This is a genomic window from Photorhabdus laumondii subsp. laumondii, assembly GCF_003343245.1.
Lineage (GTDB): Bacteria > Pseudomonadota > Gammaproteobacteria > Enterobacterales > Enterobacteriaceae > Photorhabdus > Photorhabdus laumondii.
The window spans coordinates 1557129-1787814 of record NZ_CP024901.1; the positions used below are offsets into that span (position 1 = coordinate 1557129).

Consider the following 230686-nt stretch of genomic DNA (forward strand, 5'->3'; position numbering starts at 1 on the left):
GTGATGACCCATGTTGGTGAGGGCACGACAGTGGGGTTTGCCAAAGGAAAAGCCAATATCATCACGCAGATTGGTAATGGTACCGGCGTAAATGCGGCTTGGGGGGAAGCGAATATCCTGACGCAGGTGGGAAATGGCGACCATTACGCTTTTACGAAAGGTCAAGCCAACTTCGTAACTAAAGTGGGGATGGGACGGGAAGTCACGGTAGTGCAGGGGGATGCCAACATTATCACCCATGTGGGTAACGGTGACGATTATACCGGTGCCTGGGGCAAAGCCAATGTTGTCACTAAAGTTGGTGACGGGCGCAATGTAGTGCTGGCGAAAGGCAAGGCCAACATAATCACTCAGGTAGGTCAGGGAGATAGCTTTAATGCCTTATGGAGCGAAGGCAATATTGTCACCAAAGTGGGAGACGGTGTGCAGGTGACGGCGGCGAAAGGGACAGCTAACGTGACCACGACAATAGGCAACGGTTTAAATGTTACCGCCGCGCAGGGCGACGCGAATATTAACACCCATGTGGGTAAGGGTATTTCGGTTAATGTGGCGTGGGGTAAATATAACGTCAATACCAAAGTGGGCAATGGCCTGAATGTGGCGGTCATGAAAGGCCAGAGTAACGCCAATATTCAGGTGGGTCAGGGTTTAGCGGTTAATGCTTCTTATGCGCGCAATAATGTGGCGATTAAGATAGGTGAGGGTGATTTTTACAGCCTGGCGGTTGCCGCGAGTAATACAGAAAGCAACAAACTGGCCGCTTTCTTCAACAATATCAAACAAACTGCACTCGGTGTGATGGGCAGTCAGGCGATCAACTATCTGGTGAAGGGGGAGGAAACTAACACGTCGGGCACTCATAAAGGCAGAGGGGCGATTCATTTAGCGGAAGTTTCTGCTATTGAGGGTTTCCATATAGATGAAATTGCGCCAGTAAGTTCAAATTTGAGCAATCGTTTGCTTGGTTCTGTCACCGCGGCCGAAACGCCTGATCTCGAAAATATTCATCATTCATTGAATATTAATGAAAGCGATGATTCGGAACAGGAAATTAATCTGATCATCAATGGTGATTTTGAACAAGGTGAGTTGGGTTGGTTGGCCACTCATGGTATTGAAGCATATCACCCAGCCAGTATTTATGTCCTTGAAACAGAGGGATATGGCGAGCGCGTCAGTGAACTTGATGTGGAGAGAAACACCACGATTTATCAGGATCTGCAAAACTTGTCTGAAGGCGAGGTGATTTCACTGAGTTTTGATTTTGCCAATAGTCTCCATGCTGCTCTTACCGACAGTGGCATGGAGGTTTTATGGAATGGAAAACTTGTATTCTCGGCTTTTGACGGTGCCGCGAAATGGCAAAATAAAACACTGGAGCTAACAGCAAAAACAGGTAGTAACCGCATTGAGTTTAAAGGAACCGGTGAGGATGATGGTACAGGTTATATTCTCGATAATATTGTTGCTAAATCTAAGAGCTCACGACTCACTAAGGCTGTTATCGAACACGCGAAACAGGGTAAAGCGGCACAAAATGCATTAAACGATAAAGAAAAAGCGGAAAAAGATCGCCAGCTTCTAGAACAAGAAAAAGAGAAGCAACTGGCCGCGATGGCGAAATCGCAATCCCGATTAGAATCAACAAATCAGGCAGCACTTAACCAGAATGGGCAAGTGCAGCGAGCGGCGATAAAAGAAGAAGCTCAGGCAGTGACGGAAGAGCTGACTTTACTCGCGGACAAATTTAAAGCACTTAAAGACAAAACTGATGGGAGTCGTGAGTTAGAGAACCATTATCTCGACTATGCGAGTGGAATCGCTGAGGACATCCAGAAACGATTGGATGATATTAAGCCGACATTAGAAAAACGGCTGGTGGATATCCATCGGGATGCTATTGATATACAGCAAAAAGTAAAAGATACCGTGGTGCTATCAGCAGCCGGAACGGAAAAAGGTAAACAAAATCGTGATAAGGCTATTCTTGATGGTGTAGAGGCGCAATTAAAAGCAGAGCAGAGAAAAAAAGAAGCACTTTTGCAACAGCAGCAGGCGGAAAAGGCGAAGGATAACGCCAATATCGCGTATCAGAATGCAGAAAATCGGGGTCAGCGTGATATTGCGGCGGCGGAAAGTAAAGTGGCTCAAACCCAGGCGGATGCTAAAGGAGCGAAGTTGAGTAATGCCAAGCCTGTTCGCAGTGGTGCAAGTGGCAGCGGCTTGTCAGAAGAAAAAGCCTATGAGTCAACAGGGGCGGGAGAAACCGGCAGTCATATCGATCCGGAATCAATGCCGGAAGCGGGAAACCGATATTATCAGGGGCTGACCGAAGATGAATGGCAGGCGTTGGCGAGTGCGAAACAAGCTGTTAGCCGGTTGCAGATCAACGCGGGAATTCGTGCAAAAAATGCCGGTGCTTCGGTCATTTCTCTGTTTAGCGGAACGTCATACACTAGGGTTGTGGAACCTATCTCAAATCAACCCAGAAAATTAATCGCAAAAGCACCTGTAATGTCGGGTATCAATTTGCAAGGATTAGGGCAAATTACGGGTGGAGATAGCCTTAAATCCCATTTTTCCATCCTGAGAGAGTTTGAGCCTTTCTTGCTGAGTCAGGATGACAAACGGTTTATTGATTCAACGAAAAGATATTTTGGTCAGATAAATACCGATCGGCCCAGTAAGGCGCTAGAGGGAGTACGTGAGGCTTTCAACAATGCGGTCGAACAACCTGATGAACAGCATGTGTTGCAGCTTGAGCAAGCGCTTGCTCATTGGCAACAGCATGATCCTCATGAGTTTGCCAAGCGTGGTCGGTTAGTCAAAAGCCTGCGTTTTGAAATGGGGGAACTGGTTGCCTACCTTCAGGCAAAAAGAGCTGAATCCGTCGGGGTTCTGGGGATTAGTTTGGCACCTGACCATGTTGCACAGTTTGACCAACAGGTATCCTTTGATGGGTTTGGGCGTGTGGCGGGCTTGAAAGGCGACATCGCGCAAAGCGACATTAATCGTCTTACTGATTTACAAATCAAGCCATTGACTCAGACTAACTCTGTGGCAGAGCGGGAAGCGCCTAAAACTGAAAGTGACAGCCTTATCGTTTTCGTTAGCCGATTGCAACAGGAAGCGATCCCCGAAGGTATGCCGTTAGTTGAGCGGGCCAAAAACCTTTGGTTTAGCGGACAAGTCACACAACAGGAAACCATTAAGCTATTTGAGGATGCCGCTACCCAGTTGCAGACATATCCTGAATTACACACGTTAGCTCAACAGTTACTGGCGGATGCCCGTAAAGAAAAGGCCACGGGACAATATATCGACAACCTGTTTGGCCGCCATTTTGATTCTGAGTTGGCCGATGAATTGGTGAAAACAGCGCCACAGGATGCTATGACCACAGCCCGGCAGACAGGACAATTTCTGGTAGAGCAATTTGAACAGTGGGTAGAGGGTCGTTATCCTGATGTCACCGAGCGTGAGAAGATTGTTGCTGAAACGATGGAGAGTTTTGTCAAGGTCATCAATCGGGACTGTCGCCCCTGGTTTAGTCGAGTGCCTGAATTGATGACGTTTCTGGACGAACCGACTTTTGCCAATTTCAAGACCATGATGACTCAGGTTGATGATGGTTTTGCTGTGATTAAGGTACCATTTCTGGCAGTAAGAATGGCGGGCACAAAGGAAATGGGGATGGATAGGGCGGCGTGGAAGGTTGAAGGTGATCGTTTTTATTATGATGTTATCAGCGAAGCCCGTTCGCTCGGTACTAAACTGACTGTCGGGGCGAACGTCACGTACGAAGTTGAAGTAACTGGAAAGATGAAGACCAACGATTATGGTACGGCGCTGCCCCACCAGCCTGCGAATGGCAAATATGATGACTTTTTGTATGGCAGAAATATTGCCGTGGCGCGGATCTTAACCCCCGGACGGGAAACTACATTTGAGCGTAATGGGTTAGCGCACGGCCACGCGGTGTTGACAGGCGCGTCTGGCTCGACCAATGTCATGGTGCACCTCAATAAATATATCGCTCGTAAACAGCCTACTTTCTCGGCTGAGCAGGGCTATCTCAATACGCTGGCATTTTTGGTATTTGATGGTGGTCATTCTGTCAACGAAAGTCTGGTGGTTTATCAGGCACTACAGGCAACCACTGATGGACAACGTAAGCAGATATTGAATAGCTACACCGTCAATTATCGGGACTTGGTGGATATTGTCGGTGAGAAAGGTAAAGTTTGGGTCAGTCAGGCGTTGGATAATGCGTTTAAAGACACAGAGGCGCTTTATCGGAAACATGTCTGGGTGAAACCGCAACATCGCCCTGCGGTGGAAGCGCTGGACGGGTTATCTGGTAAGGAAGAGGCGTTAAAGCCTGCTATCATCGACGATACTCATCATCAAGGTGAAAAAATTAGCAAACCCCTTGATGACTGGCAGATGGTGGCGGTGACGCCGCAAATTGATGGTCGTGAAACTCGTTTTGATGGTCAGATCATTATCCAGATGGAGGATGACCCTGTAGCCGCCAAAGCAGCGGCTAATCTGGCGGGTAAACACCCGGATTCCAGTGTCGTGGTTCAACTTGACTCTGAGGGCAAATATCGTGTGGTTTATGGCGATCTTGCCCGATTATCCGGTCAGTTGCGTTGGCAAGTTGTCGGTCATGGCCGTGATGCGTCAGAGCAAAATAACATGCGTCTGAGTGGTTATACCGCTGATGAACTGGCGACCAGATTAACGCAGTTTTATCAGGACGCTAATTTGGCTAAAAGCATAACGCACAAACCTGATCACATTAGTCTTGTGGGCTGTTCTTTGATAAATGATGACAAACGGGATGGCTTTGCCCGTCACTTTATTACCGCCTTAAAGGCGCAGGGTATTCACACCACGGTTTCAGCTCGTCGTAGTGACGTTGACGTTGATGTGACTGGCCGTAAATTTACCCGGGATGAGCGCCATCAATGGATCCATAAGCTGGCTGATAACAAAGTCGTCCTGAGTTGGAATGAAAAAGGCGAACTTGAAACCCGTTCAGAGCGCGTGCGTCATCATATTGCTGAAAGCGATATCCATCTTTCGCGTGTCGGCATGGCGGATGCGGAGATGCCGGCCAGAGGGGCGGTTGTGGATAATACCGATATTTTCACAGTGCCGGAGAGACGCAAAAATAGCATTGAGACCGATTCAAGTGATATCTCGAATAACCGGCTAAGTTACTCGGGTAATATTCAGGTGGGTGTGGGGAATGGCGAATTCACCGCGCTCAATTGGGGAACCTCGAATGTGGGCGTCAAAGTCGGTATGGGGGGCTTTAAGTCACTGGCTTTCGGGGATAATAATGTGATGGTGCACATCGGCAATGGCGACAGTAAACACCGCGTCGATATTGCCGGTTATCAGGCGCTTGAAGGGGTGCAGATGTTTATTGGCAACCGTAACATCAGTTTCAATCAGGGGCGCAGTAATGACCTGATTGTGATGATGGATAAATCTCTGCCAACGCCGCCGCTGGTTAATCCGTTTGATGGTACCGCCCGTATTTCCGGGGTCTTGCAAGGTATTGCTCATTTTGGTGAAAAGCAGGAGTGGCTGGCGGCGCAAGATCAGCAATGGACCCTCGCCGGTGCGAAAAAATTTGTGCTGGATCTGTCCGGTTTGGACCAGACCAGCAGCGTGGACTATAAAACGCTGGTTGATCTGGATTCACAGCATGCCCGTAGTAGCCGTGGTTTGAAGCAAGATATTGAAGTGACGTTGAATAAAAAATTCAACCAGTGGCTCACCCGCAATGTGAGTGATATGGGCACAATGAGCCGCGCGAATAAATTCCGTCAGGTCAATGAGAAACTGGCATTCAACTTTGCGGTAGGTGGCCGGGGAGCGGATATTCAGGTGACCACGGGTAACTGGAACCTGATGTTCGGTGATAATATTCAGTCGATTTTGGATACCAACCTGGGTTCGTTGTTTGGCCTGATGACGCAGCAATATTCGGCAACGGGTATGGCGAAGACCACGTTTACCTATCATCCACAGGATTTGCCGCGTCAGCTTAAGAATAAGCTGCTGGGCCGATTAGCCGGTGTAAACGCGGAGACGACCTTAGCGGATATTTTTGGCGTGAATTACACCCCGGAAGGTCAGATGGTTTCCCGTACAGGAGACCTGGTTAATGGCGAAGCGATTCTGCGAGAGATGCTGGCCGTGATTGCAGAATTTAGTGGCGATCAACTGAAAGCGTTTACAAATCCGGAGAAGTTGCTTGATGGTTTGAAAGCGGGCATGGCGATGGGCGGGGATGGCATCAGATCGTTTGCTGAAAGTCATGGTCTGCAAGAGAGAGCCCCGGATGAAAACCGTGGATCAGAATTGCCAGTCAGCATCAATGGAATAAGTGCTCAGGCCGATGATAAAGCAAAACCTGTATTTGGTTTTAACTCTCTGAATCTGCCTAATCTGTTTGCAACGATGTTCAGTCAAGATAAGCAGACAGAAATGCACTCCTTAGTCACGCATCTGAAAGAGAATCTCACCGCGGATCTGCTCAATATGGAGCAGAAAACATTTGATTTCCTGCGTAACAGCGGTCATTTGCAAGGGGATGGCGATATCCATATCTCGCTGGGGAACTATAACTTCAACTGGGGCGGTGACGGTAAAGATCTCGGCGCTTATCTGGGTGATAACAACAACTTCTGGGGTGGTCGCGGAGAGGATGTTTATTACGCCATCGGTACTTCCAACCTCTTTACCGGGGGTGAAGGCAATGATCTGGGCGTCCTGATGGGGCGTGAAAACGGGATGTTTGGCGGTCATGGCGATGATACCGCGGTAATAGCCGGGCGGATTAACTATGCGTTCATGGGTGAAGGGAATGACCAGACATTTGTTTTTGGTGAAGGCGGGCTGATTGATGCCGGTAACGGGGACGACTACGTTGTTACCTCCGGCAACTACAACCGGGTGGAGACCGGGGAAGGTCAGGATTATGCCGTGACCATCGGGAATAACAACCGGGTTGAGCTGGGTGAAGGCCATGACTTTGGTCGGGTGTTTGGTAATGACAACCAGATTGACGGTAACGCGGGTGACGATGTTATTAAACTGATGGGCTATCATGCGGTAATTAATGGCGGAGAAGGTGATGACCACCTGATAGCGGCCACAATGTCGAAATTCAGCCAGTTTGACGGCGGTGAAGGTCAGGATCTGCTGGTGCTGGGGGGATACCAGAACGACTTCCGGGGGGGCGCAGGAGTAGACAGCTTTGTGGTCAGTGGTCAGGTCATTGACAGTCAGGTTGATGATATCAATGCGGAAGATATGATTGTTTTTAACGATATTGACTGGCAAAACCTGTGGTTCCAGCGCAGTGGATATGATCTGGTGTTATCAGTAAACCGTCATATTGAGGATAAAACTGCGCAGGGCGTCTTTGAATCAACAGGGTCAGTCACCTTTAGTGATTACTTTAATGGTAACCGAGCCAAACTGGTGGTGCAGATGGGGGATAAGAATGCCTCGGGGGAGCGGGAGTTTACTGCGCTGTCGGATAATGCGGTTGATACCCTAATCCAGGCAATGAGCAGTTTTGCGCCCACCGTGGGAGATAATGGCTTTATTGACAATCTGGCGAGTCAGGAGAAAATCGTCATGGCAACGGCGTGGGCAGATACCACTGTGGGTAAGGTGCAGTTTGCATAATTAATTCGCAAAAATAAAAGTTAAAATGAATAATAAAAAAGGCTCACAGAATCGGTGAGCCTTTTTTACTGCGGGGTAATAGATATTCATTATATTATAGTTCACTGTTCAAGAATTATTTTTATTAATAAGTTTTATTGGTTATAATTTCATTGCCAAAAAAGTAAGGTGTTATTATTTTATTCTTCCAAATGAAAGGTTAAAACCACCGGCTTTAGCCGGTCAGCTTTAGCTGCGATACTGTGTTGTACCGGAGGTGCAACATGGATTACAGATATGGCAGCCACACGGTATTTCAGATTGAATACCATTTTGTGTGGGTAACGAAATACAGATACAAAGTGCTGACAGGAGAAGTGGCAAGTCGAGTGCGAGAATTAATCCGTCAGACATGCGGCTCCTTTGAAATCAGAATATTAAAGGGAGTTGTGAGTCAAGATCACGTGCATATACTCGTCAGCAGTCCCCCAACATTAGCGCCAAGTGAAATCATGAGAAGGCTGAAGGGGAGAACGGCCAGTAAGCTGTTTGAAGAATTTTCGCATTTGAAAAAGCGGTACTGGGGCCAACATTTTTGGGGGCGAGGCTATTTTTGTGCAACGGTGGGGCAGTTAACGGAGGAAATGATCAAAAGCTATTTAGAACATCATTTTGAACCCAATCCGAATGATAATTTCAGGATGGATAATTGACGCGTCGTTTAGCCGACGCGTATCCGGACTTTCAGTCCGTTAATCACTAACCCACCTACTTTAGTAGGTGGTTGTTTAGTTACTTGTACTGTTTTGATGGTTATAATCTGCATGGTTATTTACGGAGATGGAATAAATAATTGACGAAGTTTTATATCATAGGTGTTACTTTATTATCTTCTCTGTGTTTCCGATATTATCGCAGAAAGAGATCTGCGATAATAATCTTTCTGAATTTGGCGTTTTCCTTGTTATACCCTATGGATTTCAAGATGCATCGCGGCGGCAAGGGAGAGAATCCCCAGGAGCATAGATAACTATGTGACCGGGGTGAGCGAGTGCAGTCAACAAAGAAGCAACTTGAAAGATGACGGGTATATATCCATTTTATTAATAAATTACTTTTTGGAAAAAGTATGTCTGATAAATTCATGCAAACAATATCTGATATTAATTTTAATGGTGGGTTTTTTCTTTATTTAATTTTTTGCTATTAAAAATCAGAAGATTTCACTATTTCATGAGAACTTAAATATTCTCAATAACGGGTACATCCGTTAGGTGCCGTGGTTTTCTGTTTAACCCAAATAATAAATTAAAGGACTATTTATGGGTAAATCATCAAATAGAAGTGCAGTGTACCTCTTTACAGGAAGATATTACGACGATAATGACGGTAATAGTATTACTGCTATTGGTATTGGTGGTGAGGTTTATGCTTATGGCGGAAATGATGATGTTACCGTTGGTTCATTTAAAGTCGATGTATACCATACAGATGGCGACCTTACGGTAAAGGGAGTATCAGGTTATACCGGTATTCATAAAACGGGAAATGGCGGGCTGTCATTTACGGGGGCTGCCGGTGTAGCTGCTATTGATCACACGGGTGAAACGGGAAATTTAAATTATTCGGGTGCGGCCGGTTATAATAAACTGGTCCGTAAAGGGTTGTCTGGTGATACTCGTTTTAGAGGGGCCGGTGGATACAATCAGTTATGGCATGAAACTAATCGGGGAGATTTAGATTTTGCCGGCGCAGGGGCAGGCAATGATATTGACCGTACCTGGTTTAACCGTTATCAAGATTCACAGGGAAATGTGACGTTTAATGGCACCGGTGCTGCAAACAATATCAGCTCGCGGGTAGAACACGGTAATGTTACATTCAACGGGGCCGGTGCTGATAATCACATCGTACGTAAAGGTAAAGAGGGTAATATTATCTTACGTGGCGCGGGGGCATCGAATCGAATTGAGCGTGTATACCAAAATAAAGACGAGTATGAACAGACCCGCGGTGATATTACTTTTGAAGGTGTCGGCGGTTATAGCCAGCTCTATTCTGATGTCGCGTATGGCAATATTAATTTCTCCGGTGCGGGGGCTTACAATGTAATCACCAGAATAGATGCGAATAGCGATTTCGATGATGAGACACTGGAGTTTGCTAAAGCCAAAGAAGTTGTATTAACGACGGCAACGATGGAAGGAAGCTGGATACGAGAGTCTCAGCAAGTTACAGGGATGAAATCAACCGTCGAGCCGGATACCTATCTTTTTGCCTTTGCTGACAAAATGTACACTAAAATCAGTAAAGTTCGGCTGCGAAATAATCCCACCACGGGCAGACTCGGTTATTATGCCACTTCCTGGTATAAAGCGGGCAATCACCTTGAAAATCTTGCGGCGAAAGAAATTTCGTCAGGCAATGGATTTATCACGGTAAATGCTAATGGCGCTTATCATCTCTCCGGTTTAATCTTTGAGCGTCTGCAACCCGTCACGATCCATGCTATCGAGGAAAACCTGTTGTCAGATCAGTGGGTAACCTATACGGGTGGCATGATGGTTAAAGCGGAGGATATCTCGCTAGGCGATGCCAAAATGGGGGGGTATGCTGTCTTTTCTGATGGTAGCACAGTCGATGTTTCCGCAGTCAAATCGAACCGAAAACCCAATACTTATGTGTATGCCAAAGTATTGGGACCCTATACCAAAGTGGTTGAAGTTCAGTTGGCCAATGATCCCGAAACAAAGCAACTAAAATACATCGCAACAGCCTGGTATAAAACAGGCGATTATACGGGTGATTTAGCCAATGAAGAGTTTTCCTATGATAACGGGTATGCCTCTGCTGGCTCCGGTTACACATTAAGTCAGCTTCAATATGACATCAATACAGTGCGCCGTACCGCCCATCAATTAGTGCATAGCAAAGAATATCATCAGCAAGATCTTGTGAAATTATCTGCAAGCAGTGGTGACGTTAATTTTAACGGTGCAGGGGGCGGAAACATTATTAAATCTGATGTCACGCGGGGAGATATTAATTTCACAGGGTTGGGGGCAGCGAACGTTATTTTGCACGACTCAAAGTTCGGTGATACGCATTTTGACGGTGCGGGTGCCGCCAACGTGATTGTAAAAAAAGGTGAAAAGGGCGATCTGACATTCCGTGGCACGGGTTTAGCCAATGTTCTGGTTCACCGGGGTCAGAGTGGGAAAATGGATGTTTACGCCGGTGGCGCGGTAAATGTTCTTGTGCGTATCGGGGATGGGCAATACCTGGCTCATCTTCTGGCTTATGGCAATATCTCAATCCACAAAGGCAACGGTAGCAGCCGGGTGCGGATGCTGGGCGGATATAACACGCATACTCAGATAGGTAATGGTAGCGCGGATTGGTCTGGGTCTGGCGGTTTTAACGTCATCACTCAGGCGGGAAAAGGGAGCATCTCCTCTGTACTGTTAGGCGGCGCTAACGTACTGACTAAGCTCGGTGCGGGTAGTCTGGTTGCCGGTATGCTTGGCGGTGCCAATATTATCAGCCATCTCAGTGAGGGGACTGAAACGTCAAACACCACCGCCATTGCGTTGGGTGGAGCCAACATCTTTACCAAGAAAGGGAAAGGCCATGCGCGGGCGGTCATGGGCAGCGGGGCAAATGTTCTTACGCATATCGGGGACGGCAATACCACGGGCGTTATGCTGGGTGGCGCGAATATCTTGACTAAAGTCGGAAAGGGCGACACAGCTGGCATCCTGTTCGGCATAGGCAACATGTTGACCCATGTCGGCGACGGTTTGACACTGGGCGTGATGGCCGCGGCAGGGAACATCTTCACTAAAGTCGGGGAGGGTACATCAATTGCGGCCATGATTGGCGCGGGTAACCTGTTTACTCATGTCGGCAAAGGGGATGCATGGGCATTAATGGGGGGAGTGGGTAATATTTTTACCAAAGTGGGTGACGGTGATGCGCTGGCATTGATGGTCGCCGCAGGCAATGTGTTTACGCATATTGGGGATGGCACCAGTGTTGCGCTGATGCTGGCAAAGGGCAATATCGCCACGAAAGTGGGTAATGGCATGACGTTGGCGGCGATGATCGGCAAAGCCAATATTTTTACCCATGTCGGGGAGGGCAATACCTTTGCGGCCATGATTGGGGGTGCCAATGTGCTGACCAAAGTCGGTAACGGCCTGACCGCTGCCTTAATGGTAGGGAAAGCCAATATCTATTCGCATGTGGGCAATGGCCCCAGTATCGGTTTGTTTGCCGGTGAACTGAACGTGATGACCAAAGTCGGTAATGGCACAACGCTGGCGGCCATGTTTGGTAAAGCCAATGTGATGACCCATGTGGGGGATGGCTTAACGGGGGTCTTGGCTCTGGGTGAGGCCAATATCGTTACCAAAGTGGGTGATGATTTTATGGGGGTTGTTGCGGCGGCGAAAGCGAACGTTATTACGCATGTTGGTGATGCGACAACCGCCAGTATCCTGCTTGGCAAAGGCAATATTCTGACCAAAGTGGGCGACGGTACCACAGTTGGCCTGCTTATTTCCGATGTGGGTAATGTGATGACCCATGTCGGCGAGGGCACGACAGTGGGGTTTGCCAAAGGTAAAGCCAATCTTATCACCAAAATTGGCGATGGTGCCGGGGTGAATGCGGCTTGGGGGGAAGCGAATATCCTGACTCAGGTTGGTGATGGCGACCGTTATAATTTCGCGAAAGGTCAAGCCAACCTCGTAACTAAAGTGGGGAAGGGACAGGAAGTCACGGTAGTGCAGGGGGATGCCAACATTATCACCCATGTGGGTAACGGTGACGATTATACCGGTGCCTGGGGCGAAGCCAATGTTGTTACTAAAGTCGGTGACGGGCGCAATGTAGTGCTGGCGAAAGGCAAGGCCAACATAATCACTCAGGTAGGTCAGGGAGACAGCTTTAATGCCTTATGGAGCGAAGGCAATATTGTCACCAAAGTGGGAGACGGTGTGCAGGTGACGGCGGCGAAAGGGACAGCTAACGTGACCACGACAATAGGCAACGGTTTAAATGTTACCGCCGCGCATGGCGACGCGAATATTAACACCCATGTGGGTAAGGGTATTTCGGTTAATGTGGCGTGGGGTAAATATAACGTCAATACCAAAGTGGGCAATGGCCTGAATGTGGCGGTCATGAAAGGCCAGAGTAACGCCAATATTCAGGTGGGTCATGGTTTAGCGGTTAATGCCTCTTATGCGCGCAATAATGTGGCGATTAAGATAGGTGAGGGTGATTTTTACAGCCTGGCGGTTGCCGCGAGTAATACGGAAAGCAACAAACTGGCCGCTTTCTTCAACAATATCAAACAAACGGTACTCGGTGTGATGGGTAGTCAGGCGATCAACTATCTGGTGCAGGGGGAGGAAGTTAACACGTCGGGCACTCATAGAGGCAGAGGGGCGATTCATTTAGCGAAAGTTTCTGCTATTGATGGTTTTGAACTGGATGAAATTGCGCCGGTAAATTCAGATTTAACCCATCATCTCAATGGTGTTGTCACAGCGGTGGAGACGCCTGACGTCAGTTCAATAGAAGGTGCTTTGAGTCAAAAAACGCAATCGGTGTCAGATCAGAGTAAAAATTTGATCGTCAATGGTGACTTTGAACAAGGTGAGCTGGGCTGGCAGTCAACTCATGGTATAGAGGCATATGGTTCAGCGAGTGTTTATGGTTTTGATATTGCCAGTCATGGAGAACGCGTCAGTGAACTTGATGCGGAGAGAAACACCACGATTTACCAGGATCTGCAAAACTTGTCTGAAGGCGAGGTGATTTCACTGAGTTTTGATTTTGCTCATCGTTCCAATGCCTATATTATCAACAATGGTATGGACGTTTTCTGGAATGGAAAACGAGTATTCTCAACGTCTGGAAATGCAATAGAGTGGCAAAGTAAAACGCTGGAATTAATTGCACGGGCAGGCAGTAACCGCATTGAGTTTAAAGGAACCGGTTTGAATGATGGTGTAGGCTATGTTCTGGATAACGTTGTTGCAAAATCTGAGAACCCACGACAAACCGATGTGGTTACCGAACATGTGAGACAGGGTAAAGCAGTACAAAATGCATTAAGCGATAAAGAAAAAGCGGAAAGAGATCGCCAACTGTTAGAACAGGAACAAGAGAAACAACTGGCAGGAATTGCGAAATCGCAATCCCAGTTGGAATTAACGGATCAGGCAGCAGTTAGCCAAAATGGGCTGATACAACGCAATGCGATAGAAGCAGAAGCGCAGGCCGTGACGGAAGAGCTGACTTTACTCGCGGACAAATTTAAAGCACTTAAAGATGAAACTGATGAGAGTCGTGAGTTAGAGAGCCATTATCTCGACTATGCGGGTGGAATCTCTGAGGACATCCAGAAACGATTGGATGATATTAAGCCGACATTAGAAAAACGGCTGGCGGATATCCATCGGGATGCTATTGATATACAGCAAAAAGTAAAAGATACCGTGGTGCTATCAGCAGCCGGAACGGAAAAAGGTAAACAAAATCGTGATAAGGCTATTCTTGATGGTGTAGAGGCGCAATTAAAAGCAGAGCAGAGAGAAAAAGAAGCGCTTTTGCAACAGCAGCAAGCGGAAAAGGCGAAGGATAACGCCAATATCGCGTATCAGAATGCAGAAAATCGGGGTCAGCGAGATATTGCGGCGGCGGAAAATAAAGCGGCTCAGACTCAGGCGGATGCTAAAGGGGCGAAACTGAGCAATGACAAGCCTGTTCGCAGTGGTGCAAGTGGCAGCGGCTTGTCAGGAGAAAAAGCCTATGAGTCAACTGGCGCGGGAGAAACCGGCAGCCATATCGATCCGGAATCAATGCCGGAAGCGGGAAACCGATATTATCAGGGGCTGACCGAAGAAGAGTTGCGAGCGTTGGCGAGTGCGAAACAAGCTGTTAGCCGGTTGCAGATCAACGCGGGAATTCGCGCAAAAAATACCGGTGTTTCGCTAATTCCTCGGTCTGTTGAAACACAATCTGACAGCATTATGGGATCTCCTTTACATGAGACGCGTGAACTCATTAGAAAAGTGCCGATAATTTCTGGTGTTAATCTGGAAGAATTGGGGGAAAGTGAAAAAAAAGAGCTCAACGTTGTCGTACTAAATAAGATTTCAAAATAGCGCTACATCTTATACCACTCATAATTCTATGTATAACAATGGGTTGGATGGGGCTATGTGTAGCATAATTACGAAACGTTATTTAGAAAAAATCGTCGATGTCGACCAGTGGTTTGATAATGGTAACGATAATACGAGGTTACCCGATGAGTTATATTTCATTGAAGACCGGATTGTATTTAATCATCAAAGAAATACTAAAATTCTTACGGAGAATGTGGATAGCGCTTGGAAACCCTTGCCAAAGTTGATGTCGGTAAGTGAGTTTCAGGAAGCGGCATCGGTGGTGGGCAAAATTCGTGGTGATAATTACAAAAAAGTCATTGATGCGCTAGAGAGTTATCACAATATCCAACAAGGCAGAAAAGACTATATATTGAATGTGGTTAGAAAATTATCCGATTTGCGCCAACAAGTTGAAGGATACCTCTTAGGTCATCCTGACTCAGGTCGTGTACCGGCGATGAGGGCCTTATTGTCTCAAATTGACACGTGCTTTAATGAGTCGATGGTCTTTGCTGGGTCCACCGTAAAAATCCCAGGGCAAGGCGATTTCAGTAGGCTGTATGATCAGCTTGGCAGTGCCAATCTTAAAGATTCAAAACACCTTTATATTGATGAAAACGGTGATTTTGTTACTCGGGGTAAGGAAAATATTCATATTAATCAGAAAGCGGAAAGTGCTGATAAGGCGGTTGAGCAAGTCAAAGCGGCGGTTATTCAAGAATATGGTCAAGATATTTCAGATGCCGTCTTCTCGAATCTGAAAGCCAGCGATTTATCGAATGACGGGAAAGGTATTGATGTCTCTGGTTTAAGAAAGATCCATCAGGCGATTGAGCAATATTTATCTCCAATAAGTGCCACACTGTTTGTTTGGAAACCAAGCGCTCATAGCCTATTAGGCCACGGCGCAATGCAAATTGGCCAGGGGCGTGCGCATGTTAATGCGGACATCGCAGGCTTTATCAATAAGAGAAATTATGCCAGTTGGTGGCCGTTGTTGAATCATAGAACCCTTGAAATAGATGTCGCCTACGAAGAGCGCGATAAGTTCGGTTTGAGATATGGTGACTATAAATTACAACGTTTCACTAGCAGGCTAGAATGGGCACAAGGGGTAGATGTCGCCTTCAAAGATGTTACTGAAGACTTTACTATGATGGCATTGGCAGATCCTAGATTGCTGCAATCATCCGGTATTCCTAAACAGATATACCAGCCATTTGTTGACATGTGGAATGGTTATGAACACGAGAGGGCAGATGTTGGCAGGTTTTTTGCGGAAGAACTGCGATACCAAGCCAATAAAAATGTTCAAGACCCTCAATTGATAGAAAAACGTACTGCCAATGTCATTCGTCAATTTAAAGAGCGAGAGTTGGCGGATATTCAGAACTTTAGAGACCGCGAAGCCGATCAAGGGCGCGTATTTCGTATTAATCTTGAAGGTCTGGATGTGGCGGCAATGCAGGCGAAATGGCGTAAAATCAGCAATGATCCTAATGAACATTACCAACTGCTGAGGAATAACTGTTCAAGCATTGTTGCCAGAATATTAAAAGCAGGGGGAGCAGATAAACTTGTCGGCCATAAGTGGCTGCCAAAGTTTGGTGTCTGGACGCCAACCGAGTTGTTTAACTATGCTCAGGCACTTCAGGAGGCTCAGCTTGAAATAATAGCGAAAAAGAAAAGCCACACGCCTGTGGAAGATTTAACCGCATTATCTGGCAAAAATAAGGTATTGGAAACGGCTGTGGTGAAAAATGGCGGCACTTCGTTACTGAATCAGCTTATTACCAAGGGGGGCTTGCGTAGATATAATGATGTTGCCAATGTGCCGCGTGTTCAATTGCTTAATAGTTTGCAAGTCGCACCAGCGGTAAAGTTAGCTCATAAGCCCGTTGAGCTCTGGCAAACCGCCGAGGTAACACCACAAACCGATGGCCGTGAAACGCATTTTGATAGTCAGATCATTATCCAGGTGGAGGATGACCTTGCTGTCGCCGAAGCAGCGGCTAATCTGGCGGGTAAACACCCAGATTCCAGTGTCGTGGTTCAGCTTGATTCTGAGGGTAAATACCGTGTTGTCTACGGCGATTTATCTCAACTTAAACCATCAGACAAGTTGCGTTGGCAACTTGTGGGGCATGGTCGTAGCAAATCAGAGCAGAATTACACTCGTCTGGGTAGTTACAGTGCAGATGAGCTGGCCGTGAAACTCAAACAATTCACTCGAAACTTTAGTCAGGCGGGTAAACCAGACCACATTAGCATCGTGGGTTGTTCGCTGATAAGTGATGACAAACGAAATGGTTTTGCCCGTCACTTTATTACGGCCTTAAAGGAGCAGGGTATTCAGACGACGGTTTCGGCTCGTCGTAGTGCAGTCGCCGTTGATGTGGACGGCCGTAAATTTACCTGGAATGAACGCCGTCAATGGATCCATAAGCTGGCTGATAACAAAGTCGTCCTGAGTTGGAATGAAAAAGGCGAACTTGAAACCCGTTCAGAGCGCGTGCGTCATCATATTGCTGAAAGCGATATCCATCTTTCGCGTGTCGGCATGGCGGATGCGGAGATGCCGGCCAGAGGGGCGGTTGTGGATAATACCGATATTTTCATTGCACCAGAGAAACGCAAAAATAACATTGAGACCGATTCAAGTGATATCTCGAATAACTGGCTAAGTTACTCGGGTAATATTCAGGTGGGGGTGGGGAATGGCGAATTCACCGCGCTCAATTGGGGAACCTCAAACGTGGGTGTCAAAGTCGGTATGGGGGGCTTTAAGTCACTGGTTTTCGGGGATAATAATGTGATGGTGCACATCGGCAATGGCGACAGTAAACACCGCGTCGATATTGCCGGTTATCAGGCGCTTGAAGGGGTGCAGATGTTTATTGGCAACCGTAACATCAGTTTCAATCAGGGGCGCAGTAATGACCTGATTGTGATGATGGATAAATCTCTGCCAACGCCGCCGCTGGTTAATCCGTTTGATGGTACCGCCCGTATTTCCGGGGTCTTGCAAGGTATTGCTCATTTTGGTGAAAAGCAGGAGTGGCTGGCGGCGCAAGATCAGCAATGGACCCTCGCCGGTGCGAAAAAATTTGTGCTGGATCTGTCCGGTTTGGACCAGACCAGCAGCGTGGACTATAAAACGCTGGTTGATCTGGATTCACAGCATGCCCGTAGTAGCCGTGGTTTGAAGCAAGATATTGAAGTGACGTTGAATAAAAAATTCAACCAGTGGCTCACCCGCAATGTGAGTGATATGGGCACAATGAGCCGCGCGAATAAATTCCGTCAGGTCAATGAGAAACTGGCATTCAACTTTGCGGTAGGTGGCCGGGGAGCGGATATTCAGGTGACCACGGGTAACTGGAACCTGATGTTCGGTGATAATATTCAGTCGATTTTGGATACCAACCTGGGTTCGTTGTTTGGCCTGATGACGCAGCAATATTCGGCAACGGGTATGGCGAAGACCACGTTTACCTATCATCCACAGGATTTGCCGCGTCAGCTTAAGAATAAGCTGCTGGGCCGATTAGCCGGTGTAAACGCGGAGACGACCTTAGCGGATATTTTTGGCGTGAATTACACCCCGGAAGGTCAGATGGTTTCCCGTACAGGAGACCTGGTTAATGGCGAAGCGATTCTGCGAGAGATGCTGGCCGTGATTGCAGAATTTAGTGGCGATCAACTGAAAGCGTTTACAAATCCGGAGAAGTTGCTTGATGGTTTGAAAGCGGGCATGGCGATGGGCGGGGATGGCATCAGATCGTTTGCTGAAAGTCATGGTCTGCAAGAGAGAGCCCCGGATGAAAACCGTGGATCAGAATTGCCAGTCAGCATCAATGGAATAAGTGCTCAGGCCGATGATAAAGCAAAACCTGTATTTGGTTTTAACTCTCTGAATCTGCCTAATCTGTTTGCAACGATGTTCAGTCAAGATAAGCAGACAGAAATGCACTCCTTAGTCACGCATCTGAAAGAGAATCTCACCGCGGATCTGCTCAATATGGAGCAGAAAACATTTGATTTCCTGCGTAACAGCGGTCATTTGCAAGGGGATGGCGATATCCATATCTCGCTGGGGAACTATAACTTCAACTGGGGCGGTGACGGTAAAGATCTCGGCGCTTATCTGGGTGATAACAACAACTTCTGGGGTGGTCGCGGAGAGGATGTTTATTACGCCATCGGTACTTCCAACCTCTTTACCGGGGGTGAAGGCAATGATCTGGGCGTCCTGATGGGGCGTGAAAACGGGATGTTTGGCGGTCATGGCGATGATACCGCGGTAATAGCCGGGCGGATTAACTATGCGTTCATGGGTGAAGGGAATGACCAGACATTTGTTTTTGGTGAAGGCGGGCTGATTGATGCCGGTAACGGGGACGACTACGTTGTTACCTCCGGCAACTACAACCGGGTGGAGACCGGGGAAGGTCAGGATTATGCCGTGACCATCGGGAATAACAACCGGGTTGAGCTGGGTGAAGGCCATGACTTTGGTCGGGTGTTTGGTAATGACAACCAGATTGACGGTAACGCGGGTGACGATGTTATTAAACTGATGGGCTATCATGCGGTAATTAATGGCGGAGAAGGTGATGACCACCTGATAGCGGCCACAATGTCGAAATTCAGCCAGTTTGACGGCGGTGAAGGTCAGGATCTGCTGGTGCTGGGGGGATACCAGAACGACTTCCGGGGGGGCGCAGGAGTAGACAGCTTTGTGGTCAGTGGTCAGGTCATTGACAGTCAGGTTGATGATATCAATGCGGAAGATATGATTGTTTTTAACGATATTGACTGGCAAAACCTGTGGTTCCAGCGCAGTGGATATGATCTGGTGTTATCAGTAAACCGTCATATTGAGGATAAAACTGCGCAGGGCGTCTTTGAATCAACAGGGTCAGTCACCTTTAGTGATTACTTTAATGGTAACCGAGCCAAACTGGTGGTGCAGATGGGGGATAAGAATGCCTCGGGGGAGCGGGAGTTTACTGCGCTGTCGGATAATGCGGTTGATACCCTAATCCAGGCAATGAGCAGTTTTGCGCCCACCGTGGGAGATAATGGCTTTATTGACAATCTGGCGAGTCAGGAGAAAATAGTCATGGCAACGGCGTGGGCAGATACCACTGTGGGTAAGGTGCAGTTTGCGTAATTAATTCGCAAAAATAAAAGTTAAAATGAATAATAAAAAAGGCTCACAGAATCGGTGAGCCTTTTTTACTGCGGGGTAATAGATATTCATTATATTATAGTTCACTGTTCAAGAATTATTTTTATTAATAAGTTTTATTGGTTATAATTTCATTGCCAAAAAAGTAAGGTGTTATTATTTTATTTACTTGTACTGTTTTGATGGTTATAATCTGCATGGTTATTTACGGAGATGGAATAAATAATTGACGAGCCTTTATATCTTAGTTTAATTGTTACTCTATTATCTTCTCTGTATTTTCAATATTATCGCAGAAAGAGATCTGCGATAATAATCTTTCTGAATTTGGCGTTTTCCTTGTTATATCCATTTTATTAGTAAATTACTTTTTGGAAAAGAGTATGTCTGATAAATTCGTGCAAACAATATCTGATGTTAATTTTAATGGTTGTTTATTTATTTATTTATTTATTTATTTATTTAATTTTTTTGCTATTAAAAATCAGAAGATTTCACTATTTCATGAGAACTTAAATATTCTCAATAACGGGTACATCCGTTAGGTGCCGTGGTTTTCTGTTTAACCCAAATAATAAATTAAAGGACTATTTATGGGTAAATCATCAAATAGAAGTACAGAGTACATATTTACGGGAAAATACTACGACGACGATGATAATATCGATAATAGTATTACTGCTATTGGTATTGGTGGTAACGTTTATGCTTATGGCGGAGATGATGATGTTACCGTTGGTTCATTTAAAGTCGATGTATACCATACAGATGGCGACCTTGCGGTAAAGGGGGCTTCAGGTTACACCGGTATTCATAAAACGGGAAATGGCGGGCTGTCATTTGCAGGGGCAGCCGGTGCGGTTTTTATTAATCACACGGGTGAAACGGGAAATTTAAATTATTCGGGTGTGGCCGGTTATAATAAACTGGTTCGTAAGGGTTTATCTGGTGATAGCAGTTTTAAAGGCGGCGGTGGATACAATCAGTTATGGCATGAAACTAACCGGGGAGATTTAGATTTTGCCGGCGCAGGGGCAGGCAATAACATTGACCGTACCTGGTTTAATCGTTATCAAGATTCACAGGGAAATGTGATATTTAATGGCGCAGGCGTGACAAACAACATCAATTCGCGGGTAGAAAGCGGTGACATCATTTTGCATGGTATTGGTACTGATAATCATATTGTGCGTAGAGGTAGAAACGGTGATATTCTCTTGCGTGGTGTAGGTGCAGCGAATCGCATTGAGCGTATACGCCACAGTGAAGATAAGTATGGACAGACACAGGGTGATATTACTCTTGAAGGTGCGGGGGGATATAACACACTCTATTCTGATGTTGCTCACGGTAATATTCATTTTACCGGTACGGGGGTTTATAACAAAATTGCCCGAGTAGGTGTGAGAAACGAAATAGAATTTGCTCAGGCTAAAGATATTATCATGACATCGGCAACAATGGAGGGAGATGGGACTCAACAATCTCGGCAAGTTAAAGCGGTTAAATCCGCGGTAGAGCCTGATACTTATCTCTTTGCCATTGCCAATAATATTAATACTAAAGTTGTCGCTGTACGGCTGCGAAATAATCCTGATACCGGTAAGCTCCGTTATTATGCCACTTCTTGGTATAAGCAAGGTGATCATCTTGAGGATATTGCTAAGGAAAATATCAATACAAATAATGGATTTATCCCCGTTAAAGGGGACGATACTATTACGCTTGCCAATATTAATGTGGTATATCGACAAAAAAACACAATACAGGGTGTTGTGAAGGCATTATTAACCGATAAATGGGGGAATTATGCCCGTGGGATCAATATTAAAGCGGAAGATGTCATACTGGCTAGTGCCAAAATAGGAGGGGACACACTTTCTTCTAATGGGCTGAAAATCGATGTCTCTCCGGTTAAATCAAACACGCAGCCGAATACTTATGTGTATGCAATATTCCTGGACCCTTATACCAAAGTGGTTGAGGTTAAGCTGGCGAATGATAGTGAAACAGGGAGGCTGAAGTATATTGCAAGATCTTGGTATAAAAAAGGTGACCATACTGGCCGCATAGCAAATGAAACTTTTTCCTATCCTTATGGTTATCGATTAATAAGAGCTGGTTATACGGTAAGTGAGCTTCACTATAAGTTAAATGTAACAGATGATATTACTGATTGTTTGACTGATCTTAAAAGCTATTTTGAGCAAGATGTTATCAAATCATCAAAGAGTGGCGGTGATAGTTCCGGTAATATTTATTTTAGCGGCGCAGGGGGCGGAAACATTATTAAATCTGATGTCACGCGGGGAGATATTAATTTCACAGGGTTGGGGGCAGCGAACGTTATTTTGCACGACTCAAAGTTCGGTGATACGCATTTTGACGGTGCGGGTGCCGCCAACGTGATTGTAAAAAAAGGTGAAAAGGGCGATCTGACATTCCGTGGCACGGGTTTAGCCAATGTTCTGGTTCACCGGGGTCAGAGTGGGAAAATGGATGTTTACGCCGGTGGCGCGGTAAATGTTCTTGTGCGTATCGGGGATGGGCAATACCTGGCTCATCTGCTGGCTTATGGCAATATCTCAATCCACAAAGGCAACGGTAGCAGCCGGGTGCGGATGCTGGGCGGATATAACACGCATACTCAGATAGGTAATGGTGATGGAAACTGGTCAGGGAAGGGCGGTTTTAACGTTATCACTCAAGCGGGAAAAGGGAGCATCTCCTCCGTACTGTTAGGTGGCGCTAACGCACTGACTAAGCTCGGGGCGGGCAGTCTGGTTGCCGGTATGCTTGGCGGTGCCAATATTATCAGCCATCTCAGTGAGGAGACTGAAACGTCAAATACCACAGCAATAGCGTTGGGCGGTGCCAGTATCCTGACTAAAAAAGGGACAGGCCATGCGCAGGCGGTCATGGGCGGCGGGGCAAATGTCCTTACGCATATCGGGGACGGCAATACCACGGGCGTTATGCTGGGTGGCGCGAATATCTTGACTAAAGTCGGGAGTGGCGACTCGACCGGCATTATGTTCGGCATAGGCAACGTGTTGACCCATGTCGGCGACGGTTTGACGCTGGGCGTGATGGCTGCGGCAGGCAATATCTTCACTAAAGTTGGGGAGGGGACATCTATCGCAGCCTTGACTGGTACTGGCAACCTGTTTACCCATATCGGCAAAGGGGATGTCTGGGCGCTAATGGGCGGTGCAGTGAACGTCTTTACCAAAGTGGGTGACGGTGATGCGCTGGCATTGATGGTCGCGGCGGGCAATGTGTTTACGCATATTGGGGATGGCACCAGTGTTGCGCTGATGCAGGCAGAAGGCAATATCGCCACGAAAGTGGGTAATGGTATGACGTTGGCGGCGATGATCGGCAAAGCCAATATTTTTACCCATGTCGGGGAGGGCAATACCTTTGCGGCCCTGATTGGCGGGGCCAATGTGCTGACCAAAGTCGGTAACGACCAGACAGCCGCTTTAATGATAGGGAAAGCCAATATCTATTCCCATGTGGGTAATGGCCCCAGTATCGGTTTGTTTGCCGGTGAACTGAATGTCATGACCAAAGTGGGTGAGGGGACAACGCTGGCGGCCATGTTTGGTCGGGCTAATATAATGACTCATGTGGGGGATGGTTTAACCGGCGTGTTAGCACTGGGTGAGGCTAATATCGTTACTAAGGTGGGTAATGATTTTATGGGGGTTGTTGCCACGGTGAAGGCGAACGTTATTACGCATGTCGGCAATGCGGTAACCGCCAGTATCCTGTTTGGCAAAGGCAATATTCTGACCAAAGTGGGCGACGGTACTACAGTCGGCCTGCTTGTTTCCGATGTGGGTAACGTGATGACCCATATTGGAGAAGGCTCAACGGTGGGGTTTGCCAAAGGAAAAGCCAATCTTATCACCAAAATTGGCGATGGTGCCGGGGTGAATGCGGCTTGGGGGGAAGCGAATATCCTGACCCAAGTGGGGAATGGCGACCGTTATAATTTCGCGAAAGGTCAAGCCAACCTGATGACCAAAGTGGGGAAGGGACAGGAAGTCACGGTAGTTCAGGGGGATGCCAACATTATCACCCATGTGGGTAACGGTGACGATTACACCGGTGCCTGGGGCAAAGCCAATGTTGTCACTAAAGTCGGTGACGGGCGCAATGTGGTGCTGGCGAAAGGTAAGGCCAACATAATTACTCAGGTAGGTCAGGGAGACAGCTTTAATGCCTTATGGAGCGAAGGCAATATTGTCACCAAAGTGGGAGACGGTATGCAGGTGACGGTGGCAAAAGGGAAAGCTAACGTAACGACAACCGTAGGCAATGGCTTAAATGTCACCGCTGCTCATGGTGACTCTAATATAAACACTCACGTAGGTAATGGCGTTTCGGTTAACCTGGCGTGGGGTAAGCACAATATTAATACCAAAGTGGGCAATGGCCTGAATGTGGCGGTCATGAAAGGCCAGAGTAACGCCAATATTCAGGTGGGTCATGGTTTAGCGGTTAATGCCTCTTATGCGCGCAATAATGTGGCGATTAAGATAGGTGAGGGTGATTTTTACAGCCTGGCGGTTGCCGCGAGTAATACGGAAAGCAACAAACTGGCCGCTTTCTTCAACAATATCAAACAAACGGTACTCGGTGTGATGGGCAGTCAGGCGATCAACTATCTGGTGCAGGGGGAGGAAGTTAACACGTTTGGCATTCATAAAGGCAGAGGGGCGATTCATTTAGCAGAAGTTTCTACTATTGATGGCTTCCAGATGGAGGCAATTGCGCCGGTAAGTTCAGACTTAAATTATCGTCTCAATGGTACTGTGACCGCGGTAGAGACGCCTGATGTGGATGTAATAGAAAGTGTTTTAAATCAAAAAACGCGATCGATATCAGATCAGAATAATAATCTGATTATTAATGGTGATTTTGAACAGGGTAAGCTGGGCTGGCAGTCAACTCATGGTATAGAGGCGTATGGTTCAGCGAGTGCTTATGGTCTTGTTATTGCCGGTCATGGAGAACGCGTCAGTGAACTTGATGCGGAGAGAAACACCACGATTTACCAGGATCTGCAAAACTTGTCTGAAGGAGAAGTGATTTCACTGAGTTTTGATTTTGCTCATCGTTCCAATACCTATGTTATCAACAATGGCATGGAAGTTTTCTGGAATGGACAATGGGTATTCTCAGCTTCTGGCAATGCAATAGAGTGGAAAAGTAAAACGCTGGAATTAATTGCACGGGCAGGCAGCAACCGCATTGAGTTTAAAGGAACCGGTTTGAATGATGGTGTAGGCTATGTTCTGGATAACGTTGTTGCAAAATCTGAGAACCCACTACAAACCGATGTGGTTACCGAACACGCGAAACAGGATAAAGCGGCGCAAAATGCATTAAACGATAAAGAAAAAGCGGAAAAAGATCGCCAACTGTTGGAACAGGAACAAGAGAAACAACTGGCAGGAATTGCGAAATCGCAATCCCAGTTGGAATTAACGGATCAGGCAGCAGTTAGCCAAAATGGGCTGACACAACGCAATGCGATAGAAGCAGAAGCGCAGGCGGAGACTGGCAAATTGATTTCCATGACGCAAGGTTTGGCGGTGCTTGATAACCATGCTAGTTACAGCGGCCAATCAGGTGACCCGTGGCGCAATCCGTTTGCGGCCGAGTTCTTGAACCATGTTCAAAATGAGTTGTATTACGTCAAATTTATTGCACAGAAAAAATTAGCTAATGCCCGACAGGCTATTGCGGATAACCAACAACAAGTCAAAAAAGCAGTTGCGAAAGCGGAAGCCGGCGTAGCACAAAGTGAGCAGCATTGTGTCAGTGCAAAACAAGATATTGCAGCGGCTCAGGAAAAAGCAGAATTAAGAAAAATAGAGGCGGTATTGCAGCAACAGCAAGCCAAAGAAGCGGAAAATGACGCAAATATTGCCTATCAGGGGGCGGAATATCGGGGTAAACATGATATTGCGGTGGCTGAAAGTAAGATTACTCAAGTACAAGTCGATGCCAAAGTAGCAAAACAGAGCGATTCCCGACCTGATCGTACCGGTGCTGGGGGGAGTGGTTTATCGGGCAAAGCCTACGAATCGACAGGCGCGGGAGAAACCGGTAGCCATATTGATCCCGAATTGGTGCCGGAAGCTGAAAAAAAATTCTACGAGGGGCTGAGCGAAGAAGAGCTACAGGCGCTGGATAGTGTTGAACAATTGGTTGATCATCTAAAGATAAATGCCAGTATTCATGCGGAAAATACCGGCGTTTTAACTGCTTCAAAATTTGCTAAAGGGCAATCTGGCAGTATGGTGATGCCAGCGTCGAACAGTCCAGGTGAATTTGTCAGAAGAGTGCCGCGAATTTCAGGCATTAATCTGAAATCGTTGGGGGATGATATCAAGCTAGGACAGAAGGGAAATTCCGCAATATTTGAAAGTGCAAAATTTAATTTATTGAAAGAGGGCAGTAAGCTGTTTATCAACCCTGATGAACGAACATTAGGGCAGAAAAGGCCGCTTAGTCAAGCGATGACTGCTGTACGTGATATTTTCTATAAAACGATGAGTCATTTCGATGAGGAACATGTATTGCAGTTTGAACAGGTGATAGCTGACTGGCAACAGCATAGCCCAAAGGAATTTGCTCTACGCGCCAATCAAGTGAACTTAATACGTTTTAGGATGGGCCGGGTAATGGAGTACTTGCAGGCCCAGCGTGCCGAATCCGCAAAGGTGCTTGGGATTGCCGTGTCGCCTCAGCGTGCTGAACAACTTAGTCAACGCGTCATCTTTGATGGAACCGGCCGGGTGGTCGGTTTAAAAGGAAGTGTCACCCAAGACGAAATTAATCATCTTATTGAGTGGAAAATTACCCCCTTGACCCGAGCGAATTCAACCGCTGAACGGGAAGCGCCTAAGACCGAAAGTGAAAGTCTGATTGCTTTTATGAGCCGGTTGGAAGCCGCAAATATCCCGGAAGCGATGCCTTTGATTGAACAGGCCAGGGGACTCTGGCTCATCGGGCAAGTCACCTCGAAGGAAACTATCAAGTTATTTAATGATGCTGCCAGCCAGCTACAGGCATACCCGGAGCTACAGGCTTTGGTACTGTCATTACAGGCTGATGCTCACAAAAAAAAGTCGACTACCCAATATATTGATAACTTATTTGGCCGTCGTTTTGATTCTGAAGTGGCCCATACGTTGGTGAAAACCGCGTCACCGGATGCGATAGCCGTCTCCAAGCGGATAGGTCAGTTTCTGGTGCAGGAGTTTGAGTTGTATATGCAAAATACTGCTAGCTCAACTATCCGCGACGGACAGATTACTAACGGGCAGATGGCTATCAGGATGCACGCTTTTGCCGAAAAAATTAAAAAGGATATCCGCCCCTGGTTCAGCCGGGTGCCAGAACTGACTACATTCTTGCAAAAACCGACCTTGGATAACTTTAAGATCATGATGACTAAGGTGGATAACGGGTTTGAAATGATCAAAATTCCGTTTCTGGCGGTAAAAATGTCGAACACGGATGGTATGGGGTTACATTTATCTCAATGGAAGGCGGAAGCGGATATTTTCTATCGAGGTGAGATCTATAAGGCCCGTTCGACCAGTAATACATTAACTCATCGTGCTGATGTGACCCACACAGTGGAATTAATTGACCAGCAAACCAACGATTATGGTATTGCACTGCCCTACCAGCCATCTGGTGATCAGTATGACGATTTCCTGTCTGGCAGAAAGGTGGCGGCAGGCAGTGTGCTGACGCCCGGACAGGAAACCGTGCTTGAACGTAACGCTCTGGCGCAAGGGCATTCTGTGGTAACGGGGGCATCGGGCTCGACTAATATCATGGTTCACCTCAATAACTATATTGCCCGTCAAGATCCCACTTTCTCGCAGGAGCAGGCATACCTTAATACGTTGGCGTTTTTGGTGTTTGATGGCGGCCATTCGGTTAATGAGAGTTTGGTGGTTTACAAAGCGTTGCAGGCGACCAGTGATGAGCGTCGGCAGGTACTACAACACTACACTGCCAGTTATATGGATCTGATGGATATTGCCGGAGATAAGGGAGAACGATGGATAAATCAGGCATTAAATAGCGCATTTGAGAAAACTCTGCACTTTTATCGAGAAAATACCCCTGAGAGAAAACGGAACGATGTTCCGGTAGAAGCATTACAGGCGTTATCGGGCAAAAATGGAACGTCAGAGTCGCTATTCATTAAGGATGGTGGTACTTCACCGCAGGATAAAGCCGCTTTAAACCCAGTGACCCGATTCTTTAACAACGAACTATATGGTTTTAAAGAAGATAAAAATCAGGATAGGGTGAAGAATTCGCAGCAAAAGAATGACAATCGTGGGACGCGTTTTGATGGCCAGATCATTATTCAGATGGAAGATGACCCGATCGTGGCAAAAGCCGCGATCAATCTGGCGGGTAAACACCCGGATTCCAGCGTGGTGGTTAAATTGGATGCGGATGGCAAATATCATGTCATTGATGGTGATCCTGCCGGATTGTCAGGCAAGTTGCGTTGGCAAATTGTGGGGCATGGCCGCGACGAATCGACACAAAATAATACGCGCCTGAGTGGTTACCGTGCTGATGAATTGGCAATCAAACTAAAACAGTTCAGTCAGGACTTTGAGCAGGCAGGTAAACCTGAGCGTATCAGCATCGTGGGTTGTTCACTGATAAGTGATGATAAGCAGAATGGTTTTGCCTACCGTTTTATGTTTGCTTTAGATAAACAGGGTATCCGTAGCGAGGTTTCAGTACGCCGAAGTGACGTGGCTGTTGATGCAACAGGTCGTAAATTTACCCGTGATAAAAATTATCAGTGGGTTAACAGATTGGACGATAACAAACAGGTGTTGTGCTGGAATGAAGAGGGGGAACTCACGGCCACAACAGAGAGGGAGCGTTGTGGGGTGGCTGAAAGCGATATCAACCTTGCCCGGGTGGGGTACACGGAAGCTGATTCAGTAACCAGAGGGGCAATTGCGGATAACCATGATGTTTTCATCGCGCCAAGGAAGCGCAAAAACAGGATAGAGCCCGGTTCAAATCCTCAATCGGATAAGCCGCTGAGTTACGCCGGGAATATACAGGTAAACGTGGGTGATGGTGAATTTACCGCGATCAACTGGGGAACCTCGAACGTCGGTATCAAAGTGGGTACGGGCGGCTTTAAGTCACTGGCTTTTGGTGACAACAATGTGATGGCGCACATTGGGGAGGGTGACAGTAAGCACAGTGTTAATCTGGGTGGTTATCAGGCTTTCGAAGGGGCGCAGGTGTTTATTGGTACTCGTAACATCAGTTTCAACCAAGGGCGCAGTAATGACCTGATTGTCATGATGGATAAATCCCTCTCTACACCACCGCTGGTTAATCCATTTGATGGTACTGCGCGTATTTCCGGTGTACTAAAGTCTATTGCTCGTTCTGGTGAAGAGCAGAACTGGTTAGCGGTGCAGGATCAGCAGTGGACGTTATCGGGTGCGGAAAAATTTGTGCGTGACATGTCGGGTTTAGACCAAACCAGTAGTGTGGATTACAAGACATTGGTTGATCTGGATGCGCAGCACGAGCGCAGTAGCCGGGGTTTGAAAAGTGACACAGAAACAGCATTGAACAAAAAATACCACCGATGGTTGAGTGATAACAGCAATGATATTGATACCAGTAAAATGAGCCGTGTGGATAAATTCCGTCAGGCCAATGAAAAACTGATTTTCAATTTTGCAGTAGGTGGTCGAGGGGCGGACATTCAGGTCACAACTGGTAGCTGGAACTTTATGTTCGGTGACCATATTCAATCGATTCTGGATACCAACCTAGGTTCGTTGTTTGGCCTGATGACGCAGCAATATTCAGCAACGGGTATAGCGAAGACAACCTTTACCTACAAGCCCCAGGACTTACCGCGCCAGCTTAAAAACAAACTGTTGGGTCGGTTAGCCAGTGTGAATGCAGAGACCACATTAGCGGATATTTTTGGTGTGGATTGCACGCCGGAAGGGCAGATTGTTGCCCGTACTGGCGAGCCGGTTGATGGCACGGCGATTTTGCGAGAGATGCTGGAAATGATTAAGCAGTTTGGGGGGGATCAATTCCGTGTCTTCGCTGATCCGGATAAATGGATTGAGGGGTTGAAACAGCACATCGATATGGGTGCTGATGGTATTAAATCATTTCTTATCAGTCATGGGCTGAAAGAGAAAGCGCCTGATGAAAATCGGGAAGAAAGTGTGCCGGGTGTTATCAACAGTGGGAATAGTCAGGTTGATAACAAACCAGAGCGGGCATTGGGCTTTCATTCGCTGAACTTACCTAACCTGTTTGCGACGATATTTAACAGAAATAAACAAGAAGAGATGAGGTCATTAGTGACCAATCTGAAAGAGAATCTCACCGCCGATCTGCTCAATATGGAGCAGAAAACGTTTGATTTCCTGCGTAACAGTGGTCATTTGCATGATGATGGCGATATCCATATCTCGTTAGGGAACTATAACTTCAACTGGGGCGGTGACGGTAAAGATCTCGGTGCTTATCTGGGCGATAACAACAACTTCTGGGGGGGACGTGGAGAGGATGTTTATTACGCCATCGGTATTTCCAACCTCTTTACTGGCGGGGAAGGCAATGATCTGGGTGTCCTGATGGGGCGTGAAAACTGGATGTTTGGCGGTCATGGGGATGATACCGCGGTAATAGCCGGGCGGATTAACTATGCTTTTATGGGTGAAGGTAATGACCAGACATTTGTTTTTGGTGAAGGCGGGCTGATTGATGCCGGTAGCGGGTATGATTATGTTGTGACTGCGGGAAACTACAACCGGGTGGAGACCGGCGAAGATCAGGATTATGCCGTGACCATCGGTAATAACAACTGGGTTGAATTGGGGGCAGGCCATGACTTTGGTTGGGTGTTTGGTAATGACAATCGAATTGATGGCAACACGGGTGACGATGTTATTAAACTGATGGGTTATCATGCGGTAATTAATGGCGGAGAAGGTGATGACCACCTGATAGCGGCCACTATTTCGAAGTTCAGCCAGTTTGATGGCGGAGAGGGTCAGGATCTGCTAGTGCTGGGCGGTTATCAGAACCATTTCCAGGGTGGTGCAGGGGTAGACAGCTTTGTGGTCAGTGGCCAGGTGATTGACAGTCAGGTTGATGATATCAATGCGGAAGATATGATTGCCTTTAACGATATTGACTGGCAAGATTTGTGGTTCCAGCGCAGTGGATATGATCTGGTGTTATCAGTAAACCGTCCTACACAGGATAAAACCGCGCAGGGTATCTTTGAATCAATAGGTTCAGTCACCTTTAGTGATTACTTTAATGGTAACCGTGCCAAACTGGTGATGCGGATGGGGGATAAGAATGCCTTGGGAGAGCGTGAGTTTACTGCGCTGTCGGATAATGCAGTTGATACCTTAATCCAGGCAATGAGCAGTTTTGCACCCACTGTGGGGGATAATGGTTTTATTGACAATCTGGCGAGTCAGGCGAAAATCGTCATGGCAACGGCGTGGGCAGATACCACTGAGGGTAAGGTGCAGTTTGCGTAATTAATTCGCAAAAATAAAAGTTAAAATGAATAATAAAAAAGGCTCACCGATTCGATGGGTCTTTTTTAATGCTAAGTAACGGACAGGGCGGGATTCTGCTTTGTATAAAAAATTAATCGCCACACGGATGTTGATAATTTCACATATTCAATATGATTTTATGGATAGGTTTTGATATCTCTTTTGTATGTTTATTGAGCGCTAAAAAGGTTGTTTTTACCCATAATAACCATATTAAAAATGTTAGATCTGGCCTTGGAGTAATAGATGTCCATTATAGTTTTCTAAGTGATAATTATTTAATTAATTATTTAATTATTTAATTATTTAATTGTTTAATTGTTTTGTTCGTTATAGTTTTTTTTGTAAAAAAGTAAGATGTTATTGTTTTATTTGCTTTCATTCTTTTAATGGTTATAATCCGTGTGGTTGTTTACGGAGATAGAACAAAATAATTGATGAGGATTTATGTCTTAGTTTAGGCGTTACTTTATTATCCTTTCTGTATTTTAAATATTTTCGTTAACAATCTTTCTGAACTGGGTGTTTTTCTTATTACAACCATTTTATTAATAAACTCCTTTTAGGGAAAGTATGCCTGATAAATTCGTGTAAGTAATATTTGATATTAATTTTAATAGCGTTTTTTATTTATTTAAAATTTCTCCATTAAAAATCAGGGTATTTCATTGTTTCATGAGAACTTAAATATTAAAAAACGGTTTTCTCCATTAGATATAGTTACAGTGATTTTCTGTTTAACCCAAATAATAAATTAAAGGACTATTTATGGGTAAATCATTAAATAATATAAGTGCAGAGTTCCTCTTTACAGGAAAACACTACGACAATAATAACGGTAATAGGATTGCTGCTATTGGTGTTGGTGGTGATGTTTATGCTTTTGGCGGGGATGATGATGTTACGATTGGTTCATTTAAAGTCGATGTATACCATACAGATGGTGACCTTTCGGTAAAAGGGGCATCAGGTTATACCGGTATTAGTAAGACGGGAAATGGCAGACTGTCATTTGAGGGGGTAGCTGGTGCAACTTTCATTGATCACATAGGTGAAACCGGGGATTTATCTTATATGGGTGCTGCTGGCTATAACAAACTGGTTCGTAAGGGGGTGTCGGGTGATATCGGTTTTAAAGGGGCCGGTGGATATAATCAGTTATGGCATGAGACTAACCAGGGAAATTTAGGTTTTGCTGGTGCAGGGGCATACAATGACATTGACCGTACTTGGTTTAATCGTTATTCAGGTTCACAGGGGAATGTGGTTTTTGATGGTGCCGGCGCGGCAAACAGCATCAATTCACGGGTAGAAAGCGGTGACATCATTTTTCAGGGTGTTGGCGCTGATAATCATATCGTGCGTAAAGGTAGAAGCGGTAATATTGTCTTACGGGGGGGCGGGGGCATCGAATCGCATTGAACGTATACGCGGTAAAGGTAAGTATGTACAGACACAGGGCGATATTACTTTTGAAGGGGCGGGGGGATATAACACCCTCTATTCTGATGTTGCCCACGGAAATATTCATTTTGCTGGTGCAGGCGCTTATAACAAAATTACCCGATCAGGTGTGAAAAATGAAATAGAATTTGCTCAGGCTCAAGACATTGTGATGACATCGGCAACAATGGAAGGAAGCTGGATTCAACAATCCCAGCGAGTTGAAGCGGTTAAATCCGCGGTAGAGCCTGATACTTATCTCTTTGCCATTGCTAATAATGTTAATACTAAAGTTGTCGCTGTGCGGCTACAAAATAATCCGAATACCGGTAAGCTCAGTTATTATGCCACGTCTTGGTATAAAAAAGGCGACCATCTTAAGAATATTGCCAGGGAAAATATCAATGTAAATAATGGATTTGTTACCATTAAAAGGAACGATGCTATTATGCTTGCCAATATTGACGTGATATATCAACAAAAAACCACAATACAGGGTGTTGTAGATAGATTATTTGTCGATAGATGGATACATTATGCCCGTGAGGTCAACATTAAAGCGGAAGATATCACACTGGCTAGCGCCAAAATGGAAATAGAAGAGGACGCACTCTCTTCTCATGGGTTGAAAATCGATGTCTCTGCGGTTAAATCAAACATTCATCCGAATCATTATGTGTATGCAGTATTTCAGGAGCCTTATACCAAGGTGGTTGAAATTGAGCTGATGAATGATAGTCAGACAGGGAGACTGATATATATTGCAAGATCCTGGTATAAAAAAGGTGACTATACTGACCGCATAGCGAATGAAACTTTTTCCTATTCTCAAGGTTATCAATCAATAAAAGCGGGTTATACGTTAAGTCAGCTTCACTATAAGTTAAATGTAACAGAGGATATTACTGATTGTTTGACTGATCTTAATAATGATGTCGGGGAAGACCTTATGACATCATCAGAAAGTAGTGGTGATAGCTCCGGTGATATTTATTTTAATGGTGCAGGGGGTGGGAACGTTATTATGTCCAACGTGATGCACGGTAATATTTATTTCACAGGAGCCGGGGCCGCTAACGTTATTTTGCACAGTTCAACATTCGGTGATATTCGTTTTGAAGGTGCGGGTACCGCTAACGTAATTGTAAAAAACGGCGAAAAAGGGGATCTGACATTCCGTGGTGCCGGTTTAGCTAATGTTGTGGTTCACCAGGGCCAGAACGGGAAAATGGATGTTTACGCTGGTGGCGCGGTAAATGTTCTGGTGCGGATCGGGGATGGGCAATACCTGGCTCATCTGTTGGCCTATGGCAATATTTCAATCCACAAAGGCAACGGTGACAGTCGGGTACGGATGCTGGGTGGATACAACACGCATACTCAGATAGGTAATGGTAGTGCGAACTGGTTTGGGATGGGCGGTTTTAACTTCATTACTCAAAAAGGTGCTGGGAATATCGTTTCCGTACTTTTGGGCGGTGCTAGCGCGATTACTAAACTCGGGACGGGTAATCTGGTTGCCGGTATGCTTGGCGGCACCAATATTATCACCCATCTCAGTGAGGAGAGTGAAACCGCCAACACCTCCATCATTGCACTGGGAGGAGCCAACGTTTTTACCAGGAAAGGGAAAGGCCATGCATTAGCGATCATGGGGGGCGGTAAGAACGTCTTTACGCATATTGGTGAAGGCAAGACCACGGGGGTGATGCTGGGTGGCGCTAATACCTTGACTAAAGTCGGAAAGGGAGACATGACCGGTGTCATGTTCGGCATAGGTAACGTGCTGACCCATGTCGGTGACGGTTTTGCACTGGGTGTGATGGCTTCGGCAGGCAATATCTTCACCAAAGTTGGGGACGGGACAGTGATTGCGGCTCTGATTGGTGCGGGCAGCCTGTTTACCCATATCGGCAAAGGGGATGCCTGGGGGTTAATGGGGGGATTGGGGAATATTTTTACCAAAGTGGGTGACGGTGACGCGCTGGCATTAATGGCAGCCGCGGGCAATGTATTTACGCATATTGGGGAGGGTTCAAGTGTTGCGCTGATGCTGGCAAAAGGCAATATCGCCACGAAAGTGGGTGATGGCACGACGTTGGCGGCGATGATTGGCTTGGCCAATCTCTTTAGCCATGTCGGGGATGGCAATACCTTTACAGTCATGATTGGTGGGGCCAATGTGCTGACCAAAGTCGGTCATGACCAGACCGCCGCCGTAATGATGGGGAAAGCCAATATTTTTACCCACGAGGGTAATGGCGCCAGTATCGGTTTGTTTGCCGGTGAACTGAATGTGATGACCAAAGTCGGTAAAGGCACAACGCTGGCGGCCATGTTTGGTCGGGCTAATATCATGACGCATGTGGGGAATGGCTTAACCGGCGTGTTAGCACTGGGTGAAGCTAATATTGTCACCAAAGTGGGCGATGATTTTATGGGGGTTGTTACAGCGGCAAAAGCGAATGTGATTACACATATCGGCGATGCGACAACCGCCGGAATCCTGTTGGGCAAAGGCAATATGCTGACCAAAGTAGGAGACGGTACCACAATTGGTCTGCTTATTTCCGATGTGGGTAACGTGATGACCCATATCGGCGATGGTTTGACTGTAGGATTTGTTAGCGGTAACGCTAATCTTATCACCAAAATTGGCGATGGCACCGGAGTGAATGCGGCGTGGGGGGAGGCGAATATCCTGACTCAGGTGGGAAATGGCGACCGTTACACCTTTGCGAAAGGTCAGGCAAACATCGTGACCAAAGTGGGGAAGGGACAGGAAGTCACGGTGGTGCAGGGCGATGCCAACATTATCACCCATGTGGGGAACGGCGATGATTACACCGGCGCCTGGGGCGAAGCCAACGTTGTCACTAAAGTGGGTGACGGGCGTAATGTGGTGTTGGCGAAAGGTAAGGCCAACATCATCACTCAGGTCGGTGAGGGAAACAGCTTTAATGCCTTATGGAGTGAAGGCAATGTGGTCACCAAAGTGGGAGACGGTATGCAGGTGACGGTGGCGAAAGGGAAAGCTAACGTCACCACGACAATAGGCAACGGTTTAAATGTCACTGCCGCGCAGGGCGATGCTAACATTAACACTCATGTGGGTGATGGCATTTCGGTTAACGTGGCGTGGGGGAAATATAACGTTAATACCAAAGTGGGCCATGGCCTGAATGTGGCGGTCATGAAAGGTCAGGGTAATGCGAATATTCAGGTGGGGAATGGTTTATATGTGAATGCCGCTTATGCGCGCAATAATGCGGCGATTAAGATAGGCGGGGGGGATTTTTACAGCCTGGCGGTTGCCGCGAGTAATACAGAAAGCAACAAACTAGCCGCTCTCTACAACAATATCAAACAAATGGTACTCGGCGTGGGGGGCAGTCAGGCGATCGACTATCTGGTGCAGGGGGAGGATGTTAACACGCTTAGTACCCATAGAGGCAGGGGCGCGATTCATTTAGCAGAAGTTTCCGCTATTGATGGCTTCCAGATGGATGTAACTTCTCCGGTAAATTCAGACTTAAATTATCGTCTCAATAGTGCTGTAACAGGGGTAGAGATGCCTGATGTGGATGTAATAGAAAGTGCTTTAAATCAAAAAACGCGATCGATATTAGAGCAGAATAATAATCTGATTATTAATGGTGATTTTGAACAAGGTAAGTTGGGTTGGCAGTTTACCAATAATATAGAGGTATATGGTCCAGCGAGTAATTATGGTCTTGATAATACCGGTCATGGTAAACGTGTCAGTGAACTTGATGTGGAGGGAAACACCACGATTTATCAGGATCTGCGTAATTTGTCTGAAGGCGAGGTGATTTCACTGAGTTTTGATTTTGCTCATCGTTCCGATATCGATGTTATTCAAAATGGCATGGAAGTTGTTTGGAATGGAGAACGGGTATTCTCAGTTATTGGAAATTCGATAGAGTGGAAAACTAAAACGTTAGAATTAATTGCACAGGCAGGCAGTAATCGCATTGAGTTTAAAGGAACCGGTGAGAATGATGGCATGGGTTATATTCTGGATAACGTTATTGCAAAATCTGAGAAACCGCTACAAACCGATGTGATTATCGAACATGTAAGAGAGGATGAGGCGGCGCAAAATGCGTTAAGCGATAAAGAAAAAGCGGGAAAAGATAGTCAATTGTTGGAGCAGGAAAAAAAGCGGCAACTGGCAGCGATTGCGAAATCGCAATCCCAATTGGAATCAACGGATCAGGCAGCGCTGAATCGAAGTGGGCTGGCACAGCGGAATGCGATAGAAGCAGAAGCGCAGGCCGAGGCCGACAAATTGGTTTCCATGACGCAAGGTTTGGTGGAGCTTGATGACCATGCAGGTTACAGTGGTCAATCAGGCGACCCGTGGCGCAATCCGTTTGCTGCCAAGTTCTTGAGCTATATTCAAGATGAGTCGAATTACGCCAAATTTATTGCACAGAAAAGATTAGCTTATTCCCGACAGGTTATTGCGGATAACCAGCAACAAATCGAAAAAGCGGTTGCGAAATCTGAGGTCGGCGTAGCACAAAGTGAGCAGCACCATGCCGGTGCGAAACAAGATATTGCAGCAGCTCAGCAGAAAGCGGCGTTAAGAAAAGAAGAGGTATTATTGCAGCAGCAGCGGGCCCAAGAAGCGGAAAATGATGCCAATATCGCTTATCAGGAGGAGCAAGATCGGGGGAAACGTGATATTGCGGCGGCTGAAAATAAGATTGCTCAAGTACAAATCGATGCCAAAGTAGCAAAACAGAGCGATGCCAGACCTGATCGTGCCGGTGCCAAGGGGAGCGGTTTAGCGGGCAAAGCCTACGAATCGACAGGCGCGGGGGAAACCGGTAGCCATATTGATCCCGAATTCGTGCCGGAAGCTGAAAAAAAATTCTACAAAGAGTTGACCGAAGAAGAGCTACAGGCGCTGGAGAGTGCTGAACAAGCGGTTGAGCATCTACAGATAATGGCTGGTATTCATGCAGAAAATACCGGCGTTTTAATGGCTTCAGCGTTGGCCGAAGGACAATCTGACGATAGTGTGATGCCGGCATCGAACCGTTCAGATGAGTTTGTCATAATAGAGCCGCAAATTTCAGGTATTAACCTGAAATCGTTAGGGAATGATACCAAGGTAGAACAGCAGGGAAATTCCGCAATATTTGAAAGTGCAAAATTTAATTTATTAAAAGAGGGCAATCAACTATTTATCAATCCCAAAGTACAAATATTGGGATGGAAAAGGCCGCGTAGTGCAGTTCTGACTGTTGTACGTGATACTTTCTATAAAACGATGAGTCATTTCGATGAAGAACATGTATTGCGGTTTGAACAGGCGATAGCTGACTGGCAACAGAATAGCCCAAAGGAATTCGCTCTATACGTCAGTGAAGTGAACTTAATACGCCTTAGGATGGACCGGATAATGGCGTACTTACAGGCTCAGCGCGCTGGAGCCGTAGGGGTGTTTGGGATTGCCGTGGCACCTCGGTTTGCGGAACAATTTACTCAACGCGTCATCTTTGATGGAACCGGTCGGGTAGTTGGTTTAAAAAGCGGTGTCACCCAAGACGAAATTAATCAGCTTATTGAGTGGAAAATTACCCCCTTGACTCGAACGAATTCAACCGCTGAACGGGAAGCGCCGAAGACTGAGAGTGAAAGTCTGATTGCTTTTATGAGTCAATTGGAAACTGCCAATATCCCGGCAGTGCTGCCTTTGATTGGACGCGCCAGACAACTCTGGCTCACCGGACAAGTCACATCGGAAGAAACTATCAAGTTATTTAATGACGCCGTCAGCCAGTTACAGGGCTACCCTGAGTTACATGCTTTGGTTCTGTCATTACAGGCTGATGCTTATAAAGAAAAGTCGACTACCCAATATATTGACAACCTATTTGGCCGTCGTTTTGATTCCGAAGTGGCCCATACGTTGGTGAAAACCGCGCCACCGGATGCGCTAGCCACCTCCAGACGGATAGGTCAGTTTCTGGTGCAGGAGTTTGAGCTGCATATGCAAAATACTGCTGGCTCAACTATTCGCGATGCACAGATTGCTTTCAGGATGCAAGTTTTTGCCGAAAAAATTAAACAGGATATCCGCCCCTGGTTCAGTCAGACACCAGAACTGATCACATTCCTGCAAGAACCGACCTTGGATAACTTTAAGATCATGATGACTAAGGTGGATAACGGGTTTGAAATGATCAAAATTCCGTTTCTGGCGGTAAAAATGTCGATCACAGACGGGATGGGGTTACATTTATCTCAATGGAAAGCGGAAGCGGATACTTTCTATCAGGAAGAGATCTACAAGGCCCGTTCGACCAGTAATACATTAACGCATTATGCTAATGTGACCCACACAGTGGAGTTAACTCAGCAGCAAACCAATGATTATGGTATTGCATTGCCCCACCAGCCATCCGGTGATCCGTATGAAAATTTCCTATTTGGCAGAAATGTGACGGCAGGCAGGGTGCTGATGCCCGGACGGGAAACCGCGCTTGAACGTAACGCTCTGGCGCAAGGGCATTCAGTGGTGGCGGGGGCATCGGGCTCAACCAATATCATGGTTCACCTCAATAACGATATTGCCCGTCAAGATCCTACCTTCTCGCGGGAACAGGCGTACCTTAATACGTTGGCGTTTCTGGTGTTTGATGGCGGCCATTCGGTTAATGAGAGTTTGACGGTCTACAAAGCGTTACAGGCGATGGGTGATGAGCGTCGGCAGGTACTGCAACATTACACCGCCAGTTATATGGACCTGATGGATATTGCCGAAGATAAGGGGGAACAATGGATAAATCAGGCATTAAATAGTGCATTTGAGAAAACCCTGGACCTTTATCGGAAATATTCCCCTAAGAGAGAACGGAACAACTCTCCGACGGTGGCATCGCAGGCGTTACCAGATAAACATGGCGCGTCAGAGTCAGTATTCATTGAGGATGAGAGCACTTTGCCACGGGATAAAACTGCTTTAAACCCAGCACCCCAATTATCTAACAGCGAACGGTATAGTTTTAAAGAAGATCGCAGCTATATCAGTGATGAGACGCAGACGATACTTAATAATGTGGTGAAGAGCTCTAGGCAAAAGAGTGACAATCATGGGACCCGTTTTGATGGTCAGCTCATTATTCAGATGGAAAATGACCCGATTGTAGCAACAGCCGCAATTAATCTGGCGGGTAAGCACCCAGATTCCAGCGTGGTGGTTAAACTGGATGCGGATGGCAAATATCATGTCATTTATGGTGATCCTGCCGAATTATCTGGCAAGTTGCGTTGGCAAATTGTGGGGCATGGCCGCGACGAATCGGCACAAAATAACACTCGTCTGAGTGGTTACCGTGCTGATGAATTGGCAATAAAACTCAAACAGTTCAGTCAGGACTTTGCGCCGGCAGGTGAACCTGAGCGCATCAGCATCGTGGGCTGTTCACTGATCAGTGAGGATAAGCAGCATGGTTTTGCCCACCGTTTTATTATCGCTTTAGATAAACAGGGTATCCGTAGCGAAGTTTCAGCGCATCGTAGTGACGTGGCCGTTGATGCAACAGGCCGTAAATTTGCCCGCGATAAACATCATCAGTGGGTTAACAAATTGAAGGATAACAAACGGGTGTTGTACTGGAATGAAGAGGGAGAACTCGCGACGACAACAGAGCTGGAACGTTGTGGGGTAGCAGAAAGCGATATCAACCTTGCCCGGGTGGGGTACACGGCAGCGGATTTAGTCACTAGAGGGGCAATTGCGGATAACCATGATGCGTTCACTGCGCCAAGGAAGCCCAGAAATAGGATAGAGCCGGGTTCAAATCCTCAATTGGGTAAGCCGCTGAGTTACGCCGGGAATATGCAGATAAATGTGGGCGATGGCGAGTTTACCGCGATCAACTGGGGAACCTCCAACGTAGGGATCAAAGTGGGTACCGGCGGCTTTAAGTCACTGGTTTTTGGTGACAGCAATGTGATGGCGCACATCGGGGAGGGTGACAGTGAACACAGCGTCGAGATTGCCGGTTATCAAGCGCTTGAAGGGGCGCAAATGTTTATTGGTACTCGTAACATCAGCTTCAACCAGGGACGCAGTAATGACTTGATTGTCATGATGGATAAATCTATCGCTACGCCACTGCTGGTTAATCCATTTGACGGCCCGGCGCGTATTACCGGTGTACTGAAGTCTATTGCTCGTTCCGGCACAGAGTGGAACTGGTTAGCGGCACAGGATCAGCAGTGGACGATATCGGGAGTGAGAAAGTTTTTGTGGAACATGTCGGGTTTAGACCAAACCAGCAGTGTGGATTACAAGACGTTGGTTGATCTGGATGCGCAGCACGAGCGCAGTAGCCGGGGTTTGAACAGTGACATGGAAACAGCATTGAACAAAAAGTACTACCAATGGCTAAGTAATAACGGCAATGATACTGAGACCAATAAAATGAGCCGTGTGGATAAATTCCGTCGGGCCAATGAGAAGCTGATTTTCAATTTTGCGGTAGGTGGTCAAGGGGCGGACATTCAGGTCACAACCGGTAGCTGGAACTTTATGTTCGGTGACCATATTCAGTCGATTCTGGATACCAACTTGGGTTCGTTGTTTGGCCTGATGACGCAGCAATATTCAACAACGGGTATGGCGAAGACCACATTTACCTATAAGCCCCAGGATTTACCGCGTCAGCTTAAAAACAGACTGCTGGGGCGATTAGCCGGTGTAAATGCAGAGACCACGCTGGCGGATATTTTTGGCGTGGATTATACCCCAAAAGGCCGAATTGTTGCCCGTACCGGCGAGCCGGTTGATGGCCAGGCGATTTTGCGAGAGATGCTGGAAGTGATTAGGCAGTTTGGGGGGGATCAATTCCATGTTTTCGCTGATCCGGATAAATGGATTGAGGGGTTGAAACAGAACATTGATATGAGTGCTGATGGTATTGAATCATTTCTTGTCAGTCATAGGCTGAAAGAGAAAGCGCCAGATGAACATCGGGAAGAAAGCGTACCGGGCGACATCAACACCGGGAATAGTCAGGCGGATAACAAACCAGAGCGGATATGGGGTTTTAATTCGCTGAATTTGCCTAACTTGTTTGCGACGATGTTCAGTAAAGATAAACAACAAGAGATGAAGTCACTCGTGACCAATCTAAAAGAGAATCTTACTGCGGATCTACTTAATATGGAGGGAAAAACCTTTGATTTCCTGCTTAACAGCGGCCACCTGCGAGGGGACGGTGATATCCATATCTCGTTGGGGAACTATAACTTCAACTGGGGCGGTGAAGGTAAAGATCTCGGTGCTTATCTGGGCGATAACAACAACTTCTGGGGAGGGTACGGAGATGATGTTTATTACTCCATCGGCACAGCTAACCTCTTTACCGGGGGGGAAGGCAATGATCTGGGCGTTCTGATGGGACGTGAGAACTGGATGTTTGGCGGTCATGGGGATGATACCGCGGTAATAGCCGGGCGGATTAACTATGCTTTTATGGGTGAAGGTAATGACCAGACATTTGTTTTTGGTGAAGGCGGGCTGATTGATGCCGGTAGCGGGTATGATTATGTTGTGACTGCGGGAAACTACAACCGGGTGGAGACCGGCGAAGATCAGGATTATGCCGTGACCATCGGTAATAACAACTGGGTTGAATTGGGGGCAGGCCATGACTTTGGTTGGGTGTTTGGTAATGACAATCGAATTGATGGCAACACGGGTGACGATGTTATTAAACTGATGGGTTATCATGCGGTAATTAATGGCGGAGAAGGTGGTGACCACCTGATAGCGGCCACTATTTCGAAGTTCAGCCAGTTTGATGGCGGAGAGGGTCAGGATCTGCTAGTGCTGGGCGGTTATCAGAACCATTTCCAGGGTGGTGCAGGGGTAGACAGCTTTGTGGTCAGTGGCCAGGTGATTGACAGTCAGGTTGATGATATCAATGCGGAAGATATGATTGCCTTTAACGATATTGACTGGAAAGATTTGTGGTTCCAGCGCAGTGGATATGATCTGGTGTTATCAGTAAACCGTCCTACACAGGATAAAACCGCGCAGGGTATCTTTGAATCAATAGGTTCAGTCACCTTTAGTGATTACTTTAATGGTAACCGTGCCAAACTGGTGATGCGGATGGGGGATAAGAATGCCTTGGGAGAGCGTGAGTTTACTGCGCTGTCGGATAATGCAGTTGATACCTTAATCCAGGCAATGAGCAGTTTTGCACCCACTGTGGGGGATAATGGTTTTATTGACAATCTGGCGAGTCAGACGAAAATCGTCATGGCAACAGCGTGGGCAGATACCACGAGAGGCAAAGTGCAGTTTGCGTAATTAGTTCTCAAGAATAAAAGTTAAAATGAGTAATAAAAAAGGCTCACAGAATAGGTGAGCTTTTTTTTACCGCTGAATAACAAATACTCATTATGTGAATCTAATGATTAATTTCATTTGTTATTATTATTATTTCCTGACTAAAAAAGTAGGATATTATTATTTAGTTTACTTATATTATTTTAATAGCTATAATCTGTGTGGATATTTATGGAAATGGAATAAAATAATTGATCGTAATTGATGAAATTTTATATCTTAGCTTAGTCGTTACTTTATTCTCTTCTCTGTATTTTCAATATTATCGCGGAAAAAAATATCTGTGTTAACGCTCTTTTTGAATTTTTTATTTATACCCGTTATCTTTCAAGTTGCCTCTTTGTTGGCTGCCCCGGTCACATAGTTATCTATGCTCCCGGGGATTTGTTCCCTTGCCGTCGCGATGCATCTCGAAATCCATAGGGTATATCTCATTCGATGGATTTGTTTTAAGGTGTTTATAAATGCATTAAATTGAAACTTTTCTGAACTTAATATTTTCTTTTTTATATTTATTTTATTAATAAATTACTTTTTGTAAAAAATATGTTTGATAAATTCGTGCAAACAATATCTGATGTTAATTTTAATAGCGGTTTTTTTCTTTATTTGATTTTTTGCTATTAAAAATTCAGAAGATTTCACTGTTTCGTGAGAACTTGAATATTCAAAATAACTGCCCTATTTGTTAGGTGCAGTGGCTTTCTGCTTAACTTCAATAATAAATTAAAGGGCTATTGATGGGAAAATCATCGAATAGAAGTACAGAGTACTTCTTTACTGGGAAATATTACGACGATAATGACGGTAATAGTATTATTGCTATTGGTATTGGTGGTGAAGTTTATGCTTATGGCGGAGATGATGATGTTACGATTGGTTCATTTAAGGTCGATGTATACCATACGAATGGTGAACTTTCGGTAAAGGGTGCCTCAGGTTATACCGGTATTAGTAAAACAGGAAATGGCGGCTTGTCATTTTCTGGCGCAGCCGGTACGGCTTTTATTGATCATACGGGTGAAACCGGGGATTTATCTTATTCGGGTGCTGCTGGCTATAACAAACTGGTTCGTAAAGGTTCATCTGGAGATACCCGTTTTAAAGGGGCTGGTGGATACAATCAATTATGGCATGAAACTGATCAGGGAAATGTTTATTTTGCTGGCGCAGGAGCGGCTAATAAAATTGACCGTACCTGGTCTAATTATTATGAGGGTACTCAAGGAGATGTGACATTTAACGGCGCGGGCGCTGCAAATAGTATCGATTCGCGGATAGAAAGCGGTGATATCACTTTGAATGGTGTTGGTGCTGATAATCATATTGTACGTAAGGGTAGAGAAGGTAACATTATCTTGCATGGTGCGGGGGCAGCGAATCGCATTGAACGTACACGCCACAGTGAAGATCAGTATGGACAGACACAGGGTGATATTACTCTTGAAGGTGCGGGGGGTTATAACAAACTCTATTCTGATGTTGCTCACGGTAATATTCATTTTACTGGCGCAGGAGCTTATAACGAAATTACCCGAGCAGGAGCGAGAAATGAAATAGAATTTGCTCAGGCTAAAGATATTGTGATGACATCAGCAACAATGGAAGAGCGCGGGATTCAACAATCTCAACAAGTTAAAGCAGTTAAATCCGAGGTAGAGCCTGATACTTATCTCTTTGCCATTGCCGATAATGTTAATACTAAAGTTGTCGCTGTACGGCTGCAAAATAATCCTGATACCGGTAAGCTCCGTTATTATGCCACTTCCTGGTATAAGGAAGGTAACCATCTTAAGGATATTGCTAAGGAAAATATCGACGTAAATAATGGATTTATCTCCGTTAAAGGGGACGATGCTATTACGCTTGCCAATATTAATGTGGTATATCGACAAGAAACCATAGTACAGGGTGTTGAGGAGGTATTATTAACCGATAAATGGGTGAATTATTCCGATGGTACTAACATTAAAGCGAAAAACGTCACACTGGGTAGTGCCAAAATGGGGGGATACGCGATCTCGTCTAATGGGCTGAAAATCGATGTCTCTCCGGTGAAATCAAACCAGCAGCCGGATACTTATGTATATGCAATATTTCTGGAGCCTTATACCAAAGTGGTTGAGGTTAAGCTGGCGAATGATGATGAAACAGGAAAGCTGAAATATATTGCAAGATCTTGGTATAAAAAAGGTGACCATACTGGCCGTTTAGCAAATGAACGTTTTTCCTATCCTCGCGGTTATCAATCAATTGGGGCTGGTTATACATTAAGTCAGCTTCACTATGATTTAAATGTAACAGATGAGATTACTGATTGTCTGACTGATATTGAAGGTTATTCTGAGCAAGATGTTATCAAATCATCAAAGAATGGCGGTGATAGTTCCGGTAATATTTATTTCATCGGTGCTGGTGGTGGCAACATTATTACATCCAATGTGACGCACGGTAATATTAATTTCACAGGAGCGGGAGCGGCTAACATTATTCTGCACAGTTCAACATTCGGTAATACGTATTTTGAAGGAGGCGGAGGTGCTAACGTCATTGTGAAAAACGGTGAAGAGGGCGATCTATCATTTCGTGGTGCGGGTTTAGCCAATGTCTTGGTTCACCAGAGCCAGCGCGGGAAAATGGATGTTTACGCTGGTGGTGCGGTCAATGTTCTCGTACGGGTCGGGGATGGACGATATCTGGCCCACCTTCTGTCCTATGGCAATATCTCGATCCACAAAGGTAACGGTGACAGCCGGGTACTGATGTTGGGGGGATATAACACTCATACCCAAATAGGTGATGGTAGCGCGAACTGGTTCGGGGCGGGCGGTTTTAACGTCATCACTCAGGCCGGAACAGGGGATATCTTCTCCGTATTTTTGGGTGGCGCTAACGTGCTAACAAAGCTCGGTGCGGGAGATATGGTTGCCGGTATGCTTGGCGGTGCCAATATTATCACTCATCTCAGTGATGAGACTGAAACTACCAACACCACCGCCATTGCGTTGGGCGGAGCCAACATCTTTACCAAGAAAGGGAAAGGCCATACGCAGGCGGTCATGGGCGGCGGGGCAAATGTCCTTACGCATATCGGGGACGGCAATACCACGGGCGTTATGCTGGGTGGCGCGAATATCTTGACCAAAGTTGGAAAGGGTGACATGACCGGCATCATGTTTGGTGTTGGCAACGTGTTGACCCATGTCGGCGACGGTTTGACACTGGGCGTGATGGCCGCAGCAGGGAACATCTTCACTAAAGTCGGGGAGGGTACATCAATTGCGGCCATGATTGGCGCGGGTAACCTGTTTACTCATGTCGGCAAAGGGGATGCATGGGCATTAATGGGGGGAGTGGGTAATATTTTTACCAAAGTGGGTGACGGTGATGCGCTGGCATTGATGGTCGCCGCAGGTAATGTGTTTACGCATATTGGGGATGGCACCAGTGTTGCGCTGATGCTGGCAAAGGGCAATATCGCCACGAAAGTGGGTAATGGCATGACGTTGGCGGCGATGATCGGCAAAGCCAATATTTTTACCCATGTCGGGGAGGGCAATACCTTTGCGGCCATGATTGGCGGGGCTAATGTGCTGACCAAAGTCGGTAACGACCTGACCGCTGCCTTAATGGTAGGGAAAGCCAATATCTATTCGCATGTGGGCAATGGCACCAGTATTGGTTTGTTTGCCGGTGAACTGAACGTGATGACCAAAGTCGGTAATGGCACAACGCTGGCGGCCATGTTTGGTAAAGCCAATATGATGACCCATGTGGGGGATGGCTTAACGGGGGTCTTGGCACTGGGTGAGGCCAATATCGTCACCAAAGTGGGTGATGATTTTATGGGGGTTGTTGCGGCGGCGAAAGCGAACGTTATTACGCATGTCGGTGATGCGACGACTGCCGCTATCCTGTTTGGCAAAGGCAATATTCTGACCAAAGTGGGCGACGGTACCACAGTTGGCCTGCTTATTTCCGATGTGGGTAACGTGATGACCCATGTCGGCGAGGGTACGACAGTGGGGTTTGCCAAAGGTAAAGCCAATCTTATCACCAAAATTGGCGATGGTGCCGGGGTGAATGCGGCTTGGGGGGAAGCGAATATCCTGACCCAAGTGGGGAATGGCGACCGTTATAATTTCGCGAAAGGTAAAGCCAACCTGATGACCAAAGTGGGGAAGGGACAGGAAGTCACGGTGGTGCAGGGGGATGCCAATATCATTACCCATGTGGGTAACGGTGATGATTACACCGGTGCCTGGGGCAAAGCCAATGTCATCACTAAAATCGGTGACGGGCGTAATGTAGTGCTGGCGAAAGGCAAGGCTAACATTGTCACTCAGGTAGGTCAGGGAGACAGCTTTAATGCCTTATGGAGCGAAGGCAATATTGTCACCAAAGTGGGAGACGGTATGCAGGTGACGGTGGCAAAAGGGAAAGCTAACGTAACGACAACTGTGGGCAATGGCTTAAATGTCACCGCTGCTCATGGTGACGCGAATATAAACACTCACGTAGGTAATGGCGTTTCGGTTAACCTGGCGTGGGGTAAGCACAATATTAATACCAAAGTGGGCAATGGCCTGAATGTGGCGGTCATGAAAGGCCAAGCTAATGCCAATATCCATGTGGGTGATGGTCTGGGCATCAATGCTTCCTACGCACGTAATAATGTGGCGGTTAAGATTGGTAATGGTGATTTCTACAGCTTCTCTGTAACGAATAGCAACAAACTTTCTTCCCTCTTTGAGCATATCAAACAGACAACATTAGGTGTGGGAGGCAGTCAGGCAATCAACTATTTGGTTCATGGGGAGGAAGCTAACACGTCGGGCACCCACAAAGGCAGAGGGGCGATTAATTTAGCGGAAGTATCTGGTATTGATGGCTTTCAGATGGATGAAATTGCGCCGATAAGTTCAGATTTAAACCATAGTTTCAATGGTGCTATAACAGCGGTGGAGACGCCTGACGTCAGTTCAATAGAAGGTGCTTTGAGTCAAAAAACGCTATCGGTGTCAGATCAAGATGAAAATCTGATCGTCAATGGTGATTTTGAACAAGGTGAGCTGGGTTGGCAGTCAACTCATGGTATAGAGGCATATAACCCAGCGAGTGATTATGGTCTTGATAATACCGGTGATGGTGAACGAGTCAGTAAATTTGATGTTGATAAAAACACCGTAATTTGGCAGGAATTACAAAATTTGTCTGAAGGAGAAGTGGTTTCACTGACTTTTGATTTTATGAGTCATTTTGAGAGGGTGGACCGTGATCTGAGTGGCAGCGGAATAATGGTATTGTGGAATGGTAAGTCTGTATTCTCAACTTCTGGACCGCGAGCTATATGGCGCACTCAAAAACTCGATTTAATGGCAAAAGCAGGGACTAACCGGATTGAATTTAAAGGTACAGGTCAGGATGATGGATTTAGTTACATCTTAGACAATATCATTGTGAAATCTGAAACGTCACTGATTGTCAATAATGACCTTGAGCAAGGTAAATTGGATTGGCAATCAACCAATGATATTGCGGCCTATAGCTCAGTGAGTACTGATGGGCCTAATAATACCCGTTATGGCGAACGAGTCAGTGAACTTGATGTTGATAAAAACACTACTATTTACCAGGATCTACAAAACCGTTCTGAGGGAGAAGTGATTTCGCTGAGCTTTGATTTTGCTAATCGTCCCGATGCTTATTCAGTCGACAATGGTATGGATGTTTTCTGGAACGACAAACTTGTATTCTCGACTTTTGGCGATGCCGCGAAATGGCAAAATAAAACACTAGAGCTGACAGCAAAAGCGGGCAGTAACCGCATTGAGTTTAAAGGAACAGGCTTGAGTGATGGTGTCGGCTATATTCTGGATAACGTTATTGCAAAATCTAAGAGCTCACAACAAGCCAATATTATTACCGAACATGTGAAACAGGATAAAGCGGCGCAAAATGCGTTAAGCGATAAAGAAAAAGCAGAAAAAGATCGCCGACTGTTGGAACAGGAAAAAGAGAAACAACTGGCGGAGATTGCGAAATCGCAATCCCAGTTGGAATTAACCGATCAGGCAGCAGTTAGCCAAAATGGGCTGACACAGCGTAATGCAATAGAAGCAGAAGCGCAGGCGGAGACTGACAAACTGGTTTCTATGACGCAAGGTTTGGATGCGCTTGGTGACTATGCCAATTACAGCGGCCAATCAGGTGACCAATGGCGTAATCAATTTGCTAGCCAATTCCTGGACCACGCTCAGGATAAGTTGAATGACATCAAATTTATTGCGCAGCGAAAATTAATGCATGCCCGACAAGCTATTACGGATAACCAACAACACGTAAAAGAAGCGGTGAAGAAATCCGAGGTCGGCGTAGCACAAAGTGAACAGCATCATGCCAGTGCAAAACAAGATATTGCAGCGGCTCAGAAAAAAGCAGAATTAAGAAAAGAAGAAGCATTATTGCAACAACAACGGGCCGAAAAGGCGGAAAATGATGCAAATATCGCCTATCAGGGGGCGGAATATCGGGGTAAACGTGATATTGCTGCGGCTGAAAATAAAATTGCCCAGGTACAAGAAGATGTTAGAGGGGCAAAACAGAGCGATTCAAAACCTGATCGTACCGGTGCCGGTGGTAGTGGTTTGTCTGGTAATGGCTATGAATCGACAGGCGCGGGGGAAACCGGTAGCTATATTGATCCCGAATTAATACCGGAAGCTGAAAAAAAATTCTACAAAGGATTGACCGAAGAAGAGCTACAAGCGTTGGATGATGCTAAACAAGCGGTTGATCGTCTACAGATAAATGCCAGTATTCGCGTGGAAAATACCGGCGTTTTAACGACTTCAAAGTTTGCCAAAGGACAATCTGACGATAGGGTGATACCAACGTCGAACAGTTCAGGTGAGCGTGTCAGAAGAGTGCCGCGGATTTCAGGCATTAATCTGAAATCGTTGGGGAATGATGTCAAGGTAGAGCAGAAAAATTCCGCTATATTTGAAAATGCAAAATTTAATTTATTGAAAGAGGGAAACAAGCTATTTATCAATCCCAATGTGCGAACATTGGGGCGAAAAAGGAAGCTTAGCACGGCGCTGGCCACGGTACGCGATACTTTCTATAAGACGATGAGCCATTTCGATGAAGAGCATATATTGCTGCTTGAACGGGCGATAGCTGATTGGCAACAGCATAGCCCAAAGGAGTTTGCTCTACGCACCAATCAGGTGAACTTAGTACGTTTTAAAATGGGCCGAATGATAGAGCACTTACAGGCTCAGCGAGCTGAATCCGCTGGCGTCCTTGGGATCGCCGTGGCACCTCAACATGCTGAACATCTTACGCAACGCGTCATCTTTGATGGAACCGGACGTGTTGTCGGTTTAAAAGGCGGTATAACACAAAACGAAATTAATCGTCTTATTGAATGGCAGATTACCCCGTTGACCCGAACGAATTCAACCGCTGAACGGGAAGCGCCTAAGACCGAAAGTGAAAGTCTGATTGCTTTTATGAGCCGATTGGAAACCGCGAATATCCCGGAAGCGAGGTTTTTGATTGGACGGGCCAGGGGACTCTGGCTCACCGGACAAGTCACCTCGAAGGAAACTATCAAGTTATTTGATGATGCTGCCAGTCAGTTACAGGCATACCCTGAGTTACATGGTTTGGTACTGTCATTACAGGCTGATGCTCACAGAGAAAAGTCAACTACCCAATATATTGACAACTTATTTGGTCGTCGTTTTGATTCCGAAGTGGCCCATACGTTGGTAAAAATGGCGTCACCGGATGCGCTAGCCACCTCCAGGCGGATAGGTCAGTTTCTGGTGCAGGAGTTTGAGCTGTATATGCAAAGTACTGCTGACTCACCCGTACTCGACGGACAGATTGATATCAGGATGCAAGCTTTTGCCGAAAAAATTAAAAAAGATATTCGTCCCTGGTTCAGTCGAGTGCCTGAACTGACCGCATTCCTGCAAAAACCGACCTTGGATAACTTTAAGATCATGATGACTAAGGTGGATAACGGTTTTGAAATGATCAAGATTCCGTTTCTGGCGGTAAAAATGTCGAACACGGATGGTATGGGGTTACATTTATCTCAATGGAAGGCGGAAGCGGACATTTTCTATCGGGAGGAGATCTACAAGGCGCGTTCCACCAGTAGTAAATTAACGAATATGGCGGATGTTACCTATAAAGTGAAGTTAACTGAACAGCAAACCAATGATTATGGTATTGCACTGCCCTACCAACCATCTGGTGATCAGTATGGAGATTTCCTGTATGGCAGAAAGGTAGCGGCGGGCAGAGTGCTGACGCCCGGACAGGAAACAACGCTTGAGCGTAACGCCTTGGCGCAGGGGCATTCCGTGGTGACGGGGGCATCGGGCTCGACCAATATCATGGTTCATCTCAATAACTATATTGCCAGTCAAGATCCTACTTTCTCGCAAGAGCAGGCCTACCTTAATACGTTGGCGTTTCTGGTGTTTGATGGCGGTCATTCGGTTAATGAAAGTTTGGTGGTCTATAAAGCATTGCAGATGACCGGTGATGAACGTCGGCAAGTACTACAAAACTACACCGCCAGTTATATGGATCTGATGGATATCGCCGGAGATAAAGGGAAATTATCGATAAATCAGGCACTAAATAACGCATTTGAGAAAACCCAACACCTTTATCGAGAAAATACCCCTGAGAGAGAACAGAACGACTCTCCGGTAGAAGCATTACAGGCGTTATCGGGCAAAAATGGCGCGTCAGAGTCGGTATTAATTGAAAATGATGATACTCCGCCACGGGATAAAGACTCTTTAAACCCAGTGACCCGATTTTTTAACAACGAACTGTATGGTTTTAAAGAAGATCGCCGTCATATCAGTGATAAAACGCAGACGATACTTAATGATGCGGTTGCTAATGGTAAATCCAGCAAAATCACCCTAAAAGGCGAAGAGGGACGTTTAACCGGATATTATCATCAAGGTGACATAAAACCAGATGATATCTCGACGGCGGCAGAGAAAAAAGTCGTGCTTTTCCTTCATGGTTCAGGTTTATCCGCGGAAGAGCAAGCTCATGATATCCAAAGCCATTATCAAAAGCAGGGCATTGATATACTTGCTGTCAACATGCGCGGCTATGGGGGTAGTGATGGTAGTCCCGGTGAACAAGGGTTCTATCAGGATGCCCGGACGATGTTTCGCTATTTGGTGCAAGATCGCGGCATTAAGCCGGGTAATATTATTCTTCATGGTTATTCCGTTGGTGGACCGGTGGCGGCAGATCTTGCTCGATATGCGTCGCAAAATAATCAAGCCGTGTCAGGTCTGTTACTCGACAGGCCAATATCGAGTATGACCAAAACCATAACCGCGCATGACGTACCAAACCCTGGTGGCATGATTGGGGCATTGGCAAAAGCGATGAACGGACAATTTTCAGTAGAAAAAAACCTCAAAGGTCTGCCGATCAATACGCCGATCATGCTGTTAACTGACAATCAAGGTTTGGGGCATGAAGGGGAAAAGCTGCGTGCAAGATTGGCCGCTTCTGGTTATCGCGTATCGGGTGAACAAACCTTTTATGGTCATGTCGAGAGCGGTGCTTTAATGAGCCAATATACTGATAGGATTGTCTCGACGCTCTCCGATTTTCAAAATAAAAATCGGGATGGAGTGAAGAACTCGTGGCAAAAGAGTGACAATCGTGGAACACGTTTTGATGGTCAGATCATTATTCAAATGGAAAATGACCCGATTGTCGCAAAAGCCGCGCTCAATCTGGCGAGTAAACACCGGAAATCCAGTGTGGTGGTTAAACTTGATTCTAATGGCAAATATCATGTCATTTATGGTGATCCTGCCGGTTTATCAGGCAAATTACGTTGGCAGATTGTGGGGCATGGCCGTAACGAATCGGCACAAAATAACACTCGCCTGAGTGGTTACAGTGCTGATGAATTGGCAATAAAACTAAAACAGTTCAGCCAGAACTTTGAGCAGGCAGGTAAACCTGATCGTATCAGCATCGTGGGTTGTTCACTGATTAGTGATGATAAGCGGAATGGTTTTGCCTATCGTTTTATTACCGCTTTAGATAAACAAGGTATCCGTAGTGAGGTTTCAGCTCGTCGCAGTGAAGTGGCCGTTGATGCAACAGGTCGTAAGTTTACTCGCGATAAAAATCATCAGTGGGTTAACAAGTTGGACGATAACAAACTGGTGTTACGCTGGAATGAACAGGATGAACTCACGACGACGACAGAAAAATTGCGTCGAGGGGTGGCTGAAAGTGATATCAACCTTGCCAAAGTGGGGCACACAGAAGCTGATTCAGCAACCAGAGGGGCAATTGCGGATAACCATGATGTTTTCACTGCGCCAGGAAAGCGCAAAAACAGGGTTGAGCTTGGTTCAAATCCTCAGTCGGAGCCGCTAGGTTACGCCGGGAATATACAGGTAAACGTGGGCGACGGTGAATTTACTGCGATTAACTGGGGAACCTCGAACGTCGGTATTAAAGTGGGTACGGGTGGCTTTAAATCACTGGCCTTTGGCGACAACAATGTGATGGTTCACATCGGGGAGGGTGACAGTAAGCACAGCGTTAATCTGGCAGGTTATCAAGCACTTGAAGGGGCGCAGATGTTCATTGGCAACCGTAACGTCAGCTTCAACCAAGGTCGCAGTAATGACCTGATTGTCATGATGGATAAATCCATCCCTACGCCACCGTTAGTTAATCCATTTGATGGCGCTGCGCGTATTACCGGTGTACTGAAATCTATTGCTCATTCCGGCGAAGAGCGGAACTGGTTGGCGGCGCAAAATCAGCAGTGGACGCTATCGGGCGCGAAAAAATTTGTGCGTGACATGTCGGGTTTAGACCAAACCAGTAGTGTGGATTACAAGACATTGGTTGATCTGGATTCGCAGCTCAAGCGCAGTAGCCGGGGTTTGAAAAGCGACACAGAAGCGGCATTAAACAAAAAATACCACCAATGGTTAAATGGTCACGGCAACAATATTGATACCAAGAAGATGAGTCGTGTGGATAAATTCCGTCAAGCCAATGAGAAACTGGCTTTCAATTTTGCGGTAGGTGGTCAAGGGGCGGACATTCAGGTCACAACCGGTAGCTGGAACTTTATGTTCGGTGACCATATTCAATCGATTTTGGATACCAATCTGGGTTCGTTGTTTGGTCTGATGACGCAGCAATATTCAACAACGGGCTTGGCGAAAACAACCTTTACTTACAACCTACAGGACTTACCGCGTCAGCTTAAAAACAAACTGCTGGGTCGGTTAGCCGGTGTGAATGCAGAGACCACGTTAGCGGATATTTTTGGTGTGGATTATACGCCGGAGGGACAGATTGTTGCCCGTACTGGTGAGCCGGTTGATGGTAAGGCTATTTTGCGAGAGATGTTGGAAGTGATTAAGCAGTTTGGTGGTGATCAACTAAGTGTCTTCACTGATCCGGATAAATTGATTGAGGGTTTGAAACAGAACGCTAATATGAGTGCCGATGGTATTGAGTCATTTTTTGTCAGTCATGGGCTGAAAGAGAAAGCGCCTGATGAAAATCGGGAAAAGAGTGTACCGGATGCCGTCAACAGTGGGAAGAGTCAGGCTGATGACAAATCAGAGCGGGCATTGGGCTTTAATTCGCTGAATTTGCCTAACCTGTTTGCGACGATATTCAGCAAAGATAAACAACAAGAGATGAAGTCACTCGTGACCAATCTGAAAGAGAATCTCACCGCCGATCTGCTCAATATGGAGCAGAAAACGTTTGATTTCCTGCGTAACAGTGGTCATCTGCAAGGGGACAGCGATATCCATATCTCGTTAGGAAACTATAACTTCAACTGGGGCGGTGATGGTAAAGATCTCGGTGCTTATCTGGGCGATAACAACAACTTCTGGGGTGGCCGCGGAGATGATGTTTATTACTCCATCGGCACTTCCAACATCTTTACCGGTGGTGAAGGTGATGACTTGGGCGTTCTGATGGGACGTGAAAACTGGATGTTTGGCGGTAGTGGCGATGATACCGCAGTGGTAGCTGGACGCATTAACCATGTATTCATGGGTGAGGGTAACGATCAGACATTTGTTTTTGGTGAAGGTGGCGTTATTGATGCCGGTAATGGGCGGGACTACGTTGTCACTTCTGGTAACTACAACCAGGTGGATACTGGCGAAGATCAAGATTATGCCGTGACTATCGGTAATAACAACCGGGTTGAGCTAGGTGAAGGCAATGACTTTGGCCGGGTGTTTGGTAATGACAACCGAATTGATGGCAACATGGGTAACGATGTCATTAAATTGATGGGCTATCATGCGGTAATTAATGGCGGAGAAGGTGATGATCACCTGATAGCGGCTACAATTTCGAAATTCAGCCAGTTTGACGGCGGAGAGGGTCAGGATCTACTGGTGTTGGGGGGATACCAGAACCACTTCCAAGGAGGGGCAGGAGTAGATAGCTTTGTGGTCAGTGGTAAGGTGATTGACAGTCAGGTTGATGATATTAATGCAGAAGATATGATTGCCTTTAACGATATTGACTGGCAAGACTTGTGGTTCCAGCGCAGTGGATATGATCTGGTGTTATCAGTGAATCGCCCTACTCAGGATAAAACGGCTCAGGGTCTATTTGAATCGGTGGGTTCAGTCACCTTTAGAGATTACTTTAATGGTAACCGTGCCAAATTAGTGACACAGATGGGGCGTAAGGATGCATCAGGAGAGCGTGAATTTACGGCACTTTCCGACAATGCGGTTGATACCTTAATCCAGGCAATGAGCAGTTTTGCCCCAACAGCCGGTGATAACGGTTTTATTGAAGCGCTGGATAACAGGGAGAAAATGGCTATTACCACGGCTTGGGCAGATACCACAATTGGCAAGGGGAAATTTGCCTGATTTAACTTGCCATAAGGATAAGCAATAATGGTAAAAATGGCTCACTGGATAGGTGGGCCATCGTAATCTCCCATTCGTCCACGCTTAAGAATCAAGTAGAGATTAAATAACCCGAATTCTGGATAAGAAATTGACATGAAGCCTGTTCCAGGAGCAATGTTTTGGTGCACGCCGAAACAGCTCCGGGGAGGAACAGGCTATGAACAAGTTAGTTGAAATTTTCTGCGATGTCGATGATTTTTGCCGCTTCTTCATTCCTCAATGGGAATTATTTTGTTTCGAAAAAGGGTACCGCCAGCGTCATCGGCAAGGCCATATGCACCCCAGTGAAATCATGACTATTTTGATCCTTTTTCATATGGCGCATTACCGTGATTTTAAACATTTTTATCTGGAACATATTTGGAAATATCACCACAAAGATTTCCCCACCCTGCTCAGTTATACCCGTTTTGTCAGTGTTGCCCCTTCCGTTTTGGTCCCACTATGTAGTTATCTGACTCAATTAAAAGGAAAACCGACCAAGATTGCTTTTATTGATTCCACGAGTTTGTGCGTCTGTCATAACATCCGTATCCCGCGTCATAAGGTTTTTAAGGGAATAGCCCAGCGCGGAAAAACATCAATGGGCTGGTTTTACGGCTTCAAATTACACTTGGTTGTTAACCATCAGGGCGAAATTCTCGCGCTAAAAGTGACTCCCGGTAATGTGAATGATCGAGAGCCTGTACGCGAATTATCAAAATCGTTAACGGGTTATCTTTACGGTGATAAAGGTTATCTCAGTCAGGAACTGGCCGATGATTTAGCCAAAATCGGTGTGACTTTCATCACGAAGAAACGCCGTAATATGAAAGCACAAGCGCTGTCTGAGTGGAATAACTTAATGTTAAAAAAGAGATTTATCATCGAAACGATTAACGGGCAATTAAAGACCATTTCTCAAATTGAGCACTCGCGCCACCGAAGTATAAAAGGCTTTCTGTTGTGTGTTTTAGGTGGATTGATTGCTTACAGCCTTAAATTGAAAAAGCCATCACTGAAAATTTTCTACTCAGAGAAAGATATTTTAATGACGGCTTAAGCAGAATTCGGGTTAAATAGTCTTAGCCCAGTAAAATACAGGACTCAGACCTTAATGAACGAATGATTTAAATTGCCTGACTTTTTTAAATAATTCACAAGGCCGGGGTAATTTTGACTGTCATATTTTTTGAATAAATATGGGTTGCAAAAAACTTACCTACTCTTATTGAATATTATTTGCAAAATAGTTTGATTTTAATCATTACTTTATAAATGTTCTTTTAACTCGGATAGATATAATAAAATAAGGAACCCATATACATACATAAAACACAGTTTTAAAAAGCAAGAAGAGATAACTATAATCCAGTTTTATCTCATATACATAATGAGACAATGTTAAATCGGTTATTACAAATAATGAAGTAAAAACCAAAAGGATAATATAAAATAAAGGTGTTTTTTCTTTTTTCTAAAGAAAAGAACAGATGTATAAAGTGCAACTCCAAAAATAAGGGTAAAACAAATATACCCTATGGATTTCAAGTTGCATCGCGACGGCAAGGGAACGAATCCCCGGGCGCATAGATAACTATGTGACCGGGGTGAGTGAGTGCAGCCAACAAAGAGGCAGCTTGAAAGATGACGGGTATAAACTCAAATCCTATAAGGACACGTAATTCACCTAGAAAATCATAACCAGAGATCAGGATTGTCATTGCTTTATATGCACTAAATAAAGAACTTAATATTGCAAAGATAATGTTTATTGCCGGGAAATAGAGAAATCCGCCAATTCTACTCAGTTCTTTTTCTTCACATGCGGCACAAAAATCTGATTCATGTAATGTTGGGTTTTCACATTTAATACATTTCATAAAACTTCTCAAAATAGTAACTTCAATCCAAAGATTGATTATTAATTTACGTAAATCATACAGGTGATAGTATATAAAAAAATAACTTATTAGCCCGATAAATACCCCTTTTTTAATAACCTTATTTACATCTCCAAGTGAAAAAAGAAATATTCCATCTATAAAAAAACGACACAACCATCTGATAATAAAGAAAAACTTTACCCAATCACTCTTTTAACCATCATATTTTACATAGCTTGAGCCAGCCCAATGCACAAAAACAACATAATTGAAATTAATACTACCATTAGAAGTATGTTAAATACCTATATTAGCTCATGTATGAATCAAACTGATCGCTAATGCGTTATTATCCATATCTTATTTTACAATATCTCGTGATAAGAATAGACCAGTATAAGGATCGAAAAATATTCTTCTTCCATAAAAATCAACAACAAAGTATTGCCCTTCAACAACATTCAACCCTTCGTATGGGTAACTTGTTTGCCCTTCTTTTTGTAAATTCGAAGGCTCTATTTGCCAAAGAAACTCTCCGTTCTTTGTATAAGAAAATAAATTATTTAGTCCATCATCTCCTATAGGAATATCAATTAAGACAAGAACAAAACCATTATCAATTTCTATCGCTTTAATGATTTTTCGATTAAGTATAATTAAGTGCCCATTGATATTAATCTTGTTATTGTTAACTAAGATAACCATTTTGTTCTCCTATTTTTTTGAATAGCCCGTTCATTAGTAAATGTATCGGTCCTTTGCCCCATAAGATCAAACTGAGTTCCTCCTTCTTTATAACCAAACAGACTTCCCATATTAAATGCATTACTGTCTACAACAATTACGTAGAAAAAAACAAATAAAGCCAAACAATATAAAATAACCTAGATAACCATAATGACGTATTTTGAAGGCTTATTTCCATTTCAAAAACAAACTCTTTTATGAATTCAATATTATTTCTATGTGCAAATTTTCTTTTTGAGAAAAATCTGCAATGAATAAGAAAAACAAGAATTGCAAATACTCCAATAAAATAACCAGCAAAGGAAATTAATTTTTAATAAATTCAAACAAAATTCCAGACATATAAATAACAAATAATATTATCATGGAAAAATTAGCAAGTTTGTTTTTATTAAAAAAACAAAAATCAAAAAAGAGCAACGGAGATTTTACACTTCTTAGTGAAACTTTTTTGTTCAAGCCAAAATAGATGAAGCAGGCAAGAAATCCCAACAGACTCAAGACCATCAAAATAAACGGAATATATACAATCATGCTCACTTATCCTTAAACTGCGTATTACCGCGAAGAAGCTCGCTCTTTAACGGCATTTTTCAAGATAACTTTCTCATCGATGAGGTATTAGCATCTATTGTCTACTTCACCAAGATACCAATGTTCTGAGTAAAAAGGGTTACCTCTTGGCGATACTTATCCCTGACAACAGAACGACAACTGGTATCCCCCTGACAGTTGACCAGTTCCTCACTCCTTGAGCGATTCTGGTCAACGCTTAAGTGATTATTGTCCACTATAATTTAGTGGATAATAAAGTAAAAATCCTAACTCAAGACTGGGATTCTGTACTAATTGTAAGACTGTTATAAAAATCTATAATGCTATTTAGATCAGTATTCCATTCAGATATTTTCATTCCGTCTTCATTGTGCGTAGTACGCGACTCTATAAAGTTATTTATCTTCTCTGGAGTAAAACCTGGACACTCATCCAAAAAGAGGATGCTATTTTGCAAGAAAACTTCCTCACCTGCGAAATATATGACCCAAACAAATATAAAATTTGTGTAATCAGGCTCATACATTGATACAGCTAGCGCCACAGGCTTTTTACTGTGTATACCCTCCTCAAGAGAAACTCGCCAACTCCGCTTGTAATCCTCAAAGCTCCAATAAGATAAAGGTATGTGAACTGCTTCTGTAAATGTATCAATAATAATTGTTGCAGGCAGAACTAGCTCATCGTTTTCTCTGATGGGTGCATCACCGGGAAATATACCAAACATCAATCAGTCCTTAACTCTGTTCAGATCACTATCGTAAGTCCCCATTCGCTTGCCTCTACGGTCAAACATTTTCCAACCATTAGTAACATTATGACTATCAACATCGGGAGTAATATAGGTTTTACCATCAAAAAATACAGGTTGCCCATGTGAGTTAAATGGTGCTTTAGGAGGAGCTATTCTCCGATCAAAGCCTAATTTCCCTGCTGCTTCTTGGGCTTCTTTTCCTTTCAGAGCCAGATAGGCTAAGTCGTCTTTATTTGGCTCTCCCAGAATCGGAGTAGTTGTGGTCTTCCCGCCAGTATCCGGCTTACCTTCCGTATTACCGGTATGATTAGGGTATTTCCTCAGCCAAAGTTGGTCCGGTCATCAATCAGATGGTGGCGTCTTAATTCTCACGACTTCCTTTCAAACGGGATAAGATCCAAATTCCTATTCCAGTCGGTATACCTGTTACTACCCCTTTTTTTACTGAAAAAACAACATCATCATGCCAACTAAAGATGAATGTTTCGTTTTTCAAATAAACTAAAATCGCAGCACATAGGCATCCTAATAAGACCACCATAATCATAATAATTGTGCATAATAACAGAAGAATCAGTAATGACTTAAAATGAGTTATCATTTCGCTCCTCCTGATTTATCCAGCTTATCCTCAACTTTACTGCCTGTAACTTCACTGGCTATAGCACCACCAATAGCTCCGATAGTACTTGACGTTTTATTCGATACTATAGGGAAATATTTATTTCCAACGTCGATTACTTTTCCTCCAGCAGTACCTACAACATTACCAACTGCTGCACCTACTACCGGGGCAAGTGGATTTTTATCCTGTAGTTTTGCCCCAACATAAGCACCCGTTATACTCGCGACTTCTGTAAACCAAAACCCTTTGCCTTGCGTTAATGCCCCTGTTCCTGTGGCTATCAGTGCATCAGTAATGTTCACAGGACCATTTGTCAATTGATTACTGACATTAGCTGTTCCACTGATTAGACCTCCAGCAAAAATACTGCCTACCGTTGCTCCCGATGGCAGCAGCACCGGTGCCACTACTGTGGACATTCCCGCTCCCCAAGCGACTAACAATCCTCTTACCGGATCTTGTCCTTCCGGGTGATCACCTTTGGCATGTTTTGACAACGCCGCTGAAATCTCTTGAGGGGATTTACCTTCATTTAGCATAGCGGTACCCAGACTTGATGCTGACCGACCGTAATCCGCCATCCCTTTTGGCAAGCTCAGTGCATTATTGTCAGTAACAACGCATTCCATTGCGACGTTGACCGCCGACCTTAAATTTTCTCAGTGCATTCAGTTAGTTAAAAGCAACTTTTCCCGGTATGGTTCGATGTCCAGCCCACAACGCCCCGACGCGACTTTTCAGCCTGATAAGCCACTTTTCCCAGACGTAATGAACTACCCCTTTTAAATGTCGGATGATTGTTTAACATTTGGGGTAGTTCATTTTGGCCGGGATTTATGTTTCTAACATCAATAATTAGATAATTTTTTAATTACAGAACTTACAGTACCAGATGGTAATAATGTTTCATTTATTGTTTTTCCATCATCATTACTCCATACAAAACGATCATTATGGCTCGTTTTCATGAAGTAAACATAATATCCATTATCTCCCATTGGTGTACATGTCATATCGAACAGCCCCTCAATGAGATTTTCTCCATCCCCTGTGAAATAGCTCTCAGCATTTCTATACAGGCTAACTGGTCCAATGTTGACATCATTACATACCAATTCATCTATTTTCATATTTGAATAAAAACTGAAGGTTGTTTTCAGCTCAAAAACATCCAAAAGATCAAATATTTTATGTCCATCCAAATAGAAAAAGAAGATGCCATTTTTCCAAAAGCCATCAGATGAGTTCCATGATTCAACAGCATCGAACTGAAGAGAAAAATAAAACGGATCGCCATAAATCATTTCAACCTAACTCCCAATTTCTTTTGAATGTCGCTTGGAACCTGTTTACTTGTTAACTGGTTTTTTATATCTCCAGAGCTGCCATTCCAGTGATATTCCCCATTGGTCCCTTCGAACCGATGAACATTACCTTTTTCATCCTTAGCAAATCTAACTTCTTTATTACCATAATTTTTGGAGCTTGGAATTGAATTTTCAAAAAGTTTCAATGAGTCTTTTGGTTCTATTCCCGCATTACGGCGATTTCCATCACCACCAAGAGTATGTTTAGGATTTGATTTATAAACTAACCCATTATTCGCTGTCACTGGATTAGGTACTGGTACAGCACTTCCCTTGACTCCTTTTGCTCCAGCCTTACTGATCCCTCCAGCAATCCCCGCAGACGCCGCAATTCCCGTCTGCCCCATAATCTTCACGATTTCCTGGGTAGTTTCTTCTGAGCCGCCGGAGTACTAAATTGCGGGACGCATCAATATTTGACATGGCACCGCGTAAATCTGCCCATTCCCGCACTTCTGCCGGTGTGAGGGAATCCAGACCCTGCATTCTGGCTTTTTCCTGAATTTCACTCATCCGGGCGCTGTAATCACCTTGCAATGCCCGCAGCTCTTTGGCAACCGCAACGCACTGGTCAGCCCCGGAACACGTTGCTATCCGCTCCTGAACCTTGTCATACTCCTGCCGATATTTATCCCTAATGGCAGAACGGCAACTGCTATCACCCTGACAATTAACCAGTTCCTCACTGCGCGATTGGTTCTTCTCCACACTTAGGTGGTTGTTGTCTACAACAACCCATTCCATTGCGACGTTGACCGCCAAACACCGATTTTCCCAATGCCCTCAGCCAGTTACCACCCGTTTTTTCCAATGGGCGTTCACCGCCGGACCCAAAACCCCCTGACGCGCTTTTCGCCCCCGAAGGCCGGTTTTTCCCGCCGCACTCTGGTCAGTGTAGCGCCTTCTTCGGCAACGGGCGAACGTCGCCCAACTCGCTTGGGCGGCGGGTGCCCGTTCTGCGGGCGCGGGCGGCACAGAGCCCGCAAGCGGCGCCCCTGCGACGCTCTGAGGCACTGTGGCTTCGGTTTGCGTATGACCTTGCATGACCACGCGGTTTTGTTTTGTTCAGGGAAGCCCCCGGGGGCTGCACGGGGCGGCGATGGCGAGCACGGGAATGAGCAAGGAGCCTGCGACTGCGAACCGGGCGCAGCCAGTGCAGCGGGGTTGGGGCGGGGGGAAGTCAATGAGCGGAGGCCGCAGGCCGATCTGCCTTCAGGGTTGTTGGCCGGACGTTGGCACGGCAGCTAAAGAAGAACACGGGTTTTTGCCGAGGACTGGCTCAGCCGCTGATAGCAGAAGGCGTCAGCCTTGTGCGCCACACCTGCCAATGCTGACCCGCGGGGGCGCAAGACATAATGCCAATTATACGCATTAAGCCGCTCATCAATGCTCAGGCGGTTGCCCGGGCTCACCGGCGCAGTGCGTATAATTCCCCCGCATTATGTTCAATAGGCGTTGGGCGGCCTGGACCGGCTTAACGGGGACGCTCGTGGTTGAGCCGCCTGACGACTATTTACCCCCGCGTGCGCCGATGCCGACGGGCAGTCCGGCCACGGTCTGCCCCCACACCGAACCCGCCCAACTCAACGGGGGCGTGCGGACGCTCAGCGGCTATCGGCGGTTGAGGTCGGCTCTGAACTGTCCGGCGGCGTGTCCGTGTCGGCGTTATCGTCGGCGTACAGGTCGGCCAGTAAACCCACCTCATCGGCGTCGCGGACTTTTTCGTCGGCCATTTGCTCCGCCGGATGGGTGCTGGCGTGCACCGCCTGCAAGGCCCGGATAGAGACCTGCGTATACACCTGGGTTGACTCCACGCTGGCATGGCCTAACATGGCCTGTATCCAGCGCAGGTCCGCGCCGTTCTCCAGCATCTGCGTTGCCATCGCATGCCGGAACAGGTGGCAGGCACCTTTTTTCTCAATGCCGGCGGCCCGGATATAACCGCTTACGGCATTCGTGATACCGTTCGGCTGCAACCCGTCGAGACCGTCCATTGCCACGAACAGCGATTGGATGTCCGGGGTGACCAGCAGTTGCGGGCGAACCTGTTGCTGATAGAACTGGAGCCAGTTTAAGGCCCGTTCGCCGAGGGGCAATACCCGGTCTTTATTCCCCTTGCCCTGCCGGATGGTCACCGTTTTGCGTGACCCGTCAATGCTGTAGATATCGAGCCGGGCCGCTTCACTGCGTCGTATCCCCGTTGACCAGAGCAGCTCCATCAGGGCCCGGTCGCGCGCGCCCTGCAACGTATTCGGGTCAGGCAGCGACAGGATATGCTCGATTTCATCAATGCTCAGGATATACCGCGGCAGGCGTTTTTCTTCCCGCGGCAACTCAATGTCCGCTGCCGGGTTCGCCAGTATCAGGTTCTGTTTCGTCAGCCATTTGAACCACACCTGTAACGGCTGCAACTGCGTGCGCTGGGTGCGGATGCTCAGCGGCTCTCCGTTGGTCTTTCGGTACTGGTACAGGTAGCGCTGGTAACGCTCCAGTATCGGCCGCGTGATGTCCGCGGCATAGTACAGGCCCCGGTCCGTGGCCCACAGGATAAAGTGATAGGTGTGATGGGTCTGCACTTTCAGCGTGGTTTCCGACCAGTTCCGTTCCTGCCGCCAGGCCACGAAGCGCAGCAGCAGTGCATACAGGCTTTTCGGGTCATGCGCCGGCCCCACAGGCTGACGGTAGACGTCATTAACGGTCAGAAGACTCCCCTTGCGGGGTTTACGGTTTGCCATGATTAACCTCCGTTTCGGATTGGGGATGGGCGGCTGAGGCAGCGGGCGGTGGGGCCTTTTGCGTTTTATGTCTGTTAACCGTTTTCTTTCCGGCCCCGCCCGGTTCTGTTGTTAAACCTTGTGCTGTCTGTGCTGAGGCCGGATTTTGTCTGTCCGGCTGTGTACCGACCTGGGGCCGACCTGTACCCGACTGAACACCCTCTGACCCCGACCGGAACGCCTTGCCCGCAACAGCGTCATTCGTCATTTCTGTTTCTTCGGGCAGGGGGATTGAAGCCGGTTTTTTTTCTGTCTTAATAACTGCTTTTTGCTTTACCCCGGCCACTTCCGCCGACAGGTCTGATGTTGCCTGCCTTGAGGCCGGATTCTGATTTACCGACTGACTGCCGACCCTGCCCCGACCCGTGCCCGACTGAACATCCTCTGACCCCGACTGAAACACATTGCCTGCCGTTTCTGACCGGGATTCAGTCATCTCCAGTAACCCGCACAGATGCGGTTGCCCGGTATCTTCACCATCCCACAACAGCGTATATTCATAGGTCAGCCCGCGGCGATGCAGCAACAGGTATTCCATTTCCAGCAACCGCGCCAGATGTACTTTCAGTTGCGTATCACCCCAGTGCAAAGCGGTCCGAATATCCCGCCGGGTAAAATGCAGTTCATCGACCTTGACCGCCTGTTGTCCGGCGGTTTCCCGTACCCAGTCCTGTATCAGCAGCAACAGCTTGCGCGTCTGCGGCGGCATTTCATCCAGCGTGCGCCCCAGCACCTCATGCGCCAGCCGGTTGGCGAGGGCAATGTCGTCCTGGGTGACTTCGATATATTCGATGACCTGCCCGCGGTGGGTCGTTTTCTTCACTTCACGTTGATACTGGTGCAGCAGGGCAATGGCCTGTATCAGCGTCAGGTATTTCATGTGGTCGCGCCGCATCCGGGTTTTGTCTGACAGGAACGTCAGTTGATGGGCGTAAGGATTGACCACTTTCAGCGGCCTTAACAGGCTCTGGGCGTTCTGGTGTAACTGCGTCAGATAGCCTTTTTCCGAGTCAGCCAGCAACCCGGCCAGCGTCTGGCGGTGCCGCTGCATGGCGTGGATGGCCTGCGTCTGCTCGCGCGATTCGTTGACCGTCAGCACCAGACAGCGGTTCAGCAGCTCTTCATCCACATCAATGGCGGTGGTGGTCAGCATCAGCATCACCGGGCCCTGTACCTTGTATTCCCGCGTCACCAGTTCGCCGCTCTGTTCGTTCTTGCCGGTGCTGGCGATTTTCAGCTCGCCGTCGGACTGCAACAGTTTCAGGGCATAAGCCGCCTGCCGCACGCCTTCTTCTTCGGCTATCGCCAGTATCTTGTGTTGCAGGCTGGTTTCCCCCAGATAGTAGAGGCTCTGCCCGGTCATTGCCGAGTACTGGATACGCTCCTCTTCCGGCATCAGGTTCAGCACCGCCTCCATCAATGACGATTTCCCGGCAGCGGAACTGCTTTGTATCAGCACGGCCAGCGGTTTATCGAGTTTGCGCGAGACTGCCGCCAGATACCCGGTCAGCAGATTGGTGGATTCGCCGACCACGCCACAGGCGGCCATGTCGTTGATAATCTGTTCTGTCAGGTTCGGCGATGTCAGCAACGCCAGCGCGGCGGCTTCGTCTTCCGCGCTGACCGTGACCGCCGTTGTCCCTGAGGCTTCGGCGTCGGCTTGCTGTTGCGCGTCCTGTTGCTGCTCCAGCATCAGCAAGACCCGCCCGGCTTCGCGTTTGATGACCGACAGCTCGCATTCCAGCTCTTGCGCCGCCGTGCTGATGTAGTTCTGACGATGCCGCGCGTGATACATGTCCAGCGTATCCACATGGAACAGGCCGGACGTTTCATCCCGCACCTGCACATTGACTTTCATCACGTCCGGTACCGGGGATTTTTTCATCCCCCGTATCCGCCAGACCCGGGGGCCGCTTTTCATCAACAACTCACCGGACGCCGTGCGCTCACAGGGCACGGGGGCAACGGTCAGCGCCGGCGGGGCGGCTAAAGAAGAAGATTTAGCCACCCCGGCACTTTGGGGCTTTTCCGTCACACTCGGCGAGACGGGCCGCTCATGGCTGAACACCGCGCCCGGCGCTGTTCCCTGTCCCAGCCAGACCGCCTGTTGCAAGGCCAGCCCCAGCGCATGTTCGGCATTGCCGCTTTTCAGCGCATAGTCATTGGCATCCATACCTGGCGGGAACTGCACCCGCCACGCCTCGATACCGGCTTCCAGTAAATCAGCGGCTACATTAGCCGCGCCACGGTCTCCGGCCTCGTCCCGGTCAAAGGCAATCAGCACCCGCTTCACGCCGTGATACTGCAAGGCTTCGAGATGCTCACGGTTAAACCCGTTCACCCCGAACGCGGCGATCACGTTGCGGAACCCGGCACACCAGAAGGTCATAGCATCGATCAGCGCTTCGCACAGGATAATTTCCGCAGCGGCTTTCATCGCTGCCTCATTCCAGACCCCGGCTAGCGGTGAGGACAGGTACAGATGCTTCGGGCTGTCTTTCAGGACTTTGTAATCCGGCTGGGTTCGGCGACCATACAGTTGCAGCACCCGCCCGCGGCTGGCCACACTGGTCGATTCGGCCCAGCCGATTATCGGCACCACGACGCAGCCCCGGAAGTGGTCCTGCCGGGTGGTGGTACGCAACACGCCCAGCCCCGACAGCTTGCCGCGCAACTGCTGACCTTCCTGACTGTCTTTGGACGGCAACAATCCCGCGGAACCGCTGATACCGTGATGACCCGCATAACCGAGCCGGAAGTGGCTGACCAGTTCAGGATGATGCAGCCCGCGTTTTTCCAGCCAGGCTTTGGCTTCCGGTGACGCCAGTAAGTTCTGATGATAAAAATCAATCACCTGATGCAACAGCGCCTGCCCGTCATCGTCCAGATCGGCCAGTTTCGGGCGCGGCAGGGGGGCCGCCTGTGACTCCGGCCTGTCTCTTGATCAGATCTCCAAATCAACTGATTTAGCCAGCAAATAGCCGTCTATCAGGGTTTGCAGCCGAAACCAGCCTTCCCAAAGTCGTTCCCATCCGACTCGACCCGTGCGTTTGGAATCGTACCAGCCGGCCAGTTTTCCCAGATTGATGAAGGCCCAATGCAAACTCGGGGCTTTTTTCGGCACACGGCGTTTTTCTTGTTTTGACCACAGTAATTTCCACGCCAGGGGGCTTAATACTGTCTCACAGCTCTCTTTCTCTGCCTCTTCTTTGTTCAGACCCATAAAACGCAGCTGGTGTATTCGTACCGCAATAAAGGCCAGCAGCACTATCATGCGCTCCAGATTATCTTTGCTTTGCATACGCAGCGCTTCTACCTGCGTGCCGCCCGTTTTCCACGCTTTGTGAAATTCTTCTATCAGCCAGCGGCGCTCGTAATAACTGAATATTTTATGGGCGTCTTCCTGACTGTTGACGGGTTCGGAGGTCAGAAGATGCCAGCAAAGCCCATCCTCCGGACCTTTTTCGTAGCAACCGACATAAAATATCCGCACCGCCTCACCGCTTTTTCCTTCGGGGATTTTCAACGTCACTTCGGCATAACTGATATCACAATGCGCGACACGCGCCTGACGCCCGCCTTTCTGTCTGACCTGAACTAATCGTTCTCCAGCACTCTGTAACCGGCTAATAAAGTCATAAAGTTTATCCTGACTTTCCTCTATACGCCGGTTTTGCATCGAACGGATGACGAAACGTTGTTTTTGGCTCGTTTTATAACGCAGATATTCGATGATATCGGCTTCACGGTCACAGACAGAAATCACGTTGGCCATCTGCTCCCCTAACCGGCTGTCGACGGCTTGTGAGGCCCGTTCCCACTTATAACTCTCTTTCCCTTCATAAGGGCGTGTATCGCGTTGTCGGCTTTTGCCATAATCACTGACATCTCGACACCAGCGCTGTTGCTCTATCAACCCCACGACCTGTTGTTCTTCAGGCGCAAATAACAACACCGAGTGTGCCTGCATGCCCCGGGATTTTTCCTTTGAGGTGGTATAGCCGAGTTCATCGGCGACCGACGCATGGGAAAATGACAGGGTTGTCGTGTCTTCCAGCGCTAACAGGCAATGATAACGTTGAGCGTGAGCGACGGTGGCGGTAAATCCGGCTTCGGCGATGGCCTGAGGCGCAATGGCGGAATTTCGGGTCAGTCGGTAGGCCGCTTCAACATCGGCAGGAGAGTCAAGAGATTGCACGAGCGATTGTCCTATATGGTTAGCCAACGAACAGGCCACTTTCACCAGGCGGTTGGTACGGCGTTTATCACCTAATTCCGCATGTTGAAACGTGTCATTTGCCCATTGTTCGGCGCTGGTTGAAAACATAAAGATTACCTCAAGTCGTGTTTTTTATTGAGATCAATCTATGAGGGAAAAGTTCAATAACGCGGGGGCGGGTTAAAATATTTGTGTAGGAAAGACAGGACTCCGGCGGGGCGGCTAAAGAAGAAGCGGCCACAACTGCATTGTCCATATCCGGCAACCCGGCCAGCTCCCGCAGCCGGCGGATAGCGATTTTCAGCGTCACCCCTTCCGTTTGTATCACCCAGTCCAGCACCGACCCCGCTGCGCCACAGCCAAAGCAGTGATACAGGTTCTTAGCAGGCGATATCACCATTGAGGGCGTTTTCTCGTTATGGAACGGACAGCGCAGCACATAATCCTCACCGCGTTTTTTCATCGGACGGCCTTGCTTACGCGCCAGCCCCAGTAACGAGACGGTTTGCTTTAAGCGGGCTAAATCGGTATCGGGAACGCGGGTCATTGCCTCTACTCCTGTAAAATGCGTCAAGATTCATATTGATAATATATATAGTCCCTGATATGATACTTTTAGTCAAGCGATAAAAACGGGAGGGGTATAGTGACGTCAGTTACAGCAACTTTGGAATTTCCTATGAGCTTTTCTGATAAATTGGCGGCTTCCCGTAAAGAGCTTGGTTTCACGCAACAACAGATGGCTGACAAGATTGGTATGCACGTTTCACAATACAAGCGCTATGAAGCCGGGACATCCCAGCCGACGATTGATGTGTTTCGGCGGATTGCATTAGCGTTGAATGTCAGTGCCGATATGCTTCTTTTTGATCCCAATGAGCGCGGACCCGATGACCGGCTAAAACTCCAGTTCGAAGCAGTCTCACAGTTGGATGAGAAAGAGCGGGAAGCGATTGAGACAGTGATTAGCAGTATGTTGCATATGCATGATGCTAAACGTTGGACGGTAAAACGTTAGCCGCTCAAGAAGAGACAATACTTACGCGGTGTTGAGATGCTGAGAACATCCCAGCACCGCTAACCACAACCCACTATCAGAGGTAGTTAGCTATGGCTGAACGCGATTGTAATGTAAATTCAGGCAGTTCGAAAGCGCAACGCCGCTATAAGGTCGGCTATATCAGCCGATGTCACGCCGACCGCCACACTGGCATGACCCGCTATTACAGCCAGCATCCCAGCTTGCATCTTAAAGGTAATTGGCTGGAAGAAGCGGGCTTTGTGACCGGGCAGCCAGTGCAGGTCAGTGTTGAGCACGGACAGTTGATTATCCGGCTCGTTGAGAACAGTTGACGGTTAAAAGCAGGAAGCTCCCGGCCACTGACCGGGACGCCTAATTAACAAAAATCCTGTTCTATATTACCTTCTGCCTTTAGGATTGCCAAAAAGCGTTGATAAGCAGTTTCATCTAACTCAAGTAGATCATCCAGCAACTGTTCTTCTATTAATGCCCAATGATGAACACTTTTAGCATCATCATTTGAGAAAAAAACAGTTTTAAAATCTATCGTTGTATCGATAACTGAGACTTCATGAGACTTATATGCCTGTAAACCTCCATAATTTGGTGGTAACCCATAAAAATATGTTTCATCACCAAACCAATATATGGCAAAAACATCAACAATAGAGCCATCTGATTCTTGTATTTTCATTTAACATTATCCTTTATTGAATCTATTACCTTTTTAGGATCCTGTTGGATTCTCTGAGGAGTAGTAATTTTCATGTCATAGGCTTTACCAGTATTTGAGTTGTACTGGTAATGGATAGTTATTGTTTGTCCATTAGGGAGCCTATGTTTTGCTTCCATTTTCTGAAAACCAGCCGCTGTAGGAAAACGGGGATCTTTATTCATACCTAACAATTTACTTCCTTGTGACGGATTTGATTCAACCTGTTTCCAGAAAGTTTGCTCATTCAGATCCCTTGGCGCAGCAACTTGTTGTCCTGGTTTCGCAGTAGATATCTTTTCAGCATTTTTGATAAGCTGTTGATGATAAACAGTATTATCCGATTTATCACCCAGATTCGTTGTGCCTTGACTGTTTTTCCCAATCTTTTCCAGCGCCGTTTTCTCTGTATTAACAGCCGCGCCTGTGCTTCCCTTTGTTGTTGGCGATGACTTCGGCCCTTTAGCCCCCTCCATCACAATTGGCAATGTCATCGCCATCGCAGCGGCCGTTTCCTTGCTCATGCCCATCGCCTCAAAGCGTTTTGTCCAGCCGAGTTCGCCTACCTTGCCTGTGGCCGCCTGACCTAACGTATTCACCGCCGACAGGTAATTTCTGAACTCAACCGGCAATGTGCCATCCCGGTCCATATTTTTGAGGGTACGTTCAAACACCGGCCACTGATCAACCAGATAACCATACTTCTGTGCACACTGGGTCGGGTTGCTGTTGCAGAAATCCATCATTTCCTGCTGATTGCGGATATTAGTGTCTACCATATCCTTGATCACTTGTTTGCAGCTTTCGCCTTCACAGGTGCGGGCTTGATGCGCAAAACTGTCCAGCTCATTCACGCTCAGATAGTTATTCTCAATAACAACCTTTTGTTAGAGAAAAAATATTCTCATTCCTTCCTAGTGCAACAATCTCACAGCCAAGATCATCGAAAGCACCTAATATCATTAAAACGATGCCATTATGTTGCCAAATGAAATTTGCCCAATCTGAAATATGTCGAATTTGTGTTATATCTAACCTCTCATAAATATTTTCGTCGGGGATAAGTGCCAAATATGTTTTCTTTTCAGTTAATACTAACTTTGCCGCTGTTTTTAAATCGGAAAGATAAAAGTGACATAACCCTGATAAAGTCAAGCCCCGTGAAGACTGAACCATAACATTCTGTTTTTTTAACGCGAATTCTGTATCATTTCCTCTTGATTTTAATAATCCCCAAGCTTGTTTATACCGAGTAATAGATGTGTCCGGTTGAACGCCAGATAGTTCTATATATAAATAAATAGAACTTCTATCATCATAAATTTCTAGCGTCTCTACCATTTTCGTAAAAAGTGGTACAAAACCTCTTTCGCGATTTAGATCTAATAGTTCCCAGCTTACCGCTTCAATATTCATTTCTGTAATAAATAAAGAACTAAAATTAGTGATATCGTTATTTTTACAGATATCAGTAGCATACCTAACTATCATGTCAGTAGTCATAGTGATTCCCTTTTTCATCATTAAAATGAGGCCCTCTATTCTGGGGATCATTTATTCCAAAATCATGACCTTTGGCATCATCCCTAATTTGTATAGTTTGAGTTCCCCCTCCTGCTTTAGGAACATCAAATTCATAAATTTTTCCAGGCTGGAGCCTTCCTCGCTTATCAACATTTGGCAATACTCTATCAGGATGTTTTCCAATAGGAATTCCTGAGCGACGTTTTGCTTCATTAAATGCACCTGACCTACCTGCTCCTACAGGAGAATAGTTTTCTGGTTTTTCTCCTTTGGCCTGATAAATAAAATCATCTTTTTTCGGGCCATCAGGAATTGGGGTCACCGTCGTATTACCACCTACATCCGGCTTACCTTCCGTATTGCCGGTATGTGTTGGTAGGTCAGTTGGATTAGCAACTTGAGTGTATTTATCCTGAAGTGTATTTAGATAACTCTGTGTGATTTCATCATTTCCCATCATCTGAAGCATAATCAGATGGTCTAAGTCTTCTGAAGAAATCTTATCAGCGATTTCCTTTGCCACTATTCCGGTTATACCCGCCTTAACGCCTATCTCCAGGACTTTTTCTGCCACTTTGGCTCGACACGGAGCAGCTATTGCACACCCTTCTGTTACCAGTTTTCCCAGGAAATTATTATCGGTTGCGTTCTTCCCTGCCTGCGCCCCGGTAACAGCGCTCCCGGTGGAGTCACCGGCAATACCGCCTGCCAGTCCTGCTGCCAGGGTGGAAAGGGTGCTGATAGTTTGCTTCTGCTCCTCCGTTAACTCACTGACGTTGGCCCCATCACCGTAAAGTTGCTTTATCAGGACCTGCGCGGCCAGTTCCCCCGACGCCGCACCCGCGGCACCCGCGAGCGCATTGTTACCGCTGACTTCTGCCGCCACCGCGCCTAAAATCGCATGGGCCAGCGTATTGGTGGCGATATCCACTTGATGGGTTTGCGGGTCGGTGGTTAGCTCTTTTATCACGCCCGCCAGATACGGTGAAGCGCCCCCGGCCAGCGCCTGACCGAGGTTGTTCCCCGCTAAGCCCTGAATCGCTGCCGTAGCGGCCTGTAAGGCTTTTTGATAGGTTCCGCCGGTCCCCAAGCCGGAGTCATTCAGTGCCTGCGTGTAAGCGGTGTCATAAACTTGCTTATTGATATCTGCCGAAGTCGGGTGTGGATTGCCACTGTCGACCAGTTTTTTTCTGGCGGCCTCTTTGTCCGGTTCACTGATATGGTCCAGTTTCGCTTTCGCCGCTTTGGTGGCGATAATTTTCCCTTCCGTACGGGCTATCTCGGTCATTTGGGCGCTGATTTCGCCAATCAGTTGCGCCTGTTTCAGCCGTTGCTGTGCTTTTTCCTTATCAAATATCGGACTCAGGACATTCGCGGCATTATCGGTATCGCGACTTAAGTTCGCGATATCCTGCGTCTGGTGCGCCTTATCCCGGATAATCAGATTGCCGTCACTGACGGCGGCGTGCGTGGTGGTGCTGTCATGGCCTGAGTTATGAGTCCCTGTCAGCCCATTGACCGCCAGATTATTGAGAACCTGACCGGCGGTCGGTTGGCCGAGGCTGATGCCCGCACTTTGTTGCTCAACAGTAAAGTCCGCTTGATTTTTAATATCCTTGAAGCCCAGCGTCCCGGTGTTCAGGGTGTTGTTGGCTTTGTCGGCTTGACTCGCTATCACCGCGCCGTCCAGTTGGGTGTGGTCACCGACATTAACCTGATAGCCGCCTTGACCGGCAAACAGCCCGGTCTGCTCTTGCACGCTGTCATAGTTGCTGTGGAGTTTATTGCGGCTGGCATTGAGGCTCGCGGTACCATTGGTGAGGGGGCCTACGGTGGCACTGACGCCGGCGCTGGCATTCTGTTGTTGGCTGTCATAGCGCTGGCTATCCTGCTCGCTGCTGAGGGTCAGATGACGTTTCACCTCGGCGGTAATCTGTTCGCCGCTGACCTGAGCGCCTTTTAACGTCGTGTCCCGGCCACTGTTCAGCCCGACGGTCTGTCCCGCCTGTAACGTGGTGTTAGTGTGACTGACGCCGTTGCCGTTTTCACGGCCGTTGCCCCGACTGACATTGGCCGAGATGTTCAAACCAGTCCCTCCCGGTCCCACGGTCAGGCCCACACCCAGCGCGCTGCCGTGGCTGCTGTTTTTGCCGGTCGTCTGTTCGGTGTTCTGGCTGGAGGAGAGCTGAATATCCCGGTGAGCATTCAGTTGCAGGTCTTTACCCGCCTGTAACTGGCTGCCCTGAATGCGGATATCGCCATTCTGGCCTGATGCGCCTTTGTCATCCCCTTTGGCGGTTATCGTGAGGTTATCTCCCGCAGTGAGATGGCTGCCCTGTTGGGTGGTCTGGCGGTGCTGCTGTTCTGAACGGGAAGATTGCCGACCGTAAGACAGGCTCACCCCGGCCAGATTATTATTGCCTTTGTCGTCACTGCCCTGAGCCGCCGCCAGTCGGCCAGCCTGCGCCGCTTGCACTCCGCTGAGGGCGGCTTGAGTGTTTTGCAGGGCTTTTACTCGCGGGTCACTTTCAGTGCGGGCGGCTCTGGCTGTTTGCACCGCGCTGTTGACGGCACCCCCAGCGGCACCACTCAGCGCCACGGTTAAACCGCTCTGTTTTTGTTCGGTTTTTGTCGTGGTGTGATGGCGGTTTTCCGCGCTGGTGATATCGACCTGTTGACCGGTCAGCGTCAGGTCTTTACCGGCAATCACCTCACTGCCGTGAACCCGGAGCTGTTCTCCGGCGTTGAGGGTGACGTTGCCCTGACTGCTGCCGACCGTGCTGCCTTTACTCAGCTGGCGGTCACTGTCGGTGGTGACTTTCTGGCTGGCTTTACCTAAGGTGAAGCCAATCCCCCCAGTCCCCATCAGGCCCGATTTTTTCTCCTGCCGCAAATGGGTTTCATCGTGAGATTCCGCGGCGGTGGTGACGGTGAGCTGATGACCGGCGTTCAGGCTGACATCCTGCGTGCCCGCCACATTGCTGCCGCGGATATTGAGGTCTTTTCCGGCCTGTAAATTCACTTTATCGCCACTGAATGTGGTACTGAGCGCCTGCCGGTCATGCACTTCATCGTGGGTTTCCACTGACGATTTCGACAGCCAGCCTTTGCTGGTTTGCTTGCTGTGCTCCACTAAGTCGGATGAGGCGGTCCCGGTGGTCAGCGTCAGGCTATTTCCGGCCTGCGCCGTCAGGTGTTGACCGGCGTTGACGTGAGCGGCGGTGGCGTTCAAATCCTGCCCGGCTTGCAGGGTCACCTCACCGGTGCCGGTTATCTGGCTGCCGATATCCTGTTGTTGGGTCAGATGGCGGGTGTTATCTTTCCCCCAGTCGCCTTGCTCTGTGCGGCGCGTGCTTAAGGCGTCCAGCGTCAGGTTATGGCCTGCCGTTATCTCGGTGTGACCGTCTTTACCGGCATTCTTGACGTCACTGGCGGTTAATTGGACATTGTTAATGGCGCTCAGCGATAAGGTGCCTTTATCGTTCTGCACATAGATGCCTGCCGGACGGTCCAGCCAGCGGTTAGCTTCATCCCCGCGCACGGTCGATGCGCTGGTGATATCCCGGCCTTTCAGAGTCACCCGGTCATCTCCCTGAATCTGGCCGCCCCGGTTGGTGAGCGTCTGTTGGGCCGCTAAATCTACTTTACCGCCGCGAATAAAGCCGCTATTGGTGAGGTTGTTGGCCGTCAGTTGAGTGACGTCACGCCCGCTGATGGTGCCGCTGTTGGTGATATCGCCTTGATTGTTGAGCGCCACGGTATTCCCGGCCAGCAAGGCACCGTCACTGCGCAGGTCGCCCTGACGGACGCGCGCATAAACCTGCGGCACGGTGACCACCTCGGTAGTGCCATCCGGCAAAGTCACGGTTTGGTTAGTCAGCCAGATAATGTCTGAGGTCAGCAGCGCCATCTGTGCCGGGCTTAAGGCGACGCCCGGCGTTAATTGCTGCTGTTTGCCAAAGGCAACGCCGGCATCCATCAACGCTTTAAACTGCGCTTCGTCGTTGTTGTAACCGGACAGATAGCGCTGGCCGGTCAGTTGGGTGATTTGGTCACGCACCAAACGCTGTTCATAGAACCCATCGCCCAGACGTTTGTGGACCAGCGCCGGGTCGTGAGTGAGTTGTTCCCGCATATAGTCCGAGCCCAGCCACTGCTTATACTGGGTGAATTTCGGGTCGGTTTCGACCAGATAGTGACTGTCACTGCCCGGTTGCACGGTATACAGGCTGTTATTCGGCAAGCGGGTATCGGGCGTCACCACGCGTATCACCGGGTCGACAGTTTGTCCTTTGACGGTCTCCGGGGGCAAACTCAGTTCAAACGGCTGACCGGGAGGCAGCACCAGCGGCTGGTTGTTGATACCGTTCACCGGTGTGACCGCCGTGGGGGCAGCGTGTATCTGGCCGGTTTGTCGGTCCGTAATCGTAATATCGGTACCCTGTGGACGGGTATGCGCCTGCCAGGCCAGCGTTTTCAAATCAATCGTTTCTATTACCGGCGCGGGAGCATAACGGCTGCGGCTTTTCCCTTGTGAGGTTTTGGTACCACGGAATCGGGGCTTCAGTCGTTTCTTTTTTGCATACCAGTGGGTCTGACTGCCGGTATCAGTGGTGATACGTTCGCCCTGAGTGGCAATATTGTGCAGTTCGCCAATTTCACCACCGAGCGTGCCGCCAGCAACAATCTGGCTGTCGTGATTAGTGACCTGCGCACTGTTGAGCGTGATATTACCCCCGGCCAGAATTTTACCGGGGTCACTCTGTTTAACCTGAGTTTCCCTGACGGTGCGGGTGTACTGATATTCGTAAAAGTCATTACTGCCGCTGCCGTCCGGCATGATGGCATCGTGCACGCCGTATTTATTGTGGCGGGAGGTGTCTACCTGCGACCAGTCGTAACGGGTGGTCTGGCCGCTCAGTACGGCATCGTGATGTGGCGATTTTTCCGTTTCGACGACCTGAGTCACCAACCCGGCGTTGGTGTTGTTAATCCGGTCAGCCTGAATCTTCAGGTTGCGCCCGGCTTCAATCGTCGCGGCGTGGTTATTGAGCACACGGGCTTGACCGGTGGCCGTCAGGGTGTTATCCAACCGGCCGCCGATGTGCAGGTCGCCCACGCTGTAAATCTGGGCATGGTCACTGTTGTTCAGTGTGCCGGTGCCAATATCCAGCCGGTCACGCGCGGCAATCACCGCGGCTTTGCCGTTTTGTGCGGTGTTATTCAACGTGCCCGTCTGGAGGGCAAGTTGGTCACCGTAAATACGCCCGGTACCCATGTTGTTCAGGGTATTAGCCGTGAGGTGGGTCAGGCCGCCGTCAATCAGTCCGGTGTTGTTCAGCGTATCGTGGACCTGGATTTGTGTTTGTCCGGCGCTAATTTCACCGGAGGCGCTATTGGTGAGGTTGTGTGCATCAAGATGCAGCGTTTGACCGGCTTTTATCTGGCGGTCATTGATAAGATTGCCGGTCGTTTTCAGGGTCAGATTGCCATTGGCCGCCGTGTTGCCGGTATGGTGAAAATCCTCGGTTAAGGTGACCGCCATATCGCCCTGTGATAACAGTTGGCCGTCCCCACTCAGGCCATGTGCGTTAATCGTGGCCTGTTCCCCGGCAATCAGGGTGCCTTGCCGGTTGTTAATCACCAGAGACGCAGGACGGGTCGCGTCGCCTACGGTAAGCTGTTTGCCCGCGGAGATTAACCCCTGAGCATTCTCCAGCGTGTGACTCACCTGAACTTGCAGATGGTTGGCTGCCCGTAAAGCGCCCTGAGTATTGTCTACCTGTTGCGCGTTTACCGTCAGGTTTTGCGCTTCCAGCCCGTTATCCGTGTGTGCTGTCTCGCGGTTAATCAGGTGAGCGGTGTTCAGGGTGAGTTGCGTGCCACCACGGATAAGGCCACCGGTGTTATCGGTTTGAGTCTTAACATTCAACACGGTGTTGCCCACCGCCTGCACCTGCCCATGACGATTGTCGAGCTGGTGAGTGTTCAGGGTTAACGTGTCGGTGGATAACAGTTTGCCGTCCCGGTTATCCAGCGCGGCGTGTCGGGTGTCAATAGCCAACTGTCCGCCTTGCAGATGACCGTGGCGATTGTCCAGTGGGCCGCTGGTGATAGTGGTCTTGCCCTCACCCATAATCTGGCCTTGTTGGTTATCCAGTAACTGGCCGTCGGTATCCAGAGTCAGGGCGTCGGCGGATTGTAAGGTCCCCTCGCGGTTTATCAGTTGTTGACTGTGAATGTCCAGCCCGCCATTCCCGGCTATCTGGCCCTGAGTATTATTGAGCGCGGTGCTGGTCAGCACGGTTTTGCCGTCCGCTGCGATCATCCCTCCGGTGTTGTCGATGTCGCCGGTGCGCAAAGTTAACTGCCCGCCACTCAATAACCGGCCCGCTTTTTGGTCGGCATGGTGGGTATTGGTGAGCCCATGCCCGTGGGTATCAACGGCCATCTCGCGACCGGCCTGTAACAGCCCCGCCGTATTATCCAGTTGACCACTGTTGACCGTCAGGGTGTCTTCGGCTATCACCTGTCCGGCGGTATTGGTGAAGGGATGGCCTGTGGTCTGGCTGTCAATGTTTTGTGCCAGCAACACCCCCTGGGTGTTATCCAACGTCTGGCTAGTCGTAGTCAGTCGGGTTTGGGCTTCAAGATGGCCGTGAGCGTTTTGAATAGTTTTGCCAACGGTGAGGGTGGCGCTGTCCCCGGCGGCAACAATGCTCCCCCGGCGATTATCCAGTTGAGTGGCGCTAAGTTGGAGCGCGTGGCCCGCTTCCAGTTTGCCCGACTGATTATCCAGCGTGTCTTTGACGGTCAGTTTCAGCGAACCTTGGTCGGCGGCCACGATATTGCCGTGACGATTATCGACGGTCGTTGCCTTAAGGTTCAGGTTGCCATTGCCCGCAATAGTGCCGCTGTGGTTATCCAGTATCCGGGTAGTGAGGGACAAGTCATCCTTACCCCATTGTTGCATCACGCCGCTTTGATGGCTCAAAGTATCGGCGTTGATGGTTATCTGCCCGGCCTGAGTTTCGGCGTGGTTGAGTTGCAGTTCACCGGCCTGTATCGTCAGGGTGCCATTGGTGAGCAATTTGCCCTTATCACCCAGCCACCGTTGCGTGTTGAGCGACAGTTTCCCGTTGCCTGCCAGTTGCACCGTTCCCTGGTTGTTATCGGCCTGATGCGCGGTGAGATGCAGGTCCTCGCCCTGACTGGCAATAGTGCCCTGACGGTTGTTAAGCCGGTCAGTGGTGAGGGTCAATTTCCCCTGATTGAACACTGTCCCTTCACGGTTATTCAGGGTGCGGGTATGGAGCGTCAGTTCACCGGTACCGGTCTGGTTAATTTTTCCCTGCTGATTGGATAAATCCGGCGTTGTGAGGTGGATTGCCCTCGCCACTAACTGGCCGCCGTCGTTGTTAAACTGGCCCGGCGTTTTTGCGGTCAAACGGTCGGCGTTGACGCTGGCGCGAGCGGTACTGATGCCCGATTGACCGGCTGTGAGTTGAATCTGTCCGGCCGCAGTCTGGCTGTCGCTCAGGTCAATCTGCCGACTGTGGATAGCCAGCGTATTGGTGGCCAGATTTTTGCCCTTAGCCTGAACGTGCTGCGCGGTCAGGGTCAATGAGCCGGGTCGGGTAGTGTTGCCGTTATCATCCAGCCCCGCGGCCCATACGCTGTCATGGCTGCTGTGTATCGTGCCCGCAGTAACGGTGGTATCGCCGCGGGCTTCCACCCGGCCCTGATTATTGAGCGCACCTTTAGCCTGTAAATTCACCGCCGATTGTGACAGCAATTTGCCGGTGTTAGTGACATCGGCAGACGAGGTTAATTGCAACGTATCCCGGCTGCTGAGGGTGCCGCGGTTCTCTATCCGGCCCTCGGCGGTGATATGGAACTCCCCGGCAGACGCGCCGATATTACCGGCATTGTGCACGCCCACCCCCGTTTCGGTGCCTATCAGCCTGATTTTATGGGCATACATGCCGCCCAGCGCCGCCACATCCAACGCAAACGCCGGGTGCTTTTCATCGTCAACCGATTTTTTCTCCACCTGCTGATGCGCCGCATCCACAATATTGCGCCCGGTGGTCACTTTCAGGTCTTGCGCGTGTAATTTGGCGTTAATCGCCACGGAACGGGCGATAATATCGGTGTAACTTTGCTGTGTGCTGTCCATGCCGTGCCCGTCAATCCGCACTTCCCCCTGATTGACATCAAATCCTTTCAGCCGGCCTCGCTCCATCAGCGCTTGTCCGGTAGTGAGCGTGGTGCGATGTGAGTTAATGAACCCGCAACCGTTACAGGTGATGCCCGCCGGATTGGCAATAATCACCTCGGCTTTATGCCCGGCCACTTCAATCCAGCCGTTGAGGTGACTGCGGTTATGGTTGTTGACTTCATTGAGGATAACGCGGGCATCCCCTTTAGCTAACCACGGATTGCCCGCCACCATGCCGCCGAGTTGCGTCTGCGTAGCCTGATGGCTGTTATTGAGGATAACTCCCTGTTTATCCACGTCAAACTGACGGTAGGTATTGTGGGAAACGCCATCGGCGCCCGGCGTCTGAATATTGACCTGCGGCGTGCCGTTGGCGCTGCGAATAATAGTCGGCTGCTGACGCCCCGGTGCCTGTCCGTCGGCCACAATCGCCGCCTGTGCCGTAAGCGAAATTCCGCCAAGGGCGAATAACACCCCAAACCGTAGCGCAGTCAGCCGGCAACAACGCGGCGGTGAAGCGGAGCGACGTGCGCGGCGTCCGGTTCTTCCCCGTCCGGCCCGCGCTATCTCGGCCACCACCATCCACATCTGGCGAGATTGATTAAAGATAATACGATATAACTGCTTGTTCATGATTTTTACTCCACACAACACTACCCACCGGCAGTTTTGCTATTTGAATTAATACTGCCAATACAGGTTGAATCCGGCCGTGACGGGGGAGGTTGGGAAACCGGCGGGTTTGGATAGCGGGACACCGACAAACAGGTCGTAGCTCACCCCTTTCAGGCTGCCTCGCCAGCCCAGAGCGCTCCCCGCCAGGTGTTTTCCGAGCAGTGTATCGCTGCCCCGTCCGCCCACTTCGCCATAATCCATTGCCAGATACAGCGATTGCCCTTTCAGCGGGGTTTGCCAGTCCAGTTCGTTGCGGCTGTACCAACCCCGATCAGCGGATAAGGTCAACTCGCCATCAAAGCCGCGCACCGTCCAGCGACCGCCAATCGAGAAGCGATCCTGGGGCGTCAATGGGCTGGCGCTTATCTGACGCAAATATTGGGTTTGATAAGAAAAGGGCTGAGAAAACAGTGTTAACGGCCCGGCAAGCGTCGCTGAGAACTGGGTGATTTTGGGTAAGGCAGTCCCTTCATTGCGGTACTCTTCCGGTGCCGGTTGTGCGCCAAACCAGCGCATGCCCTGTTGATAAGTCACCCGGGTATCCAGCGTCGCGCTGCCGATAAAGTGATGATGGGACAGCCCCAGCTTCCAGCCCGCGGTTTCCCGGCGCTGAACGTCGATTTCAGTGTTATCAATAAAATTGCGAGACGCCCGACGATAAATTTCACCGTTAAGCAGGGTTTTCTGGTCGGCATTACGGTGCAGCACCCGGCTAAGCTGAACCGCCAGGTTTTGGCTTTTGCCCCGATATTGGATCGCCTGATTCAGCCCGGCTATTGTCTGGGTATAATCGTAATGACTGGCCGTCACGCTCGCCATCCAGTAGCCGAAGGGCAAAGAGTAATAGAGCGTGTCATTTTGGCTGCCTTTCCCGGCAGACGAATGAATATCGCGTCCACCGGAAAGATAAAACAGATCACTTAACGCCAGGGGATTATCCAGAAAGAAGGTGAGTCCGCCCTGATAACGTCCGGTGCTTTTGGAGCCGGTATCATCCAGATAAGTCGCGACTCGCCAGTGCCGGGACTGACGCCAGTCCAGCACAATATCGCTCTCCCCCGGTTGCTCTGCCGGGACAATGTTCATATCTGCCTGAACGGTGGGGAAACGTTGCAGATTTTCTAATCCCTGCTCAATATCCCGTAAATCCAGTAATTTTCCTTCACGCGCGGGAAAGGGGGTTATCCGCTGGATATAGTTCCCGCTGTCAGGGGTATAGCGGATATGCCGGATTTTTCCCGGTATCATCACCAGTTTTAAGGTTTGGGTACGCAAATCCTGACGAGGAACCAGAACCCGGCTGGTGACATAGCCGTGATTAATGAGCTGATCTTGCAATTGGGTTATCAGCCGGCTAATGCCTTTATCGCCCAGACAATGGTTTTCGCCCTGTTGGGCGACAAGCCGGAACGGTAACCAGTGCGGGAAATTTTCGGTACCTGCCAGTCTGACGTGGGTAATGGGAAAACACGGAGTTTCCACCGCAAAGGCGGATGATTCCCCGGTTTCCGGTACCGACAGGTGAACCTCCGCAGGCGGCGGGGCTAATTGCGTCTCCAGGGCTTGCTGGCGGGCCTGTTGATGAATGAGTTGTTGATCTGCGATGTCGGCGGCTTGACTACCTGAGACTGCGCTACAAAAAACTATTAATACTACAATACTGCTTTTCATTGACTTGCTATTCCACAATGTTGAAACAGCATTAACCACGAATTTAACTTAGAGATCAATATTTAGTGTTGATTATCAACCGGGCAACTAAAATAGGGGGTTGGTTAAGATAGCAGCAAAAACAAGAGGTTATATGACAAAGCAAAAAACAGGCCAATGTGATTATTTTGTAACAGCATTGTATAAAAAACAGATTAATATTAATCATTTAATAATCAACATTAATAATTTCAAATTAATTTTATCTTTTTGTTTTTATTATGTGATTAATATCACATTTATAATGATTGATTTCGGTATTCATTCAAATGAAATGTGATTCTTATTGTAAATTTGTGATGAAATATCGTCTTTTATGGTTATGTGAGGGGTTAGGGTTATCCATGCCAATCTTGCTTATTATCTGCCGCTCGTTCTACCAGAAGATCACTTAACCTAAATCCTTCATAATCATATGGGATAAATAGCATGATTTGTTAGCGCCATTCTCCGTGATTGGAGAGTTGAACGTAGTGGCTATTGGGAAGATGATACGATGTTTGGAGTTTGGAGAGCATGAACTAAATTAGAGGCGTAAATTTACTTTTCTCACCCTATTTATCTTGGGAAAGAAGGGAGCAATAAAAATATCAATGGGTTAATCAGTTAATACTTTCTAAAGGGAACCGATTTTAATGAAGTCTCTGAGCAGGAAATAGATTTTGTGGTATACCCTATGGATTTCAAGATGCTTCGCGGCGGCAAGGGAGCGAATCCCCGGGAGCATAGGTAACTATGTGACCGGGGTGAGTGAGTGCAGCCAACAAAGAGGCAACTTGAAAGATGACGGGTATAAACCGATTAAGTAATCGCTCACGAAAACTAAGGGTAGTAAAACATCCAATGAATTATTTATAAGGAATACGGATATGTTTACTTCCGGATTAACGATGTTGCACTTATTATGTGAATCCAAGAAATATATTAATTCTATTTTTTTACATAAAAATAATATATTTTTGTTATCGTATTAATAAAGGCATTAATAATGGTTTGATATAAGTGAATAGGTTATGTTTATAACAACAGATGATGTTTATATATAACGTTATTAATTATGCTATTTAAATGTTTTTTATGTAATATAAAGTTAAATTATATTTGATAAATATATTATATTTTTATCTTATAATATGGATGAAATGAGCGTGGTAATATAAGTCAATTGCTGGTCTTATAGTGATATCTAAAATTAATCATTGTCAATTATGTGAGGCATTAGTATAGTCTATTTGATTAAATTAATTGAATGGCTTGCCGTTGATTTTTATTTATTAATAATATATTTATCTCTTCTTTTAAAAATATGTTGTACAGCAAGGTATAATATTTGTATGTTAATATTGCAAGACAATAAATATGACAGAGAGATAATCATTTCATGTTGAAAAATTAACTGTCAGTCGAGGAGAAGGAATTTGTGATCTGCTTATAAAAATGTGACGATATAATGGCTTTTCATTATTTTATTGATGTACGTCAATGCTATTGTTACCCGTACCGTTTAATAGAAGCATGACTTCAACAAAATTAATGGATGTGCTATGTCGTTAAAAATAACTGTACTACTGGAAAATAAAACATCTGATTCATATTTGATAGCTAAGCCTGGTTTGAGTCTTTTACTTGAAGATGGTGAAGAGAAGATAATTTTTGATACCGGCCCGGATGGTAGCTATATTGAGAATGCAAATAGGATGGGGATATCTATTGATGATATATCCAAAATTGTTATCTCTCATGGGCATTCTGATCATATAGGTGGTGTTAACTATTTTCCACATAATGCTAAATTAATATGTCATCCTGATGCATTAAATGAGAAGTATTATGGCGTTATGTTCAGGAAAATTGCGTTAAAATTTAAAAAAATGTCGGGTAAAATTAATAAACGAGTCAAGAAGAGAGTTTTTTTTCGGTTAACGAAATCGCATATGAAGATAAGTGAGCGATTTATTTTTTCAGGGGAAATAGCAAATGATCATCGAAAATCCTTTGGATTAATTAGAAAGAGCTCTTGGGCCAATGATTATATATTGGATGATAGTGCGTTAATTTGGAAAAGTGATAATGGATTGGTGATTATCGTTGGCTGTGGTCATTCTGGTATTTGTGAAATTATTAACCACGCTAAAATGATTACCGGTGTGGACAAAGTATGCGCGGTAATAGGCGGATTGCATTTAAGGAGAGCGTTACCGACGGAGTTATTGAAGATCAGAGAATTTTTTATAAAAGAAAATATAAAAGAGGTCTATGGATGTCATTGTACTGGTAGCTGGGGAAGACTGTGGTTACCAAATGTCAAACAGCTAAAAACAGGACAGGTATTATTAGTCGAGTAACATAATGAAAGTCGTTGAGAAAATGGATGTTCATCAGGTTATTACCCCATTTGCGATAGCGTTGGGGTTGAGGGTTTTATTGTTATTTTATAAAAAACAATTTGTATATTCCGTGTTTCACGCAAATCATTATTGCCACTTTTGATAGGAAAGTGGCACTCTATTTATAGATTATAGATTATAGATTATAGATTATAGATTACAGATTAATGGTAATTTCTGCATCAGAAGTTAAATGTGTTTTATTTACATAGCTTTTATACCCAATGGATTTCAAGATGGATCGCGACGGCAAGGGAGCGAATCCTCGGGAGCATAGGTAACTATGTGACCGGGGTGAGTGAGTGCAGCCAACAAAGAGGCAACTTGAAAGATGGCGGGTATATTTGTTATAAATATCTTATTGAGATAATGATTAGTCTCAATAAATGGTTAATAATGTATTAAATAAAATGTTAAATATACTTTTATTAAAGTTATTTATTGATTTTATTGGTTGAGATAATTAATTTATTAAATAATGGTATATTGGAACCAGATATATTTAATCCGATAATGATATTTATAACCGGTACAATAATGATAATTTCCTATTTTATTTAATTTGTTTTAATGGTCGATTTTATATTATTTTACTGTTTGTAAATTATCAAGCGGATGGTGCAGTGAAGCTCTATCTTCGGTCACTGAGGAAAATGACGAAAATTTTTTTTACAAGATATATTGAGTTCTTAATGAAAAATTGAATCGATAAATTTATATTTATTTATCGTTTCTGTGATGTTTAATTCATTAAAATAACAGGCTATTATATACCCAATAGATTTCAAGATGCATCGCGGCGGCAAGGGAGCGAATCCCCGGGAGCATAGATAACGATGTGACCAGGGTGAGAGAATGCAGCCAACAAAGAGGCAACTTGAAAGATGACGGATATATGAACTTAATGTCTTTACGTTGCTTATATAAATAGGCGGTATATAAGTTGATCATAGGTATATAGGTGATTATATCTATTTGATTTAAATTTAATATATTGATTTATACCCAATGGATTTCAAGATGGATCGCGACGGTAAGGGAGAGAATCCCCGGGAGCATAGATAACATAGATAACGATGTGACCGGGGTGAGCGAGTGCAGCCAACAAAGAGGCAACTTGAAAGATAACGGGTATATAAAGTTATTCATTAAATCCTACCAGCCATTAGTTGGTCGGAGTTAAGACAGGGGTTATGGTTATGAATCAAGGTCAATTCTGGCAACAGCCAGGAATAAATAAATGTTATTTGGCGGTGATTTTAGCGTTTTTGCTGATGCTTTCTGGTTGTGACCAATCTGATAGCACTGATAATAAGCAAGCGGCTCAATCGCAGTCCACAGAAATTCAAAGCGAAAAAGCACCTCAACAATCAAATACTCCACCAAAATCAGTAAAACCGAAAGACGCAGCATCACTGGCTGAATTAGTAAAACGTTATGCCGGTAAACCAGTGAAGATTCTGGATGCTTCTGAAGTTCAGCTTGATGGCGCTAGTGCAATGGTGGTGACATTTTCTGTCCCTTTAGATCCGAATCAGGATTTTGCACAGAATGTCCGTTTGGTGGATGTCAAAGAGGGCAAACTTGATGGGGCGTGGGAACTGTCAGATAACATGATGGAACTGCGCTTGCGCCATTTGCCGCCCTCCCGTAAGTTGCAATTGACCGTAGATAAAGATGTTAAAGGTATCAATAATCGTCAACTCGAAACGGCTTATGAGAAAACGCTGACAACCGCGACGATTTCTCCGTCTGTCGGTTTTGCCAGCAAAGGCTCTTTGTTACCCAGTAAAGTTGCTGAAGGTTTGCCGGTATTGGCTCTGAATGTTAATCGTGTTGATGTTAATTTTTTCAGAATAAAAGAGACGGCATTACCGGCTTTTATTGCACAGTGGCAATATCGCAACAATATGAGTTCTTGGGAATCGGAAGAGATGCTCAAAGATGCGGAACTGGTTTATACCGGCCGTTTCGATCTGAATCCAACACTGAATACCCGCGAAAAATTACTGTTACCATTAAGTAATATCAAAGAGTTACAGCAAGATGGGGTTTATCTGGCGGTGATGCAACAAGCAGGTAAATACACTGACTCCAATCCAGCGACAATGTTTACCTTAAGTGATATTGGTGTTTCTGTGCACAGCTATCTGGATAAAATGGATCTGTTTACCCAATCTTTGGCACAAGGTGGCAGCCTGAAAGGGGTGGAAATACGTTTGTTGGATGACAAAGGGCAGTTATTGACAAAGGCAACGACGGACGATGATGGGCACGCCAGCTTAGAAAAAAATGCGAAAGCGAAGCTATTGCTCGCTACCCGTGATCACCAAACCAGTATGATTGATTTGGTATCACCGGCGCTGGATCTGTCTGAATTTGATATTTCCGGCCCGCAAGGGTATAGCAAACAGTTTTTTGTTTTTGGGCCTCGTGATCTCTATCGTCCGGGTGAAACGTTGATTGTTAATGGCCTGCTGCGTGATGGTGATGGCCGCGCAATGAAAAGTCAGCCAGTTAAAGTGGATGTATTGAAAACCGATGGTCAGGTTGTTCGTAGTTTTGTCTGGCAACCCGAAAATGGGTTGTATCAGTATCGCTATGCGATCCCCCAGTCAGCGACTACCGGGCTCTGGTCGCTACGTTTTGATTTGGGCGATAACAAACTCCGTTATTACAAGTTTAATGTCGAAGATTTTATGCCGGAGCGTATGGCACTGGAAATTAGTAGTGAGTCGCAACCGGTGATGAAAGACCACGATGTGGATTTCGCGATTAACGGCCGTTATCTATATGGAGCACCTGCTGCATATAATCGCCTGCAAGGGCAACTATTCCTGCGTCCAGCTCGGGATGCGGTAGCAAAATTGCCAGGCTATGAGTTTGGTGCGGTTGCAGAGGACAATCTTAGTCGTACATTGGATGAATTTGACCTGGTTTTAGGTAATGAGGGTAAAGCCGTAATTAATGTCAGTGCCGACAATTGGCGTTCGGTCTTTTCGCCGGTAAATGTCATTGTACAGGCTAGTTTGCTTGAATCTGGTGGCCGCCCGGTAACTCGTCGGGTTGAACAGGCTGTTTGGCCGACTGAAAAGCTGGTTGGTATCCGTCCGTTGTTTAATCAGAAAGAGATTTATGACTATCGCATAGGTCGTTATCAAAGCCGTTACAATGTGGATGAAAATTCACTGGCGCAATTTGCGGTGGTGTATGCCGATGCCAATGGAAAAAAATATGCGGCAAAAGATTTAACTGCCCGTCTGGTTTATGAACGCCGTGACTATTATTGGCGTTGGTCGGATGGTGAAGGTTGGCAATCAGGCTATGACCAGAAAGATTTAGTGATGGCGGATGAACATATCCAGATTGCTCAAGATGGTACGGCAAAGGTCAGTTTTCCGGTTGATTGGGGGTCGTACCGTATTGAAGTGGTTAATCCAGAAAATCAATTAGTGACCAGCGTTAATTTCTGGGCGGGTTACTCATGGCAGGACAATACCGGTGGTACAGGGGCTGTTCGTCCTGATCAGGTGAAGTTATCTCTGGATAAACCCGCTTATCAGGTAGGTGAGAAGATAAAACTGCATATGGTTGCACCACAGGCCGGTAAAGGTTATCTGTTGGTAGAGTCCAGTGAAGGGCCACTTTGGTGGCAAAAAATTGATGTGCCAGAGCAAGGTTTGGATGTGGAAGTGCCGGTAAATAAAGAGTGGCGTCGTCATGACCTTTATTTAACCGCTGTGGTGGTGCGTCCAGAGGATAAATCTCGTCAGGTGACACCGAAACGCGCCATTGGCGTGTTGCATCTGCCGTTGGCTGATGAAAATCGTAAACTGGATTTGACGCTATCCGCACCGGAAAAAATGCGTCCGAATCAGAACTTGACTGTTAAAGTCAAGGCGACACCACAGCAAGGGCGGAAGTTACCCAAGCAGGTTAATGTTCTGCTTTCTGCTGTCGATATGGGGGTGCTGAATGTCACGAATTTTAAAACGCCGGACCCCTATGAGGCTTTCTTTGGTCGTAAGCGTTACAGTGTCGATCAATATGATGTGTATGGTCAGTTGATTGAAGGTGAAGGCCGTCTGGCGAATCTGCGTTTTGGCGGTGATGGTGATGATAGCGCCCTTGATCGTGGCGGCAGAAAGCCATTAACCGAAGTTAAGATTATCGCTGAACAAGCTCAGCCAGTGACGCTGGATGAAAATGGCGAAGGGCAGATCGTTTTGCCAATCCCCGATTTCAATGGTGAATTGAGGTTGATGGCTCAAGCGTGGAGTGAAGATGAGTTCGGCCACGGTGAAAATAAAGTTGTCGTTGCTGCGCCGGTGGTTGCACAGATGGCACTACCTCGCTTTATGGCCGGTGGTGATAGCGCATTGTTGTCGTTGGATTTGACTAACTTGACTGAACAGACGCAAAACTTGACCTTGAACTTTGCGGCTAATGACCTGATTAAGTTAGAGGGGGATGTTAGTAAAGAGATAACATTGGAAAAGGGCAAACGCACCACAGTAGAGATTCCGGTCACAGCGGATTTGGGGTTTGGTCAAGGAGAGGTTTCCTTGACGGTTGATGGTCTGAATTTACCCGGTGAAAATCTGAAACCGTATAAAAATAGTTGGCAGATTGGTGTGCGTCCGGCACAGCCAGCGGAAACGGTTCTGTTCGCTAATGTTATTCATCCGGGAGAGGAGTGGCAGTTGCCGTTAAATGCTTTATCGGGTTTATCGCCAGAAGGCGCCGAGGGGCAGTTGTTACTGAGCAGCCGTCCACCGTTACAGATTTCACGCTATATTCGTGAATTGTACGCCTATCCATATGGCTGTCTTGAACAGACAATCAGTGGGCTTTATCCGTCACTCTATTCGAACAAATCAGAGCTGAATAGTTTGGGTATCAGAGCGGAAGATGATAATAAACGCCGGGCGAGTATTGATGAGGGAATTATTCATCTGTTGAGTATGCAGCGTCATGACGGTAGCTTTGCTTTATGGGATAAAACCGGTGATGAAGAGTATTGGTTAACCGCCTATGCCACCGATTTTCTATTCCGTGCAAGTCAACGAGGTTACAGCGTACCTAAAGAGGTACTGACTTCTGCCAATAACCGTCTGTTACGTTATTTACAGGATAAGAGTGTTATTAACTATCCCTACAGCCAGAATCAGGACGCAATGCGATTCTCGGTTCAGTCTTATGCTGGTCTGGTGCTTGCCAATCAACAGAAAGCACCATTGGGCGCTCTGAGACAAGTTTATGAACGCCGTCAGCAAGCAGGTAATGGCTTGTCACTGGTACAACTGGGTGTTGCACTGAAACTGATGGGGGATAACACCCGAGCAGATGAAGCGGTTCGTTTGGGGATCAGTAAAAACCGTCATGACGATTTAGAGTTAGGTGATTACGGCAGTGCCATCCGTGACAACGCCATGATTGTTGCTCTGTTGACTGAAAATAACATGCAAATAAAGGAACGTGATGAGAAATTGCTGGCGCTGTCTGATGAATTGACATCCCGCAATTATTTCTCAACTCAGGAGAGTAATTCACTCTATCTGGCGGGGCGTTTCTTTATCGATGCGTCGGTGCAACCGTGGAAAGCGGTGATTAATCAGCGGACTTTACCAATAAGTAGGGATAAGTCCTATAGTGAGATGCTGTATCCACAGGATATTCAGCAAGGTGTGAGTTTCAGTAACCTTGGTGACAGCACGCTCTATTCACGAGTGAATGTGGTGGCCTACCCGCTGCGCTCTCCGAAGCCTTATGCTAATGTGCTGAAAATTCAGCGTAGCTATTTGGATATGAAGGGTAATCCGATTGCCAGTGATCTTCTGAATAGCGGTGATATGGTGGTTGTGAAGCTGGTGGTGAGCTCAGATAAACCCGTACAGGATGCTTTGGTTGTTGATTTATTGCCCGCTGGTTTGGAGCTGGAAAACCAGAACTTGGCTAACAGCAGTGCCAAGTTGAGTGAGAGTGCCGCTAATCTTCAGGAGTTGATTGGCGATATGCAACAGGCGACGATTCATCATATTGAATATCGTGATGATCGATATGTGGCGGCAGTCGCGGTTGATCCGTCTCAGCCAGTGACGTTGCTCTATCTGGCTCGCGCCGTGACGCCAGGCGTCTACACCATTCCTGCACCACAGGTGGAATCTATGTATGTGCCTTACTGGCGTGCAGTGGGTTCTACACCTGAAAAACTGGAAGTTGTCCGCTAAATTTGTCAGCCCTTATGCTCCGGTGTAAGGGCTGGTTTCTCTCCAGGTGTTCATTAATGAAGAAACCGTATCGCCTTATGTGGCTGATTGTACTGTTGTTGTTTTTGTTTCCGGCGGGTTTATGGCTGGCAGATAAAATCTGGCCTCTGCCACTGCGTGAAGTCAAAATGGCGCGTATTGTCGTGAGTGAGGATGGTACGCCACTTTGGCGTTTTGCCGATGATGAAGGTGTTTGGCGTTATCCGGTGACGTTGGGTCAAGTGTCGCCGGAATATATTCAGGCTTTGCTGACTTATGAAGATCGTTGGTTCTACCAGCATCCGGGGATTAACCCGATTTCTCTGGTCAGGGCTGCCTGGCAGGATATTCTGGCAGGTAAAATTTTGTCCGGCGGTAGTACGCTGTCAATGCAGGTAGCCCGGTTGATTGACCCCCATTCACGCACTTTAGGCGGGAAGTTGAAGCAGATCTGGCGTACTTTGCAGCTTGAATGGCACTATTCTAAAGATGAAATTCTGGAAATGTATCTGAATCGTGCGCCGTTTGGAGGCACATTACAAGGTGTCGGTGCGGCGAGTTGGGCATATTTGGCTAAACCGCCCTCTGAGCTTTCGGCGGGAGAAGCGGCTTTACTGGCTGTTTTGCCACAGGCCCCTAGTCGTTTAAGGCCAGATCGCTATCCTGAACGGGCACAGGCTGCTCGTGATAAGGTGTTGCAACGGTTGGCGCACTATAAAATCTGGTCGGAACAGACGATTGCTGATATTCGGCAAGAAACGTTGTGGTTGGCTCCCCGGCAGGTGCCACAGCTTGCTCCTTTGCTTGCCAGAAGAATGGCGAAAGGCATTCGTCAGGAGATCATTAAAACAACCTTGGATGTGGGATTACAGCGTCAGCTTGAAGATATGGCGGTGAATTGGCAGTACCAGTTACCAGAAAAAACGTCGATTGGCGTGTTAGTGGTTGATCATACAGACATGGCGGTAAAAGCCTATATCGGTTCGCTGGATCTACGGGATGATAGCCGTTTTGGTCATGTCGATATGATAAGTTCATGGCGTTCGCCGGGATCAACTCTGAAACCATTTTTGTATGCAATGGCGCTGGATGATGGGTTGATTCATGGGGAATCACTGTTACAGGATGTGCCTCGCCGCTTTGATTATTATCGCCCGGGAAATTTTGACAGTGGCTTTCATGGGCCGGTCAGTGCCAGTGAGGCGTTGGTTCGTTCACTGAATTTGCCCGCCGTGCAACTGCTTGAAGCCTATGGTGCCAAGCGGTTTACCGCCAACATGCGTAATGTGGGAACCGTATTGCGTTTTCCTCCCGGCAGTGAACCCAATTTATCATTGATTCTTGGTGGCACGGCAACCCGGATGGATCAACTGGTGGCGGCTTACACGGCGTTTGCCCGTCAGGGGAGGGTTTCCCCTTTGAGATTCACTCCGCAGCAGAAATTGCGTGATCGGCAGCTTTTTTCCCCCGGCGCGGCATGGATAGTCAGGCGGATTATGGCTGGAGAAGCTCTGCCGCAACCTGATGATGTGTTACCGGCACAAGTGCCGTTGGCTTGGAAAACCGGTACCAGCTATGGCTACCGTGATGCTTGGGCTATTGGCTTAAGTGCGCGTTATACCATCGGTGTTTGGGTTGGCAGGCCGGATGGCACGCCGGTTGTCGGGCAGTTCGGCTATGCTACGGCGATTCCCATCATGAATCAGGTCAATAATCTGTTATTCGTCAATATGCGAAATGGGACTAAACGGATTCCGGTTGATCCGCGTCCAGCAAGTGTCAGTCGGGCAATCATCTGTTGGCCGGGAGGGCAGAGTTTACCGAAGGAAGAGAATAATTGCCGTCAGCGGCGTCTGAGCTGGATACTGAATAACACTATTCCGCCTACGCTGCCTGCGGTAGGGCAAGAGGCTATTTCAGGCACTAATGAACAGGTGTGGTTGGATAAGCATGGTTTGCGCGTGGCTCCTGATTGTCCCGGTGCTCAGGCTAAAAATATCGCTTTGTGGCCGATTACCCTCGAATCATGGTTACCGGCACAAGAGCGACGGGCGCAGCGTTTGCCACCGGTTAACCCTGAGTGCCCACCGTTGAAATCAGATGAAGCACCTTTGTTGATCGTGGGTATTCATAACGGAGATGTATTGAAACGGCTTCCCGGTTTTGGCAGCCTTGATTTACGTGTTACCACTCAGGGCGGTAGTGGTGGGCAGCAATGGTGGTTTCTGAATGGAGAACAGGTAATGACCACCGAAAATAATCAGGGATTTGTTCAGACTTTAACTCAACCGGGTAAATATCAGCTTAGTGTTTTGGATTTGGGTGGACAGGTTGATGCTGTCAATTTTACCTTGAAGTAAACGATTCAGGTAAAAGTGTGATTTGTACGAAAAAATGGTAATTTTCGCTAAGGAAAATTTAATGGAATGTTATGTTTTCTGTAGGCAACCGCTATTCGTACCCCTATAATCAACGCCGTTTTTATCTCCGCTAAGGTGGCGGAATGAAGTATTAACCGATTAACTTATCGGGAAAAATTAAAATTATCAGTTGCTGACAGAAGAACCAAGAGGTTATCCATGACGGTTGAACGTACTTTTTCTATTATTAAGCCTAACGCGGTGAAGAAAAATGCCATTGGGGCGATTTATGCTCGTTTTGAAAGCGCCGGGTTTAAAATTATTGCCGCCAAAATGCTTCACCTGACCCGTGAACAGGCTGAGGGTTTCTATGCGGAGCACAAAGGCCGTCCTTTTTTTGATGGTTTGGTGGAATTTATGACTTCTGGTCCGATTGTGGTTCAGGTATTGGAAGGTGAGAATGCAGTGCAGCGTCACCGTGACCTGATGGGGGCAACTAATCCTGATAATGCATTAGCAGGTACTCTGCGCGCCGATTACGCGGATAGCTTCACTGAAAACGCGGTTCACGGCTCTGATGCGGTGGAATCTGCAAACCGTGAAATTGCTTATTTCTTCACAGAAGATGAAATTTGCCCACGTTAATTGATTTGCCGTTACCCGTAGCATCATTGCATTAAAGTTTGTACAATGCGGCGCCCCGTTGTTAATTCAACGGGGCGCTTATTATTTGTTACTATACTAAACTGATAGTGACCTGAATTGAAACTTCGCGTTGAGTTCATTAACGCAGAGCCGAAAGTGTTACAACGAGGCGATATAAAAAGATGTCCCAACCAAATACTGCGGCACAATTTGCTGCTTCTGTCGTGTCTGAAACTCCAGAAAAGAAAGGCGGTAAAATTAACCTGCTTGATCTGAATCGCAAGCAAATGCGCCAGTTTTTCATTGACATGGGAGAAAAACCCTTCCGTGCTGATCAAGTGATGAAATGGATATATCACTACTGTTATGACGATTTTGAGCAGATGACAGATATTAACAAAATTCTGCGAGCAAAATTGCAGCAAGTTGCAGAGATCCGCGCACCTGAAGTAGCAGAAGAGCAACGTTCGGCCGATGGTACGATTAAATGGGCGATCACTGTTGGCGATCAGCAGGTTGAAACGGTTTATATCCCGGAAGATGATCGCGCAACCTTGTGTGTCTCTTCTCAGGTAGGTTGTGCACTGGAGTGTAAATTCTGTTCCACTGCTCAGCAAGGGTTTAACCGTAATTTGCGGGTTTCTGAAATTATTGGTCAAGTTTGGCGTGCCGCAAAAATTATTGGTTCACTGAAATCCAGTGGCCGTCGCCCGATTACCAATGTGGTGATGATGGGGATGGGAGAACCGCTGCTTAACCTAAATAACGTGGTGCCTGCGATGGAAATCATGATGGATGATTTTGGTTTCGGTTTGTCAAAGCGCCGTGTGACGTTATCCACATCCGGTGTCGTGCCAGCACTGGATAAACTTGGCGATATGATTGATGTTGCTTTGGCCATTTCCCTGCATGCACCAACAGATGATGTACGGGATGACATCGTTCCTATCAACCGTAAATATAATATCGAGCAGTTTCTTGCCGGTGTGCGCCGCTATTTGACTAAATCTAATGCTAATCAGGGGCGTGTAACCGTGGAATATGTCATGCTGGATCATATTAATGACAGCGTGGAACAGGCACATCAATTAGCTGAATGCTTGAAAGAGACGCCGAGTAAGATCAATCTGATCCCGTGGAACCCATTTCCGGGGGCACCATATGGCCGTAGTTCCAACAGCCGGATTGATCGCTTTGCTAAGGTGCTGATGGAATATGGTTTCACCACGATTGTCCGCAAGACGCGCGGTGATGATATCGATGCTGCATGTGGTCAGCTTGCCGGTGATGTCATTGATCGTACCAAACGTACATTGAAAAAACGTCAGGCCGGTGAACCTATTCAGATAAGATCAGTCTGAATGGGAATGTTGGTATGTCCTGCCATGCAGTAATTGAAATACATAAGTGAAATGATCGTTACAATGGCATATCTTTGGTCGGTGGGGATGGAATGATAAGGAAATCGTTATCGGGAATGATGGTTGTTGCCGTGGTGGCTGTTATGTTGTTGGCAGGATGTGCCAATCAACCAACAAATGGCAATCAACAGCGAAAAGTCGCAGCAGAAACCCGGATTCAACTGGGAATGGCCTATCTGGCTAAAGGTAATTTACCTGCCGCCAGATATCACTTTGATAAGGTTTTACTGGCAAAGCCAGACCATTATCAGGCTCAATTAGGTATGGCGTTGTATGAGCAATATTCTGGTCAACCGGAAGCCGCTCGTCAACGTTACAAAATGGCGATGCAGTACGCGCCAGGAAATGATACGGTATTGTATCATTACAGCGTTTTTCTCTGTGAGCAGGGGCAGTATGAAGAAGTCAAGACTCTGTTTACTGGGAGCTATGCTGACAGGCGTGTTTGTTATCAGTGATTTGCCGCTAGTAAAATAGCAAATCTATTTCGCCGCGCAGGCCATTGTGTAATTTAAAGATTATAGCAAGGTGCCGGCGCGAAGTTTTTCACAACCTGAACAGTACCGCGTCTTCTTGCTAATGAATACTGAAACGACTCCAGAACAAGCTTATTTAACCGCAGGTCAGCTCCTGCGTCAGGCTCGTGAACAACACGGGCTAACCCAGCAGACTGTAGCTGATCGCTTGTGTTTAAAACTTTCTACTATCCGTGATATTGAAGAGGACAATATTCCAGCCACTATGGTACCGACTTTCCTGCGTGGTTATGTTCGCTCTTATGCTAAGTTGGTACAAATTCCAGAAGCAGAAATTCTGGCAATTCTGGATAAGCATACCCCGGCAAAAACAGCGAAAGTTTCACCGATGCAGAGTTTTTCGTTGGGTAAAAAACGTAAAAAACGCGAAAGTTGGTTGATGTGGATTACGTGGTTGATTATTTTAGTCGTAATTAGTTTGACGGGAGCATGGTGGTGGCAAAACCACATAGCCCAACAGAAGGAACTGATTTCGATGGCTGATCATTCCGCGGCTAAAATTGCTCAGAAAAAAGCCAGCTCAGAGGATTTACCCACTGAAAATCACGATCAGGTGACACAGTTACCAACCCGCGAGCAGGCAACAAGTGAGCCATCACCCTCTGTAGCTGTCGCTGAAAATATAGCTGAAAATGCCGTGGCCGCGAATAATACCAGTAGTCATCATCAGGAAGTGGCTCAATCTGTGGCATCAACGCAAAATCAAGCGGTGAAAACACCTGAAACTCAATTAGCTGGTAACGGGCCACAGGCTCAGACTGCTCCGTTGTCAGCTAATCAAGGGACAGCTCAAGTGCCGAGTGTGTCTGAAAATAATTCAACGACAGTCGCTGACAGTAATAAGTTGATGATGAATTTTAAAGCATCTTGTTGGTTGCAAGTTGTTGATGCAAATGGAAAAAAACTATTTAGTGGAACTAAACATAAGGGTGACCATCTGAGTCTCTCTGGCTCATTACCTTATGAGTTAACTATCGGTGCTCCGGCTGTTGTGGATGTACAGTTCCGGGGGCAAGTTGTCGATTTAAGCCGCTTTATTAAAGAGAGTCGTATCGCGCGTCTTAAGGTACCGACAGCACAATAAAAGGCCTGTTGCAGTAGGGCATAGAGTTGTAGTTTTATCAGTAAACACATGGAAGTATGGGAGAAACATCAGTATGCATAATGAATCGCCGATAAAAAGACGCAAATCTACGCGTATTTATGTAGGCAATGTGCCCGTCGGGGATGGTGCGCCCATTGCGGTGCAGTCAATGACAAACACACGTACTACAGATGTGGAAGCGACTGTTAAACAGATTAAATCGCTTGAGCGTGTTGGCGTTGATATTGTCCGTGTATCAATACCAACGATGGACGCAGCCGAAGCATTTAAATTGATTAAGCAGCAAGCTAATGTTCCTTTAGTTGCAGATATTCATTTTGATTACCGTATCGCACTTAAAGTTGCAGAGTATGGTGTCGATTGTCTGCGGATTAACCCTGGTAATATCGGTAATGAAGCGCGTATCCGTGAGGTTGTGGCGGCTGCCCGCGATAAAAATATCCCAATCCGCATTGGTGTAAATGGCGGATCACTGGAAAAGGACATTCAGGAAAAATATGGTGAGCCAACCCCGGAAGCATTGCTGGAATCGGCTATGCGCCATGTGGATATTCTTAACAGGCTTAATTTCGATCAGTTTAAAATCAGTGTAAAAGCGTCGGATGTCTTTCTGGCGGTTGGCGCTTACCGTTTATTGGCCCAAGAGATTGAGCAGCCATTGCATCTTGGTATTACTGAGGCCGGTGGCGCTCGTGCAGGCTCTGTAAAATCTGCCATTGGCTTGGGTATCCTCCTGTCGGAAGGTATCGGTGATACCCTACGTATTTCTTTGGCGGCCGATCCGGTCGAAGAAGTTAAAGTGGGTTTTGACATTCTGAAAGCATTACGTATTCGTTCCCGTGGTATAAATTTTATCGCTTGTCCAACCTGTTCCCGTCAGGAATTTGATGTTATTGGCACAGTGAATGCCTTAGAACAGCGTTTAGAAGATTTACTCACACCGATGGATGTTTCTATTATCGGTTGTGTGGTTAACGGGCCCGGCGAGGCGGAGGTTTCTACTCTGGGTGTCACCGGTGCCAGAACCAAAAGTGGTTTTTATGAAGATGGGATACGGCAGAAAGTGCGTCTCGATAATGCTGATATGATCGATCAGCTTGAGGCTAAGATCCGTGCTAAAGCATCAATGCTCGATGAAAATAAGCGCATTGGCATAAGTCAACTGGACAAATAATGTATCTGATACTGGCTTATCGTGATGATGAGCCAGCGTTGTTTTGTTTGTTAATTGAAGCTCGTCGATATTCGCTTCAATGCAATATCATTTTTGAATCATTAACTAGAGATAAAACGTGGCAAAAAATATCCAAGCTATTCGAGGCATGAATGACTACTTGCCGGCAGATACGGTTATCTGGCAGCGTATCGAAACTATTTTGAAACGAGTACTGGCGGGTTATGGTTATAGTGAGATCCGCACACCGATTGTAGAGCAGACCCCGTTATTTAGACGGGCTATTGGGGAAGTCACTGATGTGGTTGAAAAGGAGATGTATACCTTTGATGATCGCAATGGTGAAAGTGTGACCCTACGCCCTGAAAATACCGCAGGTTGTGTGCGTGCCGGTATTGAACATGGTCTGCTGTACAATCAGGAACAGCGCGTATGGTATTTAGGGCCAATGTTCCGTTATGAGCGTCCACAAAAAGGCCGTTATCGCCAATTTTATCAGTTAGGTGCTGAAGTTTTTGGTCTTCAGGGGCCTGATATTGATGCCGAACTTATTTTATTGACTGCTCGCTGGTGGCGTGAGCTCGGTATTTTTGAGCATGTGACGCTTGAACTGAATTCCATTGGTTCGTTGGCGGCACGCGCTAATTACCGCGAAGCGTTGGTGGCTTTTCTTGAACAGCACCAAGATAAGCTGGATGAAGATTGCAAACGCCGTATGTACAGCAATCCATTACGTGTTCTGGATTCAAAAAATCCAGAGGTTCAGCAACTTCTTAACGATGCACCGGAACTGTGTGATTATCTTGATGCCGAATCAAAGGAACATTTTGATGGCCTGTGTGCACTTCTTGATGGGGCAGGTATCAAATATCGGATTAATCAGCGTTTGGTTCGTGGTCTGGATTATTATAACCGCACAGTATTTGAATGGGTGACAACGGCACTCGGGGCTCAAGGGACGGTCTGTGCCGGTGGTCGGTACGATGGGTTGGTTGAGCAACTGGGGGGTCGACCAACGCCTGCTGTGGGTTTTGCCATGGGGATGGAGCGTCTGATTTTGCTGGTGCAAGAAATTAATCCAGCATTTGTTGCGGAGCGGACAGTTGCAGATGTTTATCTCGCTTCTTTTGGTGAAGGTAGTCAGCAAGCGGCATTGATTTTGGCTGAACAAGTACGTGATACGTTGCCCCAATTGCGTTTAATGATGAACCACGGCGGAGGGAACTTTAAGAAGCAACTGGGGCGTGCGGATAAACAAGGCGCCAAAATTGCATTGATTCTCGGTGAGGATGAAGTTCGTTCTGGTCAAGTAGCCATTAAAGATTTACGTACAGGTGAGCAACAAACGTTGCCGCAAAGCGAAATTGCAGCTCGTTTGGTTGAACTGTTAAGTTAAGGAGAGACTCTGTGGAAGTCTATACCAATGAAAACGAACAAGTAGACGTGATTCGTCGCTTTTTTGCCAATAATGGTAAAGCCTTGGTTTTAGGGCTGGTGTTGGGGGCCGGGGCGCTGATTGGCTGGCGTTACTGGCAATCTCATCAGACAAATCAGTTGCAGGAAAGTGCAGAAGCTTTTGAACGAGTAGATCGAGGATTAATTACCAGTACAAAAGAGAGTCATACTGCTGCCGAAAAATTTGCCAGTGAAACCAATAACAGTTATGGCGTGATGGCGCATATGCATTTGGCTCAACTTGCTGTTGAAAAGAATGAATTAACTAAAGCAGATCAGTTTTTATCTGCGGCTACCGGCCAGGTAAAAAATGAGGATTTGCAGGCTCTGGTGAATATTCGCCTAGCCAGGGTTCAATTGGCGGAAGATAAAGCGGATGCTGCGCTGAAAACATTGGAACAGGTCAAAGGTTCCGGTTGGGTTGGCGTTGCAGAGGATATTCGCGGTGATGCACTGGTGAAAAAAGGTGATATTGCTGGTGCCCGCGCAGCGTATACCAAAGGTTTGAGCTCAAATTCACCACAGGCGATCAAATCGATGTTAAATCTTAAATTGAATAACTTATCCAGCTAAGGGGAATTCTTTCAATGCAACTGCGTAAAACACTCTTGGTTGGTTTGGTGGCTTCCGTTCTGCTAGCCGGTTGTTCAACGGAGCAAGATACAGTAACGATGTCACCATTGCCACAGGTCGAAAATCAATTTAATCCAAGCGAAGTTTGGGATAAATCTGTCGGTGATGGTGTAGGCCGTTATTATTCTCACTTGACGCCAACCTGGCAGGGCTCCGCTGTTTATGTTGCTGATCGTCATGGCATCGTTAAGGCGTTGGACATTGATAGTGGTAAAGAGATATGGTCGGTGAATCTGGCGGAAAAAGCGGGTTTCCTCTCTTCTCGTATACCTGCATTGCTCTCTGGTGGTCTGACCGTTGCTGGGGATCATCTATATGTAGGTACTGAACGTGCCAAAGTTATTGCATTGAATACCAAAGACGGCCAAGTTGCCTGGCAATCCGACGTTGCCGGTGAAGCATTGTCGCGTCCTGTGGTGAGTGATGGTCTGGTGCTGATTCATACCAGTAATGGGATGTTGCAGGCATTAAACGAGTCAGATGGTAAAGTGCAGTGGTCCGTTAATTTGGATACACCATCATTATCATTGCGTGGTGAATCGGCACCTGCCGCGGCTTACGGTGCTGCCATCGTGGGTGGGGATAATGGTCGTGTCAACGCCGTCTTGATTTCTCAAGGGCAGTTGATTTGGCAACAACGTATTTCTCAGGTAACCAGTTCTACAGAAATCGGTCGTCTTAATGATGTTGATACGACACCGGTTATTTCTGATGGCGTGATATATGCAATAGCTTATAACGGTAATCTGGTGGCGCTTGATATGCGTTCAGGTCAGATCCTCTGGAAGCGCGATTTGGGTTCAGTGAACGAGATGGTTGTTTATGGTGATAATATCTATATTGTTGACCAAAACGATCGTGTTATGGGTCTGCGTCAAAGTGATGGTGTCACTTTGTGGACTCAGACAAAATTGCAACACCGTAATTTAACCGCGCCTGAAATGTATAATGGCTATCTGGTTGTCGGTGACAGTGAAGGTTATCTGCACTGGCTGAATATGGATGACGGTAAGTTTGTTGCCCAACATAAAGTTGATAGCTCCGGTTTAATGAGTCGTCCGGTTGTTGCCAGTGATAAATTGATGGTACAGGCGAAAGACGGTACGGTTTATCTGTTTACGCGTTGAGTTTTGCTTACTGCCTGTTTACCGGAAATAAAGTAAAGCGTTATACCCTATGGATTTCAAGATGCATCGCGACGGCAAGGGAGCGAATCCCCGGGAGCATAGCGAACTATGTGACCGGGGTGAGGGAGTGCAGCCAACAAAGAGGCAACTTGAAAGATAACGGGTATAGTTATAGTCCTACGGCTCCTGGAGAGAACAGGAGCCGTTTCGTCTTTTTAGTGCTCTGTTGTGATTAACACTAGATGAACAGCGGAATACTAATTTCAAATTAAGTCATGAGGCATCAACAAATGATACCTGTCGTCGCTCTGGTAGGGCGCCCAAATGTGGGTAAGTCCACATTATTTAACCGTTTAACCCGTACAAGAGATGCGCTGGTAGCGGATTTTCCAGGTCTGACTCGCGACCGTAAATATGGTCGAGCTGAGGTTGAAGGGCAGGAGTTTATCATCATTGATACCGGTGGTATCGATGGCACTGAAGATGGTGTGGAAACCCATATGGCAGCTCAATCTTTGTTGGCGATTGAAGAGGCCGATATTGTTCTGTTTATGGTAGATGCTCGTGCCGGGCTCATGCCAGCAGACCACGCGATAGCAAAACATCTACGTGGTCGTGAAAAAGCTACTTTTTTGGTCGCGAATAAAACTGACGGTGTTGATATTGATACCGCTATTGCTGAATTTTATTCCCTTGGATTGGGGGATATCTATTCTATCGCGGCTTCTCATGGTCGTGGTGTCACTCAACTTATCGAACGAGTACTGTTGCCTTTTTCCGGCAAAGGTGAAGAAGAAGTGGTTGAGTTGACTGAGGAAGAGGCCAACGCAGCTTATTGGGCAGAGCAGGAACAGAATGAAATTGAGATGGTAGAAGAGGAGGAGGATTTTGATCCATCAACTCTGCCATTGAAACTAGCCATTGTCGGTAAGCCAAATGTGGGCAAGTCTACGTTGACTAACCGTATCTTGGGTGAAGAAAGGGTTGTGGTTTACGATATGCCAGGCACTACCCGTGACAGTATTTATATTCCAATGGAGCGGGATGGCCGTGAATATATCCTTATTGATACCGCGGGGGTACGTAAGCGGGGTAAGATCACTGAAACAGTTGAAAAATTTTCAGTCATCAAAACCCTTCAAGCGATTGAAGATGCTAACGTTGTATTGCTGGTGATCGATGCGCGAGAAGGCATTTCCGATCAAGATTTGTCATTATTGGGTTTTATTCTTAATAGCGGGCGCTCATTGGTTATTGCGGTCAATAAATGGGATGGTATGTCACAGGAAGATAAAGAGCGTGTGAAAGAGATGCTGGATTATCGTCTTGGTTTTGTTGACTTTGCCAGAGTACATTTTATCTCTGCTCTACATGGTAGTGGGGTGGGAAATCTGTTTGACTCGATTCTTGAGGCTTATGATTGCGCCACTCGTCGTGTCAATACTTCACTGCTAACTCGTATCATGCATATGGCCGAAGAAGATCATCAACCGCCGATGATCCGTGGTCGCAGGGTGAAAATGAAATATGCTCATGCTGGTGGTTATAATCCGCCAATTGTTGTGATCCACGGTAATCAGGTAACCGATTTGCCTGATTCTTATAAGCGTTATCTGATGAACTATTTCCGCCGATCCCTAAAAGTGATGGGGACGCCCATTCGGATTCAATTTAAAGAAGGGGCGAATCCCTATGCTGACAAACGTAATACGTTGACACCAAATCAAATGCGTAAACGTAAACGTCTGATGGCGCATCTGAAAAAGCGTTAATGCTAATAGGAAAAGGGGTGGTGATTAACCACCCTTTTTGTCGGTGTTCCATATCTGAGTAATGATTTCCGGTGCATCTGACTCAGGAAGGGTGAAGTGGTATTCTTCATTTCCATTGACGATACTGAGCAGATAATAATCTTTATCAGGATATGGTGCTGATGGCATAGAATCGGAAAAGTCTTGCTCTATGGCTTGAAGAAATAACTGTTGTTGGTGTGAAGATAATGATTCTAAATTCACTGTCTTATCTTGGTTAAGGCCAGGTGTAGCGGCAAATCCTCCTTGTAGGGAAATTGTGATTTTACTATCAGTTGTGAGTTTGAGCGTTTTATTATTCATGATATACCAATTTTTTACGGTTATTTTTCAGGTCTCTTTAGTATAGCGTGAAATTCGGCGTTAACAATTTTAGCATCTTCTATGAGATATATTTTTTTACTAGTCAGGTATTACAAATAATAAAATATCGCTGGCGTTACACCAGCGATATGGTTATAGATTACTCTTCAGTTTTATCTTTATTTTTGTCCTTATCGTCTTTATCTTCCTTCACTTTAACGCCCACTTCTGTCCAGCTATCAATCGTTGCTTTTTCAACATCTTCATCAAATAACTCACGAGCATGTTTAATTGTTAATTTAGCGAAGGATACGAAGTTAGTATCACGTGCAAGATCTTTATCCAACAAGGTGTTGTACCATATTTTTCCTGCTCTTTCCCAGGCATATCCACCTAATTTTATCGCCAGATTATAGAAGGCTTTATTAGGAATACCCGAATTAATATGAACTCCACCATTGTCTCTATAAATCGGCAAGTCTTTATAATCATCCATATGACCAGGCTGTGGATCTTTACCGAGCTCCTTATCATCATATGCACTGCCTGGGTTTTTCATTGAACGAATCCCTACGCCTTTAACGTCTTTGCCCAGTAATTCACTACCTATAATCCAATCAGCTTCTTCAGCTTTTTGTTTCAGATAATGTTGTTTTACTAATGTACCAAAAACATCCGCTATTGATTCATTCAACGCGCCAGACTGGAAGAAATAGACCAAATCTGCGGTTTTTTCAATAACACCATGTGATAATTCATGGCCGATCACATCGACAGAGGTTGTGAAATCATTAAAGGTTTTGCCATCTCCGTCGCCAAATACCATTTGTCCGTTGCCCCAGAATGCATTCATATATTCTTCGCCATAATGCACGGTGGCAATCAATTTCATTCCTTTATCATCTAATGAATTGCGGTTGAAAACTTCTTTATAGAAATTGTAAGTTGCTTCTAAATATCTATATGCGTTATCAACTGATTTATCTCCGTTATCTGGGTCTCCTTCATCTCGTACTAATTTTCCTGGCAACTTGCGTTTATTTTCTGCATCGTGAATAGAACGATGTATAGTTGTTTTGGTAACTTTATCATCATCGTCGGAATCATCGGATGATTCGTTAATAACAGTGTCCAACATTAAACTCTTAGTATGATTTAATGTCATTAATACTTTCTTCTTTTTATTGTCATTATTATAAATATTTTGAAGAATGTACGGCGGTATTAAGCCTCTGTAGTTATTGTTTTGTATTTGCATAAAATATCTCCTGGAATAAATTTTTAGTTTTAATTAGAGGTACTCTTTAAGTACGGATTCATATTAAACATGTTTCCAGCAGATAGTCATCAGGGCCAACCTGCTTCTTTTATGTTAAGGGTTTGTTAACAAGTTGTTAAGTTTTTTTATGTGAGGGATTCTTGCATTGGCTGTAATAAAAATATAAATAGTTAGGAATAGTTTTTTATAATATTCCTAACATGATGGAAAATCATATCCAGTTTTTTGCGGGTAGAAAGTCGGTATATAAAGCGGCTTCCGCAGATTCGGGTTCAGGGTGATAATCATGTTCCCAGCGAGCTAATGGTGGCATGGACATTAAGATAGATTCTGTTCGTCCCCCACTTTGTAATCCAAATAAAGTTCCTCTGTCCCAAACGAGGTTAAATTCTACATAGCGACCACGGCGATATAATTGAAATTGCCGTTCACGTTCACCCCATAATATCTCCTTTCTTTTTTCCACAATAGGTAGATAGGCAGAAAGGAACCCTTTACCTATATCTTGAGTAAAATTAAAACAATGTTCAAAGTCAGGTGTATTTAAGTCGTCATAGAATAAGCCACCAATTCCGCGGGCTTCGTTACGATGTTTAATATAGAAATAATTATCACACCATTCTTTATATTTTGGGTAAACATCTTCTCCATAGGGTCGACATATATTTCTGGCAGTGGTGTGCCAATGAATAGCATCTTCCTTAAAACCATAATAAGGTGTTAAATCAAAACCCCCACCGAACCACCATACTGGCGCTTCACCTTCTTTTTCTGCAATAAAGAACCTAACATTAGCATGGCTGGTCGGTATATAGGGATTCAAAGGATGAATAACGAGGGAGACGCCCATCGCCTGATAATGACGACCAACCAGTTCAGGGCGGTGAGCTGTTGCTGATAAAGGAAGCATATCTCCTGATACATGAGAAAAATTAGCGCCTGCTTGTTCAAATATCGTGCCTTCTTTCATAATTCGACTACGGCCTCCGCCACCTTCTTCTCGTTGCCAGCACTGCTCAGTAAATTTCTCTTTACCATCTATTTGTTCCAGTTGTTGGCAAATTTCATCCTGTAATGAAAGGAAAAAAGATTTAATCTGATTAATGTTTGGTGTATTCATGGTTCTTTTCCCATTATGGTGTGGTGAGCGCTATATTATAGCTATTAGTGGAAGAGAACGCATTTTCGTATTGATTCCGGTGTTAAAGCGGAGATAATGAGAAAATAGTTATTTCAATAAAAACAGGTTGGTTAGGGATGGAAATTCGGGTATTTCGACAAGATGATTTTGAAGAAGTGATCACCTTATGGGAACGCTGCGATTTACTTAATCCTGGTGTTGACCCTGAAGTGGATATCGAGCGTAAATTGACGCATGATCCTGACCTGTTTTTAGTTGCGGAAGTGGTTGGTGAAGTGGTTGGGACGATTATGGGTGGTTATGATGGTCATCGTGGTTCAGCTTATTATTTAGGAGTTCATCCTGAATTTCGCGGTAGGGGAATTGCGAATGCATTAATTGCCCGGTTGGAGAAGAAATTGATTGCTCGTGGTTGCCCAAAAATAGTTCTTATTGTTCCTGAAGATAATGATGCCACTATCTATATGTGTGAAAAACTGGAATATGAAGATCGTCATCAAGAGAGCGTTATTTTCAGTAAGCGTTTGATTGTTGATCAGGAATATTGAGTTTCTACCCTATGGATTTCAAGATGGCTCGCGACGGCAAGGGAGTGAAGCCAACAAAGAGGCAACTTGAAAGATGACGGGTATAGATATGGCTGAGTGAAAGAATTCCACTCAGCCGCAAGCATTAGTTCAATTTGGTGACTTTTTTCACATCAACAGTCATACCATTCCACTCTTTATCGACTTCACCTTCAAGGCGGACTCTATCTTGAGGCGTTATCGTTTGACCATTCCAGTATTTATGATCAACTTCAACTTCAACAATTCCGGCATTATCGCGGAATATGAAGTGATCACTGTGGATACGGGATTCAATATGCCCTTCCAGCACGACCCAACTGTCGTCTCTCATATTTTTAACTTGTTGGGTGGTGGAAACTCTCGCATTTTGATCGATAAAACCACCTTGTGGTACTGCTTGGACCGGAGGCTGTGTTGAATCGGGACCAGAAAAACCACCAAATTGCGTTTGTGAGGCTTGAGCCATTGACGGCATACTGAACAAAGTAATCAAAGCAGTGGTTATAAATATTTTTTTCATCATATTGACCTTATCAATAGTAATGACTTTTATGGGGGGGTAATGATACCGCTAAGTTGTATTTTATCAATAAAATATTAATCTAAAGTAATTAATTTAAATATTCTCTGAAACTAACAATCAGATGTGATGTCTCAGTGCCTATCTCTGTATTGAGTCATAAGGGAACCCGTTATGCAGAAGTATACTTTAACTAACATGTTGTCAGGATTGCGTTTTTTCATAATAAGTGGTGCATTGTTGCTGGCCGGTTGTACGGGGTCATCGGGTTTTTCATGGTCGGATTTGTCTCCTATTAGCTGGTTTGGTAGCCCCTTAAAAATCTCAGATCAGGGGGTGGGGGAAATAAATGCTCTGACAGCAATGAATGAAGAGGCAATAGAAAAGGGGTTGGATGGAAAGTACCACTTACGCAGTGGTATGGAAACAAAAAATGGCCAATTGGTGACAGTATTTCAAGCAATGGATAGTGATCAATTGAAGATAGCGTTATTTGGTCAGGCTGATGGAAAAGTCAATCGCATTGAAGTGTTGGATGAAGATATTAAAACCGTCTGGGGAACAAAGGTCGGCATGCCATTTTCGGCACTTTATAGCAAAGCATTTGATGTTTGCCGAAATGCGGTGAGTGAATCAGAGAAGAGCGCGATTGTCTGCGTATCCCCACAGAGCAAACATGTCAGTTATCTGTTTACAGGTAATTGGAATGGCCCTGAAGGCTTGATTCCTTCTGATGATGTACTGAAAAACTGGAAAGTGGAACGTATCATTTGGAAGCGATAAAAATATCTGATTAAAAACATAAACTGAGTGGGTTTGGTGAATTTGATGTTCCTCTTGCGGAGCCGTAACAGGCCCGCATTTCTCATTTAAAAACCTTATTATACCCAATAGATTTCAAGATGCATCGCGACGGCAAGGGAGCGAATCCCCGGGAGCATAGATAACGATGTGACCGGGGTGAGTGAGTGCAGCCAACAAAGAGGCAACTTGAAAGATGACGGATATATTCCTGTCATCTTATTGCGTTTCATACTTTCTAAGTGCAATTTGGTATATTAAACGGCGATAGTTATCTACCCTGTTATAAATAAACTGGATACATTAGTCACTGGCGCGTTATTTGATGAAATAACGGATAAGGTGGAAAATGAAAAAGTATTCAATAAAAAATACGATACTAAACGGACTGGTAGTAGTAACTTTATTAGGCAGCAGTCATGCCTTTGCTGTAGAGCTATTAAACAGCTCTTATGATGTTGCGCGTGAGTTATTTTCTGCATTGAATCCTGAATTTGAAAAACAGTGGAATGAGCAGTATCCACAAGATAAGTTGATAATCAAACAATCCCACGCTGGCTCCTCCAAACAAGCACTGGCAATTCTTCAAGGATTGCGGGCTGATGTGGTGACTTACAATCAGGTAACGGATGTGCAAATTTTGCATGATCGTGGCAATCTGATCTCGGCTGATTGGCAGAACCGCCTGCCAAATAGCAGTTCACCTTACTATTCCACGATGGCGTTTCTCGTGCGTAAAGGTAACCCCAAAAATATTCGTAATTGGGATGATTTAGTGCGTCAGGATGTCAAATTAGTCTTGCCAAACCCTAAAACCTCCGGTAATGGCCGTTATGCTTATTTGGCCGCTTGGGGGGTTATTCAACAGGAAAATGGTGGAGATCAGGGTAAAACTCGCGAATGGATGCAACGTTTCCTGAAAAATGTTGCTGTGTTTGATACTGGTGGTCGCGGGGCAACAACGTCATTTATTGAGCGTGGTTTGGGCGATGTACTGATCAGTTTCGAATCTGAAGTGAACAACATTCGCAAGCAGTATGGTGAGGATAAATATGAAGTGCTCGTTCCACCGGTAGGTATTCTGGCGGAATTCCCTGTGGCTTGGATTGATAAGCATATTGCGAAAAACGGTACAGAGAAAGCGGCTAAAGCTTATCTGAATTATCTTTATAGCCCACAAGCACAGCAGATCATTACCAGTTTTAATTATCGTGTCAGTAATAAAAACGTGATGAATCAACAGAGAGCCCGTTTTCCAGCAACTAAGCTGTTTCGATTGGAAGATCAATTTGGTAGTTGGCCACAAGTGATGAAAACTCACTTTAATACTGGCGGTATACTGGACCAATTGCTGGCCGAGGGGCATAAGTAATGTTTTCGAGATCCAGTAAGCGAGTATTGCCTGGTTTTGGGTTGAGTTTAGGCAGTAGTTTGTTCTATACCTGTTTGATTTTATTGTTACCCCTGAGTGCATTAGTTGTGCAGCTTTCCAGTATGACTTGGGAACAGTATTGGCAGGTGATTGCTAATCCCCAAGTTGTAGCAGCTTATAAAGTGACATTGCTAGCAGCAGCGGTTGCCAGCTTGTTTAATGCGGTGTTTGGTATGTTGATGGCATGGGTTTTAACCCGCTATCGTTTCCCAGGCCGTAGCTTATTGGATGGTTTGATGGATCTCCCTTTTGCGTTACCTACTGCGGTAGCGGGATTGACATTGGCAACGCTATTCTCTGTGAGTGGTTGGTATGGCTCTTTGCTTGGGCACTTTGATGTGAAAGTAGTAAATACTTGGTTGGGTATTGCGGTAGCGATGGCGTTTACAAGTCTGCCATTTGTAGTGCGAACGATTCAGCCGGTACTTGAAGAGCTAGGGCCAGAATATGAAGAAGCAGCTCAAACATTAGGCGCTAATCGTTGGCAAACTTTCTGGCGGGTTGTATTGCCAGAATTATCTCCGGCTTTAATTGCCGGCACCGCACTCTCTTTTACCCGCAGCCTGGGGGAGTTTGGTGCAGTGATCTTTATTGCCGGTAACATTGCATGGCAGACAGAAGTGGTATCGCTGATGATTTTTATCCGCTTACAGGAGTTTGATTACCCCGCAGCCAGTGCTATCGCATCAGTTATATTGGCAATATCCCTGATATTACTATTTAGCATTAATACTCTGCAAAGCCGCTTTGGTAGGCGGATTGGAGGGCATTAATGGTTGAATTATCTGAATCTTATGTAGCGCAACGACCACCTGTAAATTGGGCGAAATGGACGTTGATCATAACAGGCGTATTGTTTTCAATCTTACTGTTAGTGATCCCGATTGTCTGGATATTTATGACTGCCTTTTCTAAAGGCGTTGAGATAGTCACTGAGAATCTTTTAGATCCTGATATGTTGCATGCCATCTGGTTAACGATACTGATCGCGTTAATTACCGTCCCGGTAAACCTAATTTTTGGCGTCATGATTGCTTGGCTGGTAACGCGCTTTCAGTTTCCAGGGCGGCAATGTTTATTGACATTAATCGACATTCCGTTTGCTGTTTCGCCGGTCGTAGCTGGTTTGATCTACCTATTGTTTTATGGTTCGAATGGCTGGGCCGGAAGTTTGCTGGAACCCTATGATATCCAATTGATGTTTTCTTGGCCGGGGATGGCCTTAGTAACGATATTTGTGACTTGTCCTTTCGTTGTTCGAGAGCTGGTGCCGATGATGCTTAGTCAGGGGAGTCAGGAGGATGAAGCTGCAATTTTATTGGGGGCATCTGGTTGGAAAATGTTTTGGCGGGTGACATTACCTAATATCCGTTGGGCGTTGTTATATGGCGTGGTTTTGACCAATGCCCGGGCAATTGGTGAATTTGGTGCTGTCTCAGTGGTATCCGGTGCTATTCGTGGTGAAACTTACACATTGCCGTTGCAGGTTGAATTACTGCATCAAGATTACAACACCGTAGGGGCATTTACTGCGGCGGCATTGTTAGCATTGATGGCAATTATCACTTTGATTGTTAAAAGTGCTTTGCAGTGGCGGTTAAGTCGCCAACATGGTTAAGGTAGGAGCAGAATATGAGTATTGAAATTAACAATATTAGTAAATATTTTGGTCGGACTCAGGTTCTGAGCGATATCACTCTGAATGTTTTTTCTGGAGAAATGGTTGCTCTGCTTGGTCCGTCAGGCTCCGGTAAAACAACCTTGTTGAGGATTATTGCTGGTCTGGAACAACAAACCGCGGGGAAGTTGAGTTTCCATGGGCAAGATGTTAGCCGTATGCATGCTAAAGATCGGCAAGTTGGATTCGTATTTCAGCATTATGCACTGTTTCGGCATATGACCGTGTTTGATAATGTTGCTTTTGGATTGACAGTACTGCCACGACGTAGGCGTCCGAATATGGCGGCTATCCGCCGTAAGGTGATGGAGTTGCTGGAAATGGTGCAATTGACGCATTTTGCTGAACGTTATCCATCGCAACTTTCTGGTGGACAAAAACAGCGGGTGGCGTTGGCAAGAGCATTGGCTGTTGAACCACAAATTCTATTACTCGATGAGCCATTTGGTGCACTGGATGCTCAGGTAAGAATGGAGTTACGCCGTTGGCTACGCCAGCTCCATGAAGAGCTTAAATTTACCAGCGTCTTTGTCACTCACGATCAGGAAGAAGCGATGGAAGTGGCTGACCGGGTTGTTGTTATGAGACAAGGGAATATTGAACAGGTAGGTACGCCACAAGAGGTATGGCGTTATCCGGCAAGCCGTTTTGTGATGGAGTTCTTGGGTGAGGTCAATCATTTTAGTGGAGAAATTAAAGGCTCTCAGTTGTTGATTGGCGGACAGCACTTGCCTCTCAATGTGACGCCAATCCATCAGGGGAATGTTGATGTATTCTTGCGTCCGTGGGATATCATGATGAACTCGCAACCGACACTTTCCAGTCCATTGCCGGTACAGGTGACCGAGGTCAGTCCTAGAGGGCATTTCTGGCAGCTTTCGGTTCAGCCCCTAGGCTGGCATCATGAATCGGTTGCTGTTGTTTGGTTTGATGAAACTTCAGTACCCACAAGAGGAAATCGTTATTTTATTGGTGGCACTGAGGCGCGTTTATATGCGGGTGATAAACAATTGCAAACACTAAGTTTAGCCCAAACGGCCTGATAATTATTTAGATTTGGTTGGTACCATTTTGCTCATCTCCTTACCGTCAGGGATGGGCATTTTTTATTTAAAGTCTTGCGATATATTCCTGAATATGGTTATTTCGCTTTTCTATTAAATAAAATTTGGGTAATAGCTGTGGCAAGCTTGGAACATTTTATAGGTAACACCCCGCTGGTAAAATTACAACGAATCACCGATAAGCTAGGGGGGGAAATATGGGTGAAGCTTGAAGGTAATAATCCGGCAGGCTCGATAAAGGACAGAACAGCGCTATCAATGATTCAGCAAGCTGAATTGCGCGGTGAAATTTCTCCCGGTGACGTATTAATTGAAGCCACTAGCGGAAATACGGGTATTGCGTTAGCAATGATTGCCGCAGTGAAAGGTTATCACCTTAAATTACTGATGCCTGATAATATGAGCCTTGAGCGTCAGGCTTCTATGCGAGCTTATGGTGCAGAACTGATTTTAGTGAGTAGAGCAATGGGCATGGAAGGTGCACGTGATTTAGCTCAGCAAATGGAGCGTAATGGTGAAGGTAAAGTTCTTGATCAATTCAATAACCCAGATAATCCTTTAGCGCATTTTACGACGACAGGGCCGGAAATTTGGCAGCAGACGCAAGGGCGTATTACACATTTTGTTTCCAGTATGGGAACGACGGGAACCATTACCGGTGTTAGCCGCTATTTAAAAAGCCAGTCTAATCGTGTACAGATTATTGGCTTACAACCGGCGGAGAATAGCCATATTCCCGGTATTCGCCGTTGGTCGCCGGCTTATTTGCCTGGCATTTTCCGCAAGGAGCTAGTTGATCAAGTGCTGGATATCACTCAGAAAGAAGCTGAAGATACCATGCGTTTATTAGCTCAGAAAGAAGGGATTTTCTGTGGAGTTAGTTCCGGCGGTGCTGTTGCTGGAGCATTAAGTATTGCAGCACAAAATCCAGGTTCTGTTATTGTTACCATTATTTGCGATCGTGGTGATAGATATCTTTCTACCGGAGTATTTAATTAATCAGGTTATATATTTATACCCTATGGATTTCAAGACTGCATCGCGACGGCAAGGGAGTGAATCCCCGGAAGCATAGGCAACTATGTGACCGGGGTGAGTGAGTGCAGCCAACAAAGAGGCAACTTGAAGGATAACGGGTATAAATAGAAAACGATATTAATTGAATATAAGGGATAAAAAAACAGCCGTGATTGTCGGCCGTTTTTTAATATGAAAATGGAATTGTAACAGTTAAAATGTTGCTACTTTTTAATACGCATAATGGGTGTTTCACCAACAGTGACAGAACCACTCAACTTGGATAACTCTTTAATTTCATCCATGTTGGAAATAACAACAGGTGTCAGGGTCGATTTTGCTCTCTCTTCAAGGAATTTAAGATCGAATTCCAAAACTAAATCACCTTTTTGTACACGCTGACCTTCTTCAGCAATACGTTTAAAGCCTTCACCTTTAAGCTCAACCGTATCAATACCAAAATGGACAAATAGCTCAATACCGCTGTCCGATTCGATAGAAAATGCATGGTTGGTTTCAAATATTTTGCCGATGGTTCCATCAACTGGTGCAACTATCTTGTTGCCGGCAGGTTTTATAGCGATACCGTCGCCGACAATTTTCTCGGCGAAGACAACATCTGGAACATCTTCAATATTGACAATCTCACCAGATAAAGGTGCGATAATTTCAATAGTGCCGCTGTTTTTTTTATCATCTGAAACTAGAGATTTCAGTTTATCAAACAGACCCATGAATCTTCTCCTAATTGTTTATACTGGACCGCGTTTTAACCGATATTGTTAGCAAAGTGTTTTTTCTTTGATGAAGGTATCAACCAATGCTATCAACCCCTTAGCGGTAGACTGAGAAAGGGCTTGCTCAGCTAGCGCTTTTGCATCTTCGTAACGCGTATTACGAATGATTTTCTTGATGCGGGGAATAGAAATCGCACTCATACTAAACTCATCCAGCCCCATGCCTAATAGCAACAAGGTAGCACGTTCATCACCTGCAAGCTCGCCACACATCCCCGTCCATTTACCTTCAGCGTGTGAAGCATCGATGGTTTGCTTAATCAGGCTCAATACTGCTGGTAGCATCGGGTTATAAAGATGAGAAATCAACTCGTTACCGCGGTCTACAGCTAGAGTATACTGAGTTAGATCGTTTGTCCCAATACTGAAAAAGTCAACTTCTTTTGCCAGGTGATGAGCAATAACTGCTGAAGCTGGTGTTTCTATCATCACTCCCACTTCGATTGCTTCATCGAATTTTTTACCTTCTTCGCGAAGCTGGCCTTTCAGCAATTCAAGTTCTACTTTCAGCTCTTGTACTTCTTCTACAGAAATAATCATTGGAAACATAATACGTAATTTACCGAAAGCAGATGCACGTAAGATAGCACGTAACTGAGAATGTAAGATCTCTTTTCGATCAAGGCAAATACGAATTGCACGCCAACCAAGGAATGGATTCTCTTCTTTCGGTAGATTCATATAGGGCAGATTTTTATCACCACCGATATCCATCGTACGTATAATAACCGCTTGGCTGCCTATTGCTTCGGCCACGGCTTTATAAGCTTGGAATTGTTCTTCTTCTGTTGGCAGTGCATCACGATCCATAAACAGAAATTCTGTACGGTATAAACCGACACCTTCGGCACCATTACGTTCAGCGCCGATCACATCACGGACGGTACCGATATTGGCACAGACTTCAACTTGATGACCATCAAGAGTCATTGCCGGGAGATCTTTCAACTTTGCAAGTTCAGCTTTTTCTGACAGATATTCGTTTTTGGTCTTTTTAAGCTGTTCAATTTCTGCATCAGACGGGTTGATGTAAATATGGTTATTTACTGCGTCCAGAATTAGGTAATCACCATTCTGGATTGTCGTCGTCGCTTGAGTGGTACCCACGATCGCTGGCAGTTCAAGAGAGCGGGCCATGATTGACGTGTGGGAAGTTCGGCCACCTAAATCGGTAATAAAGCCGAGTACTTTTTCCAGATTGAGTTGTGCGGTTTCAGATGGAGTCAAATCGTTGGCAACCAGAATGACTTCTTCTGAAATGGAGCCAAGATCAACAATGGGTATACCGAGAATGTTTTTCAGCAAGCGTTTCCCGATATCACGCACGTCTGTGGCACGTTCTTTCAGGTATTCATCATCTAATTCTTCAAGGGCTTGGGCCTGGGTTTCAATAACAGAATAAACCGCGGCATCTGAGGTTTTTAAATCGTTTTTGATTAACGCAATAATTTCTTGCTCAAGTTCTTCATCTTCCAATAGCATGATATGCCCTTCGAAGATTTCAGCTTTTTCTTCTCCGAGGTTTTTTGCTGCTATGTTCTTGATGATTTCTAGCTGAGATGAGGCTTTTTCACGACCTTGCTTGAAATAGGAAATTTCTTGTTCGATTTGCTCTTGGCTAATTTTTTTCTGATTGATAATGATTGAGTCTTCTTTCAGTAATAGTGCTTTACCGAAAGCAATGCCTGGTGATACTAATATGCCTGAAATCATGATGTTACCTAACTACTAATAATTATTCTTTAAAGAGCCAGCCCACAGATGGTCTGCTGTTTTAGGGCATGCATTTAAACTGATATCCCCAGATAAAAGTTTATCCGGGGATGAGGAACGGCTAAGTGAATACCTGTCTATTCACAATCTCTAAATCTTGACTGGCTTTACGGTTAATGGAAAGTTATTCCAGTTCTGCCATCAACTTAACCAGATGCTCGATTGCTTTTTGCTCATCTTCACCTTCAGCAGAAATGGTCACTACAGTGCCTTGAGTGAGTCCCAAAGTTTGTAGCTTAAATAGGCTTTTGGCACTGGCAGTTTTACCACCGGAAGTCAGAGTAATGTCGGAGGCGAAACTTTTGGCTTCTTTAACAAACTGTGCAGCGGGACGGGTGTGTAGGCCATTTGGTGCAGTAATAGTGACTTCTTGCTGGAACATAACGTTTCCTCAATAACTTAGATTTTTGCTATGTAAGTTAAGAACTTGTCATGGACAAATTTTAACTTGAGTGTTTATTCACTGCCTATCCCATTTAAGACGATTTTATTTACCTAAAGAGCGAACTGAGTAATGTTCTGGCAAAAGCGATAAATAGCTCTTGAACGTTCTTTAGTACGGCCCGTAAGTTCCGGGTCATGTGTGCTGTCTGTATTCACTTTTACTGGTTAAGAATGAACAGCACTAACGACGTCTACTGAGATAGGCTCTCAGGTTGATAATGTAATAAAAATTTTTATTCATTATCAGAAAAATTGTTCTTTCCGATGCTTCTGATTGATAGTTTGAAGTAAAGATAGATCGCGGAACTACTTAACTGAAACTACTACTTCTGCTAATTAATTTCGAGCATCGAAATAATTATTATTGGTTAAATACTAGACCCATTGTAAGAAATCATCTGGCAAAGTGTAAAAGTTTGATCTACCACACAGAAAAAGCACCATTCAGGTGCTTTTTTATCAATAAATCTAAGTAACTTACTTAAAAACTTTTATTCATCAGACAAGTCAGCAAACAGTACACTGCTTAGATAACGTTCACCTGATGAAGCCAGAATGACGACGATATTTTTATCTTTATATTCTGGTTCCTGAGAAAGTTTCACCGCTGCTGCAACGGCGGCTCCAGAGGAGATACCTGCCAGAATGCCCTCTTTTACCATGATTTCACGTGCGGTTTTGATAGCTTCCTCACTGCTGATTTTGAAAACGCGATCAACCAGTGTCAAATCAAGGTTATCTGGAATGAAACCTGCACCAATACCTTGAATCTTATGGGGACCCGGTTTCACTTCTTCACCGGCCAGAGTCTGGCTGATGACGGGTGATTCTTCCGGCTCTACAGCAACCGTGGTGATATTTTTACCTTTGGTGTTTTTCAGGTAACGGGCAACCCCTGTTAATGTACCGCCAGTCCCTACACCGGTAACAAATACATCTACTTCACCGTCTGTGTCTTCCCAGATTTCCGGGCCTGTGGTTTTTTCATGGATTTCCGGGTTTGCCGGATTGCTAAACTGTTGCAGGATAATATAACGATCGGGATCGCTAGCTTTAATCTCGTTAGCTTTCTCAATGGCACCCTTCATACCTTTAGCGCCTTCCGTCAGCACCAGTTGCGCTCCCAATGCTTTCAATAGCTTGCGGCGCTCAATACTCATGGTTTCTGGCATAGTCAGCGTTAATTTGTAGCCCCGAGCGGCGGCAACATAAGCAAGGGCTATCCCGGTATTACCGCTGGTAGGTTCTACCAACTCTTTCCCGGGTTGTAGGATACCGTGTTTTTCAGCATCCCAAATCATGTTGGAACCAATGCGACATTTTACACTAAAACTTGGGTTACGGGATTCTACTTTTGCCAGAATACGCCCATTGCCAAAGTGTTTTAGGCGAATTAACGGGGTACGACCAATAGTCAAAGAATTATCTTCGTAAATTTTATTCATACTCGTCTTTCAACTCCCTTTAGTGATATCCGATCAACAATACGCCAACAACCGGTTAATGGAAATATAACTTAAATATATTTTTATTGTCTAAAAGGATACCTTAAATGAATATCACGGCATAATACGAGGAGCGTGTTGATCTCGATAGCGATCGACCCACATTGCCGTCGCTGCGCATACGGCAATAGGCATAATGACCAAATTGACAATGGGTATCATGGTTAAAATATTCACTGTTGCGCCAAATTGCAGATTAATTATTTTGTTTTGGCGAAGGGCACTACGCATTGTTGGAAAACTGACTTTATGGTTATCAAAGGGGTAATCACAATACTGAATCGATAACATCCATGCACTGAAAATAAACCAGAGCACAGGTGCGGCAGTCTGGCCGATAACAGGAATAAAATAGAGTAGCAACAAGATCAGAGCGCGTGGAATATAGTAGCGCAGCTTGACTAATTCCCGTTTCAGGATACGTGGAACATCTTTGAAGAGTGCGATAACGCCGGTATCCGGTGCGGGGATTCCTGTTAAATCCGCTTCCAGTTTCTCTGCCAGCAAGCCATTGAATGGCGCTGCGATAAAATTCGCTATTGTGCTGAAGAAGTAAGTAAAAATCAGCAAAACAGAGATCACGGCCAGCGGCCATAAAATATAACTGAGCCATTGCATCCAATCTGGTACTTTGCTCACTATCCAAGGGAGCCAATTCTCCAGTTTTTGGTAGAGCCACCAAAATGAGCCACCGAGAAACAAAACATTTGCCAACAAAGGCAATAAGACAAATCTTTTAATGCCTGGGCGAGTAATTAATTTGCAACCTTGCACCAAATACTGAAAGCCGCTCAAATTTTTTGGCGATTTTGTCAAATTCAGCATACTTCCTATTCTCTCCTGTGTGATTGAAACGCTATCATATAGGCAGGATTTTCGACTGACTAGTATTGTTCTGTATAAAAAAAATGCAAAAGAGGCTTATTAGGCATTTTTCTGATAAGAAAAGTGTGTATAAGCTTGCACTTGTGTTATTTGACAAATACAGTTAATACAGAAAATATTCCGCCGTGGTGGCATACTTAATTAAACAACAGAGATAGCAATGATGCAGGATTTGCGTCTGATATTAATCATTGTTGGTGCGATAGCAATAATAGCTTTGCTGTTACATGGGTTGTGGACCAGCCGTAAAGAGCGTTCTTCGCTTTTTCGTGATCGCCCAGTTAAACGTCATAAACATGATCGTCAGAATAGTTTCGTCGATGACAGTGATGATGAAGCGTTCGACAATCAGCAAAAGCCTTATGCCCATAAGCAGGTGAAATCTCATCAGGAGTATAAAGCTGAGCCAGCTATCGAGCGTCGTCAGCAAAAATTGACTGAAATTGATGCTGCAACGCCTGAAGAAAGCGATGATCCGTTGCTGACGGGCCGTCAGCCTGAAACGACAGCGAGAAGGGCAGCTATAGAAGAGCAGGAACCCCAACTCGGTCTGTTTGAATTTGAAGAGCAGAATGAGTCTGAAAGAAACGGATCTGCGATTGAAGAAAAATCTCAGGAGGCGGCTGGCGAAAAAGAAGCTCAGACCAAAGTGAAAGAAATTGTTTTGGTTCTTCACGTAGCAGCACACCACGGCCAGGAATTGAATGGTGAGTCCTTGCTGCAAAGTATTCTACAATCTGGCTTCCAGTTTGGGGAAATGCAGATTTTTCATCGTCACGTGAACCCATCAGGTAGCGGCCCGGTCCTGTTTAGTTTGGCAAATATGGTGAAACCGGGTTCATTTAATCCTGAAACAATGGTTGATTTTACGACTCCAGGGGTTTCCATATTTATGATGGTCCCTTCTTACGGAGAATCTAGTCAGAATTTTAAACTGATGTTGCAGGCGGCCCAGCGTATTGCTTCTGATGTTGGGGGTGTGGTGCTTGATGATGAGCGAAAAATGCTGACACCGCAAAAAATCGAATTGTATAAGGCACGTATTCGCAGCACACTTGGTGTTCAGGTATAATCAATTTATCGAATGTTCAAGCCCCCGCCAGTCGGGGGCTTTTTATCGCTGGTTATAAATCATGAAATCAACTGCTCAACAAATAGAAAAGCTCAGAACAACACTGCGTCATCATGAATATCTGTATCACGTCATGGATGCACCAGAAATCCCTGATGCAGAATATGATCGGTTAATGCAGGAATTGCAGGATCTTGAAGAACAATACCCTGAGTTGATTACATCGGATTCACCAACGCAGCGGATTGGCGCTGCTCCTCTGGCGGCTTTTGAACAGGTCCGCCATGAAATTCCTATGTTGTCATTGGATAACGTATTTGATGAAGAGAGTTATCTGGCGTTTGATAAGCGGGTGCGTGACCGCCTGAAAGAGACCCAGGATTTAGTGGTGTGCTGTGAGCTGAAACTGGATGGTTTGGCGGTCAGCCTGTTGTATGAAAATGGTGAATTGGTACGGGCTGCAACTCGTGGTGATGGTACAACAGGGGAAAATATTACATCAAATATACGGACTATCGGCGCAATTCCACTGCGTCTATTCGGCGAAAATATTCCAGCTCGTATTGAAATTCGCGGTGAAGTTTTCATGCCGCAAAAAGGGTTTGAGAAACTGAATGAGGAAGCTCGCCGCACGGGTGCAAAAGTATTTGCTAACCCACGTAATGCGGCGGCTGGCTCTTTACGTCAGCTCGATCCCCGTATTACGGCTAAACGTCCATTGGCTTTCTTCTGTTATGGTGTTGGTATATTGGAGGGGGGAGAGTTACCCGCCAGTCATTACGAACGATTGATACAGTTTAAGAAATGGGGATTGCCGGTCAGCGATAAAGTTAAAGTTTGTACCGATAGTCAACAGGTTATTGATTTTTATCATGATATTGTAAACCAGCGTTCCGCATTGGGGTTTGATATCGATGGTGTTGTTGTCAAAATCAATTCGCTGGAATTGCAGGAAATATTGGGCTTTGTTGCCCGGGCGCCACGTTGGGCCACAGCATTCAAATTTCCTGCTCAGGAGCAAATGACGATTGTTCGTGATGTTGAGTTTCAGGTTGGTCGTACTGGTGCAATCACACCGGTAGCACGTCTGGAGCCAGTACAGGTCTCTGGTGTCATTGTCAGTAATGCAACATTGCACAATGCGGATGAGATTGAACGTTTAGGTTTGCGGATTGGCGATACGGTTATTATCCGCCGTGCCGGTGATGTGATTCCACAAGTTGTCGGTGTTTTGGAAGAGAGAAGGCCACAGGACAGTAATGTAGTTGTTTTCCCTGAACATTGCCCGGTATGTGGGGCAGATATTGAAAGGATTGAAGGGGAAGCTGTCGCGCGTTGTACGGGGGGATTGGTGTGTGGTGCTCAGCGTAAAGAAGCGCTTAGGCATTTTGTTTCCCGTCGGGCGATGGATGTTGACGGCATGGGAGAAAAGATTATCGATCAGCTAGTGGATAAAGAGTATGTCAAAACCCCGGCAGATCTTTTCAGGCTGACGGCAGGTAAATTGACCGGGCTTGATCGCATGGGGCCGAAATCTGCCCAGAATGTAGTAGATGCGTTGGAAAAAGCAAAAAAAACCACCTTTGCCCGTTTTCTTTATGCATTGGGTATCCGTGAAGTTGGGGAAGCGACCGCTGCTAATCTGGCTGCTCACTTTGGCGAACTGGATAAATTACGTTCTGCTGATGAGGAAGCATTGAAAGAGGTTCAGGATGTTGGCGAAGTGGTGGCGAAACATGTTGTTAACTTCTTCATTGAACCTCATAACCAAACAGTTATTGACGATCTGATTGATGATATTGGTATCAACTGGGAACCGGTCGTCGTAACGAGAGCTGAGAAGATTGATAGCCCATTTTCGGGTAAAACAGTTGTACTGACAGGCTCCTTGCATCAGTTATCCCGGGATGAAGCCAAAGCTAAACTTGTTGCACTTGGGGCAAAGGTGACGGGCAGCGTTTCTAAGAAAACAGATTTAGTGATTGCGGGTGAAGCCGCTGGTTCAAAATTAGCTAAAGCGAATGAGTTAAATATTCCGGTTATTGATGAAGAAGAAATGATCCGTTTATTGGGTGAATAACTTTTTGTTTACATGCTGATTATTGAGAGCTTTTCTCAATAATCAGTTATGTGCGATAAGGTGTTTTTAAAGTTTATTTTATACGATTCAGCTAAAAATGTGGTCAGACTCATTAAGTAAAGGTTTACAGCAAGAATTATTTCAGTCTAATGTGATATCTATACTCTATGGATTTCAAGATGGATCGCGACGGCAAGGGAGTGAATCCCCGAGAGCATAGATAACGATGTGACCGGGGTGAGAGAGTGCCGCCAACAAAGAGGCAACTTGAAAGATAACGGGTATATACTTTTTTGCTCGCCTTTTATTACATAGAATGCGTTGATAAAAACTCGCTTTCTATCGTGTTTGGAGTGTGATATGTCTCAAATCCTGCATTTCTTTTTAGCTTTGATTGTCATTGGCGGCCTTGCTATTTTGGCGAGTAGTGACCGTAAAAGTATTCGTCCTCGCTATGTTATTCAATTGCTTGTTATTGAACTTATCTTGGCTTGGTTTTTCCTGAATTCTGGTATTGGTCAGGAATTTGTCATGGGATTTGCTGGTTTGTTTGAGCATTTACTGAAATATGCGGGTGAAGGGACTGAATTCATTTTTGGCGGCATGATGGATGCAAAACTGGCATTCTTCTTTCTGAATGTATTGTGTCCGATTATCTTTATTTCTGCGCTGATTGGTATTTTGCAGCATATCAAGCTATTGCCAATCATCATCCGGGTTATTGGTACTCTGCTGTCCAAAGTCAACGGTATGGGTAAACTGGAATCATTTAACGCAGTCAGTTCTTTGATACTTGGGCAGTCTGAAAACTTTATTGCTTATAAAGATGTACTGGGAAAAATGTCAGAGCGTCGTATGTATACGATGGCGGCGACTGCAATGTCAACGGTTTCTATGTCAATCGTTGGTGCTTACATGACAATTTTAGCGCCTAAATATGTTGTAGCGGCATTGGTGCTTAATATGTTCAGTACCTTTATCATCCTATCATTGATTAATCCGTATGCTGTTGACAGTGAAGAAGATATTCAGATGAGCAATCTTCACGAAGGTCAAAGCTTTTTCGAAATGCTAGGTGAATATATTTTGGCAGGTTTCAAAGTGGCCCTCATTGTCGCTGCTATGTTGATTGGTTTCATTGCCCTGATTGCGGCGGTTAATGCGTTGTTCAGCATGGTGTTTGAGAAGAGCTTTCAGGAAATGCTCGGCTACGTATTTTATCCATTTGCTTGGGTGATTGGGATTCCCACAGATGAAGCATCGAAGGTTGGTAGCATCATGGCAACTAAATTGGTTGCTAACGAATTTGTGGCGATGCACAGCTTACAATCAATTGTGACAGAACTTTCTCCTCGTTCACAGGGCATTTTGTCGGTATTCTTGGTTTCTTTTGCTAACTTCTCTTCCATTGGGATTGTGGCAGGGGCGATTAAAGGCTTGAATGAGAAACAGGGTAATGTCGTTTCCCGCTTTGGTTTGAAACTACTGTTTGGTTCAACGCTTGTCAGTTTCTTGTCTGCGGCTATTGCAGGTTTGTTACTGTAAAAGATAACGTTTTATCGTGGAATATTGCATCATGGATGGTGCAGATTCCCTTTCACCTATTTCTCCTTATCGATGTGCAAATTATGGAAAAAGAGAACCTGATAGAAATTGCTAATACTGCAATGCCGTTCGGTAAATACAAAGGGCGTATGCTCATTGACTTACCGGAAGAGTATTTATTGTGGTTCGCTCGTAAGGGTGAATTTCCACAAGGTAAATTGGGTGCGCTGATGGAAATGACTTTAGCAATAAAACTAGAGGGACTAGATTCGTTGGTGAAGCCATTGAAAAAAGGCTAGCCAAGGTTGGCGTTTTTTCAACCGATAATGGTGGTTAGATAGGGTAATGACCAAAATGCCCTGAAAGCATGGCTTTCAGGGCCTGATAATTTTGGTGGAGCTAAGCGGGATCGAACCGCTGACCTCTTGCATGCCATGCAAGCGCTCTCCCAGCTGAGCTATAGCCCCACGAGTGTGGTATTTCCTAATTTAGGACCAAATACCTTATTTCAATATAAAGGATTTGGTGGAGCTAAGCGGGATCGAACCGCTGACCTCTTGCATGCCATGCAAGCGCTCTCCCAGCTGAGCTATAGCCCCAATCAAAATTAATGGAACGGGGCGCATAATATGAAACCCTGCAAATACTGTCAACGGCTAACTCATCATTCTCACAACAAGCGTTGAAAAAGCCATCAATTTTATGATCAATTAACAAAATAGAGGCTGAGCAATGGGTTGAAGTGAAATATACCGGTCATCTTTCAAGTTGCCTCTTTGTTGGCTGCACTCACTCACCCCGGTCACATCGTTATCCATGCTCCCGGGGATTCGCTCCCTTGCCGTCGCGATGCATCTTGAAATCCATAGGGTATAGAGAGTGTTTGATAAAGTGATAAAAAGGGAGCAATTAAATGAGATTTTCTGAGAACAAAAAGGCATCACAATGTGATAAGTGATGCCTTGGGTGCATTAATTAAGATTGAGTTTCACGTTGAGCAATGAACTCTAGCGCTTGATTAATACGGGAGAGAGTACGGGGTTGCCCGATAGCGTGAATAGTGACATCCACACCTGGGGATTGACCCGCACCGGTAGCCGCAACACGCAATGGCATACCCACTTTACCCATACCGACTTCTAGCTCATCAGCGGTGGATTGAATGGCATGATGCACATTTTCTGGTGTCCAATCAGTAATTGAAGCCAGCTTTGCATGGACAACTTCAAGAGGTTGACGGGCAACTGGGCGCAAATGTTTCTTCGCCGCATCGGCATCAAATTCAGCAAAATCTTCATAGAAGTAGCGGCAGGATTCCGCCATCTCTTTCAGCGTCTTACAGCGTTCGCCCAGTAATTTAATTAGATCAACCAACTGTGGGCCATTACGGGAATCAATACCTTGTTGCTCAATATGCCATGCTAGATGAACGGCAACTTTCTCTGGAGGCAGGGTATTAATATAGTGATGATTCAGCCATTGCAGTTTTTCTGTATTGAATGCGCTGGCGGATTTATTGATAGCATCCAGGCTGAACAGCTCAGTCATTTCTTCAATGCTGAAAATTTCTTGATCACCGTGCGACCAACCCAAACGCACCAAATAATTCAGCAGTGCTTCTGGCAGGTAGCCATCATCACGGTATTGCATAACGCTCACTGCACCGTGACGTTTGGATAATTTTTTACCGTCATCACCGAGGATCATCGAAACGTGTGCATATTCTGGCACGGGAGCGCCGAGTGCTTTCAGAATATTGATTTGGCGAGGTGTATTATTGATATGGTCTTCACCGCGGATGACATGGGTGATCTCCATATCCCAGTCATCGATAACAACACAGAAATTATACGTTGGCGAGCCATCGGTACGACGGATAATCAGATCATCAAGTTCCTGATTGCTGAACTCAATTGGGCCTCGGATCTGATCATTAAAAATAACAGAACCTTCCTGTGGATTGCGGAAACGGACAACATGGGGTTGAGCTGGGTCATGTTGACATGGATTATCACGGCAACGGCCGTCATAACGCGGTTTCTCGCCATTTGCCATTTGAGTTTCCCGCAACGCTTCCAGATGTTCTTTAGAACAATAGCAGCGATAGGCATTGCCTTGTTCTAGCATTTGATCAATTGCCTGATTATAACGATCAAAACGTTTCGTCTGATAATAAGGGCCTTCATCCCAATTCAGATTTAACCAGTTCATACCGTCCATAATGGCATTGATAGCTTCCTGAGTTGAGCGTTCAAGGTCAGTATCTTCGATACGCAATACAAATTCGCCTTTGTTATGGCGGCTATACAGCCAGGAATAAAGTGCGGTACGAGCACCACCAACATGGAGATAGCCAGTTGGGCTTGGTGCGAAACGGGTTTTAATTTTACTCATCGGGGATTGCCTTAATTACGTTTCACTTTTCAATGAACGTTATTGGTGATTTAAAGTAATAAAAGTGGGGGTCATTTTATCACTGCACCTTAATTCCTCAATGCTGTTAACGGGAAGTTATTGAGGAAAGTCAGTGTATTTGTCTAAACTGCACCCTATAGTGACGATAATTATCTCACCCTTGTTTAATTTTGAGACGAACGATATTTTTCTCTAGAAAAAGCGTTGACTCACTCTGAACTATCCCTATAATGCGACTCCATCACGACGGGGCGATTAGCTCAGTTGGTAGAGCATCTCCCTTACAAGGAGGGGGTCATCAGTTCGAATCTGGTATCGCCCACCATCTCGTTGTGATAAGAATGATTTTATGATTGGGCGATTAGCTCAGTTGGTAGAGCATCTCCCTTACAAGGAGGGGGTCATCAGTTCGAATCTGGTATCGCCCACCAATCATAAATTCAGTGGTATAGAAGCAGTAATAGTCATCATGAAGTGGGCGATTAGCTCAGTTGGTAGAGCATCTCCCTTACAAGGAGGGGGTCATCAGTTCGAATCTGGTATCGCCCACCACTTCATTAAGATTGTTTCAGGCGGTATCACATATCTTTGGTGCGGGTCGTTAGCTCAGTCGGTAGAGCAGTTGACTTTTAATCAATTGGTCGCAGGTTCGAATCCTGCACGACCCACCACTCCAAAAGATATTCAGAGTAGTTCTCCTATAGATGGGTCGTTAGCTCAGTCGGTAGAGCAGTTGACTTTTAATCAATTGGTCGCAGGTTCGAATCCTGCACGACCCACCACTCCAAAAGATATCCAGAATAGTTCCCCCTATAGATGGGTCGTTAGCTCAGCCGGTAGAGTAAGAACAGTTGGCTTTTAATCAATTGGTCGCAGGTTCGAGCCGAGCGAAGCGAGACAACAGCGCGTGAGCGCTGGCCCGCAGCAAAAGAAGTCACAAACAATGAGAACACTCAAACTATGGCCTCTTGGAAACAGGTAGAACCGAGATGTGGTAGGTAACTTTAATACTTGTACGACACACCGGCTAATCAATGCGTCGCCAGGGCTTTATAGAAACTAGGGTTTTCTTGGATGATAGCTAACACCTTTGCCGCTAGTCCTGTCGGATTTCGACGCTTCTGCTCCCAGCTTTTAATTGTATCAAGGCTAGTGCCTAAAGCCTCCGCCATCTCTGTCTGTGAAATGTTAAGTTGAGCACGGATAGCTTTAACGTCGGTAACTTCGTATCGGGTTACACGCGCTGCGGCTTTATTACCTTGTTTAATTTCAACTGCTTCTTCTAGGGATGCTTTTAATTCGTCAAAAAAACTCATATTACACCTCATCTTTTAGTAATTTTGTTAGTTTTTTCAGTTCTGCTTTCTCGGCATCCGTTAAGCTATCTTTTTTACTTTTCGGATAAGCCATCACCAGATAGATAATATCTTCAGTCGCTAGAAGATAAATAACTCTGGCACTACCATTTTTTCCTTGTGAGCCTATAGCCATTCTGATTTTACGTAACCCCCAGTACCACGTATTAGATCACCTTTATCTGGTGACTCGATAAGCTCTCGTTGCAGTTCTTTAAGTTCATCATCAGTGGCAATCTCTTTTATCTGTCGGGTAAACATACTAGTTTCGATAAACTCTATCGCATGACTCACTGGAAAACCTCCTTTATCCTAGAGTACAAGGTACTCTTATAATTCTAAAATTGCCAGCATGACTTACAAATTTATTCCATACCTTTAGTCGTACTACAGATCCGGTTATTTAACAAAGCCTGCCAAACGAAACCAGTAGTCACCGAACGAAGTGAAGAAAACCTCGAAGGCCGAGTCATCCTGTACGACCCACCACTCCAAAAGATATTCAGAGTAGTTCCCTTATAGATGGGTCGTTAGCTCAGTCGGTAGAGCAGTTGATTTTTAATCAATGGGTCGCAGGTTCGAGCCGAGCGAAGCGAGACAACGGCGCGTGAGCGCTGGCCCGATATGAATATTAAAGGCCATCGGATGGTTAATCCGATGACCTTAGCTACGTTTCCGTTATCTATTTCAGAAATGCGCGGATCAATTCTAAAAGCGCAACTAATGCTTTGAGAACGATGATAGCAGTATCAATAAAGGCTTTGAATGCTTTCATCCGTTTTGCTCCTGTTAGGGAGCGCGATTTACCCAGCCATTGCCTTTACACTGCCTGTCTGGCTGGGTTCTCATCAGTGTTAGTTGAAGAGTAACGCGCTCTGACTGAGGCACTGAATCAGCACCACCTGTACTTCAGCCAGGGCTTAAGAAAACTTGCGTAGTAGATACACGGTCAGAACACTATCTCTAAACTAACAGCCGTTGATTATAAGTTTATTTTGTCCTGATTCAATGGATTAGAACGTGAATAGATAAAAACAAAAAAACCAACTGGTGAGGTTGGTTTTTTTGCATTTACCCTTAAGTAGGGTGATTTATCTTTAATGCTATTCACCAGGTTGGTAGCCTCGGTTTTAGCGCGTTACTCTTCAACTAACGTAGTTAGTCTACCCCCTAAAGTACGAAATATCAACATGAGGGGCTCATACTAAATTGACGGTATTATCATGATGAAAGATCATCATAAATTGTGGGAAAATATGTTTTTTTGTTAAATAACAGAATAATATTTCTTTTCCGGTCCATCAGATTTACAAGCCGTGTTTCTGATAGTGCTGACTTGAAGGATAAGGCCGTAGGCCGAGTCATCCCGCACGACTCACCATCTCAGAAGACAAAATCCGCATAAAAGCGAGACAACAGCGTGTGAGCGCTGGCCCATATATACCCTAAAGATTTCAAGATGCATCGCGACGGTAAGGAAGCGAATCCCCGGGAGCATAGATAACTATATGACCGGGGTGAGTGCAGGTTATTCACTCCTAAACGATCTATACCAATAATGCCAGATGGGATAAGCTTTACCTAATGGTTGTACTAGCTGATTATTAGGATATAAAAATGAATCTCTACGGACTTGTTGCTGATATTGGCGGCACTAATGCCAGATTAGCACTTTGCAATTTGGAAAATGGGGTTATTGAGCGGATCGAAACATATAGTGCAAAACAACACGCCGGATTAGAATCTATTATCAGTCACTATTTAGCAGAGCAAAAAACAGTAGTGACTTATGCATGTATTGCTATTGCTTGCCCGATAAACGGTGATTGGGTAGAAATGACCAATCACCAATGGGCATTTTCTATTAGTGAGCTGAAACGGACACTTGGGCTAGAAAAATTAGATGTGATCAATGACTTCACGGCTGTATCTATGGCTATTCCAATGCTGACAGAAGAATACAAGCTTCAATTAGGAGGAGGAGAAGCGGTTAAAGACAAACCGATAGCGGTTTACGGGGCAGGGACTGGCCTCGGTGTCGCTCATTTGATCAAGGTAGACAAGCAATGGGTAAGCTTACCGGGTGAAGGTGGTCATGTAGATTTTGCCGCGAATAGTGAAGAACAAGATGCAATATTGGCTGTTTTACGGCGTAAATTTGGGCATGTTTCAGTAGAAAGAATCTTGTCCGGTAGTGGATTGGTAAACCTTTATCAGGCCATTGCCATTTTGGATCATCGTCAGCCGGAAGATTTAGAACCAGAAACCGTGACGCAACGAGCATTGGATAAAAGTTGCCAATATTGCCATCGTGCTCTGACACTATTTTGTGAAATTATGGGGCGATTTGGCGGAAATTTAGCGTTAAATATGGGGACTTTTGGTGGTGTGTATATCGCTGGTGGTATAGTGCCGCGGTTTCTTGATTTCTTTAGGCAATCGAACTTTCTTCATGGATTTGAAGATAAAGGGCGCTTTAAACCGTTAGTACAACAGATTCCTGTTTATTTGATTACTCATCCACAACCAGGATTATTAGGTTCAGGTACCTATTTACGGCAACAGCTTTCACTTATTGATTAAATTACAAGGTCAGATATATACATTTCAAAATTAATGATTGTGTATATCTGACTGGAATTTTTTAAATATCAATATTGCAACTGTATCTTAATATTGAAAATCATGAAAATCCATTTTATTTTTGAGTGTTTATGATTTTATTTATATTAAATCTTGGTTTAATAATATTGTTTTGGATTTATAAGAATAAATTTAAAGAATAGATATTATGATTTTAACGATTAATGATTGAAATTATTGATTCTATAATTCACATTGAAAATATAATAATGGATATGATGATTTTTTCATATAACTTATATGGTTACGATTTATTTTGGTAAAATTTAAATGTTATATTCAAATAAAAATTTACAAATTTATTAAAACATATTTACTATTAAGATTTAATGGTAATAAACATACATCTCTATGAATTTAAACTGTTTTACTGTTTATAATCAATCTCCCCATTCACAGTCTCATCTCCCTTGATTGAATTTATTATCGGCAATATTGCAATCAAGTTTATCATTATCTGGGTATAATATCAGAATAAATTATTATGTGATTATCAACGCCTAAAGTAGGTGGTATTAAAAGATTGATATGACATTCGACCATGAAATTTATATTCACAATATTTATGTAACTGATTGATTTATTTTAGATGAAAAGCGGATATTTTATTATGCTGTTTTTCATGTTTAAATACTTTTAAGTTATTGAAATTTTAATTGTTTTGTTTTCTCTTTTTATACTTTATAATCGGTGAAAATTTTTTATTTAGAACAGTACTGGATAGAAATGAAAACGATAGAAGTTGATGAAGACCTTTACCGCTATATTGCCAGCCACACACAACATATTGGTGAAAGTGCATCTGATATTTTACGGCGAATGTTGAAATTTAACGCCGAGCAGCCAGTACAAAATGTGCAGCCTCTCAGTGCTGTGGAGAAAGCGCCGGTAGCCCGCCAGCGTGATTCTGTCCGTGTGATACGTGAATTGTTACTTTCAGATGACTATTCTGATAAGAAAAAATCTGTTGAGCGTTTTATGTTGATCTTATCTACGTTATACAGCCTGAACAGTGAAAGTTTTTCCCAGACGACTGATACCATGCATGGTCGTACCCGTGTTTATTTTGCTGGTGATGGACAGACATTGCTCGCCAGTGGTAAACAAACTAAACCTCGCCACATTCCGGGCACACCTTTTTGGGTCATTACTAACACCAATACTGATCGTAAGCGTAATATGGTTGAGCAAATTATGCAGGACATGAAATTCTCAGCCAATTTTATCGACAAGGTGTGTGGCACAATTTAACTGATTAAGGCTGTGCTGACGGATAAAGTTCAGTGCAGCTCTTGTCCAGGGGAGATTTAAAGTGGTAAATCATCCGCGCGCGGGGCAGATTGCCCGCCAAAGTGATCTGATAAATGTAGCGCAGCTTACATCACAGTATTACACCTTGCATCCTCAGCCGGAAAACTCAGAGCATAAGGTTAAATTTGGTACATCCGGTCATCGTGGCAGTTCTCAGCGTCACAGTTTTAATGAGGCGCATATTCTGGCAATTACTCAGGCTGTTGCGGAAGTTCGCAAGCAACGGGGAATCAATGGCCCTTGTTATGTGGGTAAAGATACCCATGCTTTATCAGAAGCGGCATTTATTTCCGTATTGGAAGTCTTAACGGCTAACAGCGTGAATGTGATTGTGCAGGAAAATAATGGATTTACGCCAACACCTGCGATTTCTCATGCCATCCTCTGTTATAACCGCTTGGGGAAAGCATTAGCTGATGGAATTGTTATTACCCCTTCCCATAATCCTCCTGAAGATGGGGGGATTAAATATAATCCACCTGATGGTGGTCCCGCAGATACCGATTTGACAGCAATTATAGAACGTCGTGCCAACGAGTTGCTCACGGCAGGTCTGAAAGGCATTAAACGTTTGCCATTTGTTCAAGTATTGAACAGTGAATATTTGCATCAGCAGGATTTAGTTGAACCGTATGTTAGCGCGTTGGGTGATGTGGTTGATATGGCTGCTATCCAGCGGGCCGGGTTGAAAATCGGTATTGATCCTTTGGGGGGTTCTGGCATTGCGTTCTGGCAGCGTATCGGTGAGCGTTATAATTTGGATCTGACGCTGGTTAATGATCAAGTTGATCAGACATTCCGTTTTATGCACTTGGATCATGATGGCGTCATTCGTATGGATTGCTCATCCCCTTGGGCAATGGCGGGTTTGTTAGCCATGCGCGATAAGTTTGATCTGGCTTTTGCAAACGATCCTGATTATGACCGCCACGGTATTGTCACCCCTGCCGGTTTGATGAATCCTAACCACTATCTGGCAACCGCGATAAATTACCTATTCCGCCATCGTCCGCAATGGTCAGAAAGTGTTGCGATAGGTAAGACATTGGTATCTAGTGCCATGATTGATCGGGTTGTCGCCGATCTTGGCCGTAAATTGGTGGAAGTACCCGTAGGTTTTAAATGGTTTGTTGATGGGTTACATAAAGGTGAATTGGGCTTTGGCGGAGAGGAGAGTGCGGGGGCTTCTTTCCTGCGTTTTGATGGTACGCCGTGGTCTACAGATAAAGATGGGATTATCTTGTGTTTGCTGGCGGCAGAAATGACCGCAGTAACAGGGGAAAATCCGCAGCAGCATTATAATAAGTTGGCAGCTCGCTTCGGTACGCCAAGCTATAGCCGCATTCAGGCACCGGCAACTTATCAGCAGAAAGCATTATTAGCCAAGTTGTCACCAGAAATGGTGAAAGCGGATAAGCTTGCCGGTGATCCAATCACCGCCCGGTTGACAAAAGCTTCGGGTAACGGCGCGTCAATAGGCGGTCTAAAAGTGATAACAGAAAACGGCTGGTTTGCTGCTCGCCCATCGGGGACAGAAGAAGCCTACAAAATTTATTGTGAAAGCCTGCTTGGCCCTGAGCATCGGCAGAAAATTGAGCAGGAAGCACTGGATATTGTTAACCAGGTTTTTGCCGCCGGTTGATCTTTTTGGCCGATTAAAAAGAATCCGCAACAGTGGTAACGGCTTTTGCGGATTTTTTATTTTTCAGCCCAGAGCAACCATTAATGCACCGGCAGTAATCAGTGCAACACCACCTGCGGCCATCAGTGATATTTTTTCACCAAATAAGATAACGGCGAAGATGACGGCAAACACGACACTGAGTTTATCAATTGGGGCAACCTGAGAAACATGACCGTTTTTAATTGCTAGAAAGTAAAACAGCCATGACAATGCCCCCGCCACACCGCTTAAAACGATAAAAAGCAATGCCTTGCGGTTTGCCACTATTTCACTCACCAGATTTAACTTTCCCTGTACGACAACAACGCCGACAAGAAACAACGCCATAATGACTGCGCGTATTGCTGTTGCTGTATTGGCATCAAGATTTTGCAACCCGATTTTCCCGAAGATAGCGACTAAAGCGGCAGTAAACGCTGATAATAAGGCATAGATAAGCCAGGTACTCATCGCGAATAAATCCTATATACCCGTCATCTTTCAAGTTGCCTCTTTGTTGGCTGCACTCGCTCACCCCGGTTACATAGTTTGCTATGCTCCCGGGGATTCACTCCCTTGCCGCCGCGATGCATCTTGAAATCTATAGGGTATATTACCTTCATTAAATAAATTAAAGAATAAACTCATTACTAATCCCCATTTTAGTTAGTGAATATTTTGGGCCCGTGAGATAGTTTCCAGTTTTAATCTCGGATACTTCATATAAATCTATAAATAATAATTATCCCCACCGGAGTTTAGCTATTAAACTAAAATACAGTTTTATTTATATGTTTCACTTTGAACATAATATTACAGTTTATTTTGGGATTAAATTAAGCTGAGTTTTTCAGTTAATTGATGATTATTTGAATAGATAAAGATTGAACGGAAAGGTTTTTATCTGAGATTAAGAGCCCTTTTTACCGGTGTTTTTACCGGTTAAAGTGCGAAGTACTTATGTCATTATGTTGCTTACTAACATCACCAGCATTTGACCTACGTTTAACATGTAATAAAAATGTCATATTTCGTTTGCAATTAACATCTGTTTTGATAATATATTAAAAATAAATTATATATCATTGAATTTGCTTTATCGTACAGATCATCCTAGTTCTTGCTTCTACATTTGATTTTTGTAGCGGCAGGTGGATCTTATGTACTCGCATAAATATTTTAAATGCTTGGTTTAAAAGATACCAATATAAATAATATAAGAAAATAACAATGAAAAATTTTTCTCTTAGTAATTATACATCCATACCGGCATGTATATGGGGTCTATTTCTTGGGACTTTTGTAACAAGATCAACATCAATGATGGTATGGCCTTTTATATCCATCATACTATATACAAAGTTTCATTTTACTGCATCGATGATTGGATTAGTTCTCTCTTTATCCATTGCGATTTCATCAATATTAAGTTTTTATGCGGGTTACTTCTCTGATAAAGTCGGCCGGGCTAAGATAATCATCATTGGATGTCTTATCTCTTCATTGGCATATTTAATATTATGGTTATCTGAACATCAATCTGGTTTTATTATTGGTACTTTATTAGCGAATATTTCCTGGGCGCTGGTGAATAACCCAATAAAAGCCGTTATCGGTGATATTATCGAGGAAAAGCAGGTAAGAGAGAATGCCATGTACTTAAGGTATTTATTTCTTAATGCGGGTGCGGTAGTCGGGCCTTATTTAGGCGTAAAATTAAGCCTGGATATTAATTCTATTTCTTTTCTGATTGTTTCACTATCTTATGTAATTTTTATGATCCCTGTTTATTTATTTGGTAAGAAAATAAAAATAAAATTAACAAATAATGATGATTTTAAAGGAACGATGAAGGTTTTATTAAATGACCGGGTGTTTTTAATGTTGGTCATAAATAATATTCTCATGATGTTTATTTTTGGCCATTTTGATTCAACTTTGCCACAGTTAATTACTTCATTAGGGTTTAATGGGTATGCTGAGTTTATTGCTTCGCTTATTATGTTACATGCGGTAACCATTGTCGTTATGCAGTTACCGTTTTCCATATTAACGCAAAAAATGGCGTTAGAAACGAAAATAAACGTAGGGTCTGTATTACTCATTTTATCTGAATTTATGTTCTTTATTTCATTCAAATATTATGATGTTTATTTATTGTGGTATGTGGCTGCTTTTATCATGAGTATCAGTCAAACTATTTTGTTTCCATGTGTGAATGTTTTTATTGATCGTTTGGCACCAAATGATTTACGTGGCGCATATTTTGGTGCAGCGTCACTCTATAGTATCGGTTTTTCTATATCTCCATTGGTTGGTGGTACTGTTATCCAATTATTTAATGGTGGAGTGTTATTTCAATTATTAGCGATATTAAGTGTATTGATGTTGGTAATTTTCTGTCGGATGTTTAAACTAAGGGATAAACATGAAATTAATATTAGAAGAAGTCTCAAATCTTAGACCAACTGAATTACATTGTCCTGTTCGTGTTGAGCAGTTAATAGAGAAAGTTAAACTTGAAGGTTTTTGGACTCAACCAATCTGGATTGATGAAGCAACGCATGTGGTTATTGATGGTCATCATAGACTGGAATTAGCCAAGACACTAAAATTAAGTTGTATTCCTTGTCTGGCATTTGATTATGAGAAGGAGCTGTTGGTTTATTCCCGCAATGAGAATAAAACAATTAATCATCGTGATGTTATTAAGGCGGGTTTAGATAAACAACCTCTTGGTTATAAACAGACTCGTCATGAGTTTGCCGGGAATGTTATTGAAACACAAATTTCGTTAAAAATGTTAGGGTTTGTCAATGAATAAGCAGTTTTATGATGTGGTAATGTGTGGTGCAGGTCCTGCAAATATTTCATTAATCCCGGATTTATTAAAAGATGAAGCTATAAAAAATTGTCTGATTTTAGAAAAAACAGAGATGGTGGGTTCTGGTTCATTAAAGAAATATAAAATTACCGCGAACTCTTTAGGTAGTGTATTTTTAGAGAAATTTGACGGTTGTGATGATGAGCTTAGTCAATATATAAGATCAACATCGGAATGGGAACATTTTAGTGCCAATAAAGATAAGCCCGTTGAATTGAGATTTGTCGGCCAATATTTGGAGAGAATTGCCCGCTTTATTCAGGAAAACAAATATGGTGATCGGTTTAATATTTTGACTGAAGCGGAAGTGAAAAAAATTAAGCAGAATGAAGAGGGTAACTATGATATAACTTATCATAAAAATAATGAAGATTATATTGTATCCGCGCGAAAAGTACTGTTTAATATAGGTGGAAATCCAAACGAATCCAGATTATTGCATAATAGCAATAATATTACCTCTGGTGATTTTATTAAAGGTTTTTATGATGAGGTTATAAATAAAGGTGATGTAAAAAGTATATCAATATTGGGTTCATCACACAGTTCAGTTTCTTGTTTGATTAGACTTATTGAGCAATTAGAATTTGCAGGAAAAATAAATGTTTTTGTGAATAAAGATTTCAAGTTGTTTTTTGATTCGCCTTCAAGCGCAGAATCTTACGACTACGATTTTACACAGGAAGATATTTGCCCTTTAAGTAACCGAGTTAATAGATATTCAGGTTTAAGATATGATTCTTTTGCTTTTGCACAAGAACTTAAAGAAAGAAAATATAAAAATATTTCTATCTTGAATATTTCAGAAATTTCTGATGATGAAGTTATTAAACTCATTAATTGTGATGATTTATTGATTCACTGTACGGGATATCACTCAAAACTTGTCGAAATTATTGATAAAAATAATATTCCTCTTGAATTTAAAAGTGATAGATATGGTTTGCTAACTAATGAAAAATTAAGTCCTATATCGACGTCAGGTGAAGTACTTAATAATTTTCACACATTTGGTCTGGGATCGGGTGTCAAGACGGGGGGTGAAAATGGTGGAGAGGCGAGTTTTCATGGAAGAATTGACGGGGTTTGGGTATATCAGCATGTTATATATGACATCGTATTTAATTGATATTTAATTCAATATCAATTTTATATCATTAATGAACTATATCTTAGGTCAATTCCTATTTAACAATAAAAATAACCTTTTAACAGCCATTTATACCCTATGGATTTCAAGATGCGTCGCGACGGCAAGGGAGTGAATCCCCGGGAGCATAGCGAACTATGTGACCGGGGTGAGCGAGCGCAGCCAACAAAGAGGCAGCTTGAAAGATAACGGGTATAAAATAATTTATTAAGACTATGCATATGAAAACAGTAATACTTCTCTGTGCCGGAAGAGGCAGTAGATTATCAACGAGAACATCAAATAAACCAAAACCTTTGGTAGAAACAAATCAGATATCATTTATCGATAATGCGCTGAGGAATATCGAATCTGTCGGTATTAAAAAAGTTATTATTGTGGTGGGTTATAAGAGCGATGTTTTAATGGCTCATATTAAACAAAACGCATATAACTTGCATATTGAATTTGTTAATAGCGATAAGTGGGAATCGACGAATAATATCTATTCTTTATATCTCGCCAGAAATTGGATTAAGCAAGATACCCTGATTCTTGAAGGCGATATCTTCTTTACTAAGAAATGCTTGGAAATTGTCATGTCAAAAGCGGGAGATCTTAATGTACTTGTTTCTCCTCTTAGCCAAAATATGGAAGGAACTTACGCAAAAGTTGATAATGATAATATCGTTGCGCTAAATTCCACCAAAGATAACAACTATCAGGTTGAAGAAGGTCAATATAAGACGGTAAATATTTATAATATTTGCACCGCTAATTTTGCTGAATATGTTACTAAAGAGCTAGAAAGTTACGTTGATAGTGGATCGACGGGGTTATATTATGAGGATATATTTAAACACTCTTTACTGAATAATATGGCTGAATTTAAAGCAAGTATTGTTGATAATTCTCAATGGTATGAAGTAGATAATACTTATGATCTGGCTATTTGTGATTTCATTTCAAGTAATAATAAATTAGATCTTGTGCAAAACAGGCATGGTGGATACTGGCGTTATCCTATTATTGACTTTGGCTTAATTTACAATTTCAACTTTCCACCTAAAAAATTGAAAGATGAAATAAAGAATCATTTTGATGAAATATTATTAAATTATCCTGGCGGGAATCGTTTAGTCGAGCAGGCTTTATCTGAATTTATCGGAATAGAAAGAACGCAATTATGTATTTCAAATGGCGCTGCTGAGATAATTAAACGGCTTCCTGATGTTTATACAGGCAAAGTATTAGTTACTGTACCATCATTTAATGAATATGCTAATTGCTTTGGTAAAGACAGAACAATATTTAGCTATAGTAAAGAGAGCAGAGATTTTGAAATAAATATTGATGAACTATTAACGTTGGCGAAAGCAGAAAAGCCAAATGTGGTGGTGATTGAGTCACCAAATAATCCGACAGGTAAATTGACGCCTATTGATAGTCTGTTATATTTGGCTGGCGAATTGTCGGCATTAAATATCGACTTAATTGTTGATGAATCTTTCTTAGATTTCTCTAAAATGCGTGATGACACAATGTTAACGCATTTAGATAACTATAAGAATTTATCTGTTATTCGCAGCATGAGTAAAACCTTTGGCATTGGTGGTATTCGTATCGGGTATATTGCCACCGCAAATCAGGAATTACTTGGTAAAATAAGAGCTGTGTTACCCATTTGGAATATGAATGGTTTTGCTGAAGAGTTTTTATTAAGATTACCGCAATATAGAGAGAGTTATAAATTAAGCTGTGAAAAAGTGATTAGTGATACATTAAAATTACAACAAGAATTAAACTCAATCGAGGGTATTACCGCATTTGAGACAGATTCTAATTTTGTTTACTGTAAATTGCATGTTTCTGATGCAAAGACGATATCACGGTTACTGTTAGATATTCATGGTCTGTATGTGAAAGAGTGTTCTGGCAAAGGAAATATAGGCTCTGATCTCTATTTACGTATTTCTTGCAGAACACCAAGTGATAATGAAATTTTAATAGGTTCATTGCGTATGGTGATGCAGGGGTTAATTAATATTAGTGATATTAGCGTGGTCAAGGAAGTTAACGAGGTTTGCGAATGAATAATCCCAAAACAGTGGTAATTTGTGGTAAAGGAGAATTGGCAATTTTCATTTGTCAATATTTCTTAAATCATAAAGAGTATAAAATATCGCACGTGGTGGCAGATAAATTCGAACCTGTAAGCACTGATCAGACGTTAATTGATTTCTGTTATCAAAATAATATTGCTGTTATTGAAGATAATAAGGTTGAAAATCTACCCGGCTATGAAAATGGTGATTTCACTTGCGATTTATGTTTTGTCGTATTTCATAAGCGGATATTGCCTTTAAAATTCATTAATTCATGTAAGAAAATATTAAATATCCATTTGTCTTATTTACCTAAATATCGAGGTGTAAGACCGGTTAATTGGGCTTTGAAAAATGGAGATCAATCTCATGGCGTGACGATCCATGAAATCAACGAAGGTATTGATGCTGGGCCGATTGTGAATCAGATCTCGTTTTCTATTTATCCTGAATTTGAAGAGGTCATTGACACTTATACACGGGCTATTCGCTATGCCAGACAATTATTCCTTGACACGATGCTGATATTGGAAAAAATAACACCAAGACCTCAGATTGATTCAGAGGCGACAATTTATTATGAAAAGGATAATCATAGTCTGGAAGAAAGGATGACATTTACCAAGCAGGCATCGCTCGAATTGCTTAATAAAGCTTAGATGATAATTGCCTTTAACACTGGAACGCCCTATGTACAATCTCATTGCCACAGATCTCGATGGAACGCTTCTCCTTCAAGAAGATATAATTGGTAAGTTTACCCGTAAAGTGCTTACTGATTTATCAAGTATGGGAAAGCAAATTGTATTTGCAACCGGCAGGCACCATGCTGATGTAAATTCCATTATTGGTGATTTTGATATACCTGTGCATTTGATTACTTCGAATGGTGCCAGATTAACCAGTGCTTGTAAGAACTTGGATATCAGACAACATTTGCCAAGTCACATCGTAAAAAGAGTGATTGAAGAAACTCAGGTAGATAATGATTTAGTGATCAATATGTATTGTGGTTCTCAATGGTTAACCAATGAAGTGAATCATAATTTTAGCGATTTTAGCCAGAATGATAATTTTAATCCAACATTCAAGTGTGTTGATGAAATGCCTTGTGATGCAGTTGAAAAAGTTTTTTTCATTCATAAGAGTAGAAATCATGATGCATTGGTTAAATTAGAACGCCATTTAATTGATCTCTTTTCTGATAATGTCAGTATTGCTTTTTCATTCCCTTGGTGTCTGGAGGTAATGGGGAGTGGTGTTTCGAAGGGGCAAGCTTTAATTCAGCTCGCTGGTTTTCTTGGTATCCCAATGAATAAAACGATTGCATTTGGTGACGGTATGAATGATGTGGAAATGCTTTCAACCGTAGCTAAAGGGGTCATCATGGGAACGGCGCATAATAGGGTAAAACAAGCTCTTCCTGATGCCGATATTATTGGTTCTTGTTGTGAAGAGTCTGTGGCTCATTATTTATCTGAAAATATGTGCTAGGCAAACTTGGGGCGTTAGGATTCAAATCTTGGCGCCCTTTGCCAATAGCTGAGCTGGCTCTATCTCTTGTTCTCTGTTCGCTGAAACATATATCCCGTGTATTAGTTGTTTTTTAAAATTATTTCTATTGTTTTTATTTACAAGTTAATAGTTATGAATATTCAATAGGGTAATAGCGAACAAATAAATGCCATGCTAATTTTACTCTATGAATTTAAATAGAAAAGTATGAACTCATCGACAATGATTGATATTTTAGATGAGCTGAATGGCATCTATTTCAGGATACATATGCCATTATTTTCATGATCACTTTGTTGATATTTCTCACTTCTACTCTATTCTTTTTTATAGGTATGAAATTCTGAACCCTCATCAAGAATGCGGCGATAGCTATTGTCAATTTATTCCCTATCAATATGAGGTTCCATTATGTCTAACGATAAAACAGGAAAATCACTAGAACAGGAAAACAGCGAAAGAGATGTCGAAATACGTGACCGAAATTATTTTCGAAAATTGTCCCTATTCGATGATACTGTTATAGCTGGTGCTGAAATGATCGGCACAAGTTATGATGTTTTTGGTAAGTATTGTAATGTGGGAAGTTGTATGAATTCGCTTTTCGATGAGCGAAAAATCAATGCCAGTGAAGATAATTTCAAGAAGGTCACTATTCTCGGCAAAACCCTAAAAGTCCCCTATTATATCGATTGTTATAGTGTCGGGGATTTAAAATATACCAATGCATCAGGCGAATCTATTGAGTCATATCAAAGCAATATTTCCAGTAAAAGCCGCATTAAAGGTAACTATTTATTCTTTAGTGCCTCACTGAAAGTCGATTTTGATACGGATAGTCTGACGGATTTTGAAAATGCGTTTTCCCGCATTCAGTATACTTATGATCTCTATATACTTAAAAGTTCAGCAGAAGCACTAAAAGAGTTTCTTAAAGAGAGTGTTAAAACAGCCCTTGATAAGGCGGATACTGAGGAGGATATGAATGACCTATTTAATACTTGGGGTTCTCACTTTCTGAGTGGCGTGGTCATGGGCGGCTGTGCGCAATATTCATCATCTACGAACAAATATACGTCGAATCTAACAAACTCTTTTGATGTGGTTGCCGCAGCCTCATTTGCGGGATTTATCGGTCTCTCTGCTCGTACAGGAAATTCATTTATGGAGGATATAAAGAAATTTCGTTCAGCATCCAATATAAAAACCCACGCCATTGGCGGTGACTTATCTCGATTTGATCCTTTTGGTGGCGCTACAAGTGCAGATCAACCTTCCGCAGAAGAAATAGCCGCAGCGAAAAAAGCCTTTGAAGACTGGAAAGCCAGTGTGCCCAATGCCCCTGAATTAGTTAACTTTGCAGATTCCAACCCCTTGACGGGGATTTGGGAACTGTGTTCAGACAGAACACAAAAGGCCAAGCTTAAAAAGCATTTTGAAACTGTCTGGGCTCCGGCGGAGTCTGCTAAACGACGTGTGCATGCGGATTATATTGATGAGATTATTATTGGAATCAATAATACTAACACCCCTCCTGAAGGGTATATTGGATTAAAATCCACTAAAGACGAAAATCTGAATAGTAAGGGTAATATTTGTCTTTTTATGCATAAAGCAAAATATGATCCCAATATCGATAATAAGGATTGTATCACTGAATTAAAGTTCATCACTGTAAGAGATAAAAGTCCGGAGGGAGATTGGGTTAAAATCCCTCAAGATATTTATATCTCACCCAATCAATATTTATATTTGTGTTACTTACCAGCGAAATATTCCGCCGAGAAGGCGATAAAGGACATTCAATTGTTATGCAGCAGTTGTGGTTCCAGCATGATACTTCCTTATGGATATAACGATGTCTTAGATGAAAGAGGTGAGAGAGCTAACGCTACTGAGGATGATAATGTTCATTATCTTATCTATAGCGCTGGGTGGAAATGAAAAATATGAATAGGTGAGTTTTAGCCATTTGGAAATCGCTGAAAACAGCGTTATCTTTGGGGGAATTTATTTCCCCTTTATTAATTTAAAATATTCCCACCTCGCGATCTATATATTTGTTCAAATGTTGTCGTTATTGTGAGTTTGAGCACCAGTAAATAGCAGCTAATATGCACCGAAAAACGCAATACATAAATGCAGGTTTGCGATATTTCAAACTCAAGTTGCTGCAACTAGAATCTTGTGACTTAGCGGCGGGGGCAAGTTAAGGCATAAACCGATAACCAATGCCGGTTTCAGTCAATAAATGTTTTGGTCTGGTTGGGTCGGTTTCTAATTTTTGTCGTAAATGCCCCATATAAATCCGTAAATAATGGTTGTGTTCAACATAATTAGGGCCCCAAACTTGGTTGAGTAATTGGCGTTGGGTGAGTACTTTACCGCTATTCGCTAATAATTCACCGAGTAACCGGAATTCAATCGGGGTGAGATGCAGTTCTTCATCGTTTTTAGTGATTCGGCGGTTAACCAGATCGACAACCACATCAGAAAAATGAACGATCGATTCTTCTCTGTTGGTTCTGGCAAAACGACGTAAGGCAACCCGGACTCTTGCCAATAGCTCACTGATGCCAAAGGGTTTACTCAGATAATCATCTGCGCCGACATCCAAGGCCGCAACTTTATCCGCTTCTTTATCACGGGCAGAGAGAACAATAACGGGAATTGCGCTCCATTGGCGCAGATCGCGGATTAGGTTAATACCGTCACCATCCGGCAATCCCAAATCAAGAATAATTAAGTCAGGCTTACGGGTTCCCGCTTCAATCAGGCCCCATTTCAGTGTATCACTGTCAAATACGCGATAGCCTTCACCTTCCAACGCTAGCCGGACAAAGCGTCGGATCTCTTTTTCATCTTCAATAATCAAGATGGTGTTATTGTTGGTAATAATCACATCTCCTCAGTAATAATTTCTGGCGGTTTCTCTAACGGTAGAACAAAGTGAAAACTTGCTCCACCTTTTTCGTTATTGCTCGCCCAAATCTTTCCTTGGTGAATTTCAATAATTGCCCGGCAAATTGCCAATCCAAGGCCCACGCCGGGAATAGCAGATTCTTTACGAGCGCGGGAGAATTTATCGAAAATTAACTGTTCTTGTTCCGGCGGAATGCCTTTGCCTGCATCCCAAACTTCAATATGAATTTGATTTTTTTCTGTTGTCGCTTTAATACCTAATGGTATTTGTTCATCGGTATATTTAATTGCGTTTTCCAACAGGTTGATAAATACCCGCTCCAGTAAACTGGCATCACAATGCAACAGTAAATCCGATGGCAGGGAAACCGCGACGGGATGACGGTTGAGTGCATATTCCAGCGAACGTAAGGTACTGCCGACGATCTCTTCCAGCGATTGCCATTCCAGATTGAGCTGAATGCCTCCCGATTGGATACGCGCCATGTCCAGTAAGTTATTAACCAGACGGGAAGTGCTGAGAATTTGTTGGCGGATCTGATTCACCTGTTTGGTATGTGGAGAACCTTCGGCAGAGAGATCCAACATCAGGATTTCCGCTTGTCCGAATAGGACGGTCAGCGGTGTGCGTAAATCGTGAGACAGGGCCGCCAGAAGCGAGTTACGTAACTGTTCCCTTTCTGTATCCAATTTGGCGGATTCTGCCCGGCGTGAGAGTTGTAATCTTTCCAGCGCATTGGCGATCAGGCCGGTAAATGTTTGCAGCAATCGCTGTTGTTCAGGGATCAGTAACTGGCGCAAATAGGAGGGCTCAATAGCCAATACCGCCAGTGTTTGAGAAGGTGTGGCGATAGGCTGTAGTTGGTAAGGTACGCTAGGTAGCGTATCTGTTCCCGCTCCGGCCGGCAGGTTTTTATCAAAACTCCATTTTGCAATGGCATCATCAATCAGCATGTGACCGCCATTATTGGTCGTCAGTTGATATAAATTGCCATCGTCGTTGGGTAAAAAGAGGCCAGTTTTAGCTTGAAAACCATTAGTAAGAAAGTGGTAGCTGGTGCGGGCAATATCTTCTTCATTCAGCGCTCGGCTCAGTTCACGGGTCATTTCATAGAGATTGCGGGTTCGTTGTTCGCGGTAACGGGCAATTCGCGCCTGATATCTCATTCCTGCTGTTAAGTTTCCGACGACGACGCCCACTATCAGCATGACACTAAAAGTCAGCAGGTACTGCATATCGGTAACAGCAAGAGACCAATGAGGCTGTACAAAGAAGATATCGAAACTAATGACATTAATAAAAGCAGCAAAGATTGATGGTCGGCGTCCGTAAAATAGCGCAATGACGACGACGCCAAGCAGGTAAAGCGTGACAAGATTGGCTTTATCAAGGGTCAGTAAAAACGTTCGGGAGAACAAGGTGATAAGTGTACAGAGCGCAATCGCGATCAGGCAGCCCTGAATCTGTACTCGCCATTTTTCACTCACAGAGCGGTTGTCTTGTTCTTTATCCCAGTGGCTGCGTTCTTCTAATGCGACAATCACCAGATCCAAATCTGGCCCTAGTTTCCCTAGTCGGTCAGCAAAACCTGAACGCCATTGCCAGCCAAACAGTTTCTGTTTGGATGTACAGCGGCGGCCTATCAGAATCTTGCCGAGGTTATGTTCTCTGGCATAACGTAATACCGCTTTTTCTTTGTTTGGATCAGAAAGCGTCGCGGTTTCAGCCCCCAATTCATGCGCTAATCTGAGCGCTTTTAAGATGGAGCGCCGTTTACCTTCGGGTAGTTGGTACAGTTTTGGGGTTTCAACGTAGATTGCATGCCAGATACAGCCTAATCGGGCCGCAAGGCGAGCGGCAGTGCGGATGAGCTTTTCATTACCTGAGCTGTTACCAATGCATAGTAGAAGATTATCACGGGTATGCCAGACCGGTTCATGCCCTTGTGTGTCGCGGAAAGCACGCATTTGATCATCAACCCGATCAGCCGTCCGGCGCAAAGCCAGTTCCCGCAATGCAATCAAATTACCTTTGCGAAAAAAATGTTCAATAGCACGTTCTGCCTGGCTAGGAATATAGACTTTACCTTCATTGAGCCGCTGGCGCAGATCATCCGGGGGCAGATCAACTAAGACAATTTCATTCGCTTGATCAAAGATATGATCAGGAATGGTTTCCCTGACCCGGATACCGGTAATATCCCCCACAACATCATTGAGGCTTTCCAGATGCTGAACGTTGATGGTAGTCAGTACATCTATGCCAGCTTCAAGCAGTTCTTCAACGTCTTGCCAGCGTTTGGGATGACGGTTGGTGTGAGGATTACTGAATGCCAACTCATCCATCAAAATGATGGCCGGGTGGCGGGCAATGGCAGCATCAAGATCAAAGACGCTGATTTTGCGCCGTCGGTAGTAGATCTGCTTCAGTGGCAGTTGTGGCAGACCATCAAGTAAAGCGGCAGTTCCTTGCCGCTCATGGGTTTCTACCACGCCGATAACCACATCCAGTCCTTGAGCACGCAATCTTTGCGCTTCCTGCAACATGGCATAGGTTTTTCCGACGCCAGCGCAGGCACCGAAAAATATCTTTAATTTACCGCGCTGTTTCTCATTAACCAGTGTCAGTAATTCATCAGGGTCAGGGCGCTGTGGTTCGTGTTGATCCATATTCAGCCTTACTGTTTTTTCTCTGGTAAATTATCAAGGGCAAGATTAAGTTTTAACACATTAATTACGGGCTCACCGAGGAATTCCGATGGGGGGTGCTCAATATTATCCCTGATTAATTGTTTTATCACTTTAATCGGTAAATGGCGTGCATCAGCGACTCTCTGTGCTTGAAAGTCAGCGGCGGCGGGTGAAATGTGAGGATCAAGACCGCTTGCGGATGCGGTGACCAGATCAACCGGCACAGGTATATCAGGTTGACGATTAAATTGACGCAGTTGTTCAACTCTGCGTTTGATTTCATCATCCAATATCGGGTTGGTAGTCGCTAAATTACTGCCGCCAGAGGACAGGGTGTTATAGGGATAATCTACGGTAGCAGAAGGACGACCCTGAAAATAGATCGCTTTAGTAAAGGGTTGACCAATCAGCTCAGAGCCAACGGTTTGACCATCTTGTTTAACCATAGAGCCTTGGGCTTGATAAGGAAACATCAGTTCTGACAAACCTGTTGCCAGCAATGGATAAGCTACGCCGGTAATCAGTGTCAGAAATATCAACAACACAACAGAAGAACGTAACCAAATCATTTTCATCACCTTTATTTAAGTATCAGCAAAGTCAGCAACAGATCTATCAGTTTGATGCCGATGAAAGGCGCTATCAGACCACCCAGACCATAAATCCACAGGTTGCGGCGTAAAAGCGCTGATGCATTCATTGGGCGGTAGCTCACGCCTTTTAGCGCTAGCGGGATCAAGAAAACAATAATCAGTGCATTAAAGATAACGGTCGATAAAACCGCCGAAGTAGGCGAGTGCAGGTGCATGATATTCAAGATATTTAATTGTGGGTAAGTGACGGCAAATGCCGCGGGGATAATGGCAAAATATTTTGCGATATCATTGGCGATACTGAATGTGGTCAGAGAGCCGCGTGTCATCAACATCTGTTTACCAATATGGACAACTTCAATCAGTTTGGTTGGGTTGGAATCCAGATCCACCATATTGCCGGCTTCTTTGGCTGCTTGAGTGCCTGAATTCATAGCAACGGCAACATCGGCTTGAGCAAGAGCAGGGGCATCATTAGTGCCATCACCTGTCATGGCAACCAGACGGCCTTCGGATTGATATTGGCGGATCAGGGCTAGTTTGGCTTCGGGGGTAGCTTCCGCCAGAAAGTCATCAACTCCAGCTTCTGCGGCAATCGCAGCCGCGGTTAGACGATTATCGCCGGTAATCATAACGGTTTTGATTCCCATACGGCGCATTTCACTGAATCGCTCTTTAATGCCGCCTTTGACGATATCTTTTAGCGCGACAACGCCCAGTACCTGTTGATTTTCTGCGACAACCAGCGGAGTACCGCCTTTCCGCGCCACGGTCTGTACCAAAATTTCCACGGCTTCAGGGAATTTTCCGTGATTGGCTTCAATATGGCGGCGGATTGCATCGACAGCGCCTTTGCGGATCATGCGGTTTTCCACATTAACACCACTCATTCGAGTCATGGCAGAGAAAGGCACAAAAGTTGCGTTCAGTGAGCGCAGATCACGTTCACGCAGATTGAATCGCTGTTTTGCCAGAATGACAATGCTGCGGCCTTCTGGTGTTTCATCGGCTAAAGAAGAGAGTTGGGCGGCATCTGCCAGCCGCTGTTCTGTTATGCCAGGCACGGGCAGAAACTGAGAGGCTTGGCGATTTCCCAAAGTGATGGTGCCGGTTTTATCCAGTAGCAGCACATCCACATCACCCGCGGCTTCAACGGCGCGTCCGCTGGTGGCAATAACATTCGCACTTAGCATGCGGCTCATGCCTGCGACACCAATGGCAGAAAGTAAACCGCCAATAGTGGTAGGAATAAGACAGACTAATAACGCTATCAATACCGTGACAGTGATAGGTTGGCCAGAATGGTTAATCTCCACGCTGAATATTGAAAATGGCAGCAGAGTGACACACACCAATAGAAAGATAATTGTCAGCGCTGTCAACAGGATAGTCAGTGCGATCTCGTTTGGGGTTTTACGACGTTTAGCCCCTTCCACCATTGAAATCATGCGGTCAAGAAACGTTTCACCGGGATTAACTGAACATTCGACCACCAGCCAGTCAGATAGTACATGGGTGCCGCCGGTCACAGAGGAAAAATCACCGCCAGATTCGCGAATAACGGGGGCAGATTCTCCGGTGATGGCACTTTCGTCAACAGAAGCGCCACCTTCGATAACTTCACCATCGCAAGGGATGGTTTCACCGGCTTCAATAATGACGATATCCCCTTTGCGTAGGCTGTCAGAAGGGGCTTTCTCTCTGGAACCATTACGATTGGCTGAGTGTAGTTTAGTTGCCCAACTGGTTTTTCTTACCCCTTTAAGGCTGGCCGCCTGAGCTTTGCTTCTGCCTTCTGCCAGCGCTTCGGCAAAGTTAGCGAATAGCACGGTAAACCATAGCCATAAGGCAATGTTACCGGTGAACAAAGCATTTCCCTTAAATTGACCCGCTAACATGGCAATCCATAAAATGGTAGTTAATCCACTGCCTAGATAGACGACAAACATCACTGGGTTGCGCCATTGTGCAGCAGGATGACATTTTTTGACTGAATCCATCAGGGCATTACGAATCAAAACGGGTTCGAATAATGTTTGTTGTTTGTTGGTCATGGTATTCCTCTCTTTGGCGCTTACCGAGCCATTAGCCAGATTTGTAAATGTTCAATGACCGGGCCAAGGATAAGAGCCGGAATAAAAGTCAACGCACCGATTAGCATGATGGTTAAAATTAATAGACTGATAAACAGTGGGCCATAGGTGGGCAGTGTACCGTTGCTGGCAGGCTGGCGTTTTTTTACGGCCAACGAGCCGGCAATAGCAAGTACTGGCAGGATCATGCCAAAGCGACCCAAAAATAGGATGATGGCTAGCAACAAGTTGTAGAACATGTTGTTGGTATTGAGGCCGGCGAAAGCACTGCCATTATTGTTGGCAGTGGAGGAGAGGGCATAGAGCACTTCACTGAAACCGTGAGCGCCGGGGTTCAGAATACCGGCGCGTCCACTGGCAGTGGATATGGTAAGTGCCGTTCCTAAAAGAGCCAGTGTCGGGGTAACCAGAATCGCCAGTGCCACCATTTTCATCTCGAATACTTCGATTTTCTTACCGAGATATTCAGGCGCACGGCCTATCATTAAACCGGCGATAAAAACGGTTAGCAGAACGAACAGTAACATACCATATAAACCAGAACCCACACCGCCAAACACGACTTCGCCAATTTGTATCAACCACATTGGGATCATGCCGCCAAGCGCAGTGAAAGAATCATGCATGGCATTGACTGCGCCACAGGAAGCGGCGGTGGTTACGACGGCATAAATGGAGGTTGCGAGGATGCCAAAGCGATTCTCTTTACCTTCCATATTGATATTACTGTTGGCACCTAACAGACTGAAATGGAGATTCCCTTTCAGTTCGGCATACATGACGCCTACGGTGGCAATGACGAAGATGATGCTCATTGCCCACAATAGAGTGTGCCCTTGACGGTTATCACCAACCACTTGCCCAAAGGCAAAACAGAGTGCACAAGGGATCAAGAAGATAGACAATATTTGAATGAAATTGCTGATAGCAGTTGGATTTTCAAAGGGGTGTGATGAATTAGCCCCAAAGAATCCACCACCATTGGTTCCCAATAACTTGATGGCTTCCTGTGAAGCGACCGGGCCCATCGGGATCAATTGCGGTTGGCCTTCAATGGTATGAGCTAATTGATACGGCTCGAAATTCTGAATCACGCCCTGACTGACAAAAACTAGAGCGATAACCATAGACAGCGGTAATAGCAGATAAAGTGTGATACGTGTGATATCAACCCAAGCGTTTCCTGCGGTGTTGACACCGTGACGGGAAAATGTGCGTATCAACGCAAATGCCACCGCAATACCGGTCGCGGCAGAAAGAAAGTTCTGCACGGTTAGACCTGTCATTTGGCTAAAGTAACTTAGTGTGTTTTCTCCACTGTATGCCTGCCAATCGGTATTGGTGATAAAGCTGATGGCTGTATTCAGCGCTAGGTCCCATTTGAGCCCGGGGAAATGTTCAGGATTAAGGGGGAGGGCGTGTTGTGTGACTAAAAGCGTGAATAGCAGTAATAGTCCGGTTAGATTAAAAATAGTGATAGCTAATGCATATTGCCACCAGTTCATTTCTTTGACTGTGCCGCCAGGTTTCTGTAAGCCACAGCAACGCCAAAGGCCAGACTCTATTTTTGTTAGCCAGCGTGGAATATCACCGTCGATCAGGTTGGCGATAATATTTCCGAGTGGCTTTGCCAGTAGCATCAAAATCAGTAAGAAACTGGTGATCAATAAAAAAGCGGATGCTGCCATTTAAAAATCCTCCGCATGAAGTAGCGCGTAAATCAGATAAACCAGTAACAGGGCTACTAATAACGCGCCGGAAATGAAGAATATGCTCACTGCTTATCTCCTGAAAACTTGGATGGGTAAATACCCGTTATCTTTCAAGTTGCCTCTTTGTTGGCTGCACTCACTCACCCCAGTTACATAGTTATCTATGCTCCCGGGGATTCGCTCCCTTGCCGTCGCGATTCATCTTGAAATCCATTGGGTAAAGATTAGAGAAGGGGATGCAAAGAAGCTGATAAAAGAGTGAGGAGATGTGTAAAAAAAGTATAAAAATGGCAATAAAAGGAGGCCAAAGTCATTAGGGGGTTTTAAGGCTTTTAGCCAGAGCTTGTAACTGTTTTTGGTCCATCATTTCACTTGTTTTAGTTGATAAATCAAATATGCCAAAAACAGGCGATTACACAATTTAAATTACAGTTTCTTATTAGGATTTAAAAAATACGCTATATACCCAAGAAACTTCAAGATGCAGTTTTTAGCACCTGAAAATGGTCGTTAATTCTAGACATCAGCGAGTCCGCTATATCCGGTAGCGTTGTGGTGAAAAATTTGAAGACGTTGTCTCGAAATTCATGTTTATCCGCAAAATAACGGTTATTTCGAACCTGTTCATTCATGACCTTCCATAATCGCTCTATTGGGTTTAAATTTGGGCTATAGGGAGGAAGGTAATGTAACTCAATATTGCTAACATAAGCCCACTCCTTAACAAGATGAGCTTTGTTGTAACCCGCCCCATCCACAATAAGATGAATTTTTTGATGATAGTCAGGATAAGACTTTCTTATTTCATTGAAAAAACAGCAAATGTTGTAGTCATTGATGGTTTGATATTCCTGGAACACCGTACGACCAATGGCATTCAGGTTGAGCGCGCCCAATATATTCAGGCGAGTCCGGCTTCCTGTTGTTTTTACTGTTTTTTTCTCGCCTTTTCGCATCCAGCCATAACCGAGTTTGGTGCCTTGAGTCGGGTGAACAGCATCAAGAAAAAGGATGGGTTCGTCTTTCGCTGTGACTTTAAGATTCTCATAATATTCAATAAATTGTCGCTGTTTTTCTGCGTCGAATTTATGAGGGACGCCACAAGGTTTTTTATAAGAAAAACCCTGACGGTGTAGCCATTTATTCATGCCGGGAATGCTAAAGGTAATATTCCAGAGCTGAGCAACATAGGCCACGATTTCATGGGTGTGATGGAAAAGATGTTGAGATAAGTGATTGATTAAAAAATCAGTTTGTTCTTGAGAAAGCAAACTATCAGACCCCCCATTATCAGATTTAAGTTTACCTTGATTAAGGTAATCGCTGATATGACGGTTAACGGTCATTTCATGAAGACGCAGGGCCTGAGCGATCATCACTGAACTCCAGCCTTCAGAGGCCAGCAGGACCGCTTTGATGCGATCACACTCCCTCTTATCACGGCAGGTGTGATGGAGATGTTCAAGTTCGGCTTTTTGTTCATCGGTAATGAATATTTTCATAGCGAGGATAATGATCTCCATTTCGGATAAAATCAAGCATCTTCAATGATTACGGGTATATATGAATTGTTTAAAAAAATATTTAATTAATCTATGGTTTTTTTCGGGAAAAAAGCCATAGATTTTCATCAATTTAAAGAGTTGACTATTTCTTCAAATGTTATATTCGAATCTATTGCCTGATAGAAGCCATTTTCGACATGCATTGGCGTAATTATATTGGTATTTTTCAATATTGGTTTATTGTTAAAGAAAACAGATAGTTTTTTTCCTACGTTTTGCTTTATAAAAAGATTAAATGGTTTGCTACAATGAGAGTTATTTTTTACTTTGATGAAAATGGAATAGTAATTATCCCCTTTTTCCGGAAAAATTTCTTCTATACATAATGGAGTTAAATGAAAAGTTTCACCATTTGCTTTATAGTCAATAGAAAAAGCGTGTTTTTTGGAGACGCAGCCTGAAACATTTGTTATTAATATCAATAATATAACAGTTAATGCTTTCATCTTTCCTCCTATTATAGTTAATTCACAAGTATTCTGGGAAAACAGCATGGTGCAAAGGATGACATCATTTTTCCGTGCTCATATAATAATTATCAATGAAAATTATTATATTGGCAATCCTTGTTCTATTGCCAGAATCAAAAGGATATTTTCACATGGCTATTTCGTTAATTTCTTTATTTTTTTCAATAAGAATTATCTATTGAGTCTAGTTCTTTTCCTAAAGCAAAGTGAAATCGATGATTATAGGAATAGGATCAAGGATCATGAAAAAATTGACTCTGATTATCGTTGATCCCATTTTTACCAACTGTTAATAAAATGTTTGTAATATTACATTTTTATCATATTTTATGTAATAAAATTACATAAAATAGAAAATATAGCGACAATAACGGCTTAAAAGTGGTCTGATAAGTGGTAAATTTTCATTTTTTGCGATAAAATTTTAAACAATTTACAGATTGATTATTTTTAAGATCCTGCGGAAAAGTGGGATCATTTTAAGGAGGACTAATATGTCTTCATATCGTGAGTATCCTTGGTATCAAGTTCTTTTACGCCGTATTGGCGCTGTCACTTTCGGTATCCTGGCGTTTCCGGTTATGTTGTTTCGTCGTGATCGCGCCCGTTTTTACAGTTATTTGTATCGTGTATGGGTAAAAACCAGCGATAAGCCCGTATGGTTAAAACAGTCAGAGCAGGTTTTGGCAATCAAAAGTAGCTGACAACTGACAATTGGCGGCAGGTAACGGTATATTATTGTCATACAATCAATACACAGGACAAATATGATGCGTAATATTGAGCTGGAAAATGTCATTAACCAAGAGCTGAATGTTGGTGATTTTCAGGATTATGCCCCCAATGGTTTACAAGTTGAGGGGCGTGCTCATATTCAGCGAATTGTTACTGGTGTGACCGCTTGTCAGGCTTTATTGGATGAAGCGGTTCGCCTTCAGGCTGATGCTGTTATCGTCCATCATGGCTATTTCTGGAAAAATGAGCCGGCAGTGATTCGTGGTATGAAACGTAATCGCCTGAAAACGCTGCTCTGTAATGATATCAATTTATATGGTTATCATCTGCCCCTTGATGCCCATCCATCATTGGGAAATAACGTGCAATTGGCCCGTCTGATTAATGCGAAAGTGGTCGGGTTGGTTGAGCCATTCGTGCCGCATGGGGAATTTGAACAGCCAATAACACCGGTGGAGTTAGCTGCACGTATCGAACAGGCGCTGGGTCGCAAAGCGTTGTATGTCGGTGACAATGCACCCGCAGAGATTCGCAAGCTTGCTTGGTGTACCGGCGGTGGTCAGAGTTTTATTCAACAGGCGGCGGAATTTGGTGTTGATGCTTTTATTACCGGTGAAGTGTCAGAGCAGACGGTTCATATCGCCCGCGAAATGGGGCTGCATTTTTATGCGGCGGGTCATCATGCCACCGAACGTTATGGTATTAAGGCGTTGGGGGAGTGGTTGGCTGGTCATTATGGTCTGGATGTCACTTTTATCGATATTCCAAACCCGGTTTAATCACGTTTTCCTAAGACGGAAATAAACGAAGCCCACCAACGGCGGGCTTCAAAGCTTTTGACAGGCTTTTCATAACTAACGTTTTTTTGTCAATAACGTTATTCTATCCGATTCATAGAGCTGTGAATTTTGATCTTGGTGATCTCGCTACACACGCAAATAGAGGCTACGTTTGATAATTTAGAGAGTAAGTCGCTTGTACCTACTCTTGGATAACGAGCATACATAAGGAAGGTGATGAGATCAATTTTGACGGTGCTTTAAGCCGTACTCACCGAATAATCTTTCCAATTAAATAAAGCCCTAACGATTAAGTTAGAGCTCTGCCTTCTATCGTAATGGGATTTTATTATTATTTTTCAAGCTGGCTATCGAAATCACGTTTTGTGTAGCCGGTATAGAGTTGACGTGGGCGAGCGATTTTCACGCCACCATCATGCATTTCATTCCAGTGAGCGATCCAGCCGATAGTACGGGCAATGGCGAAAATAACAGTGAACATAGTGGATGGAATACCCATTGCTTTCAGGATAATGCCGGAGTAGAAATCCACGTTCGGATACAGTTTTTTCTCAATAAAATAAGGATCGTGCAGAGCGATACGTTCAAGTTCCATAGCAACTTCCAGCAGGCTGTCATTCAGGCCGAGTTCATCTAGCACTTCATGGCAGGTTTCACGCATGACGGTTGCACGAGGATCATAGTTTTTGTAAACGCGATGACCAAATCCCATCAGACGGAAAGCATCATTTTTATCTTTGGCGCGTTTAATGAATTCCGGAATATGTTCAACTGACTGAATTTCTTCCAACATACGCAGACAAGCTTCGTTTGCGCCGCCATGAGCGGGGCCCCAAAGAGAAGCGATACCTGCGGCAATACAGGCAAATGGGTTAGCGCCAGAAGAACCTGCGGTACGTACTGTTGAGGTAGATGCATTTTGTTCATGGTCCGCATGTAGGATAAAGATGCGATCCATAGCGCGTTCCAGTACTGGGTTCACTTTATACTCTTCACACGGCGTAGCGAACATCATGTTTAGGAAGTTGCCTGCATAGGAGAGATCATTGCGTGGATAAACGAATGGCTGACCGATAGAGTATTTGTAGCACATGGCGGCCACTGTCGGCATTTTTGACAGCAGGCGGTAGGCGGTAATGTCACGGTGACGTGGATTGTTCACGTCCAGAGCATCATGATAGAAAGCAGCCAGAGCGCCAGTAACACCACACAGTACGGCCATAGGATGCGAATCACGGCGGAAACCGTTGAACAGGCGATGGATCTGTTCGTGAATCATGGTGTGGCGGGTAATGGTTTTTTTGAATTTATCAAACTGTTCTTGTGTTGGTGTTTCACCATACAGCAGGATATAGCAGACTTCCAGATAAGTGGATTTTGTCGCTAGCTGGTCGATAGGGAAACCACGGTGCAGCAATACACCTTCGTTACCATCAATGTAAGTGATCTTGGATTCGCAAGATGCTGTGGAAGTAAAACCAGGATCGTAGGTATAGAAACCTTGGGAGCCGAGAGTACGAACGTCGATGACTTTGGACCCAAGGGTCGGTGTGAGCACGTCCAATTCAATAGCAACTGAACCGTCTGGGGCTAGAGTTGCTTTGTTATCTGCCATTACAGTCTCCTTAGCGCTTTCATTTTTATAACTCTTAACAACCACGGCAGAAAGACACCGTATAGAGTCTATCTTGTCAGGCTATTTTATCGACTATTCTTTGTCATCAAGAACGGGCTTGGACAGTGCTCTGACAAAAGCGGTCACTTTTGAATGCACTTTGGTGTGGCCAGCGCCGGTGAGCGATTTGTGGGTGAATCGCCTCTTACAGATTGTGCGCATACTCCGGTTGCTGTGCAATCTGTGTTCCCAATTTATTGACAAGAATGGTCTATACCTATGATGCCTGGTGGAATAGGTTCTTATACTGTGTCCCCTGACACTGTACTACCGGGGAAAAGCTGAAATCAGGCCAATATCACATTTAAGGCTGAAATCTCACCCCGGACGACAATGGTTTTCAGGTTGTTAGCGAATTTTTGAGAGTTATGTTTTATGCATTGACTACAAAAATGATTATGATTCGTGCGGACTACACAGTTACATAACTTTAGCTTTTCTTGAGGTCTTTCCTCTTACCAAAAATCAATCTCAAAAGTGTTTTCAACCATATATGTAAGATAAATGTTTAAAGTTTGTCAAACAAGATAATTAATTTTGTGCAATATGTTTGAATCGTGATCTTAATCACTGTTCAGTGGAAATGTAGCTAATCATATTGTGTTGGAATTGTAATAATAATGTGAAGCACATATACTGCCGCCAGGTCTCCGGATTACCCTGCTGTAGGAGCACCCAGCGTAACTAAATCACAACACTTTTTTAATCATGAAGGATCTATCGTTTGATTAAATGTTGTGTCTTTGTATCCTCTTATCGCTGTCTGATTTCCGCCCAGGTCCGGAGGAAGGAAAATAATAAAAGAGCTGTGTGGGCAAAATTGTGAAAAAACAAAGACCTGTCAACCTTGATTTGCAGACGATACACTTTCCAGTCTCTGCAATAGTCTCGATCTTGCACCGTGTCTCCGGCGTCATTACTTTCGTAGCAGTAGGAATTCTCCTCTGGTTGTTAGGAATGTCTCTATCCTCGCAAGAAGGGTTTCAGCAAGCCGCCGATATTATGACGGGATTTTTCGCTAAGTTTATTGTGTGGGGCATTCTGACTGCACTGGCTTACCATATCTGTGGTGGTGTCCGCCACATGCTGATGGATTTCGGCTACTTGGAAGAAAACTTAGCGGTTGGTAGTCTCTCTGCCAAAGTGGCAATCGGGATTGCTGTTATTCTGTCGATTCTGGCTGGAGTACTGGTATGGTAAGTAACGCATCTGCATTGGGTCGCACGGGTATCCATGATTGGCTATTATTGCGCGCGTCCGCAATGATTATTGTTTTATATGTTCTTTATATGCTGGGCTTTATCGTTACAACGCCGGATATCACTTATGAAGTCTGGCGGGGTTTCTTCGCCTCATCCATCACTAAAGTCTTCACTGTGCTGACACTGTTTTCCATTCTGGCTCACGCCTGGATTGGTATGTGGCAAGTACTCACTGACTATGTAAAGCCGCTGGCACTGCGTTTAATGCTGCAATTAGCGATTATCGTTGCACTGATGGCTTACTTGATTTACGGAACAATTGTGGTGTGGGGGGTATAGATGAAACTGCCAGTAAGAGAGTTTGATGCAGTCGTTATTGGTGCAGGTGGCGCTGGCATGCGCGCTGCGCTACAAATTTCACAAATGGGATTATCCTGTGCTTTGATTTCCAAAGTATTCCCAACCCGTTCTCATACTGTATCTGCGCAGGGGGGGATCACCGTTGCGTTGGGTAACTCCCATGACGATAACTGGGAATGGCACATGTATGACACGGTGAAAGGCTCCGACTATATCGGTGATCAGGATGCGATTGAGTACATGTGTAAGACCGGGCCCGAGGCCATTCTGGAACTGGAACACATGGGGTTGCCATTTTCGCGTTTGGATGACGGTCGTATTTATCAACGTCCATTCGGTGGCCAGTCAAAAAACTTTGGTGGTGAACAGGCTGCACGTACCGCTGCGGCGGCAGACCGTACCGGTCATGCCCTGTTGCATACGCTGTATCAGCAGAACTTAAAAAATCACACCACTATTTTTTCTGAATGGTATTCGTTGGATCTGGTTAAAAATCAGGATGGCACTATTGTTGGTTGTACTGCGATCTCTATTGAAACCGGTGAAGTGGTTTATTTCAAAGCGAAGGCAACGATTCTGGCAACGGGTGGTGCCGGTCGTATTTATCAATCAACCACTAACGCCCACATTAACACCGGTGATGGTGTAGGTATGGCGCTGCGTGCGGGTGTACCTGTACAGGATATGGAAATGTGGCAATTCCACCCAACCGGTATTGCCGGAGCAGGTGTTCTGGTAACAGAAGGCTGCCGTGGTGAAGGTGGTTATTTGCTGAATAAAGATGGCGAGCGCTTTATGGAGCGTTACGCGCCAAATGCTAAAGATCTGGCTGGTCGTGATGTCGTGGCACGTTCCATTATGATCGAAATCCGCGAAGGCCGTGGTTGTGAAGGTCCTTGGGGTCCTCATGCCAAGCTGAAATTGGATCATTTGGGCAAAGAGGTGCTGGAATCTCGTCTGCCGGGCATTCTTGAGTTATCCCGTACTTTCGCCCACGTTGACCCAGTAAAAGAACCTATCCCGGTTATTCCAACTTGCCACTATATGATGGGAGGAATCCCAACTAAAGTGACCGGTCAGGCTCTGATGGTTAACGAAAACGGTGAAGATGTGGTTATTCCGGGTCTGTTTGCTGTCGGTGAAATTGCCTGTGTATCGGTTCATGGCGCAAACCGTTTGGGGGGGAACTCGCTGTTGGACTTAGTGGTGTTTGGCCGTTCTGCCGGTTTGCACCTGAAAGAATCGTTGATGGAACAAGGGACTAGCCGCGAAGCCAGCGAATCGGATATTGAAATATCTTTGCAACGTCTGAACCGTTGGAATAGTACCCGTACGGGTGAAGATCCGGTTAAAATTCGTAAAGATTTGCAAGCGTGTATGCAGAACAACTTCTCGGTATTCCGTGAAGGTGATGCAATGGCGAAAGGGCTGGAGGAACTTAAAGTTATCCGTGAACGCTTGAAGAGTGCGCGTCTGGATGATACTTCCTCAGAGTTCAATACTCAGAGAATTGAGTGTCTGGAGCTTGATAACCTGATGGAGACGGCATTTTCTACGGCTGCTGCTGCTAATTTCCGTACTGAAAGCCGTGGTGCTCACAGCCGTTTCGACTATCCGGACCGTGATGATGCGAACTGGTTATGTCATACCCTCTATCTACCGCAAACTGAGACCATGACTCGTCGTGATGTCAACATGCAGCCAAAGCTGCGTGAAGCATTCCCGCCGAAAGCGCGTACTTACTAATGAGTTGCTGGTAATCCAGTTGCGGAGGAATAGATTATGAAACTTGAATTTTCGATTTATCGTTACAACCCGGATGTTGACAGCGCTCCTCATATGCAGGATTACACGCTGGAAGCAGAAGAAGGGCGTGACATGATGTTGCTGGATGCGTTAATCCAGCTTAAAGAACAGGACCCAACACTCTCTTTCCGTCGTTCTTGCCGTGAAGGTGTTTGTGGTTCTGACGGCCTCAACATGAATGGTAAAAATGGTCTGGCTTGTATTACGCCTGTTTCGGCTTTGCGGCGTGGTAGCAAGAAAATTGTTATCCGTCCGTTGCCAGGTTTGCCGGTTATTCGTGATTTGGTGGTCGATATGGGGCAATTCTATGCGCAATATGAGAAGATTCGCCCATATTTGCTGAATGACGGTAAAAACCCACCGGCACGTGAACATTTGCAGTCACCTGCGCAAAGGGAAAAACTCGATGGTCTGTACGAGTGTATTCTGTGTGCTTGTTGTTCAACTTCCTGTCCGTCATTCTGGTGGAATCCTGATAAATTTATTGGGCCTGCGGGCTTACTGGCAGCATATCGCTTCCTGATTGACAGCCGTGATACTGAAACGGCTTCACGATTAGATAAGCTGAATGATGCTTTCAGTGTTTTCCGCTGCCATAGCATCATGAATTGTGTCAGTGTGTGCCCTAAGGGGTTGAATCCAACAAAAGCTATAGGCCATATTAAGTCTATGTTGCTAAAGCATAGTGCGTAATAGGTCCTGCCCTCCGCGAGATTTTCTCCGTGGAGGGCACAAAGAATTGAAGAGTATGAGTTGCCAACTGCTAATGATGACAAAAGCTTGAAGTGAGGAACCTTTAAAAACGGTTAGGCGGTTTTTAAAGGTTCCTTGAAGGGTTCCTAAACCCAAAAGAGAACATGCATAAAGCACGTCCAAATGAACCTTTTATCGATACCGTATTTAAGCGGTAATAGTTAACCACGGCGAAAACTAAAGCTTTTAAAGCTTAAGGGATCACAATGCAGAACGGCGCAATGAAGGACTGGCTGGATTCAAGCTTCCTGGCTGGTTCAAACCAGTCTTACGTAGAGCAGATCTATGAAGACTATATAACCGATCCAAACTCCGTTGATGCAAGTTGGAGAGAGATTTTCCAACAATTGCCGAATGCGGGACTCAGCGGTGAACAACTCCACTCGCAGACGCGTGATTACTTCCGCCGTCTTGCGAAAGATACTACGCGTTATCATTCCTCTGTCAGCGATCCAGCGATGGATGCAAAACAAGTTAAAGTTTTGCAGCTCATCAACGCATTTCGCTTCCGCGGTCATCAAAATGCGAACCTTGACCCGTTGGGATTATGGAAACAGGATAGTGTTCCTGATTTAGATCCGGCTTTCCATAATCTGACGGAAGCGGATTTTGCAGAAACATTTAACGTAGGTTCTTTTGCGATCGGCAAAGAGACGATGAAATTGGCTGATTTGTATGAAGCACTGAAACGCACTTATTGCGGTTCTATTGGTGCTGAATACATGCATATCACCAATACGGAAGAAAAACGTTGGATTCAGCAGCGTCTGGAGTCTGTCACTGTCAGCTCTCAGTTTAGCGTAGAGGAAAAACATCGTTTTCTGGCGGAACTGACGGCAGCCGAAGGTTTGGAGCGTTATCTGGGAGCGAAGTTTCCGGGAGCGAAACGTTTCTCTCTTGAAGGGGGTGATGCGCTGATCCCCATGTTGAAGGATCTTATCCGCCATGCAGGTAAACATGACACACGAGAAGTTGTGCTGGGAATGGCTCACCGTGGTCGCCTCAACGTCTTGGTTAATATCTTAGGTAAAAAACCGGCTGATCTGTTTGATGAGTTTTCGGGTAAGCATAAAGAGCATCTCGGTACCGGTGACGTGAAATATCATCAAGGTTTCTCGTCTGATTTTGCCACTGAGGGGGCTAAGGTTCATTTGGCATTAGCATTTAACCCATCTCACCTTGAGATTGTTAGCCCTGTCGTTATTGGTTCAGTACGTGCCCGCCGTGACCGTCTGGATGAAGGTCGCAGTAATATGGTATTGCCAATCACTATCCACGGTGATGCTGCTGTTACCGGCCAAGGCGTGGTGCAGGAAACTCTGAACATGTCTCAAGCTCGTGGTTATGAAGTGGGTGGTACAATTCGTATCATCATCAATAACCAGATCGGTTTCACAACGTCTAACCCAAAAGATGCCCGTTCAACACAATACTGTACCGATATTATCAAAATGGTACAGGCACCGATTTTCCACGTTAATGCAGACGATCCAGAAGCGGTGGCATTTGTTACCCGCCTAGCACTGGATTTCCGTAATACCTTCAAATGTGATGTGATGATCGATTTGGTTTGCTACCGCCGTCATGGTCACAACGAAGCTGATGAGCCAAGTGCAACTCAGCCAATGATGTATCAGAAAATTAAGAAACACCCAACGCCACGTAAAATCTATGGTGACAAGCTGGTGGCTGAGAACTTGATATCAGTCGATGATGTGACCGAGATAGTTAACCTGTATCGTGATGCCCTTGACCGTGGTGATTGTGTCGTTGATGAGTGGCGTTCAATGGGGCTGCACTCATTTACTTGGGAGCCTTATCTTAATCACGAATGGGATGAAGAATACCTACATAAAGTTGATGTTAAACGTTTGCAGGATCTCGGTAGACGCATCAGTTCTGTCCCGGAAGAAGTGACAATGCACTCGCGTGTAGCGAAAATTTATAACGACCGTGCAGAGATGGCAAACGGCGATAAATTGTTCGACTGGGGTGCCGCGGAAACATTGACCTATGCAACTTTAGTGGATGAAGGGGTTCCGGTACGTTTGTCTGGTGAAGATGCCGGTCGTGGTACTTTCTTCCATCGTCATGCGGTTATCCATAATCAGGCTAACGGTTCTGTTTATGTTCCTCTGGCGAACGTTCATAACGGTCAGGGAGCATTTAATGTTTGGGATTCTGTTCTGTCGGAAGAGGCGGTACTGGCGTTTGAGTATGGCTATGCAACAACAGAACCTCGCGCTCTGACAATCTGGGAAGCACAGTTTGGTGATTTTGCCAATGGTGCACAGGTTGTTATTGACCAATTCATCAGCTCTGGTGAACAGAAATGGGGCCGTATGTGCGGTCTGGTAATGTTGCTACCGCATGGTTATGAAGGGCAGGGACCTGAACACTCTTCAGCCCGTTTGGAGCGTTATCTGCAACTGTGTGCAGAACAGAACATGCAGGTTTGTGTGCCGTCAACGCCGGCTCAGGTCTACCACATGCTTCGCCGTCAGGCTTTGCGCGGTATGCGCCGTCCGTTGATCGTTATGTCACCAAAATCACTGTTGCGTCATCCATTAGCCGTTTCTAGCCTGGATGAGTTGGCTAACGGTAAATTCCAGACGGTTATTGGTGAAACTGATGCTCTGGATCCGAAAGGTATTAAACGAGTGGTACTTTGCTCAGGTAAAGTCTATTACGACCTGTTGGAGCAACGCCGTAAAAATGAACAAACTGATGTTGCTATCGTGCGTATTGAACAACTATATCCATTCCCTCATCAAGATGTTCAGTCAACACTGGAACAGTATGCTCATGTACATGATTTTGTCTGGTGCCAGGAAGAGCCATTAAATCAGGGGGCCTGGTATTGCAGTCAGCACAACTTCCGTGAAGTGATCCCGTTCGGGGCTTCTTTACGTTATGCAGGTCGTCCTGCGTCTGCTTCCCCGGCAGTTGGATATATGTCAGTTCACCAGCAACAACAACAAGAGCTGGTTAATGACGCACTGAACGTTGAATAAATAAAGGATATAAAATGAGTAGCGTAGATATTCTGGTTCCGGATCTGCCTGAGTCTGTTGCTGATGCCACTGTGGCAGTCTGGCACAAAAAACAGGGTGACCGTGTTGAACGTGATGAAGTGCTGGTTGAAATCGAAACAGATAAAGTTGTGCTGGAAGTGCCGGCCAGTGAGGCGGGTGTTTTAGAAGCCATTTTAGAAGAGAAAGATGCCACCGTTCTGTCCCGTCAGCTTCTTGGTCGTATCCGCTTGGGCGATAGCACCGGCAAGCCGGCAGAAATAAAAGAAAAAACAGAAGCAACTTTGGCGAAACGCCAGACGGCGGGTTTAGACGAAGAGAGCAATGATGCACTCAGCCCGGCGGTCCGCCGTTTGATTGCAGAGCATGATCTTGATGCCAAAGCGATTAAAGGCAGTGGGGTTGGTGGACGCATCGTCCGTGAAGACGTGGAAAAATACATGGCTGATAACGAAAAAGTGGCTAGCAAGCCAGCAGAATCCTCTGCTGCTTCTGCCCAGGGTTCTCTGTTGCCACACCGCAGTGAAAAGCGTGTGCCAATGACTCGCCTGCGTAAGCGTGTGGCTGAACGTCTGCTGGAAGCGAAAAACAACACCGCGATGTTGACAACATTTAATGAAGTTAACATGAAGCCAATCCAAGAAATGCGTAAACAGTACGGCGAGGCGTTTGAAAAACGCCACGGTGTGCGTCTGGGCTTTATGTCTTTCTATGTGAAAGCCGTGGTTGAAGCACTGAAACGCTATCCAGAAGTGAATGCTTCTATTGATGGCACTGATGTGGTTTACCACAACTATTTCGATATCAGTATTGCGGTATCGACACCACGTGGTCTGGTAACGCCAGTACTGCGTGATGCGGATGCGTTGAGCATGGCTGATCTCGAAAAACGCATTAAAGAGCTGGCTATCAAAGGCCGCGACGGCAAATTGACCGTTGAAGAGCTAACGGGTGGTAACTTTACCATTACCAATGGCGGTGTATTCGGCTCCTTAATGTCTACACCAATCATTAACCCACCACAGAGTGCGATTCTTGGCATGCATGCTATAAAAGATCGGCCAATGGCGGTTAATGGTCAGGTGGAGATCCTTCCAATGATGTACCTGGCATTGTCTTATGACCACCGTCTGATTGACGGGCGTGAGTCTGTAGGCTTCTTGGTGACCATCAAAGAAATGCTGGAAGATCCTGCACGTTTGCTGCTGGACGTATAGCAACATAATCAGGGCAGATACGCGCTAATATCTGCCCAGTCTGAAGTAAACAAATGTATATGAACAGCCAATCTTTAGAGATTGGCTATATCCAGAGCAACAAAAAAATCAGAGAGCAACTTACCCATTTTTTGCTCTTCTCAGACTTAATTATGGATAGAACATCATGAATTTACACGAGTATCAGGCAAAACAGCTTTTTGCACGGTATGGTTTACCCGCTCCGGCTGGTTATGCCTGCACGACACCGCGTGAAGCAGAAGAAGCTGCATCTAAAATCGGCTCTGGCCCTTGGGTGGTGAAGTGCCAGGTTCATGCTGGCGGTCGCGGTAAAGCGGGCGGCGTGAAAGTAGTTAACAGTAAAGAAGAAATTCGCGCTTTCGCAGAGCAGTGGCTAGGCAAACGTTTGGTCACTTACCAAACAGATGCGCAAGGGCAGCCTGTTCGTCAGATTTTAGTGGAAGCGGCAACTGATATTGCGAAGGAGCTGTATCTTGGTGCTGTGGTTGATCGTGGTACACGTCGTGTAGTGTTCATGGCCTCTACTGAAGGTGGTGTTGAAATTGAAAAAGTTGCGGAAGAGACCCCGGAACTGATTCATAAAGCGATTATCGACCCGCTGATTGGTCCTATGTCTTATCAGGGGCGTGAACTGGCATTTAAATTGGGTTTAACCGGTAAACAAGTTAGCCAGTTCACTAAAATTTTCTTAGGGTTGGCAAATCTATTCCTGGAGCGCGATCTGGCTCTGGTTGAAATTAACCCATTGGTTATTACGACTCAAGGTGATTTGATTTGTCTGGATGGCAAATTGGGCGCTGATGGTAACGCACTGTTCCGTCAGGCTGAATTGCGTGAAATGCATGACCCATCTCAGGAAGATCCTCGTGAAGCTCAGGCGGCACAGTGGGAGCTGAACTATGTTGCGCTGGATGGCAATATTGGTTGCATGGTAAACGGTGCGGGCTTGGCAATGGGGACGATGGATATCGTTAAATTGCATGGCGGGGCGCCAGCTAACTTCCTTGATGTCGGTGGTGGTGCAACCAAAGAGCGTGTTACAGAAGCGTTTAAGATCATCCTGTCAGATGAAAACGTGAAAGCGGTATTGGTTAATATCTTTGGTGGTATTGTTCGTTGTGACCTGATTGCTGACGGTATTATTGGTGCGGTGGAAGAAGTCGGGGTTCACGTACCGGTTGTTGTTCGTTTGGAAGGGAACAATGCTGAGCTGGGAGCGAAAAAACTGGCTGATAGTGGCTTGAATATCATTGCTGCAACCAGCCTGACGGACGCAGCTAAGCAAGCAGTAGCCGCAGTGGAGGCAAAATAATAATGTCTATTTTAATCGATAAAAACACCAAAGTTATCTGTCAGGGTTTCACTGGCAGCCAAGGTACTTTCCATTCAGAACAAGCGATTGCTTATGGTACCCAAATGGTTGGTGGGGTAACGCCGGGTAAAGGTGGTACTGAACATCTAGGATTACCTGTTTTCAATACTGTTCGTGAAGCGGTAGAAGCAACCGGGGCAACGGCTTCTGTTATCTATGTTCCTGCGCCATTCTGTAAAGATTCCATTCTGGAAGCGATCGACGCAGGTATCAAACTGATCATCACGATTACTGAAGGTATCCCAACGCTGGATATGCTGGCGGTTAAAGTAAAACTGGATGAAGCGGGTGTGCGTATGATCGGCCCTAACTGCCCGGGAGTCATTACGCCAGATGAATGTAAGATCGGTATTATGCCGGGACACATTCATCGAGCAGGTAAAGTTGGTATCGTTTCCCGCTCAGGAACATTGACTTATGAAGCGGTAAAGCAGACCACTGATGCCGGTTTAGGACAATCTACTTGTGTTGGTATCGGTGGTGACCCTATCCCCGGTTCTAACTTCATTGATATCCTGAAATTGTTCCAACAAGATCCGCAAACAGAAGCCATTGTAATGATTGGTGAAATTGGTGGTACTGCGGAAGAAGAAGCGGCAGCTTATATTAAACAGCACGTTACTAAGCCGGTTGTTGCCTACATCGCGGGTGTGACTGCACCAAAAGGTAAGCGTATGGGCCATGCTGGTGCGATTATTGCGGGTGGTAAAGGAACCGCAGATGAAAAATTTGCTGCTCTGGAAGCGGCTGGCGTGAAGACGGTTCGCAGTCTGGCAGACATCGGTGATGCGGTGAAAGATTTACTTGCTGGCAAGTGATAACTAATAAGAAATTCTTATCTATGAGGCCGCTGTAAAGTGGCCTCAGATCGTTAAAAAAGCTGGTTAAAAATAGTTTTTCAACATCGAAAATTTCAAATTCCATCTTTGTCAATACGACGTTACGCTTGCTGGCTGTGCGAAAAGCAGCAAAGAAGGATAGGAAACAACAGTTTACTCACCTTTTTCATCACATCAGTGAAGAACTGTTATGTCAGATTTTTCAGCAACTTAAACGTCAATCTGCACCGGGCTGCGAGGGTATCACATGGGAAAACTAGGCAGAAAATCTGCAAAATAACCTCCATGCGCTCCACGGCAGACTTCATCGTGGGCAATACAGCCCCCTCCCAGCAAAACACTAATCCCCGTTTTTTTATCATCGCCATCCCGAGTGCAAAACATCAGGCCAGCGTGAAGAAAGCCACTACAAAAGTCAGCGTTTAATTGATTTTCTGAAAATATAGAAAAATAAATGCGATTTTAGCGACAACTAACTTGAAAAACAGCGGCGTAAAAATAGGAAGAGAGAGAAAAAGCGGAAACAGGCAATCACAATCACCGAAATACGCATTAAGTTATTTAACTGTATGTTTTTTGTTGTTTTTGTTTTTTTTATGTTGTGATTTATCACTGTTTTATATACATTGACGCCCGTTCGAATTATTAATTCACTACATTGACGGCTGATATTTTGCAAATAAAAGGCTGGCTTTGATCCGTTTTTGTGAAGGAGAAAGAACGTGATAGGAAATAGGGATTATTCAACAAGTGTACTGTCTGGTGAAGGGGATAGCGATTATGAGAAGTATATGCGCATTCCCACGCTGCTCAATTTGCAAGTAACGCCAGAAAAGATGCTCCACCGTGATGAATTATTGTTTCAGGTGGTTCATCAATCTACTGAGCTTTGGCTGAAACTGAGCAATAATGAGTTGGCTGAAGCGATAAAAAAGCTATCCAAGAAAGACTTTGTTGCTGCAACCGAGTTGATTAAGCGGTCCAGCTATCCTATTGAGTTAATTACTAAGCAACTCGAAATGTTCAAATACATGACTCCGTATGACTTTCAGAAAGTAAGACCTGCATTAGGCAACGGCTCAGGCTTCGAATCTCCAGGCTGGAGGCGGTTGCAATCAGTTGGGCGGGAACTCCATCAAACTTTTATTCGTATTGTTAAGTCTATGAGTATCGACCTGATGGGCGTTTATACCGAGGAAGACAAGTCGCCGCTTTATTTCCTAATGGAAGAAATGGTGAGCTGGGATGAAATGGTCAGTTTATGGCGCAGCAGACATTATAAAATCGCAGTACGTACTATCGGACTTAACACGATAGGTACCAAGGGAACTCCGATTGAAAAACTGACGGTGCTGATGAATAAGCAATTCTTTCCAGAACTGTGGGAATTGCGTACCGAAATGACTAATACCAACAGTTACTAGTCGCTATGTATTCACCTCAAGCATTTCGGGACAATTATTTTAGCGGGTTGCATGGCCTTGTCCATCTTGCCAGTTGTAGTATTTCTCCTCGTTCTCAGTTCCTTGATGCAGCGATGGAAACGATGCTAGTTGATATGGCAAAAAATGAGCTGGCGTGGGTGTATTTCGAGCGGCAAACCGAACAGGCCAGGCGCTTGTTTGCTGAGTTTATAGGCGCAGATGCATCACAAATAGCGATTTTGCCAAACGCAACGATAGCTGCTTATCAGGTTATTTCAACGCTAGTAGCCAATTCCGGAGAACAAATTCTTTGTACGGAAGATGAATTTCCGTCTCTGTCCCATGTTTGGTTGCAACAAGCGAGTCGTGGACTCGTCACGCGTTGCATAGAAAGTCAGGTTTCAGACGAAAGTTTTGTCACCATTACCTGCGCAATGTTGGGCAGCAATACATGTTTAGTTTCAGTACCGTTAGCCAGTTTCCGCACAGGTAGACGATACCCGGTCGAATTAATAACAGAACTCGCTAATCAATCACAAGTTCCAATATTAGTCGATGCATACCAAGGGCTAGGTGCTGAAAAAATTAATGTCAGTGAATTGAATTGTGATTACCTGATCTGTGGCAGCATGAAGTACATGTTAGGTTTGCCAGGTATTGCATTCCTTTATGTAAAAGATGGCATTCGTAACACCGTTGCACTGGGGCTGACTGGATGGCAAGGACGTAAAGAGCCATTTGCTTTTAACCCATCGTTGGTGGATTTCCCCGATTGCGCCAAACGATTTGAAACCGGAACTCCTGCTGTGCCCGCGCTTTATGCGGCAAGCAGCGCCTTAACTGCACTTTTGACTTTAGATTTTGAGCAAGGTCGGCTGCATATTCAGACATTAGTTGAACTTGCTATCGACATTTTGGAAAAAGGCGACGTGACAATCGTAAAGGTCCCCGGAACATTATTTTCGGCGCATATTGCTTTGCTTGTTCCAAATGTTCCTGCATTGGACACGCACTTAAAACAGCACAAGATAATTACAAGCCCGCGAGGTGAGATGCTCAGACTTGCGTTTCATCACTTTAATACGGCAGACGAAGTTGTTCAAACATGTAGATTGATTTGCGCGTACTTCAAAACCCAAATATGGTGAATATAAGTTAATTATTTCAATAAATTATAATAAAAGGAAAGTTTTACAGTGCTGGATATATTAGAACTTGAGCATCCAAGATTTACTAGTTTGCTTTGTGATTACAGTGATTCAGAAACAATCACTATTAATCTTAGCATTCACACCATATTGCGGTTTGCCAAGGAAAATAAAGCAACCTTCCCATATCAGGATGTTGTTCGCATGTATCATAAGACAGGTAAACATTTCGTTCCTGAATATTTTCTCGAGCTGTTGAATATTACTAGAAAAGAGTGCGCAAAATTAAACAGTGAGGAAATTGAGCAAGTCACACGTTTTTTGAATGTCTTGTTGGATAAATACGACGGTACTTATGACTACCGCTCTTATCTGGCGCTTGAATTGTTAAACATGCCTGATGACCAGACAGAGATTAAAGCATACGCAGAAGCGCAATCCCACATTGACCGTATGATGTTACTGCTTACGGCGGATATACTCAAATTTGAACTTGGCGGGTTAGTAACAGAGGGAAATTTTAGACATCAGTTACCAGAACGTACTTTAGTTGAAAAACGTTGTGCTATGGCTCTAAAAGCGGTGACTCCATACGTACAACGGGCTAAGTTGTCCTATATTTCATCGGAATATGTTATCGAATCAGCAAAACATTTTATTGCCGCAGTAGAGCAAAGGAAAACACACAACGATGAGCAAATGCTGATGACAACTAATTTACCCGTCTATCTCATTCACGACGAATATATGTTCATTCGGGTCTTACAAACGTTCGAATACACTTTCTCTTGGATTGCAGTTGGTTTGAGGGCGACAATTGAAGCTTGCACTGATTCGCCTAGCCAGGCAAGTATTCTGGTCGAAAGTTGCGAGAAAAAAATTAAAGAAGCCATCGGTTTTTTCCATTTACTGTCTTCTATGCGTGCGGAATCCTTTAAGGTGTTTCGTGCATATACTGAAGGCGCAAGTGCGATCCAATCAAGAAACTACAAGCGTATTGAATCACTATGCAGACAACCGGATGAGGATCGGTTGAACTCTATTGCTTACGGCTCTGTCCCTGAAGTTCAAGAAAAACTGTTGGTGCGGCCAAATAACTTAGACCTTGCATTGAGTCAAGCGCAACAGAGTGGTCGTTTCAATAGCAACGACTTTGGTGAGGTCAAACAAGCCATGAAAAGTTTTGCTACGACGCTGAAACGTTGGAAGCAAACCCATTATGGTCTTGCGATGAAGATGTTGGGTGAGGGCTCGGGTACTGGTTACACGGAAGGCACTCCTTATTTGGCTTTTGTCAAAGACATCCCTGTTTTTGAAACCCAGCTTGATGAGTAGATTACTAAGATGAATAGTTCAAATAAAACCAAGATTGCTATTATTGGTGCAGGTCCAGTTGGCCTGATTTTATCAGCTCGACTGGCTTCATTCGGTATTACGAGCATCGTGATGGATAAAGCCCCTTATCTGCTTCGAAAAGGTTCTAAGGCCTGCCTGATCCACGGCGATGCGCTAGAAGTACTTGATAAAGTCGGGTGTGGAGAACAGATTGCAAAAGAAGGGATTCATTGGCGGATAGCGCACACCTATATTCGAAATGTTGAGAGGATCACCCAAGAATACCCCGAACGCCCCGGTTATGGTGAATTTGTCAATATTTCCCAATACCGTATAGAGCAAGAGCTCGTTAAGCTGTTGGAAGCTAATCCCCTATGTGAACTCAGGTGGTCAAGTGAAGTCGTTGGTTATTCACAACAACAGGACAAGGTTAAGCTAGAGGTAAGACACTGTACCGAAACGGAGACCCTAGAATTTGATTATGTAATTGCCTGCGATGGAGTTAGAAGCACGTTACGCGATCTGACAGAGGTTAACTTTACCGGATACACTCACCAAGATCGTTTTTTAGTTACTGATATTAAAGCAAATATTGCTTTAACCAAAGAACGTCACTTTCATTTTGATCCTCAGTTTAATCCAGGCCGTCAGTTGGTGATGCATCCTCAGCCCGACAATATATGGCGTATCGACTGGCAATTGCCTCCAGATGCGGATATTGAAGCTGAAAAGAAAAATGGCCAACTAGACAAGCGTATCAAGTCTGTCATCGGTGATATTCCGTATCAGATTGACTGGATCAGTACCTATCGTTTTAACCAGCGAGTTGTGGAGAAGTTCAGACTCAATCGACTGTTTTTTGCTGGTGATGCGGCTCACTCATTTCCACCTTATGGCTCTCGCGGCATGAACAGCGGGATTCAAGACGCAGACAACCTAGCATGGAAATTGGCGCTAGTAATTAGAGGAAGCGCAGGGGATGAATTGTTGGATACTTATCATGAGGAAAGGTTCCTTGCAGCGAAAGAGAATTTGAGACTGACGGAAGCCACGATACAGTTCATGGTCCCGCCAACACCTTTGAAGCAAATCTGGCGTGACACCGTGCTGCGAATTTCAGAAGTCTGGAAACCGCTTCGTAAGCAAGTGAATCACGGGAAAATGACAGAACCTTTTACCTACGAATCTTCTAGTTTGATTGATTATAACCATCGGACACCTTATGTCGGTGCGTTCTCTCCGGATGTAGTGGTTTATATCGACGGAGAAAAAAGCCGCTTACGTAAGTTGTTCGGGAAAGGGTTTGTTTGTCTTTTTTGCGCAGACCCAAATAAGGTGAAGCAGTATTTAAATAAGCAAAGCCACACCTATAATGGTTTGGATTTTAGTTTGGTTGCTGCTGTACCAAAAGGATATTTCTCGCCAAAAGTGGACGAGAGACTTATCAGTGTTACTTACGACGATATTCTGTTTTTTGAAACCCTGACAGAAAAACAAGATTCATTGTTTGTTATCCGTCCTGATGGCCATTTAGCAGGACATTACCTGCTTGATAACGCACCGTCTCTTAGTTTAATCCTGGAAAAAGTCAGTGGTACTGATTCCTTAACGTTTCAGCGTGAAGCATCATAAACGGAGATTAACTTATGTCGTCTACCCATAATACGCCAGAATTCGCATGGCTAAATGGTGAATGCGTGCCTTGGGAAAAGTGTACCTTACATGCCAGAACGCAGGGCGCTTTTTGGGGCGCAAATGTTTTTGAAGGTGTGTGAGTCTATTGGAATAAAACGGATAAGCAAATGTATATGTATCGGATACGAGAGCATATCAAGCGCCTGCGCGATTCCATGAAGTGTGTTGACATGCCTGTCACTTTCACAGATCAAGAGATTGTTGAAGCTTGCATCGACCTAGTACGAAAAAACAACTTTAAGCAACATGTGCATCTGGTTATCGCTCCTTATTTTGCGATGGGGAAAAACTTCGACCCACTTATTTATACCGAAGACACTGGTATGCATATTACAGCATTACCTATGCCAAGGTCTGCGCGTTATGACACAGGGATGACGGCTTCGTTTTCAACTTGGAGACGAATCAGTGACGATTCAATGCCACCGAGGATTAAAACAGGAGCAAATTACCATAATAGCCGCTTAGCTCAGCATGAAGCGATGCGAAATGGTTTTGATACTGCGTTTTTTCTAAATCACAGAGGCACTGTGGCTGAAGGCCCTGGATCTTGCATCATGATGGTCAAAAATAACCGACTGATCACGCCGCCAGGTTCAGCAGGCGTACTTGAAGGGATTACGGTAGACAGCATTATAAGACTAGCGAAGGATAAGCTTTCGGTTGAATGTGAACGAAGAGAAATTGATCGTACCGAGTTGTATTTGGCTGATGAAGTTTTCACCTGTGGCACTCTCGCTGAAATCGTTCCTGTGATTAGTGTTGACCGAAAGTCTATTGGGGACGGGCGTCCTGGTTTGATGACCCGTAAGCTTCAGGTTGCTTATGAAGACGAGGTGATGTCGAATTCGACATCTGAATATTCAACCCCTGTCTATTAAGCCCATAATGAGAATAAGGAAATCTTAATACTATGACATCTTCAATCTATGCGAAGTTCATGCAGGGGAAAGTTGAGGTACTTGACCTTACAGCGCCGTTGTCAACGGAAACACCTGTGATTCGTTTGCCGCCTGAACGAGGGCAACCTTGGCCTTTTAAGTTGGAAAAAATAAGCCGTTATGACGAAAAAGGCAAAGAAGTTTATTGGAATAATATCCAGATGTCCGAGCATACAGGGACTCATTTTGATGCCCCTGTTCATTGGCGGTCAGGCAAAGATTCTATCGATGTCTCAAGTGTACCTCCTAGACACTTGGTTGCGCCTGCCGCTGTAATTGATGTATCTGATCAAGTAACAGCCCCAGATTTTTTACTCGAACGTGAACATGTCGATCAATGGTGCGAAGTCCATGGACCTTTACCTGTAGGTGGTTGGTTGCTATTCCGCTCAGGTTGGGACAGTCGAGACTCAGATGCTGATACCTTTCTTAATCATGGTCATACCCCAGGGGTAAGTGAAGCTTGTGCAAAATGGTTGGCTGAGCAAACACCAATTATAGGTATCGGGGTGGAGACTGTTGGAACCGACGCGGGTCAAGCCGGAAAATTTGAACAACCTTACCCCGTACACTGGTACTTTCACGGGGCGGGAAAATATGGCCTGACTCAGTTGAAGAACCTAGCAAAGTTACCGCCAACAGGTGCAGTTATCATGATAGCGCCGCTTCCCATCGTTGGTGGTTCAGGAAGCCCTTGCAGGGTGTTGGCACTTGTTGAATAACACAAAGTTAATTTGCGAAGAGTTTTTAAGGAAGAGTCGATGAATTCAAAGTACTGCTTGTTACTAGGAACAGAGAAAAACAGATTTCGTGCATTGGTTGCCACGGCTAGAGCAACCAACATGAAAATAGCGATCATGGCCCCAAGTGGTTATGTTAATGGAAACCGTTACGCTGATCTAGTGATTGACGGTAACCCAGAAAACATTGAACAAGCTCTGGCTGCAGTACAGACCTTTGCCGAGCGAGAAGGAATGCAACCGGGCGCAGTTGTTCCATTGACAGAAATGACGATAGCCCCGGGGGCTCGTATCGCTCAGTACTATAATTTAAATTATTTGTCTGAAAAAGCGCTGACATTAACCCGCAACAAATTTGAAATGCGTAAGGCTGCACATGCAGGTGGGTTGAACGTTCCGAAGTTTGCACGTTTTAATCACCTTGAGCAGCTAGCGACCCTTGCTGAAGATTTTCCTTTTCCAGCAGTTGTAAAGCCGACCAACGCCGGGGGCAGTGAAGGTGTAACCTACGTAGCTAGCAAAGATGATTTGGCTAGTGCTTTTGCTAACTTGCGTCGAGTGACCGAAAATTATGGTAGTGAGTTTGGTATAGCAGATAACGATTATCAGATAGAACAGTTTGTCGATGCTAGAATTGAGCTTTCGGTTGAAGTACTAAATACCAAAACTGGAAGACGTGTATTGGCAGTGACCGATAAAGAACTGACCCCGTTACCTCATTTTGTTGAAATCGGCCATTCCTTACCAAGTATAGAATCTGATAACGAAGCGCTTAAACAAGCAGCGCTTAAAGCCTGTGAAGTCTTGGATGTTGAACATGGTATAGCTCATGTTGAATTTATGATTGATCACAGTGGCAAGATTTACCTACTGGAGTTGAATGCGCGTACTCCAGGCGGTGGCATTCCTGAAATATTCGAAAAAATAGCTGGAGTGAATATGCTCGAACTTCATTCTCGCTCTTATCTATACGATGAAGTTGAAGTACCTGCATATCACATGTCTGGACTAGCTGCGATTGGATTTATGAAAGCTAAGCAAGGAACGATTGAGCGAATTAAGTTGCCAGCTCAGCACGAGTTACCAAAAGGGGTATTTGGACTGCAACTTTGGACATCCGAAGGAGCTCGGGTCAATCCACTATACAGCAACGCAGAGCTTGAGGGTTATGTTGAATTCTTCTGGCCAGACTATGAGCTAAATGGAAAACCGAAAGAGTACTTGATGCTTACACAACAATTGACTGAACAAATTTTCGAAATGGATGAAAGCTAATGAATATACTTATTTTACACCGAGTTAGGTACGTTGATGTACTTTACCATCAGTCCATCGATCACGAACTACATAATGTTTACTACATTGGTATCGAAGAAAATCTGAATGAAATTCCTGCCGATCTACGTTGTACCAAAATAGTAAGACCCGGCGTGGATGCTGTACACAAAGAAGTCCTCGAACAAATAGAAAATCTTGATGTTTGCTTTGATCACGTTGTTTCAATTAATGAGTTTGAATTGATTGAGGCTGCCTTGATACGAGAAAAGCTCAACATTGCGGGCCCTAAAGTGGCCGATGTCGAAAAAGTTCGAAACAAAATTGTGATGAAACACTGTGTTGGCGCTGTAAATATTCGTATTCCTCAGTACATGTCTTTGTCCGATTTTATGAACTCAGAACGACTAGCGATTCCTCCCTCTTCACAAGTTATTTTAAAGCCTCTGGATGGTGCTTCGTCAGTTGATGTGGTCAAGTTTGACAGTCAGAAAGTTTTGGAACAGGCGCTTATAGATCGCACAACTGGAATTGTGGCTCTTGATAAAGAAACACCTGAACGGATTGAAAACTTTGAAGTTGAAGAATTTGTATCCGGTCCTGTATTGCATATCGACGGCATGATCCGTAACGGACAAATAGAGATGATTGTCGTCAGCCAATATATCAATACGTTGCTGGATTTTGCCAACGGCTATCCAGCAGGGTCTGTGCAGTTAGAAACCACGGAAGAGATGAAAACCTGGGCGCTTCAAATCTTAAATGCGGTTGATATATCTTTGGGGGCGTTCCATCTTGAAGCGATTCAAACAGATACAGGGCCGGTGTTTCTTGAAATCGCTCATCGTATCGGGGGAGCTAGAATAGCTGAAACTTTGACGTTACAGACAGGGATTCATCCATCGATACTGGAACTTGGATTGTTGCTAGACCCAGACTTCAAATTTGAACTTAACTATGATACCGGGTACAAATATGCGTGGTTTATTGTGCCTGGACATCAGCTGCCAGGAAACTATGGCTTGGTGTCGGGGCATGAGTTTCTTTATGGCAAGGAAGAGGTTGTAATGCTGAATCAGCTTACGATGCAACAACCTTTAGTCAAAGCGGTTACTTATAAAGAAAGTGAAATTCCGTTAGCCGGATTATTAAAAGCCAAATCCGCTAAAGAACTCACAGATCTGATTGATAGGTTGTTTGGACAGTTACAACTAATATCTGTCGATACTCCTTTGCCTTATAGCGAGTGTATGCCCCAGAAAAAGAAACACGTTCTTGTGATTGGTAATATTCGCCAACCTCATAAGACACTGGAAGCACAGGGATATGCTATTTCTTGGATGTACAAAAAAGTACCTAATTTTACGCATACGACTGAAGATCACAATCGTTGCGAGCGAATATTAATGTACAGCAACGAGTCTGCAATTCAGTTAATCAGTTTAGCGCGTTCAATTGATCAACTACAAAAAATCGATTCAGTTGTGTCTTTTCACGATGGAGCCCAGCTTGATGCATTGACTATTGCAAATGCTCTAGAGCTACCTTTTAGTTTGTCAATGGGGGCTATAGTCAACACGAGAGATAAACAATTAAGTCGCAGGATTTTACGCGAAAAAAACCTGACAGAAGTGCAATCGGCGATAGCGGAGAATGAGCAAGATTTACATGATTTTTTCAAGATTTATCCACAAGTAAATAAAGTTATCGTTAAACCAGTTGCTGGTACAGGCAGTGAAAATGTTCGATCGCTAGAAAGTAAAGAGCTTGAAACCGCTAACTTAGACAACGTTTACCCTGTGCTGGTGGAACAGTTTGTCGAAGGTCGCGAATTCAGTGTTGAAGCATTCATGCAAGAAGGTAAATGCCATATTTTTGCAATCACTGAAAAATTCAAAGATGCGCAAAGCTTTATCGAGACAGGGCATTTGGTGCCTGCCCGTTTATCTAGCGATGAGCACGAGAAAATTGCTGCATTCATTGCCAAGGTGCTACCTGCTCTAGGGGTCGTGTCGGGTATTACGCACAGCGAAATTATGTTGGGTGAAAAGATAGAGCTAATAGAAACACACACTCGAGTAGGCGGAGACAGAATTTTTGACCTGGTACAGATGACGACAGGAATAGATATGTATCGTCTACAAGCTCTGCAAAGTTTGGGTTTGCCTATCGGTGAAGACGAATTAACACCAAAACTAAACGGTAAACATGCGTGTATCAAATTTAAACTCAACGATCATCCTGGGAAAAAGGTTATTCGAGTGAACGGCGAGGAAGAAATCAAAAATTGGAGTGGTGTTGAAGATGTATCTATCACTCATCAGGCAGGTGAAGTGCTGCCCCAAATAGTAAACAGCTTCGACCGCTCAGCCTCGGTGTTGGTGTTGTGCGACAGTTCTGAACAGGCGCTAAGTATTGCAGAGGAAGCCATTCAGAAACTTGAATTTGTTGTAGGTGAGTAGTGTAACCATAAGTTCATCCAAGTACTTAGTACTGTATCTAACTGAAGGGAAACATGAATGAAGTCGTTAGCAATTGCAGAGTTGTTCATCAATATAGGTAAAGCTATATTGCTACTGAGCTTTGCCAAATTTATGTATGATGAAACGGGTCAAATATGGCAAATTAGCTTAATCTTCATAGCTGAAATCTTGATCTCAACCATTTTACCAATATTGGTTGGCAAGTCGGTTGATAACCAAGGTATTAAAACGGTGCTTATTGGTTCAGCCGTTTGTCATGTTGTCTTTTGTTTGGCAGGTGTATTGGCATTGACTCAATTGGGCATGTCCGTGTCGATTTTATTGCTAATATCGGTGTTTTTGAGTTTTCTTGGGCCAATTTCAAAAATGGCCTTATTCAGTGTTACACCACTTCTTTCTCAACATGATCGCTTAGAAAAAGATAACGGTACACTGACTTCCGCATTTCAGGGCGGTCAGTTGATTGGTATGGCCTTATCTGCCTGGTTGCTAGATGAGTTTGACTTTATAGCAATTTTGATGTTTGTCGTCTGTCTATATAGTGCCGCGAGCTTTTTTTACTGGCGAGCAACAGCCAATTTGTCGTTAGCTGAGTCTCCTTCAGATATAGATAAACGTGAAGATCCAGAAAACCTGTGGCAGTTGTTTAAAGCTAGTAAACCCTACATGCGCTATTTTGTTCTAAGTAATTTTGATTTCGTTACTGTAGCCATATTCAACATTATGCTGGTTTCCGTCGTCAGTCAGGCATTTGACGGCAGCACATACTGGCTTGCCGGATTAGATGCCTCATTCGCTATTGGAGCGTTTGTTGGTGGCGCTGTTATTGCGAAGCAAATAAGGAACAAAAGTACTTCTCTAAGCGATGTTATCGCTATTCAGGTCGCTTTTCTAATCTATCTAGGTTTATGTTTCACAGAACAGGCGGTCTATTTGATGCCGCTCGCGATTGTGAGTATCGGCTTGTTTCAAAGTTACTCAGGTATTTACTGGCGCACACTGCTACATAAACAGCTGCCATCTCACATGATAGGTAGGCTAAGTAGTATTAAGTATATCGTATCCTCAGTGCATATCGGGATTGTCGCCATGGTGGTCTCTTACGCACATGAATTAGGTTTCCAATACGCAATTGCAACCGCAGCTGTAATTACTATTGGCCAGATTTTATTTGTTGCAATCATCATAAAACAATCACTAGCCATTGAAAGCAAATCCTCATCTTAGATGGACAAATGGCTAACTCTTAAAAGTTAGGGAAAAAATAAATGTTCAATATACAAGCAGTAATCAAAGAGCATGTAGTTGAAAATAAAAGGGAAAGCTTATGGAGCTATCTGGAAGAACGCCCCAATTACTTGATGCTAGATAAAAATGAGAATCACCATCCAATGGATGAAGATCTTTTTGAAGCGTTTCGAGCCTCATTAAAACCAGAGCATTTGTGTAATTATCCGGTGCTAAATAACTTATATAAAAAAATAGCCAAACTGGTTGGCGTTGAAGAGCGCAACATCTACCTCGGCTCGGGTTCAGACCTAGCGATAAAAGCATTATTTGATGCATGCTTAAGAGAGGGAGATCATGTGGTTTTACATAACCCTTGCTACTTTATGTTTGAAAACTACGCAAAGTATGCTGGGGTATCAATCTCGTCAACACCGGTCACCGAAGATTGGAAACCTGATGTAGCGGCTATTATCGATGCAGTCAAAGAAAATACCAAATTAGTGATTGTAGAAGATCCGAGTGGTTTTGTCGGCACGCGTTTATCTTATTCCCAAATGCATGGCTTGGCTGAAGCGCTTTATAGCAAGGGTGTGTTGCTGCTGATTGATGAAGCCTATCTATATGTAGAAGGAAAACAAAGCGCAAACCTGGATATCTTGCAGAAATTTCCGAACGTTATTTTGGCACAAACCCTTTCTAAAGCTCATGGATTGGCAGGAGCAAGAGTCGGCTTTTTGATCGGAGGGACAGAGTTAATCGGCCATATTTCAAATGTCAGACCGCTATATGAGATTAGTGCGTTATCGGCATGGGCTGCGGAATGGCAGCTAGATCATCCTGAAGTGCTTGAACGTTTTCAGGAGAAGATGAGGCAGACAAAAGCCTATATGAGAGAAGCTTTGACCGAAAGAAGACAGACTTTCAAAGATACTCACGGTAATTTCATGTTGGTACAGTTTGCCGGATACGATTCAAAAGAGATAGAGCAATTGTTTCAAGAGCAGGGTATTTTAATCAGACGTCCGTTTGAACAGAGTAATTTAAAAGGTTGGCTGAGAGTAACCATTTCACAGCTTGAACATTGCGAAAAATTTATTTCGGCACTTGATATCGTTGTAGACAAATTGAACTTCAAAAAAATTTGATGAAGAGGGAATCATGACAGAGAAGGCCAGAGCCGTAGGGATCAACCATGTGTCTATTGAAGTTGGTAACATTAATGAAGCAGTCGCATTTTATAGTGCGCTTATGCGCATTAAACCCGGGCTGTTATCAGAGACTGAGGGATCGATTGAACTGGGTGATCAGTTTGTTGCCTTTACTTGCAGCCAAGGAGAACAAGCTCACAAACCTGGTCATTTTGGGTTCGTTGTTGATGATAAAGAAAAGGTTCGTGAGGCATTAAAGCAATTCGATATTGAACCTTTGCCTGGCCGATTTTTTGGTTTTCTGGATCCTTGGGGCAATCATATCGAAGTGGTCAGCTACGAGAATATTAAATTTACTAAGTCTCCTGGTGTTCTCAATGGTATGGGATTAGCAGACTTGAAGAAAAACGATCGTGCACAACGGGAGCTTGAAGAACAAGGTTATAGTGAGCCTTTGTCTTCTTTGAACTCATAAGATTCAAGCAATGTATATACAAAAAGTATTTGAAGAAAATCGAATCTCTGTTTTGCATGACTTGATAGAGCAAAACCCTCTGGGGACTTTGACCGTCTATGGCAGTTATGGATTGAGTGCTGATCATCTGCCTTTTACTTTAGATAGGCATGGTTTAGAGCTAGGCGTGCTGAAAACACACATTGCACGCGGAAATCCTTTGCACAAAAGCGTGGTTGAAACTAATGAAGTGATGGTTATTTTCCAAGGACCAGACGCTTATATTTCACCTAGTTGGTTACCTAGACGACATATCAATGGTCGAGTTCAACCTAGTTGGGCTTACACGGCAGTTCATGCCATGTGTTCCATCAAGTTTATTGATGATGGCAGTTGGATAAAGGCGCATTTTGAGCAATCCGTTAATTGTTTTGAAGCAGGATTACCGGATCCTTGGCAAGTCGCAGAAGCACCGAAAGATTTTATAGACGGCTTAAAACAGCATGTCGTTGGGATCGAGCTGACTATTCACAATCTGCTGGGAAAAAGGCAGTTGATGCAGCAACGTAACATTGATGACCGCTTAGCAATTATAGAAGGCTTGCGTACTCAGTCCGATCCTAGAGCACATCAGGTCGCAAAACAAATAGCACAAGCCATTGAAAATTAAAAAGGAAAGGTAAAAGCATTATGAATAATCCTACTATTAATGACTTATCTGAAACTTGTAGTGCAATTGTGTCGCAGCAGGCACCGCTTCACGTTGTAGAGGCGGCTTTACAAGCAGCTGAGACAGAAAATAAAGAAATTGGTCAGCACTATGCTAAATATCTTTGCGACCGAGCAGTTATTACTACTATAGCCGAACCAAAACTTGAGGTGTTTGCTTCTTACATGAAACAACACGGCTATACGGTATTAACTTATGACGAACTACAGCAATTGAAACAGCGTTACCCATATCACTGGTCTTTAGAGCTCAATCAGGATGGGTCGGGTGAAATTAAAGATCCTAAAGCCGATTTTCATAAATCATTTAAATTCGTTAAAGAACTGCTAGCATAGCGCTTGAACGACGACTGCGTATTTTCGTCCATGGAGATCACCCAATAACGGCGTTTTTCAAGGCAGTGATCTCCATCGTGGTAATACGAAAGGGTTATTGGTATAAGAAAATATAACCGGAAATGCGTTATCATCTTGCATTGTTATAACAGTAGCCTGTAAGTCTAGTAAATAGCTTTCGTTATTTTTCCAGTATATTGGTCAAAAATCAGCGTAACCTGTATTTTTAGAAAAATCCCATGATAAATTTGTATTATTACCTTTGGCAGGATCATTATTGACTTTTGTATGTTTCCAAAATATACCTTCATCTATTCCTCTTACTTCACATGCTCCTCCAGTATTAAGACCAATTAGTGTCAGATTTGCCTCTGGTTTGATTCCCTGAAACGTTGTAGGTTTTCCTTTTTCATCAACCGCTATAGGGTTATTGAATATAATATCACCTATTATTTCTAACTTGATTGTTGGATTACCGGGTGATGTTGGACCATAATCGCATTGACTAGGAGTTCTTGGTTCAGGATTTGCTCTATTCAAGCAAACGATTACCGATTGCGTTTTTGGGTTCTTTACATGAGTTGGTGCATGGTTCTTCATTGTGTGAGGCTGAAAATATTGAAAAGGATTTTCAAGGTTTGTCAGTGTATTTGACTTAACTAATACTGGGCCAGTAGTGAGAGGTTTCCCGTTTTTTTCCCTTGGAAAGCAGCAACAGATTGAATAAATCCAAGTTTCTTCAAGTCAGCAAGATTATATTCCCCAGTGCTTATTGAAAAATCTCGTATTTCTGTGTCTCTTGCATTTCCATTTGTGCGTATGAGTGTTTTTTTGATCTTCCCATTTTTGTCTGTGCTAAAAATGGAGAGGATCGATGTCTGTTTAGTCTCAGTTTTAATGGTATCGTTGCTTAAAGTAGTAAGAGGAGGAAAATATATGGAACTAAAAACTTGAGCTGAAACTAATTTAGAATCTTTGGAGAATGCTATTCTGGGAAGGCCAAAATAATTTGCTGGCTCTGTAGGCGAGTTTTCTAATTCAACCAGTTTTCTGATCTCAACTTTTAGCTTTTTCATAAGCTCGATATCTTTAAAAATATCAGAATGTTTCTGCTTTGTAGTACCATGTGAATGTAATAATGCGATATTGGTCATTACTTGCTGGTACGCGCAGTTTTTCTGTTGTGTAAAATATTTTTACACAATTATTGTTGGGCTGTGTAACTTAAGATACTAAGTCATTTCACTCAGTTTGAAGAGATCTGTCGTAAGAGGGAAGTTTAGTTCTTGAGCTGCGTGTCATTATGCTATCTGAATGACAGCCAAATGGTGGTGATCTCACTGTTAATGCAAAGTTAATAATAATATTTTCTTAAGGATCAAAATAAAAAGTTAATTTTAAAAGTCATTTCACAGCAATATAGAAATCAATATTTATCTAAATAAACAAATAATTAACAATATGTCAACCAAAATGAAATAATAGACAAGATAATTAACACTAACCAGAAAAAGATAAATAAAATCAAATTATTACTATAGTATTATTGCTTTCATTTGCTTAAATTGACTCTAATCAAATTAGTTCTTATTAAACAGCGGTTGCAATTCTTGACCTATATTCAGAATTCTAATCTGAATCACGTAAAACCTATTTATTGTATGGGAATATAAGCGTACTATACTATTAGTCTAATTGGTTTTTAATTTACTTAGTAATGAGTTGTTATACCCAATAGATTTCAAGATGCATCGCGACGGCAAGGGAGCGAATCCCCGGGAGCATAGGTAACTATGTGACTGGGGTGAGTGAGTGCAGCCAACAAAGAGGCAACTTGAAAGATAACGGTATATTTTAAAGGCATTTATTGCTGGTAGTTACGAGGCTTCCGCATGAGTACTTTGAGATTTGAGAAAAGGGCTTATATGAAGTCAGGTTGCCGCAAGTCGGTGTCTTCCTGCTAGGAGCAAGGAGTCAAGATGTTTGATATTGTCGAACTGTCACGATTACAGTTTGCCTTAACTGCAATGTATCACTTTCTATTCGTTCCGCTAACGCTCGGCATGGCGTTTTTGCTGGCGATCATGGAAACGGTATATGTGCTCTCCGGTAAACAAATTTATAAAGATATGACAAAATTCTGGGGCAAGTTGTTTGGTATTAACTTTGCTCTGGGGGTTGCAACAGGGTTGACTATGGAGTTCCAGTTTGGGACTAACTGGTCATACTTTTCTCACTACGTCGGTGACATTTTTGGCGCACCTTTGGCGATTGAAGGGCTGATGGCGTTCTTCCTGGAGTCTACATTCGTAGGCTTGTTCTTCTTCGGTTGGGATCGCCTCAGTAAGACACAACATCTGGCGGTAACTTGGTTGGTTGCATTAGGATCTAACTTCTCCGCACTTTGGATTCTGGTTGCTAACGGTTGGATGCAAAACCCAATTGCTTCTGATTTCAACTTTGAAACCATGCGTATGGAGATGGTAAGTTTTGCTGAACTGGTACTGAACCCAGTTGCTCAGGTGAAATTTGTGCATACCGTTGCCGCGGGTTATGTGACAGGAGCGATCTTTGTTCTCGGTGTCAGCTCTTACTACCTGCTTAAAGGCCGTGATATTCCATTTGCTAAGCGTTCATTTGCGATTGCTTCAAGTTTTGGTATCGCGGCTGTGCTGTCTGTTATTGTGCTGGGTGATGAATCTGGTTACGAAATGGGCGACGTACAAAAAACTAAGCTGGCCGCCATCGAAGCTGAATGGGAAACCCAGCCACCGCCGGCCGCTTTTACACTGATAGGTATCCCAGATCAGGATAAAATGGAAAACAAATATGCCATTCAGATCCCTTATCTTATGGGGCTGATTGCTACCCGTTCTGTTGATACTCCGGTCATTGGTCTGCGTGATTTGATGGACCTGCATGAGCAGCGGATTCGTAATGGTATAAAGGCTTATCACCTGTTGGAAGAATTGCGTGCAGGTAACACCGACCCAACGGTTCGTACAGCATTCAATGAAAATAAACAAGATCTGGGTTATGGCATGTTGCTGAAACGCTATACCAGCAAAGTGACTGATGCCAGTGAAGAACAGATCAAAGCAGCCGCAAAAGATTCTATTCCTCGGGTTGCACCGCTCTATTTTGCATTCCGTATCATGGTTGCAGCAGGTTTCCTGATGTTACTGTTGATCGGTCTGGCGTTTTGGAGCGTTATCCGTGGCCGCATTGGTAAACAAAAATGGTTGCTACGCGCAGCACTGTACAGTATTCCATTGCCGTGGATTGCCATCGAATCAGGCTGGTTTGTGGCGGAATATGGTCGTCAACCGTGGGCAATTGGTGAAGTTCTGCCAACTGCGGTGGCGAGTTCCAATTTAGCAGCCAGCGATATCTTGTTCTCTATGGCGCTGATTTGTGGCCTTTATACCTTATTCCTGATTGCGGAAATGTTTCTGATGTTCAAATTTGCTCGCCTTGGCCCAAGTAGCCTAAAAACGGGGCGTTACCATTTTGAACAGAAAACAACTTCAGCACCTGAAGCTCAGTAAACAGGAGTCCACTTATGTTTGATTATGAAGTACTACGATTTATATGGTGGCTACTGATTGGTGTATTGCTAATCGGTTTCGCGGTAACTGATGGTTTTGATATGGGAGTCGGTATCCTGTTACGTATCATCGGCAAAAACGATACTGAGCGTCGCATCATGATTAACTCAGTGGCACCGCATTGGGATGGTAATCAGGTTTGGCTGATTACCGCCGGTGGAGCGCTGTTCGCCGCATGGCCGATGGTCTATGCTGCGGCGTTCTCTGGCTTCTATGTTGCTATGATCTTGGTGTTATCTGCGTTGTTCTTCCGTCCGGTTGGTTTTGATTACCGCTCCAAATTGGAAAACCGCAAGTGGCGTAACATGTGGGATTGGGGAATATTTGTCGGTAGCTTTGTTCCACCATTAGTTATCGGTGTGGCATTCGGTAATCTATTACAGGGGGTGCCGTTTAACGTCGATTCCCAACTCCGTCTGTTCTATACCGGTTCCTTCTTCGGATTGCTCAATCCATATGGTTTGTTGGCGGGAATTATCAGCTTGATGATGATTGTGACTCAGGGGGCAACTTATTTGCAAATGCGTACTACGGGTGAGCTGCGCCTGCGTTCTCGTGCGGCAACTTATCTCTGTGCGCTGGTGACAATGGTGGCTTTCCTGTTGGCAGGTGTATGGCTGATTTATGGTATTGATGGTTATATTGTGACTGGCGGCTTGGATACGGTGGCTCAGTCTAATCCATTACATAAAGAAGTCGCTCATCAGGCGGGTGCTTGGTTGACCAACTTTAACAACTATCCGTGGTTGTGGGTACTACCGGCATTGGGTGTGGCTTCGCCTTTGCTGACGATGCTGATGACGCGTATGAATAAAGCTGGATGGGCATTCCTGTTCTCTTCACTGACAATTGCTGGCATCATTCTGGCCTGCGGTGTAACGATGTTCCCATTTGTGATGCCTTCAATCACTGATCCTAATGTCAGTTTGACGATGTGGGATGCGACTTCAAGCCTGATGACGCTGCGTGTTATGTTTGTAGTTGCATTGATTTTTGTCCCAATCATTCTGGGATATACCATTTGGTGTTACTACAAAATGTTCGGGCGTTTGGATAAAAGTTTTATCGAAGATAACAAACATTCACTGTACTAAGGAACATAAAGCATGTGGTATTTTGCTTGGATTCTCGGAACGCTCTTGGCTTGTAGTTTCGCTATCATCGCAGCCTTAGCTCTTGAGCATAATGAAGAAGAAAAAGTCGCGAAAAATAGCGAGAAATCTTGTTGATAGATAAATACTATCGGCATGGATACTAGATACTAATGGATAAAGCCCCTGTGCGGGCTTTATCCTTATTGTGGCATTAATATTCGTTGCTTATGTATTCTGGGACCCTGCTCGTTTTGCGGCTAACACCAGTTCATTACAGATATGGCAAAGTATTTTCTAATATGGTCTGTATGTACAGGTGTGACTTTCGGGATGGGTTTTCAGCCAAGAAATATCGTCTGGCGTATCTTTTTCTCTCCCTTGCCGGCATGCTTGATTTTGATTTGGGGGCTGTGTCATTTCTTTATAAGTTAATTCTGTATGTTATTGGGGCATCTAACCCATAAATTTTTTATTTGCACATTATTCCAAAGCCGCATTGTCTTGAGTATAGTGGCAACGTTAATTCGCCTTATGTAGGATTGAAAGTGAGTAATACGTTGTTCCGGTGGCCCATTCGTATTTATTATGAAGATACAGATGTAGGCGGGATAGTTTATAACGGCCGTTATGTCGTCTTTTATGAAAGAGCACGTACTGAGATGTTACGTCAGCATGGAATTCATCAACAGCGTTTACTTGATGAACAAATTGCATTTGTTGTACGGCGTATGGTGGTTGATTACCGAGCCCCGGCCCGGCTTGATGATATGTTGGAGGTGCAGAGTGAAATTACGGATATTCGTCGAGCATCTTTGACATTTATTCAACGCATTGTTGATGGTAATGGAGCAATGATTAACAGCGCAGAAGTTTTAGTCGCCTGCGTGAATACATCTCAAATGAAGCCGATTGCGCTTCCAAAGTCTATTGTCGCGGAGTTTAAGCAGTGACTGACATGAACATTCTAGATTTATTCCTGAAAGCGGGCCTTTTGGTGCAACTGATCATGCTTATTTTGATCTGCTTTTCCGTTGCTTCATGGGCGATCATTATTCAAAGGACCAAAATTCTCAATGCAGCAACCCGAGAATCGGAGGCGTTTGAAGATAAATTCTGGTCGGGTATTGAATTATCACGCTTATATAAGGAAAGTCAGTCGCGTCGAGATTCTTTAGGTGGAACAGAACAAATTTTTTATTCTGGGTTCAAAGAATTTGCCCGTCTGCATCATGCAAATAATCATGCGCCAGAAGCGGTAATAACAGGGGCTTCACGTGCAATGCGTATCTCAATGAATCGTGAATTGGAATCGCTGGAAAGCCATATTCCATTCTTGGGGACAGTTGGCTCAATTAGCCCGTATATCGGTCTATTTGGTACGGTTTGGGGGATCATGCATGCATTTATCGCGTTAGGTGCGGTAAAACAGGCCACGCTCCAAATGGTAGCGCCGGGTATTGCAGAAGCGTTGATTGCAACGGCGATTGGTCTGTTTGCGGCGATTCCAGCCGTTATGGCATACAACCGTCTGAATCAGCGTGTTAATAAGCTGGAGCAAAATTACGATAACTTTATGGAAGAGTTTTTGGCTATTTTGCATCGTCAAGCTTTCGCGGCTGAAAATAAAGCAGAGAACAAATAGTAAGGGGAGAGGCTATGGCACGCACTCGTAGTCGCAAGCGTGAGCTGAAATCCGAAATCAATATCGTTCCCTTACTGGACGTATTGCTGGTTCTGTTGCTGATTTTTATGGCAACAGCACCGATTATCACTCAAAGCGTAGAAGTTGATCTGCCGGATGCGGTAGATTCTAAAACGGTTTCCAACTCCGATAATCCACCGGTAATCGTGGAGGTTTCTGGTGTTGGTCAGTACACCATGATAGTTAACCATGAACGGTTGGAATTATTGCCTGAGCCGCAGATTATTGTTGAAGCGCGGGCACAAATAGAAAAGAATCCAAAAACCGTTTTCTTGATTGGTGGTTCGAAGGAAGTGCCTTACGATGAGATTATTAAGGCACTCAATATGCTGCATCAGGCAGGTGTGAAATCCGTTGGTTTAATGACTCAGCCTATCTGAGTTTGGCCGACAGTTGCTGTTATTTGAAGATCTTGGATATCGAGCGTGGGAAAGACAAACGGGCAAAACAATAAATTAAATCGCGCTGTTATCGTTTCGGTTGTGTTGCATATTATTTTGATCGGGTTACTTATTTGGGGTTCCCTGACACGAAAAACTGAAATGGGTGGCGGTGGTCAGGATGGTTCTGTTATTGATGCTGTTATGGTCGATCCGAATGCGGTAGTACAGCAGTACAATCAACAGCAACAACAGCAGGCTGATGCTAAGCGTGCAGAGCAGTTACGAAACAAGAAAGCCGAACAGCAGGCCGCTGAATTAAGGGAAAAACAGGCTGAAGAGCAGGAACGTTTAAAAGCGGTAGAAGAAGAACGAATTAAAGCGCAACAGGCTGCGGAAGAACAGAAAAAGCAAGCTGTAGAAGCGGCAAACAAAGCCCGTGAAGAGCAAAAACAGGCAGAAGAAGCGGCGGCAAAAGCTAAAGCTGAAAAAGAAAAACTGATTAGAGAGCAGGCTGAGGCACAGAAGAAAGCCGAAGCGGAAGCTAAGAAAGAAGCTGAAGCCGTGGCTGCTAAACAAAAAGCCGCGGAAGAAGCGAAAGCCAAAGCAGACGCTGAGGCTAAAGCAAAAGCCAAGGCTGAAGCGGATGCTAAAGCCAAAACTGAGGCAGATGCAAAGGCTAAAGCCAAGGCCGAAGCTGACGCTAAGAAAAAAGCTGCTGCGCAAGCCGCTAAACAGGAAAGTGAAGTTGATGACTTACTGGGTGGCTTAACTTCCAATGCACCGAAACAGCAAGGAGGAGCTTCTGCTGCCGGTAAAGGTGGCGGCAAGAAAAGTGGCGCTTCAAATGCCGACATTAATAACTATCTGGGGCAGATCCAGATAGCGATACAGAATAAGTTTTACGATCCAAGCATGTATCGTGGGCGTACCTGTACATTACGGATTAAACTTGCTCCTGATGGCTTATTAATTGATGTCAAGTCAGAGGGAGGAGACCAGGCGTTGTGCCAAGCGGCGGTAGCGGCGGCTAAACAAGCGAAAATTCCGAAACCACCAAGCAAGGAGGTTTATGAAGTGTTTAAAAACGCGCCGCTTGATTTCAACCCTCAATAAAGTGGTTATTTATACCCTATGGATTTCAAAATGCATCGCGACGGCAAGGGAGAGAATCCCCAGGAGAATAGCAAACTATGTGACCGGGGTGAGTGAGTGCAGCTAATAAAGGGGCAACTTGAAAGATAACGGGTATATCTGGTTTTGTTTGTTGACGTTTGTTAATATTCTGCGAATTATTGCGACCATTCCATCGTGATAAGGGAGAGATTAATGAGGCAGGCTTTTAAAGTAGTACTAAGCATTTTAATGTTGTGGGTCACGGTTGCTCACGCAGAAGTTCGAATTGAGATCACCCAAGGTGTTGATTCTGCACGTCCTATTGGCGTTGTGCCCTTTAAATGGACTGGTGCGGGTAATGCACCGGAAGAGATAGGGGCGATCGTTGGGGCCGATCTTCGCAACAGCGGTAAATTTAACCCTATTGATATCAGCCGCATGCCACAGCAACCAACGACGACATCTGAGGTGACACCTGCTGCATGGTCGGCGTTGGGGATTGACGCTGTTGTTGTTGGTCAGATCCAACCAAGTGCGGATGGTGGTTTTTTAATCTCTTATCAATTGGTTGATACTGCGAGTGCTCCGGGTACGGTGCTTGCTCAGGATCAATTTAAAGTGACCAAACAGTGGTTACGTTATGCTGCACATACAGCCAGTGATCAAGTATTTGAAAAACTGACGGGCATCAAAGGCGCATTCCGTACTCGTCTGGCTTACATTGTAAAGACTAATGGCGGTAAATATCCGTATGAACTGCGTGTATCTGATTACGATGGTTACAACCAGTTCACTGTTCACCGTTCGCCGGAACCGTTGATGTCACCGGCTTGGTCTCCTGATGGTGCCAAACTGGCTTATGTGACATTTGAAAGTGGTCGTTCTGCCTTGGTTATTCAAACCTTGGCGAGTGGTGAAGTACGCCAGGTTGCTTCCTTCCCACGTCATAACGGTGCACCTGCATTTTCCCCTGATGGCAGTAAATTGGCATTTGCGTTGTCTAAATCGGGTAGTTTGAATCTTTACGTGATGGATTTGGGTTCAGCTCAGATCCGTCAGATTACAGATGGCCGCAGTAACAATACTGAGCCGAGTTGGATGCCGGATAACCAGACTTTGGTTTATACCTCTGATCAGGGTGGTCGTCCACAGTTATACAAAACCGATATAAATGGCGGTGCTCCGCAACGCCTCACTTGGGAAGGCACACAAAACCAGGATGCTGATGTAAGTGCTGATGGTAATTTTGTGATGATGGTCAGCTCAGAGAGTGGTAAGCAGCACATAGCTAAACAAGATCTGGCAACGGGAGCCGTTCAAATTTTGACGGATACGTTCCTGGATGAAACGCCGAGTATCGCACCTAACGGCACTATGGTGATTTATAGCTCCACCCAAGGGTTGGGGACTGTATTGCAGCTAGTTTCGACTGACGGGCGTTTCAAAGCGCGTCTTCCGGCAACCGATGGACAGGTAAAATTTCCTGCCTGGTCGCCGTATCTGTGATGCATAATAATATGTATGGCAAATTTTAAAAGGATCAAAGAGATGCAACTGAACAAAGTGCTAAAAGGGCTGATGTTAGCTTTACCAGTTATGGCCGTAGCAGCGTGTAGTTCTAACAAGAATGCTGATAACGATCAGACTGGTGTGGGCACTGTTAATGAAACTAATGCGGGTCTGTCAGCAGAGGAATTAGCTCGTCAGCAAATGCAAGAGCTACAAAACAACAACATCGTATATTTCGGTTTTGACAAATACGACATCAACTCAGATTTTACTCAGCTGCTAGACGCTCACGCGGCATTCCTGCGCAGCAACCCATCTTATAAAGTTGTTGTAGAAGGTCATGCTGACGAACGTGGTACTCCTGAGTACAACATCGCATTAGGTGAACGCCGTGCTAATGCAGTGAAAATGTACCTGCAAGGCAAAGGTGTTTCCGGTGAGCAAATCTCTATCGTCTCTTACGGTAAAGAGAAACCCGCTGTACTGGGTCACGACGAAGCCGCCTATGCTAAAAACCGTCGCGCAGTACTGGCATACTAAGAGTAGTTCATGAACAGTAACTTCAGACATCATTTTTTGGGTCTGTCGTTATTGGTTGGCGTAGCGGTTCCCTGGGCCGCTATTGCCCAAGCGCCAATCAGTAATGTCGGCTCGGGTTCTACCGATGAACGCCTTACCCAATTAGAGCGTATTTCCAATGCTCACAGTCAGCTATTAACTCAGCTCCAGCAGCAACTTGCTGATTCTCAACGTGATATTGACATGCTTCGAGGGCAGATTCAGGAGAATCAGTATCAGCTCAATCAGATTATAGAGCGGCAGAAGGATATTTATCAGCAACTGGAAGGTGCTACTAGTTCTGAGGGGAGTAAACCTGCTGCAAATACAGCTTCTTCAACGGCAAGTAATACAAAAAACAGTGGCAATCAGGCATCATCATCTGTCAGTACAGGCAGCGAGAAGGGTGATTATGACGCTGCTGTTCATTTGGCAGTGAATACCAAAGAATATGATAAAGCGATTATAGCCTTTCAGAGTTTCGTGAAGAGTTACCCAAAATCGAGTTACATGCCTAATGCTAATTATTGGTTAGGACAGCTTAATTACAACAAGGGTAAAAAAGACGAAGCTGCGTATTACTTTGCTACGGTAGTAAAAGAGTACCCTAAGTCGCAGAAGAGTGGTGAATCGCTTTATAAAGTTGGTTTAATCATGCAAGACAAGGGCCAGAAAGATAAAGCGAGATCGGTTTATCAACAGGTCATGAAACAATATCCTGGTTCGAACGCAGCTAAACTGGCAGAGAAAAAGCTTTCTACGCTGTAATTATTGGCCCCGGAAGGGTGTAATAATACATTTTCGGGGTTTGTTGAGTGCTTAGTAAGCATTTAAACGTAATTTGAAAAAATAATTATTGCGTAGTGCAGAAAAATCAGTAATATATGCCGCCGTTGCCGAGAGAAGTCACAAGATGGGTCGTTAGCTCAGTCGGTAGAGCAGTTGACTTTTAATCAATTGGTCGCAGGTTCGAATCCTGCACGACCCACCATCTTAAAGCTTCATTCAAAACCAATTTCCCAGATGGGTCGTTAGCTCAGTCGGTAGAGCAGTTGACTTTTAATCAATTGGTCGCAGGTTCGAATCCTGCACGACCCACCATCTTAGAGTTTCATTCAAAACCAATTTCCCAGATGGGTCGTTAGCTCAGTCGGTAGCGCAGTTGACTTTTAATCAATTGGTCGCAGGTTCGAGCCGAGCGAAGCGAGACAACAGCGCGTAAGCGCTGGCCCGAAGGGCGAGGCCGTAGGCCGAGTCATCCTGCACGACCCACCATCTTAGAGCTTCATTCAAAACCAATTTCCCAGATAGGTCGTTAGCTCAGTCGGTAGAGCAGTTGACTTTTAATCAATTGGTCGCAGGTTCGAGCCGAGCGAAGCGAGACAACAGCGCGTAAGCGCTGGCCCGAAGGGCGAGGCCGTAGGCCGAGTCATCCTGCACGACCCACCATCTTAGAGCTTCATTCAAAACCAATTTCCCAGATAGGTCGTTAGCTCAGTCGGTAGAGTAGTTGACTTTTAATCAATTGGTCGCAGGTTCGAGCCGAGCGAAGCGAGACAACAGCGCGTAAGCGCTGGCCCGAAGGGCGAGGCCGTAGGCCGAGTCATCCTGCACGACCCACCATCTTAGAGTTTCATTCAAAACCAATTTCCCAGATGGGTCGTTAGCTCAGTCGGTAGCGCAGTTGACTTTTAATCAATTGGTCGCAGGTTCGAGCCGAGCGAAGCGAGACAACAGCGCGTAAGCGCTGGCCCGAAGGGCGAGGCCGTAGGCCGAGTCATCCTGCACGACCCACCATCTTAGAGTTTCATTCAAAACCAATTTCCCAGATGGGTCGTTAGCTCAGTCGGTAGCGCAGTTGACTTTTAATCAATTGGTCGCAGGTTCGAGCCGAGCGAAGCGAGACAACAGCGCGTAAGCGCTGGCCCGAAGGGCGAGGCCGTAGGCCGAGTCATCCTGCACGACCCACCATCTTAGAGTTTCATTCAAAACCAATTTCCCAGATGGGTCGTTAGCTCAGTCGGTAGCGCAGTTGACTTTTAATCAATTGGTCGCAGGTTCGAGCCGAGCGAAGCGAGACAACAGCGCGTAAGCGCTGGCCCGAAGGGCGAGGCCGTAGGCCGAGTCATCCTGCACGACCCACCATCTTAGAGCTTCATTCAAAACCAATTTCCCAGATGGATCGTTAGCTCAGTCGGTAGCGCAGTTGACTTTTAATCAATTGGTCGCAGGTTCGAGCCGAGCGAAGCGAGACTGACTGACATTTCGACGAGTGGTACCGGGTCGCTTTGTTCCATATTCTCTTCATCGTTCTGCTGAATAATTACTTCCTTGATCGTAACTGTATGAGAAGAGTCCTTTTGCATTTTCATTTTTTTCTAGTTTCCTCATTGAACTGTTTCGTTTGACTTTTGATTACACTTACAGGTTTTTTGTGGTGTTCGAGATTATTTAACCATAACAAACTTGCATAATATGCTTCCTGACTTTACTGGGTAGCTCACTATCGAACTCAAACCCCTTCATTTCTGCCACTTCAGCAGAAATCTCCGAATAAAGCTCTGTGGTTTCCAGCAATGCTCGTATCGCTTCTTCTTTGCCATAACTGCTAAAAATCCCTTGAATATGTTTGCTGAACTTCTCAGGCAGCCATTCATGCAAATGATGGCCGTTGTACCAGACATCCGTCTTTCCATCACTTTTTATCGAGACGTACCACTCCATCATTGCCAGCAATAAGTCTTTCATCTCATTATCCCTCATTCTTGCATGCCATAAATCACCACGAGTGATATAAACAGGTACTTGTGTTGCCTCGAACCAGAACTCGCGCAGGTTTTCATTAAACTCTGTTGATGATGGAATATACGATTTAGTCAATTGGTGAGTAATTTCAGGAAGTCCGTTTGTAAGGCCCGTCTTATCAAGGAGGACCTTATAGCCGCGTTGATAAAGTTCATCCAAGCCTCTTTGTTTCATATCTTTCAGGCGTTTAACACTTGCCAGTGTGAAATCCACCTTACGACCGCCGTTAAAAACGACCAGACAAGTTGGCCAATCTGGTTCATCCTCTTTTTCATTAGCCAGATGCAATGCAACCATAACGTCACCCAACTGCTTAAACCATAAATCGTTGCCTATTAATTCATCTGTTCCTGAACCAATCAGTTCTATATCTAGATCTGAGAATTTATCTACACGTGCATTTCTGGCACGGGAACCTGTTTGGATAACTGTATCAATACGGGGATCGTTATGGGCAAAAGTCAGGATTTTTTCCAGAAGGATTACCGGGTCTTCCATTATATGAAGTTCCTATTTAACTTTAGTAATGATTGATGAGTGAGCCTAATCTCATAAATTAGCAGGTAATGTAATAACTTATAACAGGTAAAATACTCCGCGACAAATTGTTATAAATTGGTTACTTTGTTTAGTATATAAAACAAAATTGTGTGGATTTTTTGATAAGTAGTCGGTTCCATGAGGCATTTTTTGCCTCGTCAAACTAAGCCTTTAGTGGTTGTTTTGCATCTGGGTGTTTTTCTCAGAACGTTTTCGATGATGCAATGGATATTATTTTCATCACAGTCACCTTAATCCCGTCATGGGACTGTGGCAAGTATTATATCGCTTAACTGTAGTTGTTTTATGGGTGAAATATATCAACTGTAATATCACAAGCTATAGAGTAGGTATGGGATGAGGTGTGTATGATGGTATCTCAGCACTTGCATTTATCGACACGTTTTCAGAACTGGCAACTTAAGGGTATCGATAATAACAATGCGCGTGTTTTCTACAAAGATAGGGAATCCTATGATATTCCTGAGCATTACCGCTTAGATGTTTTTGTCTAAATGCCAGAAGATTCAGTTTGAAATTTAAAACAGAAAAAGTTACGGGATGAAATAGAAAGAATAAGAGAAAAATAATTTCCAGATGTTAAATGTAAATTTTTAAGGTATATTTTCGATTCCAAAATATTGAACTATATTATTTTTCTGAACTAGACTTTAATTGGAGTGAATTGCAGGAGAGTTATTTTTAAAATAATTCAATATATTGATTATAAAATAATATTATTTAATTTAAGGAGAAAGTACATGAGTCATAAGAATGATTTTAAAGCTTTTTCTATTAGTGATAATGCAAATGTGGTTAGTCAAGAAAAATATGAAGAAAACCAAAGTTTGCAGACTGGATTTCCATCGGGTAATGTTACCACTCACTTGTTAAATAAGGTATTACGTCAGTCATCAACCATATCATCTGTCGTCGCTGATTTTATCGCGACACAATCTGGCAATGATATTCTGGATGATGGAAATGTAGCTAAACTCACCGCTCAATTAAATAAAGCGATAGCACAAAAAATTACAACAGATATGCCCAATGCTTCATTAACACAAAAAGGTGTTGTTCAGCTTACAAATGTGATTGGCAATAGTGATACATTGGCAGTGACGCAAAAGCTTGTTCAGCAAGAAATAAACTCATTACGTGAGCATACTTATACCCGCGAAGAGATAGATAACCGGATTAAAACAGTCGGTGAAATTCCTGTTGGTTCTCCTATTCCCTGGCCGTTGCCCTATCCACCTGTTGGTTATCTCACTTGCAACGGCTCAGCTTTTAATAAATTACAGTACCCAAAGTTAGCAGAAGCTTATCCTGACGGTAGGCTACCTGATTTAAGGGGCGAATTTATTCGTGGTTGGGATGATGGACGCGGTGTGGACATGGGACGCACAATGCTGTCGTGGCAGGGGGATGCGATGCAGCGAATGACAGGTTTTTTAGAAGCTGGTAACGGCATTGGTTTGATGACGCGTCCACATGATTCCACATCCGGAGTTTTTCTAGAGGGTGACTTGAGAACAATATCTCATGTGACACAAAATGGAACATCGTACGCAGTTAGTTTCGATTCATCACGTGTCGCACGTACTGCAAATGAAACTCGCCCTCGTAACATTGCATTTAACTACGTTGTAAGGGCAGCATAATTCTAGTGGCCGGAGCAGATTGAAGTAAGAATAAAGCCGGTTAGTCTGGCTTTATTTTTTTTCTGAAAACAGAAAAAGGGTAATGTGCCGTATTCTTGTGTAATGCCTAATGCCTAATGCCTAATGCCGAAAGCGATTTTGGATTATATCAACCAGCGTGCCTACATATGCCGTAGAACACGGAAGTGAAAATCTTTAATACCAGATATTCGTGTCCATATGTCAGAAGATTCAGTTTGGAACTGGAAGCAAAAAAAGTTACAGGAAAATATGGAGAATAAATCCAGTTATTTTAGTAATGTATGAGAACTATTCAGATATGTTATTGTCTAATTGATGAGCTATATGGGTTTTATTTAATTTGTAGAAATGAAACTTAGTATTAATAATTCAAGTAGAGGCATGCACTATGACGTGGATTTATCAACAATACAGTGGTGAAATTTATCACGATACGAAGCTAATTGGCCACGGTTGGAGTGGTCAGGGTATACATAAGAATAATCCTGCATCAGAAGGTATAAAAAACTTAGGTCCTATACCCAGAGGTTATTATAAAATAACCGGTGAAAATAGCTCAAAAGGCCCCATGACTATTATCCTTGACCCATGTAGTTATAATGATATGCATGGCCGTAGTGCTTTTAGAATTCACGGTGCTAGCAGAAAAGATCCTGAACATTCATCAGAAGGTTGTATAATTCTTAATAGAGATATACGACGTGAGATATTGCTCTCGCACGATATGGATTTGGTTGTCGAATGAAAAGACTAATATTGATATTAACTGCGATGCTTTTTACTGCTAACGCTGTGGCGGGAACAAGATCTGATGATTGTGCAGATATTAACGGTTGGAATGTTCAGCAAGTAATACAGAAAGCTGAACAAAAAGGTATTATTAAGTCTGATAATGTTGATATTTCAAAGAGTGCTAGCATTCTGTTAAATGAATTTCCTCTGAAACACAATGGTAGGATAATTACGTTAAATGATGGAGTGGAAGGGGAAAAACTCTCTACTGAGGTGATAAAGGTTTCTTTGTTTGATAAATCAAGAAACTCGACAGTAAATATTATTGCTGTCACCCTAGTATCAAACATCGAATGTTCGTTAACAGATCCTAGTGTTATAGTCATTCCATAAACCTATTCTATCAAGCAACGGAATAGATAAGGAAATAAAGCCGGGTAACCGGCTTTATTTTTTTATTCTGAAAACAGAAAAAGGGTAATGTGCCATATTTTTGCGGTAAAATTTCATAATAGCATCGATGGGGTTTCAATATGTACTCGCAACAAATGTACATATCGACACACCATCGAGATATTTTCTTAATTTCCATTTCTTGCAAAGCCGAAAGCGACTCCAAAATATTGAACTACTTATTGCTGCCAATGATACAAAAACGGTTAAGCTTATAAGTAATAAGAACACAGTGTTATTTTTTTCTTGAACTAGACTTTGATTAGCCTGAATTACAGGGGATTATTTTTACAATAATTCAAGATGTTGATTATTAAATAACATTATTTAATTTAAGGAAAATATATGAGTCACAAGAATGATTTTAAGGCTTTTTCTATTAGTAGTAATGCAAATGTCATTAGTCAAGCAAAATATGAACAAAACTTGGGTTTGCAGGTGGGATTTTCTCCGGATAATGTTCCCACTCATTTGTTAAATAAGGTATTACGTCAGTCATCAACTATATCATCTGTCGTCGCTGATTTTATCGCGACACAATCTGGCAATGATATTCTGGATGATGGAAATGTAGCTAAACTCACCGCTCAATTAAATAAAGCGATAGCACAAAAAATTACAACAGATATGCCCAATGCTTCATTAACACAAAAAGGTGTTGTTCAGCTTACAAATGTGATTGGCAATAGTGATACATTGGCAGTGACGCAAAAGCTTGTTCAGCAAGAAATAAACTCATTACGTGAGCATACTTATACCCGCGAAGAGATAGATAACCGGATTAAAACAGTCGGTGAAATTCCTGTTGGTTCTCCTATTCCCTGGCCGTTACTCTATCCACCTTTCGGTTATTTTATTTGTAATGGCTCACCTTTTAATAAATCACAGTATCCGAAGTTGGCGGAGGCTTATCCTAGCGGTAGATTACCTGATTTAAGAGGAGAATTTATCCGCGGATGGGATGATAATCGTGGTGTTGATAGTGGTCGTGGGCTTTTGTCTTGGCAGGGAGATGCAATTAGAAATATTACAGGGACAACTCAAATGATACATGCTCAGATGGGCGGTGCTCCCCAGACGCCTGTTGTGAGTGGGGTTATGGCATCGTCGCGATATGCTACGGCAGATACACGTTCAGCAAATAGCGGCGGTAGTACTGATCTTACATATTTTGACATTGATGCATCAAGACAAGTCCCAACCGCTAACGAAAATAGACCCCGTAACGTGGCATTTAACTACATCGTAAAGGCGGCATAATTCTAGTGGCTGGAGCAGCTTGCAGTAAGAATAAAGTCGGTTAGTCCGGCTTTATTTTTTTATTCTTAAAATAGAGAAAGTTGTGTGACATTCCAGAACACTGTCGCTTAGATATTCGTGTCTAAATGCCAGAAGATTCTATTTTGAATTTAAAACAGAAGAAGTTACAGGAAGGAATGTAAAAAATAATTTCAGAGATTAAATATAAATTTTGAGGGGATATATTTTCGATTAAAAAATGTTGAGATATTTATTGCTGCCAATTATATAAAAATGATTAACCTCATAAGTAATAAGAACGCTCCATTGTGATTTTTCTGAACTAGACTGTTATTTATGTAAATTACGATAAATCGTTTTTACAATAGTTTAATATGTTTCTTATGAAAGAATATTATTTGATTCAAGAGGTATGTATGAGTCCTAAAAATGATTTTAAGGCTTTTTCTATTAGTGATAATGCGAATGTGGTCAGTCAAGAAAAATATGAAGAAAACCAGGGTTTGCAGACTGGCTTTCCCCCAGATAATGTTCCTACGCACGTGTTAAATAAGGTATTACGTCAAGTATCAACGGTATCATCTGTGGTGGCTGATTTTATTGCGGCACAATCTGGCAATGATGTTCTGGATGATGGAAATATAGCTAAACTCACAGATCAATTGAATAAAGCGTTAGAACAAAAAATTACAACAGATATTCCCAGTGCTTCGTTAACACAAAAAGGTGTTGTCCAGTTGACAAATGTGATGGGTAATAGCGACACATTGGCAGTGACACAAAAGCTTGTTCAGGAAGTAATAAATGCATTACGTGCAGATATTACTATACCTGTGGGTTCACCTATACCGTGGCCGTTGCCTAATCCCCCTACCGGTTATTTTATTTGTAATGGTTCAGCTTTTAATTCATTACAGTACCCGCAATTAGCTGAAGCTTATCCTAGTGGTAGATTACCTGATTTAAGAGGTGAGTTTATCCGGGGATGGGATGATGGGCGTGGGGTTGATCTGGGGAGGGCGCTATTGACTTGGCAAGAAAGCACTTCATTGGCGGAATACCTTGGTCATTTCCCAAGAGGGGGAGGGCAACAGATAGTAAACTACGACGGTATTGCAAGTAGTGCGGCAGGATATTTAAAATACAACGTAACATCACCAACAACCACTGGGGTTAATTTCTTACGATTTCGACCACGCAATGTCGCATTTAACTACATTGTCAGGGCGGCATAATTTTAGTGGCGGAAGCAGCGTGCAGCAAGAATAAAGCCGGTTAGTCCGGCTTTATTTTTTTGGTTATTTAAAATAAATCTAAGGAATTACCAACTTTACTTGAATTAGAATGTGAACTATAGCTTACTGAAATAATTTCCAATTTCATTACGTTTCCTCACGTTATATATTTCGAATACCTTTTGACACCAATATCAAAAACCAATTTCGCTATAAAAATTAAAATCAATGTGACCAGAGTTTGAATAAAAAACCATTTCATACTCATTATTCCACTTGCTACTGAAGCTGGAACACCAGTTATAAATAGACACGGAAGTATGAACATTAAAATAAAACGAACTACACCATGAAAAGATTGTTCAGGTCTCACCAATACTTTAAAACAAGGATTTGAGTTCTTAATACTAACTAATGAAGCTGTCCAAAATATTGTTGTTCTTATTATCCATGTAATTGAAGTAAGTATTAAGACTCCTTCTAATGCCATTATCAAATGTAAAAAAACCAACAAAATATTAGTACCAAGGTAAATATGTACAGTAAAAAATAATACTAAAGATAGGAATGACAATAAAAAATGCTCAAATACAATATTTGTAGTGACATATAAAAATTGAGTATTTATAGGTAACGTTAAATGAGGTTCTAACTTTAATGACTTGACTTTTTTAACTAGCAAGAAGCTTCCTTTACCAAATAAAAAAAGATAAAAATTATCGACTAAACATACCGTAGTGAAAAATATAATAACAAAATCATCAGATAAAATATAACTTGAAGATTGTGAATTTAAAATAGCATACCAAAAAAAAGCTTGTGCTATATAGTAACTAAAATTAACAAAAGCGGATAACCAAAAATTTAATGGGCTTCTTTTTGCTTCTGATAATCCACTTTTAAAACCAATAAATATAACTCTAAGCATTACCATTATATCCTTGATTGTATTTTAACATATAATTCCAAATAAAATTAAAAATCATCATTAAACACATCATGACTAAGAATCCATTAAATATAAAATAAATAGATATTGAATTTGTTGCAAATTTAACTGGAATATAGGTAATATATTGAAACGGAATATAATTAAATATTGATTTTAAAGAGTCACCAAACACATCTAATGGTATCAACGCACCTGAAAGGACCCATGACAAAGTATCCTTAATAATGATAAAAGAGTACGAGCCTCTAAATTTGAATGCCATACATGACAATATCATTGTTAAGTACAAATTGATAAATAACCCTATACATAACGAAATAAATAGATATATAATATTAGGAATGTCTTTTTGGTATATAATTATGAATGAAATTAATGGTGACATTATAAATAATCTAGCTAATATCTGTCCGAAAGCATATTCTGAATAATATAATAGTATGGATTTTGGTATTATAATTAGTCTATCTATACTACCATCTTCAATATGGAACGATAAATTTTCTGGAAATCCGGTAATACTTGTCAATTGAAATATAATAACAGACCATAATATATAAACTATTATCTCATCATGCGTATATACCCGTCATCTTTCAAGTTGCCTCTTTGTTGGCTGCACTCACTCACCCCGGTCACATAGTTATCTATGCTCCCGGGGATTCGCTCCCTTGCCGTCGCGATGCTTCTTGAAATCCATAGGGTATAGTTAACAAAACCATTTGATTTTGTCATGGTATCCCAAAAAGATAGTTCAACCGCATATAATGTTACAATTATAAATAAGTAACCAAATATTATATTCTTAGCCCTAATGGTTTCAATAAAAGAAAATTTAATTATCACAGAAAAGCCTCTCTAGATATAGCGCATTCTTTTCTTTCGAATTATTTTTATTTAGATGTATTTTTGATATTTCACCATCCTTCAAGAAGATAATATCTTTGCAAACATCCGCAATATCTATCATATTATGTGAGGTAATTAGTATTTTACTTTCATTATTTTGAGCATAATCTTTTAAAATATTTCGTAATAGAATTTGTGACTCTATATCTAATCCGATTGTTGGTTCATCCAATATCAGTAATTTTGGCCTATTAAGAAAGTGTATTAATAAGTTAGATTTTACAGATTGACCTAAAGAGCACGTTTTTGCAGGTTTTTTTGCTATGCTATTCAGGTTCAACATTTCTATCATATTTTCAACACTATTCTTATCATAATTACGTTTATATATCTTAGAAAAAAACTCAATATTTTCATAGAGAGATAACTCATCCCAAAGCATTGACTTATTGCCAAAAACGATACCAAGATTAGATAAAAGATTAAGAGGTCTTCCATTTGAATCAATACCAAAAACAGTAATATTTCCAGAATTTGGAGTTAAAATACCGGAAATCAGCTTTATTAAAGTTGTTTTTCCGGCGCCATTCCTCCCCAGTAATCCTATAATCTTGCTATCGTCAAATATTTCAATATTTATATTTTCAAATAAAACTATTTCGATTTCATTTAATGAAAATATATTTTTAAAAATATTTTTTTTAATTTCTCTACTTTTATAACTAAAGCATAAATCAGTAATTTTTATCATTTTAATTCACTATTTTTGTAAGTAATATGTCATTGTCATGCATGATATATTCTTTTACTTTACTATTTTCACCATAAACAATAAATTCTTCTTTATCTAGATTCATTATTCTTTTCGCATAATCTTGATCCTAAAATAACCTATTTAATACTTCACCAGTTTCTAAATGCCAACTTAAAATATAGCAACTGTAACTTAATTTATAGTAAAATTAATATTTGTTGTCAAATTAGAAAACCTGTTTGTTAACAAAAATGTTGAATCACATCACAAAGCTGACTCCTTATTAGATGCTATATTTACTCTTTTATGTAAAATGTTAAAACCACCGGCTTCGAGATAAAGATAGTTTGTCTTTCAAAGTCGAAATGGTATATCGTGTTTTATATTTAAAAAACATTAATCATACCCGATTTTTATCTTTATTAATGCGGTATTACTGGCAGTTTTGAGTCGTTTTTATCAGTCGCTACCCTTTATGTTTTTTAGGATAATCAAGCTTTTTTCAGAGATTAAATCTTGCCACATTAACTGTTTTGTCCGCTTTTTTATTTTGTTATCTTTTATGTCTTTGTTCATGAAATAACGGCGAGAAAACGCTTAAATACCAGTTATTCGGATAATATTTTTTTGTGTTCTAATTTCTTTTTAACTCATTGCTAATGGTTAATGGACTTCGATTAAATTCAATTAACTATTTTTTTAAAAGTGCATTTATTATTGATTTTAATTCGTTATTAAAAAGAGGGTAAGCCGGTAAAACGATTCTCATGCTTGGGATTTCCTTATTTTTTAATTAAAAAATAATTTAATAAATAGCTTTAATAAAACAGCTTTTATAAATATAATAATGTTTTCTGTTTAGCCATCCTATCATAGATAAAATATCTCGCGATAAATTACTATAAATTGATCATTTTGTTTAGTATATTAAACAAATCTGGGCAAATTTTCGGACTGAAAACCAAAATTATCGCTTTTTAAAACCATATACTAAACAGAGAGTCAAAGTAATGAACCAGTATATTGATTTTAATTCAACCATTTATCCATTCCCACCTAAACCTGCCTTTCTCAGTAAGGATGAAAAAAAACATTACCGTGAAAAAATTAAACGCCTTCTAAAACAGCAGGATGCCGTTATGGTCGCACATTATTACACCGACCCTGAGATCCAAGCTTTAGCTGAAGAGACAGGAGGGTGTGTTGCCGATTCATTGGAAATGGCACGTTTTGGTAATAATCATCCGGCCTCTACTTTATTAGTTGCCGGTGTGCGGTTTATGGGAGAAACCGCCAAAATTCTCAACCCGGAAAAGCGTGTTTTAATGCCAACGCTGGAAGCTGAGTGTTCGCTAGATCTTGGTTGCCCTGAAAAAGAGTTCACCCAGTTTTGTGATGACCATCCTGATCGTACCGTTGTGGTTTATGCAAATACATCAGCAGCCGTTAAAGCACGAGCAGATTGGGTTGTGACTTCAAGTATTGCTGTTGAACTGATCGATTATCTGGATAGTCAGGGAAAGAAGATAATTTGGGCACCCGACCGCCACTTGGGGAATTATGTCCGTAAACAAACAGGAGCCGATATTCTGTGTTGGCAGGGGGCTTGTATTGTTCATGATGAATTTAAAACTCAGGCTTTAATAAGGGTAAAAGGTCTGCATCCCGATGCTGCGGTATTGGTTCATCCTGAATCACCGCAAGCGGTTATTGATCTGGCTGATGCTGTTGGTTCGACCAGCCAATTAATCAAATCAGCGCAATCTTTGCCACATCAGAAACTGATTGTGGCAACGGATAAAGGCATCTTTTATAAAATGCAGCAAGCATGTCCTGAGAAGCAGTTATTTGCAGCACCTACGGCTGGAGAAGGGGCGAGTTGCCGTAGTTGTGCTCATTGTCCGTGGATGGCAATGAATGGTTTGCAAGCCATCGTTCAGGGGTTGGAGCAGGGAGGGGGTCAACATGAGATATTGGTTGAAAAAGAGTTACGGGAAAAGGCGCTTGTTCCTTTAAATAGGATGCTTGATTTTGCAGCTCAGCTAAAATAGAAAATTGAATAATGAAGGTAATATTTTGTTGTATACCCAATGGATTTCAAGATGGATCGCGACGGTAAGGGAGCGAATCTCCGGGAGCAGAGATAACGATGTGAGCGGGGTGAGTGAGTGCAGCCAACAAAGAAGCAACTTGAAAGATGACGGGTATAGATAATAGGATATAACAGATGAATTTTTTCAGCATTAACAACATATTAGTCAATATCCCTCTGGGAAAAGGAGGATATGATTTATCGTGGATTGAAGCGGTAGGGACGATCGCTGGCTTGTTATGTATTTGGTTTGCCAGTCAGGAGAAGATAATTAACTATTTGTTTGGGCTAATTAATGTCACATTATTTGCTGTGATTTTCTTCCAAATTCAACTTTATGCCAGTTTATTGCTGCAATTATTCTTCTTTGCGGCAAATATTTATGGTTGGTATGCCTGGAGCAGGGTTAATGATCAGCAGCAGATTGAACTTAAAATACGTTGGTTAAGTTTGAATAAGGCGGTAATAATTAGTCTGATTTCTGTGCTATTGATCGCCATTATGACTTTTAATATTGATCGAGTCTTTGGCTATCTGACTCAGATTGCCGTTACGATTATGCAAAAATTTGGCTTTAATGTTCAGATGCCGATATTGGAGCCTGATGCCTTCCCATTCTGGGATTCGACAATGACGGTGCTATCTATTGTGGCAATGGTTTTGATGACTCGTAAATATGTCGAAAACTGGCTGGTATGGATGGTCATCAATGTGATAAGCGTTGTTATCTATTTCCATCAAGGCGTGCTGGCAATGTCGTTGCAGTATGTGATTCTCTTGGGCATTGCATTTAATGGTTCCCGTTTGTGGATTCAGGCAGCTAAGGAGAACCATTCTTTGCCATTATCTCATGTGAAATAGTTTGCTAACTATGCCAGAGAATTGTTTTGTCGATTTCTGGCATATTTTTAGGTATTTACTTTAATAATTTTCATTTCTAAAGATATTTCAACTATAAGAATGGAATTAACCACATTTGACTATATCATCTTGCTATGTCTTGAGTTCATCAGCATTGATTTATTTATTCTCTACAAAGAATATTTACAGTTTGGCTTCTAACAGTTAGATTAAAATCACGAGATTGCTTTAATTAAATATATACCCAATAGATTTCAAGATGCATCGCGACGGCAAGGGAGCGAATCCCCGGGAGCATAGGTAACTATGTGACTGGGGTGAGAGAGTGCAGCCAACAAAGAGGCAACTTGAAAGATGACGGATATACAAAGATGTTAGATGAGAGAGGGTTATGAATTACCAGAATGACGATATAAGAATTAAAGAGATAAAAGAATTATTACCTCCTGTGGCACTACTTGAAAAATTTCCAGCAACTGAAAAGGCTGCATTGACAGTATGTAAGGCGCGTAAAACGATTCATCAAATTCTGACGGGTGAAGATGAGCGTCTGTTGGTGGTGATTGGGCCATGTTCTATTCATGATCCTAAAGCAGCAATGGAATATGCCGGGCGGTTGAATGAATTGCGTGAAGAGCTGAAAGAGGATCTGGAAGTTGTCATGCGAGTTTATTTTGAAAAACCGCGCACAACTATTGGCTGGAAAGGGTTAATTAATGACCCTCATATGAATCACAGTTTTGATATTAATGATGGTTTGCGTTTAGCTCGTCAGTTGTTACGGGATATTAATGATATGGGGCTACCGGCTGCGGGTGAATATCTGGATATGATTTCTCCACAGTATTTAGCCGATTTGATGAGTTGGGGAGCAATTGGCGCTCGTACAACGGAATCTCAGGTCCATCGTGAGTTGGCTTCTGGTCTTTCCTGTCCGGTTGGTTTTAAAAATGGTACTGATGGTGCGATAAAAGTTGCCATTGATGCGATTAATGCAGCGGGTTCCCCTCACAGTTTCCTTTCTGTCACTAAGTGGGGACATTCTGCGATTGTAAATACCAGCGGAAACAACGATTGTCATATTATCCTGCGTGGCGGTAAAGAGCCGAATTACAGTTCTGAACATGTTGCTGTCGTGAAGCAAAACTTGGAAAAAGCAGGTTTACCGGCAAGAATTATGATTGATTTCAGTCATGCCAATAGTTCTAAGCAATTTAAAAAGCAGATGGATGTGTGTTCAGATGTGAGCCGGCAGCTTATTGCTGGGGAGAAAGCGATTATTGGTGTCATGGTAGAAAGTCATTTGGAAGAGGGAAATCAGAACCCGGATAGCGGTCTGCCATTGGTATATGGCAAAAGTATTACTGATGCTTGCATTGGTTGGGCTGACACTGAAATTTTGTTACGTCAATTGTCGTCGGCAATAAAAGCGCGTCGTGGCTGATAACATTTTTCCGATGTAAAAAAACCGGAATCGACAACTCCGGTTTTTTATGTTCGCTGGAAAATAGGGTGTCAGCAATTTTTTATCGGCAATGAATTATTTTGCCTTACCTTGGTTTGCTACCGCCGCGGCTTTTGCTGCGATTTCATCAGCGTTACCCAGATAGTAATGTTTGATTGGTTTCATGTTTTCGTCGAATTCATAAACCAAAGGTACTGCTGTTGGGATATTCAGCTCAAGAATGGTTTCTTCGCTCATATTATCCAGATATTTAACCAAAGCACGCAAAGAATTACCGTGCGCTGCGATAATCACTTTCTCACCTTGAGCAACGCGCGGTTTGATCACTTCTTCCCAGTAAGGGATCACGCGTTCAATCGTTGTTGCCAGGCTTTCAGTCACGGGTAACTCTTCTGGCTTCAAATTTGCATAACGCGGATCATGGCCTGGGAAACGTTCATCATCTTTAGTTAAATCTGGTGGGGTGATAGCAAAACCACGACGCCACAGTTTAACCTGATCATCACCGTATTTAGCTGCGGTTTCTGCTTTGTCCAAACCTTGCAGAGCGCCATAATGACGTTCATTTAGTTTCCAGCTTTTTTCAACAGGTAACCACTGTTGATCAACCTGATCCAGAATGTTCCACAGCGTATGGATAGCGCGTTTTAGCACGGAGGTGTAGGCAAAATCAAAAACAAAACCTTCTTCTTTCAACAGTTGCCCTGCTTGTTGAGCTTCGGCGCGACCTTTTTCAGATAACGCGACGTCAGTCCAGCCAGTGAAACGGTTCTCTCTGTTCCACTCGCTTTCGCCATGTCTTACCAGAACCAGTTTAGTGACAGCCATAGCTTAAACTCCTTAAAAATCAAACTTAATAATAACTAAGCGCATTATATTGCCCTATGCACCAGAACAGCAATCAATAGTCTTGTTTCAAACTTTATTTGGTTTAAGGTTTGCATCTTTTGCAGATTGCTGAATATATACTGGGCAAGTTTGACACGTTTATAACGCAGTCACCAACTTGATTGGATAAGTAAAGAACAACAAATGAACCAAATTGAGCACGAAATGGAACCCAACAGAAACCCACAGACGGCCACTCCACATCCATGCCAGCCCATATATTAATCCGGCAAGTGCAGCAAATATCATCAGTAATGGGCCGCCAGCGAAGTGTGCGCCACCAAAAATCAAAGCAGTGATGATCAGGGCAAAATAGGGGTTAATCCACTGACTCAATCTCTGTTGGATATAACCTCGGAATAGCGCTTCTTCTGCCAGAGAAATGAAGAAAATATTGGCCAATATAAACATCGGTAACCATTGTGGCATGTGCAATTCAACTGCGAGCCCTCCGAGAGCCGTTGCTATGCTTAACAATACAGGAATAGCAATAGCTAAGATTATCCATGCATAAGGCCGAATTTTGGTCAGTGGCTTTGTTGTAAATAGGCTAGGCATGCAACATAACAGCAGGAAAGGAATGAGGGCTTTGTCAAAGTTGAAATACATTGAGAATGGGGCACTGTGAGGGCCTGCCTGAACTTTATCGAGATATTTCAGGTTATTAAAACCGGGGAGCAGATGTAGGAATAATGCCACCGCAAAGGCGAGTAATAGCAGTTCAGTTGTGATTTTAATGATGTTATTTTGTTGAAAATGAATACGTAGCGCACCTAACAAAAAAATAATCGCAATAGTGGCGACTGCCGGATAAATCACAGTTTGTGTGACAAATCCGGTAATAACTGCGGCCAGTAGAACAATCAGTGCAGTAGTGCGGTGTATAGCTAATAACGCTAGTGATGTAGTAAGTAAACCCCAAATCATATATTTCCCTTTATTTTTAACAAATTAAAAAAGGCTCTGAAAAGCAGACCAAAAATTAATGATAGATGTTATTTAGTGAGCAAAAATAATAATGCATGATAACTAAATTGCGATGTTTTTTTCACTGGTCGGAGAAGTTTTTATGCTGGTAATCATCGTTCCTTAATTCAGACTCTTTGGTCAAGGATTAATCACCTTATTAAGGTACTAATAGAAATGGCCGTGATGAAAATTGGCTATACCCGTTATCCTTCAAGTTGCCTCTTTGTTGGCTGCACTCGCTCACCCCGGTCACATCGTTATCTATGCTCCCGGGGATTCACCCCCTTGCCGTCGCGATGCATCTTGAAATCCATAGGGTATAGACTCATTAAGATCCCCGCATAACGGGGAACTATCAGAAATCAATCAGAAACTTTCTCTGTTTTGTAGCAGTATAGATCACCATCAGGGATAAATATTAGTCGGTGAGTAATGCATTGCGGCGCATCTTCTTGATGATGAGAAACAAACAGTAGCTGAGTATCACCGTCAGCGATCATGACATCAATAAAACGTAATACTAACTGGCGGTTGAGTGGATCAAGCCCTTGGAGAGGTTCATCAAGGATTAATAAAGCCGGATGTTTAACCAGTGCGCGAGCTATCAGAACAAGTCGTTGTTGTCCCCATGAAAGGCGGTGAAACGGGCCGTTGGCAATCTGAGCAGATAAGCCCAGTAAAGCCAGCCATTCATCAGCAAGTTGCTGCTGGCGATCTGATACTGTCTGATAAAGACCAATTGAATCGAAGAAACCGGACAGAATCACATTACGAACGCTGATACTGACACGATATTCCAGATGAATGCTGTTGCTAATATAGCCAATATGGCGTTTGATATCCCAAATGGTTTCGCCGCTACCGCGTTGACGGCCAAACAGGATCAGCTTATTACTGTAGCCTTGAGGATGATCTCCGGTAATCAAACTCAGAAGCGTTGATTTTCCGGCACCATTTGGGCCAATAATTTGCCAATGTTCACCTGAATTCACTTGCCAATCTAGCCCATGCAAAATTGGCTGATCATTATACTGAACGATACCATTACGTAGAATAATCAGCGGTTGATCGGGCGGTAGCTGATTATCGACAGGAAATTCATCTGTTTCAGGTAAATGAATACCGTTCAGTTTTTCACTGTGTGCCAGTTGAGCCACCAAGGAATCTGCCATCACTTTTTCTTTGGTGCCAATAGAGGTTAGCTGGCAATCTGCTAGTACGCCAATCTGATCAACAAAATCTGGGATTTCACTGAACCGGTTAAGGATAAGTACCAAAACGATTCCTTTTGATGACAATTTTTCCAGTAATTCAGTGAATTGACCACGGGAAAATAGATCAAGGCCATTAAAAGGTTCATCAAGAATCAGCAAATCAGGTGAAGTCATCAGTGCCTGGCAAAGTAATGTCTTGTGGGTTTCACCAGTAGAAAGATATTTAAAACGACGGGAAAGTAAATCCATAATACCGAACTGTTTTGCCAGTTCCAGGCAAAGTTCATTATCTTTATGATAAAGCTGGATAATTTCTGCCGCAGTGCGGCCGGTATCATCTTCATCATCACTGAGCATATCACTATTATTACGTTGCCACTCTTCTTCCGTCAGTTTTTGTAATTGTTCTAGAGAGACGCGGGCGCACTTGCGAAATGAGCAATTTCGTTCGCCGGAAAGCAGGACTAATTCATTTGAAAGCGCACGGGCCAATGATGATTTTCCGCTACCATTTGCACCAATAAAAGCCCAATTTTCGCCGGAGGCTATTTTTAGTGATGATAACTGCAAGGTACGGGTATCACTTAAACGGAAACAGCCTTGCGTTATTTGCAATTCAGACATCTTTTATTCCTTTTTAAGCAACGCAAATATTTTTCCACAAATAAGCGGAATGGCGCGGAATGTCAATATTAACTTTTAATTAACATTTAATATTGGACACTAGGGGAGGTGTAAGGTACGTAACACCATAATATTCCTGGATATTCCGAATTGTTCAGTGATAATAGAGTCAATTCTTAACACAGAGTTGCAATAATCACCTGGTCAGCATTAAAAAGTGCAGTGATTTTATCTCCAGAATGTAGTTTCAGGTTATTTGCTTCTTGATTGGGCAGAGTAGAACAGAGGATTTCACCGCCATCAAGAACAATGATAATTTCGGTGTTCTCTTCGCTGGTTTCAATATTACTGATCTGCCCTGTCAGGGCATTGTCGAAATGACCGATAGAGAATGGCTCTTTAGTGAGCTTCACCCAAGGTGCTTTAATGAGCGCCAATACCTCCTTACCTTTTACCAAGCCAAGACGGTTAGCGCTTTGTTCTGTTAATGCCGCATTCAGTGATGTTTGACCATCTGTCAGCAAGATGCGGATATGTTGCTGGACCTGATTATGGTTACGGTCAGTAATTGTGCCAAAGAATTGGTTGCGGGCGCTGGTTTGCAGAGAAAAACGGCAAATGGCCGCTAACAGACTGTCGAGGGGAAGTTGGTCATCTTTTAGCATATCAAAGGCTTTTTGCTGAATTTGTGTCAGTAGATCGTAAAGTTGCAATAGACGTTCGCCATAATGGGTAAGATTTGTCCCGCCGCCTCCTTTACCTCCTGTAGCACGCTCTACCAGTATTTCGTCTGCCAGTTGATTCATTTCGTTAATTGCGTCCCAGGCGCTTTTATAACTGATACCGGCCTGTTTGGCTCCCTGACTGATAGAACCCGTTGCTTTAATCTGTTTTAGTAATAATATTCGCCGTGGATCGGCGAATAACCGTTGTTGTAATTTCAGTGTCAGTAGAATTTCGGCTTGCATGATAGTTTTTTTTAGTAAATATAATCGTAAATTTTTATAGGCTAACCAGAAAAACGCACGTTTAGCCGGTTACAGTTGTCTGTCTTTGTCTAGAATGGTACTAATTATAGCGGTATTACCCGCTATGGTTAAAAATGTGTTATGTTGCGGGCTCATTAAATGAGCCATTGTGTGAGGCTACCATGTTTGAGTTGATTAAAAGTATGGCTTTCGCCCTGGTCATGGTACCGGTAGTGACGGTCGGAATTTTAGGTTTAATTTATGGTCTTGGGGAACTGTTTAATATCGTTTCCCGTATTGGTCGTTCTGAAAAGTAAAACTAATATTTCTTTTACACCAGATGCTATTCTGATTACCCGGTGATTAACCGGGTAATTTGTCTTAATTAATCATAATCAATTCCATTTTATTCATTTGGTTTTCCTATTACAGTATTTTACTTCGAATTAAATTAGACAGTAAAAATTGCTTACAATTTGCCGATTAATATTGGAATACTCTTCCAATTGACGTTATATATCCTATGGATTTCAAGATGGATCGCGACGGCAAGGGAGTGAATCCCCGGGAGCATAGCAAACTATGTGACCGGGGTGAGCGAGTGCAGCCAACAAAGAGGCAACTTGAAAGATGACGGATATATCTTGCTATACACGACGAACTAATAGGTAAGAAACAGGTGGAAAACAAATGAAAAAGAGTTTTGGCAAACTGCTAGTCGGCGTTGTCGTTTCTTTTGCTTTGACGTGGCAAGCGTGGGCTACCGAAAAAGTCACGTTATTCGCTGCTGCCTCGTTGACTAATGCACTTGATGATATTGCGGCGCTGTATAAGCGAGAGAAAAAAGGTGAAGTGGTGGCTTCTTATGCTGCATCTTCCATTTTGGCTCGCCAGATTGAGCAAGGTGCGCCGGCAGATATTTTTATTTCCGCTGATCAACAGTGGATGGATTATGTTGCCGGGAAGAAACTGATTATTGATGAAACTCGGTTGACTATGTTGGGAAATCAACTCGTTCTGATTGCACCGAAAGCGAGTAGACTCAATAAAGTTGATATTAATAAAGAAACCAAATGGAAATCCTTATTAGAGGATGGGCGTCTTGCTGTTGGTGACCCAGATCATGTTCCTGTGGGCATTTACGCTAAAGAGTCTCTGCAATATTTGGGGGCATGGGAGAGGGTTAATCCTCTGCTGGCGCGTACCAGTAATGTGCGCAGTGGTTTGGCGCTGGTGGAGCGTGCTGAAGTTCCATTGGGCATTGTTTATGGCTCGGATGCCGTTGCCAGTGATAAAGTCAAAGTGGTGGGGGTTTTCCCGGAAGAGAGCCACAAACCTATTGAGTACCCAATGGCGATTATCAAAGATCATAGTAATCTCACCGTTCTCGATTTTTATGAATATTTGAAAACCCCTAAAGCCGTTGAAATTTTTAAACGTTATGGTTTTCACCCACGTTAGGAATATACCCTATGGATTTCAAGCTGCATCGCGACGGCAAGGGAACGAATCCCCGGGAGCATAGCAAACTATGTGACCGGGGTGAGAGAGTGCAGCCAACAAAGAGGCAACTTGAAAGATGACGGGTATAGATTTTTTGGCGATGTTGAGTGAATACGAATGGCAAGCCATCATCCTGAGTCTGAAAGTGTCCGGTATGGCAGTGTTACTTAGTCTGCCATTTGGGATCTTGATGGCATGGATTCTTGCTCGTTTCCAGTTTCCCGGTAAATCATTACTTGACAGCATTATCCATCTGCCGCTGGTGTTACCACCCGTGGTAGTGGGTTATTTGCTGCTGATCAGTATGGGACGTCGTGGATTTATCGGTGAATGGTTATATGACTGGTTTGGCATCAGCTTTGCATTTAGTTGGCGTGGTGCTGCACTGGCTTCTGCTATTGTTGCTTTTCCGTTGATGGTCAGGGCGATACGTCTGGCGCTGGAAGGTGTTGATCGGCGGCTGGAACAGGCTGCTCGTACCTTGGGCGCGAATCCGTTTAAGGTATTTTTTACTATCACATTGCCGCTCTCTTTGCCTGGGGTTATTGTGGGTACTGTGTTGGCATTTGCCCGTTCATTGGGTGAATTTGGCGCAACTATCACTTTTGTATCCAATATTCCAGGCGAAACGCGGACGATCCCTCTGGCAATGTATACCTTGATTGAAACACCTGGAGCAGAAACGGCTGCGGCTCGTTTGTGCATCATTGCCATTATTCTAGCGTTGATGTCACTGATGGTTTCTGAATGGTTAACCCGTTGGGGCAGGAGACGTTTGGGAGCAACATGTTAGAGCTGGATTTTGAGCAACAACTTGGTGATCTTTATTTACAGGTCAATACACAGCTACCCACTGAGGGGATCACGGCTGTTTTTGGCCTTTCAGGTGCCGGGAAAACTTCACTGATAAATGTTATCGCTGGTTTGATACGCCCACGGAAAGGGCGGATTGTCCTTAATGATCATGTGTTGGTTGATATTGAAAAAGGTATCTGCTTGTCACCAGAGCAGCGTCGTATAGGCTATGTTTTTCAGGATGCCCGGCTTTTTCCGCATTATCGAGTAAAGGGTAATCTGCAATACGGGATGTCGCCGGAGATGAAGCCAGAATTTGATAGCATTGTTAGTTTGCTTGGAATTGAGCACTTACTATCTCGTTTTCCTCTTACCTTGTCCGGCGGTGAAAAGCAGCGGGTTGCTATCGGTCGTGCTTTATTGACGGCACCGGATCTGTTGTTAATGGATGAACCGTTGGCATCGCTGGATCTCCCTCGTAAAAGAGAACTACTGCCTTATCTTGAAAAGCTTTCTGGAGAGGTCAACATCCCGATTTTATATGTCAGCCATAATCTGGATGAGATTCTTCGTCTGGCAGAAAATGTACTCGTCGTGGATAACGGAAAAGTCAGGGCAACGGGAAAATTGGAAGAGGTTTGGTCCAGTAGTGCATTACGTCTTTGGTTACAAAAAGAGACGCTTAGCAGTATTCTGAATGTTTCAATGGTTGAACATCATAATCGTTATGAAATGACCGCGGTGGCACTCGCTGACCAGGCTTTATGGTTGCCGAAAATGGATGTTCAACCGGGAACTGATTTGCGTATCAGAATAGATGCGTCAGATGTTTCATTAGTACTGGAACCTCCTCGCGGCAGTAGTATCCGTAATATTTTAGCGGTAAAAGTGGTTGAATTCTTTGATGATAATGGACACGTTGATGTCAAATTGGTGTTGAGTGGCCACTATTTATGGGCAAGGATCACTCCGTGGGCAAGGGATGAACTTAATTTGCGGTCTGGGCAGTGGCTTTATGCCCAGATAAAAAGTGTTTCTTTTCATCGGCAACTGTAGTCTCTGCTATAAATAGCAAAGGAAAAGGGGAGCTTATCGGAAGGTTCCCCGCACAGTAATCTTGTCAGACAAGCAATTAAAGAACATACTTGCGAATAACTTCGGCAATACCTGGCTGAGTATTATCCAGCGTCACCAAATCGGCTTGTTCTTTAATCGCATCCACACTGTTACCCATAGCGACACCGAGTCCGGCGGCTTTCAGCATGCTCAGATCATTAAAGTTATCACCAAAAGCAATAACATCTTTCATCTTCATTCCCTGTGATTCAACCCACTGTTTCAAACGCATACCTTTGCTGTTACCTTTCTTGGCAATATCCACCTGATCGAACCATGACCATTCACACGAAAGACCTGTGTCATTTGCGATTTGTGCAGTCACTTCCCGCAGTTTTACTAAATCAGGAGAACAGGTTGTAAATTTCCAGATAGATTGTACTTCGTCAATAGCATGTTGAAAGCTATTAACATGTCGCACAGTTGGGCGTTGAGATTCAGGTAGGGTTTCAGACCATTTTATGGTACGGACAACTGTGTCATACGGTTCTTCATATAACATGGCATCATCTACATACATCAGACGGTGAATATCTGTGTTTTTTAAGTGGCTGAGAACTTTTATAGCTTCTTGAGTTGACAGTGGATCTGAGGTTAAAACGCTCTTTTCATGGTAATCATACAGATAAGTACCATTACAGCAGATGGCAGGCGTGTCGAGCTGCAAAGTCTGATAAAAAGGGTGGATAGCAACATGATGACGGCCAGTAGCAATTAGCACCTTAATACCAGCTTTACGTGCTTCGTTTAGTACAATGAGTGATTCGGGTAGGATATTTTTTTGAGGATCGAGTAGTGTACCATCCAGATCCAGTGCAATGATGCGATATGACATAAATTAGCCTCATAACTATATATAATGTAAGGATATTACATTGAAACTGAATAAAGCTACACCAATTGTGCGGTGAGTTTAACCGATAAAACCAATCGAGTCGTTACAGCACAATAAAATGGTCATGGATAATTAAGGAGTGAAGATGAAACAAGTGGTTTATACGGCGAGTCCAAACAGTTGTCAGATTCATGTTTGGAGCCTGAATAATGAAGGTGAGTTATCACTGATTCAGACAGTTGATGTACCGGGGGAAGTACAACCAATGGTGGTTAGCCCGGATCGTAAACATCTTTATGTTGGCATCCGGCCACAATTCAGTATTGTCACTTACCAGATTGGCTCTAGAGGGGAACTGGCACAACAGGGGATTTCATCAATACCGGGTAGCCCGACTCATATCTCTACTGATAAACAGGGCCGTTTTCTATTCTCTGCCTCCTATAGTTATAACAATTTGAGTGTCAGCCTAATTGATGATCAAGGTATTGTGGGTGAACCTGTTCAGGTTATTGCCGGTTTGCAAGCACCGCATTCGGCTAATATTGACTGGGATAATAAACAACTATTGGTTCCTTGTCTGAAAGAAGATCGCGTCCGTATTTTTGAGATGGCAAAAGAGGGTTATCTGACAGAAAAACGTGCTGAGGAAATCACTACCGCAATGGGTGCGGGCCCTCGTCATATGGCATTTCATCCAAATCAGCAGGTGATTTATTGTATTAATGAACTGGATTCTACAGTGGATGTTTATCGCAAGTGGGAAAAATATCGGACTGTTCAGACGGTTGATTCATTGCCGGCAGATTTAGCGGGAGTTCGTTGGTCTGCGGATATTCATATTACACCGGATGGTCGTCACCTTTATACCAGTGAACGGACTTCAAGTTTGATCAGCCATTTTGTTATTTCGCAAGATGGTTCTAATTTGACGCTGGCAGGACACTATAAAACTGAAATTCAGCCGCGTGGTTTTGCTATCGATCACAGTGGAAAATATCTGATTGCATCCGGTCAAAAGTCTGACCATATTTCAGTCTCTTCTATTGATAAATATACCGGTAAATTGACTGAATTGACGCGCTATCCAGTAGGTAAAGGCCCAATGTGGGTAACGGTGCTGGCCCTGTGAATTTGATAAGATTGTTGGATGTTAATGGTGATCGTGTGTGCTGGTTTACGGTTTAATTTGATAGGCATTGATGCAAATAACCGGTAGGCACCAGATCAAGTTTGAGCTAATGCAACACCAAATCTTGCAGTTATTCAACCGGACAGATGCAAAAATGGTTTTCTATGTCTGCCCGGTTTCACTAAACTCATCCAGTGATTATTTCCCGCCTGCTGTAACGTGATGGCGTCACATACCTTGAGCAGAGGCGTATTTGCGTGATTTTTTCGCGACCGCTAGTAGCGGTTTGAGGTCTTTGCGCGGATTTAAACTCACATCGTGACTTCTATAAGCATGCTTTTTGATGTGCAGCGCCTTGTTATACGCAAAACGGACCGCGCCGAACGGGTTGTGCATGTGATATTCACGACAAAATCCCGTTGAAAGCGCTTTGATGGAAGCCTCGTGTGATGCAATTACACCAATCCTTGTACTTTTAACAAATACGCAATATCATCCATATAACGAAAATACGCAAAATACGAACTCAAACAGATGCAGTAGGGAGGCAGTATGATGACTAAATCGCAATCCAAATCGGAGAATGTTAGCTTTGACTTTCTTTCAATTGAGTTATCAAATGACAAGGATGTTGCCAAACATATCAATTTGTCTGAAATTCCCGCTGATGAGGCAGATCAGTATGTGGTAATAAAGTTGCCAAAAGCAATTGATTATCATGATATTAAGTTGGCAATAGCTAGTGCAGTAACCGCTGTCACTACATTCAATAAGAATAAACATCGGTCTGTTATGACCGAACCATCTTCAAAAATTGGATTTGCTTCCCGTAATGAAGCACGCCTTGAAAAATTAAAAAATCAGATCATTACTGATTCAGAGTGGCTGACTGCAAGTGAACTTAGCAAATTGGCCGGATCTAAATCAATGAATTCCAGCGCTGCGGCAAATCGTTTGAAAAAGTCGAAAAAAATATTCGCATTGCCAATTAATGGCAAAGACCTATTCCCATTGTATGCTCTAGACGAAGGCGGCCAACCGTTACCAGTGATAAAGAAAACTATTGCGCTGTTTGGAGACAAAAAGACCCCTTGGTCAATGGCTATTTGGTTCGGCACACCAAATAGCTGGCTTGGTAATAAAAAACCAAAGGACCTTGTATTAACTCAACCTGATGATGTTTATATGGCAGCCAAAGAAGAAGCTGAAGGGCCGCGTCATGGTTGATGATAAAAAAGAATTTCAAGAAGATATACCGCTTCCCCCAGAGAATACAGCAGCCAAAATCCAAAAGTGGAAAGCGGGTACACCTATTGAACGTATTCATAAAGCCGAGTTTAAAGGCGCTGAATTTAATCCTGGTGTTGGTAATGCCCGTTTTAGCCCGTTCAAAAATAATGGAATCTTTGTTCCAACACTCTATGGAGGTGAAAACGTAGGAGTCGCTATTATGGAGACGATTTTGCATGATATTCCACTAAATTGCGCCGGTATACCTGTTGAACTGAGTAAACTAGATGATTTAGCGTATAGCCAAATTACGCCAAAAAAAGACATCAAGTATGTGGATATCAACCCACGAATATTGAAGAAATGGGGGATTATTCAAGGTCAACTAGTAGAATCAGAAGCATCGGATTATCATATTACTCAGCTCTGGGCAGCAAAAATTTATCATGACAATCCTGATGCTCAAGCAATTCGATGGCCCTCTAAGCAGCACGGCGGTAAAGCAATAATAATTTTTGGAGATCGGGTGGAAGAAAAAGATTTGCATGTGTCTCTTGAATCAGAGTCCGCCGCTACTTCTAAAGAGGTTAACGAAAAACTTAGAGAGCTTGCAGATGAAATGGAATTGGTTTTGGTACCTACAGATATGACATGAAGGAAAGGCCATATATACCCGTCATCTTTCGAGTTGCCTCTTTGTTGGTTGCACTCGCTCACCCCAGCCACATAGTTATATGTTCCCGGGGATTCACTCCCTTGTCGTCGCGATGCATCTTGAAATCCATAGGGTATAAGTACAGAATGAAACTTAGCTCTATTAACTGCTCAGCAATAAATTCAGCAGAATTTATTTAATACAAGAAAAATTACAAATTAATTGCGCCAGAAACGGCCTTTGTCAGGCGTGAAAGCTGCTCTGGCTGAATAATATAAGGCGGCATCAAATAAATCAGCTTGCCAAATGGTCTTATCCAGACACTTTGAGAAACAAAATAGTGTTGTAGCACCGCCATATTCACGGGTTGATTCATTTCCACGACGCCAATTGCACCTAATACCCGAACATCAGCCACTTTTGCATGATGTTTTAGTGGCATCAACTCACTCTTTAATTGGTTTTCAATTGATTTAATACGTTGTTGCCAAGGGCTTTGTAATAATAAGTTCAAACTGGCTTTTGCTACGGCACAAGCTAATGGATTGCCCATAAACGTTGGGCCATGCATAAAACAGCCTGCTTCACCATTGCTAATTGTTTCAGCTACCTTACGGGTTGTCAGTGTTGCTGATAGTGTCATATAGCCGCCTGTCAGCGCTTTCCCTACACATAAAATATCTGGCTCAATTTCAGCATGTTCACAAGCAAACAATTTTCCTGTGCGGCCAAAGCCGGTGGCAATTTCATCTGCAATTAATAGGATCTGATGCTGATCGCAAAGCATTCTGACCTGACGCAGATATTCAGGATGATAAATTCGCATTCCGCCGGCACCCTGTACGATAGGTTCAAGGATCACTGCGGCAATATCACCGGAATGCTGCTCCAGCAAAGTACGAAATGGCATGATATCCCGTGGATCCCATTGCGAATCAAATCCGCACTGAGGCGATTCAGCAAACAGATGAGTGGGCAGATAGCCTTTGTAGAGATTATGCATTGAATTGTCGGGATCACAGACAGACATAGCGCCGAATGTGTCACCGTGGTAACCGTGGCGTAATGTCAAAATACGCTGACGTTTTTCACCTTTTGCTTGCCAGTATTGCAACGCCATTTTTAACGCCACTTCCACTGCGACAGAACCTGAATCCGCTAGAAAGACACATTCCAGTGATAGCGGGGAGATTGCTATTAATTGTCTGCAAAGTGCGATGGCGGGCGGATGGGTAATTCCACCAAACATGACATGGGACATCTGATCAAGCTGAATTTTAGCGGCTTGGTTCAGTACCGGATGGTTATATCCATGAATGGCGGCCCACCAGGAAGACATACCATCCACCAGCTTACGGCCATCAGCCAACTCCAGTTCCACCCCAGAAGCGCCAACGACAGGGTAAACTGGAAGAGGGTTGGTCATGGAGGTGTAGGGGTGCCAAATATGGCGTAGATCAAATTCAATATCGGAAGGGGTCATAAGGCTTGACGTAAACCAATTTTATTAAAATTGGTTGACAGTATAACGGCATTATTTAAACTGACTAGACTTTTTTCACATTGGAGATGTTATTGTGATTGAGCGTAAGCAATGGACAATTAAGCAGGCGCAAGAGCTGTTTGATAAACCTTTTTTCGAATTATTATTTCAAGCACAGCAGGTTCATCGTATTTACTTTGACCCACAGCAAGTACAGGTCAGTACACTACTTTCCATCAAAACCGGGGCTTGCCCGGAAGATTGCAAATATTGCCCGCAAAGCTCCCGTTACAAAACAGGTCTTGAAAAAGAGCGGTTGATGGAAGTGGAACAGGTGATTGATTCTGCTCGTAAGGCTAAAAATGCGGGTTCAACACGTTTTTGTATGGGTGCCGCGTGGAAAAATCCCCATGAGAGGGATATGCCTTATCTGGAGAAAATGGTTAAGGAAGTCAAAGCATTGGGAATGGAAACCTGCATGACACTGGGCATGCTCAATGGCTTACAAGCACAGCGGTTGGCGGATGCAGGGTTAGATTACTACAACCACAACCTGGATACCTCCCCGGAATTTTATGGCAACATCATTACAACTCGGACCTATCAGGACAGATTGGATACCCTGGATAAAGTACGGGAGGCCGGAATAAAAGTGTGTTCTGGTGGTATTGTTGGTCTGGGTGAGGCGATACGTGATCGGGCCGCATTATTGGTACAACTGGCAAATCTGCCAAAACCGCCGGAGAGTGTACCCATCAACATGTTGGTTAAAGTCAAAGGTACGCCATTGGCTGAGAACGAAGATGTAGATCCTTTCGATTTTATCCGCACGATTGCTGTTGCCAGGATCATGATGCCGTCTTCTCATGTTCGGTTATCCGCAGGTCGTGAACAGATGAACGAGCAGACACAGGCAATGTGTTTTATGGCTGGCGCTAATTCTATTTTCTATGGCTGTAAGTTGCTCACTACACCTAACCCGGCGGAAGATAAAGATTTACAACTATTTCGCAAGTTGGGCATTAATCTTCAGCAGACTCAGACAGCATTTGGTGATAATCAGCAACAGCAGCATTTGGCGGAAGCCATTATCAATGCGGATAACGAACAATTTTATAATGCGGCATTATAATGGACTGGTCATCTTATCTTTCCCGACAGTTGTCTGAGCGTCGGAGCACTTCGCTATGGCGTCAGCGGCAGGTCAATCAGAAATCAGATGGGCGTTTCCTGTATGCCGCTGATGGCAAATATCTTAATTTTTCCAGTAATGATTACCTTGGGTTAAGTGCAAATCCCGCAATTATTTCCGCATGGCAGCGGGGAGCTGAACAATATGGTGTTGGTAGTGGAGGTTCAGGTCATATTACGGGTTATACAAAGGCTCATCAGCTATTGGAACAACAATTGGCTGACTGGTTGGGCTATCCAAAAGCATTACTGTTTATTTCGGGGTATTCTGCTAATCAGGGGGTCATTGCCGCGTTAATGACGGAACAGGATCGGATTATTGCTGATCGTCTGAGTCATGCTTCATTAATGGAAGCGGCGATGCATTCCCCCGCTCAGCTACGGCGTTTTCTGCATAATCAACCTGAATCACTTGCAAATTTACTGGCAACGCCTTGTGTTGGAAAGACGCTGGTGGTAACCGAAGGTGTATTCAGCATGGATGGTGACTGCGCACCGCTAGCCGATATTCATCAGCAAACCAGAATTTCTGGCAACTGGTTAATGGTGGATGATGCTCACGGTATTGGTGTTTGTGGTGAGCAGGGAAGGGGAAGCTGCTGGCAACAGAAAGTAAAACCAGAAATCCTGATTGTCACTTTTGGCAAAGCATTTGGGTTGAGTGGTGCGGCGGTGCTTTGTGATGAGCAGACAGCAGAATACCTAATTCAGTATGCCCGTCATCTGATCTACAGCACCTCTATGCCTCCGGCACAGGCTCAGGCGCTTTCTGAAGCTGTTCGGCAGATACAATCTGGTGATGAATTGCGCCAACGATTACAGCAGAATATCAATTACTTCCGCCGGCAAGCTCAGAAACTGCCGTTCAATCTGACAGATTCAACCACCGCAATTCAGCCATTGATTGTGAGTGATAATGAGTTGAGTGTGTCCTTGTCTCAGTCTCTGCAACAAAAAGGGATTTGGGTTAAAGCGATCCGTCCACCAACAGTACCGCCGGGCAGCGCCAGATTACGTATTACTTTGACGGCCAGCCATATGCCACAGGATATTGATATGTTGATGGAGGCGTTGCATGGGTTCCGTAGCTGAATTTGCCAATAAACAGGCGATTGCGGGAGCGTTTGGACGAGCGGCCGCCAATTATGATGTGGTAGCGAAATTACAGCAGCAAACCGGTGAATTCCTCATGCAACAAGTTGGTGAGCATTCCGGCAAATTAGTATTGGATGCAGGTTGCGGTACCGGTTTTTTTAGTCACCGCTGGCGACAACAGGGGAAGCAGGTTATTGGGCTGGATTTGGCATCAGGCATGTTAGCTCATGCCCGTAAGCAATTGGCGGCTGACTATTATTTACAAGCGGATATTGAACATTTAGGGCTTGCTGACAACAGTGTTGATATCTGTTTCAGTAATCTGGTTGTTCAGTGGTGTGATGATTTATCCAGTGCTTTAAGAGAACTTTATCGGGTAACCCGTCCTGGTGGATTAATTCTATTTTCCACCTTAGCTAAAGGTTCATTGTATGAATTGAAGCAAGCTTGGAGTGTGGTTGATAACTACCAGCATATTAATCAGTTCCTGCCGCAACAGACAATTAAAGATGCCTGTCAAGGGTTCCGGCATTGTCTTATTAGTCAGGTTTATCGCCAGCAATATTCTCATATATTGCCGCTATTGGGTTCTCTGAAAGGGATTGGTGCGACTCACCTTCATGATGGGCGACAGCAAGGACTGATGACGCGTGGACGACTGATTGCTCTGGAACAGGCTTATCCACGAGAAAACGAACAGTTACCTCTTAGCTATCAGGTGGTTTTTGGAGTGATTCATCGTGACTAAGCGCTGGTTTTTGACGGGTACAGATACCGAAGTGGGGAAAACAGTTGTAAGTTGCGCTTTGTTACAAGCGGCAACTAAAGCAGGATATAAAACAGCAGGTTATAAACCCGTTGCTTCTGGTAGTGAAATAACACCGGCAGGTGTTCGTAATGCTGATGCAGTGGCATTGCTGGCAAATAGTTCTGTATCTTTGCAATATGAAGAAGTGAATCCGTTAGTATTTGTTGAAGCAACATCACCCCATATTGCCAGTGATGATTCGAATCAACCTATTGATTTTACTGTTATGTCTATGGGGTTACATCAGTTAGAAAAGAAAGCAGACTGGGTTTTAGTTGAGGGCGCGGGTGGTTGGTATACCCCTTTATCAGAATCGGTGACTTTTGCTGACTGGGTGGTTAAAGAGCAACTGCCGGTTATTTTGGCAGTGGGAGTGAAGTTGGGCTGTATTAATCATGCGATACTTACCGTGGAGGCTATTATAGGTTCAGGATTACATTTTGCAGGCTGGATAGCTAATGAGGTTGAACCCGCAGGCAAACGTCAGCAAGAATATTTGGCGACATTAGAGCGGATGTTACCGGCTCCTTTATTAGGTACGATTCCTCATTTAACGCAAGAATATTTTAATCATTTAGGGGAATATATAGATTTAAAATTACTGAATAATTAATTTGAAAATTTAATCTGGTAGAATATTCTTTCAATGTCATGATGAATGATTACATTATTCATATCTATGTTTTACTGTTGATGATATACCCGTCATCTTTCAAGTTGCTTCTTTGTTGGCTGCACTCACTCACCCCGGTCACATAGTTCTCTATGCTCCCGGGGATTTGCTCCCTTGCCGCCGCGATGCATTTTGAAATCCATAGGGTATAGATATATAAAGGGTTATTTTAGCACAATATGCCGGAATAACATTCCGGCATAAAAATGATACTTTTCAACGACTTTTCTCTATTCTGACAAAACGTTATCTCTATTTATACTTCAGCGAGTTTTTTATTCACTGGTGTATCTTCTGGTCGATTTATATAATTTCTGAATATCTTCCTTACCAGATAAATAGGGCCTACACCCAGGATAGAATAAGCCACTTTAATGAGGAACTGGGCGATAATCATTTCTTTTATGATGTCTATGCCGAGAACACCATAGAAAGCGATTGAACAGAATATTATACTGTCGAATGCTGAAGCGATAACAGTACTGGTTATTACTCGCAGGAAAAGATACTTTGAGTTTGTGAGAGATTTTATTTTGCAGAGGAGATACGAGTTTATATTCTCAGAGATAAAATAAGCAAGAGATGATGCCAGTAATACAGATACGATACTATTCACTATTCCATTATAAGTCGCACCAAATTCCCATCCAGGAACACCCGGCATCAGTGCGGTTCCCCAAAGCCCTAGAACAAATAATAAGTTCGCAGCAAAAGAGATAATAATCGTTCTTCTTGCCAGACGTAATCCATAGAATTCGTTTAGAATATCGACCAGTAAGAAAGTTATAGGGTAAATAAAAACCCCAGGAGGCGTGACAATATTAAGGATCGGGATATGAATGGGTTTCACACCACATATGGTAGAGAAAATATAGATAACACTGAGTGCGATGCTAATGAGTAAATAGGCTTGCCATGAACGTTCATGACGGTCCCCAAGTTCATAAGCGGTTACGATATTACTGTGGCTGTATAGTTTCCGGTATATCGTACTGAGCTCATGTCTGCTCAGATCTTCTGAAATATCACTGTCAACGAGCTCTTTTAACCCCATAGTAATGGTCTTACCTGTCGCTAGCACCATGACATTTGCCGATAATTTACCATACCTTGAAAATCCCAGTAACTTAAACTTTTGATTTGCTGTCATTTATAGTCTTTCTCCTACAATATAGCCCAAAAAATGAGCATTTCTGTAGGGTTTCCTATCGAGGCTGTCATCATTTTTCTCTTGCCGGATAAAGAACCCAATTTCCTTAGCGTAATACAATAATGGCGTATTGGTGACTAATGCGGGGGGACGTTTTATGATGATCACCTCACCGGGTATGAATGTATCTTCTATTGCCGATTCGACTTTAAGAGCCAACATGTTTGATTCATCACCAAAGAAATAGGTCAGCGGATACTCGGTAACAAGCTGACCTATTTTTTTCTCAGAAACGGCTAAAAATTCAGATTGGGGAACGATAGGGATAGCCGAAGGATTTTTATTGCCTTCGGTTGAAAGTGTTTCATTGAGGCGCTCTAATTGTTCAAGGTCATAATATTCTATTTCTTCACAGGAGACACCGAAAAAATCGGAAATCCGAAGAACAGTAGATTGTTGAACGTTATTGACTTGTCCTTCCAGGATTTTATAAATGGTGGTACGGGTCAATCCTGTTCGATTGGAAAAAGAGCTCTTGGTTTCTCCACGGGTACGTATCAAATATTCTATATTTTTAATGATATTTGTTTTTCGCTGTGCATTAGACGTTTTCATGAGAATCCTTTATATAAAGATAACAGCATTACTATATATTACTTGATGGTATTGTCCAGTGTGAAAAAACCACCCATTGTGATAATTTATTGATTTTACTTTTAATATCTTATTTTTATGATTATCTATATTAGCACATCCTATATCAGAAAAGGCTCATGGATTTACCTTTATATTCTAAAAACGAAAGTTAAATCATGGAATTAAGTGAAATTCATTATAAAGTTTACACAAAACTGAACTTTATGTTTATTTTTGTGTTGACTTTATGGATTTTATTATAATAATGTTAAGTTGTGTTGATGTGTTTTTGGTTTATCAGATAGCATCAAACAAAATATTATTCTTATTATAAATCTCTCGGGGAAGAGCTACTTTATCCTTCGAGTTTGGAAGTGGGTTATTTTTTTAGCACTAGGGAATATTCAAGAAAATAGAGGAAGTTAAATAAACATTAGGACTGAAATTAGTAAATTAATAAAATGATAACACGGTTAAAACACCAGGAAATGGCAGTATAAAGATGCTTTGGAACAGCAATCGATTGAAATTGTGAATGATAGATACAAAGTAAGTTTTTCGATCGAAAATAGCCAGCAGAATATTGGACGTTTTACGAAGGCTATGTCGATTTGATATTTATGTATCTATCATTTTTTTTGAGCGGTCGCGATGGAGCTCATTTTGTAAAATAGAGGATATGTTGATGTGAATTCATTAATTTATCAAGGACATATATTAATGTCCTAATTAAAAATCGGGTTTTACTCACGCCAATTAAGCTAGTTTTTTTGGGTAAATATTTATCGGTATAATTTATATCGGCATTGTTTATATCGGTATTGCTTATATCGGCATAGTCAAAAATGCTATTGATGATCTTGAGCCTGCTATTGCTGAAAGTAGAGCATCCTATTTCCGCTTAGGTAAAACACGACTCCCCTCTTGAAGAACAGATTTCATACGGAAACTGTTCACTGGCTACTTCTTATTGAATAAAAATTCTAATCTAATCCATATTGTTTACTGTTGTTTGGTGCAGAAAAGACAGTTTTTTTCGCTCAGTCTACAGAAAAAATAGACAATTATCTATCTTTAATGCGGGTAATATTGAACGAATATAATTTATTGATATTTAATTTCTATGAGAAAATTCTTACTTTTTCAGCAAATTTATTCATTTTTTTGAGAGGAAGTATTGAGATAAAGGTTAAAAAAATAGTAAAAATTTTTATCGGTAGAGGATACCTATTTTGTGGCATGATGTTGCAACCTCGTACAGTTAATAGGGTTTGTAGAGTTATCCACTATTCCTGTGGATAACCTTGTGTATTAGACTTAGAAAAGTTACGCGACGCAAGAAAGTACGCGGCTTTCGTCAAGGTTGATGTTATTCTCGTCTTTGTTTTAATTGTATTAAATATCAATAAGATAACTAAAATCAAGACCTGCCTGACCTGTGATGATGTCCCATGTTGTCACCTTTCAGCCAATCATATAGAAAATAGAAAAATCAAGATAATTTTGGGGATAAAATGGGATTTATTTTGATATCAACGAATGTTTAATTGATAGGGAAGTGACCTATTTGAGTCCGTTTTTATAAAACCAACTTGAAGCTGGTTTTATATCCAGTATTATATGTGAATCAATGTTAGGAAAGTGAGATACCGATGAGTAAGGTGTTCAAATTACATTCTGACTTCCAACCGGGGGGTGATCAACCAGAGGCCATCCGTCAATTACAAGAAGGCTTAGAAGATGGGCTTGCCCACCAGACTTTGCTAGGGGTCACGGGGTCGGGTAAGACATTTACTGTCGCTAATGTGATAGCTAATTTAAACCGACCAACGATGGTACTTGCTCCGAACAAGACACTGGCGGCTCAACTTTACAGCGAAATGAAGGACTTTTTCCCAGAAAATTCCGTAGAGTACTTTGTTTCCTATTACGATTATTACCAGCCGGAAGCTTATGTGCCGAGTTCCGATACTTTTATCGAAAAAGATGCTTCCGTGAACGAACATATTGAGCAAATGCGCCTGTCCGCGACAAAAGCTTTGCTGGAGCGGCGAGATGTGATTGTCGTTGCGTCTGTATCGGCTATTTATGGTTTGGGTGATCCTGATAGTTACCTGAAAATGATGCTCCACCTGACCAACGGTATGATGATTGATCAACGCTCTATTCTGCGGCGTTTAGCTGAATTGCAATATACTCGTAATGATCAGGCATTCCAGCGAGGGACATTTAGGGTTCGTGGTGAAGTGATTGATATCTTTCCGGCTGAATCTGATGAGCATGCCCTGCGGGTTGAACTATTTGATGATGAAGTAGAACGGTTATCACTGTTTGATCCGCTAACAGGGCAGGTTCAATATCATGTTCCACGATACACCGTTTATCCGAAAACCCACTATGTTACTCCGCGTGAGCGTATTATTCAGGCAATGGAAGCGATTAAAATTGAGCTTGAGCAGCGGCGTAAGGTATTGCTGGCAAATGGTAAGCTGCTGGAAGAACAGCGTATTACGCAGCGTACTCAATTTGATTTGGAAATGATGAATGAATTGGGTTATTGCTCCGGCATTGAAAATTATTCCCGTTACCTCTCTGGCCGCACTGAAGGGGAACCGCCGCCGACACTGTTTGATTATCTCCCTGCTGATGGTTTGCTGGTAGTGGATGAATCGCACGTTACCATCCCGCAAATTGGTGGGATGTATCGAGGGGATCGTTCTCGCAAAGAGACGCTGGTGGAATATGGTTTCCGTATGCCTTCTGCACTGGATAATCGCCCACTTCGGTTTGAAGAATTTGAAGCACTGGCTCCACAGACCATTTATATTTCGGCTACGCCGGGCAAATATGAATTGGAAAAATCCAGTGGCGATGTGGTGGAACAGGTGGTGCGTCCTACTGGTTTGCTTGATCCGGAAGTGGAGGTGCGTCCTGTAGCGACACAGGTTGATGACTTACTGTCTGAAATCCGTATTCGGGCGGTGAAAAATGAACGGGTGCTGGTTACCACGTTGACTAAGCGAATGGCAGAGGACTTAACGGAGTATTTGGAAGAACACGGTGAGCGGGTTCGCTATTTGCATTCGGATATCGATACTGTCGAACGTGTGGAAATTATTCGGGATCTTCGTTTAGGTGAGTTTGATGTATTAGTGGGAATTAACTTGCTGAGGGAAGGGCTGGATATGCCAGAAGTTTCTCTGGTGGCTATTCTTGATGCGGATAAAGAAGGTTTCTTGCGGTCTGAACGTTCATTAATTCAGACGATTGGGCGTGCTGCCCGTAACCTGCATGGTAAAGCGATCCTTTATGGCGATAAGATCACTGATTCAATGGCAAAAGCTATTGGTGAAACGGAACGCCGGCGTGCTAAACAGCAGATATTTAATGAAAAACACGGTATTGTTCCAAAAGGTCTGAATAAGAAAATTAATGATATTCTGCAAATTGGGCAGCCAGCGGGTGGTAAAAGAAAGGGCAGAGGTAAAGCGGTTGCCACAGCGGAAACATTCAGCAACCTGTCTGCCAAAGAGCTGGAAAGCAAAATCCGCGAGCTGGAAGCGAAGATGTACCAGCATGCGCAGGATCTTGAATTCGAACAGGCGGCTAGTGTTCGGGATCAGGTTCAGGCATTGCGTGAGCAATTTATTGCCAATTTTTAACAATTGTCCCGTAAATCCTTGCCCAGTGCGAGGATGTCGCAAAAGGCCAGCATTGAAAATAAACCCGCAGAGATTTATTGCCTGTTATTGGGGCTGACAACCCATAACAGGCTAAATATCGAACTTCAATATATACCCGTCATCTTTCAAGTTGCCTCTTTGTTGGCTGTACTCACCCTGGTCACATAGTTCTCTATGCTCCCAGGGATTCTCTCCCTTGCCGCCGCGATGCATCTTGAAATCCATAGGGTATAACCTAAATTTTTCGATTGAAAAAGGAGCGATTAGGCGATGTATTAATTAAAGAATTCAATATGAAAAATCGGAATTAATAGCGATTAATTAGCCATTTCATGTGACATTAATCACATTCTTTTCATATTCATCTGATAAATATCGTGCTCTTGTGGTCATAATACTTAGAGAGCGAAATTCTCTGTTATTTGTCTCCACTCCATCCTACTTAGCTGG

The 230686-nt window shown here is 44.2% G+C and carries 153 protein-coding genes, 14 tRNA genes, 3 other RNA genes and 6 pseudogenes (1 of these 176 running past the window's edge); 116 read left to right on the forward strand and 60 right to left on the reverse strand.

Going from position 1 to position 230686, the window contains the following annotated elements:
- The 9 genes and pseudogenes from rtxA (PluTT01m_RS06900) to PluTT01m_RS06935 all read left to right on the forward strand — a co-directional run.
- Window positions 1–7719: the 3' portion of an MARTX multifunctional-autoprocessing repeats-in-toxin holotoxin RtxA gene (gene rtxA, locus PluTT01m_RS06900; protein ID WP_082303115.1), read on the forward strand. The gene continues 2337 nt to the left of window position 1, outside the view; the window shows 7719 of its 10056 coding nt (coding positions 2338–10056); the start codon falls outside the window, past its left edge; it ends in the stop codon at window positions 7717–7719.
- 263 nt (window positions 7720–7982) lie between these two features.
- Window positions 7983–8411: an IS200/IS605-like element ISPlu2 family transposase gene (tnpA, locus tag PluTT01m_RS06905; RefSeq protein ID WP_011145659.1), complete on the forward strand. Its 429-nt coding sequence runs from the start codon at window positions 7983–7985 to the stop codon at window positions 8409–8411.
- Between the two features lie 609 nt (window positions 8412–9020).
- Window positions 9021–14681, forward strand: a pseudogene (gene rtxA, locus PluTT01m_RS06910) (MARTX multifunctional-autoprocessing repeats-in-toxin holotoxin RtxA); the annotation flags it as partial.
- Between the two features lie 250 nt (window positions 14682–14931).
- Complete coding sequence (locus PluTT01m_RS06915; RefSeq protein ID WP_049789759.1) at window positions 14932–20058, forward strand: C80 family cysteine peptidase; 5127 nt, start codon at window positions 14932–14934, stop codon at window positions 20056–20058.
- Window positions 20059–20669: 611 nt separating this feature from the next.
- Complete coding sequence (rtxA, locus tag PluTT01m_RS06920) at window positions 20670–31688, forward strand: MARTX multifunctional-autoprocessing repeats-in-toxin holotoxin RtxA (RefSeq protein ID WP_011145660.1); 11019 nt, start codon at window positions 20670–20672, stop codon at window positions 31686–31688.
- A gap of 789 nt (window positions 31689–32477) precedes the next feature.
- Window positions 32478–33131: a hypothetical protein gene (locus PluTT01m_RS27440; RefSeq protein ID WP_232507903.1), complete on the forward strand. Its 654-nt coding sequence runs from the start codon at window positions 32478–32480 to the stop codon at window positions 33129–33131.
- The gene (rtxA, locus tag PluTT01m_RS06925) at window positions 33094–43512 is read left to right on the forward strand and encodes an MARTX multifunctional-autoprocessing repeats-in-toxin holotoxin RtxA (protein ID WP_332370320.1); all 10419 of its coding nucleotides are present in this window, start codon (window positions 33094–33096) and stop codon (window positions 43510–43512) included. The genes PluTT01m_RS27440 and rtxA (PluTT01m_RS06925) overlap by 38 nt, the downstream gene beginning before the upstream one ends.
- Before the next feature lie 779 nt (window positions 43513–44291).
- Window positions 44292–56504 carry an MARTX multifunctional-autoprocessing repeats-in-toxin holotoxin RtxA gene (rtxA, locus tag PluTT01m_RS06930; RefSeq protein ID WP_011145661.1) on the forward strand — a complete coding sequence of 4071 codons (12213 nt, stop codon included), beginning with the start codon at window positions 44292–44294 and terminating at the stop codon, window positions 56502–56504.
- Window positions 56505–56703: 199 nt separating this feature from the next.
- Window positions 56704–57588, forward strand: a complete 885-nt coding sequence (locus PluTT01m_RS06935) for an IS982-like element ISPlu11 family transposase (protein WP_011144722.1) — start codon at window positions 56704–56706, stop codon at window positions 57586–57588.
- A 204-nt stretch (window positions 57589–57792) separates the two neighbouring features.
- Here PluTT01m_RS06935 and PluTT01m_RS28215 read toward each other — a convergent pair.
- The 10 genes and pseudogenes from PluTT01m_RS28215 to PluTT01m_RS27450 form a co-directional block, all read right to left on the reverse strand.
- Window positions 57793–57990 (reverse strand): annotated as a pseudogene (locus PluTT01m_RS28215) (DUF2569 family protein); the annotation flags it as partial.
- A gap of 82 nt (window positions 57991–58072) precedes the next feature.
- A complete protein-coding gene (locus PluTT01m_RS06945; RefSeq protein ID WP_041379986.1) occupies window positions 58073–58408 on the reverse strand; it encodes a hypothetical protein in 336 nt (111 codons plus the stop codon).
- Window positions 58409–58771: 363 nt separating this feature from the next.
- Window positions 58772–59116 carry a DUF7957 family protein gene (locus tag PluTT01m_RS06950; protein WP_011145663.1) on the reverse strand — a complete coding sequence of 115 codons (345 nt, stop codon included), beginning with the start codon at window positions 59114–59116 and terminating at the stop codon, window positions 58772–58774.
- Window positions 59117–59984: 868 nt separating this feature from the next.
- Window positions 59985–60440 carry a hypothetical protein gene (locus PluTT01m_RS06965; protein WP_011145664.1) on the reverse strand — a complete coding sequence of 152 codons (456 nt, stop codon included), beginning with the start codon at window positions 60438–60440 and terminating at the stop codon, window positions 59985–59987.
- 3 nt (window positions 60441–60443) lie between these two features.
- The gene (locus PluTT01m_RS28220) at window positions 60444–60791 is read right to left on the reverse strand and encodes a toxin C-terminal domain-containing protein (RefSeq protein WP_011145665.1); all 348 of its coding nucleotides are present in this window, start codon (window positions 60789–60791) and stop codon (window positions 60444–60446) included.
- A gap of 37 nt (window positions 60792–60828) precedes the next feature.
- Window positions 60829–61068: a hypothetical protein gene (locus tag PluTT01m_RS06975; RefSeq protein WP_041379988.1), complete on the reverse strand. Its 240-nt coding sequence runs from the start codon at window positions 61066–61068 to the stop codon at window positions 60829–60831.
- On the reverse strand, window positions 61065–61721 hold the full coding sequence (locus PluTT01m_RS06980) for a hypothetical protein (protein ID WP_011145666.1): 657 nt from the start codon (window positions 61719–61721) through the stop codon (window positions 61065–61067). Before PluTT01m_RS06980 ends, PluTT01m_RS06975 begins: the two co-directional genes overlap by 4 nt.
- 219 nt (window positions 61722–61940) lie before the next feature.
- A complete protein-coding gene (locus PluTT01m_RS06985; RefSeq protein WP_011145668.1) occupies window positions 61941–62396 on the reverse strand; it encodes an immunity 42 family protein in 456 nt (151 codons plus the stop codon).
- Complete coding sequence (locus PluTT01m_RS27445; RefSeq protein ID WP_011145669.1) at window positions 62393–62806, reverse strand: hypothetical protein; 414 nt, start codon at window positions 62804–62806, stop codon at window positions 62393–62395. Before PluTT01m_RS27445 ends, PluTT01m_RS06985 begins: the two co-directional genes overlap by 4 nt.
- Window positions 62754–63221, reverse strand: a complete 468-nt coding sequence (locus PluTT01m_RS27450) for a hypothetical protein (RefSeq protein WP_011145670.1) — start codon at window positions 63219–63221, stop codon at window positions 62754–62756. The genes PluTT01m_RS27445 and PluTT01m_RS27450 overlap by 53 nt, the downstream gene beginning before the upstream one ends.
- A gap of 352 nt (window positions 63222–63573) precedes the next feature.
- Here PluTT01m_RS27450 and PluTT01m_RS07000 point away from each other — a divergent pair, with 352 nt between their 5' ends.
- Window positions 63574–63834, forward strand: coding sequence for a hypothetical protein (locus tag PluTT01m_RS07000; protein ID WP_125026219.1), 261 nt, complete (start codon window positions 63574–63576; stop codon window positions 63832–63834).
- 229 nt (window positions 63835–64063) lie between these two features.
- Here the strand turns inward: PluTT01m_RS07000 and xerC are convergent, their stop codons facing one another.
- From xerC to PluTT01m_RS07020, 4 genes are read right to left on the reverse strand one after another with little or no spacing between them, the layout of a single operon-like run.
- Window positions 64064–65194 (reverse strand): site-specific tyrosine recombinase XerC, encoded by a 1131-nt coding sequence (xerC, locus tag PluTT01m_RS07005; protein ID WP_011145673.1) that lies wholly within the window; start codon window positions 65192–65194, stop codon window positions 64064–64066.
- Window positions 65181–68144, reverse strand: a complete 2964-nt coding sequence (locus PluTT01m_RS07010; RefSeq protein ID WP_232507920.1) for a toprim domain-containing protein — start codon at window positions 68142–68144, stop codon at window positions 65181–65183. Before PluTT01m_RS07010 ends, xerC begins: the two co-directional genes overlap by 14 nt.
- A gap of 33 nt (window positions 68145–68177) precedes the next feature.
- Complete coding sequence (locus tag PluTT01m_RS07015) at window positions 68178–69560, reverse strand: IS4-like element ISPlu9 family transposase (protein ID WP_011144727.1); 1383 nt, start codon at window positions 69558–69560, stop codon at window positions 68178–68180.
- A gap of 10 nt (window positions 69561–69570) precedes the next feature.
- Window positions 69571–69999, reverse strand: a complete 429-nt coding sequence (locus PluTT01m_RS07020; RefSeq protein ID WP_041379992.1) for a CHC2 zinc finger domain-containing protein — start codon at window positions 69997–69999, stop codon at window positions 69571–69573.
- A 132-nt stretch (window positions 70000–70131) separates the two neighbouring features.
- Here PluTT01m_RS07020 and PluTT01m_RS07025 point away from each other — a divergent pair, with 132 nt between their 5' ends.
- Window positions 70132–70470, forward strand: coding sequence for a helix-turn-helix domain-containing protein (locus PluTT01m_RS07025; protein ID WP_011145463.1), 339 nt, complete (start codon window positions 70132–70134; stop codon window positions 70468–70470).
- 92 nt (window positions 70471–70562) lie between these two features.
- Window positions 70563–70805, forward strand: coding sequence for a SymE family type I addiction module toxin (locus tag PluTT01m_RS07030; protein WP_011145464.1), 243 nt, complete (start codon window positions 70563–70565; stop codon window positions 70803–70805).
- 44 nt (window positions 70806–70849) lie between these two features.
- Here PluTT01m_RS07030 and PluTT01m_RS07035 read toward each other — a convergent pair whose 3' ends face one another.
- Genes PluTT01m_RS07035 through PluTT01m_RS07055 form a run of 5 tightly spaced genes read right to left on the reverse strand, consistent with a single transcriptional unit; the run spans window position 70850 to window position 83276 of the window.
- Window positions 70850–71167 (reverse strand): hypothetical protein, encoded by a 318-nt coding sequence (locus tag PluTT01m_RS07035; protein WP_011145465.1) that lies wholly within the window; start codon window positions 71165–71167, stop codon window positions 70850–70852.
- Complete coding sequence (locus PluTT01m_RS07040) at window positions 71164–72039, reverse strand: hypothetical protein (protein ID WP_232507881.1); 876 nt, start codon at window positions 72037–72039, stop codon at window positions 71164–71166. Before PluTT01m_RS07040 ends, PluTT01m_RS07035 begins: the two co-directional genes overlap by 4 nt.
- Before the next feature lie 16 nt (window positions 72040–72055).
- On the reverse strand, window positions 72056–72688 hold the full coding sequence (locus tag PluTT01m_RS07045; RefSeq protein WP_041379993.1) for a hypothetical protein: 633 nt from the start codon (window positions 72686–72688) through the stop codon (window positions 72056–72058).
- Window positions 72678–81563 carry a hemagglutinin repeat-containing protein gene (locus tag PluTT01m_RS07050; RefSeq protein ID WP_011145675.1) on the reverse strand — a complete coding sequence of 2962 codons (8886 nt, stop codon included), beginning with the start codon at window positions 81561–81563 and terminating at the stop codon, window positions 72678–72680. Before PluTT01m_RS07050 ends, PluTT01m_RS07045 begins: the two co-directional genes overlap by 11 nt.
- A 48-nt stretch (window positions 81564–81611) precedes the next feature.
- On the reverse strand, window positions 81612–83276 hold the full coding sequence (locus PluTT01m_RS07055; RefSeq protein ID WP_011145676.1) for a ShlB/FhaC/HecB family hemolysin secretion/activation protein: 1665 nt from the start codon (window positions 83274–83276) through the stop codon (window positions 81612–81614).
- Between the two features lie 1583 nt (window positions 83277–84859).
- Between PluTT01m_RS07055 and PluTT01m_RS07065 the strand changes: the two genes are divergently transcribed.
- From PluTT01m_RS07065 to der, 12 genes are all read left to right on the forward strand, one after another.
- Window positions 84860–85660, forward strand: a complete 801-nt coding sequence (locus PluTT01m_RS07065; RefSeq protein WP_011145677.1) for an MBL fold metallo-hydrolase — start codon at window positions 84860–84862, stop codon at window positions 85658–85660.
- A gap of 1241 nt (window positions 85661–86901) precedes the next feature.
- A complete protein-coding gene (locus PluTT01m_RS07070; protein ID WP_011145678.1) occupies window positions 86902–91932 on the forward strand; it encodes an alpha-2-macroglobulin family protein in 5031 nt (1676 codons plus the stop codon).
- A gap of 56 nt (window positions 91933–91988) precedes the next feature.
- The gene (pbpC, locus tag PluTT01m_RS07075; protein ID WP_011145679.1) at window positions 91989–94310 is read left to right on the forward strand and encodes a peptidoglycan glycosyltransferase PbpC; all 2322 of its coding nucleotides are present in this window, start codon (window positions 91989–91991) and stop codon (window positions 94308–94310) included.
- A 219-nt stretch (window positions 94311–94529) separates the two neighbouring features.
- Window positions 94530–94955, forward strand: coding sequence for a nucleoside-diphosphate kinase (gene ndk / locus PluTT01m_RS07080; RefSeq protein WP_011145680.1), 426 nt, complete (start codon window positions 94530–94532; stop codon window positions 94953–94955).
- A 182-nt stretch (window positions 94956–95137) separates the two neighbouring features.
- Complete coding sequence (rlmN, locus tag PluTT01m_RS07085; protein ID WP_011145681.1) at window positions 95138–96316, forward strand: dual-specificity RNA methyltransferase RlmN; 1179 nt, start codon at window positions 95138–95140, stop codon at window positions 96314–96316.
- 92 nt (window positions 96317–96408) lie between these two features.
- On the forward strand, window positions 96409–96834 hold the full coding sequence (locus tag PluTT01m_RS07090) for a tetratricopeptide repeat protein (protein ID WP_041379995.1): 426 nt from the start codon (window positions 96409–96411) through the stop codon (window positions 96832–96834).
- Between the two features lie 121 nt (window positions 96835–96955).
- Window positions 96956–97996 (forward strand): cytoskeleton protein RodZ, encoded by a 1041-nt coding sequence (rodZ, locus tag PluTT01m_RS07095; RefSeq protein ID WP_011145683.1) that lies wholly within the window; start codon window positions 96956–96958, stop codon window positions 97994–97996.
- A gap of 73 nt (window positions 97997–98069) precedes the next feature.
- A complete protein-coding gene (gene ispG / locus PluTT01m_RS07100; protein WP_011145684.1) occupies window positions 98070–99191 on the forward strand; it encodes a flavodoxin-dependent (E)-4-hydroxy-3-methylbut-2-enyl-diphosphate synthase in 1122 nt (373 codons plus the stop codon).
- 118 nt (window positions 99192–99309) lie between these two features.
- On the forward strand, window positions 99310–100587 hold the full coding sequence (gene hisS / locus PluTT01m_RS07105) for a histidine--tRNA ligase (RefSeq protein ID WP_011145685.1): 1278 nt from the start codon (window positions 99310–99312) through the stop codon (window positions 100585–100587).
- An 11-nt stretch (window positions 100588–100598) separates the two neighbouring features.
- Complete coding sequence (locus PluTT01m_RS07110) at window positions 100599–101219, forward strand: YfgM family protein (protein WP_011145686.1); 621 nt, start codon at window positions 100599–100601, stop codon at window positions 101217–101219.
- A 14-nt stretch (window positions 101220–101233) separates the two neighbouring features.
- Window positions 101234–102406, forward strand: coding sequence for an outer membrane protein assembly factor BamB (gene bamB / locus PluTT01m_RS07115; RefSeq protein ID WP_011145687.1), 1173 nt, complete (start codon window positions 101234–101236; stop codon window positions 102404–102406).
- A gap of 290 nt (window positions 102407–102696) precedes the next feature.
- Entirely contained in the window at window positions 102697–104178 is a 1482-nt protein-coding gene (der, locus tag PluTT01m_RS07120; protein WP_011145688.1) for a ribosome biogenesis GTPase Der, read from the forward strand.
- Window positions 104179–104202: 24 nt separating this feature from the next.
- Here der and PluTT01m_RS07125 read toward each other — a convergent pair whose 3' ends face one another.
- The 3 genes from PluTT01m_RS07125 to hemF all read right to left on the reverse strand — a co-directional run bounded on the left by PluTT01m_RS07125 (window position 104203) and on the right by hemF (window position 106919).
- Complete coding sequence (locus PluTT01m_RS07125; RefSeq protein ID WP_011145689.1) at window positions 104203–104520, reverse strand: protealysin inhibitor emfourin; 318 nt, start codon at window positions 104518–104520, stop codon at window positions 104203–104205.
- A gap of 160 nt (window positions 104521–104680) precedes the next feature.
- On the reverse strand, window positions 104681–105778 hold the full coding sequence (gene prtS / locus PluTT01m_RS07130; protein ID WP_011145690.1) for a metalloprotease PrtS: 1098 nt from the start codon (window positions 105776–105778) through the stop codon (window positions 104681–104683).
- Window positions 105779–106010: 232 nt separating this feature from the next.
- Window positions 106011–106919: an oxygen-dependent coproporphyrinogen oxidase gene (hemF, locus tag PluTT01m_RS07135; RefSeq protein ID WP_011145691.1), complete on the reverse strand. Its 909-nt coding sequence runs from the start codon at window positions 106917–106919 to the stop codon at window positions 106011–106013.
- A 137-nt stretch (window positions 106920–107056) separates the two neighbouring features.
- Here hemF and PluTT01m_RS07140 point away from each other — a divergent pair, with 137 nt between their 5' ends.
- Complete coding sequence (locus PluTT01m_RS07140; protein ID WP_011145692.1) at window positions 107057–107488, forward strand: GNAT family acetyltransferase; 432 nt, start codon at window positions 107057–107059, stop codon at window positions 107486–107488.
- Window positions 107489–107612: 124 nt separating this feature from the next.
- Here the strand turns inward: PluTT01m_RS07140 and PluTT01m_RS07145 are convergent, their stop codons facing one another.
- Window positions 107613–108029, reverse strand: coding sequence for a YgiW/YdeI family stress tolerance OB fold protein (locus tag PluTT01m_RS07145; protein ID WP_041379996.1), 417 nt, complete (start codon window positions 108027–108029; stop codon window positions 107613–107615).
- Window positions 108030–108203: 174 nt separating this feature from the next.
- On the opposite strand from PluTT01m_RS07145, the gene PluTT01m_RS07150 reads away from it, so the two are divergent.
- The 6 genes from PluTT01m_RS07150 to cysM all read left to right on the forward strand — a co-directional run bounded on the left by PluTT01m_RS07150 (window position 108204) and on the right by cysM (window position 114003).
- Window positions 108204–108812 carry an RpoE-regulated lipoprotein gene (locus tag PluTT01m_RS07150; RefSeq protein ID WP_011145694.1) on the forward strand — a complete coding sequence of 203 codons (609 nt, stop codon included), beginning with the start codon at window positions 108204–108206 and terminating at the stop codon, window positions 108810–108812.
- Between the two features lie 367 nt (window positions 108813–109179).
- Complete coding sequence (locus tag PluTT01m_RS07155; RefSeq protein ID WP_011145695.1) at window positions 109180–110202, forward strand: sulfate ABC transporter substrate-binding protein; 1023 nt, start codon at window positions 109180–109182, stop codon at window positions 110200–110202.
- Window positions 110202–111035: a sulfate/thiosulfate ABC transporter permease CysT gene (gene cysT / locus PluTT01m_RS07160; protein WP_011145696.1), complete on the forward strand. Its 834-nt coding sequence runs from the start codon at window positions 110202–110204 to the stop codon at window positions 111033–111035. The genes PluTT01m_RS07155 and cysT overlap by 1 nt, the downstream gene beginning before the upstream one ends.
- Entirely contained in the window at window positions 111035–111880 is an 846-nt protein-coding gene (cysW, locus tag PluTT01m_RS07165; RefSeq protein ID WP_011145697.1) for a sulfate/thiosulfate ABC transporter permease CysW, read from the forward strand. The genes cysT and cysW overlap by 1 nt, the downstream gene beginning before the upstream one ends.
- A 14-nt stretch (window positions 111881–111894) precedes the next feature.
- On the forward strand, window positions 111895–112983 hold the full coding sequence (gene cysA, locus PluTT01m_RS07170) for a sulfate/thiosulfate ABC transporter ATP-binding protein CysA (RefSeq protein ID WP_011145698.1): 1089 nt from the start codon (window positions 111895–111897) through the stop codon (window positions 112981–112983).
- A gap of 138 nt (window positions 112984–113121) precedes the next feature.
- Window positions 113122–114003: a cysteine synthase CysM gene (cysM, locus tag PluTT01m_RS07175; protein WP_011145699.1), complete on the forward strand. Its 882-nt coding sequence runs from the start codon at window positions 113122–113124 to the stop codon at window positions 114001–114003.
- Window positions 114004–114245: 242 nt separating this feature from the next.
- Here the strand turns inward: cysM and crr are convergent, their stop codons facing one another.
- From crr to cysZ, 5 genes are all read right to left on the reverse strand, one after another.
- Window positions 114246–114755 carry a PTS glucose transporter subunit IIA gene (gene crr / locus PluTT01m_RS07180; RefSeq protein ID WP_011145700.1) on the reverse strand — a complete coding sequence of 170 codons (510 nt, stop codon included), beginning with the start codon at window positions 114753–114755 and terminating at the stop codon, window positions 114246–114248.
- Between the two features lie 48 nt (window positions 114756–114803).
- On the reverse strand, window positions 114804–116531 hold the full coding sequence (gene ptsI, locus PluTT01m_RS07185; protein ID WP_011145701.1) for a phosphoenolpyruvate-protein phosphotransferase PtsI: 1728 nt from the start codon (window positions 116529–116531) through the stop codon (window positions 114804–114806).
- Between the two features lie 184 nt (window positions 116532–116715).
- Entirely contained in the window at window positions 116716–116973 is a 258-nt protein-coding gene (gene ptsH, locus PluTT01m_RS07190) for a phosphocarrier protein Hpr (RefSeq protein WP_011145702.1), read from the reverse strand.
- A 553-nt stretch (window positions 116974–117526) separates the two neighbouring features.
- A complete protein-coding gene (cysK, locus tag PluTT01m_RS07195) occupies window positions 117527–118480 on the reverse strand; it encodes a cysteine synthase A (RefSeq protein WP_011145703.1) in 954 nt (317 codons plus the stop codon).
- A gap of 114 nt (window positions 118481–118594) precedes the next feature.
- Window positions 118595–119365, reverse strand: coding sequence for a sulfate transporter CysZ (gene cysZ / locus PluTT01m_RS07200; protein ID WP_011145704.1), 771 nt, complete (start codon window positions 119363–119365; stop codon window positions 118595–118597).
- Window positions 119366–119585: 220 nt separating this feature from the next.
- On the opposite strand from cysZ, the gene zipA reads away from it, so the two are divergent.
- The 4 genes from zipA (at window position 119586) to PluTT01m_RS07220 (ending at window position 124421) form a co-directional block, all read left to right on the forward strand.
- Window positions 119586–120497 carry a cell division protein ZipA gene (gene zipA, locus PluTT01m_RS07205; protein ID WP_011145705.1) on the forward strand — a complete coding sequence of 304 codons (912 nt, stop codon included), beginning with the start codon at window positions 119586–119588 and terminating at the stop codon, window positions 120495–120497.
- A gap of 61 nt (window positions 120498–120558) precedes the next feature.
- Window positions 120559–122577 (forward strand): NAD-dependent DNA ligase LigA, encoded by a 2019-nt coding sequence (gene ligA / locus PluTT01m_RS07210; RefSeq protein WP_011145706.1) that lies wholly within the window; start codon window positions 120559–120561, stop codon window positions 122575–122577.
- A 360-nt stretch (window positions 122578–122937) separates the two neighbouring features.
- Window positions 122938–124122 (forward strand): NupC/NupG family nucleoside CNT transporter, encoded by a 1185-nt coding sequence (locus PluTT01m_RS07215; RefSeq protein WP_011145707.1) that lies wholly within the window; start codon window positions 122938–122940, stop codon window positions 124120–124122.
- An 83-nt stretch (window positions 124123–124205) separates the two neighbouring features.
- On the forward strand, window positions 124206–124421 hold the full coding sequence (locus PluTT01m_RS07220) for a DUF3820 family protein (protein WP_011145708.1): 216 nt from the start codon (window positions 124206–124208) through the stop codon (window positions 124419–124421).
- A 92-nt stretch (window positions 124422–124513) separates the two neighbouring features.
- On the opposite strand, the gene PluTT01m_RS07225 is transcribed toward PluTT01m_RS07220, so the two are convergent.
- The 3 genes from PluTT01m_RS07225 to gltX form a co-directional block, all read right to left on the reverse strand.
- Window positions 124514–124589: transfer RNA gene (locus PluTT01m_RS07225), tRNA-Ala, on the reverse strand.
- A gap of 56 nt (window positions 124590–124645) precedes the next feature.
- A tRNA-Ala gene (locus tag PluTT01m_RS07230) sits at window positions 124646–124721 on the reverse strand.
- Window positions 124722–125097: 376 nt separating this feature from the next.
- Window positions 125098–126516 (reverse strand): glutamate--tRNA ligase, encoded by a 1419-nt coding sequence (gene gltX / locus PluTT01m_RS07235; RefSeq protein ID WP_011145709.1) that lies wholly within the window; start codon window positions 126514–126516, stop codon window positions 125098–125100.
- Window positions 126517–126786: 270 nt separating this feature from the next.
- On the opposite strand from gltX, the gene PluTT01m_RS07240 reads away from it, so the two are divergent.
- From PluTT01m_RS07240 to PluTT01m_RS07265, 6 genes are all read left to right on the forward strand, one after another.
- Window positions 126787–126862 (forward strand) — tRNA-Val (locus tag PluTT01m_RS07240).
- Between the two features lie 30 nt (window positions 126863–126892).
- A tRNA-Val gene (locus tag PluTT01m_RS07245) sits at window positions 126893–126968 on the forward strand.
- A gap of 45 nt (window positions 126969–127013) precedes the next feature.
- Window positions 127014–127089: transfer RNA gene (locus PluTT01m_RS07250), tRNA-Val, on the forward strand.
- Window positions 127090–127132: 43 nt separating this feature from the next.
- A tRNA-Lys gene (locus PluTT01m_RS07255) sits at window positions 127133–127208 on the forward strand.
- Between the two features lie 35 nt (window positions 127209–127243).
- Window positions 127244–127319 (forward strand) — tRNA-Lys (locus tag PluTT01m_RS07260).
- Between the two features lie 58 nt (window positions 127320–127377).
- Window positions 127378–127497, forward strand: a non-coding RNA gene (locus PluTT01m_RS07265) — RtT sRNA.
- 71 nt (window positions 127498–127568) lie between these two features.
- On the opposite strand, the gene nadS is transcribed toward PluTT01m_RS07265, so the two are convergent.
- Together nadS and PluTT01m_RS07275 are read right to left on the reverse strand one after the other, a co-directional pair.
- Window positions 127569–127853, reverse strand: coding sequence for a NadS family protein (gene nadS / locus PluTT01m_RS07270; RefSeq protein ID WP_011145710.1), 285 nt, complete (start codon window positions 127851–127853; stop codon window positions 127569–127571).
- Between the two features lies 1 nt (window position 127854).
- Window positions 127855–128186, reverse strand: a pseudogene (locus tag PluTT01m_RS07275) (type II toxin-antitoxin system RelE/ParE family toxin).
- Window positions 128187–128419: 233 nt separating this feature from the next.
- Here PluTT01m_RS07275 and PluTT01m_RS07280 point away from each other — a divergent pair.
- A tRNA-Lys gene (locus PluTT01m_RS07280) sits at window positions 128420–128489 on the forward strand.
- An 85-nt stretch (window positions 128490–128574) separates the two neighbouring features.
- Here PluTT01m_RS07280 and dinQ read toward each other — a convergent pair.
- Entirely contained in the window at window positions 128575–128667 is a 93-nt protein-coding gene (gene dinQ, locus PluTT01m_RS27870; RefSeq protein ID WP_272482622.1) for a damage-inducible type I toxin DinQ, read from the reverse strand.
- Window positions 128668–129509: 842 nt separating this feature from the next.
- Here dinQ and glk point away from each other — a divergent pair.
- The 3 genes from glk (at window position 129510) to pgm (ending at window position 133488) form a co-directional block, all read left to right on the forward strand.
- On the forward strand, window positions 129510–130475 hold the full coding sequence (gene glk / locus PluTT01m_RS07285) for a glucokinase (RefSeq protein ID WP_011145711.1): 966 nt from the start codon (window positions 129510–129512) through the stop codon (window positions 130473–130475).
- A 786-nt stretch (window positions 130476–131261) separates the two neighbouring features.
- Window positions 131262–131786 (forward strand): replication initiation negative regulator SeqA, encoded by a 525-nt coding sequence (gene seqA, locus PluTT01m_RS07290; RefSeq protein WP_011145712.1) that lies wholly within the window; start codon window positions 131262–131264, stop codon window positions 131784–131786.
- Window positions 131787–131847: 61 nt separating this feature from the next.
- Window positions 131848–133488, forward strand: coding sequence for a phosphoglucomutase (alpha-D-glucose-1,6-bisphosphate-dependent) (gene pgm, locus PluTT01m_RS07295; RefSeq protein ID WP_011145713.1), 1641 nt, complete (start codon window positions 131848–131850; stop codon window positions 133486–133488).
- A gap of 63 nt (window positions 133489–133551) precedes the next feature.
- Here the strand turns inward: pgm and PluTT01m_RS07300 are convergent, their stop codons facing one another.
- Window positions 133552–133980, reverse strand: coding sequence for an EamA family transporter (locus tag PluTT01m_RS07300; RefSeq protein ID WP_011145714.1), 429 nt, complete (start codon window positions 133978–133980; stop codon window positions 133552–133554).
- 759 nt (window positions 133981–134739) lie between these two features.
- On the opposite strand from PluTT01m_RS07300, the gene PluTT01m_RS07305 reads away from it, so the two are divergent.
- The 7 genes from PluTT01m_RS07305 to PluTT01m_RS07335 all read left to right on the forward strand — a co-directional run bounded on the left by PluTT01m_RS07305 (window position 134740) and on the right by PluTT01m_RS07335 (window position 143086).
- A complete protein-coding gene (locus PluTT01m_RS07305) occupies window positions 134740–135972 on the forward strand; it encodes an MFS transporter (protein WP_011145715.1) in 1233 nt (410 codons plus the stop codon).
- Entirely contained in the window at window positions 135938–136333 is a 396-nt protein-coding gene (locus PluTT01m_RS07310) for a ParB N-terminal domain-containing protein (protein WP_011145716.1), read from the forward strand. The genes PluTT01m_RS07305 and PluTT01m_RS07310 overlap by 35 nt, the downstream gene beginning before the upstream one ends.
- Entirely contained in the window at window positions 136326–137522 is a 1197-nt protein-coding gene (locus tag PluTT01m_RS07315; protein WP_041379997.1) for a SidA/IucD/PvdA family monooxygenase, read from the forward strand. The genes PluTT01m_RS07310 and PluTT01m_RS07315 overlap by 8 nt, the downstream gene beginning before the upstream one ends.
- A gap of 242 nt (window positions 137523–137764) precedes the next feature.
- On the forward strand, window positions 137765–139615 hold the full coding sequence (locus PluTT01m_RS07320) for an aminotransferase class I/II-fold pyridoxal phosphate-dependent enzyme (RefSeq protein WP_173362507.1): 1851 nt from the start codon (window positions 137765–137767) through the stop codon (window positions 139613–139615).
- On the forward strand, window positions 139612–140286 hold the full coding sequence (locus tag PluTT01m_RS07325; protein ID WP_011145719.1) for a formyl transferase: 675 nt from the start codon (window positions 139612–139614) through the stop codon (window positions 140284–140286). Before PluTT01m_RS07320 ends, PluTT01m_RS07325 begins: the two co-directional genes overlap by 4 nt.
- Before the next feature lie 31 nt (window positions 140287–140317).
- A complete protein-coding gene (locus PluTT01m_RS07330) occupies window positions 140318–141121 on the forward strand; it encodes a Cof-type HAD-IIB family hydrolase (RefSeq protein ID WP_058589036.1) in 804 nt (267 codons plus the stop codon).
- A 432-nt stretch (window positions 141122–141553) separates the two neighbouring features.
- Entirely contained in the window at window positions 141554–143086 is a 1533-nt protein-coding gene (locus PluTT01m_RS07335) for a multivesicular body subunit 12 (protein ID WP_011145721.1), read from the forward strand.
- Window positions 143087–143351: 265 nt separating this feature from the next.
- Here PluTT01m_RS07335 and kdpE read toward each other — a convergent pair whose 3' ends face one another.
- From kdpE to PluTT01m_RS07375, 8 genes are all read right to left on the reverse strand, one after another.
- The gene (gene kdpE, locus PluTT01m_RS07340; RefSeq protein WP_011145722.1) at window positions 143352–144044 is read right to left on the reverse strand and encodes a two-component system response regulator KdpE; all 693 of its coding nucleotides are present in this window, start codon (window positions 144042–144044) and stop codon (window positions 143352–143354) included.
- On the reverse strand, window positions 144041–146734 hold the full coding sequence (gene kdpD / locus PluTT01m_RS07345; protein WP_011145723.1) for a two-component system sensor histidine kinase KdpD: 2694 nt from the start codon (window positions 146732–146734) through the stop codon (window positions 144041–144043). Before kdpD ends, kdpE begins: the two co-directional genes overlap by 4 nt.
- Before the next feature lie 8 nt (window positions 146735–146742).
- Window positions 146743–147324, reverse strand: coding sequence for a potassium-transporting ATPase subunit KdpC (gene kdpC, locus PluTT01m_RS07350; RefSeq protein ID WP_011145724.1), 582 nt, complete (start codon window positions 147322–147324; stop codon window positions 146743–146745).
- A gap of 11 nt (window positions 147325–147335) precedes the next feature.
- The gene (gene kdpB / locus PluTT01m_RS07355; protein WP_011145725.1) at window positions 147336–149402 is read right to left on the reverse strand and encodes a potassium-transporting ATPase subunit KdpB; all 2067 of its coding nucleotides are present in this window, start codon (window positions 149400–149402) and stop codon (window positions 147336–147338) included.
- A 20-nt stretch (window positions 149403–149422) separates the two neighbouring features.
- A complete protein-coding gene (gene kdpA / locus PluTT01m_RS07360; RefSeq protein WP_011145726.1) occupies window positions 149423–151129 on the reverse strand; it encodes a potassium-transporting ATPase subunit KdpA in 1707 nt (568 codons plus the stop codon).
- Window positions 151130–151219, reverse strand: coding sequence for a K(+)-transporting ATPase subunit F (kdpF, locus tag PluTT01m_RS07365; protein ID WP_041379999.1), 90 nt, complete (start codon window positions 151217–151219; stop codon window positions 151130–151132).
- A 410-nt stretch (window positions 151220–151629) separates the two neighbouring features.
- Window positions 151630–152655: an IS630-like element ISPlu19 family transposase gene (locus PluTT01m_RS07370; protein WP_011144720.1), complete on the reverse strand. Its 1026-nt coding sequence runs from the start codon at window positions 152653–152655 to the stop codon at window positions 151630–151632.
- 128 nt (window positions 152656–152783) lie between these two features.
- Window positions 152784–153164 (reverse strand): hypothetical protein, encoded by a 381-nt coding sequence (locus PluTT01m_RS07375; RefSeq protein WP_011145727.1) that lies wholly within the window; start codon window positions 153162–153164, stop codon window positions 152784–152786.
- A gap of 518 nt (window positions 153165–153682) precedes the next feature.
- Here PluTT01m_RS07375 and PluTT01m_RS07385 point away from each other — a divergent pair.
- Window positions 153683–153892 (forward strand): YbfA family protein, encoded by a 210-nt coding sequence (locus PluTT01m_RS07385; protein ID WP_011145728.1) that lies wholly within the window; start codon window positions 153683–153685, stop codon window positions 153890–153892.
- 66 nt (window positions 153893–153958) lie between these two features.
- Window positions 153959–154702: a type 2 GTP cyclohydrolase I gene (locus PluTT01m_RS07390; RefSeq protein ID WP_011145729.1), complete on the forward strand. Its 744-nt coding sequence runs from the start codon at window positions 153959–153961 to the stop codon at window positions 154700–154702.
- Between the two features lie 352 nt (window positions 154703–155054).
- Here the strand turns inward: PluTT01m_RS07390 and PluTT01m_RS07395 are convergent, their stop codons facing one another.
- Entirely contained in the window at window positions 155055–156338 is a 1284-nt protein-coding gene (locus PluTT01m_RS07395) for a citrate synthase (protein ID WP_011145730.1), read from the reverse strand.
- A gap of 870 nt (window positions 156339–157208) precedes the next feature.
- Here PluTT01m_RS07395 and sdhC point away from each other — a divergent pair.
- From sdhC to PluTT01m_RS07500, 22 genes are all read left to right on the forward strand, one after another.
- On the forward strand, window positions 157209–157598 hold the full coding sequence (gene sdhC, locus PluTT01m_RS07400) for a succinate dehydrogenase cytochrome b556 subunit (protein ID WP_058589169.1): 390 nt from the start codon (window positions 157209–157211) through the stop codon (window positions 157596–157598).
- A complete protein-coding gene (sdhD, locus tag PluTT01m_RS07405; protein WP_011145732.1) occupies window positions 157592–157939 on the forward strand; it encodes a succinate dehydrogenase membrane anchor subunit in 348 nt (115 codons plus the stop codon). Before sdhC ends, sdhD begins: the two co-directional genes overlap by 7 nt.
- Window positions 157940–159706: a succinate dehydrogenase flavoprotein subunit gene (gene sdhA / locus PluTT01m_RS07410; protein WP_011145733.1), complete on the forward strand. Its 1767-nt coding sequence runs from the start codon at window positions 157940–157942 to the stop codon at window positions 159704–159706.
- A 36-nt stretch (window positions 159707–159742) separates the two neighbouring features.
- On the forward strand, window positions 159743–160459 hold the full coding sequence (locus PluTT01m_RS07415; RefSeq protein ID WP_011145734.1) for a succinate dehydrogenase iron-sulfur subunit: 717 nt from the start codon (window positions 159743–159745) through the stop codon (window positions 160457–160459).
- Window positions 160460–160725: 266 nt separating this feature from the next.
- Complete coding sequence (sucA, locus tag PluTT01m_RS07420) at window positions 160726–163533, forward strand: 2-oxoglutarate dehydrogenase E1 component (RefSeq protein WP_011145735.1); 2808 nt, start codon at window positions 160726–160728, stop codon at window positions 163531–163533.
- A gap of 14 nt (window positions 163534–163547) precedes the next feature.
- A complete protein-coding gene (gene odhB / locus PluTT01m_RS07425; protein WP_011145736.1) occupies window positions 163548–164768 on the forward strand; it encodes a 2-oxoglutarate dehydrogenase complex dihydrolipoyllysine-residue succinyltransferase in 1221 nt (406 codons plus the stop codon).
- Between the two features lie 166 nt (window positions 164769–164934).
- Window positions 164935–166101 (forward strand): ADP-forming succinate--CoA ligase subunit beta, encoded by a 1167-nt coding sequence (gene sucC / locus PluTT01m_RS07430; protein WP_011145737.1) that lies wholly within the window; start codon window positions 164935–164937, stop codon window positions 166099–166101.
- Between the two features lie 2 nt (window positions 166102–166103).
- On the forward strand, window positions 166104–166979 hold the full coding sequence (sucD, locus tag PluTT01m_RS07435) for a succinate--CoA ligase subunit alpha (RefSeq protein WP_011145738.1): 876 nt from the start codon (window positions 166104–166106) through the stop codon (window positions 166977–166979).
- 743 nt (window positions 166980–167722) lie between these two features.
- Window positions 167723–168424 (forward strand): tryptophan 2,3-dioxygenase family protein, encoded by a 702-nt coding sequence (locus PluTT01m_RS07440; RefSeq protein ID WP_011145739.1) that lies wholly within the window; start codon window positions 167723–167725, stop codon window positions 168422–168424.
- Window positions 168425–168429: 5 nt separating this feature from the next.
- Window positions 168430–169572 (forward strand): aminotransferase class V-fold PLP-dependent enzyme, encoded by a 1143-nt coding sequence (locus tag PluTT01m_RS07445; RefSeq protein ID WP_011145740.1) that lies wholly within the window; start codon window positions 168430–168432, stop codon window positions 169570–169572.
- A 48-nt stretch (window positions 169573–169620) separates the two neighbouring features.
- Window positions 169621–170907 (forward strand): tryptophan 2,3-dioxygenase, encoded by a 1287-nt coding sequence (locus PluTT01m_RS07450; protein WP_011145741.1) that lies wholly within the window; start codon window positions 169621–169623, stop codon window positions 170905–170907.
- A 9-nt stretch (window positions 170908–170916) separates the two neighbouring features.
- On the forward strand, window positions 170917–172539 hold the full coding sequence (locus PluTT01m_RS07455; protein WP_011145742.1) for an FAD-dependent monooxygenase: 1623 nt from the start codon (window positions 170917–170919) through the stop codon (window positions 172537–172539).
- Window positions 172540–172553: 14 nt separating this feature from the next.
- Window positions 172554–172682, forward strand: a complete 129-nt coding sequence (locus tag PluTT01m_RS27875) for a hypothetical protein (protein ID WP_269764135.1) — start codon at window positions 172554–172556, stop codon at window positions 172680–172682.
- 27 nt (window positions 172683–172709) lie between these two features.
- Window positions 172710–173483: an aminotransferase class IV gene (locus PluTT01m_RS07460; RefSeq protein WP_011145743.1), complete on the forward strand. Its 774-nt coding sequence runs from the start codon at window positions 172710–172712 to the stop codon at window positions 173481–173483.
- A 32-nt stretch (window positions 173484–173515) separates the two neighbouring features.
- Window positions 173516–174265 carry a cyclase family protein gene (locus tag PluTT01m_RS07465; RefSeq protein ID WP_011145744.1) on the forward strand — a complete coding sequence of 250 codons (750 nt, stop codon included), beginning with the start codon at window positions 173516–173518 and terminating at the stop codon, window positions 174263–174265.
- Window positions 174266–174322: 57 nt separating this feature from the next.
- Complete coding sequence (locus PluTT01m_RS07470; protein WP_157866899.1) at window positions 174323–175558, forward strand: ATP-grasp domain-containing protein; 1236 nt, start codon at window positions 174323–174325, stop codon at window positions 175556–175558.
- The gene (locus PluTT01m_RS07475; RefSeq protein WP_011145746.1) at window positions 175558–178020 is read left to right on the forward strand and encodes an ATP-grasp domain-containing protein; all 2463 of its coding nucleotides are present in this window, start codon (window positions 175558–175560) and stop codon (window positions 178018–178020) included. The genes PluTT01m_RS07470 and PluTT01m_RS07475 overlap by 1 nt, the downstream gene beginning before the upstream one ends.
- A 57-nt stretch (window positions 178021–178077) precedes the next feature.
- Window positions 178078–179268, forward strand: a complete 1191-nt coding sequence (locus PluTT01m_RS07480; RefSeq protein WP_011145747.1) for an MFS transporter — start codon at window positions 178078–178080, stop codon at window positions 179266–179268.
- 41 nt (window positions 179269–179309) lie between these two features.
- Window positions 179310–180416, forward strand: coding sequence for a pyridoxal phosphate-dependent aminotransferase (locus PluTT01m_RS07485; RefSeq protein ID WP_011145748.1), 1107 nt, complete (start codon window positions 179310–179312; stop codon window positions 180414–180416).
- A 13-nt stretch (window positions 180417–180429) separates the two neighbouring features.
- The gene (locus PluTT01m_RS07490; RefSeq protein WP_011145749.1) at window positions 180430–180894 is read left to right on the forward strand and encodes a VOC family protein; all 465 of its coding nucleotides are present in this window, start codon (window positions 180430–180432) and stop codon (window positions 180892–180894) included.
- Between the two features lie 10 nt (window positions 180895–180904).
- Window positions 180905–181543, forward strand: a complete 639-nt coding sequence (locus PluTT01m_RS07495) for an FMN-binding negative transcriptional regulator (RefSeq protein WP_011145750.1) — start codon at window positions 180905–180907, stop codon at window positions 181541–181543.
- A gap of 20 nt (window positions 181544–181563) precedes the next feature.
- The gene (locus PluTT01m_RS07500) at window positions 181564–181938 is read left to right on the forward strand and encodes a hypothetical protein (protein WP_011145751.1); all 375 of its coding nucleotides are present in this window, start codon (window positions 181564–181566) and stop codon (window positions 181936–181938) included.
- 201 nt (window positions 181939–182139) lie between these two features.
- On the opposite strand, the gene PluTT01m_RS07505 is transcribed toward PluTT01m_RS07500, so the two are convergent.
- Both PluTT01m_RS07505 and PluTT01m_RS07510 read right to left on the reverse strand, forming a co-directional pair.
- Window positions 182140–182478: a hypothetical protein gene (locus PluTT01m_RS07505; protein ID WP_125026221.1), complete on the reverse strand. Its 339-nt coding sequence runs from the start codon at window positions 182476–182478 to the stop codon at window positions 182140–182142.
- 119 nt (window positions 182479–182597) lie between these two features.
- On the reverse strand, window positions 182598–183092 hold the full coding sequence (locus PluTT01m_RS07510; protein ID WP_041380003.1) for a hypothetical protein: 495 nt from the start codon (window positions 183090–183092) through the stop codon (window positions 182598–182600).
- An 825-nt stretch (window positions 183093–183917) separates the two neighbouring features.
- On the opposite strand from PluTT01m_RS07510, the gene cydA reads away from it, so the two are divergent.
- The 19 genes and pseudogenes from cydA to PluTT01m_RS26610 all read left to right on the forward strand — a co-directional run bounded on the left by cydA (window position 183918) and on the right by PluTT01m_RS26610 (window position 194050).
- A complete protein-coding gene (gene cydA / locus PluTT01m_RS07515) occupies window positions 183918–185486 on the forward strand; it encodes a cytochrome ubiquinol oxidase subunit I (protein ID WP_011145752.1) in 1569 nt (522 codons plus the stop codon).
- A 14-nt stretch (window positions 185487–185500) separates the two neighbouring features.
- Window positions 185501–186640 carry a cytochrome d ubiquinol oxidase subunit II gene (gene cydB / locus PluTT01m_RS07520; RefSeq protein WP_011145753.1) on the forward strand — a complete coding sequence of 380 codons (1140 nt, stop codon included), beginning with the start codon at window positions 185501–185503 and terminating at the stop codon, window positions 186638–186640.
- 12 nt (window positions 186641–186652) lie between these two features.
- Window positions 186653–186775 carry a cytochrome bd-I oxidase subunit CydX gene (gene cydX, locus PluTT01m_RS07525; protein WP_058589160.1) on the forward strand — a complete coding sequence of 41 codons (123 nt, stop codon included), beginning with the start codon at window positions 186653–186655 and terminating at the stop codon, window positions 186773–186775.
- A 35-nt stretch (window positions 186776–186810) separates the two neighbouring features.
- Window positions 186811–187072, forward strand: a pseudogene (ybgE, locus tag PluTT01m_RS07530) (cyd operon protein YbgE).
- 113 nt (window positions 187073–187185) lie between these two features.
- The gene (gene ybgC / locus PluTT01m_RS07535) at window positions 187186–187590 is read left to right on the forward strand and encodes a tol-pal system-associated acyl-CoA thioesterase (RefSeq protein WP_011145754.1); all 405 of its coding nucleotides are present in this window, start codon (window positions 187186–187188) and stop codon (window positions 187588–187590) included.
- Window positions 187587–188282, forward strand: a complete 696-nt coding sequence (tolQ, locus tag PluTT01m_RS07540; protein WP_011145755.1) for a Tol-Pal system protein TolQ — start codon at window positions 187587–187589, stop codon at window positions 188280–188282. The genes ybgC and tolQ overlap by 4 nt, the downstream gene beginning before the upstream one ends.
- Before the next feature lie 14 nt (window positions 188283–188296).
- The gene (tolR, locus tag PluTT01m_RS07545) at window positions 188297–188722 is read left to right on the forward strand and encodes a colicin uptake protein TolR (RefSeq protein ID WP_011145756.1); all 426 of its coding nucleotides are present in this window, start codon (window positions 188297–188299) and stop codon (window positions 188720–188722) included.
- Between the two features lie 45 nt (window positions 188723–188767).
- Entirely contained in the window at window positions 188768–189838 is a 1071-nt protein-coding gene (tolA, locus tag PluTT01m_RS07550) for a cell envelope integrity protein TolA (protein WP_011145757.1), read from the forward strand.
- A 213-nt stretch (window positions 189839–190051) separates the two neighbouring features.
- Complete coding sequence (tolB, locus tag PluTT01m_RS07555) at window positions 190052–191344, forward strand: Tol-Pal system beta propeller repeat protein TolB (RefSeq protein ID WP_011145758.1); 1293 nt, start codon at window positions 190052–190054, stop codon at window positions 191342–191344.
- A gap of 42 nt (window positions 191345–191386) precedes the next feature.
- Window positions 191387–191887, forward strand: coding sequence for a peptidoglycan-associated lipoprotein Pal (gene pal / locus PluTT01m_RS07560; protein ID WP_011145759.1), 501 nt, complete (start codon window positions 191387–191389; stop codon window positions 191885–191887).
- 9 nt (window positions 191888–191896) lie between these two features.
- Window positions 191897–192673: a cell division protein CpoB gene (gene cpoB, locus PluTT01m_RS07565; RefSeq protein ID WP_011145760.1), complete on the forward strand. Its 777-nt coding sequence runs from the start codon at window positions 191897–191899 to the stop codon at window positions 192671–192673.
- Between the two features lie 147 nt (window positions 192674–192820).
- Window positions 192821–192896 (forward strand) — tRNA-Lys (locus PluTT01m_RS07570).
- 34 nt (window positions 192897–192930) lie between these two features.
- Window positions 192931–193006: transfer RNA gene (locus PluTT01m_RS07575), tRNA-Lys, on the forward strand.
- A gap of 34 nt (window positions 193007–193040) precedes the next feature.
- Window positions 193041–193180, forward strand: a tRNA-Lys gene (locus PluTT01m_RS26585).
- 41 nt (window positions 193181–193221) lie between these two features.
- A non-coding RNA gene (locus tag PluTT01m_RS26590) (RtT sRNA) lies at window positions 193222–193354 on the forward strand.
- A gap of 41 nt (window positions 193355–193395) precedes the next feature.
- Window positions 193396–193528: non-coding RNA, RtT sRNA (locus PluTT01m_RS26595), on the forward strand.
- Window positions 193529–193562: 34 nt separating this feature from the next.
- Window positions 193563–193702 (forward strand) — tRNA-Lys (locus PluTT01m_RS26600).
- Between the two features lie 34 nt (window positions 193703–193736).
- A tRNA-Lys gene (locus PluTT01m_RS26605) sits at window positions 193737–193876 on the forward strand.
- Between the two features lie 34 nt (window positions 193877–193910).
- Window positions 193911–194050: transfer RNA gene (locus PluTT01m_RS26610), tRNA-Lys, on the forward strand.
- A gap of 68 nt (window positions 194051–194118) precedes the next feature.
- Here PluTT01m_RS26610 and PluTT01m_RS26855 read toward each other — a convergent pair.
- Both PluTT01m_RS26855 and PluTT01m_RS07615 read right to left on the reverse strand, forming a co-directional pair.
- Complete coding sequence (locus PluTT01m_RS26855) at window positions 194119–194277, reverse strand: hypothetical protein (protein ID WP_157852097.1); 159 nt, start codon at window positions 194275–194277, stop codon at window positions 194119–194121.
- A 79-nt stretch (window positions 194278–194356) separates the two neighbouring features.
- Window positions 194357–195208: an aminoglycoside 6-adenylyltransferase gene (locus PluTT01m_RS07615; protein ID WP_011145761.1), complete on the reverse strand. Its 852-nt coding sequence runs from the start codon at window positions 195206–195208 to the stop codon at window positions 194357–194359.
- 410 nt (window positions 195209–195618) lie between these two features.
- Here PluTT01m_RS07615 and PluTT01m_RS26860 point away from each other — a divergent pair, with 410 nt between their 5' ends.
- From PluTT01m_RS26860 to PluTT01m_RS07640, 6 genes are all read left to right on the forward strand, one after another.
- The gene (locus tag PluTT01m_RS26860; RefSeq protein WP_011145762.1) at window positions 195619–195765 is read left to right on the forward strand and encodes a hypothetical protein; all 147 of its coding nucleotides are present in this window, start codon (window positions 195619–195621) and stop codon (window positions 195763–195765) included.
- A gap of 246 nt (window positions 195766–196011) precedes the next feature.
- The gene (locus PluTT01m_RS07620; RefSeq protein WP_011145763.1) at window positions 196012–196914 is read left to right on the forward strand and encodes a phage tail protein; all 903 of its coding nucleotides are present in this window, start codon (window positions 196012–196014) and stop codon (window positions 196912–196914) included.
- Window positions 196915–197323: 409 nt separating this feature from the next.
- Entirely contained in the window at window positions 197324–197680 is a 357-nt protein-coding gene (locus tag PluTT01m_RS07625; RefSeq protein WP_011145764.1) for a tlde1 domain-containing protein, read from the forward strand.
- Entirely contained in the window at window positions 197677–198060 is a 384-nt protein-coding gene (locus PluTT01m_RS07630; RefSeq protein ID WP_011145765.1) for a hypothetical protein, read from the forward strand. The genes PluTT01m_RS07625 and PluTT01m_RS07630 overlap by 4 nt, the downstream gene beginning before the upstream one ends.
- A 405-nt stretch (window positions 198061–198465) precedes the next feature.
- Window positions 198466–199380, forward strand: coding sequence for a phage tail protein (locus tag PluTT01m_RS07635; protein ID WP_011145766.1), 915 nt, complete (start codon window positions 198466–198468; stop codon window positions 199378–199380).
- A 416-nt stretch (window positions 199381–199796) separates the two neighbouring features.
- Window positions 199797–200615 carry a tail fiber protein gene (locus PluTT01m_RS07640; RefSeq protein ID WP_011145767.1) on the forward strand — a complete coding sequence of 273 codons (819 nt, stop codon included), beginning with the start codon at window positions 199797–199799 and terminating at the stop codon, window positions 200613–200615.
- A gap of 157 nt (window positions 200616–200772) precedes the next feature.
- On the opposite strand, the gene PluTT01m_RS07645 is transcribed toward PluTT01m_RS07640, so the two are convergent.
- The 3 genes and pseudogenes from PluTT01m_RS07645 to PluTT01m_RS07660 all read right to left on the reverse strand — a co-directional run bounded on the left by PluTT01m_RS07645 (window position 200773) and on the right by PluTT01m_RS07660 (window position 203167).
- The gene (locus PluTT01m_RS07645; protein WP_011145768.1) at window positions 200773–201543 is read right to left on the reverse strand and encodes an ABC-2 family transporter protein; all 771 of its coding nucleotides are present in this window, start codon (window positions 201541–201543) and stop codon (window positions 200773–200775) included.
- Window positions 201536–202138: pseudogene (locus PluTT01m_RS07650) on the reverse strand (ABC-2 family transporter protein); the annotation flags it as partial. The pseudogene PluTT01m_RS07650 and the gene PluTT01m_RS07645, both read right to left, overlap by 8 nt.
- A gap of 264 nt (window positions 202139–202402) precedes the next feature.
- Window positions 202403–203167 carry an ATP-binding cassette domain-containing protein gene (locus tag PluTT01m_RS07660; protein ID WP_011145770.1) on the reverse strand — a complete coding sequence of 255 codons (765 nt, stop codon included), beginning with the start codon at window positions 203165–203167 and terminating at the stop codon, window positions 202403–202405.
- 1013 nt (window positions 203168–204180) lie between these two features.
- Between PluTT01m_RS07660 and nadA the strand changes: the two genes are divergently transcribed.
- The 3 genes from nadA to aroG all read left to right on the forward strand — a co-directional run bounded on the left by nadA (window position 204181) and on the right by aroG (window position 207567).
- On the forward strand, window positions 204181–205221 hold the full coding sequence (gene nadA, locus PluTT01m_RS07670; RefSeq protein WP_011145771.1) for a quinolinate synthase NadA: 1041 nt from the start codon (window positions 204181–204183) through the stop codon (window positions 205219–205221).
- 176 nt (window positions 205222–205397) lie between these two features.
- Entirely contained in the window at window positions 205398–206123 is a 726-nt protein-coding gene (pnuC, locus tag PluTT01m_RS07675; protein WP_011145772.1) for a nicotinamide riboside transporter PnuC, read from the forward strand.
- Between the two features lie 391 nt (window positions 206124–206514).
- Window positions 206515–207567 (forward strand): 3-deoxy-7-phosphoheptulonate synthase AroG, encoded by a 1053-nt coding sequence (aroG, locus tag PluTT01m_RS07680; protein ID WP_011145773.1) that lies wholly within the window; start codon window positions 206515–206517, stop codon window positions 207565–207567.
- Between the two features lie 96 nt (window positions 207568–207663).
- Here aroG and gpmA read toward each other — a convergent pair whose 3' ends face one another.
- The 4 genes from gpmA to modE all read right to left on the reverse strand — a co-directional run bounded on the left by gpmA (window position 207664) and on the right by modE (window position 212251).
- Window positions 207664–208416, reverse strand: coding sequence for a 2,3-diphosphoglycerate-dependent phosphoglycerate mutase (gpmA, locus tag PluTT01m_RS07685; RefSeq protein ID WP_011145774.1), 753 nt, complete (start codon window positions 208414–208416; stop codon window positions 207664–207666).
- 159 nt (window positions 208417–208575) lie between these two features.
- The gene (locus tag PluTT01m_RS07690; RefSeq protein ID WP_011145775.1) at window positions 208576–209403 is read right to left on the reverse strand and encodes a CPBP family intramembrane glutamic endopeptidase; all 828 of its coding nucleotides are present in this window, start codon (window positions 209401–209403) and stop codon (window positions 208576–208578) included.
- Window positions 209404–209807: 404 nt separating this feature from the next.
- A complete protein-coding gene (modF, locus tag PluTT01m_RS07695) occupies window positions 209808–211283 on the reverse strand; it encodes a molybdate ABC transporter ATP-binding protein ModF (protein WP_011145776.1) in 1476 nt (491 codons plus the stop codon).
- A 176-nt stretch (window positions 211284–211459) separates the two neighbouring features.
- The gene (modE, locus tag PluTT01m_RS07700; RefSeq protein ID WP_011145777.1) at window positions 211460–212251 is read right to left on the reverse strand and encodes a molybdenum-dependent transcriptional regulator; all 792 of its coding nucleotides are present in this window, start codon (window positions 212249–212251) and stop codon (window positions 211460–211462) included.
- A 182-nt stretch (window positions 212252–212433) separates the two neighbouring features.
- On the opposite strand from modE, the gene PluTT01m_RS07705 reads away from it, so the two are divergent.
- The 4 genes from PluTT01m_RS07705 to modC all read left to right on the forward strand — a co-directional run bounded on the left by PluTT01m_RS07705 (window position 212434) and on the right by modC (window position 215605).
- Window positions 212434–212568, forward strand: coding sequence for an AcrZ family multidrug efflux pump-associated protein (locus tag PluTT01m_RS07705; protein ID WP_011145778.1), 135 nt, complete (start codon window positions 212434–212436; stop codon window positions 212566–212568).
- A gap of 373 nt (window positions 212569–212941) precedes the next feature.
- Window positions 212942–213712 (forward strand): molybdate ABC transporter substrate-binding protein, encoded by a 771-nt coding sequence (modA, locus tag PluTT01m_RS07710; protein WP_011145779.1) that lies wholly within the window; start codon window positions 212942–212944, stop codon window positions 213710–213712.
- 142 nt (window positions 213713–213854) lie between these two features.
- Window positions 213855–214547, forward strand: a complete 693-nt coding sequence (modB, locus tag PluTT01m_RS07720) for a molybdate ABC transporter permease subunit (RefSeq protein ID WP_041380749.1) — start codon at window positions 213855–213857, stop codon at window positions 214545–214547.
- A complete protein-coding gene (gene modC / locus PluTT01m_RS07725; RefSeq protein WP_011145781.1) occupies window positions 214541–215605 on the forward strand; it encodes a molybdenum ABC transporter ATP-binding protein ModC in 1065 nt (354 codons plus the stop codon). Before modB ends, modC begins: the two co-directional genes overlap by 7 nt.
- Before the next feature lie 76 nt (window positions 215606–215681).
- Here modC and PluTT01m_RS07730 read toward each other — a convergent pair whose 3' ends face one another.
- Window positions 215682–216500, reverse strand: a complete 819-nt coding sequence (locus PluTT01m_RS07730; protein ID WP_011145782.1) for a pyridoxal phosphatase — start codon at window positions 216498–216500, stop codon at window positions 215682–215684.
- Between the two features lie 145 nt (window positions 216501–216645).
- Between PluTT01m_RS07730 and pgl the strand changes: the two genes are divergently transcribed.
- On the forward strand, window positions 216646–217632 hold the full coding sequence (gene pgl, locus PluTT01m_RS07735; protein WP_011145783.1) for a 6-phosphogluconolactonase: 987 nt from the start codon (window positions 216646–216648) through the stop codon (window positions 217630–217632).
- 206 nt (window positions 217633–217838) lie between these two features.
- On the opposite strand, the pseudogene PluTT01m_RS07740 reads toward pgl, so the two are convergent.
- Window positions 217839–218028: pseudogene (locus tag PluTT01m_RS07740) on the reverse strand (helix-turn-helix domain-containing protein); the annotation flags it as partial.
- Window positions 218029–218184: 156 nt separating this feature from the next.
- Between PluTT01m_RS07740 and PluTT01m_RS07745 the strand changes: the two are divergent.
- Both PluTT01m_RS07745 and PluTT01m_RS07750 read left to right on the forward strand, forming a co-directional pair.
- On the forward strand, window positions 218185–218859 hold the full coding sequence (locus PluTT01m_RS07745; RefSeq protein WP_011145784.1) for an antitoxin Xre/MbcA/ParS toxin-binding domain-containing protein: 675 nt from the start codon (window positions 218185–218187) through the stop codon (window positions 218857–218859).
- Complete coding sequence (locus PluTT01m_RS07750) at window positions 218852–219517, forward strand: RES family NAD+ phosphorylase (protein ID WP_011145785.1); 666 nt, start codon at window positions 218852–218854, stop codon at window positions 219515–219517. Before PluTT01m_RS07745 ends, PluTT01m_RS07750 begins: the two co-directional genes overlap by 8 nt.
- 211 nt (window positions 219518–219728) lie before the next feature.
- Here the strand turns inward: PluTT01m_RS07750 and bioA are convergent, their stop codons facing one another.
- On the reverse strand, window positions 219729–221000 hold the full coding sequence (gene bioA, locus PluTT01m_RS07755) for an adenosylmethionine--8-amino-7-oxononanoate transaminase (RefSeq protein ID WP_011145786.1): 1272 nt from the start codon (window positions 220998–221000) through the stop codon (window positions 219729–219731).
- 94 nt (window positions 221001–221094) lie between these two features.
- Here bioA and bioB point away from each other — a divergent pair, with 94 nt between their 5' ends.
- The 4 genes from bioB to bioD are packed head-to-tail and all read left to right on the forward strand — an operon-like array spanning window position 221095 to window position 224707.
- Window positions 221095–222132, forward strand: a complete 1038-nt coding sequence (gene bioB, locus PluTT01m_RS07760; RefSeq protein ID WP_011145787.1) for a biotin synthase BioB — start codon at window positions 221095–221097, stop codon at window positions 222130–222132.
- Window positions 222132–223283 (forward strand): 8-amino-7-oxononanoate synthase, encoded by a 1152-nt coding sequence (gene bioF, locus PluTT01m_RS07765; RefSeq protein ID WP_011145788.1) that lies wholly within the window; start codon window positions 222132–222134, stop codon window positions 223281–223283. Before bioB ends, bioF begins: the two co-directional genes overlap by 1 nt.
- Window positions 223267–224034, forward strand: coding sequence for a malonyl-ACP O-methyltransferase BioC (bioC, locus tag PluTT01m_RS07770; RefSeq protein WP_011145789.1), 768 nt, complete (start codon window positions 223267–223269; stop codon window positions 224032–224034). The genes bioF and bioC overlap by 17 nt, the downstream gene beginning before the upstream one ends.
- Window positions 224027–224707, forward strand: a complete 681-nt coding sequence (bioD, locus tag PluTT01m_RS07775) for a dethiobiotin synthase (protein ID WP_011145790.1) — start codon at window positions 224027–224029, stop codon at window positions 224705–224707. Before bioC ends, bioD begins: the two co-directional genes overlap by 8 nt.
- Window positions 224708–225023: 316 nt before the next feature.
- On the opposite strand, the gene PluTT01m_RS07780 is transcribed toward bioD, so the two are convergent.
- Together PluTT01m_RS07780 and PluTT01m_RS07785 are read right to left on the reverse strand one after the other, a co-directional pair.
- Window positions 225024–225917, reverse strand: a complete 894-nt coding sequence (locus tag PluTT01m_RS07780) for a queuosine precursor transporter (RefSeq protein WP_011145791.1) — start codon at window positions 225915–225917, stop codon at window positions 225024–225026.
- Window positions 225918–226532 (reverse strand): helix-turn-helix domain-containing protein, encoded by a 615-nt coding sequence (locus PluTT01m_RS07785; protein WP_011145792.1) that lies wholly within the window; start codon window positions 226530–226532, stop codon window positions 225918–225920.
- Between the two features lie 1673 nt (window positions 226533–228205).
- On the opposite strand from PluTT01m_RS07785, the gene uvrB reads away from it, so the two are divergent.
- On the forward strand, window positions 228206–230215 hold the full coding sequence (uvrB, locus tag PluTT01m_RS07790) for an excinuclease ABC subunit UvrB (protein ID WP_011145793.1): 2010 nt from the start codon (window positions 228206–228208) through the stop codon (window positions 230213–230215).
- Window positions 230216–230686: the final 471 nt, after the last annotated feature.

Coding starts and splice junctions, on each gene's coding strand:
- tnpA (WP_011145659.1), top strand. CDS start 7,983: ATGGATTACAGATATGGCAGCCACACGGTATTTCAGATTGAATACCAT.
- PluTT01m_RS06915 (WP_049789759.1), top strand. CDS start 14,932: ATGTGTAGCATAATTACGAAACGTTATTTAGAAAAAATCGTCGATGTC.
- rtxA (WP_011145660.1), top strand. CDS start 20,670: ATGGGTAAATCATCAAATAGAAGTACAGAGTACATATTTACGGGAAAA.
- PluTT01m_RS27440 (WP_232507903.1), top strand. CDS start 32,478: ATGGGTAAATCATTAAATAATATAAGTGCAGAGTTCCTCTTTACAGGA.
- rtxA (WP_011145661.1), top strand. CDS start 44,292: ATGGGAAAATCATCGAATAGAAGTACAGAGTACTTCTTTACTGGGAAA.
- PluTT01m_RS06935 (WP_011144722.1), top strand. CDS start 56,704: ATGAACAAGTTAGTTGAAATTTTCTGCGATGTCGATGATTTTTGCCGC.
- PluTT01m_RS06945 (WP_041379986.1), bottom strand. CDS start 58,408: ATGAAATGTATTAAATGTGAAAACCCAACATTACATGAATCAGATTTT.
- PluTT01m_RS06950 (WP_011145663.1), bottom strand. CDS start 59,116: ATGGTTATCTTAGTTAACAATAACAAGATTAATATCAATGGGCACTTA.
- PluTT01m_RS06965 (WP_011145664.1), bottom strand. CDS start 60,440: ATGTTTGGTATATTTCCCGGTGATGCACCCATCAGAGAAAACGATGAG.
- PluTT01m_RS06975 (WP_041379988.1), bottom strand. CDS start 61,068: ATGATAACTCATTTTAAGTCATTACTGATTCTTCTGTTATTATGCACA.
- PluTT01m_RS06980 (WP_011145666.1), bottom strand. CDS start 61,721: ATGGAATGCGTTGTTACTGACAATAATGCACTGAGCTTGCCAAAAGGG.
- PluTT01m_RS06985 (WP_011145668.1), bottom strand. CDS start 62,396: ATGATTTATGGCGATCCGTTTTATTTTTCTCTTCAGTTCGATGCTGTT.
- PluTT01m_RS27445 (WP_011145669.1), bottom strand. CDS start 62,806: ATGGGGCAGACGGGAATTGCGGCGTCTGCGGGGATTGCTGGAGGGATC.
- PluTT01m_RS07000 (WP_125026219.1), top strand. CDS start 63,574: ATGAGCAAGGAGCCTGCGACTGCGAACCGGGCGCAGCCAGTGCAGCGG.
- xerC (WP_011145673.1), bottom strand. CDS start 65,194: ATGGCAAACCGTAAACCCCGCAAGGGGAGTCTTCTGACCGTTAATGAC.
- PluTT01m_RS07015 (WP_011144727.1), bottom strand. CDS start 69,560: ATGTTTTCAACCAGCGCCGAACAATGGGCAAATGACACGTTTCAACAT.
- PluTT01m_RS07020 (WP_041379992.1), bottom strand. CDS start 69,999: ATGACCCGCGTTCCCGATACCGATTTAGCCCGCTTAAAGCAAACCGTC.
- PluTT01m_RS07025 (WP_011145463.1), top strand. CDS start 70,132: ATGAGCTTTTCTGATAAATTGGCGGCTTCCCGTAAAGAGCTTGGTTTC.
- PluTT01m_RS07030 (WP_011145464.1), top strand. CDS start 70,563: ATGGCTGAACGCGATTGTAATGTAAATTCAGGCAGTTCGAAAGCGCAA.
- PluTT01m_RS07035 (WP_011145465.1), bottom strand. CDS start 71,167: ATGAAAATACAAGAATCAGATGGCTCTATTGTTGATGTTTTTGCCATA.
- PluTT01m_RS07045 (WP_041379993.1), bottom strand. CDS start 72,688: ATGACTACTGACATGATAGTTAGGTATGCTACTGATATCTGTAAAAAT.
- PluTT01m_RS07050 (WP_011145675.1), bottom strand. CDS start 81,563: ATGAACAAGCAGTTATATCGTATTATCTTTAATCAATCTCGCCAGATG.
- PluTT01m_RS07055 (WP_011145676.1), bottom strand. CDS start 83,276: ATGAAAAGCAGTATTGTAGTATTAATAGTTTTTTGTAGCGCAGTCTCA.
- PluTT01m_RS07065 (WP_011145677.1), top strand. CDS start 84,860: ATGTCGTTAAAAATAACTGTACTACTGGAAAATAAAACATCTGATTCA.
- PluTT01m_RS07070 (WP_011145678.1), top strand. CDS start 86,902: ATGAATCAAGGTCAATTCTGGCAACAGCCAGGAATAAATAAATGTTAT.
- pbpC (WP_011145679.1), top strand. CDS start 91,989: ATGAAGAAACCGTATCGCCTTATGTGGCTGATTGTACTGTTGTTGTTT.
- ndk (WP_011145680.1), top strand. CDS start 94,530: ATGACGGTTGAACGTACTTTTTCTATTATTAAGCCTAACGCGGTGAAG.
- rlmN (WP_011145681.1), top strand. CDS start 95,138: ATGTCCCAACCAAATACTGCGGCACAATTTGCTGCTTCTGTCGTGTCT.
- PluTT01m_RS07090 (WP_041379995.1), top strand. CDS start 96,409: ATGATAAGGAAATCGTTATCGGGAATGATGGTTGTTGCCGTGGTGGCT.
- rodZ (WP_011145683.1), top strand. CDS start 96,956: ATGAATACTGAAACGACTCCAGAACAAGCTTATTTAACCGCAGGTCAG.
- ispG (WP_011145684.1), top strand. CDS start 98,070: ATGCATAATGAATCGCCGATAAAAAGACGCAAATCTACGCGTATTTAT.
- bamB (WP_011145687.1), top strand. CDS start 101,234: ATGCAACTGCGTAAAACACTCTTGGTTGGTTTGGTGGCTTCCGTTCTG.
- der (WP_011145688.1), top strand. CDS start 102,697: ATGATACCTGTCGTCGCTCTGGTAGGGCGCCCAAATGTGGGTAAGTCC.
- PluTT01m_RS07125 (WP_011145689.1), bottom strand. CDS start 104,520: ATGAATAATAAAACGCTCAAACTCACAACTGATAGTAAAATCACAATT.
- prtS (WP_011145690.1), bottom strand. CDS start 105,778: ATGCAAATACAAAACAATAACTACAGAGGCTTAATACCGCCGTACATT.
- hemF (WP_011145691.1), bottom strand. CDS start 106,919: ATGAATACACCAAACATTAATCAGATTAAATCTTTTTTCCTTTCATTA.
- PluTT01m_RS07140 (WP_011145692.1), top strand. CDS start 107,057: ATGGAAATTCGGGTATTTCGACAAGATGATTTTGAAGAAGTGATCACC.
- PluTT01m_RS07145 (WP_041379996.1), bottom strand. CDS start 108,029: ATGAAAAAAATATTTATAACCACTGCTTTGATTACTTTGTTCAGTATG.
- PluTT01m_RS07150 (WP_011145694.1), top strand. CDS start 108,204: ATGCAGAAGTATACTTTAACTAACATGTTGTCAGGATTGCGTTTTTTC.
- PluTT01m_RS07155 (WP_011145695.1), top strand. CDS start 109,180: ATGAAAAAGTATTCAATAAAAAATACGATACTAAACGGACTGGTAGTA.
- cysT (WP_011145696.1), top strand. CDS start 110,202: ATGTTTTCGAGATCCAGTAAGCGAGTATTGCCTGGTTTTGGGTTGAGT.
- cysW (WP_011145697.1), top strand. CDS start 111,035: ATGGTTGAATTATCTGAATCTTATGTAGCGCAACGACCACCTGTAAAT.
- cysA (WP_011145698.1), top strand. CDS start 111,895: ATGAGTATTGAAATTAACAATATTAGTAAATATTTTGGTCGGACTCAG.
- crr (WP_011145700.1), bottom strand. CDS start 114,755: ATGGGTCTGTTTGATAAACTGAAATCTCTAGTTTCAGATGATAAAAAA.
- ptsI (WP_011145701.1), bottom strand. CDS start 116,531: ATGATTTCAGGCATATTAGTATCACCAGGCATTGCTTTCGGTAAAGCA.
- ptsH (WP_011145702.1), bottom strand. CDS start 116,973: ATGTTCCAGCAAGAAGTCACTATTACTGCACCAAATGGCCTACACACC.
- cysK (WP_011145703.1), bottom strand. CDS start 118,480: ATGAATAAAATTTACGAAGATAATTCTTTGACTATTGGTCGTACCCCG.
- cysZ (WP_011145704.1), bottom strand. CDS start 119,365: ATGCTGAATTTGACAAAATCGCCAAAAAATTTGAGCGGCTTTCAGTAT.
- zipA (WP_011145705.1), top strand. CDS start 119,586: ATGATGCAGGATTTGCGTCTGATATTAATCATTGTTGGTGCGATAGCA.
- ligA (WP_011145706.1), top strand. CDS start 120,559: ATGAAATCAACTGCTCAACAAATAGAAAAGCTCAGAACAACACTGCGT.
- PluTT01m_RS07215 (WP_011145707.1), top strand. CDS start 122,938: ATGTCTCAAATCCTGCATTTCTTTTTAGCTTTGATTGTCATTGGCGGC.
- PluTT01m_RS07220 (WP_011145708.1), top strand. CDS start 124,206: ATGGAAAAAGAGAACCTGATAGAAATTGCTAATACTGCAATGCCGTTC.
- gltX (WP_011145709.1), bottom strand. CDS start 126,516: ATGAGTAAAATTAAAACCCGTTTCGCACCAAGCCCAACTGGCTATCTC.
- nadS (WP_011145710.1), bottom strand. CDS start 127,853: ATGAGTTTTTTTGACGAATTAAAAGCATCCCTAGAAGAAGCAGTTGAA.
- dinQ (WP_272482622.1), bottom strand. CDS start 128,667: ATGAAAGCATTCAAAGCCTTTATTGATACTGCTATCATCGTTCTCAAA.
- glk (WP_011145711.1), top strand. CDS start 129,510: ATGAATCTCTACGGACTTGTTGCTGATATTGGCGGCACTAATGCCAGA.
- seqA (WP_011145712.1), top strand. CDS start 131,262: ATGAAAACGATAGAAGTTGATGAAGACCTTTACCGCTATATTGCCAGC.
- PluTT01m_RS07300 (WP_011145714.1), bottom strand. CDS start 133,980: ATGAGTACCTGGCTTATCTATGCCTTATTATCAGCGTTTACTGCCGCT.
- PluTT01m_RS07305 (WP_011145715.1), top strand. CDS start 134,740: ATGAAAAATTTTTCTCTTAGTAATTATACATCCATACCGGCATGTATA.
- PluTT01m_RS07310 (WP_011145716.1), top strand. CDS start 135,938: ATGAAATTAATATTAGAAGAAGTCTCAAATCTTAGACCAACTGAATTA.
- PluTT01m_RS07315 (WP_041379997.1), top strand. CDS start 136,326: ATGAATAAGCAGTTTTATGATGTGGTAATGTGTGGTGCAGGTCCTGCA.
- PluTT01m_RS07320 (WP_173362507.1), top strand. CDS start 137,765: ATGAAAACAGTAATACTTCTCTGTGCCGGAAGAGGCAGTAGATTATCA.
- PluTT01m_RS07325 (WP_011145719.1), top strand. CDS start 139,612: ATGAATAATCCCAAAACAGTGGTAATTTGTGGTAAAGGAGAATTGGCA.
- PluTT01m_RS07330 (WP_058589036.1), top strand. CDS start 140,318: ATGTACAATCTCATTGCCACAGATCTCGATGGAACGCTTCTCCTTCAA.
- PluTT01m_RS07335 (WP_011145721.1), top strand. CDS start 141,554: ATGTCTAACGATAAAACAGGAAAATCACTAGAACAGGAAAACAGCGAA.
- kdpD (WP_011145723.1), bottom strand. CDS start 146,734: ATGGATCAACACGAACCACAGCGCCCTGACCCTGATGAATTACTGACA.
- kdpC (WP_011145724.1), bottom strand. CDS start 147,324: ATGATTTGGTTACGTTCTTCTGTTGTGTTGTTGATATTTCTGACACTG.
- kdpB (WP_011145725.1), bottom strand. CDS start 149,402: ATGACCAACAAACAACAAACATTATTCGAACCCGTTTTGATTCGTAAT.
- kdpA (WP_011145726.1), bottom strand. CDS start 151,129: ATGGCAGCATCCGCTTTTTTATTGATCACCAGTTTCTTACTGATTTTG.
- PluTT01m_RS07370 (WP_011144720.1), bottom strand. CDS start 152,655: ATGAAAATATTCATTACCGATGAACAAAAAGCCGAACTTGAACATCTC.
- PluTT01m_RS07375 (WP_011145727.1), bottom strand. CDS start 153,164: ATGAAAGCATTAACTGTTATATTATTGATATTAATAACAAATGTTTCA.
- PluTT01m_RS07385 (WP_011145728.1), top strand. CDS start 153,683: ATGTCTTCATATCGTGAGTATCCTTGGTATCAAGTTCTTTTACGCCGT.
- PluTT01m_RS07390 (WP_011145729.1), top strand. CDS start 153,959: ATGCGTAATATTGAGCTGGAAAATGTCATTAACCAAGAGCTGAATGTT.
- PluTT01m_RS07395 (WP_011145730.1), bottom strand. CDS start 156,338: ATGGCAGATAACAAAGCAACTCTAGCCCCAGACGGTTCAGTTGCTATT.
- sdhD (WP_011145732.1), top strand. CDS start 157,592: ATGGTAAGTAACGCATCTGCATTGGGTCGCACGGGTATCCATGATTGG.
- sdhA (WP_011145733.1), top strand. CDS start 157,940: ATGAAACTGCCAGTAAGAGAGTTTGATGCAGTCGTTATTGGTGCAGGT.
- PluTT01m_RS07415 (WP_011145734.1), top strand. CDS start 159,743: ATGAAACTTGAATTTTCGATTTATCGTTACAACCCGGATGTTGACAGC.
- sucA (WP_011145735.1), top strand. CDS start 160,726: ATGCAGAACGGCGCAATGAAGGACTGGCTGGATTCAAGCTTCCTGGCT.
- odhB (WP_011145736.1), top strand. CDS start 163,548: ATGAGTAGCGTAGATATTCTGGTTCCGGATCTGCCTGAGTCTGTTGCT.
- sucC (WP_011145737.1), top strand. CDS start 164,935: ATGAATTTACACGAGTATCAGGCAAAACAGCTTTTTGCACGGTATGGT.
- sucD (WP_011145738.1), top strand. CDS start 166,104: ATGTCTATTTTAATCGATAAAAACACCAAAGTTATCTGTCAGGGTTTC.
- PluTT01m_RS07445 (WP_011145740.1), top strand. CDS start 168,430: ATGTATTCACCTCAAGCATTTCGGGACAATTATTTTAGCGGGTTGCAT.
- PluTT01m_RS07455 (WP_011145742.1), top strand. CDS start 170,917: ATGAATAGTTCAAATAAAACCAAGATTGCTATTATTGGTGCAGGTCCA.
- PluTT01m_RS27875 (WP_269764135.1), top strand. CDS start 172,554: ATGTCGTCTACCCATAATACGCCAGAATTCGCATGGCTAAATGGTGAA.
- PluTT01m_RS07460 (WP_011145743.1), top strand. CDS start 172,710: ATGTATATGTATCGGATACGAGAGCATATCAAGCGCCTGCGCGATTCC.
- PluTT01m_RS07465 (WP_011145744.1), top strand. CDS start 173,516: ATGACATCTTCAATCTATGCGAAGTTCATGCAGGGGAAAGTTGAGGTA.
- PluTT01m_RS07475 (WP_011145746.1), top strand. CDS start 175,558: ATGAATATACTTATTTTACACCGAGTTAGGTACGTTGATGTACTTTAC.
- PluTT01m_RS07480 (WP_011145747.1), top strand. CDS start 178,078: ATGAAGTCGTTAGCAATTGCAGAGTTGTTCATCAATATAGGTAAAGCT.
- PluTT01m_RS07485 (WP_011145748.1), top strand. CDS start 179,310: ATGTTCAATATACAAGCAGTAATCAAAGAGCATGTAGTTGAAAATAAA.
- PluTT01m_RS07490 (WP_011145749.1), top strand. CDS start 180,430: ATGACAGAGAAGGCCAGAGCCGTAGGGATCAACCATGTGTCTATTGAA.
- PluTT01m_RS07495 (WP_011145750.1), top strand. CDS start 180,905: ATGTATATACAAAAAGTATTTGAAGAAAATCGAATCTCTGTTTTGCAT.
- PluTT01m_RS07500 (WP_011145751.1), top strand. CDS start 181,564: ATGAATAATCCTACTATTAATGACTTATCTGAAACTTGTAGTGCAATT.
- PluTT01m_RS07510 (WP_041380003.1), bottom strand. CDS start 183,092: ATGACCAATATCGCATTATTACATTCACATGGTACTACAAAGCAGAAA.
- cydA (WP_011145752.1), top strand. CDS start 183,918: ATGTTTGATATTGTCGAACTGTCACGATTACAGTTTGCCTTAACTGCA.
- cydB (WP_011145753.1), top strand. CDS start 185,501: ATGTTTGATTATGAAGTACTACGATTTATATGGTGGCTACTGATTGGT.
- cydX (WP_058589160.1), top strand. CDS start 186,653: ATGTGGTATTTTGCTTGGATTCTCGGAACGCTCTTGGCTTGTAGTTTC.
- tolR (WP_011145756.1), top strand. CDS start 188,297: ATGGCACGCACTCGTAGTCGCAAGCGTGAGCTGAAATCCGAAATCAAT.
- tolB (WP_011145758.1), top strand. CDS start 190,052: ATGAGGCAGGCTTTTAAAGTAGTACTAAGCATTTTAATGTTGTGGGTC.
- pal (WP_011145759.1), top strand. CDS start 191,387: ATGCAACTGAACAAAGTGCTAAAAGGGCTGATGTTAGCTTTACCAGTT.
- cpoB (WP_011145760.1), top strand. CDS start 191,897: ATGAACAGTAACTTCAGACATCATTTTTTGGGTCTGTCGTTATTGGTT.
- PluTT01m_RS26855 (WP_157852097.1), bottom strand. CDS start 194,277: ATGAAAATGCAAAAGGACTCTTCTCATACAGTTACGATCAAGGAAGTA.
- PluTT01m_RS07615 (WP_011145761.1), bottom strand. CDS start 195,208: ATGGAAGACCCGGTAATCCTTCTGGAAAAAATCCTGACTTTTGCCCAT.
- PluTT01m_RS26860 (WP_011145762.1), top strand. CDS start 195,619: ATGATGGTATCTCAGCACTTGCATTTATCGACACGTTTTCAGAACTGG.
- PluTT01m_RS07620 (WP_011145763.1), top strand. CDS start 196,012: ATGAGTCATAAGAATGATTTTAAAGCTTTTTCTATTAGTGATAATGCA.
- PluTT01m_RS07625 (WP_011145764.1), top strand. CDS start 197,324: ATGACGTGGATTTATCAACAATACAGTGGTGAAATTTATCACGATACG.
- PluTT01m_RS07630 (WP_011145765.1), top strand. CDS start 197,677: ATGAAAAGACTAATATTGATATTAACTGCGATGCTTTTTACTGCTAAC.
- PluTT01m_RS07635 (WP_011145766.1), top strand. CDS start 198,466: ATGAGTCACAAGAATGATTTTAAGGCTTTTTCTATTAGTAGTAATGCA.
- PluTT01m_RS07640 (WP_011145767.1), top strand. CDS start 199,797: ATGAGTCCTAAAAATGATTTTAAGGCTTTTTCTATTAGTGATAATGCG.
- PluTT01m_RS07645 (WP_011145768.1), bottom strand. CDS start 201,543: ATGCTTAGAGTTATATTTATTGGTTTTAAAAGTGGATTATCAGAAGCA.
- PluTT01m_RS07660 (WP_011145770.1), bottom strand. CDS start 203,167: ATGATAAAAATTACTGATTTATGCTTTAGTTATAAAAGTAGAGAAATT.
- nadA (WP_011145771.1), top strand. CDS start 204,181: ATGAACCAGTATATTGATTTTAATTCAACCATTTATCCATTCCCACCT.
- pnuC (WP_011145772.1), top strand. CDS start 205,398: ATGAATTTTTTCAGCATTAACAACATATTAGTCAATATCCCTCTGGGA.
- aroG (WP_011145773.1), top strand. CDS start 206,515: ATGAATTACCAGAATGACGATATAAGAATTAAAGAGATAAAAGAATTA.
- gpmA (WP_011145774.1), bottom strand. CDS start 208,416: ATGGCTGTCACTAAACTGGTTCTGGTAAGACATGGCGAAAGCGAGTGG.
- PluTT01m_RS07690 (WP_011145775.1), bottom strand. CDS start 209,403: ATGATTTGGGGTTTACTTACTACATCACTAGCGTTATTAGCTATACAC.
- modF (WP_011145776.1), bottom strand. CDS start 211,283: ATGTCTGAATTGCAAATAACGCAAGGCTGTTTCCGTTTAAGTGATACC.
- modE (WP_011145777.1), bottom strand. CDS start 212,251: ATGCAAGCCGAAATTCTACTGACACTGAAATTACAACAACGGTTATTC.
- PluTT01m_RS07705 (WP_011145778.1), top strand. CDS start 212,434: ATGTTTGAGTTGATTAAAAGTATGGCTTTCGCCCTGGTCATGGTACCG.
- modA (WP_011145779.1), top strand. CDS start 212,942: ATGAAAAAGAGTTTTGGCAAACTGCTAGTCGGCGTTGTCGTTTCTTTT.
- modB (WP_041380749.1), top strand. CDS start 213,855: ATGTTGAGTGAATACGAATGGCAAGCCATCATCCTGAGTCTGAAAGTG.
- modC (WP_011145781.1), top strand. CDS start 214,541: ATGTTAGAGCTGGATTTTGAGCAACAACTTGGTGATCTTTATTTACAG.
- PluTT01m_RS07730 (WP_011145782.1), bottom strand. CDS start 216,500: ATGTCATATCGCATCATTGCACTGGATCTGGATGGTACACTACTCGAT.
- pgl (WP_011145783.1), top strand. CDS start 216,646: ATGAAACAAGTGGTTTATACGGCGAGTCCAAACAGTTGTCAGATTCAT.
- PluTT01m_RS07745 (WP_011145784.1), top strand. CDS start 218,185: ATGATGACTAAATCGCAATCCAAATCGGAGAATGTTAGCTTTGACTTT.
- PluTT01m_RS07750 (WP_011145785.1), top strand. CDS start 218,852: ATGGTTGATGATAAAAAAGAATTTCAAGAAGATATACCGCTTCCCCCA.
- bioA (WP_011145786.1), bottom strand. CDS start 221,000: ATGACCCCTTCCGATATTGAATTTGATCTACGCCATATTTGGCACCCC.
- bioF (WP_011145788.1), top strand. CDS start 222,132: ATGGACTGGTCATCTTATCTTTCCCGACAGTTGTCTGAGCGTCGGAGC.
- bioC (WP_011145789.1), top strand. CDS start 223,267: ATGGGTTCCGTAGCTGAATTTGCCAATAAACAGGCGATTGCGGGAGCG.
- PluTT01m_RS07780 (WP_011145791.1), bottom strand. CDS start 225,917: ATGACAGCAAATCAAAAGTTTAAGTTACTGGGATTTTCAAGGTATGGT.
- PluTT01m_RS07785 (WP_011145792.1), bottom strand. CDS start 226,532: ATGAAAACGTCTAATGCACAGCGAAAAACAAATATCATTAAAAATATA.
- uvrB (WP_011145793.1), top strand. CDS start 228,206: ATGAGTAAGGTGTTCAAATTACATTCTGACTTCCAACCGGGGGGTGAT.